The sequence below is a fragment of the Streptomyces sp. NPDC007929 genome, assembly GCF_042959065.1.
In the GTDB taxonomy this organism is placed as follows: Bacteria; Actinomycetota; Actinomycetes; order Streptomycetales; family Streptomycetaceae; genus Streptomyces.
Genome location: NZ_JBIBKD010000003.1, coordinates 278,700 through 502,413, shown reverse-complemented (window position 1 = coordinate 502,413; position 223,714 = coordinate 278,700). Strand labels below are relative to the sequence as shown.

Below are 223,714 nucleotides of genomic sequence, written 5' to 3'. Positions count from 1 at the left end.
CCTCGGTGTACTGGACGCGATCCGGGCCGGGGGCGGCACCTACCCGGTGGGGATGATCTGGCAGAACGGCGGGCGGGCGGGCGAGCACCGGATGTTCGACGCCGCCGAGCCGACCGAGGACGCGCCCTACAACGAGCCGTGGATGGTCCCACAGTGGCGCACCCAGCAGATCCTGCGGGCCCGCCTGGAGGAACTGGGCGGCGAGGTGGCCTTCGACCGGGAACTCGTCGCGCTGACGCGGCACGAGGACGAGGGTGGGGTGGGCACGGAGGTCGGGCCGGGCGAGGGCGTCGTCCCCGGGGTGCGTGCGGAGTTCGCCTCGGGTGAGGTCGTGACCGCTCGGTACGTCGTGGCGGCCGACGGTGGGCGGTCGACCGTGCGCCGGCTGCTCGGCATCGGCATGACCGGCGAGACCGTCGACCCGCACCCCACGCTGGTGGCGGACGTCCGGATCAGCGGCCTGGACCGGGACAACTGGCACGTCTTCCCGCCCGGCGAGGCGGACGGCTTCCTCGCGATCTGCCCGCTGCCCGGCACCGAGGACTTCCAGCTGGTGGCGCGGTTCCCGGAGGGTACGGCCCCGGACCTCACCCTGGAGGGCGTCCGCAAGGTCGTCGCCGCCCGCTCGCACCTCGCGCCCGAGTCCGTGACGGAGCTGCGCTGGGCCTCGGACTTCCGGCCCCGGGCGGCCTTGGCGGACCGCTTCCGCTCCGGGCGGGTCTTCCTCGCCGGCGACGCGGCGCACGTGCACTCCCCCGCCGGTGGCCAGGGCCTCAACACCAGCGTCCAGGACGCCTACAACCTGGGCTGGAAGCTGGGCGCGGTGCTGCGCGACGGCGCGGACCCGGCGCTGCTCGACTCCTACGAGGAGGAACGGCGGCCCGTCGCCGCCGAAATGCTCGGCCTGTCCACCCGGGTGCACCGCGGCGAGACCCGGCGCGGCGAGGCGACCCGCCAACTCGGGCTCGGCTACCGGGAGTCTCCGCTCACCCGCGAGACCCGGACCGACCCGGGCACCCCGCGGGCGGGCGACCGCGCACCGGACGGCAGGGTGGACGGCGTCCGGATCTTCGACGCGTTCCGCGGCCCGCACTGGACGCTGCTGGCCCTGGGAGACGCCCAGGCACCGGACCTCGGCGCCGGGATCCCGGTCGTACGGGGGCCCGCACCCGGCGCGTACGGGCCAGGTCTGTACCTCGTCCGCCCCGACGGTTACATCGGCTGGGCGGGAGAGACAGCGGCCGGACTCCCGGAGTACCTGGCCCGCTTCGGCCGGTGCTAGCGCGGCCGCGCTAGGAACTCGCCAGCGACAGCTTCACCGCGAAGCCCAGGAACAGCGCGCCCGCCGCCGAGGTCGCCCCGGCCGACAGGCGCCTGCGGCGGCGGAAAGCCGCGGCCAGCCTGGTGCCGCCGAATATCAGGGCGCTGAGGTAGAGCACGCTCGCGAGCTGGGCGAGGACGCCCAGGACGACGAAGGACAGGGCCGGGTAGGCGTACTGCGGATCCACGAACTGCACGAAGAAGGCGACGAAGAAGAGGATCGCCTTGGGGTTGAACAGGCTGACGACGAAGGCACGGCGGAACGGCCGCTCCTCGGCGGCCACGGGCGCCTCACCCTCGGCGGTCCGCTCGCCGCGCGTGCGCCACATGCCCCACGCGGCCCGCAGCATGCCGATGGCCAGCCAGGTCAGATATCCGGCCCCCGCGTACTTCACGAGGGCGAACAGCACGGCGTTGGCCTGGAGCAGCGAGGCCACCCCGGCCGCGGACAGCGTCATCAACACGGTGTCCCCGCACCAGACTCCGGCGGAGGCGGTGTACCCGGCACGCACGCCACGGCGGGCGGCCACCGACAGCACGTACAGCGAGTTGGGCCCGGGCAGCAGAATGATCAGGACGAGGCCCGCCAGATAGGTGGGCAGATCGATGACACCGAACATGCGCACGAGTGTCGCACGCAGGTCCGACATCGCCGCCCCGGCCGTCGCTCAGAAGGCGTCGGTCGGGATGTACGCACCCCACACCTCACGCAGCGCGCCGCACACCTCGCCGACGGTGGCCCTGGCCCTGAGCGCCTCCTTCATGGGGTGGAGCACGTTGTCCCGGCCCTCGGCGGCCTTCTTCAGGGCCGCCAGGGCCGCGTCGACGACCCGCTGGTCGCGCCCGGCGCGCAGGGCGGCCAGGCGTTCGGCCTGGCGGGCCTCGATGGCGGGGTCGACGCGCAGGGGCTCGTAGGGCTCCTCCGTATCGAGCCGGAATCGGTTGACGCCGACCACGACCCGTTCGCCGGAGTCGGTCTCCTGGGCGATGCGGTAGGCGTTGCGCTCGATCTCGTTCTTCTGGAAGCCCCGCTCGATCGCCTCGACCGCGCCGCCCAGCTCCTCGACCCGGCCCATCAGCTCCACGGCCGCGGCTTCGACGTCGTCGGTCAGCTTCTCGACGGCGTAGGACCCCGCGAACGGGTCGACGGTGGCGGTCACGTCGGTCTCGTGGGCCAGGACCTGCTGGGTGCGCAGCGCCAGCCGGGCGGACGTGTCGGTGGGCAGGGCGATGGCCTCGTCGAAGGAGTTGGTGTGCAGGGACTGCGTGCCCCCCAGCACCGCGGCCAGGCCCTGGACGGCGACCCGGACCAGGTTCACCTCGGGCTGCTGGGCGGTCAGCTGCACCCCGGCGGTCTGGGTGTGGAAGCGCAGCATCATCGACTTGGGGTCGCGCGCGCCGAACTCCTCGCGCATCACCCGGGCCCAGATCCGCCGCGCGGCACGGAACTTGGCGACCTCTTCCAGCAGGGTGGTGCGGGCCACGAAGAAGAACGACAGGCGGGGCGCGAAGTCGTCGACGTCCATGCCCGCGGCGACGGCGGTGCGCACGTACTCGATGCCGTCGGCCAGGGTGAAGGCGATCTCCTGCGCGGGCGAGGCCCCCGCCTCGGCCATGTGGTAGCCGGAGATGGAGATGGTGTTCCACCTCGGCATCTCCGCCCGGCAGTACCGGAAGATGTCCGCGATCAGCCGCAGGGACGGCTTGGGCGGGAAGATGTAGGTGCCGCGGGCGATGTACTCCTTCAGCACGTCGTTCTGGATCGTGCCGGTCAGCCGGTCCGCGGCGACGCCCTGCTCCTCGGCGACCAGCTGGTACAGCAGCAACAGCACGGCGGCCGGGGCGTTGATCGTCATCGACGTCGAGACCTGCTCCAGGGGGATCCCGTCGAACAGCACCCGCATGTCGTCGATCGAGTCGATCGCCACACCCACCCTGCCCACCTCGCCGTGGGCGAGCGGGGCGTCGGAGTCGTGGCCCATCTGGGTGGGCAGGTCGAAGGCGACCGACAGTCCCGTCGTGCCGTGCGCGATCAGCTGCCGGTAGCGGGCGTTGGACTCCGCCGCCGTACCGAAACCGGCGTACTGCCGCATCGTCCAGGGGCGGCCCGTGTACATCGACGGATACACACCCCGGGTGTACGGATACGCCCCCGGCTCCCCCAGCTTCTCGGCCGGATCCCAGCCCTCCAGGGCCTGTGGCCCGTAGACCGGCTCGATGGGCAGTCCGGACTCCGACTCACGCGCCATGGTGGTGTGCCTTCCGAGAGCTTGTGACCTGGGGCCTGTCGTCTGGATCAGCCCGCAGACGCGGGGCCTGGCACGGGCATCTGCCGCGTTGTCGTCACTCGCCGATGCTCCGCATCGACTCCCTCCTCCGCCTTGCAGCTACCCGCACCAGGCCCCGCTCACCGGCGTTGACCAGCACCGCCGACTCCCTGCGACCTGATCCAGACGACAGGCCCTAGCTCACCACCATGCCCCGTGGTTCGCGAGCGGTCACGTCCGGGGAACATCTCAGGTGACATCCGGGCACACCGGTGAGACGAGCGGGGGGCCGTGTGCGTACCACGGGCATGGGAAGAGCGTTCGTAGCGGGGCTCGCCGTGCTGGCCGCGCTGACCGGCTGCACCGTGCAGACGCCCGACGGCGAGAAGCGCCGCTCGCCGGTGCACATCGAACTGCCCGGCGGAACCCCGGCCCCGGCCCGCTCGCCCGCCGGGGGCGGCGGCACTCCGAGCGCCGCGCCCACCGCGGACGACGACAAGCCGAGCGCCGCACCCGCCCCGGACGACGACGAGCCGAGCGCCGCACCCGCCCCGCCCCGCGTGCTGTGGTCGCGTGGGGACACCGGCCGGGACGTCCGGGAGCTCCAGGCCCGGCTGCGGCAGGTCGCCTGGCTGTTCGAGGGGCCGACCGGGACGTACGGCGAGCAGACGGAGCGGGCGGTCAGCGGCTTCCAGGGCAAGCGCGGGCTGCCGCGCACCGGGAAGACCGACGCCGTCACCTGGCAGCGGCTGGTGGGCATGACGCGCGAGCCGGGCCGGTGGGACCTGTATCTGATGGGCGGCCAGCAGGCCGATCCGCCGGACGCGCGCTGCCGGACCGGCCGGGTGCTGTGCATCGACAAGACCAGCAGGACGCTGCGCTGGATGATCGACGGCCGGACCCTGTCGACGATGGCGGTCCGCTTCGGCTCGAAGGGCACCCCGACCCGGGAGGGCGTCTTCTCCGTCTACTGGAAGTCCCGCGACCACGTCTCGACGCTCTACGACTCGCCGATGCCCTACGCGATGTTCTTCAGCGGCGGCCAGGCCGTGCACTTCTCGGCGGACTTCGCCGCCCGGGGCTACGCGGGCGGCTCGCACGGCTGCGTCAACGTCCGGGACGAGCCGGCGATCGCGGAGCTGTTCTCCCAGGTCCGCAACGGCGACCGGGTCGTCGTGTCCTGGTGACGGCGGGGAGAGGGAGTAAGGGGCGCGGGCGGGACCGGGGGAACGTGTCCCGCCCGCGCTCAGGTGCACGAGCCGTAGGTACGGGGGGAACCCCGGCTCTGTGCGACGGCCGATGACCAGTCGGCTCACTCATTACTGCGCCGGGGCGGCCGAAAACGTCACACCGTCGGCCAGGAGATTTTCAGAGAGGGCGAAACCGCAGGTCGCAGCGGTGCGAGAGAGGTGCGCAGGCCCTCCTCGCGGTCCGCGTCGGCACCGTCGTCGTCCCGCTTCCCGGCGCGATCCCCCGACTGCTTCCCGGACTGCTTGCCGGATTCCTTCCCGGACCGCTTCTCGGATCCCTTCTCCGCCTTCCGGCCGGCCTTGCCCCGCTCCCGGTCGTCGTCCCGGCCGGATCCCTTGCCGTGGTGCCGGCCCTTGTCCGCGTGGTCGTCGCTCCCGTGCCCGCCGGAGCGCGGGGCCGAGGCCAGGACGCCCTTGCAGTACTTCCCCACCCGCAGGCCGTCCGCCGCGTCGCGCAGGGCACGTCTGCGGTCGTGATCCAGCCGCTTGCCGTCGCGCAGTTCGCGGCAGGCCGCGGTGATCTCCGCGCGGCGATCGCCGGAGCCGTCCTTGCGGCCGTCCGGCTTCGCGGCCGCGTCGTCCCGCCCGGTGTCCCGGCCGCCGGTGCCCGCCCCGCCCTTCGAGGAGTCGCCCGGGGCGTCGTCGGGGGTGGAGCCGCCCTGCGGGGCGTCGCTCGGGGGCGGCGACACCATCGGGCGTTCGGGGTGGGTGACGGAGGCCGAGACGGAGGTGCCGGGTTGGGGCTCGTCACCGCCGAACGGTGCCTTCAGGGCTCCGGTTCCGGCCGCGAGGGCCGCGCCGCCGACCATGCCGACCGCCAGCACGGCGGCCAGCGCGAGGCGTGCGGGACGGGCCCGGCGGCGCGGCCGGGCGGGGGCGGCGGCGCCGTCGCCGGGGGTGCCGATCCGGACCAGTCCGGCGTCGGGGACGCCGGCCGCCGCGCTGGCGCCGGTGGCCGCGAAGGCCGAAGCCGCGTCGGCGCGTTCCGCGCGCGCCTTGCGGAACGCGGCCATCGCGGCGGCTTCGCCGGGGAGTTCATCGCTGGTCAGCGGGGGTGTGGCGGACAGTGCGCGGAGGGTCCTGGCGAGGTGTTCGGCCTGCTCACGGCCGGCGCCTTCGACAGCTTCGGGTGGCTCTCCGCTCAGCAAACGCTCCGCCGTTTCGCGGTCCAGCCACCTGTACTGCTCGTCGGCCATCACACATCCTTCTGCGTCCGCGCGACGCTGTGCGTCACACCTGCGGACGTCACGGCACCGCCACGCGGTTCTCGCTGGGGCGGCAGGGCGTCGAGCACCCCGGCGGATTCCGGATCGGCCTGAGGGTCGTCGCCGAGGAGTTCGGCGAGCCGCTTCAGACCTCGGTGCGCCGCCGTGCGGACCGCGCCGGGGCGCTTGCCGAGCGTCTGCGCGGCGGTCTTCGCGTCGAGCCCCACCACCACGCGCAGCACGACCGCTTCGGCCTGGTCCTGCGGCAGCCGGGAGATCAGGGAGAACGCGCCGTCGGTGGCGAGCGCCTCGATGGCCTCGCCCGCGGTGTCCGACTCGGCGGCCCGGCCGGTCAGCTCGGTCTCGTCACCGCCGATCGCGGGCCGGCGCCCGCGCATCCGTATGTGGTCCAGCGCGCGGTTGCGGGCGATCCGGGCGGCCCAGCCGCGGAACCGGTCCGCGTCGCCGGTGAACCGCTCCAGATCGCGGGCTATCTGAAGCCACGCCTCGGACGTCACGTCCTCGGCGTCGGGGTCGCCGACCAGCGTCCGTACGTACCCGAGCAGCCGCGGATGCACGGTGCGGTACACAGTCCGGAACGCGTCCTCGTCCCCGGCCTGTGCCGCGCGCACCGCGGCGGTCAGCTCCGCGTCGTCCCCCAGCACCGCGCGCCCTTCTGCGCCTGAACCGGTGCCGCTCTCGCGGACCGGGATCTCGCCGTCGTGGTTGCTCAATTGGTGGTTGCGGTATCAAGACCGCAGGTGGTTGCGGTGGTCGTACCGCCTTCGCGTTGGCGCGAATGGCACGTTACGACTTCAAACCATGCCCCGTCCATGTCCGTCCGGGATGCAACTGAGCCGTGACGCAGCGGGGTGTGACACAAAACGCACCTCGGACGCTGTAGGTAGTACGGGCCGCCGCGCGGCCCGTGCCGCGCGACGGCCGGGGCCTCTCCTGTGGGGGGTGGCGGCCTCGGCCGTTGCCAAGGCGGGCCCGGGCGGGCTCGCGCGATCGACCGGCCGTGACGGCCCGTGATCGTGAAATCCCTTACTTGTGACGGCCGTTGGGCTGGGAGCGCTTGCTCCGGTTGTCGTCCGGGCTCTGGTCCGGGCTGTTGTCGCCGCCGTTGTCCGAGCCGCCCCGCGCCCGGTCGCCGGCGGCCGGTGCGCGCTCGCCCTCGCCCTCGGCAGGACCGCCGTCACCGGCCCCGCCGCTCCTGCCCTTCGGCTCGTCCAGTCGTTCGGCGCAGTACGCCGTGACGTTCCTCTCACCGCCCGCGGCGGCCACCAGACGCTGCCAGGACGTGGCCTCCATGGCCTTGCCGCGGTGTCCGACCCGTTCGTAGGCGCGGCAGTGCGCCTCGGTGTCCTGGGCGGGGGCCGGCCGGTCCGGGGTGGAGCCGGTGCCGGGGGCGGTGCCGTGGCTGTCCCGGGAGGGCTGCTCCGAGGGGACGCGCGGGGCGCTGCTCGGGGCGGGCTTGCGCAGGGGGGCATCCTCGGTGCCGTCCTGCGGTGAGCCCGCCACGCCGATCGCCGCCACCGCGACACCGCCCAGCGTGAGACTGGCGAGCAGCACGGAGAGCGTCGCCTTCAGGGACCGGCCCAGGTGCCGCCGTTTCCGGCCGCTCCAGTCGTCCCGGCGGCGGGTGTGCGTACGCGGGGCGCCGGCGGCCCGGGCGGCCCGGAAGGCGGCCACGGCCCGCTGTTCGGCCTCGGCGTCGACGCCCTCACGGATGAGGGAGGCGATGATCAGCGCCTCGACGTCGGCGTCGAGAAGGGCGTGCCGGGAACCACGGCCGGACAGCCCGCCGTCGCTCTGCCGTTCACCCATGTCCGTTTCCGTCCCTGCTCGATCCGATCGATCCTCTGCCCCGGCGGGCCGGGGCCGGTCCGCCGGGCCCCAGTACGTCCCGCCGCCGCGCCCTGTTCAGGGCACCGACTCCGTGCGGCCCGGCCGGGCCGCACGCGAAACCTCCGGTTCCGCTACGTCGACTCACCCAGCGTCCGGGGAGCCTCATCCGTCACACTCTCCGCGCCCAGCTGCCCGGCCAGGCGCTTCAGGCCCCGGTAGGCGGCCGTGCGCACCGCGCCCGGGCGCTTGCCGAGAACCCGCGCCGCGGCCGGGCCGTCGAGGCCGACCACGACCCGCAGCAGCACGGCCTCGGCCTGGTCGCGCGGCAGTCCCCGGACCAGCTCCAGGGCGTGCTCGGTGGAGATCGTCTCCAGCGCCTGGTCGTGCGTGCTCTGCGGTCCCGGCAGGTCCAGGACGTCCTGCTCCAGCGCGGACGGCCGGGGCCGTACCCGCTGCCGGCGCAGATGGTCCAGCGCCCGGTGCCGGGCGATGGTCGCCGTCCAGCCGCGAAAGCCGGCCCCGTCGCCCCGGAACCGTCCGAGGTCCCGGGCTATCTCCAGCCAGGCGTCGGACGCCACGTCCTCCGCGTCGTCCCCGACCAGGCCGCGCAGGTAGCCGAGCAGCCCGGGCTGCACGAAGCGGTAGGCGACCGCGAAGGCCGCCTCGTCGCCCTGCTGGGCCCGCGCGACGGCCGCGCCCAGTTCCCCGTCGTACGCCTGCCCACGCCGGGGTTCCGTTCCCTGACCCAAGTACCGTCCTCGTCCGTGCCGGCTGCGCGCCCTCCCACGGTCATCAGCGCCGGTCCGCGCGGAAGTGTCACAGCGCGTCAGGCGCCGGGCGTCCGCGACCGTTCGGGTCAACCCGGCCCGCCGTCCTCGGGAGCCCTGCCCCAGGGAGGTTTCGGCCAAGTGACGTACCGGGGACCTCTGCTCGCGATGCCACCGCCCACGAAAGGCGAGCGCCGTATGACACCCCGCCTCCTGCGCACCGCCGTCGCCACCGCCCTGGCCCTCGGCGCGCTCGGACTGTCCCAGCCCGCCCGGGCCACCTCCTCGGACGGGGTGCACACCGTCCGGGTGCCGGACGGCGACCCGCACGACCGGTCCCTCGCCCCGCGCACCACCGAGCCGTTCAGCATGATCGGCGTCACCTGGGACGACCCGGACGAGGCCCTGGAGGGCACCGTCCAGGTGCGCACCCGCTCCCGGGAGAGCGGCGCGTGGAGCACCTGGCGCCCCCTGGAGGCCGACAGCCGTACGCCCGAGACCGGCCCCGACCGTGACCGGGCGGGGGTGCGCGGCAGCACCCAGCCGCTGTGGACCGGGCCCTCGGACGGCGTCCAGGTGCGCGTCGCGGGCTCGCGCCTGCCGGAAGGAATGCGCGTCGAGCTGGTCGACCCCGAGGCCGGGCAGGACGCCGTGCACACCGGGGTCGTCGACCCGGGAGTCGTCGACCCCGGCGTCGTCCCGCCCGCCGCCGGTCCGCAGGCGGCCGAGCGGCCCGCCATGACCTCGCGCTCCGCCTGGGGCGCGGACGAGTCCCTGGTGAAGGACCCGCCCACCTACACGGGCGCCACCAAGGCGGTGTTCGTCCACCACACGGCGGGCACCAACGACTACACCTGCTCCCAGTCGGCGTCGATCGTGCGCGGCGTGTTCCTGTACCACGTGCGGAGCAACGGCTGGAACGACATCGGCTACCACTTCCTCGTCGACAAGTGCGGCACCGTCTTCGAGGGCCGCGCGGGCGGCGTCGACAAGCCCGTCCAGGGCGCGCACACCTACGGGTTCAACACCGCCACCAGCAGCGTCTCGGTGCTCGGCAACTACTCCACGGCGGCCACCAACGCCGCGGTGCGCGCCTCGGTCGCGAAGGTCGCCGCGTGGAAGCTCGGTCTCTACGGCCTCGATCCGACCGGGACGACCGTGCTGACCTCCGGTGCCGACAACGGCAAGTACAAGCTGGGCCAGAAGGTGACCTTCCACCGCATCTCCGGCCATCGCGACGGCTATCCGACCGAGTGCCCGGGGCAGCACCTCTACGACGACCTGCCCGAGATCCGCACCCTGGCCGCGAACGCCGGCCCGCAGGCAGAGCCCACTGCGGAACTGCCGGAGCTCCCCGACGAGGACGCGGCCGAGGCCGTCACCTGGGCCGTGCCCGGGCGCTGACGCTACCGCCGGGGCCCGGCGCTCACCGCGTCCCGGCACAGCAGCCGCAGCGATCCATGGCCGGCGTAGCAGCGGCGGGCCTCCTCGATGGGGTCCCACAGGCGGCCGTCGGGGGTGCGGATCCAGTGGTCGCCGCCGGTGGCCCACCACTCGGCGCCGGACTGACGCGCCATCACCTCACCGGCGTAGGCGCCGAAGCCCCGCAGTACCTCCTGGACGGCGGCGTCGGGCGCGCCCTCCCGCCGTATCCCCTCGATCATCCGGTCGATGCTCCACAGGCTCTGCGCCGAGTAGTCGAGGCGCAGCCGGGCTCCCTCGCGCATCGTCGCCACTGTGTCCGCGGCCCATCGCAGCGGCTTCGCAGCCGCCGATGGCCTGGTCTCCGCTTGAGTCGTCACACCCCCCAAAGCGCTGCGGAGAAGCGTTTCGTCACGCGGAATCGGCGGCTTCCCCGAAGCAGCGCAGGACCGCCCCACCGCGCCCAAGGGACAGTCACAGGACTCTTCCACGAAGCGGGTTTGGGGCGGCGGGACCCGCTCGGGCTCAGCCTTGCTGCCGGCTCCGCCGGGAGACCACCGCGCGCAGCACCCGGCGTCCCTCGACCGACACCTCCAGCGCCCGGCGCAGCCCGGCCGGGCCGTGCCCGGCGAGGACCTCCAGGACGGTGATCTGGCGGCGCAGTTCGGCGGCGACGAGCGGCGACATGCCGTCGGTGCGGCCCTCGCGGCGGGAGTCGACGGAGGAGGCCTCGTCCGCGGCGGTGTCCAGGAGCCGGTGGATCTGGAGGGAGGCGACGGAGCAGGCGTCGGCCCACACCCTCAGCCGCGCGGCGGACCGCTCGGCGGGAGCGGCCTGGAGCATCCGGTGGGCGAGCGCGGTCGCCTCGTCACCGGCGGCCGCGTCCAGCTTGCCGCGCACCTGTTCCAGCCGCTCGCCCCACTCGGCGGCACCGACGCCGTCGCCGAGGCTGGCCCACACCGGCCGCAGGGTCTCGTCGTCGCCGCCCAGCAGGGGCACGCACCGATCCAAACAAGCCAGCCCGCTCGCGGCCAGCCCACGCTCGTCGGCCTGTGCGATCAACTCCACCAGGCTCATCCACGTCTCCCTCCGCGGGCCTTCTCCAGGGCCCGATCAGGCCGCTACCGGCCTTCACCCCTCACGGAACCCGCACTTCCCCTTACTGCGTGCGACGGCCCCGGAGTGTCACAGGGGCACCACGCCCAGTCGGTCGAGGAAGCGGAACAAGAGGTTTTCGGCCAGGGGATCGGGGTCTGAGGTCAGTACGTCCGCGACGGCGTCGGCGTTCACCTCGTACCCGGCCTCGGCGGCCCAGCGCACGGCACGCCCGGCGGCGTCACCGGGTTCCAGGAAGTAGTCCTCCAGGGTGAGGCCCTCCCGGCCCGCCCCCAGGTACCCGGCCATGGCCGAACGCGCGAGGCAGGTCGTCCACGCCCCGCTCTGCGGAGCCGCGGCCTCCACCACCACACACTCGCTGTTCATGACGTACCCGAACAGCGCGGGCGCCCCGGTCTCCCGGGCGAGGTCGTTCATGTTCCCGATGTCGCCGTCGCTGCTCGGGTACTCCCACAGCTGCCATCCGCCCGGTGCCGAGGCGCGCCGTGTCAGGCCCTCCCTGACTGCCGCCAGCGCCTCCAGCTCCGGCAGCGGCCGTTCCCCCCGGCCCACGACGAAGTATCCCCAGTAGCCCATGTCCCGGTTCCCCCCGGCATATTCGGTGCTCTTCGCCAGAAGACCACCACAGCCGTACGGGAGTTCGCAGCCGTATGCGGCAATTCGTGCCGGTCAGCCGAGCCTGTCCGCCAGCGCCCGGAACTGCGCCCAGCTCAGCTCGGGCTCGCCCGGGTCCCACAGCTTCTGGACCGTCGCCCGCAGCGGCATCCGGATCCCGGAGGCGACCTGGTCTTGCGTCTGGGAGTTGGCGAGGTCGCACCAGACGGCGAAGTTCCCGCCGAGGATCTGGCCGTCGTAGCGGGCCGGCACGGCCGCGGTACCGCGCAGCACCCGCGGCGTCCACTGCTCGTAGATCCGCTGGCCCGTCGGGTAGACGAAGGTCTGCGGCTCGCCGAGCACGTAGTACAGGAACTCGTCGTTGTAGTTGATCACCTTGCGGCCGGCCTGGAGGTACTCCAGGGGCTCCCGGGCGCCGATCTCCTTGCCGGTCCAGTAGGCGACCTGGATGTCCTTGGCGGGCTCGACGGACGTGCCGCGGAAGAAGCCGTCGTTCCAGGCGCGCGGGGTGCGGTCGTGCTTGCGGACGGTCGCCGCCCGGTCGTTGAGCCATCCGGTGGTGAGGTCGGCGACCGTGGCACCGGAGCCGTACTTCTCCCGCGCGGCCGCGGCCAGCTGCGGGAACGTCCCCTCCGGGTCGGAGCGGACCAGCGCCTGGTACTCGTCGGCCCCGAGGTGCCACGGCTTGCCGGGGAAGAGGTCCGCGTACTCGTTCAGCAGCCCGTCGACGATCTCGGCGCTCTCGGGCTTGGAGATGTCGATGGCGCCCTGCACCGGCGACCCCTGCGCGGTGCGCAGCTGCAGGTCGGGGTGGGCGCGCAGGACCGCGCCCAGGTGCCCGGGCGAGTCGATCTCGGGTACGACGGTGATGTGCCGGCTCTCCGCGAGGTCGATGATCTTCCGCACCTGCGCCTTGGTCAGATGCGGCTCGGACACGATCTCCGGCTGCGTGTCGGACTCGATCCGGAATCCCTGGTCGTCGGAGAAGTGCAGCCCCAGCTGGTTGAACTTCAGATCGCCCAGTTCACGGACGCGGTCCTCGATCCAGCCGGCCGTGAAGTTCTTGCGGGCGATGTCCAGCATGAACCCGCGCTGCGGCTTGGCCGGTTCGTCCTTCACGACGCCCTCGGGCGCGGTGCCGCCGTCGCGGGTCTCCTGCTTGAGCGTGCGGGTGCCGTAGAAGACCCCCGCCTCGGCGGGCCCGTCGATCCGCACCCGCCCGTCGCGCACGGTCATCGTGTACGACTCCGGGTTCGCGCCCTTGTCGTCGTTGAGCGCCAGCAGCAGGTCCCCGGCCTTCTCGTCGCCCTTCTCGCCCGCGTACGTCATCCCCAGCTCGCCGGCGACCAGCCGCCCCTCGTCGGCCAGCGCCGAGTCGTCCACGACCACCCGGTTGCCCTTCTCGGGCTTCCAGCCCGGGCCGCGCGCCGGCTCGTGGTCGCGCACGGCGGGGATGGTGCGGGGCGCCTCGGACAGGGGGTAGGAGCGGGTCGGGCTGGGGGCCGCCTCCGGCGCTCTGTCCGGGGGCGCCGCCGCGCTGGCCCCCCGCGAGGAGCCGGCCTGCGAGCCGGTGGACCCGCCGTCGCCGCCCGAGGCCGCCCAGAGCCCGAGACTCACCCCGGCCGCCACGACGACCAGGGCCACGGCCATGGCCACGACCAGCACCTGCCGCTGTTTGTCCTGCTTCGCCGACGTCCGGCGCCTGTGCTGACTCACATGGCCAACCTAAAACCCGGGGCCGCTCGGCGCGCGTCCACCACGCGTTCCGAAACTCTCCCTCCCGGGTGAAATTCAGGCATCCTTCGGACACGCCGTGGTCGTACTCGATAGCGTGACGTCACATCTCTCACACCTTGTCCTGCCGACACACGTGACGCCCACGAGGACCCACGCTGCCTGCGCACCGTCTCCCAGACCTCCCCGGCCGGCTGGCCATACCGGTGGAGCACGTCAACACAGCCTCCGAGGAGGACCTGGAACAGGCCCTCCTCTCCTGCTTGCGCAGCCACCGCTGGGCCGGGCGTGTCGCGACCCACCGCCCCTACCCGGACCTGGACGCCCTGCTGGCCGCGGCGGACGAGGCGGCCTACGACCTCGACTGGTCCGACCTCACCGAAGCACTGGCGGCCGAGCCGCTGCCCGCCCTCCCCCCGGACACCTACGCGGCGGCGCACACCGCCCTCAGCGCCGCCCACGCCGCCTACGAGGCCCGCTTCGGACACGTGTTCGTCATCTGCCTGGACGGGATGTCCCCCTCCGAGACCCTGGACCGCCTCCTGGAGGCCATCCGGTCACGATTGACAAACGATCCGGAGGACGAGCGGGCGGTCGTGGCCGATGAACTCAGGCGCCTGGCGAGCGGGCGGTTGGTCAGCGCCCTCAGGGGCGCGGGGAACTGCGCGAACGACCACAACGCACCCGCACCCGGCCGATAACAGGGCACCCCACCCCAGAAGCCGTTTCCGCTAGCCCGTACGCATGCCAGTTTGATCACACAGCCAAACCCCGGCGCAGCCCGGCCGCGGCGCATGGCTACGATGCTGGGGGCCGGTGGACCGTACCCGGCCGGGCCCGACCGACACACCAAGCCGGCGCGGCCCCAATCCCCGCTCCCGGAGGAAACTTCCGTGCCGGCTGGAACGCTGTACCGCGGCCGGGAAGGAATGTGGTCCTGGGTGGCTCACCGAGTCACCGGCGTCCTCATCTTCTTCTTCCTGTTCGTTCACGTGCTGGACACCGCCCTCGTCCGTGTGTCCCCGGAGGCCTACGACAAGGTCGTGGCCACGTACAAGACGCCGATCGTCGCGCTGCTGGAGTACGGCCTCGTCGCCGCCATCCTCTTCCACGCGCTCAACGGTCTGCGCGTCATCGCTGTCGACTTCTGGATCAAGGGCGCCCGCTACCAGAAGCAGATGCTCTGGACCGTCGTCGCCCTGTGGGTCGTGCTGATGCTCGGGGCCATCTACCCCGTCCTCGGGCACGCCGCTCGTGAACTCTTCGGGAGCTGACGCACATGTCCACGACTGACAAGACCGCTGCCGGCGTCGGCCCCGTCGAGGGCGGTGCCGTCTACACCGTCGACAACCCGGCGCCCTTCATCGAGGCCCCGCGCCAGCGGACCAAGAAGACCCCGAAGACCACCCGGGGCAACTTCGAGCTCGCCGCCTGGCTGTTCATGCGCCTGTCCGGCGTCGTGCTGGTCGTCCTGGTCCTCGGCCACCTGCTGATCCAGCTCGTGTTGGACGGCGGCGTCTCCAAGATCGGCTTCGCCTTCGTGGCGGGCCGCTGGGCGTCCCCGTTCTGGCAGGTCTGGGACCTGCTGATGCTGTGGCTCGCGATGCTGCACGGCGCCAACGGCCTGCGCACGGTCATCAACGACTACGCGGAGCGCGCGAACACCCGGCTGTGGCTCAAGGGCCTGCTCTACACCGCCACGGTGTTCACCATCCTGCTGGGCACGCTGGTGATCTTCACCTTCGACCCGAACATCCGCTAGGCACGGGGTTGCGAGAATCATGAAGATCCACAAGTACGACACCGTCATCGTCGGCGCCGGTGGCGCGGGCATGCGCGCGGCCATCGAGTCCACGAAGCGCAGCCGCACCGCCGTGCTGACCAAGCTGTACCCGACCCGCTCCCACACGGGCGCGGCGCAGGGCGGCATGGCCGCCGCGCTCGCCAACGTGGAGGAGGACAACTGGGAGTGGCACACCTTCGACACGGTCAAGGGCGGTGACTACCTGGTCGACCAGGACGCCGCCGAGATCCTGGCGAAGGAGGCCATCGACTCGGTCCTCGACCTGGAGAAGATGGGCCTGCCGTTCAACCGCACCCCGAACGGCACGATCGACCAGCGCCGCTTCGGCGGTCACAGCCGCAACCACGGCGAGGCCCCGGTCCGCCGGTCCTGCTACGCGGCCGACCGCACCGGCCACATGATCCTCCAGACGCTGTACCAGAACTGCGTCAAGGAGGGCGTGGAGTTCTACAACGAGTTCTACGTCCTGGACCAGCTGATCACCGAGGTCGACGGCGTGAAGCGGTCGGCGGGTGTGGTCGCCTACGAGCTGGCGACCGGCGAGATCCACGTCTTCCAGGCGAAGTCCGTGGTCTACGCGTCCGGCGGCTGCGGCAAGTTCTTCAAGGTGACGTCGAACGCGCACACGCTGACCGGTGACGGCCAGGCGGCCGTCTACCGCCGCGGGCTGCCGCTGGAGGACATGGAGTTCTTCCAGTTCCACCCGACCGGCATCTGGCGCATGGGCATCCTGCTGACGGAGGGCGCCCGCGGTGAGGGCGGCATCCTCCGCAACAAGGACGGCGAGCGCTTCATGGAGAAGTACGCGCCGGTCATGAAGGACCTCGCGTCCCGTGACGTCGTGTCCCGCTCCATCTACACGGAGATCCGTGAGGGCCGCGGCTGCGGTCCCGAGGGCGACCACGTCTACCTCGACCTCACGCACCTCCCGCCGGAGCAGCTGGACGCGAAGCTCCCGGACATCACGGAGTTCGCCCGCACCTACCTCGGCATCGAGCCCTACACGGACCCGATCCCGATCCAGCCGACCGCGCACTACGCCATGGGCGGCATCCCGACCAACGTCGAGGGTGAGGTCCTGGCGGACAACACCACGGTCGTCCCGGGCCTGTACGCGGCCGGCGAGGTCGCGTGCGTGTCCGTGCACGGCGCCAACCGCCTGGGCACCAACTCCCTGCTGGACATCAACGTCTTCGGCAAGCGCGCGGGCATCGCCGCCGCCGAGTACGCGCAGAAGGCGGAGTTCGTCGAGCTGCCGGAGAACCCGGCGGAGCTCGTGGTCGAGCAGGTGGAGCGGCTGCGCGACGCCACCGGCACCGAGCGGGTGGCGGAACTGCGGCGCGAGCTGCAGGAGACCATGGACGCCAACGTCATGGTGTTCCGCACCGAGCAGACCATCAAGACGGCGGTCGAGAAGATCGCGGAGCTGCGCGAGCGCTACAAGAACGTGTCGATCCAGGACAAGGGCAAGCGGTTCAACACGGACCTGCTGGAGGCCATCGAGCTGGGCAACCTGCTCGACCTCGCCGAGGTCATGGCCGTCTCCGCGCTCGCCCGCAAGGAGTCCCGCGGCGGTCACTACCGCGAGGACTACCCCAACCGCGACGACGTCAACTTCATGCGGCACACCATGGCGTACCGCGAGGTCGGCGCCGACGGCTCCGAAACCGTCCGTCTCGACTACAAGCCGGTCGTCCAGACCCGCTACCAGCCGATGGAGCGTAAGTACTGATGGCTACCCCCGTTCTGGACAAGGGAGACGCGGCCGGCAAGCCCGAGCCCGGTTTCGCCGACTCCCCCTACATCACGGTCACCTTCCGCATCCGCCGCTTCAACCCGGAGGTCGCGGCGGAAGCGGTGTGGGAAGACTTCCAGGTGGAGATCGACCCCAAGGAGCGTGTCCTCGACGCCCTCCACAAGATCAAGTGGGACCTGGACGGCACGCTGACGTTCCGCCGTTCCTGCGCCCACGGCATCTGCGGCTCGGACGCGATGCGGATCAACGGCAAGAACCGTCTTGCCTGCAAGACCCTGATCAAGGACATCAACCCCGAGAAGCCGATCACGGTGGAGGCCATAAAGGGCCTCACGGTCCTGAAGGACCTCGTGGTCGACATGGAGCCGTTCTTCCAGGCGTACCGCGACGTCATGCCCTTCCTCATCACGAAGGACACGAACGAGCCGACGCGTGAGCGTTTCCAGACGGCGGAGGACCGCGAGCGCTTCGACGACACCACGAAGTGCATCCTGTGCGCGGCGTGCACCACGTCGTGCCCGGTCTTCTGGAACGACGGCCAGTACTTCGGCCCGGCCGCCATCGTCAACGCCCACCGCTTCATCTTCGACTCGCGCGACGAGGCCGGTGAGCAGCGCCTGGAGATCCTCAACGACCGCGACGGCGTGTGGCGCTGCCGCACGACCTTCAACTGCACGGACGCCTGCCCGCGCGGCATCGAGGTCACGAAGGCGATCGCAGAGGTGAAGCGTGCGCTGATCACGCGCCGCTACTGAGATCGACCGCTTGCGTTTGAGGGCCCCGTCTCCGCTGGAGACGGGGCCCTCTGGCGTAGGCCACGCCATCGGGTGAACGAGTCCGAGACCCGACTCGCGGGCGGTGTCCGACCTACGATGATGCTCTCGACACCAGTTCCCAGGAGGCACCTGATGTCCGCAGCTTCCGTCGAGCAGCCCTTCGCGCACGAAGAGCCGGTCACTCTCACGACCATCGCCGACGAGATCATGGAGCGCCATCCGGGCTACCGCGTCGAGATCATCGGAGGCCATCTCCTCGTGACCCCGTCCCCGGATGCGCCCCACGCCCGTGCCCTGACCAGACTCATGCGTCCATTCATCGCAGCAGGACTGGCCGACGGCGAAACCGAGGTCCTACAGAACGTCGGACTCTGGCTCCCCACGGGCGGCGAGGACTACGCCATCCCCGACCTCGTGGTGGTGGACGCCGACATCGACGACCACTTCGTCGAGAACAACGCGTACGACCCGGTCTGCTTCCGTCTCGTCCTCGAGGTCACCTCCGCCAACTGGAAGGACGACCTCAAGACCAAGGTCACCGCGTACGCCGAGGCGAAGATCCCGGTGTACGTGGTCGTGGACCGCAAGCACCAGCGCCTGCACGTCCTGACCGACCCGGTGGGAAGCGGCTACGAGAAGCACCGTCCGCATGCTTCCGGCGAGATCGTGACCCTCCCCGACTCCATCGGCGCCAAGGTGACCCTCGACGTGACCGAGATCCTCACCGCGGGCCGGCCGATGACGAACGACTGATTCTGCAGGTCGGGAGTATGCCGCCTCAGTAATATTCGGCCACGCTGCAGCACCATCTACTGTGGCCGCCGTCACAGTGAGTACTGCCGGTTGAGCCTCAGAGGCCCTCTGGGCTTTCACCGGCTACCACGGCGCCACGGTCGACCAAGCCGTCCGCCTCAACTCCTCCGCCTGGAAGGAGCGCGACGTCGTCGTGCCCCAGGACCTCTCCGGTGACGGCGTGACCGACCTCGTCTACCGGTCGGAAGTCTCCGGGATGTTGCGGCTCCGCAAGGGCATCGCCGCGTCCGGTGTCCCCCTGTGTTGAACATGTTCAAAAGTAGGTCTAGAGTCATCCTCGACAGCGTTTTGAACGTGTTCAAGAAGGGTGGGGCTATGGACCGCACGGTCATCGCCTATGTCATCTATCTGCTGGTCAGCATCGGTCTGACGGTCTGGGTGGCTCGCACGCTCAGCCGTAACGGGAGGGTCTTCCTCGCCGACGTGCTGCACGGCAACGAAAAGCTCGCCGATGCCGTCAACCACCTCCTGGTCGTCGGCTTCTACCTCGTCAACCTCGGGTTCGTCGCGCTGTACCTGAGCGACGACGGCGCCATCACCGACGCCCGCGGCGTGTTCGAGGCCCTGTCGACCAAGCTCGGCGTGGTGCTGCTGGTGCTCGGCGTGATGCACCTGGCCAACGTCTACGTGCTCAACCGGATCCGGCGCCGGGGCGCCATGGAGCGGGAGCAACTGCCGCCGGTCCCGCCGCAGGGCTGGGTCGCCCCGCAGGCACGGGCCTGAGCGGAATACGGAGAACGGCATGAACGCACACCCTCCGGTCCGTCGGCTCACCGTCCTGTACGACGCCGAGTGCTCCCTGTGCGCGTTCCTGCGCGACTGGCTCATGCGGCAGCCCCAGCTGGTGCCGCTGGAGCCGGTCCCGGCCGCCTCGGAGGAGGCCCGGCGGCGCTTTCCCGGCCTCGACCACGGCACCACCCTCGACGAGATCACCGTCGTGGGCGATGCCGGGCAGGTCTACCAGGGCCCGGCCGCCTGGATCGTCACCCTGTGGGCGCTGCGCGAATTCCGGCCGCTCGCCCACCGGCTGAGTACCCCCTCCGGCGCCGTGCTGGCCCGGGGCGCGGTGCTCGCCGCCGCCAAGTGGCGTGGGGCGCAGGCGCACCGGGGGCAGCGCGGCGGCGCGCAGTGGGGCGGCCAGGTGTACCGGCGCGCGGACGGCTGGTCGTACGACCCGGGCAGGGGCTGGAGCCACACCGCGCCCGCGCCCGGCTGCGCCGACGGCACCTGCGCCCCTCGGTGACCGCACCCCGGCTGACGTTAGGCTCTCTTTCCGTGCCCGCGAAGAACGACGGCCCCGACGACGGCGCCCCCACCAAGTCCGAGCAGACCCGCGCCCTGATCCTGGAGACGGCCATGCGGCTGTTCCAGGAGCGCGGCTACGACAAGACGACGATGCGGGCCATCGCCCAGGAGGCTGGGGTCTCCGTCGGTAACGCGTACTACTACTTCGCGGGCAAGGAGCACCTGATCCAGGGCTTCTACGACCGGATCGCCGCCGAGCACCAGGTGGCGGTCCGGGAGATCCTGGACCGGGAGCGCGACCTGGAGACCCGTCTCGCGGGGGTGCTGCGGGCCTGGCTGGACATCGCCGCGCCCTACCACGAGTTCGCGGTGCAGTTCTTCAAGAACGCCGCCGACCCGGACAGCCCGCTCAGCCCCTTCTCGCCGGAGTCGGAGCACGCGCGCGAGGAGGCCATCAGCGTCCACCGGGAGGTGCTCGCCGGGGCCACGAAGACCAAGGTGCCCGAGGAACTGCGGGACATCCTCCCCGAGTTGATGTGGCTCTCCCAGATGGGGCTCGTCCTGTACTGGATCTTCGACCGCACCGAGGGGCGCGAGCGCAGCTACCGGCTGGCCGAGCGCGGCGCCCGGCTCACCTCGCGGGGTGTCGTCCTGGCCCGCTTCCGGGTGCTGCGGCCGCTGGTACGCGAGGTGCACGAGCTGTTCACGGAGTTCCTGCCGGGCATGACGAACGCCATTCCGGACCCGGCCCGGCGGCGCTCGGACTCCTGATTCCGGGGCGGGCCGTCAGAGGTCGGTGAGGCTCCACAGGCGGAACACGCCCGTGCCGTCCGAGAGGTACTGGCCGCCGCCGACGTCCTCGGTGGTGACGACGTACTCCTTGGCCTGCCACAGCGGCAGCACCGGCACGTCCTCGGCGACGGTCTGCTGGACCGAGCGGAAGTCCTGGTCGGCCTCGGAGCGTTCGGCGAAGCGCCTGCTGTCCTTGATGAGCCGGTCGACGGTCTTGTTGCTGTAGCCGGTGTTCATGGCGCTGCCGGTGCCGACGAGCGCGGCGCCGAAGGTGTCCGGGTCGGGGAAGTCGGCGACCCAGCCGACGGCGTACGCGTCGAGCTCGCCGCTCGCCCACTGCTTCTGGAAGGCGGTCCACTCGTAGCCCCGCAGGGTGACCTTGAACAGGCCGCTCGCCTCCAGTTCCTTCTTGATCTCGGCCGCCTCCTGCCGGCCTGCGCCGCGGCCCTCGGCGTAGCCGTAGGTGAAGCGCACCGGCAGGCTCACACCGGCCCGGGTGAGCAGTTCCCGGGCCTTCTCGGGGTCCGGCTTCGGGTAGTCGTCGAAGAACGAGGCGGTGTGCCCGGTGAGGCCCGCCGGGATCAGGGAGTACAGCGGGTCGACGGTGCCGTCGTAGACGGTGGCGGCCAGCTGCTCGCGGTCGATCAGCCAGGCCATGGCCTGCCGGACCCGCGGGTCGTGCAGCGGCTTGCCCGCGCGGGTGTTGAAGTACAGGTTCCGGGTCTCGGATCCGTCGGCCTCGTAGACGCGGTGGGCGGGGTCGCTGGGGTTGAGCCCGGCGAGGACGCCGGGCGGCAGCTGGTCGGTCGCGACGTCGACCCGCTTGTCCTTCCAGGCGGTGTCCAGGGCCTCGGGGGTCGGGTAGTAGCGCAGGTCGACGGGTCTGCCGGTGGCGCTGACGGCGCCCCGGTAGTGCGGGTTGGGCGCGAGGACCGCCTCGTGGTCCTTCGTGTACGAGGTGAGGGTGTACGGGCCGGTGCCGTCGGCGCCGTTGCCGGTGCGCAGCTGGGCGGCCGGGTAGGCGGTGTGGTCGACGATCGAGCCGGCGCCGGTGGCGAGCTTGAAGGGGAACGTCGCGTCGGGCGAGGTCAGGTGGAAGGTGGCGGTCATGCCGTCGGCGTCCACGGAGCCCAGTGTGCCGAGCAGGGAGGCCGGGCCGACGGGTGCCTTGATCTTCAGGATCCGGTCGAAGGAGTACTTCACGTCCTCGGCGTCCATCGCCCGGCCGCTCGGGAAGGTGAGGCCGTCGCGCAGCTCGCAGCGGTAGGTGGTGAGGTCGCCGTGGGCGAACGCGCAGCTCTTCGCCGCGTCCGGGACGGGGGCGGTGCCGCCCGGCGCGAACGTCAGCAGCGACTGGAAGACGTTGCTGAACAGCGCCCAGGAGCCCGCGTCGTAGGCGCCGGCCGGGTCGAGCGAGGTGACGCCGTCCGTCGTGCCGACCGTGATGGTCTTCGCGTCGCCCTTCGACGGCAGCAACTGCCAGGCGCCCACGCCCGCGGCGGCCAGGACCAGCAGCCCCGCGAGTATCCGTATGCGAACTGATCGCATCGGCTTGCCCTCCCAGGCCCTTTGAGGCCTGTTGAGGCCCTTGTGCGTATGCCACACCCTTCGTGGCGGGCTCACACAATCACAGGATTTCGGGCAGAGGGAAGGGAGATCTGGCGAGTTGGGAAAGACCTTACCTATGGGCGATTGGGGGCGGTTTCACAGCGTTCTCACAGGGTGCGCGCCTCAGGCCTGCCTCGACGCCAGCTCGATCACGGTGATGTCCGACGGGGCGCCGACCCGGGTGGGCGGGCCCCAGGCGCCGGCGCCGCGCGAGACGTAGAGCTGGGTGTCGCCGTGGCGGTCCAGGCCCGCGAGGGTGGGGTTGGCGCCGGAGGCGATGAGGTTGCCCGGCCAGAGCTGTCCGCCGTGGGTGTGACCGGAGAGCTGGAGGTCGACGCCGTGCTCGACGGCGTCGTGGATCTGGACGGGCTGATGGGCGAGCAGGACGCACGCGCGCGTGGTGTCGCGGTCGCCTAGCGCCTTCGCGAAGTCGGGGCCCTGGCCCTCGTCCTCGCCGGCGATGTCGTTGACTCCGGCCAGGTCGAAGTACGGCATCTCCCGGCGGTCGTTCTCCAGGGGGTTGATGCCCAGGCGGCGGACCTCCTCGACCCACTGCTCGGCGCCGGAGAAGTACTCGTGGTTGCCGGTGACGAAGTACGAGCCGTGACGGGCCCTCAGCTGGGCGAGCGGGGCGGCGGCGGGGCCGAGGTCCTTCACGCTGCCGTCGACCAGGTCGCCGACGACCGCGATCAGGTCGGGCTGGGTCGCGTTGATGGTGTCGACGACCTTCTGCGCGAAGCCGCGCCCCAGGACCGGGCCGAGGTGCACATCGCTGACCACGGCGATCCGGTACCCGTGCGCGGCCCGCGGCAACTTGGCCAGCGGCACGGTGACCCGCTTCACCTTCGGCCCGCGCAACACCCCGTACGTCCCGTACCCCACGGTCCCGACGGCAGCGGCCGCTGCGGCCCCGGCGACGACCCGGGACACGAACAGACGCCGGGAGGGGGCGGCGGTGTCGGGGGGCCGGGGGGAGTCGTCCTCGGGCGCGGTGGCAGCGCCGCTGCCGTTCGCCTGCGACGCGGCGGCCTCGGGCGTGGAGGCAGTTCCTCCGACCGCGGTCCCGACCGAGAGCGGGGCGGCGTCACTGCCGTTCGCCTGCGGCGCGGTCGTCTCGGGCGTGGGCACGTGGGCGGCACGGTCGGGGTGCGAAGTCACCCCCGACGCCGCCGCGGAAGCGGTCGCGCCGCCACCCGCCCGCGAGGCGGACGCGGGCACGGCCGTCGTGGCGGAGGCCGTGCCGACACCGCCGTCGGGCTGCGAGGCACTCCCGGGGACGGCGGCTTCGCCGCTGTCCGAGCGCGCACCTGCCGCCGTCGCGGGCGCGGGGGCGCCACCGGCATCGTCGACCGCGGTCCCGGCCGCGCGGGCGGCGTCACTGCCGTTCGCCTGCGGCGCGGTCGTCTCGGCCGTGGGCACGTGGGCGGCACGGTCGGCGTGCGAAGTCACCCCCGACGCCGCCGCGGAAGCGGTCGCGCCGCCACCCGCCCACGAGGCGGACGCGGGCACGGCCGTCGTGGCGGAGGCCGTGCCGACACCGCCGTCGGGCTGCGAGGCACTCCCGGGGACGGCGGCTTCGCCGCTGTCCGGCCGCGCACCTGCCGCCGTCGCGGGCGCGGGGGCGCCACCGGCATCGCCCGGCGCGGGGCCGGCGCCCTTGCCGTTCGCCTGCGGCGCGGCTGGCGCGGCCGCCGTGCCGCCTGCCCGTGAGGCCGCCTCAGCGGCGCCGTCGTCGCCGTTCGCTCGGCTGTCGCGGTGTTCCAGGTAGCGGCGCAGGAGGGGGCGGACCAGTTCGCCGGCCAGTACTGCCAGGAGCAGGTATATCGACAGGGCCAGCCACAGGAAGCCCGGCCAGGCCAGGGTCTGCTGGAGCCAGAAGGGGGCGCCGGAGCGTTCGGCGATCAGGGCCGTGATCGCCAGGACCCACCCGCCGGCGATCAGGGCCGCGCCCGCGCGGCGGCCCGGTCCCGGGCCCCGGGTCGTGTCGCGGAACAGGCGGCGCCACACGTACCAGTTGGCCGTCACGATGACGGTCAGGACCAGTACGGCGACGAGTACGAAGACGATGACCACGGTGCCGTTTCTCCCGATCGCCGCTATGACGTCCGGCGCAGTGCGCGCAGACCACGCAACCCGATGGCCCCGACGACCGTCCCCAATACGAAGGAGACGATCGCGAGCAGCAGGTGCACCCAGAAGTAGGCCGTGGGATCACCGTCGTCGAAGGCGAGCCCGCTGCCGTCGTTGACGAGGTTTTTGACGAAAGTGATCCAGATGACCCAGCTCCACACCCCGAAGGCGAGCAGGAACCAGGAGACGGGGCGGCTGAGCTTCATGAGACCAGTATCGCCAGGCCGTGTCCGGTTCCGTTCCCGGGGTGGGGCCGGAGGCGGGACTTCCCCCCGTACGGCATGTACGTTTCCGATCGTGCCCGCTCCGAAGAAGACCGCCAGGCGATCCCTGCTGGTCACCTCCGCCGTCCTGTCGTCCCTCGCCCTGGCCGCGCCCGCCGCCGTCGCCACCCCGAAGCCGTCGGACAGCCCGTCGGCGAGCGCGAGCCCGTCGGCGACTCCCCCGGCGTCGATGTCGACCGTGGGCGGCGCCCGGCTCGGCAGGCCGGGCACGCAGGTGAACCTCGCGAGCGGCGTGCCGGTGCTGCCCAAGGACGTGACCGCCCGCTCCTGGATCGTCGCCGACGCCGAGACCGGTGATGTGCTGGCCGCGCACAACGCGCACTGGCGCCTCGCCCCGGCGAGCACGCTGAAGATGCTGTTCGCGGACACCCTGCTGCCGAAGTTCCCCAGCGACACCAAGCACAAGGTCGTGCCCGCGGACCTGGCCGGCATCGGCGCGGGTTCCAGCATGGTCGGCATAAAGGAGGAGGAGACGTACACGGTCCACGACCTGTGGCTGGGCGTCTTCCTGCGCTCCGGCAACGACGCCGTGCACGTGCTGTCCGCGATGAACAAGGGCGTGGAGAACACCGTCCGGGAGATGAACGAGCACGCCGAGGAGCTCCAGGCCCTCGACACGCACGTGGTCAGCCCGGACGGCTACGACGCCGAGGGGCAGGTGTCGTCGGCGTACGACCTGACGCTGTTCGCCCGCTCCGGGATGCAGAAGAAGGACTTCCGCGAGTACGCCTCGACGGTCCGCGCCAAGTTCCCCGGGCAGACCAAGAAGGGCAAGAAGGGCAAGAAGGTCCGCGAGTCCTTCGAGATCCAGAACACCAACCGGCTGCTGTCCGGTGACACGGACGTGCCCGTCTACGAGGGCATCGCGGGCGTCAAGAACGGCAACACCACCAACGCGGGTGCCACCTTCACCGGCGTCGCCGAGCGCGGCGGCAAGGTGCTGCTGGTGACGGTGATGAACCCGGAGAAGTCCGAGCACAACGAGGTCTACAAGGAGACGGCCCGGCTGTTCGACTGGGGCTTCAAGGCGGCCGGGAAGGTGCAGCCGGTGGGCGAGCTGGTGCCGCCCAAGGGCGCGACGCAGGCGAAGCCCGGCGCGAACCCCTCCGGCGAGGCGGGCGGCTCCGGGGACGGCGGCGGCACGGCCGGGACCGGTTCGAAGCCGGTGGCCGGCGCCCCTGCCGTGGACGGCTCCAGCGGCATCGGGACCGCGCTCGGCATCACGGGCGGCGTGCTGGTGCTGCTCGCGGGCGGGGCGTTCCTGGTCAACCGCCGTTGGCCGCTGCCGGATCTGGTGCGCCGCCGCACGCGTCCCTGATCTCGGGGACCTCGTCCTCCTTGCTCCCTGTCGCCGTCCAGGCGGCGCAGAACAGCACCAGCTTCGAGGTGAAGTTGATCCACAGCAGCAGGGCGACGGGCACCCCGAACGCGCCGTACATGCTCTTCGCGGCCACGCCCTGCAGATAGCCGCTGAGCAGCAGCTTCAGCAGTTCGAAGCCGATCGCGCCGGTCAGCGCCGCCACGAACAGGCGGTGGCGGGTCGGCTCGACGCCGGGCAGCAGGGTGAGGACGTAGAGCAGGAGCAGGAAGTTGGCGAGGACGGCGATCAGGAACGCGGCGATGTGCAGCAGGACCCCGCCCCAGCCGCCTTCGTCGATGCCGAGTTGCCGGGTGATCCAGCCGATCATCGCGGAGGCGACGGCGGAGGCGGCGATGGTGACGAGGAGCGCGCCGCCGAGGCCGACCAGGACGCCGGTGTCCTTGGCGTAGCGCAGGAGCGGGTTCTCCTCCTCCTCGGGCAGCTCCCACACGGCGCGCAGGCACTCGCGCATCGAGCCGGCCCAGCTGATGCCGGTGAACAGCAGCAGCGCGCCCGCGATGAGGCCGATGGTGCCGGCGTTGTCCACCAGGCCGGCGACGTCCAGCTGGTCGGAGATGCCGGGGACCTGCTCGGCGAGCTTGTCCTGGAGCTTCTCCTCCTGCTCCGTGCTGAGGGTGGCGGCGGCGATGGTGGCGGACACCGTGAGCAGCGGGAACAGCGCGACGAAGCTCCGGAAGGTCATCGCGGCGGCCAGCCGCGGCCATTTCACGCGGTCGAGCCGCTCGTACGACCGCCACGCGTGGGTGATCATCAGCCGCTGTGACCACGGTCCGATCACCGGGAGCTTTTTCAGCCAGTCCATGATCCGACTCTGCCCTCCGCCCGGAACACCCATGTACGGGTACCCCAGAACCGCAGGACTGTGGCCAGCGCCATGCCGACGACCGCGCCCGAGACGGTGTCCGCGCGCTGCGAGGTGAGACCGAGGCCGTAGTGGCTCAGCGCCAGGCAGAGCAGCTGTACGGCGGCTCCGGCGAGGTTGACCGCGAAGAACACGGCGTAGGGGCGCAGGCCCGGTGCGCGGGCGGTGTGGTAGGGGCCGAGGGCGTTGCCGGCGTAGGCGACCGTGCAGGCGGCCAGGAAGGACAGGGACTTGGCGGTGAGCGGGTCGAGTCCGGCGGGGCCACGCAGGTAGGTGAAGAGGGCCAGGTCGACGGCGTAGGCGAGGAGTCCGGCGGCGGCGAAGCCGATCAGTTCCCGGCGGCACGGCGGCGTGGGGTTGCGCCACGCGCGCGTGCTCACCAATTGGCCACGGCCAGGCCGTACATCGCCATCCAGGCCACGCCGATGAGCGCGAGGGCGCGGTCGCGCAGGACGACGTCCTCGGGTTCGCCGGCCGTGCCCCGGTCGGCGAAGACGGCGTATCTCAGGATGGCCAGGATGAAGGCCACCATGGACAGTTGGCGCCAGGGCAGCACGCTGGTGTGCGGGACGCCGCCCTCCTCCATGGCCCACAGGCAGTAGCCGAGGACGGCGACACCGGCCGCGAGCTGCCAGACGAAGCGCAGGTAGCCGGTGGTGTACTCGGTGAGCAACGCCCGTGTGGCGCCTGCCTTCGAGGCCATCTGGACGGCTTCCGAGTAGCGCTTGGCCGACACCATGAACAGCGCGCCGAAGCCGGTGGTGATAAGGAACCAGCGGGACAGCGGGATGCCGAGGGCGAGTCCGCCGATCATGGCCCGCATCAGGAAGCCGGTCGTGACGACGGCGAGGTCGACGACGAGGACGTGCTTGAGGCTGATGCAGTAGGCCAGTTGCAGGGCGAGGTAGGCGGTCAGCAGGGCGGCGACGGCGGGTCCGCACAGCCAGGCGGCGGCGGTGGGCGCGAGGACGCCGAGGCAGCCGCCGACGGCGTAGGCGACGGGTACGGGGACCTGTCCGGCGGCGACGGGGCGGTGCCGTTTGACGGGGTGGGCGCGGTCGGCGTCGGCGTCGCGGGCGTCGTTGACCAGGTAGACGGCGGCGGCGCAGGCGGTGAAGAGGACGAAGACCAGGGCGAGTTGGACGAGGGCGTGCCGGGAGAACAGCTCGCCCGCGGCGGCCGGGGCGGCGACCACGAGGACGTTCTTGACCCACTGCCTGGGGCGCGCGGTCCGGAGGAGACCGGCCGGGATGCCTCCCTTGCGGGGTGGTGCGGACCGCTCCTGGTGGGTGCGCTGCCGCAGGACGGCCGTCTCAGTCATGGTCGGCGCCTCCCCGCATCCAGCGGGCGCCGAGCCGGGCCGTGAGGGCGCCGAGGGCCGCGCCGGCGGCGATGTCCGTGGGGAAGTGGACGCCGGCGACCAGCCGTGAGACGCACACCAGACCGGCGAGCGGCGGGACGGCGTGGGCGCCCAGGGCGCCGAAGGCGACGGCGGCGGCCGCCGCTGAGGTGGCGTGCGAGCTGGGGAAGGAGTGCCGGCCGGCGGTGCGCACCAGGGGCACGACGTGCGCCGGGCGCGGCCGGCGCACGACCCGCTTCACCCCCATGCTGACCAGATGCGCCCCCGCGGTCAGCGCGGTGCCGCGCAGCCAGGCGCCGCGCCTTGGGCCGTCGACGGCGGCTCCGGCGAGCCCCGCCGCCAGCCACAGCGCCGCGTGCTCCCCCGCCCAGGACAGGGCGCGCGCGGCGCCTGCCACGCGCGGGTCGGTGCCGCACTCCCTGAGCGCCGAAACGATCCGGTGGTCCATGTCGTGCAGGTCGTCGAGGTCGTCCATGTGGACTCACTGTTCACGCCCATCAGGCCTGAACTCCGGCAATATTGAGCGACATCCCATTAATCACCCATTTCGGGGAGGGATGCCATGTTTCCGAACTGATAGTCCAGACTAGGGCGATACGGTCACGCACATGTCTGCCGACACCGATTACGACCCGGACGTCATGGGCCTCGACCACACCACCGTCACGGGCTGGGGCCGCACCGCCCCCACCGCCGCCCGGCTGATCCGCCCCCGGTCGTACGAGGAGGCCGCGGCAGCCGTCCGGGGCTGCGGAGCCCGCGGCGGGATCCCCCGGGGCCTGGGGCGGGCGTACGGGGACGCGGCGCAGAACGCGGGCGGATCCGTGCTCGACATGACGGCCCTGGACCGGGTGCACGCGATCGACGCCGACGGCGGGACCGTGCTGTGCGACGCGGGCGTCTCCCTGCACCGGCTGATGGAGGTGCTGCTGCCGCTCGGCTGGTTCGTGCCGGTCACCCCCGGCACCCGCTACGTCACCGTCGGCGGGGCGATCGGCGCCGACATCCACGGCAAGAACCACCACGTCTCCGGCTCCTTCGCGCGGCATGTGCTCGCCCTCGAACTGCTCACCGCCGACGGCGAGATCCGCACGGTGATCCCCGGCACGCCGCTCTTCGACGCCACGGCCGGCGGCATGGGCCTGACCGGGGTGATCCTCACCGCGACGATCCGGCTCCAGCCGGTCGAGACCTCGCTGATGTCGGTCGACACCGAGCGGGCGACGGACCTCGACGACCTGATGGCCCGGCTCGCCGCCACCGACCACCGCTACCGCTACTCGGTCGCCTGGATCGACCTGCTGGCCCGGGGCGCCGCCACCGGCCGCGCCGTCCTCACCCGCGGCGACCACGCCCCGCTGGACGCGCTCCCCGCGCGCCTGCGCCGCGACCCGCTCGCCTTCCGCACCGCGCGCCTCCCGGCCACCCCCGAACTCCTCCCCGAGGGCCTGCTCAGCCGGACGAGCGTGGGCCTGTTCAACGAGCTCTGGTACCGCAAGGCCCCTCGCGCGCAGACCGGCCGCCTCCAGCGGATCTCCCCGTTCTTCCACCCCCTGGACGGCGTGCCGCACTGGAACCGCGTCTACGGCCGCGGCGGCTTCGTGCAGTACCAGTTCGTCGTCGGCTACGGCCGTGAGGACGCCCTGCGCCGCGTCGTGCGCCGCATCTCCGAACGCCGCTGCCCGTCCTTCCTGGCCGTCCTCAAGCGCTTCGGGGAGTCCGACCCGGGCTGGCTGTCCTTCCCGGTGCCGGGCTGGACGCTGGCGCTGGACATCCCGGCGAACCTGCCCGGCCTCGGCGCGTTCCTCGACGAACTCGACGAGGAGGTCGCCGCCGCGGGCGGACGCGTCTACCTCGCCAAGGACGCCCGGCTGCGCCCGGAGCTGCTCGCGGCCATGTACCCGCGTCTCGACGACTTCCGCGCGCTGCGCGCCGAGCTGGATCCGCGCGGGGTGTTCGTCTCCGACCTGGCCCGCCGCCTCAGTCTCTGAGCAACCTCTAGGAGCTGCTGTCATGAAGGACGCCTTCGGCCTCCCCCAGTCCCTGCTCGTCCTCGGCGGTACGTCCGAGATCGCGCTGGCCACCGCCCGCCGTCTGATCGCCCGTCGCACCCGTACGGTCTGGCTGGCCGGCCGCCCCTCCCCCGCCCTGGAGGAGGCCGCCGGGCAGCTGCGCGGGCTCGGGGCCGACGTGCACACCGTCGCCTTCGACGCGCTCGACCCCGCCTCCCACGAGGCCGTGCTCGGCAAGGTCTTCGCCGAGGGCGACGTCGACATGGTGCTGCTCGCCTTCGGGCTGCTCGGCGACCAGGCCCGCGACGAGCGCGAGCCGGAGGCGGCGGTGCGGGTGGCGCAGACCAACTACACCGGCGCGGTCTCGGCGGGACTGGTGTGCGCCCGTTCGCTCCAGTCCCAGGGGCACGGCTCGCTGGTCGTGATGTCCTCCGTCGCGGGCGAGCGGGCCCGCCGGGCGAACTTCATCTACGGCTCCAGCAAGGCCGGCCTGGACGCCTTCGCCCAGGGCCTGGGCGACGCGCTGCACGGCACGGGCGTGCACGTCATGGTCGTCCGCCCGGGCTTCGTGCGCACCCGGATGACCGCCGGGCTGCCCGAGGCGCCGCTCGCGACCACGCCCGAGGCGGTCGCGACAGCCGTGGAGCTGGGCCTGCGCCGCCGCACGGAGACGGTATGGGTACCGGGGACGCTCCGCGTGGTGATGGCGGCGCTGCGGCACCTGCCGCGCGCGGTGTTCCGGCGGCTGCCGGTCTGACCTCGCGAGCGGGGTCAGCGGGTGGGGACCGAGCCTCGTTCCGCCCGACCGGTCTGTGGGGGGACCACCGAGCCGCCGAAGGGGAACTCGCGGAGCTTGCGCCAGACGCCGTCGGCGCCCTGCTCGTAGAGGGCGAAGCCGGTGCAGGACCACTCCGCCTCGTAACCGGCGAGTTCCTCGAAGGCGCGGTCCATGGCCGTCTCGTCGATGCCGTGCGCCACGGTGACGTGCGGGTGGTACGGGAACTGCAGTTCGCGGGGGGCCGGCCCGGCGGGGTCGCGGACCTGCTCCTGTAGCCGTGCGCAGGCCTCCGCGCCCGCGACGACCCGGACGAACACCACCGGCGACACGGGCCGGAACGTGCCGGTGCCGGACAGCCGCATGGGGAACGGGCGGCCGGCCGCGGCGACCTCGGCGAGATGCGCCTCGACGGCCGGCACGGAGGCTTCGTCGACCTCGGTCGGCGGCAGCAGGGTGACGTGCGTGGGGATGCCGTGAGCAGCGGCGTCGCCGAAGCCCGCGCGCAGCTGCTGGAGCTCGCTGCCGTGAGGCTCCGGGACCGCGATCGAGACACCGATCGTTACGGTCCCCACGTCGTCTCCTGTCATGTCAGTGTGGCCGCTGATACGACCACCCGGTTATCGACTGTACGGCCACGACCGGGTTACGGGCAGGCGCAACCGGAGTGATGTACAGCGCTGTTCGGTGGTACGGCTGTGCGCGCGGGTGGCGTTCAGTGCTTGGCGGGCAGGAAGCCGACCTTGTCGTACGCCTGCGCGAGGGTCTCGGCGGCGACCGCCCTGGCCTTCTCGGCGCCCTTGGCGAGGATCGAGTCGAGCGTCTCGGGGTCGTCCAGGTACTGCTGGGTGCGCTCCCGGAACGGCGTCACGAACTCGACCATGACCTCGGCGAGGTCCGTCTTGAGCGCGCCGTACATCTTGCCGGTGTACCGCTCCTCCAGCTCGGCGATGCTCTCGCCGGTGAGGGTCGAGTAGATCGTGAGGAGGTTGCTGACGCCCGGCTTGTTCTCGGCGTCGTAGCGGATCACCGTGTCGGTGTCGGTGACTGCGCTCTTGACCTTCTTGGCCGTGGCCTTGGGCTCGTCGAGGAGGTTGATGAGGCCCTTCGGCGTGGACGCCGACTTGCTCATCTTGATCGACGGGTCCTGGAGGTCGTAGATCTTCGCCGTCTCCTTGAGGATGTACGGCTTGGGGAGGGTGAACGTGTCGCCGAAGCGGCCGTTGAAGCGCGTGGCGAGGTCGCGGGTGAGCTCGATGTGCTGGCGCTGGTCCTCGCCGACCGGGACCTCGTGGGCCTGGTAGAGCAGGATGTCCGCGACCTGGAGGATCGGGTACGTGAACAGGCCGACCGAGGCGCGCTCGGCGCCCTGCTTGGCGGACTTGTCCTTGAACTGGGTCATCCGGCCGGCCTCGCCGAAGCCGGTCAGACAGTTCATGATCCAGGCGAGCTGGGCGTGCTCGGGGACGTGGCTCTGCACGAAGAGCGTGCAGCGGTCCGGGTCGAGCCCCGCGGCCAGCAGCTGGGCGGCGGCCAGGCGGGTGTTCGCGCGGAGGTCCTTCGGGTCCTGCGGGATGGTGATCGCGTGCAGGTCGACGACCATGTAGAACGCGTCGTGAGTCTCCTGCAGGGCCACCCACTGGCGGACGGCGCCGAGGTAGTTGCCGAGGTGGAACGAGCCGGCGGTGGGCTGGATCCCGGAGAGCACGCGAGGTCGGTCAGAGGCCATGCTCACCATTCTCTCAGGTCCCGGGGGCCGATCCGGAACCGGCCGGAAACAGACGGGCTCCCGTTGGGCCCCGGCGGTGTAACAAGGGTGAGGCACGGGTGCGGCTGCCCCCGGGCCGGCTCGGGCGGGGGCCGTTGTGGCCGTCGTCGGGCCGATGGGGAGGGGGAAACCGATGCGGGCACGGGGCGGGGTGGACAGACGCCGGGGCCGGGCCCGCGGCGGGCCGCGAGCCGGGCTGGGAGTTCCACGTCGCCGGAGCCGGGTGGGTCCGGCACTGTTCCGGGGCCGGGCGGGATCGGCCCGGTGGCGGGGGCGTGTGGCGTGGTGGGCGCTGGTGGGGTGCGTGGCGGCGGTTCTGGCCGGGGGTGCGTCGGTTTCGGCCGCCGCTGCCGTCCCGGCGCGTGGGCGGGACGTTCCCGACGTGGCCATGGTCGTCGCGGGCGGGACCGGGCGGACCACGGCGGTGCGCTCGGGGCAGCGCGACTTCGCCCGGCTGTGGCAGCTCCTGCAGCCCATGCACAGGGAGACGGAGCGGGTGCCGGACGACTGGGCGGAGGGGGACTTCCCGCAGGTGCGGCTCACGGTGCTCTGGGGGCTGTCCGGGGTCGGCGGCTGGCCGAGCACGAACCGGCCGCCGGGCGGGGACGTGGCCGTCGAGCGGCAGGACCAGCTGGTGGTGGCCGAGGACGGCACGCCCTGGGTGCGCTCGGATCCCAGCCCCACCGTGGAGGACGACGACATCCGCTGGCACCGGGCGCCGCGGTCCGTCTTCGAGCGGTTCGACCTGGCCCGGCTGCTCGGTGACACGGCGGGCGGGCCCGTCGCGAGCCCGGCCGCCGCGGCGGACCTGGACGGTCCGGTGCGGGGTGACGTCCGGTGGGCGGTGGCGGCGGGGGTGCTGGGGCTCGCCGCCGGGGCGGGCGGCACGCTGCTGGTGCGCCGCGCGGCGGCCCGGCGCGAAGCCGGACCGCCGCGGGAGGAGCCGCGTCAGGTGCTGATCGACCTGGACGAGTGACGGGCCGGGTACGTCGGCCCGGGCCCTGAACGGGTGAGGACCCCGGGCGTCAGCCCAGGTCGATCTCCGGGTAGAGCGGGAAGCCGGCCACGAGGTCGGTGGCGCGCTGGGAGATCTCGTCGGCGACCTTGGCGTCGAGGACGTGGGACGCCTTGGAGGGAGCACCCGACTTGGTCGTGCCCGGCTCCGCGGTGGTCAGGACGCGGTCGATGAGGCCCGCGACCTCGTCCATCTCGGCGGTGCCCAGGCCGCGGGTGGTCAGGGCGGGGGTGCCGATGCGGATGCCGGAGGTGTACCAGGCACCGTTCGGGTCGGCGGGGATGGCGTTGCGGTTGGTGACGATGCCCGAGTCGAGCAGCGCGGCCTCGGCCTGGCGGCCGGTGAGGCCGTAGGAGGAGGCGACGTCGATCAGGTTCAGGTGGTTGTCCGTGCCGCCCGTCACCAGGGTCGCGCCACGGCGCATCAGGCCCTCGGCGAGCGCGCGGGAGTTGTCGACGATGCGCTGGGCGTAGTCGCGGAAGGACTCCTGGCGGGCCTCTGCCAGGGCCACGGCCTTGGCGGCCATGACGTGCGGCAGCGGGCCGCCGAGAACCATCGGGCAGCCGCGGTCGACCTGGTCCTTCAGCGAGTCGTCGCACAGGACCATGCCGCCACGGGGGCCGCGCAGCGACTTGTGGGTGGTGGTCGTCACGATCTGGGCGTGCGGCACCGGGTCGAAGTCGCCGGTGAGGACCTTGCCCGCGACCAGGCCCGCGAAGTGCGCCATGTCGACCATGAGCGTCGCGCCGACCTCGTCGGCGATCTCGCGCATGATCCGGAAGTTCACCAGACGGGGGTAGGCGGAGTAGCCCGCCACGATGATCAGCGGCTTGAACTCGCGGGCGGAGGTGCGCAGCGCCTCGTAGTCGATGAGGCCGGTGGCCGGGTCCGTGCCGTAGGAGCGCTGGTCGAACATCTTGCCGGAGATGTTCGGGCGGAAGCCGTGGGTGAGGTGGCCGCCGGCGTCCAGGGACATGCCCAGCATGCGCTGGTTGCCGAAGGCGCGGCGCAGCTCGGCCCAGTCGGCCTCGGAGAGGTCGTTGACCTGGCGGGCTCCGGCCTTCTCCAGGGCGGGGACCTCGACGCGCTGGGCGAGGACCGACCAGAAGGCGACGAGGTTGGCGTCGATGCCGGAGTGCGGCTGGACGTAGGCGTGGCGGGCGCCGAACAGCTCCTTGGCGTGCTCGGCGGCGAGCGACTCGACGGTGTCGACGTTGCGGCAGCCGGCGTAGAAGCGGCGGCCGATGGTGCCCTCGGCGTACTTGTCGCTGAACCAGTTGCCCATGGTCAGGAGCGTGGCCGGGGAGGCGTAGTTCTCGGAGGCGATCAGCTTGAGCATCTCGCGCTGGTCGGCGACCTCCTGGCCGATGGCGTCCGCCACGCGGGGTTCGACGGCGCGGATCACGTCGAGGGCGGCGCGGTAGGCGGTGGAAGCGGGGGTGAGCTCTGCTGACATGGGGACCTCCGGACGTTGCGTTCAGCGTTCACGGTACGGCCCAGGCGCACGGCTCTGACTGCTCGGGCCGCTCCCCGATGGTTGGTCCCATCCCAGCGCGCCAGTCACGGCCCTCGGTCAGCCTACCGGGTGGGGTGGGCGGGGAGCGTCTGCCGGGTTGTTCTTCGTCGCCGGGTGCGGGTGCTCTGTGGTTGATCGCGCAGTTCCCCGCGCCCCCGATGTACCTCCCCCTGCGCTCCGTTCACAAGATCACGTGCGGCAGGAAGCGGGCGTACTCGTCCGTTATCAGGCCCGAGGACTCGCGGATGCCGAGGCCCGCCGACTCGTTCTCCACCACCCAGGCGCCCAGGACCACGCGGTTGCCGTCGAAGTCGGGGAGGGGGGCCAGTTGCTGGTAGCAGCAGGGTTCGTCGCGGAGGACGGGGGCCGTGCCGGGGTCGTGGATCGTGACGCCCGCGCCCTCGCGGCCGAGGAGGGGCTTGGCCACCCAGCCCGTGGTGGACAGGTCGCGGGGGCCGTCCAGGTACGCGGGGAGGAGGTTCGGGTGGTCGGGGTGGAGCTCCCAGAGGATCGCCAGGAGGGCCTTGTTGCTGAGGAGCATCTTCCAGGCCGGTTCGATCCACAGGGTGGAGCCCGTGCCGCCGCCGTTGTCGAGGGTGTCCAGGACGTGGTCGGCGAAGCGGTCCGTGGTGAGCCATTCCCACGGGTAGAGCTTGAAGACGCTGCGGATGAAGCGGAGGCGGTGGTCGACGAAGCGGCGGGAGAGGCGGTCCCAGCCGATCTCCTCCATGGCGATCCAGTCGGTGGCCAGACCGGCCTGTTCGGCGGTCTCCTTGAGGTAGGCCACCGTCATCATGTCCTCGCCGAGCTCGTCGGCCGAGGAGTACGCGAAGTACAGGGGGCTGCCCGGCGGGAGGAGGGCGGCCTGCTTCTTCCAGGCGTCGACGAGGCGTTCGTGGAGGGAGTTCCACTGGTCGGCGCCGGGGAAGCGCTCCTCCATCCAGAACCACTGCGGGGACGCGGCCTCGACCAGGGAGGTCGGGGTGTCGGCGTTGTACTCCAGGAGTTTGGCCGGGCCGGTGCCGTCGTAGCGGAGGTCGAAGCGGCCGTAGACGGAGGGCAGTTCGGCGCGGCGGTGCCAGGCCTCGGCGACCGCCCGGGCCACCCGGGGGTCGGTGATGCCGAGGTCGGCGAAGCGGTCCTCGGTGACGATGTGGCTTGCCGCCGCCAGGCACATGCGGTGGAGGTCCTCGACGACCTCTTCGAGGGCCTCGACCTCCTCCAGGGAGAAGACGTAGTGCGCGCTCTCGTCCCAGTAGGGGCGCAGGGAGTCGTCGGGGTAGCGGGTCAGGGGGTAGATCAGGCCCTGTTCCTCGACGGTCTGCTGCCAGCCGGGGCGGGGGTCGATGGTCCTGCGTTGCATCTGCCGTGCCCGCCCGTCAGCCGCCGCCGCTGCCGGAGCAGCCGAAGCCGCCTCGGTCGACGGCCTCGCTGCGGCTGAAGGTGCCGTCGTCGGCGTAGCCGCCGCTGACGTCGGCGTCGTAGTACCAGTCGGCGTCCGCGGCCCTGGTCTTGCCGGTCTTGCGGCCCGTGCCGACGGAGGACGTGCCGGACGAGCAGTTCTTGTCGGCGACGACCTTGTAGCCGTTGATGTAGTCGTAGCTGTCCCGGTCGACGCAGCGGCGGTCCGGGTCGGAGCCGCAGGCGGACAGGGCCGCCGCGAGGACGCCCATGCCGCCCAGCACCACCGTGCTCGAGCGCAGCCTTCGCCGTGTTTCGGCCATGTGCGTGTCTCCCCCGTGTCGCCGCGTCGTGCACTGCCAGCGGTCAGCCTAGAGATCGGTGCGATCGGGCGCGCATGGCCCCCCGTCGACGGGCGCTGTCCTACTGTCGATTTGTGATCTTTGGAATGGTGTGTGCCCTCGGTGCGGCGGTCTGCTTCGGTACGGCGACGGTGTTGCAGGCGATCGCGGCGCGCTCGGCGGCGGCGACCGGGCCGGGCGGGGACGTGGCGCTGCTATGGCGGGCGCTGCGGCAGTGGCGGTATCTGGCCGGTCTCGCGCTGGACGGGCTCGGTTTCGTGCTCCAGATCCTCGCGCTGCGATCGGTGCCGATCTATGCCGTGGGGGCGGCGCTGGCCGCGGCCCTGGCGGTGACGGCCGTGGTCGCGGCGCGACTGCTCAAGGTGCGGCTGAGCCGGGTCGAGTGGGCGGCGGTGGCGGTGGTGTGTGCCGGGCTCGCGCTGCTGGGGCTGGCGTCGGGGGCGGAGGGGGACGAGCCCGGGCCGGGGTGGCTGCCGTGGGCGATGCTCGGGGCGGCGGCGGGTGTGCTGCTGCTCGGGGCGTTCGGTGGGCGGCTGCCGGAGCGGGGGCGGGCGCTGGCGCTCGGGCTCGGGGCGGGGCTGGGGTTCGGGGTGGTGGAGGTGTCGGTGCGGCTGATCGACGGGTTCTCGCCGGGTGAGCTGTTTCCCAACCCGGCGACGTACGCGCTGCTGCTCGGCGGCGGGGCGGCGTTCCTGCTGCTGACCTCGGCCTTGCAGCGCGGGTCGGTGACCACGGCGACGGCGGGGCTGGTGCTCGGGGAGACGGTGGCGCCCGCGCTGATCGGTGTGGTGTGGCTCGGGGACCGGACGCGGCCGGGGCTGGGGTGGCTGGCGATCCTCGGGTTCGCGGTGGCGGTGGCGGGGGCGCTGGCACTGTCGCGGTTCGGGGAGGCGCCGGTGGCGGCGGAGGAGGACGCGGTCGCGCCGCGGTGAGCGGCGGTGTTATCCCGGCTGTTGGGTTTCTTCGCCTTCCGGACACATGCACGGACGGGGATGTGTCGAGTCCGGCTTGCGGGCGTTCCCGCGGACGAGCGGAAAATGTTTGTTGAATCTTGAACGCGGGGTGAGCGCTTTCCGTAAAGGACGGCGTGACCAGTAATCCCGTCACGGTCACCGTGGCCTATCACGTGACGCCGGGCCGTGCGGCCGACTTCCACTCCTGGGGGTGGGCCATGCTGGGCGCGACCGCGCGGCAGCCGGGGTTTCTGGGGGGTGGGGTACTTGTCGACGGAGGGGCGGAATGGCATGTCGTCTATCGCTTCGCCAGCGAGGGTGCGGCCCTGGCCTGGGAGAAATCGTCCTCCCGGGAGCAGTGGGACGCCTGGTTGGACGGGGTCGCCCGGGAGGGCGAGCGGCGCCGGGTGCCGGGCGCCCGGGCCTGGTTCGACGCGCAGACGCTGACGCCCGCGCCGCCGGCTCCGCCGTCCAAATGGAAACTGTGGTTCGTGAATATGAGCGCGGTTTTTCCGCCGGTGCTCCTCTTCAATCTGACGGTGCTTCCCTATCTCGGTGACCTCAACGCACTGTTTCGCACGCTGTTGTTATGCCTGTGTGTGACGGCCCTGGTCACCTGGATTCTCATGCCGCGGCTCCAGCGTTTCTTCAGGAAATGGCTGTACCCGTCGCTCCAGGCACTGCGGGGGCGGCACAAACGCCGGGCCACATAGGCCCGCGAACGAACAGAGGGAGGTGGGCGGGTGAAGACCCTGCTCATCGACAATTACGACTCGTACACGTACAACCTGTTCCAGCTGATCGCCGAGGTCAACGGCGAGGAGCCGGTGGTGGTCCGGAACGACGCGTCCGTCGACGGCCTTCCCGATCTGCGGGCGTTCGACAACCTCGTGGTCTCCCCGGGTCCCGGGCATCCGGGCGTGGCGCGCGACTTCGGCATCGGGAGCAGGCTGCTCGCGACCTCCCCGGTTCCGGTGCTCGGTGTGTGTCTGGGGCATCAGGGCATCGCGCTCGGGGAGTCCGGGCTGGTGGGGCCCGCCCCTGAGCCCCGGCACGGGCATCTGTCCACGATCCGGCACAACGGGCGGGACCTGTTCCACGGGCTGCCGCAGCACTTCACGGCCGTCCGCTATCACTCGCTGGCCGTGCGCGAGCCCCTGCCGGAGACGCTGGAGGCCACGGCGTGGGCGGAGGACGGCGTCCTGATGGGGCTGCGGCACCGCGACCGGCCGCTGTGGGGGGTGCAGTTCCATCCCGAGTCGGTCCTCACGGAGTACGGGCACCGCATGCTCGTCAACTTCCGCAACCTCACCGCCGAGCGGGCGGGCAAGCTGCGCACGAAGAACACGGCGGTGACGATGCCTGCGGCGGTTCGGCGCCGGGCGGTACCGCCGGAGTGCGAGACCGGGATCCGGCGCGCGCCGGGGGGTCTCTTCGACACCGCCGCCCTTCGCCGGCCCGTGGTCGCGGCGGTCTTCCAGGTCACCGCGGTCAGCCGAGGCACCGCAAACCCACCCACCCGGGCAGGCTCGGCCGCCCTGCCGGGCGATCCCCCCACCCGGGCAGGCTCGGCACCCCGGCCGGGCGATGCCCCGACCCGAACCGGCTCGGCACCCGTGCGGGGCGATCTCCCCACCCGGATCGGCTCGGCACCCGTGCCGGACGATCTCCCCACCCCGAACGAGACAGCGGCCGCGGCGCCCGGCGGTGCGGACGGGGCCCCTTCACCGGCCTGGGGCATCACGGCCGCGGGACGCGGCACGGACGCCCGAGGCATCCCGGGCGCGGGGCGGGAGGCCCATGCCGAGGGCACTCCCAAGCCCGGCGGCACCGAACCGGTCGGCGCGGCCACTCCTGTGCCCCAGGGCATCCCGACCGCGGAGCGGAGCACGCGCGCCGGAGGCATCCCGGGCGGGCAGCCCGAAGCGCACGACGAAGGCGGCCCGGGCGGGCAGCCCGAAACGCGCGACGAAGCCGCCCCGAGCGCCGGGCCGAAGGCGCACGCCAAGGCCGAGCCCGAGCCCGGCGGCACCGAACCGGTCGGTACGACCGCGCCGGCGACCCAGGGCATCCCGACCGCGGAGCGGGGCACGCGCGCCGGAGACATCCCGGGCCGGCAGCCGGAGCCGCGCGACGAAGCCGCCCCGGGTGCAAGGTCGGGGGCTCATGGCGAAGGTGTCCTCAAGTCCGGTGGCGGACCGGCCGGTACAGCCGCCTCAGTGGCTCGGGGGGTTCCGGGCGCGAGGGCGGGAGCGTGCGCCGGAGGCGTCTTTGGGCCCGGCGGGTCGTCCAGGTCGGGCGTTGCCGAAGAGGGTGGGCACGGGGCCGGAGGCGGATCGGCGGGGTCCGTCGATGTGGCCGCCGCCATCCCCCGCCCCCGGCGCCCCGGCCGGGTCGGGTATCGGCTGCATACGCGGCGGGTTGTGGGGGCGGTGGATGCCGAGGGGGTGTTCCGGCGGATGTTCGCGGGGTCCCGGCGGGCGTTCTGGCTGGACAGTTCGCTCGTGGAGCCGGGGCGGTCGCGGTTCTCGTTCCTGGGGGACGACCAAGGGCCGCTGGCCGAGTTCGTGCGGTACGACGTCGAGGCCGGGCGGTGTGAGATCGAGCGGGCCGGGCGGCCCCTGCGGCGAGTCCGGGCGAGCGTGTTCGACTATCTCAAACGGCAGTTGGGCAACCGCCGGGTGGACGCGACCGGGCTGCCGTTCGACTTCACCGGCGGTTACGTCGGGTACTTCGGCTACGAGATGAAGGCCGACTGCGGGTCGTCCAACCGGCACCGCTCCCCCACCCCGGACGCCGCCTGGCTGTTCGCCGACCGGGTGATCGCGGTGGACCACGAGGAGGGCTTCACCTACGCCGTGTGCCTCGCGGAGGACACCCCGCAGGCCGCGAGGGAGGCCGCGGACTGGCTGGAGGGCGCGCTCGCCGCTCTGTCCTGCGTGGCCGATGAGAGCCGACCCGCGCCGCCCGCGCCCGCGCCGCCGCCCCCGGCGGATTCCGGCGCCGCCGAGCCGTGGCTGGTGCGCGACCGGGCGACGTACCTCGCCGACATCGAGGCGTGCCGGCGGGCGCTGCGGTCCGGCACCAGCTACGAGGTGTGCCTGACGAACGCCGCCCGGTTACCCGCCCCGCCCGACGCGCTGGAGTACTACCGGACGCTGCGCCGCGACAACCCGGCCCCCTACGCGGCGTTCCTGAGCTTCGGTGAGCTCCAGGTGGCCGGTTCCTCACCCGAGCGGTTCCTGCGGATCGGCCGGGACGGCACCGCCGAGGCCCGGCCCATCAAGGGCACCGCGCCTCGGGGCGACGGGCCGGAGGAGGACGCCCGGCTGCGGGACGCGCTCGCCTCGGACGCCAAGACCCGGGCCGAGAACCTGATGATCGTGGACCTGCTGCGCAACGACCTGGGGCAGGTCTGCCGGACCGGCAGTGTGCGGGTGTCCAGGCTGATGGCGACGGAGACGTACGCGACCGTGCACCAGCTGGTGTCGACCGTGGAGGGCAGGCTGCGGCCCGGGACGGACGCGGTGGACTGCGTGCGGGCCTGCTTCCCGGGCGGGTCGATGACCGGCGCGCCGAAGCTGCGCACACTGGAGATCATCGACTCGCTGGAGACCGAGGCCCGCGGCGTGTACTCCGGCGCCCTCGGCTACTTCGGCTGCGGCGGCGGCGCGGACCTCGCCATCGTGATCCGGACCGCGGTCGTCACCGACGGCGTGATGCACCTGGGCGCGGGCGGCGCGATCGTGCTCGGCTCCGATCCGGAGGCGGAGTACGACGAGATGCTGCTGAAGACGGCCGCCCCGATGCGGGCCCTGCACCGGCACACGGCCGACCGGACGCGGCAGGACCCGCCGGGGCGGACGGCCCGGGCGGCCGGGGAGGCCCGGCGATGACCAGTCCACAGGTCGCCCTGGACCCGGCCGCGACCGAGGCGCCCGGCAATCTCGCGGCCCACCTCGCGGAGCTCGCCGAGCGGCGCGGCTGGACCGGGCGGGCCGCCTTCCACCAGGGGCACCGCGCCTGGACCCACGGCGAGGTGCACGACCTCGCCGCCCGCGCCGCGACCGTGCTGGCCGGGCAGGGGGTCGGCCCGGGCGACCGGGTGCTGCTGGCGCTGCCGGACTCCCTCGCCTGGGTCACGGCGTTCCTCGCCACCGCCCGTCTCGGCGCCGTCGCGGTCCTGGTCAACCCCGATCTGCCCGCCGCCGACCACACGTTCCTGGCCGGCGACGCCGACCCGGCGCTGTGTGTGACGGGGCCCGGCCTGGAGACGCGGTTCAGCGGCCGGGCGGGGCTGGGGGCCGACCAGCTGATGGCCCTCGCCCCCGCCGCCGGGCCCGCCGACGCCCACCAGGTCGGCGCGCACAGCCCGCTCTACGTGCAGTACACGTCCGGCACCACCGGCCGCCCCAAGGGTGTCGTGCACACGCACGGCGATCCACGGACGTACCACGACCTGGTCGGGCGGCGGGTGCTGCGGATCACCGCCGAGGACGTGACGCTGTCGGTGTCGAAGCTGTTCTTCGCCTACGGGTTCGGCAACTCGTTCGTCTTCCCGCTGTTCTCCGGCTCGTCCGCGGTGCTCGTGGACCGGCGCCCGGCGCCCGCCACCATCGACGAACTCGTCGCCCGGCACCGGGTGACACTGCTGTACTCCGTGCCGTCCGCCTACGCCGCGCTGGTCGCCGAGCGGGGGCACGGGCACGAGGGCTGCTTCGCCTCGGTGCGGGCCGCGGTGTCGGCCGGCGAGGGGCTGCCGGAGGGGCTGGCGCGGCAGGTGAGCGCGCTGCTGGGCGCCCCGGTGCTGGAGCAGATCGGCTCCACCGAGGCCGGGCACGCGTTCTGCGCCAACGGCTTCGCCCACAACCACCCGGGCACCGTCGGCCCGCCCGTCCCCGGCTTCGAGGTGGTACTGCGCGACCGTGACGGCCACCCGGTGCCGGACGGCGACGAGGGCGAGATGTGGGTGCGCGGGCCGACGGTGACGCCCGGCTACCTCGACCGGCCCGAGGAGACCGCCCGGACCCTCGTGGGCGGCTGGCTGGCCACCCGGGACCGGGCCCGCCGCGAACCGGACGGCACCTACCGGCACCTGGGACGCGCCGACGACATGGAGATGGTCGGCGGCATCACCGTCTCGCCGCTGGAGGTGGAGGCCGTGCTGCGCGGCCATCCGGCGGTCCGGGAGGTGGCGGTCGTGGCGGTTCCCGACGGGCGCGGCGCGAGCCGGCTGCGGGCGTTCGTGGTCCCCGCCCCGCCGGTCCGGGACGGTCTGGCGGAGGAGCTGCTCGCCCTGGCGCGCGAGAGCCTCGCCGCGTTCAAGGTCCCCCGCAGCGTCAGCTTCGTGCCGACGCTGCCCCGCACCCCGACCGGGAAGCTGCGCCGCCATCTGGTCCGGAAGGGCGCCTGGTGAACACCACGGAGAGGAACGACCCCATGCGACAGCCCCTGTTCGCCGACCGAGGGTTCTATCTGGGACCGGTCTTCCGGCGTGCGGCCGACCGGCACGGGACGGTGTTCGTCACGCTCGACCGGCCGCTCGACGTCGCCCCCGACCTCGGGGTCGATCTGAGCTACCGGGTGCTGGCCGAGGTGGTCGAGGAGGTGTCCGGCCGGTTGTGGCAGGCCGGGGTGCGCCCCTCGGAGCAGGTCGTCGTGCACAAGGCGGACAACGTCGACATCATGCTGCTGACCTGCGCGATCTCCCGTATCGGGGCCGTGCCGGTGCTGCTGTCGCCCGCGCTGGCCCCCGAGGTGGCCGGGCAGCTCCTGGCACGGCTGCGGCGGCCCTGGCTGATCACCGACGGCGCGACGCTGGCCGGCCTGGCGGACGTCGGTCTGTCCGGGCTGGTGCGGCGGACACTGACCGTGGACGAGGCGCCCGGGGCCGAGCCGCTGGCGGCCCACTCCGGCGCCGAACCGCCCCCGCCCGTCCGGCTGCACCCGCGTGAACCCGCCCTGATCACCCACAGCTCCGGCACCACCGGCGTCCCGAAACTGGCCGTGCACTGCGCGCAGACGATGTGGAACCGGCTGGTGCCGCAGCAGGTGATGGGCCGGCCCACCCGGGGTGAGACGGCCGCGCTGCACATGTCGTTCGTGCACTCGCGCTTCTACCATCTGCTGGGCGTGCTCCTGCACTTCGGCAGCCCGCTGGTGCTGATCACCGACCCGGACCCGGCCGCGGTCGGGCCGCTGCTGGCCCGGCACCGGCCCGGCATCGTGGAGACGCACCCCAACACGTTCGTGCTGTGGGAGGAGCTGGCCGGTGCGCCCGGGGCGCCGCTGTCCCGGGTGCGGTCGTACGGCTCGACGTTCGACGCGATCCATCCGCGTACCGTGCGGCGGCTGCTGGACGCCTCCCGGCGCCGCACGCCCTGGCTGATCCAGCTGTACGGGCAGAGCGAGACGGGGCCGGTGGTGTTCCAGGTGGTGACCCGGCGCAGCGCCGCGCGGGCGGACGGGCGCCGGGTCGGGTTCTCGATACCCGGCTTCACCCGGGTCCGGGTCACCGACGCCGACGGCGTGCGGGTCCCGCCGGGCACCCCGGGCCGTATCGAGGCACGCACCCGCGGCCGGATCCTCACCTACCTCGGCCTCCAGGAGCGCTACGACCGTCAGCTCACCGACGGCTGGTGGGACATGGGCGACCTGGGCTACCGCGGGCGCCTCGGCGCGCTGTACCTGCTCGACCGGGAGGCCGACCGGATCGACGCCGTGCACAGCAATCTGGAGGTCGAGGACGCCCTGATGTCCCGGCTGGAGGAGTTGCGCGAGGTCGTGATCGTGCGCGGGGCGGAGCGCGAGCCGGTGCCGGTGGTGTGCGTGCGCGGCGAGCGGCCCCTGGATCCGGAGCGCTGGCGGCGGGCCACGGCCGGGCTGCCCGCGCTGGCCGAGCCGCGGCAGTGGCGGTTCGAGGAGCTGCCGATGACGGCGACCTGGAAGGTCAAGCGCGGGGAGGTCGCCCGGATGCTCATCGAGGGGGTGCGGGCATGACCCCGGTCCTCGTCGTGGGCGCCGGGCCCGTGGGCCTGTCGGCGGCCCTGGCGCTGCGGGCCCACGGCCTGCCGGTCACGCTGCTGGAGGCCGACCCGCGGAAGCGTGAACGGCCGGGCAGCCGGGCCCTGTTCGTGCACCGCGAGACCCTCGCCCTGCTGGACGCGATGCTGCCCGGCCTCGCCGCCGAGATCACCGCGTACGGACGGACCTGGCACACCCGGCGCACCCTCTACCGGGGCCGTGAGGTCTACGCCCGGACCTATCCGCCCGTGTCCGGCCCGCCGCCCTTCACCAGCCTGCGCCAGCGGGACACCGAGCGCTTTCTGCGCGCGGCCTGTGAACGGGCCGGGGTCGACGTCGTGTGGGACGCCCGTGTGACGGGTGTGCGGACCACGCCGACCGGCGTGTCGCTGACCGGCGAGGACGGGCGGGTGTGGAGCGGCCCGTACGCGGTCGCCGCCGACGGGGCGCGCTCCGCGGTCCGCCGCGCGCTGGGCATCGAGCTGGAGGGGACGCGCGGCGAGGGCTTCCACGTGGTCGCGGACATCGCCGATGTGCCGGGCGCCGAGCTGCCGTTGGAGCGGGTCTTCCACTACGAGCATCCCGGGGCGGGCGGGCGCAGTGTGATGCGGGTGCCGTTCACCGGGGGCTTCCAGATCGACCTCCAGTGCCGCGACGGCGACCGGCCGGAGGACTTCGGCACCGAGGAGGCCGTACGGCGCCGGCTGCCCGCGCTCGTCGGGGAGGGGTACGGCGAGCGGATCCTGTGGGTGTCGTCGTACCGCTTCCTGCGCATGGTGGCGGCCTCGTTCACCGATCCGCACCGGCGGGTGCTGCTCGCCGGTGAGGCGGCGCACCTCTTCCCGCCGTTCGGGGCGCGCGGGATGAACAGCGGGATCGCGGACGCGGCGGCGGCCGCCGAGGCGATCGCCGCGGGGACCGGCGCGGCGGTCGGGCACTTCGCCGAGGTGCGGCGCGCGGCGGGCCTGTTCAACATGGCCGCTGCGGGCACGGCCCTGGACCATCTGCGGCCGCGCCGCCGGATCGTCCGGGCCCGGCAGCGGGCCGCGGCGGCCCTGGCGCCGGTGCTGCCGTGGTGTGGATCATGGCTGGAGCACGCGCCCTACGGACCCCGGCGCGGGGCACCGGCGGTCGCGGGCCGCACGTACTGAGGAGGCCTGGTGGAGACAGGACCGGCGCCGGCGGAAGGCCTGTGGGCGTGGACGCCCGGCCGTGGCCTGGCCCCTCAGCGGGCGGCGGGTGGGCGGCTGCTCGTCGCGGACTCGTGGCTGCTGCGCGAGGGCCGGGTGCGGGCCTACGCCCGGCACCGGGAGCGGTTCTCGCGGTCCTGCGGCGAGTGCGGCGGGCCGGAGCCGGTCCGGCTCGCCGCGTTCTGGCGGGACGTGACGGCCGCGCTGCCGCGCTCGGGGGTGTGGTTCCCCCGGGTGGAGCTGGCGGCCGGGTCCCTGGAGCTGCGGCTGCTGCTGCGGCCCGCCCCGCCGCTCGGCACGGGGGTGCGGCTGTGGGCGGCCGGCCAGTCCGACCCTCGGAGCGTGCCGCGTCGCAAGGGCCCCGACCTGGACACCCTGGCCCGGGTGCGGCGCCGGGCCGCGGGCGAGGGCGCGGAGGAGGCGGTGCTGATCGCCCCGTCGGGCACGGTCCTGGAGTCGGCGACGGCCGGTGTCCTGTGGTGGGAGGACGACACCCTGTGCCTGCCCCCGTCGCGGCTGCCCGTGCTGCCGAGTGTGACGGCCGGACTGGTGCGGGAGCGGGCGCTGCGCCTCGGGCTTCGGATCGCGCACCGGGAGCGGACCGTGGCCGGGCTGGACGGCCGTGAGGTGTGGCTGGTGAACGCACTGCACGGAATCAGGCCCGTGACGGGCTGGGCCGGACGGCAGCTGCGGGTGCCTGAGGCGGAACGGGCCGGGGAATGGCGGGAATGGCTGGACGGCATGATGGAGCCGCTGCCTGCCGAATGAAAGGGACGAGCGAGGCAGATGGAACGCCGGGCCGAATTCGACCCGGCGCGCATTCCGTTCGCTCTCTTCAGTTTTTCGGGGCCATGCGCGTCGCTGTCGCGATGCGGTTGTAGGCGTTGATGACGGTGGCCGCCCAGATGAGGGCCGCGATCTGGTTCTCGTCGAAGACCTCGGCCGCCCCGGCGTACACGGCGTCCGGGACGCGGCCGTCGTGGATCAGCGTCACCGCCTCGGTCAACTCCAGTGCCGCCCGCTCGCGTTCGGTGAAGAACGGCGTCTCCCGCCAGGCGGCGAGGGTGTGCAGGCGCTGCTCGGTCTCGCCCCGCTCGCGAGCGTCCCTGGTGTGCAGGTCGAGGCAGAACGCGCAGCCGTTGATCTGCGAGGCGCGGATCCTCATCAGTTCCAGCAGTTCCGGTTCGAGTTTCGCTTCCTGGGCCGCGGATACGGCGGCGGCATGCAGGGAGCCCATGGCCGCTGAGACGTCGGGGGTGATTTTCTTCAGGGCGACACGGGACATGGGAGAATTTCCACTCATGGATTGACCATATCCTTCGGCGCCTATTCCGGAGGGCAATTCGCGTAATTATCCGGGCAGGACCGCGCACAGCGCGTCGAGCGCCCCGGACCAGGCGTGGTCGGGGGGTGTGCCGTAGCCGACGACCAGGGCGTCGGGGGGCTCGGCCGGTGCGTCGGGGTTGCTGTAGCGGGCGAGTCCGTGGAGCGCGAGGCCCCGCCAGTGCGCCGCCTGGACGACCGACTGCTCGGTGCCGGGCGGCAGGCGCAGCAGGACGTGCAGACCGGCCGCGATGCCGGTGACGCGGGCTTGTGGGGCCCGGGCGGCGACGGCGGCGACCAGGGCGTCGCGGCGGCGCCGGTAGCGCAGCCGGGTCGCGCGCACGTGCCGGTCGTAGGCGCCGGAAGTGAGGAACTCGGCCAGGGTCAGCTGGTCCAGCGCCCCGCAGGAGTCGACACCGCCCTTCGCCGCCGCCACCTCCTCGGCGAGGCCCGGCGGCAGCACCATCCAGGCCAGCCGCAGTCCGGGCGCGAGGGACTTGCTGGCGGTGCCCAGGTAGACCACCCGGTCGGGGTCCAGGCCCTGGAGCGCGCCGACGGGCTGCCGGTCGTAGCGGAACTCACCGTCGTAGTCGTCCTCCAGCACCAGTCCGCCGGTGCGCCGGGCCCAGTCCACGACGGCCGTACGGCGGTCCCGGTGCAGGGGCACGCCCATGGGGAACTGGTGGGCGGGGGTGAGGAGGACGGCTTCGGCGGCCGCCGCTGCGCCCGGGTCGGTGCCGAGCCGGTCGAAGGGCAGCGGGGTGGTGCGCAGTCCGGACGCGGCCAGCACCCTCCCGTGCGCGTCGAGGCCGTACGACTCGACCGCGACCGTGCGTGCCCCGCGCGCCCGCAGGACCGTGCCGAGCAGCCGCAGGCCGTGCGCGAACCCGGCGCACACCACGATCCGTTCGGGGTCGGCGCGTACGCCCCGGGCCCGGGAGAGGTATCCGGCGAGCGCCGCCCGCAGCTCGGGGCGGCCTCGCGGGTCGCCGTAGTCCAGGGCCTGGTACGGAGCGGCCGTCAGGGCGCGGCGGGCGGCCTTGAGCCACTCCGCGCGCGGGAAGGACGCGAGGTCCGGGCTGCCGGGGCGCAGATCGTAGGCCGGGCGGGTGAGGGCACGGGGAGGGGACGCCGTGCCGGACGGCGGGACGACCTCCCGCTCCGCGACCCGGGTGCCCGAGCCCTGCCGGGCGGTGAGCCAGCCCTCGGCGACGAGGTCGGCGTAGGCGTCGGCGACGGTGTTGCGGGCGATGCCCAGGTCGGCGGCGAGCGCGCGGGAGGAGGGCAGCCGGGTGCCCGGGGCCAGCCGGCCGGAGCGCACGGCCTCGCGCAGGGCGTCCGTCAGGCCCCGGCGCAGTCCCGGCCCGGTCGGCTCCACCAGCAGGTCGAGCCCCAGAGTGGCCCATGCTTCCGCCATGGAAATGGACCATACTCCTGGGCTGCTTCCCTCCTAGGGTCGAGGCATGACGACACACACCGACACCCCGACGACCGTGGAGTACGCCCCGGAGCGGCCCGCCCGCCTGGAGTGGGCCAAGCACGCGCCCGAGGTCTACAAGGCGATGGTCCGGCTGGAGACCGCAGCCCGTAAGGGCCTCGACCCCACGCTGTACGAGCTGGTGAAGATCCGCGCCTCGCAGATCAACCACTGCGCGTTCTGCCTCGACATGCACACCAAGGACGCCCTGGCGGCCGGTGAGAGCGTCGAGCGGATCGTGCAGCTCGGCGCCTGGGAGGAGTCGCGGCACTTCTACACCGAGAAGGAGATCGCCGCGCTGGAGCTGACCGAGGCCGTCACGGTCCTCACGGACGGATTCGTGCCGGACGAGGTCTACGAGCGGGCCGCCGAGCACTTCGAGGAGGCCGAGCTGGCGCAGGTCATCGCCGCGATCACGGTGATCAACGCCTGGAACCGGTTCGGGGTGACCTGCCGGATGGCGCCGGGGCACTACGAGCCCGGCCAGTACAAGTGACGGTCCGGACCCGGCTGCTGGATCCCGCGGTCGGCCGGGCCATGTCGGCCGTCAGCGCCACGGCGAAGCAGGGCCTCGGCGACCCGGCCCTCGCCGAACTGGTCGTCATCCGCGCCTCGCAGCTCAACCACTGCGCGTTCTGCCTCGACATGCATCTGACGCTCGCCCGCGAGTACGGGGTGAGTGAGCGGCAGCTCGATCTGCTGGCCGCGTGGGCGGAGGCGGAGGACGTCTTCGACGAGCGGGAACGGGCCGCGCTGGCGCTGACCGAGGCCGTCACGGTCCTCACGGCCGGGTTCGTGCCGGACGACGTGTACGAGCGGGCCGCCGAGCACTTCGACGAGACGCGGCTGGCCCATCTGATCGGGCTGGTCGTCGCCATCAACAACTGGAACCGGGTGATGGTCGCCCGCCGGATCCCGCCTGGGGGGAACACGCCGTGAGCAAAGTGGAGGCTTTCCGCGCGCTGCATCATCACCGGGCGCCCGGCGACCCGCTGGTCCTGCCCGGACCGTGGGACGCGGCCAGCGCGCGGGTGTTCACGGAGGCCGGGTTCCCCGCGCTCGCCACACCCAGCGCCGGGGTCGCCGCCTCACTCGGGTACGAGGACGGGCAGGTCCCGGCCGACGAGATGTTCGCGGCGGTCGCCCGGATCGTCCGGGCCGTCGACGTGCCCGTGTCGGCGGACGTGGAGGGCGGTTACGGGCTCGCGCCGAAGGACCTCGTGGAGCGGCTGCTGGAGGTGGGGGTGGTCGGCTGCAACCTGGAGGACTCGGCGGACGGGGTGCTGAAGGACCCCCGCGCGCACGCCGCCTGGCTGGCCGAGGTGCGCGAGGCGGCCGGCGACCGGCTGTTCGTGAACGCGCGCGTGGACACCTTCGCCTGTGGGATCGGCGACCCCGGCCCGGCGATCGAGCGGGCCGCGCTGTACGTCGCCGCCGGGGCCGACTGCGTGTATCCGATCGGGGCCCCGCCGGAGATCCTGCCGCTGCTGCGGGCCGGGATCCAGGGGCCGGTCAACGTGGGGGCCCCGGCCGACGGTGGCCCCTCACCCGCCGAACTCGGCGCGCTCGGGGCCACCCGGATCACCTTCGGGCCCGGACTCCAGCGACGGGCCGCCCAGGCCCTGCGGGAGATCGCCGGCCGGCTGGCGCGGTGAACGTCAGGACAGCCACGCCTTCCACGTGGACTCGTGGCTGTCCACCCACTTCTTCGCCGCGTCCTCGGGCGTCATCTTCTGGTCGGCGATCATCAGGGAGACCTCGTTCTGGTCCTCGGTCGTCCACTTGAACTTCTTCAGGAAGGCAGCCGCCTTGCCGCCGTTCTTCGCGAAGTCCGCGTTGAGGTACTTCTGCAGCGGGGTGTGCGGATAGGCGCAGGCGACCTTCTCCGGGTCGGCGTCGCAGCCCTCCTTGTACTCCGGCAGCTTCACCTCGGTCATCGGGACCTTCTCGAAGAGCCACTGCGGGGAGTACCAGTAGGTGAGGAAGGGCTTCTTCTCCTTGGCGAACTGTTTCATCTGCGTGATCTGCGCCGCCTCGGACCCGGCGAACACCACCTGGTAGTCCAGCTTCAGGTTCTTCACCAGCGCTTTGTCGTTGGTGACGTAGGACGGCGAGCCGTCCATCAGCTGGCCCTTGCTGCCGCTCTCCGGGGTGCGGAACTGGTCGGCGTACTTGTTGAGGTTCTTCCAGTTCGTGACGTCCGGGTGCTTCTTGGCGAAGTACGTCGGGACGAACCAGCCGATGTGGCCGGTGACGCCGAGGTCGCCGCCGGGCGCGATCGTCTTCTTGTCCTTGACGTAGCGCTGTTCCTGCTCGGGGTGGCCCCAGTCCTCCAGGAGCGCGTCGACGCGGCCCTGGCTCAGGGCGTCCCAGGCGGGCACCTCGTCGACCTGGACGGTGTCGACGCGGTAGCCCAGCTCGTGCTCCAGGATGTACTGGGCGACGGCCACGTTGGACTGGGCGCCCACCCAGGACTGCACGGACAGGGTCACGGTCTTGGCGCCCTGCGCATTGGCGAACGGCGACGCCTGCTTGGTCATGTCGGCGGCGCCGCAGCCGGTGAGCAGCGCCAGGGAGCTCACCGCGGCGACGGCGGCAGTGGTACGGACGCGCATGTCACGCTCCCTTCTTCGCACGGCGTTCGGTGGGCTGCGTCACCCGGTCGAGCATCAGGCCGAGGCAGACGATCGCCCCGCCGGCCACCAGACCGGTCGCCAGGTCGCCCTGGGCCAGGCCGAAGACGACGTCGTAGCCGAGGGCGCCACCGCCGACCAGACCGCCGATGACGACGACGGCGAGGACCAGGACGAGGCCCTGGTTGACGGCGAGCAGCAGCGCCGGTCGGGCCAGCGGGAGCTGGACCTGCCGCAGCTGCTGCCAGCTGGTCGCGCCGAGCGAACTGGAGGACTCCAGGGCGGCCGGGTCGACCTGGCGCAGGCCCTGGGTGGTGATCCGGACGACGGCCGGCAGCGCGTAGACGATCGCGGCGGCCACGGCCGGGGCGCGGCCGACGCCGAACAGGGCGACGACCGGGATCAGGTACACGAACTGCGGCATCGTCTGGAACACGTCCAGGACCGGGCGCAGCGCCCGCTCCAGACGGTCGCTGCGGGCCGCGGCGATCCCCACGGCGAAGCCGACGACCAGGGTGACGGCGACGGCCGCGAGGACCTGGGAGAGGGTGTCCAGGGACGGCTTCCAGACGCCGAGGACGCCGATCGCGGCCATGGCGAGGACGGCGGTGAGCGCGGTGCGCCAGGTGCCGATGACCCAGGCCAGGGCGGCGACGATCAGCAGGACCGCCCACCAGGGCAGCCACTGGAGGCCGTCGCGCATCGGGTCGAGGACCCAGGTGGTGAAGTGGCCGGCCCAGTCGGCGGTGCCGCCGACGACGGGGACGCCCGAGTACAGGTGCGCGGTCATCCAGTCGACGGCGCGGTTGACGGGCTCGGCGATGCCGACGACCCAGGAGTCGGGCCAGTCGAGGCGGCCCGCGAGCCGCCCGGCGACCGCCACGGCGACGACACCGGCGAGCGCGTAGAGCCAGCCGCGCCCGCTGTGCGGCTCGGGTTCGGCGCCGAGCTTCTCCCCCGCCGCGCCGGTGACGCGGTCGAGGACGACGGCCAGCAGCACGATCGGGATACCGGCGGCGAGCGCGGCACCGACGTCGACGGAGGCCAGGGCCTGGTAGACGCGGTCACCGAGACCGCCCGCGCCGATGACGGCGGCGATGACGGCCATGGACAGCGCCATCATGATCGTCTGGTTGAGTCCGAGGAGGAGTTCCTTGCGGGCCAGCGGGATCCGGGCCGTCAGCAGGCGCTGGCGTGCCGTGGAGCCGAGCGACTCGACGGCCTCCAGCACCTCCTTGTCGGCGCCGCGGAGCCCGAGCGAGGTGAGGCGGGCCATGGGCGGGGCGGCGTAGACGACGGTGGCCAGTACGGCCGCCGGGACGCCGATGCCGAAGACCAGCACGACCGGCAGGAGGTAGGCGAAGGCGGGCAGTACCTGCATGGTGTCCAGGACCGGCCGCAGCACGCGGTCCATCCGGTCGGACAGTCCGGCGGCGAGACCCAGCAGCACGCCCACCACGGCCGAGGCGAGGACCGCGACGACCATCAGGGCGAGCGTCTGCATGGTCGGCACCCACATGCCGAGCAGCCCGCAGGCGAGGAAGGCGGCGCCGGTGCCCAGGGCCAGTCTCACGCCCGCCACGCGCCAGGCGACCAGCGCGCCCAGCGCCGTGACGCCGGCCCAGCCGACGGCCAGCAGGGTGAGGTAGACGGCGCGTACGGCGATGACGACGACATTGCTGACGTGGCCGAAGAAGTACAGGAACAGCGGGTGGCTGTCGCGGTTGTCGATGATCCAGTCGCTGGTCCTGGCGAGCGGCTCGGAGAGGTCGACGGTCAGCGCGCTCGGCCAGGTGCCGCTCGCCCAGCGGGCGTTGGCCAGCGGCACGAGGATCGCGGCGGCGAGGGCGAGCAGCAGCAGCTTGTGGACGGCCCGGTGCCTGAGGAGGCCGGGCAGGCCGACGCGGGGCGGGTTCGCGGTGATGGTCGCCATCAGACCGCCTCCTTGGGCTGCTCCGTGCCGGGCGGAGCGGGCCGCTCCGTGCCGGCGACGACGGCGAGGAGCGTGTCGGAGTCGACCACGCCCACGCACCGGCCCTCGTCCATGACCCGGGCCGGAGCGCCGGCGCGGGCGACCGCCTCGATCGCCTCGGACACCGTCGCGTCGGGGCGCACGGCCGGTCCACTGCCGTCCTGGTCGCCCGACGGGCGGCGCATGGCCGTACGGACGGTCATGACCTGCTCGCGTGGGACGTCGCGGACGAACTCGCGGACGTAGTCGTCGGCGGGCGAGCCGACGATCTCCTCGGGCGTGCCGAGCTGCACGACCCGGCCGTCGCGCATCAGGGCGATGCGGTCACCCAGCTTGAGGGCCTCCTGGAGGTCGTGCGTGATGAAGACCATCGTGCGTCCCTCCTCGTGGTGGAGCCGGATCACCTCCTCCTGCATCTCGCGCCGGATGAGCGGGTCGAGCGCGCTGAACGGCTCGTCGAAGAGGAGGACCTCGGGGTCGACGGCGAGCGCCCGGGCCAGGCCCACGCGTTGCCGCTGGCCGCCGGAGAGCTGGCTGGGGCGGCGGTGCTCCATACCTTCGAGGCCGACCTTGGCGACGACCTCGGCGGCCCGCTCGCGCCGCTCGGCCTTGCCCATGCCCTGGATCTCCAGGCCGTAGGCGACGTTGTCGAGGACGGTGCGGTGCGGCAGCAGGCCGAAGTGCTGGAAGACCATCGCGGCGCGGTGGCGGCGCAGTTCGCGCAGCCGGGCGCGGTCCATGGCGCGGACGTCCTCGCCGTCGATGGCGATGGTCCCGGCCGTCGGCTCGATGAGCCGGGTCAGACAGCGCACCAGCGTGGACTTGCCGGAGCCGGACAGGCCCATGACGACGAAGACCTCGCCCTTGCGCACATCGAAGCTGACGTCGCGGACGGCGGCCGTGCAGCCGGTGCGGGAGCGCAGCTCGGCGGAGTCGAGGGCGGTGAGCTCGGGGTCGCCGGGAACGCGCTCGGCCTTGGGGCCGAACACCTTCCACAGGCCCTCCACCGAGAAGACGGGGGTGGTGTCCGTGGCCATGGTCTGCTCCGTGGGGGGTTCGAGGGTCGCGGTCACTTCACACCACCACCGATCAGCTCGGCGGCCTTCTCCCCGACCATGAGCACTCCGATCATCGGGTTGACGGTGGTCATGGTGGGGAACACGGAGGCGTCGGCGATCCGGATGCCCTCCAGGCCGCGGATGCGCAGCTCGGGGTCGACGACCGCGAGCCCGTCGTCCGCGGCGCCCATCTTGCAGGTGCCGGCGGGGTGGTAGACGGTGTGCGCGACCTTGCGCGCGTACTCACTGAGCTCCTCGTCACCGGTGACGTCCGGGCCGGGGGCGACCTCGCGCTTGAGCCAGCCGGCCAGCGGCTCGGTCCTGGCTATCTCGCGGGCGATCTTGATGCCGTCGACGAGGGTCTTGCCGTCGTAGTCGTCCTCGTCGGTGAAGTAGCGGAAGTCCAGGGCGGGCTTGACCTCGGGGTCGGCGCTGGTCAGGTAGAGCCGGCCGCGGCTCTTGGGCTTGGGGATGTTCGGGGTCATCGAGACGCCGAACTCCGGCCGCTGGTAGCCCAGTCGCTCCGGGTTGTCCGTGAACGGGATCTGGTAGAAGTGGAACATCAGGTCGGGGTGCGGCTGTTCGGGGTCGCGGCGCACGAACAGGCCCGCGTCGGAGTCCATCGCGGAGTTCTCCGGGAGGGGGCCGTTGGTCTCCCAGACGATGACCGACTCGGGGTGGTCGAGCAGGTTCTCGCCGACGCCCGGCAGGTCGTGCGTGACGGGGATGCCGAGCTTCTCCAGGTCGGCCTTGGGGCCGATGCCGGAGTGCATCAACAGCCGGGGCGAGTCGACGGCGCCGGCACAGAGCAGGACCTCTCCCCGGGCCTTGACGAGGATCTCCTCGCCGTCCTTGGTGCGCACGTGCACGCCCTCGGCGCGGTTGCCGTCGAGCTGGAGCTTGTACGCCCAGGTCTCCAGCATGATCGTCAGGTTGGGCCGCTCGTCCATCACCGGGTGCAGGTACGCCACCGACGCGGAGGAGCGCTTGTTGTTCTCGGGGTGGTAGGCAAGGTCGAAGAAGCCGACACCCTCGGTGAACGGCTTCTTGTTGAAGCCCTCCACACGCGGCACGCCCAGGGCTTCCTGGGCCGCGTCGACGAAGTCGCGGGCGATGGCGTTCCGGTCCTTCTCGTCGACCGGGACGATGTTGTTGTTGAGCCGGGCGAAGTACGCCTCCATCTGCACCGCGCCCCAGCCCTTGGCGCCCGCGGCCTCCCACTCGTCCCAGTCCGCCGGCAGCGGCTTGAAGGCGATCAGGGTGTTGTGCGAGGAACAGCCGCCCAGCACGCGGGCCCGGCTGTGCCGGATGTGCGAGTTTCCGCGTGGCTGCTCGGTGGTGGGGTAGTCGTAGTCGAGCTCGCCGCCCAGCAGGCCCATCCAGCGGCGCAGGGTCAGCACGTCGTCACGGCCGACGTCGCTGGGGCCGCCCTCGATGACGGCGACGGTGACGTCGGGGTTCTCGGTCAAACGGGAGGCGATCACGGAACCAGCGGTTCCGCCGCCTATCACGACGTAGTCGTACTCATGGCTGGTGTGGGACATGGCGTACTTGCTCCAGTGGGGATGAAGTGAACGGGCTGGGGGCGGGCGGTACGTCAGCGCGGGGTGGGTAAGGGGATCGGCCCGGGTCTGGGGGTGGCCCGGGTTGGCGGTCGGGTGGTGCCTGGCGGGGTGGGCGGGCTGGCGGGGTTGGCGGCCTCGCGGGGTTGGCGGACCGGGGCGGGTTGGCGTCCCCTTCGGATCGGCGTCCCCTTCGGATCGGCGTCCCCTTCGGATCGGCGTCCCCTTCGGATCGGCGTCCCCTTCGGATCGGCGTCCCCTTCGGGTCGGCGGCCCGGTGCGGGTTGGTGGCCCGGTGCGGGGCGGCGGTCCCGGCCGGAGTCGGCGTCTCCTCCGGGGCGGCGGCCCCTCGGAGGTCGGCGGCCCGGTGGGAATCGCCTGTCTCTCAGGAATCGCCCGGCCCCTCAGGGGTCGCTTCCCCTTGAAGCCCGGCATCGCCTGCCGACGGCCCGGCGAGGGCGGGGGTCAGCCCGCGAACCAGCGCACCGGCTTCGGTGCGAGGTTCTGGTAGACGTGCTTGGTCTCCCGGTACTCGGCGAGGCCCGCGGGGCCCAGTTCACGCCCCACTCCGCTCTTGCCGAAACCGCCCCACTCCGCCTGCGGCAGGTAGGGGTGGAAGTCGTTGATCCAGATCGTGCCGTGGCGCAGCCGGCCGGCCACCCGGCGGGCGCGCCCCGCGTCGGCGGTCCAGACGCCGCCCGCGAGACCGTACTCGGTGTCGTTGGCGAGGGCGACGGCCTCGTCCTCGGTGCGGAAGGTCTCGACGGTGACGACCGGCCCGAAGACCTCCTCCCGTACGACACGCATCTCGCGGTGGCAGTGGTCGAGGACGGTCGGCTCGTAGAAGTAGCCGTTCTCCGGGCGCTGCGCGGACGGCTCGGGGCGCTTGCCGCCGGAGCGCAGCACCGCACCCTCCTTGAGGGCGGACTCGACGTACATCTCGACCTTGGCGCGCTGCTGCTCGGAGACGAGCGGCCCGCACTCGACGCCGTCCTCGGTGCCGCGGCCGAGGCGGATCTTCTCGGCGCGCCGGGCGAGTTCGGTGACGAAGCGGTCCCGGATGGACTCCTCGACGATGAGGCGGGCACCGGCCGAGCAGACCTGGCCGCTGTGGATGAAGGCGGCGTTGAGGGCCTGGTCGACGGCGGTGTCGAAGCCCTCCTCGGTGGCGCAGGCGTCGGCGAAGACGACGTTGGGGTTCTTGCCGCCGAGTTCGAGGGCGACCTTCTTGACGGTGGGCGCGGCGGCCTGGGCGACCTTGGTGCCGCTGACCAGGCCGCCGGTGAAGGACACCAGGTCGACGTCGGGGTGCTCGGCCAGGCGGGCGCCAACGGAATGGCCGGGCCCGGTGACGATGTTGGCGACCCCGGCGGGCAGCCCTGCCTCGACGAGCAGGTCGATGACCGCGATCGTCGTCATCGGCGTGATCTCGCTCGGCTTGATGACGAAGGTGTTGCCGGCGGCGAGGGCGGGGGCGATCTTCCAGCTGGCCTGGAGCAGGGGGTAGTTCCAGGGCGTGATCATCGCGCAGACGCCGATGGGCTCGTGCACGACGACGCTGTGGATGTCGGTCGAGCCCGCGTCCACGACCCGGCCGGGGGCCTCGCCCGCGACCAGGTCGGCGAAGTAGCGGAAGGCGTCGGCGACACAGTCGATGTCGACACGGCCCTCCTCGACGGTCTTGCCCGCGTCCTGGGCCTCCAGACGGCCCAGCTTCTCCCGGTCACGCACGAGGAGGTCGGCCACGCGGCGCAGCAGCGCGGCCCGATCGGCGACGGGCGTGTGTGGCCACGGGCCCTCGTCGAAGGCGCGCCGGGCGGCGGCTATCGCCAGATCCGTGTCCTTCTCGTCGCCCTCCGCGACCACGGCGAAGGGCAGCGCGTCCGCGGGGTCGAGGATCTCGCGCGTGGCCCCGGAGGTGGCCGCTCGCCACTCTCCTCCCGCATGGATGGTTTCACGCGCCTGAAGTTCGGTACTTACCGCCATGATCGCTCTTCGCCTTCCGTTCCTGATCAGCGCCCCTGTGTCACATACGTGTCACTAAGGGACCGAGTTCGCCTGCCCTGCTGCTCGGGATGCATGCGTGTCCGTGACCGAAAGTGGGCTGTGTCACGGGAGATGCGGACAAACGGAACGATTAGGACAACGCGAAGGCCCCGCACCGGAGAACCGGTGCGGGGCCTTCGCGGGAGACCCGGAGGGGATCCGATCAGATGAGGCCGAGGCCGCGGACCGCCTCGCGCTCCTCCTCGAGCTCCTTGACGGAGGCGTCGATACGGGCGCGGGAGAACTCGTTGATCTCCAGGCCCTGGACGATCTCGTACGAGCCGTCCTTGGTGGTGACGGGGAAGGAGGAGATGAGCCCCTCCGGCACGCCGTACGAACCGTCGGACGGGATGCCCATGGAGACCCAGTCGCCGTCGGCGGTGCCGTTGACCCAGCTGTAGACGTGGTCGATGGCGGCGTTGGCGGCGGACGCGGCCGACGAGGCGCCACGGGCCTCGATGATGGCGGCGCCGCGCTTGGCGACGGTCGGGATGAAGTCGTCGGCCAGCCACTTCTCGTCGTTGACGACCTCGGCGGCGTTCTTGCCGGCGATGGTGGCGTGGAAGATGTCGGGGTACTGGGTGGCGGAGTGGTTGCCCCAGATGGTCAGGCGCTTGATGTCGGCGACCGTCGAGCCCGTCTTCTTCGCGAGCTGGGTCAGCGCGCGGTTGTGGTCGAGGCGGGTCATCGCGGTGAAGCGCTCGGCCGGTACGTCCGGGGCGGCGGCCTGCGCGATGAGCGCGTTGGTGTTCGCCGGGTTGCCCACGACCAGGATCTTGACGTCGTCCGCGGCGTGGTCGTTGATGGCCTTGCCCTGCGGCTTGAAGATGCCGCCGTTGGCCTCCAGCAGGTCACCGCGCTCCATGCCCTTGGTGCGGGGGCGGGCGCCGACGAGCAGACCGACGTTGGTGCCGTCGAAGGCGACGTTCGGGTCGTCGGTGATGTCGATGCCCTGGAGGAGCGGGAACGCGCAGTCGTCCAGCTCCATGGCCGTGCCCTCGGCCGCCTTCAGGGCCGGCGTGATCTCCAGCAGGCGCAGCTTCACCGGCACGTCCGCGCCGAGCAGCTGACCGGAGGCGATGCGGAAGAGCAGGGCGTAACCGATCTGGCCGGCCGCGCCGGTGACGGTGACGTTCACGGGAGTGCGGGTCATGGCGTTCTCCGTATGACAGCTGGCGGTGGGGCGGGGTCCCTGCCCCGGACGTTTGATCGATCTCTTGGCGTCAAGAGATCCATCCAGCGGTCAGGCTATCGCGCATCCGGGATCCCGGACGTCCGGGTCGGTGTGGCCCGGCCCACAACCCCGTCCCCCACACAAGAGACGGCCGCCCGTCCGGGAGAGGAGGACGAAGGCGGCCGCCTGAGGGATACCGACCATGCCGGACTCCCGTGGGGGTACGTCTCGCGTGCCCCCGATCCCCCCGGGCAGTCCTCCCGTTCGGAATTTTCTTCGCGGGGGCCGGGAAGCGCGCGGGCGACCGACGGGGCCGGGCCGTCCGCGGGTAGAGCCCCCGGCAACGGGCAGGCCGTGCCATCTACCGCAGCTCCCCGGCGACCGGCGGACCATGCCATCTTCCACAGCTCTCCGGCAACAGGCGGGCCAAGCCGCCCACCTGCGCAGCCGCCCCGCAACCGGCGGGGTGGAAGCCGCCCTGTCGACGGAACCACCCAACGACCGCCCGACGACCAGCCGACGCAGCCGCGGACCGGCGGAACAGCCCAGCAACCACTCGGCGCAGCCCGTTGACCGACCGACACAGCCCTCACCCCAGCGAAGCCGCCCGCCCTACCGACCGACACAGCCCTCACCCCAGCGGGACCGCCCGCCCTACCGGCCGACACAGCCCTCGGCCCGGCGGGGCCGCTCGCCGCGAAGCCGACGGGGTTAGTCCGTGCAGCCCTTCTGGCCGGCGGCCAACGTCGTGCAGGCCTTGGCGTCCGCGGCGGAGTCGACCGACACCATCGGGGTGTAGGCGATGGCGTCACCGGCCGCGGTGATGCTGCCGGTCTCCTTCGCCTTGCCCGAGCTGATCTGGACCTCGTCGCCCTGGGTCGCCTGGGTGATGCGGCCCCAGGCCGCCTTGCAGGTCTCGCTGTAGCGGACCTCGACGACGGTCGTGCCGACGGTCGCGGTCTGGGCGGTGGTCACCAGGTCACCGCTGCACCCCATGGCCTCCGCGTCCTTGCCGGTGCAGCTGTCGCCGACGCACTTCACGCCGGGCGGCAGCTTCTGGTCGCTGCTGACGGTCGGCGAGGGCGAGGTGGTGCCGCCCTTGGCCTCGTCGTCGCCACCACCCCCGGTGAGGTAGAACGCACCGGCGATCACCACCAGCACACCCACCACCCCCGCGAGGAAGGTCACGGTCCGCTTCTTGCCCGCGGAGCCGGCCCCGGCCCCGGAGGCGGAACCGGCCCGGCGGCTCCCCCCACCACCGACGCCGGCGGCACCGGCGGCACCCGCGCCACCGGCCCGCCCCGGGACGGCGTCCTGGGGCTCGGCATACGGATCCGACCCGAGGCCGGGCGTCCAGCCGGGGCCCTCGGGCGATCCGGCGGAGGCCCCTGACCCCGCACCGGGCCGGGATCCCCGGCCCGTACCGGCTCCCGCCGAGCGCCCCCCGCTCGGCGACGGCCCCTGGTACCCGGCGAGGCCCCACGAGTTGACCTCGGGCTCGGCGGCCCGGCCGCCCTCCCCCCGCAGACCCGCGCCCGTGGAGTCCTGGACCTCCGGCGCCGTCGGCTGCGACGGCACGGTCGGGGCCACACCGGCCGGTCCCGCGATGCCCGGCGTGACCGTGGTGCCGCCGCCGCGGCGGGCGGGCTTGGCACCACCCGCGGAGCCGGCCCGGCCCTCCCCCGCCGAGCCCGCCTTGCCACGGGCCGCGGGGTCGGAGAAGTCCTGCCCGCCGAATTCCCCGAGCGCGGCGCGCGCCTGGGAGATCCGTATGGCCTCCATCGTCATGTCGTGCCGCATCTCCGAGCGGCTCCAGGCGCGCTCGGCGAGCTCCCACATGGTGGTCACGTGCAGCGGATTGGTGCCGGTGACCTCGGCCAGAGCGACGATCGCGCCCTTCGGCGCGAGCAGCCGGCCGTTCAGATATCGCTCCCACGACGTCTTGCTGTAGCCCGTGCGGTCCGCGACCGACGCGATGCTCAGACCGCTGCGGTCCACGAGTCTGCGCAGCTGGCTGGTGAACTCCCTGATCTGTGGATCGAGCTCATCCGGCAAGGCCTTCCAACGAGGCATTGCTCCCCCTCTTCCCCCCGGTCGTGCTGATATTTCTCGCGCTGTTCGCCCCGCGCGCGGCGGCCTTGGCCGAGTCCCCGTGTGGATACCCACAGGGATGCGTCCACTCAGGATCTCAGTTCCCTGACGGGGGGCGCACAGGAGCACGGTGTCCGCGCGCGCTGCACCCTGGACCGTCCTGATTGTCCCTGCCAACCCCGTCGTCGCACCACTTTGTGCGGTATCGGATCCGAACCGGAAGCATGACGTACCGGAACTGTCACTTCCGTGCCACAGCGCTCTGACAGCCGTTGAACAGGCCGTTCGCCGTGCCCGAGGGTGGGTGGTGACGGCGGGCCGTCCTTCCTCGGGGGAGAGGACGGACCGCCGTCCTCGTCACTCGCTGGTGACCGTGAAGTGCAGCGTGTCCTTCAGGAACGGGATCTGCAGCCACGGACTCGGCTGTGCCATCAGCGCCAGCAGCACGATCACGGTGCCCAGCAGGCCGTAGGTGACGATGTCCGTGAAGCGGGAGCGTACGGCCAGCATGCCGACGTCGGGCAGCAGCCAGCGCAGCGCGCCGCCGCCCAGCAGGGCGACGCCGATCAGCAGCGTCCCGATCCGGAACTGGCCGAACGCCGTCACCAGCAGCCCGAGCCCGGCCAGCCCCAGTACGGCGAGGACGGGCCACTGCCGGGCGGGCGCGGGCGCGTCCCCGGGCGCGGCCCGGCCACCACCCTCGGGCCGCGCGGTGTCCTTGGTGAACAGCGGGAAGCGCCGGGTGACCCGCCGCGGCCGGCCTTCGGCGTCGGGCGCGCTGACGGGGTCCCGGACGGTGAGGTCCTCCGGCGACTCGTGCCCCTCGGACGTTCCGTGCCCGCCCGCGGCCCGGTGCTCAGCCGACACTGCGCTCCGCCGCCTCGACCACGTTGACGAGCAGCTGGGCACGGGTCATCGGGCCGACTCCGCCGGGGTTGGGGGAGATCCAGGCGGCGACCTCGGCGACGTCGGGGTGGACGTCGCCCACGATCTTGCCCTCGGCGCTGCGCGAGACGCCGACGTCGAGGACGGCCGCCCCGGGCTTCACGTCCTCGGCCCGGATCAGATGGGCGGAACCGGCCGCGGCCACGATGATGTCCGCGCGCTTGAGGTGCGCCGACAGATCACGCGTGCCGGTGTGGCACTGCGTCACCGTGGCGTTCTCGCTGCGCCGGGTGAGCAGCAGCGGCATCGGCCGGCCGATGGTCACCCCGCGTCCGACGACCACGACCTCGGCGCCCTTGATCTCCACGCCGTAGCGGCGCAGCAGCGTCAGCACGCCGTTCGGGGTGCAGGGCAGCGGGGCGGGCTCGTTGAGGACGAGGCGCCCCAGGTTCATCGGGTGCAGCCCGTCCGCGTCCTTGTCCGGGTCCATCAGTTCCAGGATGCGGTTCTCGTCGATGCCCTTGGGCAGCGGCAGTTGCACGATGTACCCGGTGCAGGCCGGGTCCTCGTTGAGCTCGCGGACGGCCGCCTCGATCTCGTCCTGGGTCGCCGTGGCGGGCAGTTCGCGCTGGATGGAGGCGATGCCCACCTGCGCGCAGTCGCGGTGCTTGCCGGCGACGTACTTCTGGCTGCCGGGGTCGTCCCCGACCAGGATCGTGCCGAGGCCGGGCGTGACGCCCTTCTCCTTCAGCGCCGCCACGCGGGCGGTCAGATCGGACTTGATCGCGGCTGCGGTGGCCTTGCCATCGAGAATCTGGGCGGTCATGGCCCCATCCTCGCGGATGACCCCGCCGTGGTTCCAATCCGCCCGCAATCCGGGCACCGGGGGGTCCGTCCTGCCGTATCCGCCCATGATCAGCGATGTTGCACTTGCACAACACATCGGGAATGCGGCTGGACAAGCTGGTCCGCGGTGAAGAACGATGACCCGACAAGTGCCGCGGGCAGCTCAACGGGGGGACGGTCGCAATACTGAAGGTTTTCCTCCGTGCGGATGTCACGCGTCGTCCCCGCACTCGGACCAACGGAGGAAAGTCCCCCATGAGCTACGGCGACCCGAACAACCCCTACGGCGCCCCCCAGGGGCAGCAGCCGCAGCAGCCGGGCTACGGATACCCGCAGGACCAGGGGCAGGCGCCCGGTTACGGCTACCCGCAGGCCCCTCCGGTCTCCCCCTACGGCGGCCCCGCCGCGCCGACCACCATGCCCGGCTCGGTGGGCGCGGCCCGCGTGATGCTGTGGGTGATCGTCGGTCTGCAGGTCGTGGGCGTGGCCATCTTCGCGTTCGCCGCCGCGGCCCTGAACGCCGCGAAGGACGACGAGTCCCTCAAGGACAACACCGCCTTCCAGGACCTGGTCGGTGACTCGACCGGCGTGATCTGGGGCTACGTGGTCTTCGGTCTGGCCTGGCTGGTGTTCGCGGCCGTCCTGGCGACCAAGTTCAAGAACGGCGGCAACGGCGCCCGGGTCACCATCCTGGTCTTCGCCATCATCACGGCGGTCCTCGGCATCTACCCGTTCGTCATCGTGGGCCTGGTGCACACCGTTCTCGCCATTCTGGTGGCCGTGTTCGTCGGCAACGCGAACGGCAAGGCCTGGTTCAACCGCCCCCGCTACTGAGCGGACACCGAGCGGACCCGGTCGACGACCGGAGCGGTTCACGCCAAACACATCCAAGGGCCGTGTCTCACCCGTACGAGGGGGGCACGGCCCTGGTGCGTCGCCCTACTCTGACGGTGGTAGCTGTTCAGGCACGGGGAGAGCACCTTGTACAGCGTCATCGCGGTACCTCCGCCGACCACGGAGGACGAGCGGAACCCCACCCCCGACAGGCTCGCGCCCGGCGCCCTCCGGTTCGTCGGCGGCCTTCGGATCGTCGACGGCCTCGAACTTGTCGGCGGCCTCCGGTTCGTCGGCGGCCTGCGCCCGGCCGGGCCGGTCCGGTGACCGAGGCGTACGCCGTGCCGGTGCCCAAGGGCTACCGGGTCGGCGACTGGGAGGTGCGCGAGCCCCTCGCGACGGGCGCCTTCGGCAGTGTGTACGCGGCCCGGCGCGTCGGTGACGGCACTCGGCGCGACGGTGACGGGGCCGGGGGTGACGGGGCCGAGGCCGGAGCCGGGGCCGGACTGCCGCCCACGGCCGCGCTGAAGTTCCTGCCCACCGGGACGGCCACGCCCCGCCGGCTGACCCACCTGCGCGAACTGGTCGAGCGGGAGGTCGAGCTGTACCGGCGGCTGCGGCACCCGCGGCTGGTGCGGATGTACCAGACGCTGACGGTCGACGACCCGGGCCGGCCGGAGCTGGACGGCGCGACCGTCCTCGTGCTGGAGAAGGCCGAGGGCTCGCTGTCGGCGCTGCTCGCCGCGACGCCCCGGCCCGCGGCCGGCCCCGCGCTGCTCGCGCAGATCGCCGAGGGCCTCGCCCAGTTGCACGACGCCGGCTGGGTGCACGGCGACCTCAAGCCGGCCAACGTGCTGCTGATGGCGGACGGTTCGGTGCGCCTCGCCGACTTCAACATGGCCGCGGAGCTGGAGGGCACCCACGCCTACACACCGGCCTTCTCCACCCCCGACTACACCCCGCCGGAACTGCTGTGGACCGAGATCGGCGAACGCGGCCGCCGTATCCGCCCGTCCGCCGACATCTGGGCCTTCGGCGTCCTCGCCCACCTCGTGCTGACCGGCTCCTTCCCGCTGCCCGGCGCGACCCCGACCGCCCGGCGCGACGCGGCTACGGCCTACGCCCGCGGGGCCGACGAACTGCGCCTGTCACCGGAACTGCCCGAGGACTGGCGGGAGATCGTGCGCGCCTGCCTGACCCGGACGCACCGGCAGCGCATCGGCGGCGCCGCGCTGCTGCGCCGCGCGACGGCGGCCGCGGGCCCTGACGGCCGCGCCTTCCGCCTGCCCCGACTGCGCGGCGGGCGCCGGATGCGGACCGCCCGCCGCCCGCGCCGCCGGTCTCTCGTCCCGTCCGTCACGGCCGTCGTGGCCGGGGCCACCGGGACCCTGGCCGCCCTCGCCTACGGCATCAGCGTCTGGGTGGGCGCGGGCGGGGCCGGTGGCGGTACCGGGGCCGGGTCCGGCGCCTCCGCGAACGTCTCCGCCGCGGCGTACGGCGCCTCCGAACTCCGCACCGACCGGGGCGTTCCGCCCGCCTACCGGCTGCTGATCGTCGAGACGGCGCACGACTGCGACCAGAAGGAGGTCACGCCGGTCCTGATCGCCGCCATGCTGAAGGTGGAGAGCGACTTCGATCCGGACCTCGCCGACCCCGGCAACGACGAGTACGGCATCGCCCGTTGGACCCCGCGCGTCCTGCGCTGGTGGATGCACGAGGACGGCACCCCCGGCGAGACGGTCCCCGAACCGCCCTTCCCACCCGCCGAGTCCATCCCGGCGATGGGCCGCTACCTGTGCTGGATCGCCCCACGCCTCCACCAGGACCTGCCGGGCGACCGCCAGGTCCTGATCGCCTCCGCGTACCGCACGTCGTACCGCACGGTGAACGCGACGAAGGGTGTGCCCGAGGATGTGCGCACCTACGCCGGACGCGTCGCCCACTTCCTGGAGGAGTACGCGCCCGACGCCCACAAGTGACCTCGCGGGCAAGGACATTGCCCTGTCGCCGCGCATGGACGGACCCACCGAGCGAGGCATGGGGACATGCTCATGCATGAGACTCGCCAGCGGTGCCCTGCTCGTCGCCGCCGGCGCCCTGGCCCCCGCCCTCCTGCTCACCACTCCGGCCTTCGCCGCCGGGCGTCAAGCGCGAAGCCAACAAGACCCTCGACACCAACACCCCCGCAGCCCTGCGCGCCTTCCTGGAGACCGGGCGGTACGAGGTCGCCGCCTGACGTTCGCCCAAGACTCTCACCGGGTCCCGCGACGCGGCCTCCGGGTCCCCCACGGGAGGGCCGGAAGCCGCGACGCGCCATGCTGTCTCAAAGCTTCGCTGCCGCACTCAGGCCCCGCTTACCCTTTCTCATGTTGAACGTTGAACTGGGGATCTTGAGGGGGACGGGTCCATGTACAGCGTCATCGTCGTGCCGCCCGACAGCGGCAGAGTGGACGACCAGCTGCGGATCGCCACCGGGGAGCGGCTGTCGTTCGGCCGGGCCGTGCCGGACGGCGGACTGACCATCAGCCACGACGGGGTCTCCCGGGTCGCCGGGGAGATCACCGCCCACCGGTCCTTCTGGCTGCTGAGCAACCTCAGCGAGCACCAGACCTATGTGGTGGACAACCCCGAGGGCGCCGGAGAGCATCTCAAGATCCCACCGGGCCGACTGGAGGCGCCGGTGCCGTTCGAGTTCGCGCGGGTGGTCCTGCCCGCCGCGGGTGACCTGCTCAGCTTCGACGTCTGGGCGCCACGACACGCCTTCCGCAGCGCCGACCGCCAGGGCATGCCCGGCACCATCACGGCGCCGGCGTTCGCCCTGGACCACACCAGCAGGTACTTCGCGGTGCTGGCCGCGCTGTGCGAGCCCCGGCTGCGCGGCGCGCCGCACGCGCCGCTGCCCGCGGTGGAGCAGCTGGTGGAGCGGTTACGGGGCGTCTGGCCGACGGTCAGCCGGTCCGCCGTGTACTGGAACATCGACTACCTCGCGCTCAAACTCCGGTTGCGCCCCGGCCCCGACACCGCCACGCCCGGCAGGCGGGTCAACGGCAAGAAGGAGTCCCTGGTCTCCCTCGCGCTCCGCTTCGACCTGGTTCGCGAGGACGACCTGACCGTGCTCGCGGAGCCCGTCGCCGTCGTCGCCGAGACGCTGCGCGACGTTCCGGAGGTCGGCCGGTACCAAGTGGACGCCTAGGTCGTGTCCGGACGGGGAGGGGACAGATCCGTGAACAGCATGTCCGGACAGCAGCCGCACGCGGTGCCCGTACCTCAGGGCTACCGCGTGGGCCAGTGGGAGGTGCGGGAGGCTCTCGGGTCGGGTGCCTTCGCGACGGTGTACGCGGGCAGGGCAACGGGTGAAGCGGATCCGGCTCTGCCCCGCCGGGTGGCCCTGAAGTTCCTGCCGACCGGCACCCGCACTCCGCGCCAGCTGCGCCATCTGCGTGAACTGGCAGAGCGTGAGGTGGAATTGCTCAAACGGCTGCGCGCGCCCCGCCTCATCCGCATGTACGACACCCTGACCGTCGACGATCCGGACCACCCCGAGCTCGACGGCGCCACCGTCCTCGTCCTAGAGCGCGCCGAGGGCTCGATGGACGCCGTACTGGAACACGACCCGACGCCCGGCTCGGGCCCGGCGTTGCTCGCCCAGGTCTGCGAGGGCCTGCACCAACTGCACCACGCGGGCTGGGTGCACGGCGACCTCAAGCCCGCCAACGTCCTGCTGATGAAGGACGGTTCGGTACGGCTGGCCGACTTCAACCTGGCCGCCGAACTTCAGGGCACACACGCGTACGCGCCCGTCTTCGCCACCCCCGACTACACCCCGCCGGAACTGTTCTGGGCGGAGATCGACGAGCGGGGCACCCGAATCCGCCCCTCTGCCGACATCTGGTCGTTCGGCGTCCTCGCACACGTGGTCCTCACCGGCTTCCACCCCTTGCCGGGCAGCAGCACGGAGGCGCGCACCGACGCGGCGATGCGTTACGCGCGCGGCGCCGAGGAACTGCGCTTGTCCCCCGAACTCCCCGACGAGTGGCGGGAGATCGTGCGCGACTGCCTGGCCCCGAAGCACCGGGATCGCGTCACATTCGACACGGCCACGCTCCTGCGCCGTGTAGAGGAAGCGGCGGGCGTGGCCCGCTCGGCCCGCCTGCCACGCCTGCGGCCCCGCTTCTGGCAACGACACCCTGTACTGGCGTCGGCCCTGGCCACGGTGCTGCTGGCCACGACCGGGACGCTGGGGGCCGCGTATCTGTATGTGAATCAGGACGACGGAGTGCCGGTGTACACGGCCCTGCCCACGGAGTCGGCCGCACGCGGGCCCGACGGCCAACTGGTCTACGGCTACCACCGGTGCCCCGAGGACAGCGTCTGCTTCTTCAGTGAGTACAACGGCAACGGCAAGCTGTGCAGCTGGCGCGGCGACGACGCCGACTGGCACTCGGGCGAGGAGACCTGCACATGGGCGGCCACTGCTCCGGTCCGCTCGATCTTCAACAACGTCGCGGACGAGCGGAAGAACCACGACGTGACGTACTTCCGTGGAACCGACTTCGAGCCCGCCGGCGCCGACCGTCGCCGCATGGCCCAACGCAGCGGCTGCTCGACCGTCAACAGCATGGGCAACGTGGCGGGCAGGGCCGCCCCGCAGTCACACCGGCTGGTGGACAGCTGCTCGACCAAGTCGGTGCTGTGGACGATCCTCTCCCTGTTCGGCTGACGCCCGTACGCCGTCTGAGGCGGCGTACGGGCCCCGTCGGGAAGACCGGCCTACTTGATCTCTGTGGTGTAGGGCGTGCACTTCTCGCAGCCCTTGTGCTGAGCCTTGGTGATCTTGCCGGTGGAGCTGCTGATGGACTTGCTCGTGGATCCGTGCTCCCACTTGGTCCAGCTGCCGCTCCTGAGGGCGCGGACCCAGGCGTGGCCCGCGCATGACCCGTCGTTGCCCTTCGCGGTGGTCGCCTTGGTCTTGCTGACCGTACCGGCGTACGACGTGTCGCAGGTCCTCTCCCAATAGATGAAGTTGCCCTCGTCGGTGATGATCGTGTCCGCGGACGCCGTGGTCGCGGTGAGCATCAAGGCCGCGGCGGCTGCGCCGAGCACTGTCGCGATTCGCTTGCCCATGGGGTTCCTCCCGTTGATGTGCGGTGCGTCGTGGGTCACTGGCAGGTGCGCTTCTTGTACGTCCCCGGCTTCCAGGCGCCGTCCAGGTGGAACTCGTACCGCCCGCGCTCATTGCGCACCAGGTTGAAGTCGTGGTCGAAGCCGTCGTACTTGAGCACCAGCCGCTTGCCGCTCCCCGTGCTGCCGGAGACGTACTTCAGCCGGGCGGGCGCGGCGGCAGCGGTGAAGGTGGTGTTGTCGGCCTTCCCGGTCGGGGACACATGCCAGCGGCTCTGGAGCGTTCTGGTGCGCTGGACGGTCTTGCCACCGAAGACTCCGTCGACCTCAGGGTTCGACAGCAGCCCCTCTGCCCACAGGATCTTCTGCCACATGCAGACGGCGTTGGACCGTGCTCCGGATGACACGAACTCGTCGGACCAGTCGTTGCGGAAGCCGCCACTTCCGCTGATGTAGCCGTCCGAGGAGGCGGCTGAGGCGGGCGTCGTGCTCATGGCCAGGACGGCCCCGAGGGCGGTGCCCAGAACGGCGACGACGGTCAGGCGACGCCTGGGCGTACGGATTGTCATATGGTCCCTTCCCCCTTGATGTTCCAGCCGCCACTGTGGCGGCGGACGGTGTGGGCCGGAACCTGGAAGGTTGTAGGTACGCCTTTCATCACGGCGGTCCGGCAGAAACGGCGAGGGCCCGCCGGTCAGTGGCCGGCGGGCCCTCGCATGTGGTGCGGCTCAGTGGAAGAAGTGCCGCGTCCCCGTGAAGTACATCGTGACGCCGGCCTTCTGCGCGGCCTCCACGACCAGTTCGTCACGGACCGAACCGCCGGGCTGGACGATGGCCTTGACGCCCGCGGCGCCCAGGACGTCGATGTTGTCGGGGAACGGGAAGAACGCGTCCGACGCGACGTACGAGCCCCGGGCCCGCTCCTCACCGGCCCGCTCCACCGCGAGCTTGCAGGAGTCGACCCGGTTGACCTGCCCCATGCCGACGCCGACCGAGGCGCCGTCCTTGGCGAGCAGGATCGCGTTGGACTTCACCGCGCGGCAGGCCTTCCAGGCGAACGCCAGCTCGGCCAGCTCGTCGGCGCTCAGCGCCTCGCCGGTCGCCAGCGTCCAGTGGGCCGGGTCGTCGCCGTCGGCCTGGAGCCGGTCGGTGACCTGGAGCAGCGCGCCGCCGTCGATCGGCTTGACCTCGACGGGCGCGGCCGGTCCGTCGGGGCAGCGCAGCACGCGGATGTTCTTCTTCTTGGTGAGGGCCTCCAGGGCCCCGTCCTCGTAGCCGGGCGCGACGATGACCTCGGTGAAGATCTCCGCGACCTGCTCCGCCATCTCCTTGCTGACCGGGCGGTTGACCGCGATCACACCGCCGAACGCCGACAGCGGGTCACAGGCGTGCGCCTTGCGGTGCGCCTCCGCGACGTCCGCGCCGATCGCGATGCCACAGGGGTTGGCGTGCTTGATGATCGCGACGCACGGCTCGGTGTGGTCGTACGCGGCACGACGGGCGGCGTCGGTGTCCGTGTAGTTGTTGTACGACATCTCCTTGCCGTGCAGCTGCTCGGCCTGGGCGAGGCCGCCGGTGCCCGACACGTACAGGGCCGCGGGCTGGTGCGGGTTCTCGCCGTAGCGCAGGGTGTGCTCGCGCTCCCAGGTGGCGCCGAGGAAGTCGGGGAACCGCGACTCGTCGACCGGCGCGTAGGAGGAGGCGAACCAGGAGGCGACGGCCACGTCGTAGGCGGCGGTGTGCTGGAAGGCCTCGGCGGCGAGCCGCTTGCGGGTGGCGAGGTCGAAGCCGCCGCCCTGGACGGCCTTGAGCACGTCGGCGTACCGGGCGGGGCTGGTGACGACCGCGACCGAGGGGTGGTTCTTGGCGGCGGCCCGGACCATCGAGGGGCCGCCGATGTCGATCTGCTCGACACACTCGTCGGGCGAGGCACCGGAGGCGACGGTCTCACGGAACGGGTAGAGGTTCACGACGACGAGGTCGAACGGCTCGACACCCAGCTCGGCGAGCTGCTCGCGGTGGCTGTCCAGACGCAGGTCGGCGAGGATGCCCGCGTGCACGCGCGGGTGCAGGGTCTTGACCCGGCCGTCCAGGCACTCGGGGAAGCCGGTGAGCTCCTCGACCTTGGTGACGGGGACGCCGGCAGCGGCGATCTTCGCGGCGGTGGAGCCGGTGGAGACGAGCTCGACCCCCGCCTCGTGGAGCCCGCGCGCGAGGTCCTCGAGACCGGTCTTGTCGTAGACGCTGACGAGCGCCCGGCGAAGGGGCCGCTTGTTGCTCTCGGCGGTCACTGGATAACTACCTTTCGTCCCTCAATGCGATAGCCGTTGCGGGCGAGCCGCCCCACGACCTCGACGAGCAGCCTTCGCTCGACTTCCTTGATGCGCTCGTGCAGAGCGCCTTCGTCGTCCTCGTCCCGGATCTCCACCACGCCCTGCGCGATGATCGGCCCGGTGTCGACGCCGTCGTCGACGAAGTGGACGGTGCAGCCGGTGACCTTGGCGCCGTACGCGAGCGCGTCCCGCACGCCGTGGGCTCCGGGGAAACTGGGCAGGAGCGCGGGGTGCGTGTTGACGAACCGTCCGCCGAACCGCGCGAGGAACTCCTTGCCGACGATCTTCATGAACCCGGCGGAGACGACGAGGTCGGGCTCGTACGCGGCGACGGCCTCGGCGAGGGCGGTGTCCCACTCCTCGCGACTGCCGTGGTCCTTGACCTTGCACACGAACACCGGCAGTCCGGCGCGCTCGGCCCGCGCCAGCCCCTCGATGCCCTCGCGGTCCGCGCCGACGGCCACGATCTCGGCCCCGTACTCCGCCGCGCCGACGGCGGCGATCTCGTCGAGCAGCGCCTGGAGGTTGGTGCCGGATCCGGAGACCAGCACGACGAGGCGCTTGGCGCGCGGGGCCACGGGCTTGGCGGCCACGGTGGGGGCCTTTCTCGGGGGAGCGTCTGTCCAAGGCGGCCGGCGCCCAGCATTTTGTACATTCATACGAATGCTTCGCGTCCCCGGATACGGGGAAGCCTACGAACCGGCCGACCGTCAGCAACGATACCGGCACACCGGACGGCCCCCACGGGACGGGGGCGGGGCCGGAAGGTAGCGTCTGGACGGAGCCGGTTCGGGAACGACGTCCGGACGTGGTGCGTTCAGAGGATGACGGACCCGGGTCCGACGCCGTTCCGTTCTGTCCACACACCGCTCCTCACCAACGGGAAGACGCTCACCTTGATGCCGGACCGCAGCCTGCGACTCCTCACGTTCCCCCAGCTGTTGCCGCAGGGAGGGGAGCGCGGCGCCGTGCTGCTGCGGGAGCGCCCCAGCTCACCGCCCGACGCGCCTTCGGGCGGCGAGGGCGAGCAGGGGCGGGGGCGCGGGTCCCAGGAGGACGACAACCCCTTCGCCCCGCCGCCCGAGGGCACCCCGGACCGGCCCTGGCAGCCGCGCCGCCCGTCGGGCGACGACTCCCAGGACTCCGGCGGGGGGAACGGCGGCTCCTCGCCCTGGGGCAGCCAGTGGAGCGACCAGCAGCCCGGCCGTTCCCCCGGCGGCTTCGGGGAGCGGCCGCGCGGTGGGCCCGAGGGCCAGGGCGGCGGCCCCCAGGGCGGCGGTCCGAACGCGCGCTGGGACCCGACGGATCCCGCGCAGCGCCGGGCGCGCTACGCGCTGCTGTCGGGTATGTGGGCCTTCTTCTTCGCCCTCTTCAGCTGGCCGTACGTGGCGCTGCTGCTCGGCGCGCTCGCCCTGTACTGGGCCATCAGCTCCCTGCGCGCGGGGCCCCGCAGGCCGGACCCGGACTCTCCCGCCCCCGAGCAGCAGGGCGGCGGCCGCCCCCAGACGACGGCGGCGGTGAGCGGCCTGGTCACGGCGTCCCTGGCGATCGCCCTGGTGGCCGCGACCTTCACGGCGCAGCTGGTCTACCGCGACTACTACACGTGCACGAACGACGCCCTCACCAACGAGGCGAAGCAGTCCTGCTCGAAGCTGCTGCCGGAGGAGCTTCGGGGATTGCTGGGGACGAACGACTGACGTCTCTCAGGGGGTCTTTGGCCGGTTGGGCCGGGGGGAGGGGGCCGGGTCGGACGACAGGAAGTCGTAGAAGCCTGGGTCCGTTTCACGGTCGTGGTCCTGGTCCTGGTCGGGGTCTGGGTGGTCGTGGTCCCGGTCTTGGCCTTGGCCGGGGTCCCGGTCTTGGCCTTGGTTTTGGCCTTGCTTTTCGGCTTGGTTTTCGGCTTGGTCGGGCGGGGTGCGGGGCCTGACGTCCTCGGTGTGCATGTCAGCCGTTGACGACCCAGCACCTCTCGAAGCGTCGGTCACGCCTCCGGCCACCCCCGCGATACCGGCAACTCCGGTGCGCGTGAAGCGGCCGCGGCCCAACCGGGCCCCCTGGCGCAGCGGCCCGGCAGCATGGATGCCCTCGGCCCTGTCCTCCCGCTGCTTGGCGACCCTCGGCTTCTCCGCCCGGGGCGACCGGCACCGCCAGGCCCGTACCGCCACCGCCGTCGGGATCGCCAGCAGCGCCAGCCAGGCGAGCGTCGCGACGGCGACCTGCCACCAGACCGGGCCGAACCGGGACAGCGCTCCGGCACCGAGCGGGCCGCCCGACAGCCCGGCCAGCCCCGCGAGCACGCCCGCGCACAGCACCGACGCCAGCGCGACGGCACGGACGGTACGGCCGGTCGACCACACGGCCCCCCGCGTGCTGCCCGGCGCCGTCCCACCCGGCTCCCCCAGCACCGCACCCGCCGCCACCATCCAGCCCACGACCAGTGCGGCGATCACCGGCACCGCCCCGGCCGCCCAGTGCACCGGCGCCCCCCGCCCCGCCTCCGGCACCGCCGCCAGCAGCGGAAACGGCGGCAGGAACGGGGCCGGCGCCGAGGCCAGCGGCCCGACCGCATGACCTGCGCCGAGGGCGAAACCGGGGCCGAGGGCGTAGGCGGCGCCCCACACCACCGCGTTCGGCAGCAGGGCCACGCACAGCAGCAGCACGGCGAAACGCCCCGACCACCCCTCGGTCAGCCGAAGCAGTGACGCCTGGGCCGCCGCACCGTGCCACGCCAGCGACCCCACCACCAGCAGCGCACCACCCCCGAGGAGCACCGCCACCCCGGCCGCCGAGGCCCGGGCGGCGACGCCGGGGCGTCCGTCCGGGCCCAGCACCAGCGGGCGTACTCCCGTCGGCAGCACGCCCAGCAGCCGCCGCAGGGGCCGACCGGGACAGCCGTACGCCGACCACACGCCCGCCCCCGCCGCCACGACGGCGACCAGCGGGACACACACCCCGGCCCAGACCCACGACGGCCGCAGCGTGCCCCCGGCGGCGTAGAGGGCGGCGGGCGCGGCGACGGAGAGGTAGCCGAGGACGACGCCCGTCCACGCGGTGCGGGGGGCGGCCAGGGGCCGGCTCGCGGCGACGGCGAGGCCCCCCTCGTGGCCATGACCGTGGCCATGGCCATAACCGGCGTCGTAGGCGTGGGCGCCGGTGTCGTCGTCCTCGTCCTCTCCCCCGCCGTCCGTGGCGTCCCGGGCCGCCCGGTGCAGCAGCCACACCGGCAGTGCGAGCAGCAGCAGGGGCGGGAGGCCGAGGGGGGCGGGGACGCCGGAGAGCGTGTCGGTGCGGACCAGCTCGGCGCCGTGCGCCAGCAGCCACAGCGACGCCGTCACGTGCATGGCCCCGCCGGGCCCGCTGTCCGGGTACGGCGAGCTGATCCACAGCAGCATCACCAGCACGGCGAACGCCGCGAGCCCGAGTCCCGCCGCGAGCGCGCCACCCATGAGGGCGCCGACGAGCCCGGGCGAGCGGTCACGCACAGGGGCGAGCGGGGGTGACGGCGAACGTCGGCGAGCGGTCATCTCGGTCACGCCCGCCATGCTCCCAACGACACGCGCTTTACCGTCGTAACAGGCGAACCCTCGCTGTGTCGCTAAAAATACGTTTATGTACTTTTTCGGACGGAGGGGCGCCCTGTGACACAGAGCCCTGCCCTCCCGCTCCCCCCGCCCAAAGAACGCCGACGCCTGCGCGAGGCAGCCTCGCTGACACGAGCTCAGCTGGCCTCCCGGGTGGGCGTCACCGGCGAGACGGTGCGCGGGTGGGAGACCGGCCGTCTCACACCGCGCGGCCGCAAAGGCGAGAAGTACGCGAAGCTGCTCGACTCACTGGGCGACGAGACGGAGGTGACCCCTGCGGAGGTGACCCCTGCGAAGGTGACCCCTCCTGCGAAGGTGACCCCTCCTACGGAGGTGACGCCCCCTCAGGACGCCGCCGCCGATGACGACACCCCCGAGCCGGCACCCACACCCACATCTGCGCCCACACCTGCGCCCCCACCCCCACCCCCGGTCTCCCGTCGAACCGCCCGGGCCCGCCGCAGGGCCGCCACCGACGACGACCGGAAGCGGCCGCCCACCACGAAGGACCACTCCCCCGACCCGCACCACAGCCGTCCTCCCGCCCCGCAGCACAGCCGGGCCGCCGTCCCGCACCACAGCCACGCCGCCGTCCCGCACGGACACCGCGTCATCCTCACCGAGCGCCGGCGTACGACACCCCCGCACCGCCCGGACGACGCCCTCACCGCGCTGACCCCCGACGAGGCCTTCGACGCGCTGTACGCCTTCTGCGCACCCGCGCTCGTCCGGCAGACCTATCTGCTGACCGGCCGTCGCGAGCTGGCCCGGGAGTCGGTGGAACGGGCGTTCCAGATCGCCTGGCAGCGCTGGCCCGAGGTGGCCCGCGACCGCGACCCGGCGGGCTGGGTGCGCGCGATGGCCTACGAGTGCGCGCTCTCGCCGTGGCACCGGCTCCGGCTGCGCCACCGGCACCCCGAACCACCCCCGCCCGACGCCTTCGACCGGGCCCTGATGGACGGTCTGCTGAACCTCCCACCCTCCTACCGCCGCACGCTGATCCTCTACGACGGTGTCGGGCTCGGCCTGCCTGAGGCGGCCGCGGAGACGGAGGCGAGCACCCGCGCGGCCGTGAACCGGCTGGCGCACGCGCGCGAGGCGCTCGCCGAACGGCTCCCGGAGCTGGCGGATCCGGAGACACTGCACTGGCGGCTGGTCGAGCTGGCCTCCACCGAGCGGCTGCGGGCCGCGAAACCCACGGTGGTGCGCAGGGGCGGGGAGCGCAGGGCCCGGTTCTGGACCCGGGCCGCCATCGCCTTCACGGTCGCCCTGATCGGCACCACGGCCCTCACCGTCCGCACCGCCCCCACCCACTACGAGCCTCCGGTACCGCCGGGAGAGACAGTGCAGGGCGTGCCGCCACCGGTCGCGCCCGGGCCGCTGTCGGAGCGGGAGCAGAAACTGCGCGCGAAGCTGCGCAAGGAGCAGCAGAAGGGACCGGAACGCCTGCTGCCGGAGCTGCGGTGACCGGCCGCGTAGGCGTACGCGGAAATCGGAAGCGGCGCGGGATCGGAAGCGGCGCGGGATCGGGAGCAGCGCGGAATCGGAAGCGGCGCGGACATGGAAGCGGCGCGGATACGGCGGTGGGCCCGCCCCCTGTGCAGGGGGCGGGCCCACCGATGACCTCCAGAACTCGACGGCTGAGCCGTCGAGTGTCGTTCGGCCCGTTCAGCCTGTTCAGCCTGTTCAGCCCGCGAGGATCTCGCGCGCCAGCTTGGCCGTCTCGGTCGGGGTCTTGCCGACCTTGACGCCCGCGGCCTCAAGGGCCTCCTTCTTCGCGGCGGCCGTGCCGGAGGAACCGGAGACGATGGCGCCGGCGTGGCCCATGGTCTTGCCCTCGGGCGCGGTGAAGCCCGCGACGTAGCCGACGACCGGCTTCTTCACGTTCTCCTTGATGAAGGCCGCGGCCCGCTCCTCGGCGTCGCCACCGATCTCACCGATCATCACGATCAGGTCGGTGTCGGGGTCGGCCTCGAACGCGGCGAGCGCGTCGATGTGCGTGGTGCCGATGACCGGGTCGCCACCGATGCCGACGGCGGAGGAGAAGCCGATGTCACGCAGCTCGTACATCATCTGGTACGTCAGCGTGCCGGACTTCGAGACCAGGCCGATGCGGCCCGGCTTGGTGATGTCGCCCGGGATGATGCCGGCGTTGGACTGGCCCGGCGTGATGAGGCCGGGGCAGTTCGGGCCGATGATCCGGGTCTTGTTGCCCTGGGACACGGCGTAGGCGTAGAACGCGGCCGAGTCGTGGACGGCGATGCCCTCGGTGATGACGACCGCGAGCGGGATCTCGGCGTCGATGGCCTCGACGACGGCGGCCTTGGCGAAGGCCGGCGGGACGAAGAGGACGGACACGTTGGCGCCCGTCTTCTCCATCGCCTCGGCGACCGTGCCGAAGACCGGGATCTCGGTGCCGTCGATGTCGACGGACGTGCCGGCCTTGCGGGGGTTCACGCCACCGACGATGTTCGCGCCGTCGGCCAGCATGAGCTTGGTGTGCTTCATGCCCGTGGCACCGGTCATGCCCTGGACGATGACCTTGCTGTCCTTGTTGAGGAAGATAGCCATGGCTGTTTAGTCCCTCGTCCCTTACTTCGCAGCCGCGAGCTCGGCGGCCTTGTCGGCCGCGCCGTCCATGGTGTCCACGCGCTGGACCAGCGGGTGGTTGGCGTCGGAGAGGATCTTGCGACCCAGCTCGGCGTTGTTGCCGTCCAGCCGGACGACGAGGGGCTTGGTGACTTCCTCGCCCTTGTCCTTGAGCAGCTGCAGCGCCTGGACGATGCCGTTGGCGACCTCGTCACAGGCGGTGATGCCACCGAAGACGTTGACGAAGACGGACTTGACGTCCGGGTCGCCGAGGATGATCTCCAGGCCGTTCGCCATGACGGCGGCGGAGGCGCCACCGCCGATGTCGAGGAAGTTGGCCGGCTTCACGCCGCCGTGCGCCTCACCGGCGTACGCGACGACGTCCAGGGTGCTCATGACGAGACCCGCGCCGTTGCCGATGATGCCGACCTCACCGTCGAGCTTGACGTAGTTGAGGTTCTTCTCCTTGGCGGCGGCCTCGAGCGGGTTGGCCGCGTCCTTGTCCTGGAGGGCCTCGTGCTCCGGCTGGCGGAACTCGGCGTTCTCGTCCAGGGAGACCTTGCCGTCCAGGGCGATGACCTCGCCCGAGGCGACCTTGGCCAGCGGGTTGACCTCGACGAGGAGCGCGTCCTCTTCGATGAAGGTCTTCCACAGGGTGACCAGGACGTTCTCGACCTTGTCGGCGACCTCGGCCGGGAAGTTCGCGGCCTGGACGATCTGGCGGGCGACCTCGGGGGTCACGCCCACGTTGGCGTCGATCGGCGTCTTGGCGACGGCCTCGGGGCGGGTCTCCGCCACCTCCTCGATCTCCATGCCGCCCTCGACGGACGCGATGGAGAGGAAGGTGCGGTTGGCACGGTCCAGGAGGAAGGAGACGTAGTACTCCTCCACGATCTCCGGGGCCGTCTCGGCGATCATCACCTTGTGGACCGTGTGGCCCTTGATGTCCATGCCGAGGATGTTGGTGGCGTGCTCGACCGCCTCGTCGGCGGTCGCGGCCAGCTTCACGCCGCCGGCCTTGCCGCGGCCACCGACCTTCACCTGGGCCTTGACGACGGACTTGCCACCGAGGCGCTCGGTGGCTGCGCGGGCCGCCTCAGGCGTGTCGATGACTTCACCGGCCAGCACCGGTACATCGTGCTTGGCGAAGAGGTCCCTCGCCTGGTACTCGAACAGGTCCACGCGCTTCCGTCCCTATCAGTGATCTCGCGGTTCGTTGTCTGCGTGGGCGTGCCGCGAGGGCAACGTGACGTCCGCTGTCTGTCACAAGGGAGGCGCACACGGTGTCCGAGCGCGCGGCATGTCCGTCTCGCAGGTTATCGCTGCTTCAGGGAGGCCTCTAAATCGAGGGTCACACCTGAGCGGTGATACCTGTCACATGATGCCGCGCTCTCTGGCACGGCGTGCCGGGTGTGAGGAGCGGGTGGGGGGTGGGCGGGGGGTGGGTGAGGGGCCTCACCGGGCTGGGGTTGACCCGGTGAGGCCCGCGGGACACCCCCGGAGGAGCACGAAGCCCCTGTTCAGGGGCCCGGCTCTCCGGGTTCGGGTCGGGTGATCCCCACCCCGATGGGGACCGCCCGACCCTCTCCACGAGGTGTCGGCCTCGGACCACCGATGGCTTTCGGCCGTCCGGGCGTCAGATCTCGTGAAGGGCTGTGGGATCTCCGCCGCGGAGGGCGGGCCGACGGCGGGAAAGCCGCGGCGGTCGCCCGTCCTAGCCGGGGAAGAGGGGGATGCCCGGGTGGCCGCCCCGGGGGCCTGCCGCATGACCGCGCTCCCCGGCAGCGCCGGGCACGAGCGTGACCGGCACGATCCCCGGGGTGACGGCCTGCACGTCGCCCCCGTGCCGCGACGATCCGTTGTCGGCGAGGGACCGGTTGCCGAGGACACCGTCGGGACGATCACCGGGTGGGTGGTCGAACGGGGTGGGCCCGACATGGCTACAGGGTCCGAGGTGACAGGCATGACCGACGAGACCGACCGGGCTGGGGTGGCTCACGGGGCTGGTGCGGTCTGCGGGTCTGACGGGGTGCGTGTGAATGCCGGGGGGCGCGTGTGTGCCGGGGGGCGTGTGTGTGCCGGGGGGCGTGTGTGTGTCGGGGGGCGTCGGGTGGGCGGGTGCCGCGTGAGTCGCCTCGCCGTGAGCCGCGGCGCGTGGTGCCCCGCCGTGCCGTACGGATGCAGCCACGTCCCCCACCGGCGTCGCCACGCGGCCCGGCTGGGGGACCGGGACACTCGGCAGGGCAGGTGAGCCCGGCAGCATGGGTGCGGCTGGCAACCCTGGCAAGGGGAGCGGTGTCGGCAGGGAACCTGGAGCGGGGAGGCTCGACGCCGCCGCAGCGCCGCCTGGAGCGGGGAGGCTCGACGCCGCCGCAGCGCCTGGAGCGGGGAGGCTCGACGCCGCCGCAGCATCTGGAGCGGGGAGGCTCGACGCCGTCGCGCGAGCGGGCACCACGGAGACGCCGGTCGGCACAGAGCGCGACGAGGGCTCGCGCGGGGCCGGGAGCGACGACGGCTCCCTCGGCCGCTCCAGCCGCCCCGCGTACGCCAACTGCCCCACGTACGACGGCCGCCCCTCATACGACGGCCGCCCCTCATACGACGGCCACCCCGCGTACGAGGGCCGCCCCTCGCGCGACGGCCGCCCCTCGTACGACGGCCGCTCCAACGACCGCGACCGCGAGGACGACGGCAACGACCGCAAAGACGACGACCGCGCCGAGGACGGCAACGGCGACAGCCTTTTCACCCGGCCCTCTGCCACCCCCTCGCCCGCGTCCTCCCCCGCGTCACCGACAGCCCGACCGACCCGTTCCCCCGCCGCCGGCCCCGGCACGTGAACTCGGACCGCGACCCGGCCGCCCGGCCCCTCCCCCGGCGCCCCGGCGCCGCACTCCGCATACGCCCGCTCCCCGCACAGCAGCCCGATCGTCAGCAACCCGCCCACCAGCAGCGTCACTTGGAGCACACGCCGCCCGGCCGCGGTGCGCAATGGGCGCATCGCGACATCGGGCAGGGCTGCTGACCAGGTCAAGAGGGGGAGCTTCCTCCCGTGCGACGGAAGCGGTACTGCCCGGCCGGCAGCACGCACGGCCGAGCAGGCGCCGATCCTCGCACGGGAGTGCGGAGGTTGCGCAAGCCCTTGCTTGACGATGGCCCGTCATGTCCGTTTTGCTGCTCCACGTCGGACCACGGCTCGTCGACATGGCGTCATCTGCCCGCTTCCGCCGGGCCCTTCACGCCGCGTCCGGTATCGGCAACGGCCGCTTCTCGATCGCGGCCGCCATCACCTCCGGGAACAGGTCGGGCGTGCAGGCGAACGCCGGAGCCCCCAGCGCCGCGAGCGCCGCCGCGTGCTCCCGGTCGTACGCCGGTGCGCCCTCGTCCGAGAGGGCCAGCAACGTCACGAACTGCACGCCCGCCACCTTCATCGCGGAGACCCGCTTGAGCATCTCGTTGCGGATGCCGCCTTCGTAGAGGTCGCTGATCAGCACGACCACCGTCTCCGCGGGCCGGGTGATCTGCGACTGGCAGTAGGCGAGCGCCCGGTTGATGTCCGTGCCACCGCCGAGCTGCGTGCCGAACAGCACGTCGACCGGGTCGTCCAGCTGGTCCGTGAGGTCCACGACCGCCGTGTCGAAGACGACGAGTCGCGTGGAGATCGTCCGCATCGAGGCGAGCACCGCCCCGAACACCGAGGCGTACACCACCGATGCCGCCATGGATCCCGACTGGTCGATACAGAGGATGACCTCCTTCTTGGTGGACCGGTTCGCCCGTCCGTACCCGATGAGCCGCTCCGGCACGATCGTTCGGTACTCGGGCAGGTAGTGCTTGAGGTTGGCCGCGACGGTGCGGTTCCAGTCGATGTCGTGGTGGCGGGGCCGGCTGATGCGGGCGCTGCGGTCGAGCGCGCCGGTGAGGGTGGCCCGGGTGCGGGTGGCGAGCCGCTTCTCCAGGTCCTCGACGACCTTCCGCACGACGGCCCGGGCCGTCTCCTTCGTCGTCTCCGGCATCGCCTTGTTGAGCGACAGCAGTGTGCCGACGAGGTGCACGTCGGCCTCGACCGCCTCCAGCATCTCCGGCTCGAGCAGCAGCGTGGCGAGACCGAGCCGGTCGATGGCGTCGCGCTGTATGACCTGCACGACGGAGGAGGGGAAGTACGTACGGATGTCGCCGAGCCAGCGCGCCACCGACGGTGCCGATGCCCCGAGCCCCGCCGAACGGTCCCGGCCCCCCTGTGACCTGCCGTCCTTTCTGCCGTACAGCGCGGTCAGCGCCCCGTCCATCGCCGCGTCCCGCCCCGACAGCGCGCAGCCGGTGCCGTCCGCGGAGTCCCCTCCGAGCACGAGCCGCCAGCGCCGCAGCCGCTCCTGCGCCGGATCCGTCGCCTCGGCCGTCATCCCCGGCCTCCCTTGCGAGGCCGTTCCCACAGCGGGATCACCGGCACGGTCGTCGTAGGCCGTACTTCCGCCCGGAGTCCGGCCGTCGCGGTCTCCCCGGCCGTCGGCGTCGCCGTCCGCTCCCTCAGTGCCACGGTCGTCATCCCGTCACCCCCGCCAGTTCGTCGTTCGTGTTCTCGTCCACGTCGTCCAGCCCGAGCAGCAGCCGTACGACCGGCAGCACGGCGTCCGCGCGCTCCAGGTCGAGGTCGGCCGTGAAGCCGGGTATCCCCGCGCCGGCGGCGCTCGCGCCACCGGCGGGCCCGAGCCCGCGCCGGACCAGTTCACCGAGGGTCCGGCGCACCCCGGGCTCGTACGCCGAGAACGTCCGCCGCAGCAGGGGCAGTACGTCCGTGAAGGCCTCGGCGGGAACACCCGTCAGCCACGCGTCGACCAGCCCGAGCAGTCGCTCGTCGTGCACCAGGAGCAGCCCTCCGCCGGAACCCCCGCCGACGAAGCCCTCGATCCACGCGGCCGCGTCCGCCGGCGGTGTGCCCGGTGACAGGACGAGTCCCATCAGCAGGGCCGCCTCGTCGTGGGCCAGCTCCCCGTCGTCGAGCAGGAGCCGCACGGCCCGCCCCCGGATGACACCGGGCACGGTGTCCCGCCCGGACAGCACCCGCAGCACGGACTGCCAGCGCCCTCTCAGCCGGCCGTGACCGGCCGCTGGCGCGTCGCCCAGGAGGCCCACGGCCCGGTGCACCGCCTCGACATGGCGCCGCATCTCGTCGGCGGCGTCCGCGTCGAGCGCGGCGCAGGCCGGGGGCAGTCCGACGAAGACCCGCTCGGCCAGTCCCGCGGCGACCTCGGCCAGAGCGCCGGTGTCCGTGCCCCGCACGTCGCCGTAGCGCAGGGAGCGGACCAGGGCCGGGAGCGCCTGGGCGAGATGGCCGACGTCCGTGTCGAGAGCCGCTCGGTCGGCGAGGATCCGCATCACCGTGGGCAGCGCGCCGGGCAGTTCGGCCAGGAGGCAGTGCTCGGCGAGCGCCGTGACATCGGCGAGGCCCTGCGCGGTGACGGCGTCCGTCTCGGCCTTGGCGGTGGCGGCGGACAGGACGGTCGTGCCCCATACCCCTGCCTCGGCGATCCGCACGGACAGCTCGGGCTCCCAGCGCAGTCGCCACGTCTCCCGGAAGGTGCCCGTGCTGCCCCGGGAAGCCGTCGGCTCACCCCACTTGATGCCGAGCAGCCGCAGCCGGTGCAGCAGTCTGCTGCGGGCGGCGTCGTTGTCCTTGCGCAGGTCGAGTTCCAGCTCCCGCTCCAGCGCGTCCGGCTTCAGCCGCAGCCGTCGTTGCAGCCGGGTGAGGTCCCGCTGCAACGGCACCGCCGGCGCGGACGGCGGCACCTCCCCCAGCACGTCCCCCACGACCAGCCGGTCCCGCACCAGCTCCAGCGGCACGTCCGAGCCCTCGCACATCACGGCCCGCACCGCGTCGGTGGTCTCGCTCAGGCCGGGCAGCGGACGGCCGCGCATCGCGGCGAGGGTCTCCGCCAGCCGCACCGCCTCGATGACGTGGGCGGAGGAGACGATCCGGTCCTCCGCACGCAGCAGCCCCGCCACCCTGGTCAGCCAGCGCTCCACAGGCCGGTCGGGGGCGCTGAACAGATGCCCGTACCAGCCGGGCGAGTCGATGCCGGCCCCGTACCCGCTGCTCCGGGACAGCCTCCGGTGGGTCCACGGCACCCAGGTCAGGTCCGTCTTGACCTTGGGTAGCCCCTTGAGCAGCGCCTTGTCGGCGGCGACGGTGGTCTTCCGCCGCAGTGCGGGCACGTGCCAGGCCCCGCAGACCACGGCCACCGCGTCGTCGAACTCCCGCTGCGCGGTGCGTACCTGGAGCCGCATGTAGGCCTCCCGCACCGGGTCCCGGTCGTGTCCACCGCTGCCGTAGCTCTCCCGGAGGGTGCCCATGGCCTCCTCCAGCGCGGTGAACGGCGCGAGGGCGTCGCCCTTCGCCGCGCCCCGGTGCTCCACGACGTCCTCCCACCAGCGCTCCGGGTCGTCGTAGCCGGCGGTCTCGGCGAGCACGCGCAGCGGATCGATCCGCAGGACGGCCTGGCCGGGGCCGGTGTCCTCGTCCACCTCCGCCTTCTCGGCGTCCAGCGGACGTTCGCCTTCAAACGCCTGCTCGTCCTCCTGGCTCTCCCAGGCCAGTGTGTGCGTGGCCGGCAGGTCGATGAAGCGGGCCGGGACGTCATGGTCCAGGGCCCAGCGGAGGGCGACCCACTCCGGGGAGAACACGGCCAGTGGCCAGAACGCCGAGCGGCCGGGCTCGTCCACGGCGTGCGCGAGCAGGGCGACCGGCGGCCGCATCTCCTCGTCGGCGGCGAGCGGGATCAGGGCGTCTGCCTCGGGCGGCCCTTCGATCAGCACGACCCGCGGCCGGACCTCCTCCAGCGCCGCCCGTACCGCCCGAGCCGACCCGGGCCCGTGATGCCGCACCCCCAGCAGCACCGGCCCCGCCCCGGCTCGCCGGCCCACGGCGCTTTCCACACCGGTCACTTCATCCCCCTCCCGTCCCGTACGTCCCGAACCGGACCCGTCACCGATCGCCGTCCCACCCGCCCGGGGCCGCCACTGCCCAGGGCCGCCGTGACACCGCTCGCGCCGCCGTCACACCGCCCTGGCCGCCGCCCCACCGCCCGACGCCACCACCCCGTGTCGCTCACACGCTCACCTCGCGGCAGGCGCGGTAGAAGTCCTTCCAGCCGTCCCGCTCGCGGACCACCGTCTCCAGGTACTCCTGCCAGATGACCCGGTCCGCCGCCGGGTCGCGGACCACCGCGCCGAGGATGCCCGCGGCGACATCGCCCGGCCGCAGCACGCCGTCGCCGAAGTGAGCGGCGAGGGCGAGCCCGTTGGTGACGACGGAGATGGCCTCGGCCGTCGACAGCGTGCCGCTGGGCGACTTCAGCTTCGTCCGGCCGTCCGTCGTGACCCCGTCGCGCAGTTCACGGAAGACCGTGACGACCCGGCGGATCTCGGCCAGCCCGTCGGGTGCGGCCGGCAGGTCGAGGGAGCGGCCGATCTGGTCGACGCGCCGCGAGACGATGTCGACCTCCGCCTCGGGGCTCTCCGGCAGCGGCAGCACCACCGTGTTGAAACGGCGGCGCAGGGCGCTGGACAGGTCGTTGACCCCGCGGTCGCGGTCATTGGCCGTGGCGATCAGGTTGAACCCGCGGACCGCCTGCACCTCCTGGCCTAGCTCCGGTATCGGAAGCGTCTTCTCCGACAGGATCGTGATGAGCGAGTCCTGTACGTCGGCCGGGATCCGGGTCAGCTCCTCGACGCGGGCCGTCATGCCCTCCGCCATGGCCCGCATGACGGGGCTCGGCACGAGGGCGTCGCGGCTCGGGCCGTGGGCGAGCAGCTGTGCGTAGTTCCAGCCGTAGCGGATGGCCTCTTCCGGGGTGCCGGCGGTGCCCTGCACCAGCAGCGTGGAGTCGCCGCTGACGGCCGCGGCCAGGTGCTCGGACACCCACGTCTTCGCTGTGCCGGGCACGCCGAGCAGGAGCAGGGCGCGGTCGGTGGCGAGCGTGGTGACGGCGACCTCGACGATGCGGCGCGGGCCGACGTACTTGGGGCTGATCACGGTGCCGTCCGGCAGTGTGCCGCCGAGCAGATACGTCGCTACGGCCCACGGTGACAGCTTCCAGCGGGCCGGGCGCGGCCGGTCGTCCTGGGCGGCGAGCGCGGCGAGTTCCTGCGCGAAGGCGTCCTCGGCGTGCGGTCGCAACGCCTGAGCGGCTGCCGTCTCCCCCGCTTCGACGGACGTCGGCTCCACGGACACAGTGGACACAGTCATGGCAAAGTCCCCCTCCAGCTCGGCCGGTTCGGATCTGGCACCAACGTTGCACCACACCACTGACAATGCGTTCCGACCTGCGAAAACTCCCTGCGGGGTCCGCTCGCGGGCCTGATTGTCAGTGGTGGGATCTACCTTCGATGGCATGACTCAGCTGGGGGTGCGCTGGACGGCGGACCAGGTGCTGGCACTGGCGCCTGACGCCGCATCACGCAAAGCGGGAAGCAAACTCGGCGCGGCAGGGCCGTGGTCCGAGGCGGGGAGTTCCGACGAGGGGACGGTGTGGGGGCTGTGCAAGGGCAGCGGCAGCAAGCCGTATCAGACGGTCGTGGACGTCGCGGATGCCGTCGGCCCCGCGTACAAGTGCAGTTGCCCGAGCCGCAAGTTCCCGTGCAAGCACGCGCTCGGGCTGCTGCTGCTCTGGGCCGCCGACGACGCGGCCGTGCCGCCGGGGCAGGCGCCGGAGTGGGCCGAGGAGTGGACCGCGGGGCGGCGCAGACGCGCGGAGAAGAAAGCCGGGGACGCCTCCGGTGCGCCGTCCGCCTCCGCTGACCCGGAGGCGGCGCGCCGCCGTGCGGAGCGCCGGGCCGAGCGGGTCACGTCGGGCGCGGTGGAGCTGGAGCAGCGGCTGGCCGATCTGCTGCGCGGCGGTCTCGCGACCGCGGACCAGTCGGGGTACGGCCTCTGGGAGGAGACGGCGGCCCGCATGGTCGACGCCCAGGCCCAGGGGCTGGCAGCGCGGGTGCGGGAGTTGGGGGCGATCCCGTCCACGGGTGCGGGCTGGCCGGTGCGCCTGCTGGAGGAGTGCGCGTTGCTGCACCTCCTCTGTCAGGGCTGGCTGCGCCGGGAGCGGCTCCCGGACGGCCTCGCGGCCACGGTCCGCTCCCGCATGGGCCTCCCGGCCGCCGCGGACGGCCCGCCGCTGCGCGATCGCTGGCTGGTCCTCGCCCAGTACGACACGACGGACCCGCGCCTGACGACCCGCCGGATATGGCTGCACGGCGCCGACTCGCACCGCACCGTCCTGCTCCTCTCCTACGGCGCCGCGGGCCGCGCCCCGGAGCTCGCGCTGCCGGTGGGACTGGCCCTGGAGGCGGAGGTGTCGGCGTATCCGGGTGCCGGGCGGCTACGGGTGGCCCTGGGCGAGCAGTTCGCCCCGCCCGCGCCGGCGGCGATACGCCCACCGGGGACGTCCACGTCGCAGGCGGCGGCCCGTTACGGCGACGCCCTGCGCGACGATCCGTGGCTGGACTCCGTCCCGGTGACGCTGGACCGAGTCGTTCCGGCCCCGGACGGCGACTCCTGGCAACTGGCGGACGCCGACGAGGACACGGCGTTGCCCCTCACTCCCGCCGCGCGCTCCCGGCCGGGTCTGTGGCGGCTCGTCGCCCTGTCGGGCGGCGCCCCGGTCAGGGTCTTCGGCGAGTACGGCCACCAGGGCTTCACCCCGCTGACCGCCTGGCCCGACGGCCCGGGTGACGCGGTCGCGCTGAGCTGAGCGCGGGGTGACGCGGTCGGGCTGTGCTGAGCACCGGGCGACGCGGGCACGCTGGGCCGAGCCGACTGCACGCCCCCTCACCGCACATCGACCGGTCCGACGGGCATCACGACGACCGATCCGGCGGGCATCACAGCGACCGACCCAACCCGTCCCACCGACCCACGAATCCCTCAGGCAGCACGGGCCAACCGGTGAGGGCGAGCCTTCACCCACCGGATGTCCCGCGGAAAGGAATCTCATGGCCAGGACCTCCGCTCCTGTGGACGCGCCCGGCGCGGACGTCTGGGAGGGGCTCGTCACCACCGCGCTGCTGGGCACCGACCGGCGCACGCCGCCGGGCGCCGCGCCGGGCCCGGACGCACCCACGGCCCTGCTGGACACGGCAGCCGTGGAGACCGTACGACGACGGGCCGGCCGGCGTCCGGCGCGGGCGGCCGAGCGCCTCAAGACCGCCCCGGAGGACCCGCGTCCAGCCCTGCCCCCGGCGGCCGCCCGCAGACTCGCGATGCTGCTGGCCGACCGGCCCGGACCGTCCGGCGGCGGCCGTCGCGGTGCCGCTCCCGATCTGACGGAACTGCTGCCGCAGTGGCTCGCGGTGGCGAACGCCCGTGGGTTCGCACCGCCTCCGCAGGCGCTCCCGGCGTTGCTCGACGCGGCCCGGGCCCGTACCGATCTGCGGTCGGCGGCACTGGAGTTCGCGGGGCCTCGTGCCCTGTGGCTGGCCCGGCTGAACCCGGACTGGCGGTTCGCCCTGCGCGCGACCCCGGGCGGTGGAGCGGCCCTGCCGCACCCGGAGGACGACGAGAAGGTCCAGCGGCTGTGGCAGGAGGGCCTGTTCGCCGAACGAGTCGCCCTGCTGTCCGCCCTGCGCTCGCGCGAACCCTCCGCCGCACGCGACCTGCTCGCGACGACCTGGGCGACGGAACGGGCCGAGGACCGGCTGATGTTCCTCGACTCCCTGCGCGCCGGTCTTGGTCCGGACGACGAGCCGTTCCTGGAGCAGGCCCTGGCCGACCGCAGCCGCAACGTCCGCGCGACGGCGGCGGAACTGCTGTCCGCGCTGCCCGGTTCGGCGTTGGCCGCGCGGATGGCGGTCAGGGCGGAGGCGTGTGTGGCCATCGACCACATGCGGAGCGCACCACCGGGAGGGACCGGCGCCGAGGACGCGGAAGCGGCCTCAGCCGCGAAGAGCGCTCCGACGATCGCCGTCGAGGCTCCGCACGAGTGCGACCCGGGCATGGAGCGCGACGGCGTCGTGGCGAAGGCCCCCGCGGGGCGTGGCGAACGGTCCTGGTGGCTCGGTCAGCTGGTGGAGGCGGCACCGCTCGCGACCTGGTCGAAACGGCTCGGCGGGCGCACTCCCCGGGAGATCGTGGCACTGCCGGTGGCGGACGACTGGCAGGGCGAACTGCACGCGGCATGGTGCCGGGCGGCGGTGCGACAGCGGGACGCCGCGTGGTCACGGGCGCTGCTCGGCGAGCCGTCGGCGCCGGACGCGGGTGGTCCGGGTGCGGTGTCCCTGGCCGAACGCGCCAAGCTGCTCGGCACGCTGGGCGCCGCCGAACGGGCCGAGTGGGTGGCCGGCTTCATAGCCGCGCACGGGTTGTCCGAAGCCTTCCAGTTGCTCGGGGTGTGTGCGGTGCCGTGGGCGACACCGCTCGGCCGGGCGGTGGTGGACGCGCTCAACATCGCTCGGGACGCGGGGAGTTATCCATGGAGTTTCAGCGGAGTGATGGGTCTGGCCGAGCGCTGCCTCGATCCGTCCGAGGCCGCCCGGCTCGACGCACTGCTGGCCGTGCCCGACGATCCGGAGAACGCGTCCCCGGGTGCCGGCGGCTACTGGGCGGAAGCCTTCCAGCGTCTGGTCACGACCCTGCGGCTGCGCGCGGCGATGACGGAGGAACTGGGCGGCCCCTGACCCCCGACCGCGGCTTCGGCGAAGCGCGCCGCGTCTCGCCGCCCGGCTCTCCGGCCTGGGCCGGAGCATGCCGGCGCGCTGGGCGGGGTCGCGAGAGACAGTCGCCGCATCCCAGCGAACCGGACAGACCGGCCAAGGGCCGCCTGCCCGGAGATCACGCCCGCGCGGAGTCCCGGACCTGCCCGGACCTCTACGCCTGCGCGGGCTGGCGGGCGTTGGTCCTGACCCAGTCCACGATCGACGCCGTCGTCGCGCCCGGGGTGAAGATCTCCGCGACGCCCTTCTCCTTCAGCAGGGGGATGTCCGCCTCGGGGATGATGCCGCCGCCGAAGACCAGGATGTCCTCCGCGTCCCGCTCCTTGAGCAGTTCGATCACCGCCGCGAAGAGGGTGTTGTGCGCCCCGGAGAGGATGGACAGCCCGATCGCGTCGGCGTCCTCCTGGATCGCCGTGTCGACGATCTGCTCGGGAGTCTGGTGGAGGCCGGTGTAGATGACCTCCATACCGGCGTCGCGCAGGGCCCGCGCGATCACCTTGGCCCCGCGATCGTGGCCGTCGAGCCCCGGCTTGGCCACCACCACGCGGATCGGACCGGCTGCCACACCCATCACTGCCTCCATGAAGCGACTACATCCATCCGTACCGACAAGTACCGCACACTTCGGGCACGCCGTACACGCCGCACCGTACGGACACCCCGCCCCGAACCATCCGGGCGGCAAGTGAACGAACGTTATCTCCAGGATCCCGCAACCGGCAGTTTCGCGGTGGATAGCGAGGGGGAAATCACACGATGGGACAAGCGCAAGGGGAGCTGCACCGAGGTCGCCGTGCCGCCGCATCCACCACGCACCACGGCGCCACGACACCTCAGCGAAGACACACAGGGCACGCACCGCACGGACCACTGGCATCGCACGCACCGCAGGCACCACCCGCACGACCCGCACCACCCGCACCACCCGCACCACCGAGACACGACGCACACGACGCACCACCCGCACCACTCGAACCGCACGCGGGGCAGACACGGCGCGCCGACGGGGAACCTCGTCACCCCACCGATCGGGGACCCCCGTCGCACCACCGGCGTCACACACGCCACACGCCGCGCTCTGCCCTCGCGGCTCACCGGGTTCACGCGGCTCACGTCGCAGGGCTCTCACGCGGCTCACGCCGCCGTCGCGGTCATCGCCCGGCCGTCTTCGCAGCTGCTTCCCACGAGAGCACAACGGGGGCGGAGTCGTCCTCCCGCGTGCCGACAGGAGGTCGGCCATGAAGGTCACCAGGGCGGCTCTGCCCTTTCTTCCGTTCTGCGAGCGCCTGCTGCCAGGCAGGCTCACAGGACTCTCCCTGGCCCTCCTGAAGGCCACCGCCCTGGAGATCGCGATCCTGGCCGGACATCTCCTCCTCTATCCGTCCGGCATCACCCAGGAGCGGCGCACCCCCGTCCCGGCCCTGCCCGCGGACGGCGCCGCCCAACTGCCCACACAGGCCAAGCCTCCGGTCCTGCTGCTGCACGGCTTCATCGACAACCGCTCGGTCTTCGTCCTGCTGCGCCGCAGCCTCGCCCAGCACGGCAGGCAGCAGATCGAGACCCTCAACTACTCGCCGCTGACCAGCGACATACGCGCCGCCGCCGAGCTGCTGGGCCGCCGTATCGAGGAGATCTGCGAGCGCACGGGGGCCGGGCAGATCGATGTGGTCGGGCACAGTCTCGGCGGCCTGATCGCGCGTTACTACGTGCAGCGGCTCGGCGGCGACGCACGCGTGCGGACCCTTGTCACGCTCGGCACGCCGCACACGGGGACCCGAGTGATGCCCGTGGCGAACGCGCACCCCATCGTGCGCCAGATGCGCCCCGGCTCACCGGTGCTCGAGGAGCTCACGCTGCCCGCCCCTGACTGCCGTACGCACTTCGTCGGCTTCTGGAGCGACCTGGACCATGTGATGGAACCGCCGGAGACGGCCCGTATTGACCATCCCGACCTGATGGCGCAGAACGTGCGCGTGACCGGCATCGGTCATCTCGCCCTGCCCGTGCACCCCGCGGTCGCCAACGGCATACGGCAGGTCCTCGACACGGCCCGGCCGGGTGAACCGTCCACCGAACACACCGTCGGTCTGACCGTCGCCTGAGACTCGTCATACAGCGATCACTCGGCAGCACAGCACCGATCAAGCTCGAACAAACTTCGAACACAGAACCAAACCCGTGCCCGCCGTCCGCCAAAACACGGCCGAATGCCCGTTTCCTGCGCGCGCGAAACCTGCCGAAGATTGTCGTGCCCGCGTACCGCCGGGTACAGTCGCCGCACTGCTCTGGCAGCCCCTGTTGTCGAGGCGAAAGAGAAGTTGGTGAACGACCGTCACCCGTCGGGGACCATGACCCCGGCTCCGGCTTCCGACGCCGCCTCCGCGCCCTACGCGCCGTACGGCACCCAGGAAGCCCAGTACGGCGACTTCACCACGTACGGCGACTACGCCGCCACCGGTTTTGACGCCACCGGTGCCCCCACCACCGGTACCCACGGCGCCGGTTTCGACGCCACCGGGCATGCCACCGCGAGCTTCGCGACCGACCCCCTCTTCGGTGACATGCCGGGCAGCGGCCAGGACACGGGCAGCTACGACACCGGCCACTGGCCCACCGGCGCGCACGAGAACGTGCACTACGACGCCTACGCGGCACAGCACCACGCCGCCTACGACACCGGTGTCTACGACACGACGACCTGGACGGCCGGGCAGCAGCCGATGTCGGCCATCCCTTCCCAGGCCCCGCCCCCCGACGCCACCGGGCAGTGGGACGCGGCCGCCTGGCTCCAGCCCGACCAGGCCGGCAATGCCGCCGACCACACCCAGCAATGGGAGTGGGGCACGCAGGCCTTCGACACGGGCGCCTACGACGCGACGCAGTGGAACTCCGACGGCACCGCCGCACAGGCCCCCGACGCGTACGACCACCCTGCCGAAACCTTCGAGCAGCACGAGCCCACGCCGTTCGACCAGCTCGAGACCGCGACCTTCGACCAGGTCGCATACGGCGAGTCCGCCGGGGCCGAGTACCCCGACCCCGTCACGGACGGTGCCGAGCCGGCCGCCACCGGCGAACTGCCCGTCGTCGCCCCGCTGCTGGACGGCCAGGAGGACGCCACCGCGGCCCCGTCCTCCCGGGCGGCCTCGCGCGCCGGCGGCTCCCGCTCCCGCCGCCGTACGCCCCCCAAGCGCTCGGCGCTGATGACCATCGCGGTGCCCTCGGCGTGTGTGATGGGTGTCGCCGGGATCGCCGCCGCCTCCGTCGGCACGTTCACCGACGACAGTGCCGCTGAGGCTCGGACGACCGCCGCGGACGCGCAGCCGGTCAAACCGGCCGCCGCCAACAACAAGCTGGACACGCAGTTGCAGAGCCTGTCCGCAGGCGCCGACGACTTCGCCGACCGGGCCAGCCGTACGCAGGAGCGCATCGACCTCAAGGCACAGCAGGCGGCCGAGAAGAAGCGGGCGGCCGAGGAGGCGGCGCGCAAGGAGCGCCTGCGCCCCAAGTTCGCCCTGCCGGTCGCCCGGCACGGACTCAGCGCCTACTACGGCCAGTCCGGCATCAACTGGATGTCCCTGCACACCGGCATCGACTTCCCCGTCTCGTACGGCACGACCGTGATGGCCGCGACCGACGGCACCGTCCGCACACAGTGGAACAGCGCGTACGGCAACATGATGATCGTGACGGCGAAGGACGGCACGGAGACGTGGTACTGCCACCTCTCCACGTACACGGTCCCCTCGGGTACGACCGTGAAGGCCGGCGATCCGATCGCGCGCTCCGGCAACTCCGGCAACTCCACCGGCCCGCACCTGCACTTCGAGGTGCGTCCGGGCGGCGGCTCGGCGATCGACCCGCTCCCGTGGCTGCGCAGCCACGGCATCGACCCGGCGTAACGTCCGACAGCCCCCCGGCCCTACGAGACGTAGAGTCCCGGCAGCACCCCGGCCCTACGAGACGTAGAGTCCCGACAGCTCCCGTCCGCCGAGACGTAACGTCCCGGCGGCCCCCGCCCGTCGAGCGGACAGGGGCGCATCGGCGCGTCCTCAGGTCAGGGCGCTACAGCTTCTCCACCGGCGCGTACCGCAGCAGCAGCCGCTTGGGCTTGGTGTCGCCGAAGTCGATCGTCGCCTCGGCGTTGCCGCCCGTGCCCTTGACTCCGACGACGGTCCCGAGCCCGAACTGGTCGTGTGTGACGCGGTCCCCGACCGCCAGTGACACCACGGGCTTCTCCGAGGTGCGGCGCGTGGCGAAACCGGAGGCGCCCGACGCCGACGAGCGCGAGCGGGACGACGACAGCGAGGCCGCCACCGCCGAGACCGGCCCGGAGGCCGCGGGCGCGGTCGCTCCCGTCCGCTTCCACTCCACGTGGGCCGGCGGGATCTCCTCCAGGAACCGCGAGGGCGGGTTGTAGGAGGGCTGACCCCATGCGCTGCGCAGGGTGGACCGGGTCAGGTAGAGCCGCTCGCGCGCGCGGGTGATGCCGACGTAGGCCAGGCGCCGCTCCTCCTCCAGTTCCTTGGTCTGGCCGAGGGCGCGCATGTGCGGGAACACGCCGTCCTCCATGCCGGTGAGGAAGACGACCGGGAACTCCAGGCCCTTGGCGGTGTGCAGGGTCATCAGGGTGATGACGCCGTCGCCGTCCTCCTCGTCGGGGATCTGGTCGGAGTCGGCGACCAGCGCGACCTGTTCGAGGAAGTCGGACAGGGTGCCCTGCTCGTCCTCACCGCGCTCCTGTTCGAACTCCATGGCGACGGCAGCGAGTTCCTGGAGGTTCTCGATCCGGGTCTCGTCCTGCGGGTCGGTGGAGGCCTGGAGCTCGGCGAGGTAGCCGGTGCGCTCCAGGACGGCCTCCAGCACCGTGGCCGGTCCGGCGCCGGACTCGACGATGGTGCGGAGGTCCTCCATCAGCGTGTTGAACCTCTTGACGGCGTTGGTGGAGCGGGCGGCCATGCCGTACGCCTCGTCGACGCGCTTGAGCGCCTGCGGGAAGCTGATCTTCTCGCGCTGGGACAGGGCGTCGATCATCGCCTCGGCGCGGTCGCCGATGCCCCGCTTGGGGACGTTGAGGATCCGGCGCAGCGGCACCGAGTCCTCCGGGTTGGCGAGCACGCGCAGGTAGGCCAGGACGTCCCGGACCTCCTTGCGCTCGTAGAAGCGGACGCCACCGACGACCTTGTAGGGCAGGCCGACGCGGATGAAGATCTCTTCGAAGACACGGGACTGGGCGTTGGTGCGGTAGAAGACGGCGACGTCGCCGGCCTTCGCCTCGCCCGCGTCGGTGAGGCGGTCTATCTCGTCGGCGACGAACTGCGCCTCGTCGTGCTCGGTGTCGGCGACGTAGCCGGTGATCTGCGCGCCGGAGCCCGCGTTGGTCCACAGGTTCTTGGGGCGGCGGGACTCGTTGCGCTCGATGACGGCGTTGGCGGCGCTGAGGATGGTCTGCGTGGAGCGGTAGTTCTGCTCGAGCAGGATCGTGGTGGCGTCCGGGTAGTCCTCCTCGAACTGGAGGATGTTGCGGATGGTCGCGCCGCGGAAGGCGTAGATCGACTGGTCGGCGTCGCCCACCACGCACAGCTCGGCGGGCGGGACCTCGGCCTCGGGCGGCACGTCGACGGGGTGCTCCGAGGGGGTGCCGACCAGCTCGCGCACCAGGGCGTACTGGGCGTGGTTGGTGTCCTGGTACTCGTCGACCAGGACGTGCCGGAAGCGGCGGCGGTAGTGCTCGGCGACGTCCGGGAAGGCGCGCAGCAGATTGACCGTCGTCATGATCAGGTCGTCGAAGTCGAGGGCGTTGGCCTCGCGCAGCCGTGACTGGTACATGACGTAGGCCTGGGCGAGGGTCTTCTCGAAGCCGTCGGCGGCCTGGGCGGCGAAGTCCTCCTCGTCGATCAGCTCGTTCTTCAGGTTGCTGATCTTGGCGCTGAAGGACTTGGGCGGGAAGCGCTTGGGGTCGAGGTCCAGGTCGCGGCAGACCAGGGCCATCAGGCGCTTGGAGTCGGCGGCGTCGTAGATCGAGAAGGAGGAGGTGAAGCCGAGCTTCTTGCTCTCCCGGCGCAGGATGCGCACGCACGCGCTGTGGAACGTCATGACCCACATGGCGTTGGCGCGCGGGCCGACGAGCTGCTCGACGCGCTCCTTCATCTCGCCGGCGGCCTTGTTGGTGAAGGTGATCGCGAGGATCTGGCCCGGGTGCACGTCCCGCTCGGCGAGCAGGTGCGCGATGCGGTGGGTGAGCACACGGGTCTTGCCGGACCCGGCTCCGGCCACGATGAGCAGCGGGGAGCCGGAGTGGACGACGGCGGCGCGCTGGTTGTCGTTCAGCCCTTCCAGCAGCGCGGCGGAGTCGATCACCGGGCGGGGGGCGCCGTCGCGGTAGTAGCCTCCCCCACTCTCGGCTCCGCTCGAGCGGGGGGACCCCCATCGGTCCGGGGGCGCGTCGAACTTCCCGCCGAACAGATCGTCCGGAACCGGCTCCGGTACGTGATCGTCCTCGGGTGGCGGCGGGGGCTCGTCGGCCGGGCCCCGCTGGGCCTGGAGGCTCGCCAGGAAGTTGTCGTCAAAGAGGCTGCTCATCGCTCTCCGAGTCTAGGGCGCCCCACTGACAGCCCGCCGCCGCCCCGAGAACATCGGGCCGCGCCGGGCCCCTGACGGGCCGGACCGGCGGCGCATTGTCGCCCTCCATGACCGTGCGATCACGCCCTGCCACACCCCCCTCAATTGCGGACGACTCACAACCAATCGCCCTCGATCGCTCACTCTCGGCGACGCTCATGAGTAAGGTCACGAAAATGTATCGGGCATATCACCCATCAACCTTCACAGGGGCCACACGAGTTGGCTACGGTGCGACCAGGCCGCATGACCCCCACCGGCGAACGTCGCCGGGCCGCGCGGCCTCCGCCGAGTCCGGCACGCCGCAGCGGCAGCCGGAGCCGGGGACCCAACCGTGAACCTGGGGTGAATCGGCCCGACTCCCTGTCCGGAGACGGCCGTAGGGCAAACCTTCCGAACCACCCGCCCGAACCCGACAGCTAACTCGGTAGGCGGAACGTGGAAGGAGTCGCCTCCCTTGGCGTCGCACCGCAAGTCGCGTCCTACGGGCACGCGCGTGGCAGGCATACGGACCCCCGCCCTCGCGACGGCGGCTCTCACCTCCGTGGCCCTGCTGTCCCAGTCGGCCAACGCCGCCCCCGCGGCCGACGACAAGCCCAGCCTGGAGGAAGTCGAGAAGAAGGTCGACGACCTGTACCGCCAGGCCGAGTCGGCGACCGACAAGTACAACGCGGCCAAGGAGAAGACCGCGAAGCAGCGCAAGCGCGTCGACACCCTCCTCGACGACGTCGCCCAGCGCACCCAGAAGCTCAACGAGGCGCGCGAGGAGCTGGGTTCCTTCGCCTCCGCCCAGTACCGCACCGGCGCCGCCGCCCCGGACACCGCGACGTTCCTGCTCGCGGACACCCCTCAGGACTACTTCGACCAGACCCAGCTGATGGACCGGATGACCGGCCGTCAGAAGGACGCGGTCGACGACTACGTCACGCAGCAGTCCGAGACGATGAAGAAGCGCCGGGAGGCCACCGAGAGCCTCCAGACGCTCACCGAATCGCAGGACGGCCTGAAGACCGCCAAGGCCACCGTCCAGCGCAAGCTCGCCGACGCACGCGAGCTGATGTCGAAGCTGACCGCCGAGGAGAAGGCCCGGCTCGCGGCGATCGAGAAGGAGAAGCGGGCGGAGGCCGCCCGCAAGGCCGACGAGCTGGCCCGGGAGCAGGCCGCGCGGCAGAAGGCCCAGGAAGAGGCGGCACAGCGGCAGGACAGCGGGTCCTCCTCCTCGGGGACGGGTTCGGGCTCGTCGGATTCCGGCTCGTCCTCTTCCACGGCACCGGCCGACTCCTCGTACGCCACCAAGGCCGAGAAGGCGCTCGCCTTCGCCCGCGCCCAGATCGGCAAGCCGTATGTGTGGGGCGCGGTCGGACCCGGCTCCTACGACTGCTCCGGCCTCACCCAGGCCGCCTGGAAGGCCGCGGGCGTCACCCTGCCGCGCACCACCTACGACCAGGTGAACGCCGGCACCACGGTCCCGCTCTCCCAGGCCCAGCCGGGCGACCTGGTGTTCTTCTACGACGACGTCACCCACGTCGGGATCTACATCGGCAACGGCATGATGATCCACGCCCCGAAGCCCGGCACGTACGTGCGCGAGGAGTCGATCTACTACGACGGCGAGTCCGCGATCCACAGCGTGGTGCGCCCGGCCTGAGCAGTCCCGGCACGTTTTTGAGGGGCACGCGCGCGTGCCCCTCTCCCAACCCGGGTGGCGCTCTCTAGCATCGGCGTTATGCCCGGTCCCTCCCCGTTTGCCACCTGGTGGTCGACGTATGCGCTGGCGACCGGCATCGTGTCGGTCGGTCTCGACTCGGCGGGGCACGCGGCCCTGGCCCGCATCGCCCTGGGCCTGGCCTGCGCGAGCTGGCTGGTGGCGGTCGCGGGCCTCGCCCAGCGGCGGCGCGGCGTGTGGCAGGCGGAGACGCCGGCCGCGCTCACCACCGTGGCGGCGACCGCCGTCCTCGGCACCGGCTTCTCCGCGGCCGGCCGGCAGCCCGTCGCCGAGGCTCTGCTGGCCCTCGCCATGGTGCTCTGGGCGGTGCTGCTCGCCGCGGAGGCCCAGGGGCGGCGCGGCACGGTGTTCCTGCGCTGTGTGGCGACGGAGGGCCTCGCCGTGCTCGGCGCGACGCTCGCCGCCGCGGATGCGGTGGCCTGGCTCGCCCACGCGGCCCTGGTGCTCTTCTGGCTGGGCCTCGCCCTCTACTGCTTCGCCCTGTTCCGCTTCCAGCCCCGGCAGGTGGAGGAGGGGCGCGGAGACCACTGGCTCGCGGCAGGCGCCCTCGCCCTCTCCTCGATGGCCGGGGCGAGACTCCTCAGCGCCGACAGTTCCCGCCTGTACCTGTGGAACGAGGAGAACACCAGCGCCCTGCGCACGACGACCGTCACGCTGCTCGTGCTCGCGCTGATCGCCTGCGTCGCCCTGCTGCTGGCCGAACTGTTCTGGCCCCGGCACCACTACGACGTGCGGCGCTGGGCGACCGTGTTCGCCGCGGTGGTGACGGCGGCGGCCACCCTGGCGGTCGCCGCCGCGTTCGACGCCGCCTGGCTCGACGCCGGCGGGGAGGTGCTGCTGTGGATCGCGGTGGCCGCCTGGCTCGGGTGCACCGCCTGGGCCCTCGCGGCCGCCCGGACCGGCGCCCGGAGCTCCCGGGTCAGGTCCAGAGCACGGCGATGAAGATGTTCGCCGTGGTCAGCAGACCCACCAGGCCGAAGAGGCCCTTGTCCACCTTCTCTTCGTCCCGCTTCACGTAGACCAGGCCGAGGATCACGATCAGCAGGGCCAGCTTGATGCCGATCTTGACGTTGTTCACGGACTGGTCGTCCGCCTGGTTGAGGCCGACCAGGATCACCCCGGTGACCAGCATCGTGAACGCGCCGTGCAGCATCGCGGGGGTGAAACGGGCGGTACCCTCACCCATCGACTTCATCTGGGTGAGGAAGCCGCCCAGAAGCGAGGCGATACCGATGATGTGGAGGCCGACGAAGAGGTGGATGAGTACGTCCATGAGGCCGGAGCCTAATGAGGGCCTCAGGGGCGTCCGACACCGGGCCACTGATGCATAAATGCGCCCCATAGCACCCGATCACGGTCACTTGCTCAGAATCCGGCACATCGGTCATCACGCTGAGTGAAGTAGACGGGGTCACGGTCGCATACGGTCACCACCGGTCCTCTCACGTCACTTCCGCACACCAGCCCCCGGCCCGGCACGGCGCCGCTTAGCGTCCTCCACCAGGTGCCCGGCTCCCCACCGCCGCCCGGGCCAGGGGCGGCAGTCGGACACCACCGCCGAAAAGTCCGGCGGCGATCCGCTCCCCCTGTGCGGGCCGTCGCCGGATGCGCAGGCCGCCCGACCGCTCCCCCGGCGACCGCACGCACCCCCCCCCGGCGGTCGAGGAAAGGACGTGGCCTCCAGGTGGCAGCGCATCGCAAGCCCCGGCAGCGCTCGACGGGTGGCGGCAAGGCCCGTACGGCCGCCACGATCGCCCTCGCGGGCGCGGCGACGGCGACGGGGTTCGACGGCACCGGACACGCCGAACCACAGCTCAGCCCCGCCCAGGTCAAGGCGAAGGTCGACGCGCTCTACCAGGAGGCGGAGGTCGCCACCGAGAAGTACAACGGCGCGAAGGAGAAGGCCGAGGCAGCCGCTCAGCGGCTGAAGGACCTCCAGGACCAGGCGGCCCGCAAGCAGGAGCGGCTCAACTCCGACCGCGACGCCCTCGGCTCCGTCGCCGCCGCGCAGTACCGCGCCGGGGGCCTCGACCCCGCGGTACAGCTCGCCCTGTCCGACGATCCCGACCGGTATCTGGACAACGCCGAGTTCGTGGAGCGGGCGGGCAACCGGCAGAACGCCGCCGTCACCGGTGTGCGCAAGCGGCTGCGGGAGATCGAGCAGCTGCGCGGGGCCGCCCACATCGAGCTGACCTCGCTGAAGTCACGGCAATCGGAGCTGAAACGGCACAAGAAGACGATCACCGGCAAGCTGGGCTCGGCACGGCAGCTGCTGTCCCGGCTCGGTGTGCAGGAACGTTCCCTGCTGGGCGCATCGCCCGACCGCGCCTCCCGCGCGACGGGAGCCCGGGACACCCTCGCCGCCCCCGGCTCCGCCACGGCCCAGGCACCCAACTCCCGCGCCGCAGCGGCCGTCTCCTACGCCTACCAGAAGCTCGGCAGCCCCTACGTCTGGGGCGCCACCGGCCCGAACGCCTTCGACTGCTCGGGCCTCGTCCAGGCCGCCTACCGCGCCGCGGGCGTCTCCCTGCCCCGCACGACCTACTCCCAGATCGCCGCCGGCCGCCGCGTCTCCCGCTCCGAACTCCTCCCCGGCGACCTGGTCTTCTTCTACGCCGGCATCAGCCATGTCGGCATCTACGTCGGCAACGGGCGGATGATCCACGCGCCGAACCCCTCCGCGCCGGTGCGTGTCGCCCCGCTGGACGAGATGCCGTTCGCGGGGGCGACCCGGGTGGTGTGAGCGCCGGCGTCAGACCAGCCGCCGCGCCGTCGCCCAGCGCGTCAGCTCGTGGCGGTTGGACAGCTGGAGCTTGCGCAGCACCGCCGAGACGTGCGATTCGACCGTCTTCACGGAGATGTACAGCTGCTTGGCGATCTCCTTGTACGCGTAGCCCCGCGCGATGAGCCGCAGCACCTCACGCTCGCGCTGGGTCAGGCGGTCCAGGTCCTCGTCGACCGGCGGCGCGTCCGTCGAGGCGAAGGCGTCCAGGACGAACCCGGCGAGGCGCGGGGAGAAGACCGCGTCGCCCTCCTGCACACGGAACACGGAGTTCACCAGATCCGTGCCCGTGATCGTCTTGGTGACGTACCCGCGGGCACCGCCGCGGATCACGCCGATCACGTCCTCCGCCGCGTCCGACACGGACAGCGCGAGGAAGCGGACCGGCTGCTCGGTGTCGCCCATCAACGGGGCGCAGCGGCGCAGCACTTCCACGCCGCCCCCGCCCGGCAGATGGACGTCGAGGAGGACCACCTCGGGCCGGGTCGCGGTGATGACCGTGACGGCCTGGTCGACGTCCGCGGCCTCGCCGACGACCTCGACTCCGGTCTGCTCGGTCTGTCCGATCTCGGCCTGCACGCCCGTGCGGAACATGCGGTGGTCGTCCACGAGGACCACGCGCACATGACGCCCGGTGCCCCCGCCCGACTCCGCGGGTCCGGCCGCCTCCGCCGATCCCGCCGTACCGTCCGTCTCGGTCGGGTCACTCATGACGTCTTCTCCGCCCTCTCCATCTCCAGCTCGACCTCCGTGCCGCCGTCCGGCACCGCGCGCAGCCGCGCTGTGCCGCCGTTGCGCTCCATGCGGCCGATGATCGATTCTCTGACACCCATCCGGTCGGCGGGTATCGAGCCCAGGTCGAAGCCGGGGCCGCGGTCCCGGACGGACACGAAGACCGTCTTCCCCTCGACCTCGGCGAAGACCTGCACGGCGCCGCCCTCGCCACCGTACTTGGCCGCGTTCACCATTGCTTCCCGCGCGGCCTGCATCTGTGCGGAGATCCTCTCGTCGAGCGGGCAGTCGCCGACGACCACGACCTCGATGGGCACGCCGTGCTTGTCCTCCACCTCGGCCGCGTTGCGCCGGACGGCGTCGGCGAGGGTGGTGGGCTCGTCGGCCTCGTCCTTGCCGGTGCCCTCGGGCTTGTAGAGCCAGGTGCGCAGGTCGCGCTCCTGGGCACGGGCCAGGCGGCGCACCTCGCCGGCGTTCTCCGCGTTGCGCTGTATCAGCGTGAGGGTGTGCAGCACCGAGTCGTGCACATGGGCGGCGACCTCCGCGCGCTCCTGGGCACGGATGCGCATCAGCCGCTCCTCGGAGAGGTCCTGCGTCATGCGGACCAGATACGGCCCGGCGAGCAGCGTTATCCCGACGAGGACCGCGAGGGCCGCCTGCAGCACCGATCCGAGGTGGGCCGCGGACCCTTGCAGGACGAAGATGCCGGAGACACCGGCCGTCACCAGCAGCACACCGCCCACCGAGCGCAGCAGCGTGACCGTGCGCCGGCGGCGGCCGACCTCGGCCCAGCGGGCCCGGCGGGCGTTGTCCGCCTGCCGCCAGACCAGGGCGACACCCGCGCCGACGAACACCATCGGCCAGAGGTACGCCCGGGCTCCACCGCTGAGGTTCACATTGCCGACGAAGACCATGGCCACCACGACCATGAGGAGCAGGGCCACGATCTGGCCCTTGTCGGGTCTGCGCGCGACGAGTCTGCGGCGGCCGTCGGAGGAGGTCTCGGTCAGGGGCGAGGGCGGCTTCTGTGCCTCGACGCCGCCCACGCCGAGCGGGACGAAGAACCAGAACGCGGCGTACAGCAGCGCGCCGAGGCCGTCCGCCATGAACAGGCCGACGAAGACCAGCCGGACCCAGATCACGGGCAGCCCGAGATGCCCGGCGAGGCCCCGCGCCACGCCTCCGAGCCAGCGTCCGTCACTGCTGCGGTAGAGCTTGCGCGGCGGCCGCGGTTCGGCGAGTGGCGCTGCTGCGGCTTCCGACATGCCATTGATGGTCACATGTGCGGGAGGCCGGAGCATCAGGGTCGTCCCCTAGAGCTCCCCTGATCTCCGCGGACCGGCCGTCGAACACTTCCCGAGCGATCTCTCAGGGCCGATATCAGGGTCCGGCCAGGGTCGTTCCGACTCCCGCCGGGGCGCCGCGCCCGTCACCATGGACCCATGACCGATCACGAGCACGCCGCGACGGGTCCGGGACCCGGCTCCGGCCCACGCCCCACTCCGGGCGCCGGGCCGCAGGATGCCGCACCCGCCGCGGGCTCCGCCCCCGGGCGCGCGGACGCGGGAGAGGGGGGAGGAGCAGCGGACCCGACCGCCGCGGACGCGGGAGGGCAGGGAGGAGCACCCGGTGCGGCCGCCCCCGGCGACGGCGCCGTCCCGGCCGGGCCCCCGCACGCCTTCCGTCGCGACCGCCGCCACAAGACCCTGGCCGGCGTCTGCGCCGGACTCGGGCGGCAGTGCGACATGGACCCGGTGATCTTCCGCATCACCCTCGCCGTGCTCTCCGCCACCGGCGGCATCGGCCTCCTCTTCTACGGCTTCACCTGGCTCTTCGTCCCGTACGACGACGAGGAGAACGAGGTCCGCAAGCTGCTCACCGGCCGCGTCGACGGCCAGGCCCTGGCGGCCGTGCTGTTCGCGCTGGTCGGCTGCGGGGTGTTCCTGAGCATGCTGAACAACGGCGGGGTGCTGACCTTCGCCGTCGTCCTCTCCCTCCTCCTCGCGGGCGCCGGCTACTGGTCGCGCCAGCGCGGCGCCCCCAGCCCCGACCCCCTGGCCGCGCAGGCCGCGGCCGACGCCCCGCCGGAGCCCCAGGCGCCGCCGGTGCTCCTCACCACGCCCTCCTGGTGGCGCGACCCGATCGTCAAGGACGGCACCCACATCGGCGGCACGGGCTATCTGTGGGGCCCTCGCGACACCCACGACCTGGACGTCGCGGCGGCCGTCAACATCAGCCTCGGCACCCGGCCCGGCACCCCCCGGTCCGGCGGCCGCGAGGACACACCGGTTCAGCGCCCCCTGCCGCCCCAGCCGCGTGGCCCGCGCTGGATCGGAGGCTGGGTCTTCCTGCTGGCCCTGCTCGCGGGAGCCCTGGGCACGAGCCGCACCTGGGACGGCCATCCGCTCGGCACCAGCCTGCAGACGGGTCTGGCCTGCGCGCTCGCGGTGCTGGGCCTGGGGATAGCGGTCAGCGCCTTCCTCGGCCGGACCGGCGCGGGCTCGATCTTCCTGGCGATCCTCACCGCCGGTCTGCTCACCGGTGCGGCGGCCCTGCCGAAGGACATCGACACCCACTGGGCGCGCACCACCTGGCAGCCTGCCTCGGTGGCGGAGGTACGGCCGCGCTACGACCTGGGAACCGGTGTCGGCACCCTGGACCTGAGCAAGCTGGACGTGTCGGGGAAACAGACGGTGACGACGCGGGCGGAGGTCGGCATGGGCAAGCTCAGAGTGCTCGTGCCCGAAGGCGTGACCGTGCGGCTGGACGCCGAGGTGGGGGTCGGCGACCTCCAGCTGCCGGGCGACGACCCGAAGGACGTGGACGTGCAGCCGGGACGGCACAAGGAGATGACCCTCTCCCCCGCCAAGGGCGTGGAGAAGGCAGGCACGATCGACCTGGACCTCCAGGTCGGCCTGGGACAGGCGGAGGTGACCCGTGCTTCGTCATGAAGTCCAGCCCGGAAAGCTGCTCGCCGGCAGCGTCCTCGTCCTGGCGGGCGTGCTCTACGCCGGGGACGCGGGCGGCGCCTGGGAGACCCCGTGGTTCGTGGCGATACCCCTCGTCACGGGCGGGCTGTGCCTCGCCGGGGCGGTGGCGTTCCTGACCGGCCGCGCCCGCCGACGCCGCCGGGGAGGCCGTACGGGCCCGGACCCGGCATGACGGGGAGCGGACGCTACCGGTGCCCGGCGTGACGGGAGGCGGACGCTACCGGTACCCGGCGGGACGGGGAGCGGGCGCTACCGGTACCCGCCGCTCCTCTGTCGTCGCCGCGACCGTAGTGCGGCGTCGAGGGAGAACAGGGGCGCGCCCGCGAGGACGAGGGGGATCCAGGCCATGAGGTAGGCGAGGTCGTTGCCGTAGTAGTACGGGTCGGAGGCCCAGCTCACGGTCAGCCACAGGCTGAGGGAGATCAGCGCGCCGCCGAGCGCGGCCAGCCGGGCGAGCAGGCCGAGCAGGGTGCCGATGCCGACGGCCAGTTCCCCGAAGGCGATGGCGTAGCCGAAACCGACGGGACTCTTGAGGGAGAGGTCGACCAGGGCGGGGATGGCGGAGGAGTCGCGTACGGCACGCATCATGTCGCCGATCGAGCCGGCACCGGAGTCCTTCATGAAGGCGCTGTCGGTGAGCTTGTCCAGGCCCGCGTAGATGAAGGTGACGCCGAGGAAGATGCGCAGCGGCAGCAGGGCGTAGCGGGTGGCGTTGTCCCGCCAGCCTCCTCCCTCGCCGAAGTGGGGAGAGTGCGTGTCCGTCCGCATACTGTGAGTCATCGCTGCTAGCCGCCTCTCGCCGGTGCCGAGACCCCCTCACCAGACGATACGTACGACAAACGGACCGCGCTCAATCCTGTGCGAGCGGCTTTTTCCGTCCGGTCGGTGAGGCAGGGGGTGTCAAGGGCATGGCCGAGCCGCCCTCACGCACGGGTGTGGTCACTCCGTCACGTCGACCGCGTACCGGTTGGTCTCCACCCCCGCCGCCGTGACCACCTGCACCTCCACCCTCCCCGGTTCCACATCCGCCGGTACCGGAACCGTCAGCACGGTGTCCGTGGGGTTGCGGAAGCCGCCGGGGACCGGGATCAGCGGTACGTGGACGTGCACCGTGCCCACGCGCACGACCATCCGGGCCAGTCGGTCGGCTCCCTGCGCTCCCGGCGGTACGAATCCGGCGCCCCGGATCTCGATGTCGTCGCCGGTGCGGATCGGCCCGTCGAGGTCGCCCGCCTCCCGGGCCCGGACCACGGAGAGGATGACCGGCCGGCCGCCCTCCGAATACTTGCCGGCCAGATACGTCGCGGCCGACACCAGCACCACCACCGCCAGTCCCCAGGGCAGGTCCGGCAGCTGCTCCGGCCGCCGGGCCAGCCGTACCGCCGCGAAGACCAGGGCGACACCGCTGATCACGATGTACTGGATGTCGGCGAAGGTGCCCCGGCCCGCGTCGTCGGTCAGCAGGTCGGCGGCCCGGGGCCGGTCGGCACGCACCTTCTGCAGCCGTTGCCCCAGGACCCGCAGCCCGACCACCCGCCGCACCAGCACGGCGATCCCGCACACCACGGCGAGCACCGTCACGATCCCGGCGCCCCGGGCGAGATCCAGCCCGGAGATCAGCGCGTCCCGCTCCCGCTGCCGGGAGGCGGCGGCCAATCGGCCCGCGAGGACGAGCACCGCGTAGGCCACGAAGAGCACCCATGCCGCGGCGACCGTGCGGGACGTGGACAGCCGGTTGTCCTCACCGATCACCGGCGCCAGTACCCCGCCCCTGGCCCGGTGGAACCACGACGCGGCGGTCAGCGACAGGGCCGTCCCCAGTGCCGCGGCGAGTCCGGCCGTACGCGCCGCCGTCCAGCCCACGCCGATCGCCGTGAGGGCCTGCCCGAGCAGCAACAGCACCACGGCGGCCCAGACCACGGCCGTGGTGCGGCGCCACAGGCGGGTCAGCCAGGCCTGCCCCTCGGCCCGTCCCCGCTCGGCGACGAGTTCGGCGGCCTGCGCCAGTTCCTCGGAGACCCACTGGCGGGAGGCCGACGCGGAGTGGGCCACCGCGGCCGGCAGCCCCTGCCCGGCCGCGAACTCGTCCCGTCGGCGCAGGAACGCGGCGACGGCCCGCCGGTGCCCCTCACGCGCACCGTGCGGGCAGTCCCCGCAGGCGCACCCGCCAAAGTGGCCGCCGCCGTGGTCGCCCCCGTGGCCGCCGCCGAAGCCGCCACCCGAACCGCCCGGGTACCCGCCGGTGTGACCACCGGCGTAACGCCCCGCGTTCCCCTCGGCATGAGCACTCGCACCCGCGTAGGGACCCGCATGGGCGCTCGCGTACCCGCCCGCGTCCGCGCCGCCCCGTCCCGCCTCCCGTACCGCCACGCCCGACGCCCGCCTTCCCGCGACCCAACCACCGCCGGTCTTCCGGACCCCGGAAACACCGCTGTACAACTCCCCTGCGACGACAGCGAATTGTGCCCTACACCGCCCGGTTCCCGACGCTCCCTCTGGTCAGCACGGGTGAAGTCCGGCGTGCCGTGTTGACCCGGCCGGGAGAACTCCTCTATGGCGATCTCAGCCCAGCAACCCCGGCTCGCTGCGGCTGACGTCCTCCCACATCGGCTGGTAGTTGATCCACGCCACCAGGTCGCCGCCGAGCTGCTCCCGGGTCGCGACGGCCATGCGGTGCTCGATCCGGACCGGCCGCCCGGCCGCCTGCGCCGTCAGCTGCACCTGGCAGGAGCGCTCCATCGACACGAACCACCAGGCCGCCGCGTCCACCGAGTCGCCGACGGTCAGCAGCCCGTGGTTGCGCAGCACGAGCGCCTTGCGGGAGCCGAGGACCGCGGCGATGCGCCGCCCCTCCTCCGCGTCGACGGAGACGCCGGTGTACGTGTCGTAAAGGGCGTGGTCCTCGTAGAAGGCGCAGCTCTCCTGGGTGATGGGCTCCAGCAGTTCGCCGAGGGCCGCGAGCGCCCGGCCGTGCACGGAATGGCAGTGGGCGACGGCGACCACGTCGGGCCGGGCGGCGTGGACCTGGGCGTGCACGGTGAAGGCGGCCTGGTTGACGTGGTAGCCGCCCTCGACGACCTGGCCGTCCTGGTTGGCGAGCACGAGGTCGCTCACGGTGACGTGCCGGAAGGGCCTTCCGAACGGGTTCACCCAGAAGCAGTCGGTGTACTCCGGGTCGCGGGCGGTGATGTGCCCGGAGACGCCGTCCTCGAAGCCGAGCCGGCCGAAGATCCGCAGGGCCCCCGCGAGCCGTTCCTTGCGGTGCCGGCGTTCGTCCTCGACCGACTCGTGCATCGGCGGCATGGCGAACCGCAGCCGGTCGGTGGGCAGCGGCAGGGGCGGGGTGGGCCCGCTCATAGGTCCTCCAGCGCTGGTTCTGCGTACGGGCGGAAATTACCGTCCGTGAGGCCGGGAAGAACAGCGGCGAATCGTGAAGATGACACGAGCGCCCCTGTGAGCACCGTGTGCCCACTCGTGTGCCCCCTGGCTCCCCCACCCCACGAATAGCCGACAGAAGATGTCGGGTTTCGGCGCGACACTCGTGTCATGACTGCGAACTGGGCGGCTTTCGTCACCGCCGAACCGGATCTGGCCGGCACCGTCGAGAAGCGTTTCGGCGCCTTCACCCACCACATCCTCGCCACCCTCCGCAAGGACGGTTCGCCCCGCACCAGCGGCCTGGAGGTGCGGTTCCTGAACGGCGAGCTGTGGCTCGGCATGATGCCGGACTCGCTCAAAGCCCTCGATCTGCGCCGCGACCCGCGCTTCGCGCTCCAGGCGAACCCCGGGGAGGGCACGGGCATGGGCGGCGGCGACGTCCGGATCAGCGGCCGGGCGATCGAGGTCGACGACGTGCAGACCAAGGCCGGATATGTCGAAGAGGTGGAACCGCCGGAGCCGTTCCACCTCTTCCGCACCGAGCTGACGGAGGTCGTGCGGACCTACGTCGAGGACGACACGTACCTCGTCGTCCAGGTCTGGACGCCCGGTGCTCCCCTGCGCACGATCAAGCGCACATGAGCCGGGAGGGCACGGGGATCACTCCCACTCGATGGTGCCCGGCGGCTTCGAGGTCACGTCGAGGACGACGCGGTTGACGTCCTTCACCTCGTTGGTGATCCGCGTGGAGATCCGGGCGAGGACCTCGTACGGCAGGCGCGACCAGTCGGCCGTCATGGCGTCCTCGGACGACACGGGGCGCAGCACGATGGGGTGGCCGTACGTGCGGCCGTCGCCCTGGACGCCGACGCTGCGGACGTCGGCGAGCAGGACCACCGGGCACTGCCAGATGTCGCGGTCCAGGCCGGCCGCCGTGAGCTCCTCGCGGGCGATGGCGTCGGCCTCGCGCAGCAGGTCCAGGCGCTCCTTGTTCACCTCGCCGACGATGCGGATGCCGAGGCCGGGGCCGGGGAAGGGCTGGCGCTGGACGATCTCCTCGGGCAGGCCCAGTTCCTGGCCGACCATCCGGACCTCGTCCTTGAACAGCTGGCGCAGCGGCTCGACGAGCTCGAACTCGATGTCGTCGGGGAGGCCGCCCACGTTGTGGTGGGACTTGATGTTGGCCGTGCCGGTGCCGCCGCCGGACTCGACGATGTCCGGGTAGAGGGTGCCCTGCACGAGGAAGGCGACCTCGGGACCCTCCTCCTGGAGGATCTCCAGCTGGGCCTGCTCGAAGACCCGGATGAACTCGCGGCCGATGATCTTCCGCTTCTCCTCGGGGTCGGAGACCCCGGCCAGTGCCTTGAGGAACCGCTCCTGCGCGTCCACGACCTTCAGCTGCACGCCGGTCGCGGCGACGAAGTCCTTCTCGACCTGCTCGGTCTCGCCCTTGCGCATCAGGCCGTGGTCGACGTACACGCAGGTCAGCTGGGAGCCGATGGCCTTCTGGACGAGGGCGGCGGCGACGGCGGAGTCCACGCCGCCGGACAGGCCGCAGATGGCGCGCTTGTCGCCGACCTGCTCGCGGATCGCGGCGACCTGCTCCTCGATGACGTTGCCGGTCGTCCAGTCGGGCGTGAGCCCCGCGCCCCGGTAGAGGAAGTGCTCCAGCACCTGCTGCCCGTGCGTGGAGTGCATCACCTCGGGGTGGTACTGGACGCCGTAGAGCTTCTTCTCGTCGTTCTCGAAGGCGGCGACCGGTACGACGTCCGTGGAGGCCGTGACGGTGAAGCCCTCGGGGGCGGCGGAGCAGGCGTCGCCGTGCGACATCCAGACGGGCTGCTCGGCGGGGGTGCCCTCGAAGAGGGTGGAGGACACCTTGGAGACGTGCAGGTCGGTGCGGCCGTACTCGCGGGCGCCGGTGTTGTCGACGGTGCCGCCGAGGGCGCTGGCCATCAGCTGGAAGCCGTAGCACATGCCGAAGACGGGGACGCCGGCCTCGAAGATCTCGCGGTCCAGGCTGGGCGCGCCCTCGGCGTAGACCGACGAGGGGCCGCCGGAGAGGATGATCGCCGCGGGGTTCTTGGCGAGCATCTCCCGGACCGGCATGGTGCTCGGCACGATCTCGCTGTAGACCCGCGCCTCGCGGACACGACGGGCGATGAGCTGGGCGTACTGCGCGCCGAAGTCGACGACCAGAACGGTGTCGGCGGCGGTGGCAGCGGGAGTCGCTGATGACACGGGGTGCCTTCCGGCGGTGGGGCGGGGGTCTTGTGCCACCCGATTCTACCGGGGGGCGGCCGGGCTCCTTCCGTGTGCCGGGCGATCACCCCGTCTCAGCATGCGAACCGGCTTGGACGGCCCCTGGAGGGGGTGCATACTTGCCCCATGTTCAAGCACCAGACGTTCGTCTTTACCTATGGCATCCGGCCCGCCGGACGCCATGGTCGTGCTGCTTGAGCAACTGACAAGCGACTTCCCAGGCGCCCCGGGCCGACAAGGCCCGGGGCGCCTGTCGTCGTCCGGGCCGTGCCGCCCCGGGGCAGCCCCTGACGACGAGGAGCCCCCTATGACCGCCATCGACGTGACCGGCGCCCGTACCCCCGAGGCCGCTGGCGTGATCACCGGCGCGCGCGAGCGGATCGACGCGCTCGACGACCGGATCATCGGCCTGATCCAGGAACGGGTGGCGGTGTCGGCCGTCATCCAGGAGGCGCGGATCGCCTCCGGCGGCCGGCGCGTGAACCTCTCCCGCGAGATGGACGTCCTCGGCCACTACAGGGAGGCGCTCGGCAAGCCGGGCACAGCGCTCGCGATGACCCTGCTGGAGCTGTGCCGGGGCAAGATCTGAAACCGCATTCGCAGGACAGACGTACGCCCTCTCCTCACCCGTACGGCGCGTGACCGCCCCCGCGGCCCCTCGTTGGTCCCGGTGTCCGTGCCAGCCAGGCGCGGGCCCGAGAGAACCACGCGTGGCTCACTGGGGCGATGAGACGCACGGATCGTGCCGTGCGTCGTGGGACCTCGCTCCAGGGAAGTGACCGGACGGCAGGGGACAGCAGCCCGGTCACCCAAGAGAACGGTCGGCTCCGGGGACGCCCGGGGCCGACCGGCGGACCTTGCATAAATGCACAAGTCTGGGTCAAACGGTTGCGGGCGCCGCGTTCATCCAGCACGATGCGTACACAGTCCAAGTCCCCCCGCGGACACCCGCATTGCCCACATTGCCAAAGGTACGGACCAGCGGCGCTACCCCCCGGCGCCGCTTCCAGGCACCGGCGCTGCCCTGACGTCGGTGCTGACGAGAAGAAGGGCCCTGCGGCTCCACCCCGCAGGGCCCTTCGCTCTGCTCAAGCCCGCAGGGCCCTTCGCTCTGCTCCAGCCCCGCACTCGACTCGACTCAGGTGCGGGTCACCGTGCCGCAGTCGCCGTCGTCGCCGCGCTCGATGGGCTTGCTCCGGTCGTACGGGTCCGTGGCCGGGCCGCTCGGGTCGGGGCCCTCGGACCCGCTCGACGGGAACTCCGGGTGCAGGTAGCCGTCGTAGATGAAGCAGGAGGAGTTGCCTATCTCCTGGTCGTAGTTCATCAGGAGCAGCCGGCCGGGGGTGACCTGATAGCGGGCGGGGTCGGCGAGTTCGACGTCGAGGACCCGGCGCACGATGGTGCGGGTGACCTCGGTGGGGCCGTCCGCCCGGACGACGGGGTAGACGAAGGTGTAGTCGGCGTGCACCGCCACGCCTCCCTGCGTGCCCTTCTTGAACGTCATGTGCCCACGGGTCTTGATCACGTCGCCGACCGGCCGCACCTTGCCGGGGTCGAAGCGGCTGAACAGCGTCACCGGGTCGTGCTCCCTGCTCGGCGAGCGCAACCCGGTGCCGAGGTCGTCGAGGAGGCCGGGCTGCTTGGGGTCGAGCACCGAGAGCGCGGCCTCGGGGCGGGCCCCGCGTACGGTCTTCGGGTCGAGGTTGGCGCCGACCAGCAGCTTCTTCGTCAGTTTCAGCGCCTGTCCCACCCGGTCCGCGGAGACCGCGCCGACGGCCTTCGCCTCCGGCAGGACGATGCCGGTCTCGCCGTCGGCCCAGCGCTCGGCCGGGGAACCGGCGAAGGGCCGGTCCAGGGTGGGGGTCTCGGGGTCCGACGCACCGGGCGCGGTGGTGGGCGGCGCCGTCTCGTCGGGCAGCGGTGCGGCGTCGGCGGCCGAGGCCTCCCCGGTGCCGAAGGGGTCGCCGGGCAGCAGTGACGGCTTCAGGGCCACCAGCGCGACGGCGGCGGCGACCACCACGCCGAGGGCGGTCCACAGCTTGCGGCGCCGGGCCGCCCGGCCGTTCATCTCCTGCCACGCCGGACCCGTACGCCACCCGGGGGGAACATCGCCCCGGGCGTCCTGCTGACGCAGGCGCTCGGTCACCATGCGCGCTCGCGCGGACGGCTCCTTCGGGGCGGAGGAACGGATGTCCCGCTCGGTGTCGCGGGTGAACTGTTCCCAGACGTCGTCGGGGATCCGCGGGGCCGACGGCTGATCGTCGGACGGCTTTTCAGACACGAAGTAAAGATCTAAGCGGCCGGCGAGCGCCTTCACAAGAAGGTCTTGTGTGTGACTCAGCCCACATAAGAATTCTGTGAAGGCCAGCACAACCATTCACAGGCTTCACGGATCAAACCTGCCGAACCAAGGGCCACTCCCGCGCCCCACACGCGGAGGCCTCCCCCAACGTTCGTACCGCGTCCTGCGGTACGCCGGACTCTCCGAGGTCTTCATGAAGCTTCGCCGCGCCATGGCAGCAGCGGCCACCACGGCGGTCATAGCCCCGGTGGCACTGCTCGCGGCACCGGCCGCGTACGCGACCGACGAAACGACGCCCACGCCGAGCACGTCGGTGAGCGAGTCCGCTCCCGAGACGAGCGCGTCGCCGTCGGCGAGCGCATCCGAGTCGGCCGAGACGACGCCGACGCCGAGCGCGTCCGTGAGCGAGTCGGCTCCCGAGACGTCCAGCTCGCCGAGCGCGTCCGCGAGCGAGTCCTCCCCGGCGCCGAGCGCGTCCGAGCCCGAGGAGTCGGAGTCCCCCGACCCCGAGCCGTCGGTGTGCGAGGACACCAAGGTCGACGTCAGCATCTCCGGCCTGCCCGGCAAGATCGCGGCGGGCAGCGGCTGGCACAAGTTCTCGCTGAACGTGCTGAACAACTCCGACTCGACGCTGAACGACCTCGACTTCTTCGCCGGGGCCTCCCCCGACAAGAACGGCGAGGAGCTGTTCACCAGCAAGCAGGTCCGGCTCCAGGCCTGGGACCCCCAGAACAAGACCTGGGTCGACCTCAACGAGGGCGGCTACGCGGTCGGTTACGTCGGCTACACCGACGAGCTGAAGCCCGAGTACCAGGTCGACATCCCGCTGCGCCTCAACGTCAGCAAGTCCGCCCCGGTCGGCGCCGGCTTCTCGCTCGGTGCGACGATCTACGGCGACAACGACGCCGAGTGCACCGGCTTCGGTGACGTGTCGTACAAGTTCCAGATCGTCTCCGCCGGTACGGACACCGACGGCACCAAGCCGCAGGAAGGCGGCAAGGCGCCCGTCACCGACGAGAAGCCGAGCGGCAACACGCCGGAGGTCACCGGCAGCCTCGCCGAGACCGGCTCCAGTTCCGCGCTGCCGGTGATCAGCCTCGTCGGTGGTGCCGCGGTCGTCGCCGGTGCCGGCGCGATCTTCGTGGTCCGTCGCCGCAAGGCCGGCGTCCAGGCGTAAGCCGTAGCGGCCGGCAGGCCGTCGCACCAAGCAGAAGAGGGACCTGCGCTCGGAGGGGGGCGCAGGTCCCTCTTCTGTGTGCCGGACTCGGCTACTTCTTCGGCGGTACGGCCGGCATGCCGAGGAACGGCAGCCGCAGCGCCCCGAACGCCTCCGCCGGGACCGCCGGGGACTTCGGCTCGACGGGCTGGAGCCGCTCGTAGGTGCCCTGCTTCGGGCGCGGGTCCTCCTCGCCCTTGTTGGGCCAGTACGACATGGCCCGCTCGGCCTGGGCGGTGATGGTCAGGGACGGGTTGACGCCCAGGTTGGCGGAGACCGCCGCGCCGTCGACGACCGAGATGCCGGGGTGGCCGTAGAGACGGTGGTACGGGTCTATCACGCCGGACTCGCGGGAGTCGCCGATCGGGCAGCCGCCCAGGAAGTGGGCGGTGAGCGGGGTACCCATCAGCTCACCGACGTTGGAGCCCGCGAAGCCGTTGATCTCGGCGGCGAGCGCCGAGGCGCCCTCGGTGGCGGCCTTGATCTGCTTGGGGTTGGGGGCGCCATGGCCCTGACGTGCGGTGAGCAGGCCGCGGCCGACACCCGACGGTTTCATGTACGTCGTCAGGGAGTTGTCCAGCGACTGCATCACCAGGCCGATGATGGTCCGCTCCGACCAGCGGCGGTTCGACAGGGAGCGCAGCACCAGCACCGGGTGCTTCACCGCGTTGGCGAGGAAGCCCAGGACGCGCGAACTGCCCGAGTTCGTCCCTGCGTACGGCACCTGGAGGATGGACAGTCCGCCCATCGAGTTGGAGCCCTTGCCGTAGCGGACCGGCTCGATGTGGGTGTTCGCGTCGGGGTGGATGGAGGACGTGATGGCCACACCCCGGGTGAAGTCGGCCCTGGGCGCGCCGTGCGCCTTGCGGTAGCGCCGGTCGTCGGTCTGGGCGCCTACCAGGGCCTCGGAGTTGGTGCGGGTCAGCTCACCCAGCTTGTCCGACAGGTACGGCAGCCGGCCGCTCGCCTTCATGCGGTGCAGCAGGGTCTGGGTGCCGTAGGTGCCGGCGGCGAGGACCACCCGCCGGGCCGTGTAGGTGCGGCCCTTCTTCTTGCCGCGGTCGTCGGTGGGCAGGGTGGCGACGGCGTAGCCGCCGCGCGAGTCGTCGGTGACCGACACGACCGTGGTCATGGGGTGGACGACCGCGCCCGCCTTCTCGGCGAGGTGCAGGTAGTTCTCGTTGAGGGTGTTCTTGGCGCCGTGCCGGCAGCCGGTCATGCACTCGCCGCACTCCACACAGGCCTTGCGGGACGGGCCCGCGCCGCCGAAGTACGGGTCGGGCACCTCCTGGCCGGGCTTGGTCTTCGCCGAGCCGTCGGCGTCCTCGCCGTCGCCGAAGAAGACGCCGACCGGGGCCATGTGGAAGGTGTCGCCGCAGCCCATGCGCTCCGCGGCGGCCTTCAGGTGCACGTCGGAGGGGGTCATGGTCGGGTTGAGCCGTACGCCCAGCATGCGCCGGGCCTGGTCGTAGTACGGCGCCAGCTCCTCCTGCCAGTCGGTGATGTCACGCCACTGGGGGTCCTCGAAGAACGGCTTCGGCGGGACGTAGAGGGTGTTGGCGTAGTTGAGGGAGCCGCCGCCGACGCCCGCGCCGGCCAGGACCATGACGTTGCCCAGCAGATGGATGCGCTGGATGCCGTACATGCCGAGCTTCGGGGCCCAGAGGTAGTTCTTCAGGTCCCAGGAGTTCTTCGGGAGGGTCTCGCGGGTGAAGCCACGGCCGGCCTCCAGGACGCCTACCTTGTATCCCTTCTCCGTGAGGCGCAGGGCGGTCACCGAGCCGCCGAAGCCGGAACCCACGACGATGACGTCGTAGTCGTAAGCGTCCTGAGGCACGTGCCGTCTCCCCTTCGAGTGGCTGAAGCGCGGGTTGTCTAGCGGAACCGGAACGCCTTCATCAGGCGCAGGCTCCGGCTCATGAACTGGGCGTACTTCTCGTCGTCCATGCCCAGCGAGGGGGCCATGGGGAGGACGCGCTGGTGGGCGACCGTCTGGGCCTCGGTGTACTTGAGGATGCCCTCGGAGCCGTGGCGGCGGCCGAGGCCGGAGTCCTTCATGCCGCCCATCGGGGACTGGACGCTGCCGTAGGCGGGGGCGTAGCCCTCGTTGATGTTGACGGTGCCGGTGCGCAGCCGGGCGGCGACCTCCTGGCCGCGGCGGCCGTTCCTCGTCCAGACCGAGGAGTTGAGGCCGTACGCCGTGGCGTTGGCGCGCTCGATGACCTCGTCCTCGTCGGTGAAGCGGTAGACGGAGACGACCGGGCCGAAGGTCTCCTCGCCACAGACGGACATGTCCGTGACGACGCCGTCGAGGATCGTGGGCTCGAAGAAGTACGGACCGATGTCGGGGCGGGCCACACCTCCCGCGACGACCTTCGCGCCCTTGGCGACGGCCTCCTCCACATGCCGCGTGACCGTTTCGAGCTGGCGCTCGCCGACCAGGGAGCCCATGTCGGCGCCGTACGCCAGGGACGTGCCGAGGCGCATCGCCTTGGTGCGGGCGGCGAAGCGCTCCAGGAAGGCGTCCGCGATCGACTCGTGGACATAGAGCCGCTCGATGGAGATGCAGAGCTGGCCGGCGGAGGAGAAGCAGGCGCGCACGGCACCGGCCGCGGCCTTCTCGATGTCGGCGTCCTCAAGGACCAGCATGGCGTTCTTGCCGCCGAGTTCGAGGGAGACGCCCACCAGCCGGGCCGCCGCGCCCTGGGCGACCTCGCGGCCGGTGCGGGTGGAGCCGGTGAACGAGACGTAGTCGGCGTGCCGGACGACCTCGGGGCCGACGACCGGGCCGTCGCCGAGGACGATCTGGAAGACGTCGGCGGGCAGTCCGGCCTCGATCAGCAGGTCACGGGCCCACAGGGCGGTCAGGCAGGTCTCCGTGTCGGGCTTCATGACGACGGCGTTGCCCGCGACGAAGGCCGGGAGCGCGTCGCCGACCGACAGCTCCAGGGGGTAGTTCCAGGGGGCGATCTGGCCGACGACACCGCGCGGGTGGCGCAGCTCGGTGACCTTCGTGAGGGTCGGCATGGCGCCCGCGTGCCGCTTGGGCCGCAGGTAGGCGGGGGCCTTGCGGCCGTAGTGCCGGGCGGCGACCGCGACGGCCTGGACCTCCTCGTGGGCGTGCAGCCGGGCCTTGCCGGTCTCCAGCTGGATCAGGTCGAGCACCTCGGCCTGGCGCTCCAGCACCAGGTCGTGGAAGCGCAGCAGGACGGCGGCGCGCTGCCGTACGGGGGTCCGCGCCCACACGCCCTGGGCGGCCCGGGCCACTTCGTAGGCCTTCGCCACGTCCTCGGGCGTCGACTCGGGGAGGTCGGCCAGCTTCTCACCGGTGAACGGGGTGTGGTTGGCGGTCCGGCCGGAGCCGGCGACACCCTTGGTGAGCTGGGCGACCAGCTCGGGCGTGACCACGTCCGCGGCGGTGCGGGCGCCCTCCGGGGCGGGGGCGAGGGGGTTCGTACCGGTCTGTGCCGTGCCGGTCTCTGCCGTCTTCTCAGCGGCCTGCGCGTCCGTCATGAGGCGCAGGGTATGCCGCGAGGCAGGCTTTGGGTACCCGTCGGTAATACGGCTTCACCGAGTGCACACACGACGCCAGTGACCGCTGGCAGCAAACGCGCTGATCAGGGCGTTGTTCGGTGACCGGTTGGTGTGATCCGGTGTTCTACGATCCCGGGTCGGCGCCGAGCCGCCCCCGGGCTCCCTCGAACACCGAGGTGCCTTCCGCCTCCTGCGGCGTGCCCCGGGGCATGTCGACGCGCAGTTCGTACATGCGGTCGTCGCCGGTGCGCACGATCAGCCGCATGACCCGGCGCGGGGTGTCGCCCCGTTGGTACGCGGTGTCGGCGAGGACGGCTTCCCGGCCCTGGACGGTGGTGCGGGCGTACCGCGTTTCTCCCCGGGCGTCGTGTGCCTTCCGGGCCTGGTCCATCGGGTCGGCCGGGGCCTTGTCCCAGGAGAGGAGGCGGACCTGGATCGTGCCGGTCGGCTCGTCGCCGTAGAGCACGGTGCGGGGCTGCTCGGCCGCGCTGCCGCTGCGGGCGAGGGGGCGGTACTGGGGCGGGAGGTGCAGTACGGCGGCCATGTCGGGCTCGTGGTGCGGGACCCAAGGGTCGGCCACGTCCCGGGTCTGCCCGGCGGTCTCGGCGCTGCGGGGGTCCGCGCTGCGGGGGTCCGCGCTGCGGGGGTCCGCGCTGCTGGGGTTCGCGCTGCTGGGTTCCGCGAGTTGGGTGACGGCCCCTATGCCACCGGCGAGCAGAGCGGAGAGCAGGGCGAGGGGGCCGGGGCGGAGGAGGCCCTGACGGGAGGCGGGGGTGGGGGTGGGTGCGGGGGTGGGGTGTCCGGCGGGAACGGCGGTCGGCACCGGGGCGGACCGCCCGGCGGGCAGGGGGGTGGGTATGGGTTCGGCGGGCCGCGGCAGCTCGGCGGCCGGCGTCGGTGGGGTCTCCGGTCCCGCCGCCTCCAAATCCTTCGCGACCTCCTCGGCGGTGGGCCGCTGTTCGGGGTCCGCCCTCAACAGCCGGGCGAGCAACGGCCCGAGGGGCCCGGCCCTCGTCGGTTCGGGCGGCTCGGCGGCGAGGATCGCGGCGAGGGTGGCCTGCGGTGTGTCCCGCAGGAACGGCGACGAGCCCTCGACGGCCGCGTACAGCAGTACCCCCAGCGACCACAGGTCGGACGCGGGCCCCGCGATACGCCCGTCCACCCTCTCGGGGGCGACGAACTCCAGCGAGCCCCCGGCGAACTCCGGCGAACCCCCAGCGGACTCCGGCGAGCCCCCGGCGAACTCCGGCGAACCCGCGTCGGGCTTCCCGCCCGTCGGGAGGAAGCTCTCGCCCTGGACATGGGCGATGCCGAAGTCGGTGACGACGACCCGGCCGTGTGGGCCGAGGAGTACGTGGGCGGGCTTCACGTCCCGGTGGACGATGCCGACGGAGTGCGCGGCACGCAGGGCGCCGAGCACGGCGAGACCGATCCGGGCGGCTTCGCGTACGTCGACCGGGCCGCGTCGGAGCACCTCGCGCAGCGACTCGCCGGGCACCAGCTCCATGACGATCCACGGCAGCCCGTCGAGCGCCTCGCCCGCGTCGAGTTCGTCGGGGCCGACGGGACCCGGCCGTTCGTCCCGCCGCTCCGCCTCGACGACCACGTCGAGGATGGTGACGGCGGCGGGATGGTCGACGCGGGCCGCGGCCCGGGCCTCACGGTGGAGCCGGTGGGCCGCGCGCCGGTGACCCTCGTCGTCCGGGCGCCCCGGCAACCGGGGCTGCCGAACGGCGACCTCACACTGTGCGAGGTCGTCGTGGGCCCGCCAGACGGTGCCGGTGCCGCCGGAGCCGATGCGCTCCAGCAGCCGGTACCGCCCGCCGACCAGCCGGCCCCGGGCGTCGTCCGTCCCGCCCCCGTCGTTGCTCATGCCCCATCAGTACCCCGCGTGGCGCCCGCTTGTCGACGCGGGCCGCTCTCAGGGCAGTTGGACGGGCCCGGGTCAGGTGTTGTCGATGTCCAGGTTCGCGATGGCCACGCTCGCCACCTCGCGCCCGCGCTCGGTGAAGTCTCCCTTGCCCGGGTAGCTGACGGTGAGCTTGTACATGTCGCCGCCGGGGGTGCGGTAGTAGAAGATCTGGAGTTCCCGGGGGCGGGGGTTCTCGCTGTCGTCCGTCGTGAAGGGGACGGTGTTCAGGGCGGCCTTCTTGTCCCGGTACGTGGTCCCCCTGGGGTCGGACTTCTTCGGTCCCTCGTCCATGTCGAGCTCGTAGCTGCCGCTCTCCTTGAACCGGGTGTCGTCGTCGTACATCTCGGCGGCCGCGGAGCCCGCGATGTTGCCGCCGGTGCCCTCGGCCTTCTTCTCCAGGTTCAGGCCGATCCAGATGCTGCCGCTCCAGTCGGTGTACGTGACCCAGTGGCCCTGGTCGGACTTCCGGTCGGGCACCGTCCGCTGATACTCGGCGGGGACCGCGAGCGACGCGGCGAGGTCCGTCTCCCGCTTGACCTCCCAGCTGTCGGGCAGTGGCCCGGCGAACGGGTCCGCGATCACCAGGTACGCCCCCACCGCCGCCGCGACGACCGCCGCACCCAGCCCCAGCCAGGCCTTCCGGCCCAGCCGTACGCCCCGGCCGCCCGCTGTCCCACCCTGGCCGATGACCCGCACGGCCTGCGTGGGCTGGGCGGCGGGCGGGTTCGCGGCGGATTCCAGGAGGGCCCGCACCTGCGCGGCGTTCGGGCGGCGGGCCGGGTCCTTGTTCAGCAGGCCGTTGATGACCTCGGCGAGCGGGCCCTGGGCCGAAGCCGGCGGCGCGGGCGTGGCGTTGAGGACGGACTGGAGGGTCGCGGGGGTGTTGCTGCGGCGGAACGGGGAGACGCCCTCCGTCGTCGCGTAGAGCACCACCCCGAGGGACCACAGGTCGCTGGCGGGCCCCGGGCGCTGTCCCAGCACGCGCTCGGGCGCGATGTACTCGGGCGAGCCCACGAAGCCGCCGGTGTCGGTCAGACTGGTCTCGCCCTCGATCTGGGCGATCCCGAAGTCCGTGAGGACGACCCGGTCGTGCCGGCCGAGCAGCACGTTGTCCGGTTTCACGTCCCGGTGCAGGATGCCCGCCGCGTGCGCGGCCTCCAGCGCGCCGAGCACCTCCAGGCCGATCCGGGCCGCCTCGCGCGCGGACAGGGTGCCCTCCTGGAGCGCGTCGCCCAGTGAGCGGCCCCGCACCAGTTCCATCACGATCCAGGGCTGGTCGTCCACGACCGCGACGTCGTGCACGTCGACCACCGCCGGGTGGTCGAGCCGGGCCGCGGCCCGGGCCTCCCGCCGCATTCGCTCGAAGGCGTTGGATCGTTCACGTTCGGGAAGATGCTCCGGGACGCGGGGTTCCTTGACGGCGACTTCCCGGTCCACCGTCTCGTCCTTGGCCCGCCACACCGTGCCCATGCCGCCGTGTCCGAGCTTGGCCAGCAGCCGGTAGCGCCCGGCGATGAGCCGCCCCGCACCGGGGTCTTCGGACCGCTGGGCCGACTGGGCCGACTGGGACGGCACGACCTGGGTGGGTGACGCGGTGGGCGTGGCGTAGGGATTGCCCGGCACGGGCGCCTGCCGGTTCGGTGGTTGCAGTACGAAACTGGTTGGCTCGTCGGCCTCGGATCGGGCTCCCCCGTTGTTGCTCATGGGTTCATCCATATCGCGCCAACCCCCCACGGATCCACCGAGGGCGTCGACCGGTCACCGACCCGTGACGTCACTGAGCGGCTTATCACCCACTTTGCGAAGGTGCGTAACCCCGTCGGCGTCAGGGGGTGGGCGTGGGCGCGCCAGCGGAGGCCGATCGCGTCGTCGTCGGCGTCTTCGGTCCCTTCGGCGGCGTCGGTGCGGAACTCGTCGGCACGACACCGCCCTCCCCGTCGCCCTCCCCGGCGAGCAGGGCCGCCGCGGACACCCCCGCTCCCGCCATCGCCGCGACCAGCAGCGCCGCGATCAGCACGCGCCGTGTGGGCTGCCGCAGGAAGGGCTCCTCCGTCCGGACCGGGCTCGACGACCCGGCCGGTGGGGCGGTCGGCGGCGCGGCCGGTTGCACGGCCGACGGTGCGGCCGACGGCGCGGTCGGTGCGGTCGGCGGCCCGCCGACGAGACCCAGGTCTCGCCGGCCGTGGAGGCCGAGGTCTCGCCTGCCGAGGAGCCTCAGCGGCCTCCGGCGCGGCACGTCCCCCACCGTCGGCGGGTAGTCGGGCGGCGACATGGGGGTGAAGCCGTTGTCGCGGAAGGCGCGCAGCATCCGTTCCGCGCGTCCCGCGTCAAGCCGCCGGTCCGGATCGCGCTCCAGCAGACCTCGTACGACGGGCAGCAGCGGCCCGGCCTGCGCGGGCGGCTGGATGTCGCCCACCACGACCGCGTGCAGGATGCCACCCAGCGAGTCGCGGTGGAACGGCGATTCCCCGCTGAGGGCGGCGCACAGCAGCGCGCCCAGCGACCACAGGTCGGACTCGGGCCCGGTCCTGACCCCCGACATCCGCTCGGGCGCGGTGTATTCGGGCGAGCCGACGAAGGACCCGTTCTCGGTGAGGGTGGGGGTGCCCGCGACCTGGGCGATGCCGAAGTCGGTGAGGACGACCCGGTCGGTGCCCGTCTCCAGCAGCACGTTGTCCGGCTTGAGGTCGCGGTGCAGCACCCCGGCCGCGTGCGCGGCGCCCAGCGCGCCGAGCAGGGCGATGCCGATGCGGGCCGCTTCGGCGGCGTCGACGGGCCCCTGGTCGGCGAGGCGGTCGGCGAGCGAGCCGCCCTCGATCAGCTCCATGACGATGTAGGGGCGTTCGTCGTCCTCGACGACATCGTGGACGACGATGATGTGCGGGTGGCTCAACTGGGCGACGGCCCGGGCCTCCAACAGCGTACGGTCCCGTTGCCGGCGGGCCTGTGCCGTGGAGAGCGTCGGGTCGTAGGGGAGTTCCTTGACGGCCACGCTCCGGCCGAGCAACCGGTCGGTCGCCCGCCAGACCACGCCCATGCCACCGCGCCCGAGTCTCTCCTCGAGCCGGTAACGGCCCGCGATGACACGCCTGCTGTGCCCCTCGGTCCCCATGCGGCCATCATGCCCCAACGGACGGAACCACTCCGGTGCGCTGAGCTGCCGGTGGCCGAAACAGACAGCCCCTCGTCGCCCTCGGCCGGCCCTTTCAGGACTCTCGCCTCAGGACGTCTTCTCCTGCCAGCCCTGGAGCAGCGCGGTGAACTGCTTGCTCGCCTTCGGCCAGTCGGCGGCGGGGGCCGACATGTAGAGCGCGTACTCGGTGCCGTCGCGGGCCACGTACGTCTCCTCGACGGCCCGGCGCGGGCCGGGGAACTTGATGTCCTTGGGCTGGGCCGTCCAGGTGTACTCCCACCGGGCGCCCTCCCGGTCACGGTAGACGTTGCGCTCCAGCCTGACCCTCTTGTAGTCGACCAGCCGCTGAAGCTGCTGCTCCAGGTCGAGTTGGTGGGCGTAGGGGTCGGCGAAGTCCGGGGAGGTGTCGATGGCGATCCGGACGAAGTGCCGGCCGCCGTCCGGCGAGTAGTCGATCTGCTTGAGCTCGCCCTGTCGGCCGAACGGCGTGCGCTTCCAGCCCTTCGGCAGGTGGATGCTGAACCCGGCGGGGTCGTCGTAACGGATCCAGCTGTCCGGAACCGATCCCCCCGGCCCCTGCGTCGGCGAGACCGAAGTGCCCGATCCGCCCTGCCGGTTCTGGTGCCACTGCTGGAGCACCACGGCCGTGCCCCCGCCGATGATGGCCGCGAGCGCGACGACCAGGGCGAGGGTGCGCAGTCTGCGGCGCCTGCCCGAACCGGTTCGCTGTGTTCCCGCCGCCGGACCGGTGATGGTGTGGCCCCTCGGGCCCGCGGGACCCATGTGGCCGGCCGGGCCCGCAGGACCCATGTGGCCGGTCGGGCCCGCAGGACCCATGTGGCCGGTGGCGCCGTACGGCGCGGTGCCCGATGTGGGCGTCCCGGTGGTGGCCGGGGTGCCGGCCAGTGGCGGGAGCGGTGTCCCCGTGTGCGACCCCGAGCCGGTGCCGCCGACCGGGCCGGAGGTGCCGGTGGCGGCCGTGCCCGTGCCGCTGTGCGAGTCCCGGTACGGCGTCGCCCCGCCGTACCGCGTGGGCACGTACGCCTGCGCCACGTTCGGCCGCCGCCCGTCCGCCGCCTCGGCGAGCATCTGCTCGGCCTCGGAGGCGTCGGGCCGGGTGTTCGGGTCCTTGCGCAGCAGGGAGACGATGACGGGCGTGAGCGGACCGGCGTGCTGGAGCTGGGCGGCTTCCTCCTCCACCACGGCCTGCATGGTGGTCAGCGGTGTGGTGCGGCGGAACGGCGACCGGCCCTCCACCGCCGTGTAGAGCGTCGCGCCCAGGGCCCACAGGTCGGACGACGGGCCCGGGTCGTGGCCGCGTACGCGCTCGGGCGCCAGGTAGTCGACCGACCCGACGACCTCTCCGGTGCGCGTGATGGTGGTGTCGCCCTCGATCTGGGCGATGCCGAAGTCCGTGAGCAGGACGCGTCCGTCGCGGGCCAGGAGGACGTTGCCCGGCTTGATGTCGCGGTGCAGGACGCCGGCGGTGTGCGCGGCGCGCAGGGCCCGCAGCACCCAGAGGCCGATGCGCGCCGCCTCGCGCGGCTCGACGCGCCCCTCCTCCTTGACCGCGTCGGCCAGCGAACGGCCCTCGACCAGCTCCATCACGATCCAGGGGCGACCGTCGTGCTCCAGCACGTCGTGCACCGTGACGACCGCGGAGTGGTTGATGCGCGCCGCCGCCCTGGCCTCCGCCCGGGTGCGCGCCAGCAGGATCGCCTGCTCGCTCTCCGAGACGTAGAGGGCCGCCGTCAACTCCTTGATGGCGACGGACCGGTGCAACACCTCGTCATGTGCACGCCAGACCCGGCCCATGCCGCCACTGCCGATGGATTCGGCCAGCCGGTAGCGGCCCGCGACGAGCAGGCCCTGCATCTGATTCACGTTGCCCCGCAATGGTCTTGACAGGGTCAGCGTAAGGACCCGCCCTCAACCAGGGAACAAGCGGGGTACCACGGTGACCGCACTGTGACGGTTGTCGCCTGCCGGGACGTGAGGCAACCAGAGTGTGAACCGAGCCGTACAGACGGCGCGCCGCTCGCTCATCCGGTGACCTTGTACGTCGCCGCCGCCTGCTCGTACAGCCGCGTCACCTCGTCCCGTTCGGATTCCGGGCCGCGCACCTGGACCACGTGGTACCGCCCCTCGACCAGCATCGCCAGGTTGCGTACGTACAGCTCCCCGCCGTCCCCGCCGGTCCAGGTGAACTGCCCCTCGGCCATGGTCCGTCCGCCCACCTCGATCGTCTTCAGGCCGGTGGAGGTGGCCCAGCTGGAGTCGCGGTACGGCTGCAACTCGCGCTCCCTCTCCCGCTGGTAGGCCATCGGATCCCTGCCGTACGACGACGCGCTGTCCCGGCCCGCGACGACGATGAGCTCGAAGTCGCCCTTGGAGTAGACGACCTGACCGCTGCCGTTGCGCGGGCTGCGGTCCCAGCCTTTGGCGACGGCGACCTGGAAGCCCGCCGGGTCCTTGCGCAGGCTAAAACCGTCGGCGACGTCCGGGCCGGTGGTCTGGGTCTCGGTGGTGCCGGTTGACGACTTCGGGCTCTTGCCCGGGCCGGGCGAGGTCTGATCGGGCCGGGGCTCGCTGCTGGCGTCCGGCTCGGGCGCCCGGCTGACCTCGCCGGCGGCTCCGGTGCGGTCGGCTCCGTCGCTGCCCTCGGTCTTCGCCTTGGGCATGAAGAGCATGGCGTAGGCGATCGCGGCGGCCATCGCGAGCAGGACCAGCACGAGCAGGGTGCGGCCGAGGCGGCGTGGGGACGCCGACTCCTGCCTGGCCCGCTTGTGCCGCCCGTGGTGCGCGGGCAGCCCGGCCTTGCGCCGTCGCACGAGCTCGCCCCGGCGCCGTACGACGGGCAGCCGCCGGGCGTCGACGGGTGGCGCGGCGACCACGTGCAACCCGGCCTCCGGCTCGGGCGCCGAGCGCACCAGTGAGCGCAGCCAGCCGCGCACCTCCTCGAAGTCGAGCCGCTCGGTCGGGTCCTGGCGCAGCAGCGACTCCACCACCGGCCGCAGCGGCCCGCACTCCTCGGCGTACGCCGGCGGCTCGGCGCACACCATCTGCACCAGCTCCGCCGTCGACTCCTCCGGGTAGGGCGCATGCCCCTGCACGGCCCTGAAGAGCAGCGCGCCGAGCGCCCACAGGTCGGTCGCGGGACCGATCGGCGCGGCCAGCTGCCAGTTCTCGTGCACCGGGCCCGCCTGTTCGGGCGCCCAGCGCTCGGTCACGGGCCCGACCAGGGCCATCCGCGCCTGCCGGGCACGCTCGGCGGCCAGCGCCGTGGCCGGACCGCGCCGGGGTGCGGGGGTGTCGGCGACCAGGTCGTCCCACCGGGTGGGCTCGCCATGGCCCGCGGTGTCCGGGCCCACGGTGTCCGGGCCCACGGTGTCCGGGGCCGCGGTGCCCGAGGCTCCGGCCTCCGAGGCCGGGGGAAGCGCTGCCTGCTCCCGGCCCTGCGCCGCCGCCCCGCCGGTCGCGCCGCGGGGCACCGCGCCGTGCCAGCCCGTCGTCCGGGGATTGCCGCCCACGCCGTAGGGGTCGGCGATCCGCCCGGGCGGCAGGGCCCCCGGGGCGGTGCCCTGTCCGGGGATGTACGGCGCCTGCGCCGAACCGTGGGCGTGGGGCGCGCCCCCGGCGTCCGGGTCGGTGCGGGCTCCGGGCAGTGCGGTCCGCCCGCCCTGCTGCGCCTCCTGCACGCGTGCGGCGGCCCGGGCACCGGCCCGGTAGGCCGCGATCGCCCCCGCACGCGCCGCCCGCGGGTCCCCGCCGCCCTCCACCCGCCCACGCACCGGTACGACCGAACCGCCGCCCACGCTCTCACTCTCGGCCGAGGGCAGTCCCCTGGCCTCCCGGGCCTCTATGGCCGCGCGCCGCGCCGCCTCGGGATCACCCGCGCCGCCGACGCCCCCGCCCGGCCCGGAACCCCCCGGAGCACCGACGCGCGGGACCCGCCCGGCACCGCCGCCCTGCGGCCCCGGCCGCTGCCCGGGCTCCAGCTCCGGCTCCTCGAAGGGCGGTTCGGGCACCGGGTCGTACCCGCACAGCGCCTCCTCGGCCGCGCCCACCGCGAGGCCGGTCAGCATCACCCGGCCGTCGTCGCAGACGAGCACCGTCCGCGCGGTGATGTTCCGGTGCACCCAGCCGTGCGCGTGCAGCACCCGAAGAGCCATCAGGACGTCGGAGGCCACCTCGGCCGCCCGGTACGGCGACAGCGGCTTCTCGGCGAGCAGGGCCGCCAAGGGGCGTGCGGCCACCAACTCGCTGACGATCCACAGCGAACCACCCTCGGCGAACACGTCGAAGACCTGGTCGAGCCGGGGGTGGTCGGGAATCGCCGCCGCGGCCTGCGCCGCCTCCACCGCCCGTCGCACCACGGGATCCGCGGGCCGCCGGGTGCCCGCGCTCGACCGGGCCCCGGGCCGCCGGGCACCACCTTCACGTGCCGTGAAACCGTCGGGCAGCCCCTCCGCGTCGAGGACCTCGGCCTCCACCACCTCGGGCAACGGCACCTGCCGGACCAGGACTTCCTGTCCGCTGTAGGTGTCGAAGGCCCGGGTCTCGGTGAGTTCGTACTCGTCGGACGGCGGCAGTGGCAGGCGGTAGCGGTCGGCGAGCACCCGACCCGCGTAGTCGTCCACGTTGCCTCCCCCGGCAGCCCGGTCGGTCACATCCGTTCGCCCCGCGGTCCGTTTCGGCTGCGCACGGTCCGCAAACATTCACGATACGTGCCGCAGGCAACCCGCAATACGGGGATGCCAGATCTCCCTCCCCAATCCCGGGGCGAGACATTCTCAGGACTTGGGTTCGAAGGTCTGCGTCAGCGTCCGCCACGTCTCCTTGCGCGTGTCGCCGCCCCAGCCCGCCGCCTTGGCCGTGTACATCAACGCGTACCCGTACTTGCCGCCGACCACGAAACCCCGGTCGATGGTGCGGTACTTGACGCCGCCCTCCGTGTAGGTGAACTCCCAGTCGGCCGTGTTCCAGCCGCGGTAGTCCACCTTCTCTATACGGATCTTCTTGTACTGCGCCCGCACCATGTAGCGCTCCTGGTTCCTCCAGTCCGCCACCGGGTCGCCCTTGGGCGTGGACGTCCAGGCGACGAGCAGCTTCTGCCCGCCGGGCCCGGTGAAGCGGTCGCCCGCCGCGCCGGTGGACCGGTACTTCCAGCCCTTCGGCAGACCGATCGAGTACCCCTGGCTCCCCTGGTGCGTCGACTCGGCCGCCGCGGCCTTCGCGCCGCCGGAGCCGCCCGCGTCCGAGGAACCGCCCGACTGGCCGGTGGGCGTGCTGTCCGACCCGGGCCCGGACGACGTGGGCCCGGTCTCCGCGCCGTCGGTGCGCGTGCCGTCGCTCTTGTCGCCCTTGGTGTCGGCACCGTCCGAGGCGGTGGCGACGGTCTTCCCGCCGCCCTTGCCGGAGGCGCCCTTCGAGCCCGAGTCGTCACCGCTGAGCGCGATGGCGAGCACGGTGCCGATCACGGCGAGCGCCACGACCACCGCGATGATCAACAGGGTCCTGCGCGGCACCACGTCGGTCAGCGGCGCCCGGGGCACGGGCCGCGGCGGCAGGTCCGGCGGCGGCACCACGGGCCAGCCCGAACTCCGCCCCCCGGAGGCCGTCTTCGACTCGGGCGCCGCCCCGCGCTCACCGCCGGCGTCCGCCCCCGATCCCGGCCGCGCCGCACCCGCGGCCCCACTCCGGCCCGCACCACTGTCCGACGCGGAGGCAGCCGTACCCGCCGCGGCGGAAGAGCTCGCGCCCGCCGCCCCGGAGGAGGCCGTGCCCGCTGACCCGGAAGAGGCCTCCTTGGCACCCTCCTTGGCACCGGACTTGGCCGACGCCGCTGCGGCTCCCGCGGCCGCCGCGCCCGAGGCGGCCTTGCGCACGGAACGCAGCGCCCCGCGCAACCGCTCCCCGGCCTCCTCACCCCGCTTGCCGCCGGACCCCGACGAACCCCCCTTGCGCGAGGACCTGTCGGGCTGCGCCGGCAGCGGCACGACCCTGGTGGCGTCCATCGGCTCCGGCTCGGGAGCCTCCGGCGCGTGCAGCACCACGTTCAGCATCGCCCGGGCGCCCGCGTCGTCGAGCCGCTGGGCGGGGTCCTTGGTGAGCAGCCCGTGGATGACGTCCTTCAGCGGGCCCGCGTTCTTCGGCTCCTCCAGCGGCTCGGTCATCACCGCCGTGAGCGTCGCTATGGCCGACCCCTTGTCGTACGGCGGCGCGCCCTCCACCGCCGCGTACAGCAGCCCGCCGAGGGACCACAGGTCGGCCGCCGGGCCCGGCTTGTGCCCGCGCGCCCGCTCCGGGGAGATGTAGGAGGGCGCACCGACGAGCATGCCGGTCGAGGTGATGGACGGGTCGCCCTCGACCTGGGCGATACCGAAGTCGGTGAGCACGACCCGGCCGTCGTCGGAGATCAGGACGTTCGACGGCTTCACGTCACGGTGCAGGATGCCCTCGCGGTGGGCGGACCGCAGCACATCAAGGACGGCGAGACCGACCTCGGCGGCACGCTTCGGCTCGAGCAGGCCGTCCTCCCGGATGACCTCGGCGAGCGACTTGCCCTCGACGAGCTCCATCACGATCCAGGGCCGGTCGTCCTCCTGGACCACGTCGAAGACCGTCACGGCGCTGTTGTTGCGGATCCTCGCGATGGCCTTGGCCTCGCGCAGCGTCCGCGTGATCAGCCGCCGCTTCTCGTCCTGGTCGATGTTGGTCGGGAACCGCAGCTCCTTGACGGCGACCGTCCGCCCCAGCGTCTCGTCCTCGGCGCGCCACACCGTGCCCATGCCGCCTCGGCCGAGCACTTTGCCCAGCCGGTAACGCCCCGCGAGGAGACGCTCCTTGGTGTCCTGACGAGTGTCCTGACGAGATGTGCCCGCCCGCTCCGCCTCCGACATGCGTCCCCTCATACAACCCGCCCTGACAGAGCCTCCATTGTCTCTCACCCGACAAGTGCCCGGCGCCCAGGGGCCCCCTGGCGAGCCCCCGCGGGCCGGCCCCCCGGACACCCGGGTGCGATACGGCCGGCGCGGCCTTGCATGATGGGCCCTGACCAGGGAGGAGTCCGCATGCGGCCGTTTCGGACATTGCTGGCGCTGCCCGCGGCCGCCGCACTCCTGTCCCTGCCCCCGGCCGACTCGTCGGCCCTCTCGATGCCGCCGGTCGACACGGTGCTGCCGCTGCTGGTGACGCAGGGCCGGGCCCCGGCCGCGGCCATGCTCGCCCAGGAGGGCGCCACCACCCGCTATGCCGAAGCCGGGCCGGGAATCGCCCGGTCGGACCACTTCCGTGCCGGAAGCATCACGAAGACGTTCATCGCGACGGTCGTGCTGCAACTGGCCGCCGAGAACCGGCTGTCACTGTCCGACACGGTGGAGCAGCACCTGCCGGGCCTGGTGCGAGGAGCGGGAAACGACGGCCGCGCGCTGACACTGCGCTCCCTGCTCACCCACACCAGCGGCCTGCCCGACTTCACCGCGGACACCGACGGGACCGCCCCGGTCACACCCCGTCAGGCCTTGAACCTCGCTCTCACCCACCCTCCTGCCGAACGTGGCCGCTTCTCCTACTCGAACACCAACTACGTCCTGCTCGGCCTGGTCATCCAGCAGGTCACCGGGCACTCGTACGCCACGGAGGCCGAGCGCCGCATCATCACTCCGCTGCGTCTGACGGGCACCTCCTTCCCTGGATCCCGCTCCACGCTGCCCTCACCGCACGGCCGCGCCTACACCGCCGACGGAACCGACGTCACCGCACTCGACCCGCGGGTGGCCGGAGCCGCGGGCGAGTTGGTGTCCACGCTCGCCGACCTCGACCGCTTCTACGCGGCACTGCTCGGCGGCCGGCTGCTGCCCCCGCACTGGCTGCGCGAGATGCTCGACACCCGTGCCGCACATGGGGCGTACGGCATGGGGCTGTTTCCCGAGAGGCTTCCGTGCGGCACGCGGGTGTGGGGGCACAACGGGCACATATCCGGCAGCTACGTGCGCAGCGCGGCCACCGTCGACGGCCGTCGTGTCCTCACCTTCCGCGTGAACACGGACGCGGTCGCAGATCCCGGTCTCGAACCCGCGATGCTCGCCGCCGAGTTCTGCCCCCGCACCTCGTAGAACGACCCGTCCTCGAACGAAGATCCCACTTCCCGCCACTCGTTCGAGTGACATCCGGCCGCCGCGGAACGCGTCGGGGCCCGGCCCACCGCGGAACGAGTCGCGGCCCGACCCACCACGGAACCAATCGCGGCCCGACCCACCACGGAACCAATCGCGGCCCGACCCACCACGGAACCAATCGCGGCCCGGTCTACAACGGAACCAATCGCGGCCCGGTCTACAACGGAACCAATCGCGGCCCGGTCTACAACGGCACGAGTCGCGGCCCGGTCTACAACGGCACGATGTCCGGCGCTCCCAGCCGCGCCGCGTCCGCCGTCAGGTCGTCCGGCTGCCGCTGTGACTCGCGCTCGGCCTCCACACGCTTCTGGTAGTGCTCGACCTCGCGCTCGATCTGGTTCTTGTCCCAGCCGAGCACCGGCGCCATCAGCTGCGCGGCGTCGCGCGCGCTGCGGGCTCCCCGGTCGAAGGTCTCGATCGAGATGCGCGTCCGCCGGGTCAGTACGTCGTCCAGATGCCGCGCCCCCTCGTGGGAGGCCGCGTACACGATCTCGGCACGCAGGTAGTCGTCGGCAGCGGCCAGGGGTTCGCCCAGCGACGGGTCCTCGGCGATGAGGTCGAGGAGTTCCTCGGTCAGCGCCCCGTAGCGGTTCAGCAGGTGCTCGACCCGCACCACGTGGAGGCCGGTCCGGGCGGCGATCCGCGCTCGCGCGTTCCACAGTGCCCGGTAACCCTCGGCGCCCAGCAGCGGCACGTCCTCGGTGACGCACTCGGCGACACGCATGTCGAGCCCGTGCACCGCCGCGTCCACGGCGTCCTTGGCCATGACCCGGTACGTCGTGTACTTGCCGCCCGCCACGACGACCAGCCCGGGCACCGGATGCGCCACGGTGTGCTCACGGGACAGTTTGCTGGTCGCGTCGGACTCACCCGCGAGCAGCGGCCGCAGGCCCGCGTAGACGCCCTGGACGTCGTCCCTGGTGAGCGGTACCGACAGCACCGAGTTCACATGTTCCAGCAAGTAGTCGATGTCCGCGCTGGACGCCGCCGGGTGGGCCTTGTCGAGGTCCCAGTCGGTGTCCGTGGTGCCGACGATCCAGTGCCGGCCCCAGGGGATGACGAACAGCACCGACTTCTCCGTGCGCAGGATCAGCCCGGTCGTGGAGTGGATCCGGTCGCGCGGCACGACCAGGTGGATGCCCTTGGACGCGCGGACGTGGAACTGGCCGCGCTCCCCGACCATCGCCTGGGTGTCGTCCGTCCACACGCCGGTCGCGTTGACGACCTGCTTGGCGCGGATCTCGTACTCGCCGCCCGCCTCGACGTCCTGCACCCGGGCCCCGACGACGCGCTCGCCCTCGCGCAGGAAGCCCGTCACCCGCGCCCGGTTGGCGGCCTTCGCGCCGTACGCCACCGCCGTGCGCACCAGGTTCGTCACATACCGGGCGTCGTCCATCTGCGCGTCGTAGTACTGCAACGCCCCGACCAGGGCGTCCTTCTTCAAGCACGGGGCCACGCGCAGGGCGTGAGAGCGCGTCAGGTGGCGGTGCATCGGCAGGCCCCGGCCGTGTCCGCGGGCCATGGACATGGCGTCGTACAGGGCGACGCCCGAACCGGCGTAGAACCGCTCCCAGCCCTTGTGCTGCAACGGGTACAGGAACGGCACGGGCTTCACCAGATGCGGGGCGAGCCGCTCCAGGAGCAGGCCGCGCTCCTTCAGGGCCTCGCGCACCAGCGCGAAGTCGAGCATCTCCAGATAGCGCAGGCCGCCGTGGATGAGCTTGCTGGACCGGCTGGAAGTACCGGACGCCCAGTCGCGCGCCTCGACGAGACCTGTGGACAGGCCCCGCGTCACGGCGTCGAGCGCGGTGCCCGCACCGACCACACCCGCGCCCACGACCAGCACGTCCAGCTCGCGCTCGGCCATGGCCGCGAGTGACTCGGCGCGCTGCGCCGGTCCGAGTGTCGCTGTCCTCACCGCTGCCTCCCGCTCATCGGTCGCACGGGCCGCACCCGTCGGGTGAGACCCCGTCCGTATCCCCCTGCCCAGATTCTGACCGGGTTGCCCGACTTCAGCCACCACGGGCCCTCAGCCTGTGGACAACACACACGGAACACTCACCGAAACTCGGCCGAGCAATCCCGCATATCGGTCATATTTACTCCTAGTCTGACATTGCGCTCGCCCGTCCTGTCCACAGGGCTTGCGCACCTGTCCCACTTCGGCTATCGGGAAGGACGGCCACGCCATGCCCGCAGATCTCGCCGTCATCGGACTCGGCGCGTACGGCCTGCCCCTGGCCCAGGCCGCCGTCGCCGCAGGCATCCCCACCCTCGGCTACCGGACCGGGCCCGAGGCCGGCGCGCTCAGCCCCGCCGAACTGCGCCGGATGCTCTCGGGGGGCTTCCGGCCGACCACCGACCCGGCCGAGCTCGGCCGGGTGCGCACGGCGGTCATCTGCGCGCCGACCCCGCGGGGCGCGGACGGCAGGCTCGACCTGAGCCGGCTGGAGACGGCCGCCCGCACCCTGGCCGCCCATCTGCGCCCGCACACCACAGTGATTCTGGAGTCACCGGTGTACCCGGGGACGACGGAGACATTCCTGCGCCCGCTCCTCGAAGAGGGCTCCGGACTGCGCGCGGGCCGCGACTTCCACCTCGCGTACTCCCCCAGCCGTGTCGACCCCGGCAACCGGGACGCCACCCCGGCGACCACTCCCAAGGTCATCGGTGGCCTCACCCCGGCCTGCACCGAGTCGGCTGCCGCCTTCTACGGACGGCTGACGGACAAGGTGGTACGCGCGCGTGGACTGCGCGAGGCGGAGACGGTGCAGCTGCTGGAGACCAACTACCGGCACGTGAACATCGCCCTTGTGAACGAGATGGCGGTGCTCTGCAACGACCTGGGCGTCGACCTGTGGGACGTCGTCCGCTGCGCGGAGACCAAGCCGTACGGCTTCCAGGCCTTCCGCCCGGGCCCCGGCGTGGGCGGCCACTCCGTCCCCCAGGACCTGACCGCCGGCGGCGGCCGCGGCCTGCGCATGGTGGAACTGGCCCAGGAGGTCAACAACCGCATGCCGCGCTACGTCGTCCAGCGCGCCGCCACGCTCCTCAACGAGCACGGCAAGTCGGCCCGGGGTGCCCGCGTGCTCCTCCTCGGCGTCACCTACAAGCCCGACCTCGCCGACCTCCAGGGCACCCCCGCCCAGGAGATCGCCCTGCGCCTGAGGGAACTGGGCGCCTCGGTCAGCTACCACGACCCGTACGTCCCCTCCTGGAGCGTCCTCGACCACCCCGTCCCGCGCGCGGACTCCCTGTACGAGGCGGCAGCCGACGCGGACCTGACCATCCTCCTCCAGCAGCACCGCACGTACGACCTCCAGGGCCTGTCGGTGAAGGCCCAGCTCCTGCTGGACACGCGGGGGGCAGCGCCTACGGGGGCGGCGCATCGGTTGTGAAAGGAGGCGCGCGGGGTGCGTGAGCTGTGGGACTGGTGGCATGCGACACGCGGCGCGGGTACCTTACGGACACAGACGGAGCCCACCGCAGGGGGTACTGCGGCAGGCTCCAGGATGGATCACGAAGTGTCCGCCCCTAGGCTTCTTGGGGGCGGGCGCTCACCATCCGAAACAAGGTGGAGCCCACCGCAGCGGTCACTGCGGCAGGCTCCTGGATGGATCACGGAGTGTCCGCCCCTATTCCTCTTGGGGGCGGCCGCTCACCATCCGAAAATCCGCAAGATCCACCTCCTCCGGCACTGCACCATCCGAAGACGGAGTCGGTCCCAGCGGGTGGGCTTGCGGTGGCGTCCCCAGGGTGCCGCTCAAGGACACCAGCGCTTCGAAACCACCCTCCACGGAAAGCACCCGTGCGCCCTCCAACGGCAACACGCGCCCCTTCACGCCCACTTGGGCATGCGAAAGGGCCCAGCCACTTCCCCGAGTGACCAGGCCCTTCTCAAGCTGAGCGGACTACCGCCGGTGCTGTGAGTCCGCCACCGTCACCTCGACGCGCTGGAACTCCTTGAGCTCGCTGTAGCCCGTGGTGGCCATGGCGCGGCGCAGGGCGCCGAAGAGGTTCATGGAGCCGTCCGGGGTGTGGGACGGGCCGGTGAGGATCTCCTCGATGGTCCCGACCGTGCCGAGGTCGACCTTCTTGCCGCGCGGCAGCTCCTCGTTCACGGCCTCCATGCCCCAGTGGTTGCCCTTGCCCGGTCCGTCGGTGGCACGGGCCAGCGGGGAGCCCATCATCACCGAGTCCGCGCCGCAGGCGATCGCCTTGGGCAGGTCGCCGGACCAGCCGACACCGCCGTCCGCGATCACGTGCACGTACCGGCCGCCGGACTCGTCCATGTAGTCACGGCGGGCGGCGGCCACGTCAGCGACCGCCGTGGCCATCGGGACCTGGATGCCGAGCACGTTGCGCGTGGTGTGCGCCGCGCCGCCGCCGAAGCCGACCAGCACACCGGCCGCGCCGGTACGCATCAGGTGCAGGGCCGCCGTGTACGTGGCGCAGCCGCCGACGATCACGGGGACGTCCAGCTCGTAGATGAACTGCTTCAGGTTCAGCGGCTCGTGCGCGCCGGAGACGTGCTCCGCGGAGACCGTCGTACCGCGGATGACGAAGATGTCGACGCCCGCGTCCACGACGGCCTTGGAGAACTGGGCGGTGCGCTGCGGGGAGAGCGCGGCGGCGGTGACGACGCCGGAGTCGCGCACCTCCTTGATCCGCTGCCCGATCAGCTCCTCCTTGATGGGAGCGGCGTAGATCTCCTGCAGACGGCGGGTCGCGGTCTCCGAGTCCAGCCCGGCGATCTCGTCGAGCAGCGGCTGCGGGTCCTCGTAGCGGGTCCACAGGCCTTCGAGGTTCAGCACGCCGAGGCCGCCGAGCTCGCCGATGCGGATGGCGGTGGCCGGGGAGACGACCGAGTCCATGGGAGCGGCCAGGAAGGGCAGCTCGAAGCGGTAGGCGTCGATCTGCCAGGCGATCGAGACCTCCTTCGGGTCCCGCGTACGGCGGCTGGGGACGACGGCGATGTCGTCGAAGGCGTACGCCCGGCGGCCGCGCTTGCCGCGCCCGATCTCGATCTCAGTCACGTCTGTGGCCTTTCCCTGATGCGTTGCAGCGTCTTCCAGTATCGCCGACGGGCACGACGAGGGCGGCCCCGGATACCCCGGGGCCGCCCTCGGAAGGCCGGGCCGCTACTTGCTGCGGCTGTAGTTCGGCGCCTCGACCGTCATCTGGATGTCGTGCGGGTGGCTCTCCTTGAGGCCCGCCGAGGTGATCCGGACGAAGCGGCCCTTGGTCTCCATCTCGTCGATGGAGGCGGCGCCCACGTAACCCATGGTCTGGCGCAGACCGCCGACGAGCTGGTGCAGCACGTTGGCCAGCGGGCCGCGGTAGGGCACCTGGCCCTCGATGCCCTCGGGCACGAGCTTGTCGTCGGAGCCGACCTCGGCCTGGAAGTAGCGGTCCTTGGAGTACGACTTGGCCTGGCCGCGGGACTGCATCGCGCCGAGCGAGCCCATGCCGCGGTAGGACTTGAACTGCTTGCCGTTGATGAACTGCAGCTCCCCCGGGGACTCCTCACAGCCCGCGAGGAGACTGCCCAGCATCACCGTGTCGGCACCGGCGGCCAGGGCCTTGCCGATGTCACCGGAGTACTGCAGGCCACCGTCGCCGATCAGCGGGATGCCCGCCGGGCGGGCCGCGAGGGACGCCTCGTAGATGGCGGTGACCTGCGGGACGCCGATGCCGGCGACCACGCGGGTGGTGCAGATCGAGCCGGGGCCCACGCCGACCTTGATGCCGTCGACACCGGCGTCGATCAGCGCCTGGGCGCCGTCACGCGTGGCGACGTTGCCGCCGATCACGTCGACGCCGACGCTCGACTTGATCTTCGCCATCCAGCTGAGCGCGTTGCTGTTGTGGCCGTGCGAGGTGTCGACGACCAGGAAGTCCACACCCGCACCGGCGAGCGCCTGGGCGCGCTCCAGGGCCTCGGGGCTGGCGCCCACGGCCGCGCCGACGAGCAGCCGGCCCTCGGAGTCCTTGGCCGCGTTGGGGTACTGCTCGGCCTTGACGAAGTCCTTGACCGTGATCAGGCCCTTGAGGATGCCCGCGTCGTCGACCAGGGGCAGCTTCTCGATCTTGTGGCGGCGCAGCAGCTCCATGGCGTCGGCGCCGGAGATGCCGACCTTGCCGGTGACCAGCGGCATGGGCGTCATGACCTCGCGCACCTGACGGGTGCGGTCGGTCTCGAAGGCCATGTCGCGGTTGGTGACGATGCCGAGCAGCTTCTTGTTTCCGTCGGTGACGGGGACGCCGCTGATGCGGAACTTGGCGCACAGGGCGTCGGCCTCGCCCAGCGTCGCGTCGGGGTGCACCGTGATCGGGTCGGTGACCATGCCGGACTCGGAGCGCTTGACCAGGTCGACCTGGTTGACCTGGTCCTCGATGGAGAGGTTGCGGTGCAGCACGCCGACGCCGCCCTGGCGGGCCATCGCGATCGCCATGCGGGACTCGGTCACCTTGTCCATCGCCGCGGAGAGCAGCGGGATGTTGACCCGGACGTTGCGGGAGATGCGGGACGAGGTGTCGACCGCGTTGGGGAGCACCTCGGATGCACCCGGCAGCAGCAGCACGTCGTCGTAGGTCAGCCCGAGTGTCGCGAATTTTCCGGGCACTCCGTCGACGTTGGCAGTCATGACACCTTCCCCAAATGGCCTTGATCGGTGCGGATGTCCATGCTAACGGGAAGCGACGCTGTCTCATTCCACGGTTCCGCCCGGCTCCGGGCTTCGTATGTTCGTACGGAAGCGGTGCCCCGCCTGTTCAACTGAGGGGTTCCTTCAAGCGGGGCTACTGCTCGGCCAGCGCCCGCAGCCGGCTCAGCGCCCTGTGCTGGGCCACCCGGACCGCACCGGGTGACATTCCCAACATCTGGCCGGTCTCCTCGGCCGTGAGCCCCACCGCGATGCGCAGCAGCAGCAGCTCCCGCTGGTTCTCGGGGAGGTTGGCCAGGAGTTTCTTGGCCCATTCCGCGTCGCTGCTGAGCAGGGCACGCTCCTCCGGGCCGAGCGAGTCGTCGGGGCGCTCGGGCATCTCGTCGGAGGGCACGGCCGTCGAGCCGGGGTGGCGCATCGCCGCGCGCTGGAGGTCGGCGACCTTGTGAGCGGCGATGGCGAAGACGAACGCCTCGAAGGGACGGCCGGTGTCCCGGTAGCGGGGCAGTGCGAGGAGCACCGCCACGCAGACCTCCTGCGCCAGGTCCTCCACGAAGTGCCGCGCGTCGCCCGGGAGACGGGACAGACGGGTGCGGCAGTAGCGCAGGGCCAGGGGGTGGACATGGGCGAGCAGGTCGTGCGTCGCCTGCTCGTCCCCGTCGACGGCGCGGTGGACGAGCGCCCCGATCGGACCCTGGGCATGGGCCGCCTCGTCGTCGCGCATCGGTCCATGGTGCCTTGCGGCCGCGGGGTCCGCGGCATCGCGCCCGTTGTTGTGCACCGAAGCGTTATGAGCAGGTGCGCCGGCACTCATCCCCTGCGCCCTCCCCTTCCGCTCGACCGACTCGTCCCCGAGGAACTCCACACCCTCAAGGATGCGGCATCCGCGGCGAAACGAGCAGCGGGCCTCCGGTGAACCCCCGGTCCACCCGCGCCCACCTGGAGTTCCGTGCTCTCACCACGAGCGCTGGGGCCTGCCGTTCGGATCAATCCGGGGATTTGGGCCCGCGCCCTCGCGGGCTCTCGGCCCCGCCCGGGCGGGAGCGGCTCCCGGCCGGCGTCGCCGTCGGCCGCCGGGGCCGTGCCGCGCGGGTACGGCTCACGCGGGGGCATCGGTGTGCCCCCGCTCTCCGGCTGCCGCCGGAGGCCGCGCGTCGAAGCCGACCCGATCCGAAGGACAGGCCCTAGCGCACCAGACCCCACCGGAAGCCGAGCGCCACGGCGTGGGCCCGGTCCGAGGCGCCCAGCTTCTTGAACAGGCGCCGGGCGTGCGTCTTGACGGTGTCCTCGGAGAGGAACAGCTCACGGCCGATCTCGGCGTTCGAGCGGCCGTGGCTCATGCCTTCGAGGACCTGGATCTCACGCGCCGTGAGCGTGGGCGCCGCACCCATCTCGGCCGAGCGCAGCCGGCGCGGCGCGAGCCGCCAGGTCGGGTCGGCCAGGGCCTGGGTCACCGTCGCGCGCAGTTCCGCGCGGGAGGCGTCCTTGTGCAGATAGCCGCGGGCACCGGCGGCGACCGCGAGGGCCACGCCGTCCAGGTCCTCGGCGACGGTGAGCATGATGATGCGCGCACCGGGGTCGGCGGACAGCAGCCGCCTGACCGTCTCGACGCCGCCCAGTCCGGGCATGCGTACGTCCATCAGAATCAGGTCCGAGCGGTCGGCGCCCCAGCGGCGGAGGACTTCCTCGCCGTTGGCCGCCGTCGTCACGCGCTCTACGCCGGGCACGGTCGCGACCGCACGACGGAGCGCCTCTCGGGCAAGCGGGGAGTCGTCGCAGACGAGGACGGATGTCATGACCGCCCTCCGCAGCTGATGCGCGTCACCTTGAGCCTCCAGGCTGGTACGAAATCGTCACCTGTGCGGTCGACCGTCTCGGACGCCCGCCCGAGCGCTTGTTCCTTCAACCGCCTCGCACTCTCAACGACGGTCACTCGAAAGAGTTACGGGGGTGGCTGCCATCTTCGGCACTCTACGTGAGGGGGCGGACACGGTGCAGATATGCGCAGCAGACCCTCGAAGTTTCATCACAACCCGTGCCCCATTCAGACCCATTTCTTCCGCTTTGCCAGTGTCTGGAGCTAGATTCGCAATGAGTCATATTTTCATCTCCTTAGATCGTAGTTGTACGGTCGTAGACACCGGATCCGCCCAGAACGGCTACAAGGGGTCACGTAATGGCAGATTTCTCCCGCCTTCCCGGACCGAACGCGGACCTGTGGGACTGGCAGCTGCTGGCTGCCTGTCGCGGAGTGGACAGCTCGCTGTTCTTCCATCCGGAGGGCGAGCGCGGTGCGGCGAGGAGCGCTCGTGAGAACTCGGCCAAAGAGGTCTGCATGAGGTGCCCGGTACGTGCCGAGTGCGCCGCACACGCGCTGGCGGTGCGCGAGCCGTACGGCGTGTGGGGCGGACTGACCGAGGACGAGCGCGAAGAACTGATGGGGCGGGCGCGCAACCGGCTGGTGTCGGCGTCGGCACTGGGCGGGCACACCGCCTCGAACAATTGAAGGAACGTTTCTTCGAACGGGCACGCGCACGCGTGCCGTTGGTTTTTGACGCGGGTGGCCGTATTGCATGCGGGTGACCGTATGGACGCGGGTGACCGTATGGACGCGGATGGCCATGTGGACGCGGGCGGCCGTGTGGACGCGGGCGGCCGTGTGAACACGGGCAGGCCCCTCGCCCCGGAGCGCCGCCGCGCCCGCTACGGGCGGCGGGCGGCCCGGGTCAGCTGGTCGAGGGTCGCGGCCACCGCCGGGACCTGCGCGAGGTCGGGCAGCGTGAGCGCGACGATCTCCCGCCGCACCGCCGGTTCGAGCCGCACGGTGCGCACCCCCCGGGGCCGTACCGACTCGACGGCCAGCTGGGGCAGCACGGCGACGCCCAGACCGGCGCCGACCAGCCCGACCACCGCCGGATAGTCGTCGGTGGCGAAGTCGATGCGCGGGGTGAAGCCGGCCGCCGCGCACACCTCCACCAACTGCCCACGGCAGCGCGGGCAGCCCGCGATCCACGGCTCCTCGGTGAGCTCACCGATGTCGACGGACCGCGCGCCCGCGAGCCGGTGCCGCTCCGGCACGAGCGCGACGAGCCGGTCCGACAGCAGCGGCCGTACGACGAGGTCGTCCCACTCCTGCGCGCTCGCCGACCCCTCGTAGCGGAAGGCGAGCGCCACGTCGCAGTCGCCGTCGCGCAGCAGGCCCACGGAGGCGGGCGGCTCGGCCTCCTCCAGGGAGACACGGGTGCCCGGGTGCGCCGCGCGCAGTGCCGCGAGAGCCGTGGGGACGAGGGTGGAGCTGCCGCTGGGGAAGGAGACGAGCCGGACCCGGCCCGCGCGCAGCCCGGCGATGGCGGCGACCTCCTCCTCCGCCGCTGTGAGCCCGGCGAGGATCCCGGAGGCATGCCGCACCAGGGCCTCGCCGGCCTGGGTCAGGCGCATCTCGCGTCCCGTGCGGATCAGCAGCGGGGTGCCCACGGAGGTTTCCAGGGCCTTCATCTGCTGGCTGACGGCGGGCTGGGTACAGCCCAGCTCCCGGCCCGCGGCGGAGAAGGAACCGGTGGTCGCGACGGCGCGCAGGACACGGAGATGACGAGCTTCGATCACTCTTCGAGGATAAGCGACGCTTTGACGACGATGCGAATATTGCGTCGACGCTTTGGGGAGTGGTCGCCTACCGTGCGGGTCATGAAGCTTCTGTCTGTGAATCTGGGCCGCGCCGAGGCCGCGCCGTACGCGGACGGCCCCGGGGGCGTGACCGGAATCGACAAGCGGCCGGTGGACGGGCCGGTGCGGGTGTCCGCGCCCGGACCCAAGGGGATCGGCGGGAGCGGGCTCGCCGGTGACGCGGTGTGCAAGCTGGAGCACCACGGCGGCGACGATCAGGCGGTGTACGCCATGGCCCGCGAGGACATGGACGAGTGGGAGCGCGAGCTGGGCCGGACACTGGCCGACGGCGCGTTCGGCGAGAACCTCACGACCCGCGGTCTTGACGTGTCCGGCGCGCTGATCGGCGAGCGCTGGCGCATCGGCCCCGAGGTGGTGCTGGAGATCACCTCCGGGCGGATTCCGTGCCGTACGTTCCAGGGCCACCTGGGTGAGAAGGGCTGGGTGAAGCGGTTCACGCGGCGGGGGGCGCCGGGGGCGTATCTGCGGGTGATCGTGCCCGGGGAGATCCGCGCGGGCGACGCCGTGGAGATCGTGCACCGGCCCGGCCACGACGTGACGGTAGCCCTTCAGTTCCGGGCGGTGACGACCGAGCGGACGCTGCTGCCGCGCCTGCTGGCCGCGGGCGAGGCTCTGCACCCGGAGCTGCTGCGGACGGCTCGGGAGTACGAGGAGAAGTACGGGGGCTGATGGCCGCTCACCACGCCTGTCTCCACGGACCCTTCACCACGGACGGCCCCACGGGGAAGCGGATGCACCCGGTCCGGGTCACTAACCTTCTGCCATGACAACGGCTCTGATTACGGGATCGACGGCAGGCATCGGAGCCGCGTTCGCGCGGCGACTGGCGGCGGACGGGCACAACCTGGTGCTGGTGGCCCGCGACACCAAGCGGCTGCACGAGCAGGCGACCGAACTGCACGACCGGCACGGCATCGAGGCGGAGGTGCTGACGGCCGACCTGGCCGAGGACAAGGGGATCGAGGCGGTGGCCGGACGCCTCGGCGACCGCAGGAACCCCGTCGACCTCCTGATCAACAACGCCGGATTCGGCAACAAGGGCCGCTACCTGGACGTCTCCATGGCCGATGAGCTGCGGATGCTGAAGGTGCACTGCGAGGCGGTGCTGCGGCTGACGTCGGCGGCGGCCGAGGCGATGCGCGAGCGGGGCCGGGGCGGCGTGGTCAACGTGGCGTCGGTGGCCGCGTTCGTCCCTCGGGGCACCTACGGTGCCTCCAAGGCGTGGGTCGTGCAGTTCACCCAGGGCGCCGCGCGCGACCTGGCCGGCAGCGGCGTACGGCTGATGGCGCTCTGCCCTGGGTTCGTGCGCACCGAGTTCCACGACCGGGCCGGGATGGGCACCGACAACATCCCCGGCTGGATGTGGCTCGACGCGGACAAGCTGGTGGCGGCGGCGCTGCACGACCTGGCGCGCGGCAAGACGCTGTCCATCCCGGACCCGCGCTACAAGGCGCTGATGGGGGCGGCGAAGCTGGTGCCTCGGGGGATGCTGGGAGCGGTGTCCTCCAGGACGGGACGCAAGTACGGGCCGCAGTAGCGTCGCGTCGGCCGGCTCGCCTTCCTCCCCCCCCCCATGAGCCGGGAGGCACCCGGGCGTTCCCCTTGGGACAATGAAGCTGTTCAGCCGGACCCAGGGGGGCCGGAGGCGAGACCATGACCTTCGTACAGCTCATCGAATGCAGGACCAGCCGGCTCGACGAGATGAACCGGCTGATGGACCGGTGGGTCGAGCAGACCAAGGGGAAGCGGACCGCGTCGCACAGTGTGGTGGCGAAGGACCGGGCGGACTCCTCGCACATCGTGGAGATCGTGGAGTTCCCCTCGTACGAGGAGGCGATGCGCAACTCCGGGCTGCCGGAGACGGACCGGATCTTCCAGGACATGGTGGCGCTCTGCGAGGAGACGCCGACCTTCACGGACCTGGACGTGGTGCGGGACGAGCAGTTGTACGCGGCCACCGCGCGCAGGTTCTTCGAACTGGCGCCGGGTCAGGGGGACGCGCCGCCGTTCAACGACGTGTTCATCGAGGACTACCACGATCACGATCCGGCCAATGTGCAGGACGTCATCGGGCTGGACGCGCTCCGTCGCGAGGTGGAGGTGTGGCGCGGCGGCTTCGACTTCTCGTTCACCATCGAGGACCAGATGGCGCAGGGGGACCGGGTCTGCACCCGGTGGACGTTCAGCGGGCGGCACACCGGCGAGTTCCTCGGGATCGAGCCGACCGGCCAGGAGGTCACCATGACCGGCACGACCGTGCACCGCTGCACGCCCGACGGAAAGATCGCCGAGGGCTGGTGGCAGTACGACCGGCTGGGTCTGATGCAGCAGCTGGGGGCGCTGGAGTCTACGGAGCTCTGACGCCGGGGGCCCCGGTGGCGAGCCGCGTCACGCCCCTTCCTGCCCTCGCGCCGCAGTGAGACGCGAACGCAACTCGATTTTCAACGCCCATGCGACGATCGGTGCCCACGGCGACTGGATGAGCCGGTACATCGGGAAGGTCGCGACCGCGAAGGCACCGACCGCCACGGCCACGAGACACGCCACGGCGATGTCCCGCTCAGGCTGATGCGCCGGCACTCCGAGCCAGGCCAGGCAGACGACCGTGACACACACCTGCGCCATCATGACCACGACCCAGAGGATTCCGAGCGCGAACTGAACCGCGGCCTTCAGCATGCCCGTGCTCGCCATGACGCTGTGCTCTTCGACCAGTCGGCGCACGGCGGCCCGACGCTCGGCGGGCGACTGCTCCAGGATCGCGGTCAGCTGGGGCTCGACCTGCTCCACCAGCCGACTCACCCAGCCCTGGATCGTCCGTTGATAGGACGCGACCTCCAGACCGGCGGCGATGAGAATCACCGGCGCCACAGCAGCCGAGGTCGCGGCGAACGGCTCCGTCATCTGCATGCGGGCAGCATGCCCACATCGCACCCGCCGCCAAAGGCTCGTTGCGGAAGAGTGACATGGCCGCACGAGAGTCACGCGCCCGTAGCGCGCGCAGGCCGTTCGGAGTGCGGTCCCACGCCGATGCGGACCCGGTCTCCTGGCGCCGAGGTTCAGCTCGTCCAGCGATGTGCTCCGGCCGTGCTCAACCGGTTCTCTGCTCCGGTACCCAGGAGGCCCTCGACCGCCGCTGCGGTTCCCTGAGTCGTGGTGAGGAAATGGCGAGGGCCCGGCGCCCCGTTTTCGGGGGCCGGGCCCTGCTCAGGGTCTGGCGCGCTTGGTCGTCAGTGGGCGTGGCCGTGGCCGTGGCCCGCGGCGGCCGGCTCTTCCTCTTCCTTCTTCTCGACGACCAGGGTCTCGGTCGTGAGGAGGAGGGAGGCGATGGAGGCGGCGTTCTCCAGGGCGGAGCGGGTGACCTTGACCGGGTCGATGACGCCGGCCTTGACCAGGTCGCCGTACTCGCCGGTGGCGGCGTTGAAGCCCTGGCCCTTGTCGAGCTCGGCGACCTTGGAGGTGATGACGTAGCCCTCCAGGCCGGCGTTCTCGGCGATCCAGCGCAGCGGCTCGACGGCGGCCTTGCGGACGACCGCGACACCCGTGGCCTCGTCGCCGGTCTTGCCGAGGTTGCCCTCGAGGACCTTCACGGCGTGGACCAGCGCGGAGCCACCACCGGAGACGATGCCCTCCTCGACCGCGGCGCGGGTCGCGGAGATGGCGTCCTCCAGACGGTGCTTGCGCTCCTTGAGCTCGACCTCGGTGGCGGCACCGACGCGGATGACGCACACGCCGCCGGCCAGCTTCGCGAGGCGCTCCTGGAGCTTCTCGCGGTCCCAGTCGGAGTCCGTGGTCTCGATCTCGGCCTTGATCTGGGCGACGCGGCCCTGCACGTCGTCCTTGTTGCCGGCGCCGTCGACGACCGTGGTGTCGTCCTTGGTGACGGTGACGCGGCGGGCGGAGCCGAGCACGTCCAGGCCGACCTGGTCGAGCTTGAGGCCGACCTCCTCGGAGACGACCGTGGCGCCGGTGAGGATCGCCAGGTCCTGCAGCATCGCCTTGCGGCGGTCGCCGAAGCCGGGGGCCTTCACGGCGACGGCGTTGAAGGTGCCGCGGATCTTGTTGACGACGAGGGTGGAGAGGGCCTCGCCCTCGACGTCCTCGGCGATGATCAGCAGCGGCTTGGAGGCGTTGGACTGGATGACCTTCTCCAGCAGCGGCAGGAGGTCCGCGATGGCGGAGATCTTGCCCTGCGTGATGAGGATGTACGGGTCGTCCAGGACGGCTTCCATGCGCTCCTGGTCCGTCACGAAGTACGGCGACAGGTAGCCCTTGTCGAAGGCCATGCCCTCGGTGAAGTCCAGCTCCAGACCGAAGGTGTTGGACTCCTCGACGGTGATGACACCGTCCTTGCCGACCTTGTCCATGGCCTCGGCGATGAGCTCGCCGACCTGCGTGTCCTGGGCGGACAGACCGGCGACGGCGGCGATGTCGGACTTCTCGTCGATCGGCCGGGCGGTCGCGAGGAGCTCCTCGGAGACCGCGGCGACGGCGGCGTCGATGCCCTTCTTCAGGGCAGCCGGGGAAGCACCGGCGGCGACGTTCTTGAGGCCCTCGCGCACGAGCGCCTGGGCGAGCACGGTCGCGGTGGTCGTACCGTCACCCGCGATGTCGTTGGTCTTGGTCGCCACCTCCTTGACCAGCTGGGCACCGAGGTTCTCGTACGGGTCCTCGACCTCGACCTCGCGGGCGATGGTCACACCGTCGTTGGTGATGGTGGGAGCGCCGAACTTCTTGTCGATGACGACGTTGCGGCCCTTGGGGCCGATCGTCACCTTGACCGTGTCGGCAAGCTTGTTGACGCCGCGCTCGAGGGCGCGACGGGCGTCCTCGTCGAACTTCAGGATCTTCGCCATGGGAGCGTGAGCCCTCTTCCGGAATCTGGGATATACGGCACTGCGCCCCGGGCGCCCGGCTCAGAGGTGACAGCGGGGGCCAGGGGCGCAGTTCAAAGCAAGGTGCTTGGGGTGAATTACTTCTCGACGATCGCGAGCACGTCGCGGGCCGAGAGGACGAGGTACTCCTCGCCGTTGTACTTCACCTCGGTGCCGCCGTACTTGCTGTAGAGCACGACGTCGCCGACGGAGACGTCGAGCGGAAGACGGTTGCCGTCCTCGAAGCGGCCCGGGCCCACGGCCAGGACGACGCCCTCCTGGGGCTTCTCCTTGGCGGTGTCCGGGATGACCAGGCCAGAGGCGGTGGTCTGCTCGGCGTCGAGCGGCTGGACCACGATGCGGTCCTCGAGCGGCTTGATGGCAACCTTGGAGCTGGTGGTCGTCACGATCCGACCTCCCCCTTCGGAGATCTCACGGGGTTAACTGTCTGAGGTGGCGACCAGGTGGATCCGTCGTCGCGGGTGCCGGACCTGCCCGTCGCTGTGTTGGCACTCTCCTGGGGGGAGTGCCAGAGCCGAGACTATGACTGCGATTAGCACTCGGTCAAGCGGACTGCTAATTGCCGACGGCGCGTCGGCCGGGCGGTCTCTCCTGGTGACCCGACAGACGACCCTCCCGGACGGCTCTGCAGAGGCCCCCCAGGCGGCCCTACAGGCGGTCCAGCAGGCCGTCCTGCAGGCCGTCCTCCAAGTGGTCTTCCAGCCGCCCCACCCGCAGCCCCCGTTCGGCGATCTCGCGTAGCAGGCGCTCGGTCCGTTCCGCGAGGCTCGGGGAACCGGTCTCGCCCGACGGCACCGAGACGATGTCTCCGGCCCGCAGCCGCGGCTCGCCCCGGGTGTAGGTCAGTTCGCCGTCGGCACCCAGGGACGCGCGCCACAGGACGACCGCCGTGATGCCGCAGTCGGCCGCGGCGCGCAGGGTCGTCCGGTCGTAGGTGCCGTAGGGCGGGCGGAAGAGGCGGGGCGTGATGCCGAAGCGGGAGCGGAGCTTGTGCTGCTGGCCGCAGATCTCGGCGCGCTGCCCGGCGTAGGGCAGGCCGCGCAGGGCGGGGTGGTCGAGGGTGTGGTTCTGGATGGACGCGCCGACCGCGCGCAGCCGGGCGAAGTGGCCGTAGCCGGGGCCCACGACGCTGTCGGTGAGGAACATGCTGACGGGCAGGCGCCGTTCGCGGACGAGGCGGACGAAGCGGGGGTCGCGTTCGGCGCCGTCGTCGTAGGTGAGGAAGACGACGGGGTCGCGGGTGGGGACGTGGTCCACGACGGGCGGCAGTGAGCGGGGGGCGCTCACGGCGCGGGGCGGGTCCTGGGCGCGGCCGTCGGCGGGGTCCGGCCGCTCCCCCGCGGTCCCGGCGCAACCCGCCAGCAGAACCGCGCACAGCAGGGCGACCGCGCACGGCAGGGCGGCGGCCGGCCGCCTCACAGGTAGTCCTCCAGTCGCCCGACGGCGTACCCCTGGGCCGTCACCTTGTTCAGGAAGCGGCGGATCATGTCGGCCATCGTGCCCTTCCACTGGTCGCGGCCCCGGAAGTGGGTGAGGACGATGTCGCCCCGGCGCAGGGTGCGGTCCCCCTCGCGGTACTCCCAGTGGTCGGCGAAGACCTCCTGGTTCCACAGGGGCGCGTACGCGATGCCGCAGGTCTTGGCGGCGCGCAGGGTGGCCCGGTCGTAGCTGCCGTAGGGCGGGCGGAAGAGGGTGGGGCGCTTGCCGAACTGCCGCTTCAGGTAGCGCTGCATGCCGCAGATCTCGCGCTTCTGCGCCCGGTAGGACATGCCCCGCAGGTTGGGGTGGTGGAGGGTGTGGTTGTTCAGGACCACGCCCTTGGACTGCATCTTCCGGAAGTAGCGGGTGTCGTCCTTGACCAGGTAGCCGCTGAGGAAGGCGGTGTAGGGGATGTCCAGGTCGTTCATCATCCGCAGGAACGCCGGGTCCTTCTCGGCGCCGTCGTCGATGGTGAGGAAGACGACCTTGTCCCGGGTGGGGACGCGGGTGAAGACGGGCGGCAGGTCCAGTTCCCGGTGGCCGTCCACCTCGAAGCCCTTGCGGGTCCTGATCCTCGGCTTGTGCGCCGGGGCGGGCGGGGCGGTCCGGGGGACCTTGCGCAGGCCCCAGCGGTGCGCGGCGGCGACCCGGGCGGCGTGCGCGGCGCGCAGCTTGGTGGCGTAGGAGTCGAGCGCGCGGGCCGGGGGTGCGTCGAGGGGCTGCTGGCCACCCGCCGGGGTGACCGGGTCGCTGCCGCCGTCCTGCGCGCAGCCGGAGGCGATGGCGGCGAGGACGAGCACGGTGAGGCCGATCCGCACGCCCGCGGACCTTCGCCCCGATACCCCCCATGCCCGGCATTTGTCATTTTGTACGACTGCTCGCATGACGCCGGATCCTCGCAGCGCCTCCCGCCGATCCCGGCCCGACACCGCGGCCCGCGCCCCACCATCCACCGACTGGCCCACACGTCACCCGCCCCCCGCGGTGGCCGACAATGATCCGGTGAACGACCTCGCTCTCCTCCTCACCCCCGAAGGCCGCGCCCTCCTCGACGAGGTGCGGGACACCGACCCGGCGCGGGAGCTGGCCGTCGCGACCCGGCTGCGCCGCGAGCACCCCGCCGAGCTGGTGTCGGCGGCGCTCGGGCAGGCGCGGCTGCGGCAGCGGGCGGTGGCGAAGTTCGGGGCCGAGGACGCTGGCCGGATGTTCTTCACACCGAACGGCGTCGAGCAGTCGACCCGGTCGAGCGTGGCGACCTACCGGGCCCGGCGGATGGCCGAGGCGGGCATCACCTCGGTCGCCGACCTGTGCTGCGGCATCGGCGGTGACGCGATCGCGCTGGCCCGCGCCGGGATCCGTGTGCTGGCCGTGGACCGGGACCCGCGAACGGCCGCGGCGGCCCGGGCGAACGCCGACGCGCTGGGCCTGTCCGGCCTCGTCGAGGTGCGCGAGGCGGACGTCACCGAGGTGGACACGGCCGGTTTCGACGCCGCGTTCGTCGATCCCGCCCGGCGCGGCGGCCGCGGCCGGATCTTCGACCCCGAGGCCTACTCACCGCCCCTGTCCTGGGCGGTCTCCGTGGCCCGCCGGGCCCCGCGCGGCGCCGCGCTGAAGGTCGCCCCCGGCATCCCGCACGAGGCGGTCCCCGAGGACGCCGAGGCCGAGTGGATCTCCGACGGCGGGGACGTCAAGGAGGCGGTGCTGTGGTTCGGCACCGAGCCCGGGGCGATCCGGGCGACCCTCCTGCCGGGCCCCCGCACCCTGCTCTCCCGCGGTCTGCCCGACCCGGAGGTCCGCCCGCCCGGCCGCTACCTCTACGAGCCCGACGGCGCCGTCATCCGCGCCCACCTGGTCGCCGAGGTGGCCGACCAGGTGGACGGTGGGCTGCTCGACGCGACCATCGCCTACGTCACGGCCGACGCCCCGCACCCGACCCCGTACGCCACCGCCTACGAGATCACCGACCATCTGCCCTTCAACGTCAAGAAGCTGAAGGCGCTGCTGCGGGAGCGTCAGGTCGGCACGCTGACCGTGAAGAAGCGGGGCTCGGCGGTGGAGCCGGAGGAGCTCCGCAAGAAGGTCAAGCCGCAGGGGCCGCACGCGGCGACGGTGTTCCTGACCCGGGTCGCGGGAGCACCGGCGATGCTCGTCGGGCATCCGGCCTGATGCTGCCTGATGCTCAGGATGCCCGGGGCGCTGGAGGAAGGGCCTCGGCCAGCGCGGTGACGCCGCGGGCGAGCAGCATGCGGTTCCAGCGGGAGCGGTTCTCGTCCTTGAGGAGGACGGGCTCACCGGCCGGGACCGCGGTCGTGGCGGCCGTGTCGAGTGGGACGAGGCAGAGGCCGGTGCCGACGCTCGCCACCGTCGACGGGCCGGGGGCGGTGAGCAGGAAGCCGCCGTCCACCGCCACGGCCGCCGCGAACCAGGCGAACCCGGCGGCGCCGAGCGGCCCGCCCGCGACCAGCAGCACGCGCGGCCCCACCCGGCCGACCGCACAAGTGGCGAGCACCGAGCCGGACACGACTCCGGCGCAGAACGGCGGGAAGGCGCTGCCCGCCGCGGTCGGTCCATGGCCGAGGAGCAGCGGGAGGAGCTCACCGGCGACTACGACGTACCAACGCAGCTAGCGGTGGTGGTGGACGGATCGCTCCCCGTCGCCAGGACACGCCGTCAGCGCAGTGACGTCCAGAGCTTCTCGGCCTCCGGCTGCTCCGCCACCACCCGGTTGGGATCCCACGGGGCCTGCACCACCGGCATCATCACCGTCCGGACGCCGCTCGGTGACAGGCCCTTGAGGCTCTGGCCGAGCCGGGTCAGCTCGGCGAGGGAGTCCAGGCCCGTGTCGGTGGTGAGGCCGGCGGTCGCCGCGTCCGCGACGCGGTACAGCTTGGCCGGGTCGGTGAACAGGTCCTGGGAGGCGATCTGCTCCAGCAGGGCCGTCACCAGCTTCTGCTGGAGGCCTATCCGGCCCAGGTCGCTGCCGTCGCCTATGCCGTGCCGGGTGCGGGCCAGCGCGAGGGCCCGGGTGCCGTCGAGGTGGTGGGTGCCGGCCTTCAGCCGCAGGTGGCTGTCCTCGTCGTCGATGTCCTCGTCCGTGGTGACGGTGACGCCGCCGAGCGCGTCGACCAGCTCGGCGAACCCCGAGAAGTCGATCTCGAGGTAGTGGTCCATCCGGACGTTCGTCAGCTCCTCGACCGTCTTCACCGCGCAGATCGGTCCGCCGATCTCGTACGCGCTGTTGAACATGGAGTGGTACGCGACCGCCGTGGAACCGCCCGACGGGCGCGGGCAGGACGGGCGGGTGACCAGGGTGTCGCGCGGGATGCTCACCACCGTCGCGCTGGTCCGCCCGGCGTCGAGGTGGACGACCATCGCGGTGTCGGAGCGGGCACCGGTGCTGTCGCCGCCGCCGAGCCGCCGGTTCTCCTCGCCGCTGCGCGAATCCGAGCCCAGGACCAGGATGTTGAGGGCCTCGCTCGGCAGGGCCGGGCCCGAGGGCGACGTGGTCACCGGCTTCGGCGGCCGGTTGTCGCCCAGCGCGTTGTCGATGTCGACGCCCTTGATGTTGCCGCTGAGATGCCAGTAGGCCCAGCCCGCCGCTCCGGCGCCCAGCACCAGCGCCCCCGCCAGAGTGACGCCGGCGATCTTCAGTGCTCTCGACCGCCGGCCCACGTCCGCGCCCTCGTCCCCGTTGAGTCCCGTCACGGGCAGGAACATAAGTCCGAATTATTACGGGCAGGGAGTCCAGGGCGCTCTTTCTTCGGAAATTCTCAGATTTCGCGCCCCGATCTCGGGGACCTCACTACGGGCACCGGCAGGGGCGATCGAAAGTTTCGACGGTACAGCCGATTCGCTTCGGTGGAGGGTGGAAACGGCCGGAACATCCGTCACTACTGCACCTACCCTTCCGCGGGCCCCGCCGTGCTGCTGCGCACCACCAGACTCGTCGCCAGCTCCACCCTCGTCGCCGCCTCGGTCCCCTCGTCCCGCCCGAGGTCGAGGACCAGCTTGGCCGCGGCCTCGGCCATCTCCGTCAGCGGCTGCCGTACGGTCGTCAGCGGCGGCCCGACCCAGGGCGCCACCGGCAGGTCGTCGAAGCCGACCACGCTCAGGTCCTCCGGGATGCGCAGCCCCAGCTCGCGCGCGGCCTCGTACAGCCCGAGCGCCTGGAGGTCGTTCCCGGCGAAGACGGCGGTCGGCCGGTCCGGGCGGCGCAGCAGCTCCAGGCCCCGCCGGTAGCCGGCCTCGTGGTGGAAGTCGCCGGTGGCGATCAGGGCGGGGTCCACCGGCAGCCCGGCCGTCTCCAGCGCGGCCCGGTAGCCGTCGATCCGGGCCCTGCTGCACATCATCTGCGAGGGCCCGCTGATCGCGCCGATCCTGCGGTGCCCCAGCTCGACCAGATGCCGGGTGGCGGCGAGGCCGCCCTGCCAGTTGGTCGCGCCGATCGACGGCACGTCGGCGCCGGGGTCGCCGGCCGGGTCCATCACCACGAACGGGATGGAACGGCTGGTCAGCAGCGCCCGCTGGGACTCGTCGAGGCCGGACAGCACCAGGATCACGCCGTGCGGGCGGCGCGCGGCGACCTGGTCGGCCCAGGTCCGGCCCGGTGTGAGCCGCCCCGCGCTCTCGGACAGCACGACACTGAGCCCGGCGTCCCGGGCCACGTTCTCCACGCCCCGGATGACCTCCATCGCCCAGGCGCTCTCCAGCTCGTGGAAGACCAGGTCGATCAGGGGTGAGCGGGTCGCCTCGGCACGGCGGCGCCGGTAGCCGTGCGCGCGCAGCAGATCCTCGACGCGGGACCGGGTGGCCGGGGCCACGTCGGCCCGGCCGTTCAGGACCTTCGAAACAGTCGGCGCCGAGACACCCGCCTCGCGGGCGATCTCGGCGAGCGTCGCGGTCTGCGCGGTGCGCCCCTGCGTCCGGGTCTGCGTCCGGCTTTCAACGGGCTCCGGGGATGTCATGGCGGCGATCGTAACCCTGCGGGCCCCCTTGACGAAGTCCTCGCACCGCCATAGGTTCCCGGAACATTCGACGTTCATTCCGAAACATTCGCAGTACCGTTCGTGAGAGGGCCGTCCGTCCACCCGACAGGAGCTTCATGACCACCGCGCCCTGGCGTGACCCCGCGCTGCCCGCCGCCGCCCGTGTCGACGACCTGCTCTCCCGGATGACCCTGGAGGAGAGGACCGCCCAGCTGTACGGCGTGTGGGTGGGCGCCGCCACGGACGGCGACGGAGTCGCTCCGCACCAGCACGACATGACCGTCGAGTACGACTGGGCCGAGCTGATCACCCACGGCCTCGGCCAGCTCACCCGCTCCTTCGGCACCGCCCCCGTGGACCCGGTGCTCGGCGCGCGGGCCCTGGCGCGCGCCCAGCGCCGGATCGCCGGGGCGGGTCGCTTCGGCATCCCGGCGATCGCGCACGAGGAGTGCCTGGCCGGCCTCACGGCCTGGCGGGCCACGGCCTATCCGGTGCCGCTGGCCTGGGGCGCGACCTGGGATCCGCCGCTGGTCGAGGAGATGGCCCGCCGTGTCGGCGACGACCTGCGCTCGGCCGGCGTGCACCAGGGTCTCGCGCCCGTGCTGGACGTCGTACGCGATCCGCGCTGGGGCCGTGTGGAGGAGACCATCGGCGAGGACCCGTACCTGGTCGGCACGGTCGGTGCGGCCTATGTGCGGGGCCTGGAGTCGGCCGGGGTGGTCGCCACGCTCAAACACTTCGCCGGATACGCCTCCTCGGCCGGGGCCCGCAACCTCGCCCCGGTGCGGGCCGGGGTACGCGAGTTCGCCGATGTCACCCTGCCGCCCTTCGAGATGGCCCTGCGCGAGGGCGGCGCCCGGTCGGTGATGGCCGCCTACACCGAGACGGACGGTGTCCCGGCCTCCGCGGACCCGGGGCTGCTGACCCACCTCCTGCGTGAGGAGTGGGGCTTCACCGGCACGGTCGTCGCCGACTACTTCGGCATCGGCTTCCTCCAGACCCTCCACAGGGTCGCCGCGACCCCGGCCGAGGCGGCCCACGCTGCCCTCACCGCCGGCATCGACGTCGAACTGCCCACCGTCAAGTGCTACGGCCGGCCGCTGCTGGAGGCGGTCCGCTCCGGCGAGGTCCCCGAGGAGCTGGTGGACCGCGCGGCCCGCCGCGTCCTGCTCCAGAAGTGCGAACTGGGCCTGCTGGACGAGGACTGGGCCCCCGAACCGGCCGCTGAGATCGACCTCGACTCGACGGGCAACCGGATCCTGGCCCGCCGCGTGGCCGAGGAGTCGGTGGTCCTGCTCGACAACCCCGACGGCCTGCTCCCCCTGGCCCCCGACACCCGTATCGCGGTGGTCGGTCCCCGGGCGGCCGACGCCCTGGCCATGCTGGGCTGCTACTCCTTCCCGTCCCACGTCCTGCCCCACCACCCCGACGTGCCCCTCGGCATCGAGATCCCGACCGTCCTGGACGCCCTGCGCTCCGAACTCCCCGACGCCAAGGTGACGTTCGCGCAGGGGTGCGACGTGAGCGACCCGGACACCACGGGCTTCGAGGAGGCCATCGCGCGTACCGCCGAGGCGGACGTGTGCGTGGCGGTCCTCGGCGACCGGGCGGGCCTGTTCGGCCGCGGCACCTCGGGCGAGGGCTGCGACGCGACGGACCTCGGCCTGCCGGGCGTCCAGGGCGAACTGCTGGACGCGCTGGTCGCCACCGGCGTCCCCGTGGTGCTGGTGCTGCTGACCGGCCGTCCCTACGCGCTGGGCCGCTGGCAGGGCCGGCTGGGCGCGGTCGTCCAGGCGTTCTTCCCGGGCGAGGAGGGCGGCCCGGCGGTCGCGGGCGTCCTGTCGGGCCGGGTCAACCCCTCCGGCCGCCTGCCCGTCAGCGTCCCGCGGCTGCCCGGCGGACAGCCCTGGACCTACCTCCAGCCGCCGCTGGGCCTGGCGGGCGAGGTCAGCAACCTCGACCCGACCCCGCTGTACGCCTTCGGCCACGGCCGCTCGTACACGGCGTTCGCCTGGGAGGTGCCCACCGCCGACGGGCCGGTCGAGATCGGCACGGACGGCTCGTACGAGGTGTCGGTGACCGTCCGCAACACGGGTGACCGCGAGGGCGCGGAGGTCGTGCAGCTGTATCTGCACGACCCGGTGGCGTCCGTGACCCGCCCCGACATGCGGCTGATCGGCTACCGGCGGGTGACGGCGGGCCCGGGCGGGGCGGCCCGGGTGACCTTCCGCTTCCACGCCGACCTGTCGTCCTTCACCGACCGCTCGGGCCGCCGGGTGGTCGAACCGGGCGCCCTGGAGCTGCGGCTGGCGGCGTCGAGCGCGGACGTACGGCACACCGCGCACCTCACCCTGACGGGTCCGGTCCGGGTACTCGGCCCCGACCGGCTGCTGCGCTGCGAGACCGAGGTGTCCTGAGCACCGGGGGCGGCCCCGGTCAGTCCCCGGAGACCGACTCGAACCGCCACCGGTGCACCGCCCGTGTGACCAGGTCCCCGTCCGGCTCGGGCAGTTCGGGCAGCTCGGCGTCGTAGGGCGCGTCCCACCAGGTGATGACGAGGACGCGGTCCCGCGGCGCCCGGAAGGTCTCCCGGCGCAGGGGCTCGGGCGCGAGTTCCCGCGCCCTGGCCCAGGCGAGCAGGTCCTCGCCCCGCCCGTCGGCGGCCCGGGCCTCCCACATCAACGCGACCGTCACGAGTAGAGGTTCTCCTTGCTCACCTCGTGCACATGGTCGTGCCCGGGCACGTGCGGCTCGGTCACCGGCAGCGACGAGTCCGCCGACAGGTCCCAGGCCGACGCCGCCCGGTTGCGGGCGACCATCTCGGCGCCGAGGGCGGCGACCATCGCGCCGTTGTCCGTGCACAGCTTGGGCCGCGGCACGCGCAGCCGGATGCCGGCGGCCTCGCAGCGCTCCTGGGCGAGGACGCGCAGCCGGGAGTTGGCGGCCACGCCGCCGCCGATCATCAGGTGGTCGACGCCCTCGTCCTTGCAGGCCCGGACGGCCTTGCGGGTCAGCACGTCGACGACGGCCTCCTGGAAGGACGCCGCCACGTCCCGCACCGGAACCTCCTCGCCCGCGGCCCGCTTGGCCTCGATCCAGCGGGCCACCGCGGTCTTCAGCCCCGAGAAGGAGAAGTCGTAGGCCGCGTCGCGCGGTCCGGTCAGGCCCCGGGGGAAGGCGATCGCGTTCGGGTCGCCCTCCTTGGCGTACCGGTCGATGACCGGGCCGCCGGGGAAGCCGAGGTTCAGGACGCGGGCGATCTTGTCGAAGGCCTCGCCGGCCGCGTCGTCGATGGTGGCGCCCATCGGGCGGACGTCGGAGGTGATGTCCGAGGACAGCAGCAGCGAGGAGTGGCCGCCGGAGACCAGCAGCGCCATGGTCGGCTCGGGCAGCGCGCCGTGCTCCAGCTGGTCCACGCAGATGTGCGAGGCGAGGTGGTTGACGCCGTAGAGCGGCTTGCCGAGGGCGTAGGCGTAGGCCTTCGCCGCGGAGACGCCGACCAGCAGGGCACCGGCGAGGCCGGGACCGGCGGTGACGGCGATGCCGTCGAGGTCGCGGGCGGTGACACCCGCCTCCTTCAGCGCCCGGTCGATGGTGGGGACCATCGCCTCCAGGTGGGCGCGGCTCGCGACCTCCGGGACGACGCCGCCGAAGCGGGCGTGCTCGTCGACGCTGGAGGCCACGGCGTCGGCCAGCAGGGTGGTGCCCCGGACGATGCCGACGCCGGTCTCGTCGCAGGAGGTCTCGATTCCCAGCACGAGGGGTTCGTCAGCCATTGATCTCGGTTCCTTGTACGGAGTCCTCGGGGGCGGTCAGGCGCATCACCAGGGCGTCCACGTTCCCCGGCTGGTAGTAGCCGCGCCGGAAACCGATGGGCTCGAAGCCGAAGCGCTCGTACAGCTTCTGCGCGCGGACGTTGTCGACCCGGCACTCCAGCATCACCTCGGCGCACTCGAAGGTGGTGGCCGCCCGCAGCAGTTCGGCCAGCAGCCGGGCGCCGAGGCCGGTGCCCCACAGGGCGCGGGATACGGCGATGGTCTGGACGTCGGCCTGCTCGCCGGTGGCGACGAGACCCGCGTACCCGACGATCCCGGAGGCGGACTCGGCGACCACGTACCGCCGGTTGGCCCCGGGTCCTCGCGCATGGGCCAGCTCGGACCAGAACATGCCCCGGGACCAGGCGTCCTCGGGGAACAGGTCCCGCTCCAGCTCCAGCACGGAGTCGATGTCCCACCAGCGCATCTCGCGCAGCGCGCACGTCATGGGTTCGGTCACTTGGGGGTGACCACCTTGTAGTTCTTGGGGACCTGGGCGTCGGGGCGGCGCAGGTAGAGCGGCCGGGGCGCGGGGAGTTCCTCTCCGGCGGCCAGCCTCTGGGCCGCCAGCCGGGCGAGGGCGGCGGCGGACACGTGCTCCGGCTCGTGCGCCCTGGGGAAGGTGTCCGGGTAGAGCAGGGCGCCCGCTCCGACCGCGGGCAGCCCCTCGACCTGCTCGGCGATGTCGGCGGGCCGGTCCACGGCCGGGTCGGTGACCCGGGTCCGGGAGTCGCGGTAGCGGGCCCAGTACACCTCCTTGCGGCGGGCGTCGGTCGCGACGACGAACGGGCCCTCCAGGTCGGCGGCGTAGGCGAGGCCGTCCAGTGTGCACACGCCGTGCACGGGGACGCCGAGCGCGAGCCCGAAGGTGTCCGCGGTCATCAGTCCGACGCGCAGCCCGGTGTACGGACCTGGACCGGTCCCGGCGACGATCCCCGTGACGGCGTCGAGCCGCACACCGGCCTCGGCGAGGATTCGGTCGATCGCCGGCAGCAGCAGTTCCCCGTGCCGCCGCGCGTCCACCTGACTCGAGGAGGCGATGACATCGCGTCCGTCGTGCAGCGCGACGGTGACGGCGGGCGTGGCGGTATCCAGAGCGAGCAAGAGCACGCAAACAGCCTACGGCTCTCCGGGGCCCGGCACGGCCGCACCTGTCGGGTCGTCACGTGCTGCTACCGTCACCTACCGTCACGACAGGGATGTACGACGTGAGGTGAACGCCGGTGTCAGCCAGCAGCTCGGGAATCGTGGCCGGGCTCACCGCCGCGGCCCTCGCGACGGTCGGTTACCTCGCGCATCAGGCGGCCGAGTCCCTGCCCGCCGGGCTGGGCAGAGCGGCGCACACGGGCGCCGCACCGGCGGCCGGCACGTCCACGCCGCCCCGGCTGAAGAGGGACCCGACCGCCTTGCCCGAGGACTCGGGCAAGGGTGCCCGGGTCGTGTACTCGCTGCGTGACGACCGGGTGTGGCTGGTCGCCGGGGACGAGGCCGTCAGCCGTACGTTCGAGGTCGACCCGAGCACGGTGGACCCGGCGCCGGGCAGCTACTCGGTGACGTCCCGTTCGAACTCGGTCACCGGCTCCGACGGCGTCCCGGTCGAGCACGTGGTGCGCTTCGCGACGGTGGACGGCGTGGTGATCGGCTTCAGCGCGGCGGTGGGAAGCCCGACCTCCGCCCCATCCCCCGACCCGAAGGCCCGCACGGGCGGCATCCGCGAGTCCCGCCCGGACGGCGACGCGATGTGGACCTTCGCGACGATCGGCCGCACGGTGGTGGTGGTCCGCTGAGGTCGACCGTGGCGGGTTACACCGCTACGGGGTGCGGGGCCTGCTGAGCGGCTGCGCGGTGCGGCGAAGGCCTGCTGAGCGTCTGCGGGTGGGCCGGCCGGGGGTGGGCGGCGGAGTGAGCCGGGGGTCTGCTGGGCGGCGGGTGAGCCGGACATCTGCTGACCGGCGGGGTGGGCGGGCCGGTCTGGTGAGCGGCGGGGTGGGCGAATGCCCGGGGGGCGCGGGCGCAGATCGAGCGGCTTCGCGGTGCGCGGAGGTCGGTAAGAAGTGCTTCGCGGCGTGCTGTGCCGCATGCGGGGGTGCGCCCGAGGGCCGCTGAACGGCCTCAGCGGGTGCAGCCGCCTGAACACCCTTCGCCGTGCGCGCAGGTCCGGCAAGGCGTCTTCGCGGCGCGCTCTGCCGCATGCGGGGTGCGCCCGAGGGCCGCTGAGCGGCCTCAGCGGGCGCGGCCGCCGGAACACGCTTCGGGGTGCGCGCAGGTCCGGCAAGGCGTCTTCGCAGCGCGCTCTGCCACATGCGGGGGTGCGCCCGGGGCCGCTGAGCGGCATCAGCGGGCGCGGCCGGCTGAACACGCCGCCGGTGCGCGCAGGTCCGCCACGTCGCTTCGCCGGTACGCGCAGGTCCGCCACGTCGCCGCCGTGCGAGGCGGTCCGGTGGGGCGCGCCTCGGAGCGCGGCGCTACCCCCTCGCCGCTACGCGCGGGTCCGCCCTGTCGCTGCGCGATGGCGGAGGTTCGCCGAGGGACTACCCGTGCCCCGCGTTACGCCGCTTCGCGGTGTGTCGTGGGGTGCTCGGAGAGTTCCGGGTCGGGGGGCCGTGGGGGTGTGGAGATCAGGGTCGCCGCCTCGCCGGCCGCCAGTAGGTCGTGCATGGAGACGGCGGTGGCCGCGAAGCGCCGCGGCTGCCCCTTGCTCTCTGTAGCCGACATGGACGCCTCCCGAAGGGCCGGGGCCGACGAAGTTAGGTACACCTAACTACGAACTGGGTACCATGTGACCACGCACGAGACACCGGACGCAACAGCTTCCCGACGTCTTGTCGGAATGTTCATCGCACCACCGCACCCCACAACCCCGGGGCGGCGAGCCCTCACGCGGCGAGCACGCTCAGATCCGCCTCGGCCCAGCGTTCCCCCAGACCGGTGATCGTCATCTGCCGGACCTCGTCGGTGGTGTCACCCACCGCCCGGTGGATCACCACCTGGAGCCTGTCCTCGGTCAGCTCCTCGACCTTGCCCTCGCCCCACTCCACGACCACCACGGACTCGGGCAGCGAGACGTCGAGGTCGAGGTCCTCCATCTCGTCCAGCCCGCCGGACAGGCGGTAGGCGTCGACGTGGACCAGCGGCGGCCCGTCGCCCAGCGAGGGGTGCACCCGGGCGATCACGAACGTCGGCGAGGTGACGGCCCCGCGCACGCCGAGCCCCTCGCCCAGCCCCCGGGTCAGCGTCGTCTTGCCCGCGCCGAGCTCCCCACTGAGCATCACCAGGTCACCGGCGCGCAGCAGTTTCGCGAGCCGGCGGCCCAGCTCCCGCATCTGCTCGGGGGACGTGACGACGATCTGGACGGAACCGGACTCAGCCGGGCTGTGCGGTGCTGGTGCTTCCATAGCCCTTCACGGTAGCCCCTGCGGGCACGGCACCCGTGCGGGTGAGCAGGTCGGCGAGGCGGTCGGTGACCACTTCCGGGTGTTCCAGCATCACCAGGTGACCCGCGTCCGGCACCAGTACCAGCTCGGCGTCGGGGAGCAGATCGGCGATGGCCTCGCTGTGCTCACTCGGCGTGACCAGGTCCTGCACCCCGGCCAGGACGAGCACCGGCAGCTCCGCGAAGTGGGCGAGCGCCTCGGTCTTGTCGTGGTCGTTGAACGCCGGGTAGTACTCGGCGACCACGTCGATCGGTGTGCTCTCGATCATCCGCTCGGCGAACCGCGCGACGGCCGGATCGACGTCCCGCGACGCGAAGGAGTATCGCTTGATGATCCCGGCGAACAGGTCCGCGGTCGCCCGGCGCCCCTTCTCCACCAGCTCGGCCCGCTGCCCCAGCGCCTTCAGCACTCCGGGCAGCACCCGCCGCACCGCGTTGACCCCGGCGACCGGCAGGCCGTAGTTGACCTCGCCGAGCCGCCCCGAGGACGTACCCACGAAGGCGACCCCGACGACCCGCTCGCGGATCAGCTCGGGGTACTGGTCGGCCAGCGCCATGACCGTCATACCGCCCATGGAGTGCCCGACCAGCACGAGCGGACCCTCGGGGGCCGCCGCGTCGATGACGGCCTTCAGGTCCCGGCCCAGCTGCTCGATCGTGACCGGCTCGTCGTCCCGCCCCTGGGCCACGCCCCGGCCGGACCGGCCATGGCTGCGCTGGTCCCAGTGCACGGTCCGCACGACACCCCGCAGGGCCGCCCGCTGGAAGTGCCAGGAGTCCTGGCTGAGGCAGTAGCCGTGGCTGAAGACGACGGTGACGGGAGCGGGCGACTTGCGGCCGAAGAGCCGTCGGCGGCGCGACCCGAGGGCGGCGGGCGCGGCCTCCATGTCCAGGTCGTCGACCTCGTAGTACAGCTCGGTGCCGTCGTCGGCGAACGCCTTGCCCGGCATGCCGCGCAGCGAGCCGTACGGCCCGGCCGAGTCCAGGGCGAGCCGGGCCTTCTGGCGCATGCCGCGGCCGACCGTCATCCGCTCCAGGGCGACACCGGCGGCCGCGCCCGCGGCCACCACGCCTATCGCCACACCGGCGACACCGGTCGCCCGGCGCCAGCCTCCCGCCGCCCCCGCGGCGGAGGCCGCGACGGCCGCGGAGGCGACGTCCGCGACGACCTCCGCACTGCTCTCGCTCACGTACCGCTCCTCTTCGCCGGGGTGCCGGTGGGACGACCTGCTGGGTCGGACGGTGCTGGTGTTGCTCGGGTTCTTGTTGTGTCTCGCGTGACGGGTTCCCCGTCCGGGTTACCCGTCCCGTTCCTCATTCACATGGACGCGCGGAACACGCGTTCCGATCCGGGTCACGATCTCGTAGGCGATGGTTCCGGCCGCCTGGGCCCAGTCCTCCGCGGTGGGCTCTCCGCGGTCCCCGGGCCCGAAGAGGACCGCCTCGGCCCCCGCCACGGGCTCGTCGCCCCCCAGGTCCACCACGAACTGGTCCATCGCGACCCGCCCGGCGATCGTGCGCCACTTGCCCTCGATGAGGACCGGCCCGGCTGAGGAGGCGTGCCGCGGGATGCCGTCCGCGTAGCCCAGCGGCACCAGGCCGAGGGTGGTCGCGCCGGGGGTCAGATAGTGGTGGCCGTAGCTGACGCCGTGCCCGCCCGGTACGCGCTTGACCAGGGCCAGCGAGGCGGACAGCGTCATCACCGGGCGCAGCCCGAAGTCGGCCGGGGTGCCCAGCTCGGGGCTGGGCGAGATGCCGTAGGTGGCGATGCCGGTGCGGACCAGGTCGAAGTGGCTCTCGGGGAGTGTGAGGGTGGCCGGCGAGTTGGCGATGTGCCGGACCTCGGGCCGTACGCCCTGTCCCTCGGCGTACGCGACCATGTCGCGGAAGACGCCGAGCTGGGCGGCGATGGAGGGGTGCCCGGGCTCGTCGGCGCAGGCGAAGTGCGACCACAGCCCCGTGACGCGCAGCAGCCCCTCGGCCTCGGCCCGCAGTGCCGAACGGACCAGCGCGGCCCAGTCGTCCCCGGGCTGGCACCCGTTACGACCGAGCCCCGTGTCCGCCTTGAGCTGCACGCGAGCGGGCCGGTCGGCCCCCTTGGCCGCCTCGACGACCTCCTCCAGGGCCCACATGCCGCTGACGGACACGTCCAGCTCGGCCTCGATCGCCTCGCGCCACGGTCCGCCGGGCGTCCACAGCCAGCACATGATGCGCCCCGGCAGCCCGGCGGCCCGCAGCGCGAGGGCCTCCTCGGGCGTGGCCGTGCCCAGCCAGCTCGCTCCCGCGGCGAGGGCCGCCCGCGCACACGGCACAGCCCCGTGCCCGTACGCCTCGGACTTCACCACGGCCATCACGGCCGCGCCCGGCGCATGGGCGCGCAGAGCCCGCACATTGGCCCGCAACGCGGCCAGATCGATCTCGGCACGGGCCCGCAGGGGCGCGGTCGCGGCTGTTCTCTCACTCATCGCGCCCAGTGTCTCAGAGCCCCCCGACCCCACCACGCCGGCAGGCCCACCGCCATGTCGCCACGCCCCCGGCCGAGTCCACCCCAGCCCGTCCGGCGTTCGAGGACCAGGCGTTCAGGCCGAAGCGGGGGTCCGGGGGCGGCAGCCCCCGGGGTCGGGACGGGAAGGGGCGGCGGGGGCGAGCCACCCCACACCAACCCCCACCCACCCGTCACTCACCCCACGACATTCCGCCAAGCACCCGGAACCGCCTCCGCCACCTCATGCGCCCCCACCGGCCCCCCACCCGCCGCCAACCGCCCGGCCAGCCCGTGCAGATACGCCCCCACACTCCCGGCATCCACCGAGGACAACCCCGCCGCCAGCAACGACCCACCCAGCCCCGACAGCACATCCCCGCTCCCGGCCGTCGCCAGCCACCCCGTCCCCGTCGGATTCACCCGAACCGCCCCACCCCCCGAGTCGGCCACCAGCGTCGTGGACCCCTTCAGCAGCACCGTCGCCCCGTACCGCCGCGCCAGCGACCGAACCGCCGCCAGCCGACCCCCCTCGACCTCCCCCCGCTCCACCCCCAGCAGCGCCGCCGCCTCCCCCGCATGCGGCGTCATCAGCGTCGGCGCCCGCCGCCCCCGCACCACGTCCACATCCGCCAGCCGCAACCCGTCCGCGTCGATCAGCACCGGCACGTCCGCCGCCAGCACCTCCGCCACCGTCGCCGCGTCGTCCCCGGCCCCCGGCCCGACGACCCACGCCTGCACCCGCCCGGCGTGCTTGGGACCCTGGTCCGACACCAGCGTCTCGGGATACCGCGCGATGACGGCGTCCGCGGCCGGCCCGACGTACCGCACGGCCCCGGCCCCGCCCCGCAACGCGCCCGAGACGGCGAGTACCGCGGCCCCCGGGTAGCGCGCCGACCCGGCGGCGATCCCGACCACGCCCCGCCGGTACTTGTCGCTCTCCGCCCCCGGCACCGGCAGCAGCCGGGCCACGTCCTCGTGCTGCAACGCCTCCAGCTCGGGCTCGACCGGCAGCTCAAGACCGATGTCGACCAGCCGCACCGACCCCGCGTACTCCCGCGCGGGATCGATCAGGAGCCCCGGCTTGTGCGTCCCGAACGTCACGGTCAGATCGGCCCGCACGGCATGCCCGTGCACCTCGCCGGTGTCGGCGTCGACCCCGCTCGGCAGATCGACGGCGACGACGGCCCCGCGCGAGCGCAGCGCGGCGGCGGCCAACGGCACCACCTCCGGCCGCAGCCCACCCTTCCCGCCGATCCCGACGATCCCGTCGACGACCAGGTCCGCGCCCTCGACGAGCGCCTCTCCGTCCCCGGCCCCCGCGACCCGCCCCCCGGCCCGCCGCAACGCCGCGAGCCCCGCGGCGTGCGCCCGCTCCGGGGAGAGCAGTACCGCCGTGACCCCGGCCCCGCGACGGGCCAGCCGGGCTCCGGCGTACAGGGCGTCACCGCCGTTGTCGCCGCTGCCGACCAGCAGCACGACCCTGCTGCCGTACACCCGCCCCAGCAGGTCGGCGCAGGCCGCGGCGAGCCCGGCGGCGGCGCGTTGCATCAGCGCCCCCTCCGGCAGCCGCGCCATCAGCTCCCGTTCGGCGTTCCGGACCGTCTCCACGCTGTACGCAGTACGCATGCGGTCGAGTTTCCCGCAGGACCGCCACCCCACGCCCCCTCACGCGCATCCCCCACGCCTCACGCCCCCTCAGACGCATCCCCCACGCCTCACGCCCCCTCAGACGCATCCCCCACGCCTCACGCCCCCTCAGACGCATCCCCTACGCCCCCGCCGCCCTGCACCCCCGGGCACCCCGCCTCTCCCCGCACCCGCGAACCATGTCGCCCCCTCCCGCGCCCGTGAACCATGTCGCCCCCGTTGACGCCCCGCCGCCCCTTTGCCAGACTCCCGCCGCACAGAAAGCGCTTGCACACTCCCCCACGTTCGACGAAACCGAGGCCCCCATGGGACGTAGAGCCGCATTACTGGCCGCCGCCGGTGCCACCGCCCTCCTCACCGCCGCCGGCACCCTGACCGCCCCCGCCACGGCCGCCCCCACCCGCGCACTGGCCTGCGGAGACGGCTCCTTCCAGGCCGAGGCCGTGCAGAGCGGCGGCACCTGGACCGCCCGGCGCGGCGGCAGCACGGTCTACACCGGCACCGACATGCGCGCGGCCGTACAGGCGGCGGTCAACAGCCTCACCGCCGGGCGCACCTCCAAGGAACGGGTCGTGGTCCGCGGCTCAGGTTCGGTCTCGGCGGGCTCCCGCATCTCGCTGCCGAGCTACACCGTCCTCGACGTCTGCGGCACGATCAACGTCACCGGCAGCGGTTCGGGCGACCAGGCACCGGTCTACTCCCGCGGCACCCGCGACATCGAGGTCCAGAACCTCAAGCTCACCGGCACCCCGCTCTACGGCATCTTCCTGCGCAACGTCCAGAACGTGGTGCTCGGCCAGATCGACATGCGCCTGAGCCGCGGCCTGGGCGTCCGCATCGACAACCGCGGTGACACCAGCCAGTGGACGCGCAACGTCCGCATCGACAACGTCTACGTCTCCGGCGCCTCCAGCCACGCGGTCGAGACGTACGGCGTCGACGGCCTCACCGTCGGCACGGTGACGGCCCGTAACGTCGGCGAGTCGGGCCTGCTGCTCAACCAGACCATCAACGCCCAGGTCACCAAGGTGGACGCCGAGAACGCCGGCACGGGCACCGGCTACGCCGCCTTCCGGATGGCCAACCGCAACGGCCGGATCGGCAGCGGGTACCCCACCAACATCCGGGTCGGCGAGGTCGTCGCGCGCGGTGGCGGACGCGGCGTGTTCTGTGTCTCGGAGAGCGGCGGGGCCGTCATCGACAAGGTGACGCTGTCCAACACCGGCAACAACTCGGTCCTGATCGAGAACTGCTACAACGTCAGCCTCGCGGCACAGAGCGGCACGATCACGGGCGGCGGCGAACTGCGCCTGGCGGCCCGCTCGGAGTTCCCCAACAACAGGGACATCACCGTCCAGAACCTGACGGTCACCAACTCGGCCATCAGGGAAAGCCCGTGCGGCGAGAACACGACCTTCCGCAACATCACGCGGGTGAACAGCAGCCAGTCGATCTGCTGACCCACACCCCCTAGACCCCGGAGACCCCCCAGACCCCCATGCTCCGAAACCCCCGCCACCCCACTCGGCGGGGGTTTCGGGGTCCCGCCCCCGCGCACGGCAGCCCGGGCGTATGATCGAGTCGCGTTTTGAACTCGTTCAAAAAAGGGGGATCGACGAGACATGACCAGCTCGACAGCATCCAACGACGCGGACAGCCCCGCCACCGCCCTCGGCCCGACGGCCCTGCTCCTCGGCACCTTCTCGGCCGTGGGCACCTGGGCGTTCCTGATCCCGTGGACCGCGCTGGCAGGCGCCCTCGCGGTGACGTTCGGGACGATGGGCCTGCACTACGCCCGCAGGGGCACGGGGCGGCTGTGGCCCGCGGCGGCCGGTACGACCCTGGGCGCGATCGGCCTCGTCGGCACGATCACGCTGATCTGGTCCCTGAGCCAAGGCTAGGGCCTGCCCTTGGGCTGAAGCCGTTACGCGGGCCTCACCCCTCCGCGATCACCACCGCTGAGGCCACCCCCGCGTCATGGCTCAGGGAGACGTGCCAGCTCCGCACGCCGAGTTCCGCGGCCCGGGCGGCCACCGTGCCGCTCACCCGCAGCCGGGGCTGTCCACTGTCCTCGACACAGACCTCGACGTCCGTCCACAGCAGCCCGGCCGGTGCGCCGAGCGCCTTGGCCAGTGCCTCCTTGGCCGCGAACCGCGCGGCGAGGGAGGCGACGCCCCGCCGCTCCCCGCTGGGCAGCAGCAACTCCCGCTCCACGAACAGCCGCTCGGCCAACGCGGGCGTACGCTCCAGTGAAGCCGCGAACCGCTCGATCTCGGCAACGTCGATGCCGACCCCGATGATGCTCATGGGCAGCACCCTACGGTGACGGGCCCGATCCGGCGCGAACGGCTCCCGGGCACCGCCCGGGAGACCCCGTGATCCTCAACTCCTCCTCCCCGCTATAGAGTTCGCGCTGACCGCGATGTGCAAACGGCATCGCACCAAACGGGAGGACACCGTTCATGAAGTTCACGTCGCTGGGGACCGCGGCCACGGCCATAGCCCTGTTCGCCACGGCCCTCACCGGCACCGTCGCCACCGCCGGCACCGCCGCCGCGGCGACCAAGCCCGACTGCAGCAGCGCGCTGACCAACGTGAAGCCCAAGGCCACCGTCAACCTCCGCAGCCAGCCCAAGACGAGCTCGACCGCGCTCGGCACCTGGAACAAGGGCCAGAAGGGCGGCATCTGCTTCGGCGGCAGCAAGCCCGTCACCGGCGGCAGCTACACGGCCTGCGGCAAGACGAGCAACAAGTGGTACTTCGGCGGCCCCAACAGCACCAGCAAGGAAGGCTGGGTCCCGGCGACCTGCCTGCCGATCTGAGCGGCTGACGGCCTGACCGGCTGATCGAAAGGGGCGAACGGCATCCGGCCGTTCGCCCCTTGTGCTCACTCCGAAGACCCGCTCACTCCGAAGACCCGCTCACCCCGGAGACCCGCTCACTCCACCGTCACCGACTTGGCCAGGTTCCGCGGCTGGTCCACCTCGTTGCCCCGGGCCGTCGCCAGCTCGCAGGCGAACACCTGGAGCGGCACCGTGGCGACGAGCGGCTGGAGCAGGGTCGGCGTGGCGGGGATGCGGACCAGGTGATCCGCGTACGGCACGACCGCCTCGTCGCCCTCCTCGGCGATCACGATCGTCCGGGCACCGCGCGCCCGGATCTCCTGGATGTTGGACACGATCTTGTCGTGCAGCACCGACCGCCCGCGTGGCGACGGCACCACCACGACCACCGGCAGGTCCTCCTCGATCAGCGCGATCGGCCCGTGCTTCAGCTCCCCGGCCGCGAACCCCTCGGCGTGCATGTAGGCGAGTTCCTTGAGCTTCAGCGCGCCTTCGAGCGCCACCGGATACCCCACGTGCCGGCCGAGGAACAGCACCGTCTTCTTCGAGGCCAGCGTGCGCGCCAGTTCCCGCACCGGCTCCATCGTGCCCAGCACCTGCTCCACCGCACCGGCGATCGACGACAGGTCGCGGATCACCGCCCGGATCTCGTCGCCCCACTTCGTGCCGCGCACCTGGCCCAGGTACAGGGCGACCAGGTAGCACGCCACGAGCTGTGTCAGGAACGCCTTGGTCGAGGCGACGGCCACCTCCGGCCCGGCATGTGTGTACAGCACCGCGTCCGACTCACGGGGGATCGTCGAACCGTTGGTGTTGCAGATGGCCAGCACCCTGGAACCCTGCTCACGGGCGTGCCGCAGCGCCATCAGCGTGTCCATGGTCTCGCCGGACTGGGAGATGGCGATGACCAGTGTCTGGGCGTCCAGGATCGGGTCCCGGTAGCGGAACTCGCTCGCCAGCTCCACCTCGCAGGGCAGCCGCGTGAAGTGCTCGATCGCGTACTTGGCGATCATCCCGGCGTGGAAGGCCGTACCGCAGGCGACGATGACGACCTTGTCGGTCGCCCGCAGCACGCCCGGCGGGATCCGCACCTCGTCCAGCGTCAGCGAACCGGAGCCGTCGATCCGGCCCAGGAGCGTGTCGGCGACCGCCTTGGGCTGCTCGGCGATCTCCTTGAGCATGAAGTAGTCGTAGCCGCCCTTCTCGGCGGCGGAGGCGTCCCAGTCGACGTGGTAGGAGCGCACATCGGCCGGATGGCCGTCGAAGCCCGTGACCGTCACACCGTCCCGGCGCAGCTCCACCACCTGGTCCTGGCCCAGTTCGATGGCCGAGCGGGTGTGGGCGATGAACGCGGCGACGTCCGAGGCGAGGAAGGCCTCGCCGTCCCCGACGCCCACCACCAGCGGCGAGTTGCGCCGCGCGCCCACCACCACGTCCGGCTCGTCGGCGTGCACCGCGACCAGCGTGAACGCGCCCTCCAGCCGTCGGCACACCAGCCGCATCGCCTCGGCGAGATCCGCGCAGGAGGAGAACTCCTCGGCGAGCAGATGGGCGACGACCTCGGTGTCCGTCTCGGAGGCCAGGTCGTGGCCGCGCTCCGCGAGTTCGGCGCGCAGCAGGGCGAAGTTCTCGATGATGCCGTTGTGCACCACCGCGACCCGGCCCGCGTTGTCGATGTGCGGGTGGGCGTTGGTGTCCGTCGGCGCGCCGTGCGTGGCCCACCGGGTGTGCCCGATGCCCGTCGCGCCGGACGGCAGCGGCCTGCCGTCCAGCTCCTTCTCCAGGTTGAGCAGCTTGCCGGCCTTCTTCGCCGTCGCCAGCCCGCCGTCGGCCAGGACGGCGACGCCCGCCGAGTCGTACCCCCGGTACTCCAGCCGTTTCAGCCCGGCCATCACGACCTCGAGCGCGGACTGCGGCCCCACGTATCCCACGATTCCACACATGGGCGGCAGCTTAGGGTCGATTCCCGTACCGAACCGGTCGTTGTGTGCCCGAAATCGGAAATTCCCACCGGGGTATGAGGCCCTGCGTCAGACCTTCGCCCGATAGGCCCGCATGGCCAGCGGATAGAAGACCAGGGCGATGCCCGCCGCCCACACCAGCGACCACAGCACCGGCTCCGCCACCGCCCCGCCCAGCAGCAGCCCCCGGAACGCGTCCGACAGATGGGTCACCGGATTGACGTCGCTCCACGCCTGGAGCCAGCCGGGCATCGTGTCGACGACGACGAACGCGCTGCTGGTGAAGGTGATCGGGAAGATGAGCGTGAACGCGAACGCCTGGACCTTCTCGGCGTCTCCGGCCAGCATCCCGATCAGCACCGCGCTCCAGGAGACGGCCGCGGCGAACACGATCACCAGCAGGGCGCCGAGCAGGAAGCCGCCGAATCCGCCGGTGACACGGAAGCCGAGCGCCAGCCCGAGGCCGATCATCAGCAGCAGCGCCCACAGGTGCTTGGCGAGGTCCGCGGTGATCCGGCCGATGAGCGGGGCGGAGCGGGCGATGGGCAGACTGCGCAGCCGGTCGAAGACGCCCTTGGTGAGGTCGGTGTTGAGGGCCATCGCCGTGTACATCGTCATGAACAGGGTGTTCTGCACGATGATCCCGGGCAGCGCGTACTTCAGGTACGCGTCGGGCGAGCCGGCCATCTGCCCGCCCAGCACATAGGTGAACAGGAACACGAACATGATCGGCGTGATGCTGTAGTCGACCAGTTCGAGCGGGTTGTGCTTGACGGCGACCAGGCTCCGCCAGGCCATGGTGAAGGTCTGCCGCAGCCCGGCGAGGGGAGGCACCCGGCCCGACGCGGTGACCGGCGCGGTGAGGGTGGTGGCGTCGGCGGTCATGACCGGCTCACCGCCTTGTCCAGCTCCTCGTCCTCCCGGACGGCCGCACCGCCGTCCTGCTCCGCCTCGCCCGGCTCGGCGCGGTGGCCGGTCAGGGAGAGGAAGACCTCGTCGAGCGAGGAGCGACGCAGGGCCAGCTCTCCGACGGCGATGCCCTCCCGGTCCAGCGCGCGCACGACGGCCGGCATCAGCTCGGGGTCCGGCACCGGCGCGGTGACCGTCTCGCCCTCGATCCGGGCCCGCGGCCCGGCGGCCCCGGCCACCAGCGCGTGCGCCCGCGCGAGGTCCCGCCCGGCGATCGGCCTGAGCTCCAGCACCTGCCCGCCGACCTGCGCCTTCAGCTGGTCCGGTGTGCCCTCGGCGATCACCCGGCCCTTGTCGATCACCACGATGTCGTCGGCGAGGACATCGGCCTCGTTCAGATACTGCGTGGTCAGCAGGGCCGTCGCACCGTCCGCGACCAGACCGCGCAGCAGGTCCCACAGCTCACCGCGGCTGTGCGGATCGAGACCCGTGGTCGGCTCGTCGAGGAAGAGGATGCTGGGCCGGCCGACGAGGCTGGCCGCGAGGTCCAGGCGTCTGCGCATGCCGCCCGAGAAGGTCTTCGCGGCCCGCCCGGCCGCCTGGGTCAGCTGGAAACGCTCCAGCAGTTCACCGGCCCGGGCCTTCGCCTCCCTCCTCGGCAGTCCCAGCAGGCGGCCGATGAGCAGCAGGTTCTCGGTGCCGGTCAGGTTCTCGTCGACCGCCGCGTACTGCCCGGTCAGCCCGACCAGAGAGCGCACGACCCCGGCCTCCCGGACCACGTCATGGCCGGCCACCCGGGCCCTGCCCCCGTCCGGGCGCAGCAGCGTCGCGAAGATCCGCACCGCGGTCGTCTTCCCCGCGCCGTTGGGCCCCAGCAGCCCCAGCACCGTGCCCTTGCGGGCCGCCAGATCCACGCCGGCCAGCGCCTCGGTCTCCTTGAACCGCTTGACCAGGCCTTCCGCCTCAATCGCGTACGTCATGGGTACTCCCAGGCGTTCGTGGACCCCGGACCGAGCCCACCTCTGACACAACTGTGACCCACACCACTGACATTCCACCCGCACCGGCTTTCACCAGGAGGAAGCGGTGCGAACACCCCGCGTGACGGATCCCACCTCACCAACTGTTCGTACGCCCGTAACAATGGACTGTGATCTCTCCGGTCTCCTCGATGCCCCGGAGCGCCCACCGGCCCCGCCCGGAGGCGACTCCCTACGTCGACCTCACCCGAGCCGAGTGGAGCGCGCTGCGTGACAAGACGCCGCTGCCACTGACGGCCGAGGAGGTCGAGAAGCTGCGCGGTCTCGGCGACGTGATCGACCTCGACGAGGTGCGGGACATCTACCTCCCGCTCTCCCGCCTGCTCAATCTCTACGTCGGCGCCACCGACGGCCTCAGAGGCGCGCTGAACACGTTCCTGGGCGAGCAGGGCTCCCAGTCGGGCACCCCGTTCGTGATAGGAGTGGCCGGCTCGGTCGCGGTCGGCAAGTCGACCGTCGCCCGTCTCCTCCAGGCCCTGCTCTCGCGCTGGCCCGAGCACCCGCGCGTCGAGCTGGTCACCACCGACGGCTTCCTGCTCCCCACCAAGGAACTCCAGGCCCGCGGCCTGATGTCCCGCAAAGGCTTCCCGGAGTCCTACGACCGCCGCGCCCTGACCCGTTTCGTCGCCGACATCAAGGCCGGCAAGGACGAGGTCTCCGCGCCCGTCTACTCCCACCTGATCTACGACATCGTCCCCGACAAGCGACTGACGGTCCGCCGCCCGGACATCCTGATCGTCGAGGGCCTGAACGTCCTCCAGCCGGCCCTGCCCGGCAAGGACGGCCGCACCCGGGTCGGTCTCGCCGACTACTTCGACTTCAGCGTGTACGTCGACGCCCGCGTCGAGGACGTCGAGACCTGGTACCTCAACCGCTTCCGCAAGCTGCGCGCGACCGCCTTCCAGAACCCCTCCTCGTACTTCCGCAAGTACACCCAGGTCTCCGAGGAGGAGGCCCTCGACTACGCCCGGACGATGTGGCGCACGATCAACCGGCCCAATCTCGTCGAGAACATCGCCCCGACCCGCGGCCGCGCCACCCTCGTCGTGCGCAAGGGCCCTGACCACAAGGTGCAGCGGCTCAGCCTGCGCAAGCTGTGACGCCACCGGCGAAGGCGGGTTAGATGAGCGCCATGCTCCATCTGCGTCTGATCACACCGTCCGACCGGACCGACGAGGTGATCCTGCTGATCGGGAAGACGGTCGGCACCACCCACCTCGTCGTGCTGCCGGGCGCCGCCCGCGACCCCGCCGGGGACGTGGTGATGTGCGACGTGGCGCGGGAGGCGGGCGACGAACTGCTCGCCCGACTGCGGGAACTGGGCATCGACACCACCGGTTCCATCGCCGTCGAGAGCATCGAGCTGTCCCTGTCGGAGCGGGCGGACCGGGCGGAGGCCGACGCACCGGGTGAGGGCGCGGACGCGGTCCTGTGGGAGCAGCTGACCGAGGCGACGCACGAGGAGTCGGCCCTCTCCGTCACCTACCTCGCCTTCATCACGCTCGCCACCATGATCGCCGCGTGCGGCGTGGTCCTGGACAACGCGATCCTGATCGTGGGTGCCATGGCGGTGGGTCCGGAGTTCGGTCCCCTCACCGGCATCTGCACCGCGATCGTCCGACGCCGACCGCACCTGGCCCTTCGCTCGTTGATCGCGCTGCTGGTGGGCTTCGCCGCGGCGATGGCGGTGACGGTCGCCTTCAGCCTCTTCATGGACGCGGCCGGCCTGTTCACCGAGACCCAGCTGGAAGCCGAACGCCCCAACACCGGCTTCATCTACGCCCCCGACTGGTTCTCCTTCGTCGTGGCGGTCCTGGCCGGCATCGCCGGCACCCTCTCCCTGACCTCGGCCAAGTCGGGCGCACTGGTCGGTGTCGCCATCTCCGTCACCACGGTCCCGGCAGCGGCGAACGCGGCCGTGGCCCTGAGCTACGGCGACACAAGCCAGACCTGGGGCTCCACCCAGCAGCTCCTGCTGAACCTGCTGGGCATCATCGTCGCGGGCACGGCCACCCTGCTGATCCAGAAGTGGCTCTGGTCGAGACAACGCCAGGGGGTCGGCAAGCTCTAGGGGCGCGGGGCTGTGCCGATATGCGGCTCCGCCGCGTGGGCGCGACAAGCCACAACGACCCGCAGCCCGCAGTCAACCGCAGCCCCCACCCCCGACCCGCCCGACTACCCGAGCGCCGACTTCACCGCATCGGCCAACCGCCCCGCGACAGACCGAGCCTGCTCGATATCGGCCGCCTCGACCATCACCCGGACCAACGGCTCCGTCCCGGAGGGCCGCAGCAACACCCGCCCGGTCTCACCGAGCTCCCGCTCCGCATCGGAAACCGCCGCCGACAACTCCGCGGACGTCCCCACCCGCGACCTGTCGACATCCGGCACATTGATCAGCACCTGCGGCAGCCGCTCCATGATCCCGGCGAGATCGGCGAGCGTACGCCCGGTCTGAGCCACCCGCGCCGCCAGCAGCAGCCCGGTCAGCGTGCCGTCCCCGGTCGTCGCGTGGTCGAGGATGATGACGTGCCCGGACTGCTCGCCCCCGAGGGCGAACCCGTGCTCCTTCATCTCCTCCAGCACATACCGGTCACCGACGGCGGTCTGCACCAGCCGGATGCCCTCACGCTCCATGGCGAGCTTGAACCCGAGGTTGGACATCACCGTGGCCACGACCGTGTCGGACCGCAGCACGGACCGCTCCCGCATCGCCAGCGCGAGCACGGCGAGGATCTGGTCCCCGTCCACCTCCGCACCGGTGTGGTCGACGGCGAGGCACCGGTCGGCGTCACCGTCGTGCGCGATGCCGAGATCGGCCCCGTGCTCGACGACGGCGGCCTTGATCTTGTCCAGGTGCGTCGAACCGCACCCGTCGTTGATGTTGAGCCCGTCCGGCTCGGCCCCGATCGTGACGACCTCGGCACCGGCCCGCTGGAACGCCTCGGGCGAGACCCGGGCGGCGGCGCCGTGCGCCTCGTCGAGGACGACCTTCAGCCCGTCGAGCCGGTTGGGCAGGACGCCCAGCAGATGCGCGACGTACCGGTCGGCGCCCTCGTCGTAGTCCCGTACGCGGCCCACCCCGGACCCGGTCGGCCGGTCCCACGGCGCGCCGGTGCGGTGCTCCTCGTAGACGGACTCGATCCGGTCCTCCAGCTCGTCGGCGAGCTTGTGCCCACCGCGGGCGAAGAACTTGATGCCGTTGTCGGGCATGGCGTTGTGGCTCGCGGAGAGCATCACCCCGAGGTCGGCGCCGAGCTCCCCGGTCAGGTACGCCACGGCGGGCGTCGGCAGCACGCCGACCCGCAGGACGTCCACACCGGCGCTGGCGAGGCCCGCGACCACGGCGGCTTCCAGGAACTCCCCGGACGCACGGGGGTCACGCCCGACCACGGCCCTCGGCCGGTGTCCCTCGAACGTGCCCGCCTCGGCCAGTACGTGTGCCGCGGCCACGGAGAGGCCCAGGGCCATCTCCGCCGTCAGATCCGCGTTGGCGACACCGCGCACGCCGTCCGTGCCGAAGAGTCGTCCCACAGTGGTGTCCTCCGTATTGCTCAAGAGAATGCGGCTCACGTCCCGCGTACCTTCCCTGAGACTGTCCGGGACCGGTAGGGGTTGTGTAAACGAACCGCCCCGGCAGCACAACCGTGCCGCCGGGGCGATCGAGGCGAAGCCAGTCGCGAGGACGGGCGTCGCGTTTAGCGCTTGCTGTACTGCGGAGCCTTGCGGGCCTTCTTCAGACCGGCCTTCTTGCGCTCGACCGCACGGTCGTCGCGCTTGAGGAAGCCGGCCTTCTTCAGCGGGCCGCGGTTGTTGTCGACGTCCGCCTCGTTCAGCGCACGGGCGACACCGAGACGGAGCGCACCGGCCTGACCGGAGACACCGCCACCGGAGATGCGGGCGACGACGTCGTAGCGGTCGTCGAGCTCGAGCACCTTGAAGGGCTCGTTGACTTCCTGCTGGTGCACCTTGTTCGGGAAGTAGTCCTCGAGGGTGCGACCGTTGATCTTCCACTTGCCGGTGCCCGGAACGATCCGGACGCGGGCGATGGCGTTCTTACGACGGCCCAGGCCGGCGGCCGGCTGGGGCTCACCGAAGCGGGAGGCCATGGACTCCGAGGTGTACTCACCCTCGACGGGGACCTCGGACTCGGTGGTGTAGCTGTCGATGTCAAGCTCTTCGAGCGGCTGCTCGGCAGTGGTCTCGGCCACGATTCTCCTCAGAATTCTGTTCAGTCTTGGGGGTGGCCGGACTTACTGCGCGACCTGGGTGATCTCGTACGGCTGCGGCTGCTGCGCGCCGTGCGGGTGCTGGTCACCCTTGTAGACCTTCAGCTTCGAGAGCATCTGACGGCCCAGCGTGTTCTTGGGGAGCATGCCCTTGACGGCCTTCTCGATGGCCTTCTCGGGGTTCTTGTCGAGGAGCTCGTCGTAACGGACGGAGCGCAGACCACCCGGGTAGCCGGAGTGGCGGTACGCCATCTTCTGGGTCCGCTTGTTGCCGGACAGGTGCACCTTGTCCGCGTTGATGATGATGACGAAGTCACCAGCGTCGACGTGGGGGGCGTAGATCGGCTTGTGCTTGCCCCGGAGGAGCGTCGCGGCAGTGGTGGCGAGACGACCCAGGACAACGTCCTGGGCGTCGATGACGTGCCACTGGCGCGTCACATCGCCGGGCTTGGGGCTGTACGTACGCACGGTTCGTAGCCTTCGCTTCGAGTGAATGGTCCATAACTGGTCACCGAAACGATCACGACAGCCTGGACCGCACTGCGGCGACGCATACCGCGTACGTGGGGTCGCTGGTCATCGGCCCGGTGGACCGGTGTAAGGGCCCGTCCCGTGAGAATGAGCAAGCCAATACACAACGAACAAGCAGAATACCGGGGTACACCACAAGGGTCAAAACGCGGTATCACCGCAGCCGGCCGGTCACCGAGGCGTACAGCGCCGCACAGAGCGTGACGACCCTGCGCACCGTCCTCCGCCGCAGCGGCCGTACGAACGGAAACACCGAAGAGAGTGCCACGTCGACGAGGACCGCCGCACACCGGCGCGGTACGGATCCACCACCACGCAGCCGACGGCACGCCCCCAGCGCCCCCACCACGACGGACGGCCACACCCCGGCCGTGAGGAGCGGCCACGACAACACGCACCCCAGCAGCAGCACGGCCGGCAGCACTCGCCCCAACCACCCGGAGATGTCGCCTTTGCCCGTGCGCATGGGAGGAACGCTAGGGGTTGGAGAGCCGATCCGGGCGGACCAGCACACCCCTTGTCCCGTCTAAGATGCGGCCCATGAGCTATGGGCAGCAGGGGGGACCTCAGTCCCAGTGGGATCCCTGGAAACCGCAGTCGCAGCAGCCCTGGAACAGCGGGGGCGGCCAGTCCCCGGACTGGGCGGCGCTCGCCGAAGCCTCCGAGGCCCGCAACAAGCGCCGCCGGGTGCTGCTGATCGGCGGGGGCGCGCTGGCCACGGTCGCGATCGGCACCGCAGTCGCCGTGGCCGTCGTCTCGGCGGGCGGCGACAACAAGGGGAACCCGACCTCCCTGCCGTCGGCCGACATCCCGAGCCAGACCGCCTCCGCCCCGTCGTTCGCGCCCACCAGCGCCCCTCCCCCGCTGGACCCGAAGGACTTCATCGCCAGCGCGAAGAAGGACAAGGCCCCGCTAAGCCCGGAGACCCTCTTCCCGGGCACCCAGCTCACCATGGGCGAGACGGTCTACAAGAAGGGCCCCACGGCGGACACGAGGAACTGCGCCTCGGCGGCCGGCGGCACCCTCCCCAAGATCCTCACGGGGAACGACTGCACCCGCCTGATACGCGTGACCTACCTCAAGGACAAGATGGCCGTGACGGTCGGCGTGGCCGTCTTCGACACCGAGGCCCAGGCCGCCAAGGCCAAGGGGCAGAGCACCAAGAAGAGTTTCATCAAGTCGCTCTCCGGCGGCGGTGTGAAGCCGTTCTGCGAGTCCGGCTTCTGCCGCACGACCAGCAACTCCTACGGCCGCTACGCCTACTTCACCAACGCCGGCTTCACCGACGGCAAGGACGTGACGCCCAAGGACACCGCGGTCTACAAGACCGGCGACGACCTGGGCCAGTTCACGTTCAACCAGATCCGCCGCCGCGGCGAAGCCCAGGCCTCGGCCGCGGCCGAGGAGTGAGAGGACGTCAGCAGCAGCCGGCCGACGGCAGCGACCTCTTGTTGCGCGCCTCCTTGCTGCGCGCGGCGAGCAGTTCGTCGGCCGGGTAGCCGACCTCCTCCAGCGTCAGCCCGTGCGGCCGTACGACGTGCACGGCGGAGTCCCGCACACCGGCCGCCTGCACCTTCGCGGGCCAGTCGGCGGGCCGGTGCCCGTCCCCGACGAACAGCAGCGCCCCGATGAGCGAGCGCACCATGTTGTGGCAGAAGGCGTCGGCCCGCACGGTGGCGGTGATGATCCCGTCGTCCCCCCGCACCAGGCTCAGCTCCTGGAGCGTACGGATCGTGGTCGCGCCCTCCCGCTTCTTGCAGTAGGCGGCGAAGTCGTGCTCGCCCAGCAGCCCCCGGGCCGCCTCGTTCATGGCCTCGACGTCCAAGGGCCAGTCGTGCCACAGCACATGACCGCGCAACAGCGGGTCCACGCCCCCGGGGTTGTCCGTCACCCGGTACGCGTAACGCCTCCAGATGGCCGAGAAACGGGCGTTGAAGCCGCTGGGAGCCTCTCTGAGGGCCCAGACGCGCACGTCCCGGGGCAGCCGTCCGGCGAGCCGCTTGAGCAGCTTCTGGTGGTGCTCGGCCCACACCTCACGCGGCAGATCGACATGAGCGACCTGCCCCCGCGCGTGCACACCGGCATCGGTACGCCCCGCGACGGTCAGCTCGTACGTCTCCCGCGACCGCGTCACGGTCCGCAGGGCGTCCTCGATCTCCCCCTGCACGGTCCGCCGCCCCGCGGCCTGCTTGGCCCACCCGGAGAACTCGCTCCCGTCGTACGACAGATCAAGCCGGACCCGCACGTACCCGGCCGCTACTTCGTCACTCACGTACAGATCCTCTCAGAACACAAAAGCGGGCCCGTTCCTATGAAGGAACGGGCCCGCAACGCCCTTACAGGGGCGCGGGGAACTGCGCGACAAGCCACCACGAACCCGCAGCCGCAAACGCACAGCCCCCGGCAGAACGCTTACGCGTCCTTCGACTCCTCGGCGACCTCGTCGGACTTGGCCTCGACGGCCTCGTCCTTCTTGAGGGCGTCTTCCTTGACCGCGCGCTTGGTCGCGGCCTCGGCCTCGCCCGTGGCCTCCTGCGCCACCGTCAGAGCCTCCACCAGCTCGATGACAGCCATGGGCGCGTTGTCGCCGCGGCGGTTACCGATCTTGGTGATACGGGTGTAGCCACCCGGACGGTTCTCGTAGCGCGGGCCGATCTCGGTGAAGAGCGTGTGCACGATGCTCTTGTCCGTGATGACCTGGAGCACCTGACGGCGGTTGTGAAGGTCGCCCTTCTTCGCCTTGGTGACCAGACGCTCGGCGTACGGACGCAGCTTGCGCGCCTTCGCCTCGGTGGTGGTGATGCGGCCGTGCTCGAAGAGCGCCTTCGCGAGGTTCGCGAGGAGCAGCTTCTCGTGCGCGGCGCTGCCGCCCATACGGGCACCCTTGGTGGGCTTCGGCATGGTGTTTCTCCTAGGTGTCTGCCCCGGCCGTATCAGGTACCGGGGTCAGTATCTGAGCAGACGGTCGTCTGTCAGAGATCCGGGCGCCTTTTCGGACGCCCGGAAGGTCGCGCCCCAAAGGGGCGCGGGGAACTGCGCGACCAGCCACGACGGGCCGGCAGCCGAATCAGTACTGCTCGGTCTCCACGAAACCGGCATCCGCGTCGTCGTCCGCACCGAAGGCGTCGGCGGCGGCCGTCGGGTCGAACCCGGGAGGCGAGTCCTTGAGCGCGAGGCCCATGCCCGCCAGCTTCGCCTTGACCTCGTCGATCGACTTCGCACCGAAGTTGCGGATGTCGAGCAGATCGGCCTCGGAACGCGCCACGAGCTCACCCACGGAGTGGATGCCCTCACGCTTGAGGCAGTTGTACGACCGAACGGTGAGCTCCAGCTCCTCGATCGGCAGCGCCAGATCGGCGGCAAGGGCGGCGTCCGTGGGGGACGGGCCCATGTCGATGCCCTCGGCGTCGATGTTCAGCTCGCGGGCGAGACCGAACAGCTCGACCAGGGTCTTACCGGCGGACGCCATGGCGTCACGCGGCCGCATGGCCTGCTTGGTCTCGACGTCGACGATCAGCTTGTCGAAGTCGGTCCGCTGCTCGACACGCGTGGCCTCGACCTTGTACGTGACCTTGAGAACCGGCGAGTAGATCGAGTCGACCGGGATGCGCCCGATCTCCTGACCGACCTGCTTGTTCTGCACGGCGGAGACGTAACCGCGGCCACGCTCGACCGTGAGCTCCATCTCCAGCTTGCCCTTGCCGTTGAGCGTGGCGAGGACGAGGTCGGGGTTGTGCACCTCGACACCGGCCGGGGGCGCGATGTCGGCGGCGGTGACCAGACCCGGGCCCTGCTTGCGCAGGTACATCACGACCGGCTCGTCGTGCTCCGAGGAGACGACCAGCTGCTTGATGTTGAGGATCAGGTCGGTGACGTCCTCCTTGACGCCCGGCACGGTGGTGAACTCGTGCAGCACGCCGTCGATGCGGATGGACGTGACCGCCGCACCCGGGATCGAGGACAGGAGGGTCCGACGCAGGGAGTTGCCGAGGGTGTAGCCGAAGCCCGGCTCCAGCGGCTCGATCACGAACCGGGAGCGGAACTCGTCGACGACCTCTTCGGTCAACGAGGGACGCTGAGCGATCAGCATATTGTGATCCTTCTGTCAGGGGCGCCCGCTATTTGACGCCCTGATGTGAAACAAGGGTACGGGCGATATGGCCCCGAAGAGCCATACCGCCCGAAAACCTCAGACCAAACGGCCTGCGTCCAAGATCAGACGCGGCGGCGCTTGGGCGGACGGCAGCCGTTGTGCGGGGTCGGCGTGACGTCCTGGATCGAGCCGACCTCGAGGCCGGTCGCCTGGAGGGAGCGGATCGCGGTCTCACGACCGGAGCCCGGGCCCTTGACGAAGACGTCGACCTTGCGCATGCCGTGCTCCTGGGCGCGGCGGGCAGCCGACTCGGCGGCCATCTGCGCGGCGAACGGCGTGGACTTCCGGGAGCCCTTGAAGCCGACGTGGCCGGCGGAGGCCCAGGAGATCACGTTGCCGGACGGGTCCGTGATCGAGACGATCGTGTTGTTGAACGTGCTCTTGATGTGCGCGTGGCCGTGAGCGACGTTCTTCTTTTCCTTGCGGCGCACCTTCTTGGCAGCGCCCTGACGACCCTTGGGGGGCATCTATAACTCCTACGGGAGGTGGTCGGTCCTACAGCGAAGACCGTGGACAGGCGTCCGCTGTGGACTACTTCTTGCCCGGCTTCTTCTTGCCGGCGATGGCGCGACGCGGACCCTTGCGGGTACGAGCGTTGGTGCTGGTGCGCTGACCGCGGACGGGCAGACCACGACGGTGACGCAGACCCTGGTAGGTGCCGATCTCGACCTTGCGGCGGATGTCGGCCTGGATCTCGCGACGGAGGTCACCCTCGGTCTTGATGTTGTTGTCGACGTACTCGCGGATCGCGACAAGCTGCTCCTCGGAGAGGTCCCGAACACGGGTGTTCGGGTCCACGCCGGTGGCGGCCAGCGTCTGCTGGGAGAGAGTCCGGCCGATGCCGAACACGTAGGTGAGGGCGATCTCCACGCGCTTTTCGCGCGGGATGTCAACACCGGAAACGCGTGCCATTCAATGGCTCCAGTTACTTGTCGGAGGTCTTCCGCAGAACCGGATCCCAGCCGCCGTACCAGGTACGAACTGGGTCCCCAGCCTCCGAACCGGGGGTGTCAGACGAACGGGTCCGCCTGGGTTCTGCGTATGAACATATTCAGCTTGCGTCGCGCGAATCTCTGCGATGGATGCAGAGGGATCGGTCGTGCGTCAGCCCTGGCGCTGCTTGTGGCGCGGGTTGTCGCAGATGACCATGACCCGGCCGTGACGGCGGATCACCCTGCACTTGTCGCAGATCTTCTTGACGCTCGGCTTGACCTTCATGGTGAGGTTCTCCGGGTCAGTGCCGGCAGCCCCGTCGCACGCGGCGCGCGGGGCACAGGCAAGATCTACTTGTAGCGGTAGACGATCCGGCCACGGGTCAGGTCGTACGGAGACAGCTCCACCACGACCCGGTCGTCAGGGAGGATGCGGATGTAGTGCATGCGCATCTTGCCGCTGATGTGTGCCAGGACCTGGTGGCCGTTCTGGAGCTCGACCTTGAACATGGCGTTCGGAAGAGACTCGACGACAGTGCCCTCGATCTCGATGGCACCTTGCTTCTTGGCCACGCTTCGCCCTTCGAATCGACTACCTTGATCGACCCTGTGCGAGCGCATGCAGACATGCGGGTACACAAGAGCCGACGAGTCAGTCTACGACAGGGCCCTCGGAAACACGAATCGAGGAAGTCTGCCCCACCGGAGACAGCTTTAAGCGCGCCCCGTCAGGGGCGCGGGCTGTGTCGATATGCGGCTGCGCCGCGTGCGCGCGAACAACCACAACGAACCCGCAGCCGCCGAACGACGCGACCGTCCGTCCCGGAGCGCGCGCACTCAGCCCAGCGGATCAGGCGCGGCGACGATCCCCAGCTCGGCGAGCTTCGCCTTCCCCCCGTCGGGAGACGTCAGCACCAACGGCCCTTCCTCCGTCAGAGCGACCGAGTGCTCCCAGTGCGACGACCACGTACCGTCCGTCGTGATGACGGTCCAGTCGTCCTGGAGAACCTCCGTCCTGGGCGTCCCCAGCGACACCATCGGCTCGATCGCGAGGCAGAACCCGGGCACCAGCTTCGGCCCCTTGCCCCGCCGCCGGTCGACGTAGTTCAGCAGGTGCGGGTCCATGTGCATCTCGGTGCCGATGCCGTGACCGCCGTAGTCCTCGATGATCCCGTACTTGCCGCCGCCGGGCTTGGGCTGGCGGCGGATGTACGTCTCGATCGCCCGGGAGACGTCGACCAGCCGGTTGCCCTGCTTCATCGCGGCGATACCGGCCCACATCGACTCCTCGGTCACCCGGGAGAGCTCGATGAGCTCCGGGGCGTGACCGGAGCCCACGAAGGCCGTGAACGCGGCGTCGCCGTGCCAGCCGTCGATGATCGCGCCGCAGTCGATGGAGATGACGTCGCCGTCCTTGAGGACGACGTCGTCGGACGGGATGCCGTGGACCACGACCTCGTTCACCGAGGTGCAGATCGTCGCCGGGAAGCCGCCGTAGCCGAGGAAGTTCGGCTTGGCGTTGCGCTCGGCGAGGACCTTGCGGGCGACCTGGTCCAGATCCCTCGTCGTCGCCCCGGGCACCGCGGCCTCACCGGTCGCCGCGTGGATGGCCGCGACGACCAGCCCCGCCTCACGCATCTTGGCGATCTGCTCGGGGCTCTTGATCTGCACCATGGGAGCTACGGCCTTTCTGGACCTTCGGGGACGGCGAACGCCTTCAACGATAACGGGGCCGCACGACGGACCCCGCCCACACAGCGGCCGCGGCCCCCGAGGGGAACCGCGGCCGTAGCTTGTGCACAGGACGACTACGCGTCGTCCCCGCCACGCTTGAGCGCCTCCATGGCGCGCGTCGTGACGTCCTCCACCTTGCCGAGCGCGGAGATCGTGACCACCAGGCCCTGGGCCTTGTAGTAGTCGATGATCGGCTCGGTCTGGGTGTGGTAGACCTCCAGCCGCGTACGGACCGTGTCCTCGGAGTCGTCGTCCCGCTGGTACAGCTCGCCGCCGCAGACGTCGCAGACGCCGTCCTTGGCCGGCTGCTTGTACGTCACGTGGAAGACGTGCGAGGAGTCGTTACGGCAGATGCGGCGGCCGGCGATGCGCTTGACCACCTCGTCCTCGGGGACCTCGAGGTCCAGCACCGCGTCGAGCTGCATGCTCTCGGTCTCGAGCAGCTCGTCGAGCGCCTCGGCCTGCGACACGTTGCGGGGGAAGCCGTCCAGCAGGAAACCGTTCTCGGCGTCCGGCTGCTCCATGCGGTCCTTCGCCATCGCGATGGTGACCTCGTCGGGCACGAGGTTGCCCGCGTCCATGTAGGACTTCGCCAGTTTGCCGAGTTCCGTCTGCCGGCTGATGTTGGCCCGGAACAGGTCGCCCGTGGAGATGTGCGGGATCGACAGGTTACTGGCCAGGAACGCGGCCTGCGTTCCCTTACCGGCGCCCGGCGGCCCGACGAGGACGATACGCATCAGCGGAGGAACCCTTCGTAATTGCGCTGCTGGAGCTGGCTCTCGATCTGCTTCACGGTCTCGAGACCGACACCCACGATGATCAGGATGCTGGTCCCGCCGAACGGGAAGTTCTGGTTTGCCCCGAAACCTGCCAACGCCATCGTCGGCACAAGAGCGATCAGTCCCAAGTACAGCGAACCCGGCCAGGTGATCCGGTTGAGTACGTAGCTCAGGTACTCAGCGGTCGGTCGGCCAGCCCGGATGCCCGGGATGAAGCCACCATACTTCTTCATGTTGTCGGCGACTTCCTCGGGGTTGAACGAGATCGCCACGTAGAAGAACGCGAAGAAAACGATCAGCAGGAAGTACGTGACGATGTAGTACGGGTGGTCGCCCTTGACGAAGTGTTGCTCGATCCAGGTCTTCCAGCCCGAGTTCCCTCCGGCGAACTGAGCGATCAGCGCCGGGATGTAGAGCAGCGACGAGGCGAAGATGACGGGGATCACGCCCGCCTGGTTCACCTTGAGCGGGATGTAGGTGGACGTACCGCCGTAGGAACGACGGCCGATCATGCGCTTGGCGTACTGGACCGGGATGCGGCGCTGGGCCTGCTCGACGAAGACCACCAGGCCGACCATGGCGAAGCCGACCAGGATGACCGTGCCGAACTCGATCCAGCCGCCGGCCAGGGAGCCCTCCTGCTTGATGGCCCACAGGGCGGACGGGAAGGTGGCGGCGATCGAGATGAACATCAGGATCGACATGCCGTTGCCGATGCCGCGGTCGGTGATGAGCTCACCGAGCCACATCACGGCGGCCGTACCGGCGGTCATCGTGATGACCATGGTGATGGTGACGAAGATCGACTGGTCGGGGACGATCTGGCTGGCCACCGGGCAGCCCGAGAAGAGAGCGCCGCTGCGGGCGGTGGCGACGAGGCCGGTGCCCTGAAGGACAGCGAGGGCGATCGTCAGGTAACGGGTGTACTGCGTGATCTTCGCCGTACCGGCCTGGCCCTCCTTCTTCAGGGCTTCCAGACGCGGGATCACCACGGTCAGCAGCTGCAGAATGATGCTCGCCGTGATGTACGGCATGATGCCCAGCGCGAAGATCGTGATCTGCAGCAGCGCGCCGCCGCTGAACATGTTCACCAGGCCGAAGATGCCCTGGTTGGCCTGTGCGTTGTCGATACAGGTCTGGACGTTCCGGTAGTCGACGCCTGGGATCGGGATGTGCGTACCGACCCGGTAGACCACGATGATGCCGAGCGTGAAGAGCAGCTTCTTGCGCAGGTCGGGCGTCTTGAACGCCCGGGCGAACGCGGTGAGCACGGTGCCTCCTGCGACCCCCGCGCAACTGCGTCAAGGGTGACGGTCTTGAGGTTCGACGAATAGGTAACGGTCAACTGCCGCTGTGAGTGCCCGAAGTCAAGCACCCAGTGAAAAGTGGGCAGTGCAGGCCACCTTACCGGCGAGACTGCCGCCCTAGGAACGACCAACCGGGGATACCCCATTTGTGGGGTATCCCCGGTCGGGATCGCTCAGGTCATCGAGACGCCTGTGGAGTTCAGACGAGCTCGGTGACGGAACCGCCGGCGGCGGTGATCTTCTCCTTGGCGGAGCCGGAGACGGCGTCGACCGTCACCTGCAGCGCCACGGAGATCTCGCCCTGGCCGAGGACCTTGACGAGGCTGTTCTTGCGAACGGCCCCCTTGGCCACCAGACCCTCGACGGTGACCTCGCCACCCTCGGGGTAGAGCGCGGCCAGCTTGTCGAGGTTCACGACCTGGAACTCGGTCTTGAACGGGTTCTTGAAGCCCTTCAGCTTCGGGAGACGCATGTGAAGGGGCATCTGGCCACCCTCGAAGCGCTCCGGAACCTGGTAACGGGCCTTCGTGCCCTTGGTACCACGACCGGCCGTCTTACCCTTCGACGCCTCACCACGACCCACACGGGTCTTGGCGGTCTTGGCGCCCGGGGCGGGACGGAGGTTGTGGATCTTGAGCGGGTTGTTCTCCGCCATGATCAGTCGACCTCCTCGACCGTCACGAGGTGGCGGACGGTGTGCACCATTCCGCGGAACTCGGGGCGGTCCTCCTTGACGACCTGCGTGTTGATGCCCTTGAGACCAAGGGAACGCAGGGTGTCACGGTGGTTCTGCTTGCTGCCGATGTAGGACTTGACCTGCGTAATCTTGAGCTGCGCCATGATTACGCACCCGCCCCGGCACGCGCACGCAGGAGAGCCGCGGGGGCGACGTCCTCGAGCGGCAGACCACGGCGGGCCGCGATCTCCTCGGGACGCTGCAGACCCTTCAGGGCCTCCACGGTCGCGTGCACGATGTTGATCGCATTGTCGGAGCCGAGCGACTTCGACAGCACGTCGTGGATACCGGCGCACTCGAGCACGGCACGCACCGGACCACCGGCGATCACACCGGTACCGGGCGACGCGGGCTTCAGGAGCACGACGCCGGCAGCCTTCTCACCCTGGATCGGGTGCGGGATGGTGCCCTGGATACGGGGGACCTTGAAGAAGTGCTTCTTGGCCTCCTCAACGCCCTTGGCGATGGCGGCCGGCACCTCCTTGGCCTTGCCGTATCCGACACCCACGGTGCCGTCACCGTCGCCCACCACGACCAGCGCGGTGAAGCTGAAGCGACGACCACCCTTCACAACCTTGGCGACGCGGTTGATCGCGACAACGCGCTCAACGTACGCGGTCTTCTCGGCGGCAGCAGCGCCGCCGTCACGGCCCTTCCGGTCCCGCCGCTCGCCGCCACCGGCACCGCCACCGCGGCGCTGGGGTCCAGCCATTGGAATTACCTCTCTCTGTTTCCGCTAGCTACGCGCCAACGTTTTGGTCGCTGACGCGACGGGCGACTCAGAACTTGAGCCCGGCCTCGCGGGCGGCGTCCGCCAGGGCGGCGATGCGCCCCGCGTACTGGTTACCACCGCGGTCGAACACGACGGCCTCGACGCCGGCGGCCTTGGCGCGCTCGGCGACCAGGGCGCCGACCTGCTTGGCCTGCGCGGACTTGTCGCCCTCGCCACCGCGGATCGAGGTGTCCAGGGTGGACGCCGACGCCAGGGTGTGACCCTTGATGTCGTCGATCACCTGGGCCACGATGTGGCGGTTCGAGCGGGTAACGACCAGACGCGGACGCTCCGCCGTACCGTTGATGTGCTTACGGATCCGGATGTGGCGGCGCTTGATCGCGGCGCGCTTGTAGGCGTCGCCCTTGAGGATCTTCTGTCCGTATGCCATGGCTTACTTACCCGCCTTTCCGACCTTGCGGCGGATGACTTCGCCCTCGTACTTGACGCCCTTGGCCTTGTACGGGTCGGGCTTGCGCAGCTTGCGGATGTTGGCCGCAACCTCGCCGACCTTCTGCTTGTCGATGCCCTCGACCGAGAAACGGGTCGGGGACTCCACCTTGAAGGTGATGCCCTCAGGGGCCTCGACCAGGATCGGGTGGCTGTAGCCCAGGGAGAACTCCAGGTTGGAGCCCTTGGCCACGACACGGTAACCGACACCGCTGATTTCGAGCTTCTTGACGTATCCCGTGGTCACACCGGTGATCATGTTCGCCACCAGCGTGCGGGACAGGCCGTGCAGGGCCTTGCTCTGCCGCTCGTCATTGGGCCGCAGCACCTGAAGGGTGCCGTCCTCGGCCTTGGCGATGTCGATCGGCGCGATGACGGTGTGGGTCAGTTCGCCCTTGGGGCCCTTGACCGCGACCGTACGGCCGTCGATGGTGACGTCCACGCCGGCGGGAACCGGGATGGGGAGCTTGCCGATACGCGACATTGCTGTCTCTCCTCCGTTCCCGAGTTACCAGACGTAGGCGAGGACTTCCCCACCCACGCCCTTCTTCTGCGCCTGCTTGTCGGTCAGGAGCCCGTGAGACGTGGAGATGATGGCCACGCCCAGGCCGCCGAGAACCTTCGGCAGGTTGGTGGACTTCGCGTACACCCGGAGACCGGGCTTGGAGATCCGCTTGATGCCCGCGATGGAGCGCTCACGGTTGGGGCCGAACTTCAGCTCCAGGACGAGGTTCTTGCCGACCTCGGCGTCCTCGACCTTCCAGCCCGTGATGAAGCCCTCCTGCTGGAGGATCTCCGCGATGTGCGACTTGATCTTGGACGCCGGCATCGTCACGGAGTCGTGGTACGCCGAGTTCGCGTTCCGCAGACGCGTCAGCATGTCTGCGATCGGATCAGTCATGGTCATGAATTGGCCTGTGGCCTCTCTCGCCGGGGTTTCCTGGTGCGCCATCCCTCTCCCCGATCCGAGACGGGACGGGTGCGGCGCGGTGGACCTACGGCGTAGTAAGTCGTACGGGCGACTGTCAGGCGCCCAACCCTCCAAGCCTAAGCCATGGAGAGCGGGGCGCCTGACACGCCCATTGCTTACCGAGAGCCTCTGGAATCCCTGAAGGGGGATTTACCAGGAGCTCTTGGTCACGCCCGGCAGCTCGCCACGGTGAGCCATCTCACGAAGGCACACGCGGCAGAGGCCGAACTTGCGGTACACGGAGTGCGGGCGGCCGCAGCGCTGGCAGCGGGTGTAGCCACGCACACCGAACTTGGGCTTGCGAGCAGCCTTAGCGATCAGAGCCTTCTTCGCCATCTCGCTCACGCCTCCTTGAAGGGGAAGCCGAGGTGACGAAGGAGCGCGCGGCCCTCAGCGTCGTTGGTCGCCGTGGTCACCACGGTGATGTCCATACCCCGGGTGCGGTCGATCTTGTCCTGGTCGATCTCGTGGAACATGACCTGCTCCGTGAGACCGAAGGTGTAGTTGCCACGGCCGTCGAACTGCTTGGGGGACAGGCCGCGGAAGTCGCGGATGCGCGGCAGCGCGAGCGACAGGGTGCGGTCCAGGAACTCCCACATGCGGTCGCCACGCAGGGTGACGTGGGCACCGATCGGCTGGCCCTCACGCAGCTTGAACTGCGCGATGGACTTGCGGGCCTTGGTGACGGCCGGCTTCTGACCGGTGATCGTGGTGAGGTCGCGGATGGCGCCCTCGATCAGCTTGGAGTCGCGGGCGGCGTCGCCCACACCCATGTTGACCACGATCTTGACGAGACCGGGGATCTGCATGACGTTCTCGTACTTGAACTCGTCACGCAGCTTGCCCGTGATCTCCTCACGGTACTTCTGCTTCAGACGCGGGCTGGTGGTGGTCGTCATCAGATGTCCTCACCCGTCCGCTTGGCAACGCGGATCTTGTTGCCTTCGTCGTCGAAGCGGTAACCGACGCGGGTCACGACCTTGTTGCCGTCCTTCTCCACGACCAGCTGGACGTTGGAGACGTGGATCGGCGCCTCGGTGGTGACGATGCCGCCGGCCTGCGAACCGCGAGCCGTCGGACCGGCCTTGGTGTGCTTCTTGACCCGGTTGACACCCTCGACCAGGACGCGGTCCTCACGGGGGAAGGCCGCGATGACCTTGCCCTGCTTGCCCTTGTCCTTACCGGTGATGACCTGAACCAGGTCGCCCTTCTTGATCTTCATGCTCACAGCACCTCCGGCGCGAGGGAGATGATCTTCATGAACTTCTTCTCGCGCAGCTCCCGGCCGACCGGGCCGAAGATACGGGTGCCACGAGGGTCGCCGTCGTTCTTGAGAATGACGGCGGCGTTCTCGTCGAAGCGGATGTACGAGCCGTCCGGACGGCGGCGCTCCTTGACGGTGCGAACGATGACCGCCTTGATGACGTCACCCTTCTTCACGTTGCCACCGGGGATCGCGTCCTTGACGGTGGCGACGATGACGTCACCGATACCCGCGTAGCGGCGACCCGAGCCGCCGAGCACACGGATGCAAAGGATTTCCTTCGCACCAGTGTTGTCGGCGACACGCAGTCGCGACTCCTGCTGGATCACGTCTATCTCCTGATTGTCTGCCGGTTCCCGGGGCGGGCTGCGACACTTGCACACCCGCCCCGAGCCTGGCGGAACGATTCCTAGGGGGTCCCCCTAGGAGGGATTACTTGGCCTTCTCGAGGATCTCGACGACGCGCCAGCGCTTGGTCGCGGACAGCGGCCGGGTCTCCATGAGGAGGACACGGTCGCCGACACCCGCGGCGTTCTGCTCGTCGTGGGCCTTGAGCTTGTTCGTACGACGGATGACCTTGCCGTACAGCGCGTGCTTGACGCGGTCCTCGACGGCGACGACGACGGTCTTGTCCATCTTGTCGCTGACGACCAGGCCCTCGCGGGTCTTGCGGAAACCGCGGTCCGTCTTGGTCTCTTCAGTCACGTTGCTCTCGCTCATCAGGCGCTCTCCACCGTCTCGATGCCCAGCTCGCGCTCACGCATCAGGGTGTAGATCCGCGCGATGTCCTTGCGGACGGCCTTGAGCCGACCGTGGTTCTCGAGCTGACCCGTCGCCGCCTGGAAGCGGAGGTTGAACAGCTCTTCCTTGGCCTCGCGGAGCTTCGCGAGAAGCTCCTCGTTGCCCAGCTCGCGCAGCTCAGACGCCTTGGTACCGGCCGACATCACGCTTCACCTGCCTCGCGCTTGACGATCTTGCACTTCATCGGCAGCTTGTGAGCCGCACGGGTCAGGGCCTCGCGCGCGATCTTCTCGTTGGGGTACGACAGCTCGAACATCACACGTCCGGGCTTGACGTTGGCGATCCACCACTCAGGAGAACCCTTACCGGAACCCATGCGGGTCTCGGCGGGCTTCTTGGTGAGGGGGCGGTCCGGGTAGATGTTGATCCAGACCTTGCCGCCACGCTTGATGTGGCGGGTCATCGCGATACGAGCCGCCTCGATCTGGCGGTTCGTCACGTAGGCCGGGGTCAGCGCCTGGATGCCGTACTCGCCGAACGCAACCTGCGTGCCACCCTTGGACATGCCGTTGCGCTTGGGGTGGTGCTGCTTGCGGTGCTTGACCCTACGGGGGATCAGCATGACGGTCAGGCCTCCGTTCCGGTGCTCTCAGCCGGAGCGGCGGCGGGAGCCTCGGCCTTGGGGGCCTCGGCGCCGGCAGCCTGCTGCGGCTTACGACCGCGCCCGCCACGCTCGCCACCGCGGCCACCACGGGCCGGGCGGTCGGCGCCACCACGGGCCGGGCGGTTACCCGCACGGGCCGCGGCGTTCTCGGCGCGGACCTCGGCGATGTTCTTGACGTCGCCCTTGTAGATCCAGACCTTCACGCCGATGCGGCCGAAGGTCGTCTTGGCCTCGAAGAAGCCGTAGTCCACGTTCGCGCGGAGCGTGTGCAGGGGCACGCGGCCCTCGCGGTAGAACTCCGAGCGGGACATCTCGGCGCCACCGAGGCGGCCACCGCACTGGATCTTGATGCCCTTGGCGCCGGCCTTCATCGCCGACTGCATGCTCTTACGCATGGCGCGGCGGAAGGAGACGCGGGAGGAGAGCTGCTCGGCGACGGCCTGGGCAACCAGCTGAGCGTCGGTCTCGGGGTTCTTGACCTCGAGGATGTTCAGCTGGACCTGCTTGCCCGTGAGCTTCTCGAGGTCACCGCGGATGCGGTCGGCCTCGGCGCCACGGCGGCCGATGACGATGCCCGGACGAGCGGTGTGGATGTCCACCCGCACGCGGTCACGGGTGCGCTCGATCTCAACCTTCGAGATGCCGGCGCGCTCCATGCCGGACGTCATCATCCGACGGATGGCGACGTCTTCCTTGACGTAGTCCTTGTACAGCTTGTCGGCGTACCAACGCGACTTGAAGTCGGTCGTGACACCGAGCCGGAACCCGTGCGGGTTTACCTTCTGGCCCATTACCGGGTTCCTTCCTTGCTGCTGACGACCACGGTGATGTGGCTGGTCCGCTTGCGGATCCGGTAGGCGCGGCCCTGGGCACGCGGCCGGAACCGCTTCAGGGTCGGGCCCTCGTCGACGTAGGCCTCGGAGACGAAGAGGCTGTCGACATCGGTGTGGTCGTAGTTGTGCGCGGCGTTGGCGATGGCGCTGTCAAGCACCTTGCCGACCGGCTGGCTCGCGGCCTGCGGGGCGAAACGCAGGACCGCCTGAGCCTCCGTGGCGTTCAGGCCACGGATGAGGTCCACCACGCGGCGGGCCTTCATGGGCGTGACGCGGATGTACCGCGCCTGGGCCCTGGCTTCCATGGTTGTCCTTCCAGTGTCTGTCATGGTCATTCCACCCCGCGCTTAGCGGCGCTTCGACTTCCGGTCGTCCTTGACGTGACCCCGGAAGGTGCGCGTCGGCGAGAACTCGCCGAGCTTGTGGCCGACCATCGACTCGGTGACGAACACCGGAATGTGGGTCTTGCCGTTGTGCACCGCGAGCGTGTGGCCGAGCATGGCCGGCACGATCATGGAGCGACGGGACCAGGTCTTGATGACGTTCTTGGTGCCGGCTTCGTTCTGGGCGTCCACCTTCTTGATCAGGTGGTCGTCGACGAAGGGCCCCTTCTTCAAGCTACGAGGCATCTCAACCCGTCCTTAGCGCTTCTTGTTCGTCTTGCGGCGGCGGACGATGTACTTGTTCGACGCCTTCTTGGGCGAACGAGTACGGCCTTCCTTCTTGCCCCAGGGGGACACCGGGTGACGACCACCCGAGGTACGGCCTTCGCCACCACCGTGCGGGTGGTCCACCGGGTTCATGACCACACCACGCACGGTCGGGCGAACGCCCAGCCAGCGCTTACGGCCCGCCTTACCCCAGTTGATGTTGCTCTGCTCGGCGTTGCCCACCTCGCCGACCGTGGCGCGGCAGCGCTGGTCGACCAGGCGGATCTCACCGGACGGCATGCGCAGGTGGGCCATGGAGCCCTCCTTCGCGAGCAGCTGCACGGAGGCGCCGGCGGAGCGGGCGAACTTCGCGCCGCCGCCCGGACGCAGCTCGATGGCGTGCAGCGTGGTACCGACCGGGATGTTGCGCAGGGCAAGGTTGTTGCCCGGCTTGATGTCGGCCCCGGGACCGTTCTCGACGCGGTCACCCTGCTGCAGGTTGCGCGGGGCGAGGATGTAGCGCTTCTCGCCGTCGGCGTAGTGCAGCAGCGCGATGCGCGCGGTGCGGTTGGGGTCGTACTCGATGTGCGCGACCTTCGCCGGCACGCCGTCCTTGTCGTGACGACGGAAGTCGATCACGCGGTAGGCGCGCTTGTGGCCACCACCCTGGTGGCGGACGGTCACACGACCGGAGTTGTTACGGCCACCCTTGCTGTGCAGGGGGCGGACCAACGACTTCTCCGGCGTGGACCGCGTGACCTCGACGAAGTCGGCGACGCTGGAGCCGCGACGGCCCGGCGTAGTCGGCTTGTACTTGCGGATTCCCATTTCTCAGTCCTCGTCCGATATCGGACGATCCGGACCGCCCTTAGGCGGTCGGACCGCCGAAGATGTCGATACGGTCGCCCTCAGCGAGGGTCACGATCGCGCGCTTGGTGGACGCGCGCTGGCCGAAGCCGGTGCGGGTCCGCTTGCGCTTGCCCTGGCGGTTGATCGTGTTGACCCCGGTGACCTTGACCGAGAAGACCGCCTGGACGGCCTGCTTGATCTGGGTCTTGTTGGCGCTCGGGTCCACGACGAACGTGTACTTGCCCTCGTCGAGAAGCGCGTAGCTCTTCTCGGAGACGACCGGCTTGAGCAGCACGTCACGGGGGTCCGTGAAGGACTTGCTCAGCGGGGTCTCGACGGTGTTCTTGCCCTCGGTGGCGTGGCGGCGCGCCTTGGCGACGCGCGCGGCCTTGGCCTTCTTCGCCGCCTTGGAGGCGATAGCGGGGTGACGGATAGCCATCAGACCTCGCTCCCTTCGGTGTCATTGGCCTTCGGGCCGGACACGAAGGACTCGAAGGCGGCCTGGGTGAAGACCACGTCGTCCGAGACGAGAACGTCGTACGTGTTCAGCTGGCCCGGCTCCAGGATGTGGATCTGGGGCAGGTTGCGGGCGGACAGCCACGCGGCCTCGTCGGCGCGGTCGACGACCAGGAGCAGGTTCTTGCGCTCCGAGATCTTGCCGAACAGCGTCTTGGCGGCCTTCGTCGACGGGTTGTCACCCTCGACGACGCCGGAGACGACGTGGATGCGGTTGTGGCGGGCCCGGTCGGTGAGGGCGTGGCGCAGGGCCGCGGCCTTCATCTTCTTCGGGGTCCGCTGCGAGTAGTCACGCGGCACGGGACCGTGCACGACGCCACCACCGGCGAACTGCGGCGCGCGGGTCGAGCCCTGACGGGCGCGGCCGGTGCCCTTCTGGCGGTACGGCTTCTTGCCGCCACCGCGGACTTCACCGCGACGCTTGGTCTTGTGCGTGCCCTGACGGGCAGCGGCGTTCTGCGCGACGACGACCTGGTGGATCAGCGGGATGCTGATCTTCTCCACGCCGAAGATCTCCGCGGGGAGCTCGACGCTACCGGTCTTCTCGCCTGCAGGCGAAAGGATGTCAACAGTGCTCATCGGTACCTCAGGCCCCCTTGGCCGCGGTGCGGACCAGGACGAGGCCGCCGTTCGGACCGGGAACCGCGCCCTTGATGAGCAGCAGACCCTTCTCCGCGTCAACGGCGTGGACGGTCAGGTTCTGGGTGGTGACACGCTCGTTGCCCATGCGACCCGCCATGCGGAGGCCCTTGAACACGCGGCCCGGGGTGGCGCAGCCACCGATGGAACCGGGCGAGCGGTGCTTGCGCTGGGTGCCGTGTCCGGCGCCGAGGCCCTTGAAGTTGTGACGCTTCATGACACCGGCGAAGCCCTTGCCCTTGCTCTTGCCGGTCACGTCGACCTTGAGGCCGGCCTCGAACACCTCGGCGGTGATCTCCTGGCCGAGGGTGTACTCGCTGGCGTCAGCGGTACGGATCTCGACGAGGTGGCGGCGGGGAGTGACGTCGGCCTTGGCGAAGTGGCCCTTGAGGGGCTTGTTCACCTTGCGCGGGTCGATCTCGCCGAACGCGATCTGGACGGACTCGTAGCCGTCGACGTCGTTCGTGCGGACCTGGGTGACGACGTTGGGGCCGGCCTTGACGACGGTGACCGGAACAACACGGTTGTTCGCGTCCCACACCTGCGTCATGCCGAGCTTCTCGCCCAGGATGCCCTTGATCTGCTTAGCCATTCTCAGATCACCGGCCTTCAGAGCTTGATCTCGATGTCGACACCGGCCGGGAGGTCGAGTCGCATCAGAGAGTCAACGGTCTTGGGGGTCGGGTCGAGGATGTCGATCAGGCGCTTGTGCGTGCGCATCTCGAAGTGCTCGCGCGAGTCCTTGTACTTGTGCGGCGACTTGATGACGCAGTACACGTTCTTCTCAGTGGGCAGCGGCACCGGGCCCGCGACCGACGCACCAGTGCGCGTCACCGTCTCGACGATCTTCTTCGCCGAAGAGTCGATGACCTCGTGGTCGTAGGCCTTGAGCCGGATGCGGATCTTCTGTCCCGCCATGGCTACTCAGTAGTCCTGTCTCTCTAACGCTCTGGAACCCGGTGGATTCCTTCTGCTGCCTTCGTTCCTCCGACCCACGCGGTCGGGCGTGTCGCGCTCCCGCTGACACAGATGTCCCTTGTTCGAACATCCCTGCTGGGAATGCACACGGCCCTTCCGGAACCGCAGACCGGGGGCGAAGGCCCACCGGGTGCCTGGCCGGTGCCGCACTGACACTTCCCGAAAGATTCCCGTACGTCCGCCCCAGCGCTGCCGTAATGACAGTTAGGGCGACGAGTACTGTGGGACTCGCTTCCGGTCCTCCCGGCGGGAGGCGCGCAGCATCAACACTCGACCGAGCAACTCGGACAGTCTGCCATATGGGGCAGGCCCGACGCCAATCGAGCCGAGGAGAATACCCCGGGGGTGACGCAGGTCAAACCCAAGGCCGGACGCCCCCGGGCGGCTCCCCTCGCAGAAGCCGCTCCAGCTCTGCGTCGTAGGAGCGGTGGCCTGCCTTCCCCCACTCGGGCGCGTCGGATGCCGGGCGCAGGATGCTGGGCAGGTGGGCGACGCGCCAGATGCGGTGGACGCCGGCGGGGGTGGTACGGGCGTCTGTCGGTTCGGCGAGGCCGCATGCGACACGGAGTATCCCCACGATCCCCGTGGCTCCCTCGCCCGACTCGGTGCCGGCGGCGAGGGCGGCGGTGACCAGGGCCTGAAGCAGCCGGGTCAGCTGCAGATCGGCACCGATACGGCACATGCGCCGCACCAGCTCGGGTTCCTCCAGCCGCTCCACGGGGTCGGGCAGGCCGACGATCCCATCGGACCACAGCAGCAGGGAGGCCGGGGACACCTCGTGGTCCGCGAAGTACCCGAGCTCGCCGGCGACGGCCATGACCTCATCGGAGAACCGGCCGACCACGCGCACGCCCTCCAGGAGACGGCGCAGATCGTCCTGCCGGGGTTCGAGAAACGCCCCGACCGAGACGTCGGGGAGCAGCCAGGTTCCGGTGGAGTGGACGGCACCGATCTCCACGATGCCCCCCAGGGCGGCGAAGACCGCTCGCGCCAGGGGTGCTGGATCCATGCCCGTCCGTTCTCAATGCCATTCGTCGGGGTCGAGAGCGGCAGCAACGAACCCGTCCCCGGTGGTGACGATCAAATCGGGTTGCTCAATCCGCGATGCGACCTTCTCGCGATCGAAGTCACGGAACTCGAAAACGAAATGCTCAGCGATCGCAGGCCTGTCCAGAGGGAAACCATCGAGATCCACCGCAGAATTCGCACGGTCCGCGCCCTGGCAGAGGACTGATACGAACAGGGGGAAGTGCTCCGCTTCCAGAAGCCGATCCGCGTCCTGGACGAGGCCCGCGATCCCGACTCCACCCGTCACCTCACCGCACAGGTCGTCCAGGCAGTCCACCAAGGCGTCCCAGTTCCTGCCGAAGTACCCGGGGAACTTCAGTGTTTCGGCAAACGAACGGTGGATCCCCTCCTCTGTCGTGAGGTCGCTGGAGTCGAAGCGGTAGATGCGTCCACCCTCGGTCTCGAGCTTTGACAGCTGCTGATGGACCCGGGCTTCCCCCTGGGGAACGAAAACGGCCCAGGGTTCCGAAGTCCCCGTGATCTCAAAACCGGTCATCCTGAATCACCCTGTAAATTCGCCGACGTAGTAGAACGTTCCGTAATGGTCCGGTGTGTAATAGGCGGGCCCAGCTCCGTCTTTCGGAGTCAGAAGGCGTTCAGGGCCTCTGATTTCCTTCCCGCACCCCGGAGCACTGCACTGCGGGAGGTCGACCTTGGCGTTGACGTCCCATTCCTTGTACTTGCCCCCAGGAAGTGCGGACTTGTTGTTACCCCAGTTCGCATTGCCATGGTATCCGTCGACTTTTCCGATACCCCCTGGCCGGGCGTTCACCTTGTTCAGCATGTCCACGGCGCTCTGGGGCGCCGGACCCGGCAACAAGCCGGCCCCGTCCGGGCTGCCCGTGTCGCCTCCATGCTGATGACACAGGGGCGCGAGCCCCAGGGGGTCGGACCAGGTATGCGGGTTGCGGACGTACGCGACCGGATTGGGCGCGGGGAGCAGACCGAGCGGATCGGGGCTCGTGTAGCGGGCGGTCTCAGGGTCGTAGTGCCGATGGTGGTTGTAGTGGAATCCGGTCTCCGGGTCGTGGTACTGGCCGGGGAAGCGCAGCGGGGTGTGTGCACGCGCATCACGATTCCAGGCGGTGGTTCCCCAGAGAGTCGACCGGGTGTGCCAGGCGACCTCCCCGTCCGAGGAAACGAGCTCGGTCGGTGTGCCGACCAGATCCGTGACGATGGCGAAGAAGCGTTCGTCGATGGTGTCCTGGGGTGCCTCGGCCGCCCAGATGCGTTCGGCCTGGCTCAGGGGGGAATGCCCCTCGTGGTCCCAGGTGAGCGTGGTGTGGCGGCCCGCGTCGTGCTGCTCCGTGGTCTGCTCGCACAGCGTGTTGCCGTCCCAGGCGAAGACGGTGCGCTCCAGGACGGTGGCGCCGTCGGCGTCGAGTCGGAGCTTCGCGGACCGCCGGCCCAGTGGGTCGTAGGTGTAGCGCCATCGGACGCCGTCCGGTGTGGTGACGGCGGTGAGGCGGTCCTCGGCGTCCCACTCGTACCGCCAGGTGTCGGGTTTGCGGGACAACCGGGTTTTGCGGCGTACCACCACGCGCCCCTGCCCGTCGTACTCGTAATGAACGGCGCCTGCCCGCCTCAGCCGCATACCTGTGTACTCGCGCGGCCCGGTGGCCTCATGGCCCGGATGCTGTGCGGGCCAGGCAGCCTCGGTCTGGTTGCCCGCGGAGTCGTAGGCGTAGCGCTCGCTCCAGCCCGCCGCGTGCACCGCGGTGACGCGGCCCTGGGCGTCGAGATCGAAACGCCTGCCGCCCGTGCGGGAGTCCTGAACACCTAGGAGGGCGCCGTCGGGGCGGTAGATGTAGGAACGCTCCGCGACCCGGCGGTCTCCGGGGGCCGTGCTCGCCTGCGTGACAAGCCTGTCGAGGCTGTCATAGCCGCGAGTGAGTGTGAGCGCGCCGTCGATGCGGCGGATCACTTCGCGGTCTGCCGCGTCGTGCACGAAGTCGATCGTGTGACCCGCCGTGCCGAGCCGGGCGGTGCGTCCTGCGGCGTCGTACTCCCACGTGCTGCGGGCGCCCGAGGGGGTGACGCGCAGCGTCCGATTGCCGGCGGCGTCGTAGGCGAAGCGCATGGTCCGCCCATCGACGGTCTCCCTGATGCGACGGCCGACCACGTCGAGTTCCACGGTCAGACTGCTGTCCTGGCTCACCGCCGAGGTCAGTGAACCGCTCACCGAGTACGTGTAGTCGGTGGCCCTGCCATCCGCGTCCTTGACGGTGATCTGCCCCAGCGCATCCCGCTGGTAGCGGATGCTCTGGCCGAGGGCGTTGACCCGGGTGGTCATACGGCCTGCCGCGTCGTAGGCGTAGCGGGCCGTGCGACCGTCGAAATCGGACTCGGCGAGGAGTCGCCCGGCCAGGTCGTAGGTGTAATTCCAGGTCAAGCCCTGCGGGTTGGTCACCTGGGCGAGGCGGAGCTGGGTGTCGTGCGTGAACGTGTATCGCTCACCGTCCGGTCCGATGCGCGCGCTGAGCCGGTCGAAATGGGTGTATTCGAATGTGGTGGTCTGTCCCACAGCGTCGACGTGGCGGACGCAGTTGCCCTCGCCGTCGTACTCCCAGCTCTCGTACGACCCGTCCGGATAGGTGCGGTGGGCCAGGAGGCCCTCTGTGGTCCATTTCAGGCGGGTCGCGTGGCCGAGCGGGTCGGACACCGCGGTCACCCGGCCGAAGGAGTCGTACGTGTAGCGCGTGGTGTTGCCCAGGCCGTCGGTCATTGCCAGTGGGAGACCGGAGGCATTGTTCTCGTAGGTGGAGGTACGACCCGACGCGTCCCGGACCGTGACGACGCTACCGTCCGTGTGGCGGACGAAGTGGGTGGTCGCGCCAGAGGGGTCGGCGACGGCGGTGACGTTTCCCCGCTCGTCGTTGGTGTACCGCCATGAGGAGCCGTCCGGCAGGGTGACGCTCGTGGGAAGCTGCCGCTCGTCGTAGGCCAGGCGGACGACCGAGCCGTCGGCCCGGATCACCTCGACCGGCTGTCCCGCTGCGTTGTTCACGAAGACGGTGCTGAGCCCGAGTTGATCCGTAGTCGTCGTGATGTGCTGATGGGCGTCGTAGGTAGTGGTGACCTTGCCGCCCAGCGGATCGATCTCGGCCACGACCAGGCATCGCTCGTCGACGACGAACCGGGAGACAGCGCCCTCGATGGTGGTGAGAGTGGTGACGCGGTGGCCGGGCCAGGCGGGATCGGCACCGTCGTAGGTCAGCGTGATCGCGATGTGTCCGGCCTCGCCACCTTCGGCGACACAACGATCCTGGTCGTCGTAGGCGTAGTGATAGCGACGGTGGTTCGTGTCCAGCCACGAGGTGATACGCAACCGCTCGTCGTATGTGAATGTGAGCGGCAGACCGGAGGAGTTGGTGACCGAGGTGAGGTTGCCGCCGGTGTAGCCGTAGCGCTTGACGACGAGGTCCGAGCCGTCCTCGGCCGCCCCGGCGAGGCTGAGTTCGGTGACCCGGCCCAGGTCGGTGGTGATCTTGAGGTGGTAGCCGCCGGAGTGGCGCAGCGCGAGGGGGGTGCCGAACGCGTCGTAGTCGAGCGCGATGGTGTTGTCGTTGCGGTCGGTGATGCGAGTCAGCAGCGCAATGCCGTCAGGGCTATGGCGGGTGAAGTGCCGGGTGGTACCGGTCAGCGGGTCTTCGATGCGATAGCCGCCGTCGTCCAGACGCGTCAACGGCAGTCGGGGCCCGGCCTCGGGCAGAACAGGGTCGTGCGTGTGCGAGGGGTGGGGGTAGGGAAGCAGCAGCCCGTCCTCGGTGACGAAGACGATGCCCTCCTCGTCGACTTCGAGACGCTGGTCGACAGAGGACGACCATGACGGGCCGAACCACCAGCCGCAGCGGTAGTCGGAGGCGACCCTGCGTGTGAACGCAAGCGGCATGAGGCCTGGCAGTTCCACGTCGGTCTGCGGCAGGTACATGGCCCCGGTCGCCATGTCGATGGGGTCACTACCCTTGGAGCGGACGAGGTTCTTGGCCCGGTTGTATGCGCCCTTGGCGCCGTCGGCGATCATGCCGCGGGCGTTCTTGCCCAAGCCGCGCACGGCGAGCCCCATGCCTTTCAGACCGCCCCTGAGCCCCTTCATGGCGGCCGCTCCGCCCTTGAGCCCCTTGGCGAGGCCACCGAGCGTGGTCAGCCCCTTCATGCCCGGTATGCAGTCCAGTGCCGCGAACCCCACATCCCATAGGGACGCCCGCCCCTTGGAGTATTTGTAGAGCGTGTCCGCGAGCACCACCGCGGCCGCGATCAGCACGATCGCGCCCAGGATCGGACCGCCGATGATCATCGCGACGATCCCGACGACCGCGACGACGACCTTGCAGACCGCGACGATGGTGTCCCAGTTGTCGGTGAACCAGTCGCCGACCTCTTCCCACCACGACCGGTTCTGAATGCCCGCGTCGGAGGCCTCGTCGATCTTCGACTTGGCCTCGCGGGCCGCATCGTCACGCATCTTGCGCGCGTCCGCGGCCATCTTCTTCGCCGCGGCCAGCGCGTCCTGCGCGTCGGAGACGTCCGACTGGGCCTTGGTCTGCGCCGACTTGGCGTGCTGGACGTCCCGGGTCGCGGCCCGCACCTTGGCCTCATCGGGCTTGTCGGCGTCGGACTTGCTGCCGGTCGGGTCGTCCTTGTACTTGTCCGCCTCCTTGCCGGCCCGCGTCACCCACGAGTCGGCCGAGGTGAGACGGGACTGGGCGGAGGAAAGGCTGTCGCGCGCCTCACGGCCCTTGCGCAGGGCCTTGTCCGCCAGCGACTGCGCCCGCTCCAGCTTCGGCCAGAAGTCCGCCAGCGCATCCCCGCACATCTCGTACGACTTCTTCAGCTTCTTGAGGTTCTTCGGGACATCCGCGAAGTCCTCCTTGAAGACATCCGCCGACTTGCCCGCCCACTCCAGGAGCGTGCCCTCCCCCGCCATGCCCTTGACCAGACGCAGCGCGTCGGAGACGTCGTCGGCGAAGTCGTGCAGGTGCTTCGCGAGTGTGCGCACGCGTTGCGGATCACCGGGCGTCGGATCCTTGTCCAAGTCCAGGACATGCCAGTCCGAAGGCCTGTGCCCCGCCATACCGCAACCCCCGTCACGCGCACCACTACAGCAACAACCGTATGCACACGTGAACTTACAAGGCACATTCGTTCGACGGATAGCCGGGGTTCATGGTGTGGAGTACCGAAATCAGTTTCAGGAACGACGTCCGCGCACGGCCCGCCAGGCGTCCTCTACGGCGTACACCGACTGCAGCCACCAGGTGTAGAGCTTGTCCAGAACCGCCTCGCACACCCACCGCCACCTGAACCATGGCGGAAGCTTCCGGAACGGCACGAAGGTGAGTGTGTCCGCGATGGCGTTCACTGCGAAACCGCCGGGGCCTTCGGCGCGCAGGGCCGCGTACAACTCCGGGGTCAGCTCCCCGTTGAGCCTGGCCGCGTGTCCCGCCGCTGTGAACGCGAACCCGCGCTCACCGGCGTCCGGCAACCGCATCGCCTTCACGATCCGCGGGGACACGTCCGCCAGCGGACAGTGAAACGCCAGGCCGATCACTGCCGTCCCGAGACCGGCCTCGCTACGCTCGAATGCCGCGTCCCACTCCTCGGGGCTGTCGAGCGCCAGCAGACTCTCGCCGCGCTCCCAGTCCCACCCAGGGGGCATCAGCCCGTGAAGCGGAACGTCGACGTGATCGCGTCGAAGATGTCGAAGAACGAGTCCGCGAGGTCGAGGACCTGGCTGCTGCCGGCGACCAGGGCGACCTTGCCCTCCTGGCCCGGGACCGGGATGTACGTCTGCATCAGGACGGCTCGGACGGTGCGGTTGAGCGCGTCACCGGGGACCTCGATGTCCTCGATGCCGTGCGTGCGCGCGGCCGGGCCGACGCCCGGGATGTCGACGGTCGTGACCTTCCGCCAGGAGTCGCCCTCCCGCTTCGCCTCCTTGGTCGCGAGCTGGCCCGCGATGACGGAAGGGTCGTTCGACAACGGCTCACCGCGCTCGTTGCGGCCGCCGACGAGGGAGACGGTCACCGAACCCGTGATCGGCGTGTCCCCGCCGAAGCTCTCCGCCATGCAGCCGCAGTACATCGCGCCCGACTTCCAGGCGTCCGCGGCGGCCTTCTGGAGGAAGTCGACGTAGGTGCCGCGGTGCTGCTCCAACTCCGGGCGCTGCCGCACCCGTTCGCTCACCATCCGGCGGATCGAGTCGTCCCGCGACTCCGGCCGCACGTCGAACTCCCACCACGTCTCCGGCACCTTGATCCGGAAACCGCCCCGCTCGACGGTCAGTGTCTCCATGTAGCGGGCCATGACGCCGGTCTCCCCGTTCGCTCGATCACGTGTGCGCACATCGTGCCACTACTCCTCCAGCGTCCAGAACGGTGAGTCCTTCGGAGGTGCCGGACGGACGGGATGGGTGCCGAAGTCGATGTCCGCGTCGGCGGTCGGGTCTCCAATGGGAAGACGGTCCCGGTGGTCCGGGCTGTAGTAGGTCCCGTAGGCCCAGTACTCCGGAAGCTCGTGACCCATCAGGCCCACCCCGAAAGCAACCGACTCCCGCGTCCCGTACACCGCGTTGATCCTGGCGACCGCCTCCGCGCGGCAGATGCCGACGCGTTCCACCAGTACCTCCACCATCTCCCGGAAATACGCGAGCATCTCGTCGTCGAGGGGCATCACGAACTCCGTGCCTGTCGTGCCGGCCGTGGGGCACGCCCCGAATTCCACGAGCCACCGCAGGCGCCTGACCTCTGCCACGAGCTGTGGTACCGCCTCCCTGGCCATGGCGATGAACGCGGCGTTCTGGTCCTCGTCGAGGTCCCTGACGTGCCACGGCCCCGGGGTGGCGGACCTGCACAGTTCCTCGATCGCGTCCAGGTCGAGTTCGTCGCGCGACGCATCTGAAGTCATGCTCCAGTGTCACGGCCCGGCAGTGACGAACCGGCCGGGGGGCTGTCCCCACCTCCGCCCTCCGGCCCACCGGATGGCTCGCCCCCGCTCTGCCAGGCACGGTAAGGGCACCGACCACACAGCAGGGGGAACCCATCCGTGCGCACCGCCACCGCCGCCACCGCCATCGCCCTCACCCTGGCCCTCGCCGCACCCGCCACGGCAGCCTCCGCCCCCGGCAAGCCCGGCACCGACGGCCTCTGGCGCATGGATGGCTACGGCACCGTCCTCTCCCTCGACGGCGACACCCTCCAGGAGTTCCAGACGACATCCGTCAGCTGCCTCAAGGGTGACCGTGCTCGGAGGACCGGCCCCGGCACGTACGCAACCCCCGACGGCACCACGCTGACCGTCCGGCCCGGCCCCGGCGCCAACCGCGCCACCCTGGGCTACGACACCTCGGTCGGACACCGCTCGCTGCGGCGGATCCAAAAACTGCCGGCCGCCTGCACCCGCCCCACCCCCAAGGACGCCCGCGCCGCCTTCGACGTCTTCTGGCACTCCTTCGCCGAGAACTACCCCTTCTTCGCCGCGAAGGGCGTCGACTGGCAGGCCATGAGGGACCGCTACCGGCCCGGCGTGCACGCGGACACCACCCGCAAGGAGCTCTTCGGCATCTTCAGCGCCATGGTGCGGCCTCTCTACGACGCCCATGTCGCCGTCCTGGACGGGGACCAGGTATTCGCCCAGGTGCGACCCGGGACGGAGCCGCCCTCCCTCGAACTCGACGCCAGGGTGAAGAAGTTCATCACCGAGCGCGACCTCGGGAACACCCCCTACCGCCAGGACTTCGCCAACGGCCGTATCACCTACGCCGACCTCCCCGGCCGCGCGGATCAGGGCTACCTCCGCATCTCCGGCTTCGCCGGCTACACAGCCGAGGACGCCCCGTACCCGGCCCATCTCGCCGAACTCGACAAGGCCCTGGACACGATCCTCACCACCGAGCGCACCCGGCGCCTCAAGGGTCTGATCATCGACCTGCGCATCAACGGCGGCGGCTCCGACGCCCTCGGCATCCACATCGCCGAGCGCCTCACGGACAGGCCCTACGTCGCCTACGCCAAGCGCGCCCGCAACCACCCCACCAACCCGGACCGGCACACCCGCCCCGAGCCCATCCGGGTCGTACCGGCGGCCGGGCCCCGCTACACCGGCCCCGTCGCCGTACTGACCTCAGGCACGACCGTCAGCGCCGGTGAGACCTTCACGCAGGCCCTCATCGACCGGCCGGGCGGCACGGTTCGTGTCGGACAGCCGACCCAGGGTGTCTTCTCCGACGTCATGGAACGCAGCCTCCCCAACGGCATGACGGCGATCCTCCCGAACGAGGAGTTCCTCGACCGGTCGGGCCGGACCTACGACGGCACGGGCATTCCGCCCCACATCACCGAGCCGGTGTTCACCAAGGAGGAGTTCGCCGAGAAGCGCGACTCGGCGTTCCACCGCGCGGTGCGCATCCTGCGGAACGTCGGCTAGAAGGAGGCCAGGAACTCCGACCAGGCCTCCGGCGCGAGCACGAGCCGGGGGCCTTCGGTGTGCTTGGAGTCGCGGACGTGGACGGTGTGGGGGGCTATGGCGATCTCGACGCAGGACTCGCCGTTGGTACCGCTGCTGTAGCTGCTCTTGAACCAAGCCAGTTCAGCGTTGCGGATCATGTCTCTCCCAGCAGTGTCTCGACAAAGGCCAGCGACTCCCGGGGTGGGAGAGCCTGCGCCCGGAGGGTCCCATACTGCAGCTCCAGGATGCGGAGTTGCCTCGGCTCAGAGACAGGTCGGCCGTTGTACAGGCCGTCAGCGCGACCCACTGCCGTACCGTCCGGGAACTTCAGCAACTCAATCCGGCCATCCAGCCCTGGATGAGCGTCGCTGTTCGTCGGCATCACCTGAAGCGTGACGTTGTGCAAGCGCCCCACCTCCAGCAGACGTTCGAGCTGCTGCCGCCACACCATTGTGCCCCCGACGTGTCGGCGTAGCGGTGCCTCTTCCAGGACGAAATGGACTGAGGGAGCGGGGTCGCGTTCGAATACCGCCTGCCGGGCCAGACGAGCGGCCACCATTCGATCGATGTCGTCCGGCGAGTAGGACGGCTGCCACGACTCGAACAGAGCCCGCGCATGCTCCGGCGTCTGCAACAGCCCATGGATGCTGTTGCACTCGTACACCCCGATCTCCACCGCCTGCCCCTCCAACTTGGCAAGCTCACGCACTTTCTTGGGATACCGGACCTTCTTCACGTCCTCCCAAGCCGCCGCGATCAGCCCACCCGCCCCCAGCACCTCATCCGCCCTGACCAGATAGTCCTGCCGAGGGATCCGCTTCCCACCCTCGATCTTGTAGACCATGTCCTCGCCGTACCCCACCGCCGCCCCGAACTCCGCGGCCCGCATCCCCACCGCCTCACGCCGCAGCTTCAGTTGCCGTCCCACCGTGGTGATGACCGCGACGCCCCACTCATCGTCGGGATCGACCTCCCAACCCGGTTCGTCCGCCGCGCCCTTGAGCCGCTCCGAGTCCGCCTCGACCGCCGTCATCCCGCACCCTTCCGCCGTCGTACGACCACGCCCCAGCGCCCTACCCGTACGCCCGGCCCCGACAGCCCGGACAACGCCGGACAAGCACCGGACAGTCACCGTACGCACCCGCTGAGTCACTGTTCACGGTAAGCGCGGACAGCCACGCTGAGTGACGTGAAGCAGAACTCCCCCGAACTCCGCACCCCGGTCCGCAACTTCAGCCTCCAGCTCTCCCCCACCCCGCGCGGCGCCCGGCTGGCCCGGCTCCTCGCCGCCGAACAACTGCGCTCCTGGGGGTTGCCGCTGGACCCCGCGTGTCAGGTCATCGCGGAGCTGTCGACCAACGCGGCGACGCACGGCCGAACCCCCAGCCGCGACTTCCGCCTGCTCCTCTACGTCGTCGCCGACACCCTCCGCATCGAGGTGACGGACACGCGCGCTGACCGCCTGCCGACAGCCCGCCCCGGTCTGGGGCTCCTCCTGGTCGACGCACTCGCCGACCGCTGGGGCGTCACCCGGGGCCTGCCACCCCGCAAGACGGTCTGGGCGGAACTCGACCTCGCACCGAAACCCGAAAGTCCGTGCTCCGGCGGCACAGGCGCCCTCCTCCAAGGACCACAAGGGTGAAAGAACCCGACCAAACCCCACCCCTCCTCCCAGCCGCGGGGCTGCCTCACCCTCGCGAGTGAACATCACCAACTCAACTGGATTCGGGGGTCCTTGCCTGCCCTACGCTCAGCGCAACACGTCACGACACAACCGCAGACATGCGACGGCCCCCGCCGGGACGGCAATCCCAGTGCGAGGGCCTGACCACCGAGGAAGAAGAGACCTTCCTGATGGATACGCAGAACCCTAACGTGCCCTCGCACGCCCACACCCGGGTTGCCGGAAAGAAGCACCCGAACCGGCGGCATCCCCACTCCGGCCTGGTGCACAACAACGCCCGCCACACCACCCGCTTCACGGTGATCGGCAACCACCTGGCCCAGCACCCGGAACTCTCCCTGCTCGCGATCGGGCTGTCGGTGCACATCCAGTCGCTCCCGTCGGGCGCCCGCGTCGACATCAAGTCCCTCGCCGCCCGCTTCCCGGAGGGCACGACCCGCATCGCCGCGGCCCTGCGCGAGCTGGAGACGCACGGCTACCTGCGCCGCACCCGCGAGCGCGTCCCGGACGGCCGGATCATCACCCGCACGACCTCCTGCAATCAGCCGGGTCACAGCGGTACGGAGGCCCCTGGCCCCGCCCCGAGGAAGCGGACAAGACAGCCCGGCGGCAAAGCACTCCCCGCGGTACCGCGCCCGGCATACCCGGCCCCCGCCCTCCTCCAGCAGGCCACGGACCTCCTCACCGGCCTCCGCCGCGAGGACACCCGCCTCCTCCTCTCTGGCTGCGACACCGCCCACCTCGCCCCGGGTGTCGCCGCCTGGCTGGAACGCGACGTCTCCCCGGCCGCCGTACGGCACGCCCTGACGACGGACCTGCCACCGGAGCCCCTGCATCGCCCGGCCGCCCTCCTGGCCCACCGCCTCACAGCCTAGCTGCCACCCCCACCGCCCTTCGCCTCACCGCAGGCACCCCCGCCGCCCACCCGTCACCCCCTCCAGACCTGCGACGGCTGCGACCGCGCGTTCCGCGCCCAGGAACCCGGCCGGTGCCGCGACTGCCGCTCCGGCCGTGCCAACCTGCTGGAAATCGCATGAACGAAACAACTGCCGCCCGGGTCTCCCGCTCCCCTGCCGTCGGGCGGGACAGCCTGGGCGTTCCTGGAGGTGGACACGATGAGCACGCAGGCCGACCACGGACACGAGCTGATCCCCCGCCCCCAGCAGACTCCTGACGCCCTGCGCGCGGCCCTCGAAGGAGCCGCCCGCCCGGCACCCACAAACTTCCTCGCCGAGGTCGAAAGCAAGGCCGAAAGCAAAAGGGCCCGCACGACCGAAGTCGTACGGGCCCTTTCGAGCCACTCAGGTCAGTAGACCCTCAAGCCAGTCCGAAGACTCACTTGTTGATCTTGGTGACCTGGCCGGCGCCCACGGTCCGGCCACCCTCACGGATGGCGAACTTCAGGCCCTCCTCCATGGCGACGGGCTGGATGAGCTCCACCTTCATCTCGGTGTTGTCACCCGGCATGACCATCTCGGTGCCCTCGGGGAGGGTCACCACGCCGGTCACGTCCGTCGTACGGAAGTAGAACTGCGGGCGGTAGTTGTTGAAGAACGGCGTGTGGCGGCCACCCTCGTCCTTGGACAGGATGTAGGCCTGCGCCTCGAACTCGGTGTGCGGGGTGACCGAGCCCGGCTTGATGATGACCTGGCCGCGCTCGACGTCCTCGCGCTTGATGCCACGGAGGAGCAGACCGACGTTCTCACCGGCCTGGCCCTCGTCGAGCAGCTTGCGGAACATCTCGATGCCGGTGACCGTGGTGGTGGTCTTCTCCTGCTTGATGCCCACGATGTCAACGGTCTCGTTGACCTTGAGGACACCACGCTCGATACGACCGGTGACGACGGTGCCACGACCGGTGATCGTGAAGACGTCCTCGATCGGCATCAGGAACGGCTTGTCGACGTCACGCTCGGGCTGCGGGATGTTCTCGTCCACGGCCTTCATGAGCTCGAGGACGGAGTTGCCCCACTCCTTGTCGCCCTCGAGAGCCTTGAGCGCCGAGACCTTGACGACCGGCAGGTCGTCGCCCGGGAACTCGTACTCGCTGAGGAGCTCACGGACCTCGAGCTCGACGAGCTCCAGGATCTCCTCGTCGTCCACCATGTCGGCCTTGTTCAGGGCGACGACGATGTACGGAACGCCGACCTGGCGGGCCAGGAGCACGTGCTCCTTGGTCTGCGGCATCGGGCCGTCGGTGGCGGCGACCACGAGGATGGCGCCGTCCATCTGCGCCGCACCCGTGATCATGTTCTTGATGTAGTCCGCGTGACCGGGGCAGTCGACGTGGGCGTAGTGACGCGTCTCGGTCTGGTACTCGACGTGCGCGATGGAGATGGTGATACCGCGCTGGCGCTCCTCAGGAGCCTTGTCGATCTGGTCGAAGGCCGAGGCCTCGTTCAGGTCCGGGTACGCGTCGTGCAGCACCTTGGTAATGGCGGCCGTGAGGGTCGTCTTACCGTGGTCGATGTGACCGATGGTGCCGATGTTGACGTGCGGCTTAGTCCGCTCGAACTTCGCCTTCGCCACTGGGGTCCTCCTGAGAGTGGTTCTGGTACGCCTTACTCATCGGCGCCAGGTGATCTTTGCTGGAAAGCCCGGGCCTCGGGGCATTCTCACCACGATTGCGGCGGAATGCCCCTGAGCACCGGAGTCAAGCCTACGGCGTGTAGACGCGGTGCGTTACTCGCCCTTGGCCTTCGCGATGATCTCCTCGGCGACGTTCCGGGGAACCTCGGCGTAGGAGTCGAACTGCATCGAGTAGCTTGCGCGACCCGACGTCTTGCTGCGGAGGTCTCCGACGTAGCCGAACATCTCCGAGAGGGGCACGAGGCCCTTCACGACGCGGGCACCGGCCCGCTCCTCCATGGCCTGGATCTGACCACGGCGGGAGTTGATGTCGCCGATGACCTCACCCATGTAGTCCTCGGGCGTGGTGACCTCGACGGCCATCATCGGCTCGAGCAGCACGGGGCTGGCCTTGCGTGCGGCCTCCTTGAAGGCCTGCGAACCGGCGATCTTGAACGCCAGCTCGGAGGAGTCGACCTCGTGGTAGCCACCGTCGATCAGGGTGACGCGCACGCCGGTCATCTCGTAACCGGCGAGGATGCCGAACTGCATGGCCTCCTGCGCACCGGCGTCCACCGAAGGGATGTACTCCTTCGGGATGCGGCCACCGGTCACCTTGTTCACGAACTCGTACGAGGCGTCGCCGCCCTCGATCGGCTCGATCGCGATCTGCACCTTGGCGAACTGACCGGTACCACCGGTCTGCTTCTTGTGGGTGTAGTCCACGCGCTCGACGGCCTTGCGGATCGTCTCGCGGTAGGCGACCTGCGGCTTGCCGACGTTGGCCTCGACCTTGAACTCACGGCGCATGCGGTCGACCAGCACCTCAAGGTGCAGCTCGCCCATACCACCGATGATGGTCTGGCCCGTCTCCTCGTCCGAGTGGACCTGGAACGACGGGTCCTCCTCGGCGAGGCGCTGGATCGCGACGCCCAGCTTCTCCTGGTCGCCCTTCGACTTGGGCTCGATGGCGACCTGGATGACCGGCGCCGGGAAGTCCATGGACTCCAGGATGACCGGGTTCTTGTCGTCGGACAGCGTCTCACCGGTCGTGGTCTGCTTCAGACCCATCACGGCGACGATGTCGCCGGCGCCCACCGACTCGATCTCCTCACGCTTGTTCGCGTGCATGCGGTAGATCTTGCCGATGCGCTCCTTCTTGCCCTTCACCGAGTTCAGCACGGCGGTGCCGGACAGCAGGCGGCCGGAGTACACGCGGACGAAGGTGAGCTTGCCGAGGTGCGGGTCGCTCATGATCTTGAACGCCAGCGCGGCGAGGGGCTCGTCCTCCGACGGCTTGCGCGCGATGACCTGCTCCGGGTCCTTGACGTCGTGGCCCTCGATGGCCTCGACGTCGAGCGGGGTGGGCAGGTAACGCACGACCGCGTCGAGCAGGGGCTGAACGCCCTTGTTCTTGAACGCGGTGCCGCAGAACACGGGGGTGACGGTGGTGCCGCCGCCCTTGCCGGACGCGATGGTGATACGACGGATCGCGGCGTAGAGCTGCTCCACGGTGGGCTCGGTGCCCTCCAGGTACAGCTCCATCAGCTCTTCGTCGTTCTCGGCGACGGCCTCGAGCAGCTTGCCGCGGTACTCCTCGGCAGCCTCGGCGTGGGTGTCCGGGATGTCGACGGTGTCGTACATCTCGCCCTTGGTCGCCTCGGCCGACCAGACCAGGGCCTTCATCGTCACGAGGTCGATGACGCCCTTGAAGTCCGCCTCGGCACCGATCGGCAGCTGCATGACCAGCGGCTGGGCGCCCAGGCGGTCCGAGATCATGTCCACGCAGCGGTGGAACTCGGCGCCGGTACGGTCCAGCTTGTTCACGAAGCAGATGCGGGGCACGCCGTAGCGGTCGGCCTGACGCCACACCGTCTCGGACTGCGGCTCGACACCGGCGACACCGTCGAACACCGTCACGGCACCGTCGAGCACGCGCAGGGAGCGCTCCACTTCGACGGTGAAGTCGACGTGACCCGGGGTGTCGATGATGTTGATGGTGTAGTCGTTGTCCTCGAGCGGCCAGTGACAGGTGGTCGCAGCAGACGTGATCGTGATGCCACGCTCCTGCTCCTGCTCCATCCAGTCCATGGTGGCAGCGCCGTCGTGGACCTCACCGATCTTGTAAGACACACCGGTGTAGAACAGGATCCGCTCGGTGGTGGTCGTCTTGCCCGCGTCGATGTGGGCCATGATCCCGATGTTGCGGACCTTGGCCAGGTCAAGTGAAGTGGTAGCCATAAGGCTTCAGTCTTCTCTCGGTCTCGATGTGGGTAGCGACTACCAGCGGTAGTGCGCGAAGGCCTTGTTGGACTCGGCCATCTTGTGGGTGTCCTCGCGCTTCTTCACAGCGGCGCCGAGGCCGTTGGACGCGTCGAGAAGCTCGTTGAGCAGGCGCTCGGTCATCGTCTTCTCACGACGGGCGCGCGAGTAGCCGACCAGCCAGCGCAGCGCGAGCGTGTTGGCGCGACCGGGCTTGACCTCGATCGGAACCTGGTACGTCGCACCACCGACACGGCGGGACTTGACCTCAAGGGTCGGCTTGATGTTCTCCAGCGCGCGCTTCAGCGTGATGATCGGGTCGTTGCCCGTCTTCTCACGCAGACCCTCCATGGCGCCGTAGACGATGCGCTCGGCGGTGGAGCGCTTGCCGTTCAGCAGCACCTTGTTGATGAGCGACGTGACCAGAGGAGAACCGTAGACCGGGTCGATGATGACCGGGCGCTTCGGGGCGGGGCCCTTACGAGGCATTCTTACTTCTCCTTCTTGGCGCCGTAGCGGGAACGGGCCTGCTTGCGGTTCTTGACACCCTGGGTGTCGAGGGAGCCACGGATGATCTTGTAGCGAACACCCGGCAGGTCCTTCACACGGCCGCCGCGCACGAGCACGATGGAGTGCTCCTGCAGGTTGTGTCCCTCACCCGGAATGTAAGCGGTGACCTCGATCCCGCTGGTCAGACGCACACGCGCGACCTTACGCAGGGCCGAGTTCGGCTTCTTCGGGGTGGTCGTGAACACACGCGTGCAGACGCCCCGGCGCTGAGGAGAACCCTCAAGTGCGGGCGTCTTGTTCTTCTCGACCTTGTCCTGCCGGCCCTTCCGGACCAGCTGCTGGATCGTAGGCACTACTTCTCCGGTTTCTGTGTGCCGAATGGTGAAGCTAACCTGGAACGTCACCGACCCACGCGGTCGGGTGTGTCGAACCCGCGGACTCCCGCCGCGAGGCAGAAACTGCGCAGATTACGGTGGCCGGTGTCGGCTCGCCGTGCGGTTCATGGCACACACGCGAGCCAGGGCACACCCCAGGCACAAGGTCTGAGCGTACCTACCGCATTCGCTGCGGTCAAAACAAATGGGCACCGCCCGCATCGCCATGCGGGACATGTCAAGCCCCCGAGCCGTTGTCGATCTTCAATTCGGTGGCCCGAGTCCGATATGCACACTTTCACGATGCTACGACGGACACCACCGTCAGCAACACCAGAACGAGCGCCCAGCCGGCCGTGGACAACCACCCGAGCACCAGCCCGGTCAGCGCAAGCCCGTCCCCCAGCTCTCCCCGGCTGCGGATCTCGGCCCGGGCCACATGCCCCAGCACGACCGCCGGGATCCCGGTGAGCCCCATCGTCGGCACGCACAGCAGCCCGCACACCCCGGCCGCGACGGCCTTCCCGTTGGTCCGGGCCCGCGGCACGGGCAGGAACGTCCCCGGCACGGCCACGACCGAGGCCGGCTGCGGCAGCGGCCCCTGCGGCAGATCCGCGACGAGCAGCGCCAGCTCCCCCACGGTCCGCGCCGCGTACGCCCGCCCGACCCGCCGCTCGAACTCCCCCTGCTCCATCCGCCCCTCGCCGAACCCGGCTCTGAGCACGTCCACGGCCCGCTCCCGATCGGCGTGCGACGCGAGCATCGAGGGAGCACCAGGCCCCTGCCAGGGCTGCCAGGACGGATAGTGCGGCTGCGACACGGAGCACCTCCCCGGGGTCCTTCCATGATGCGCCGAACCAGAGGTTCCGGCACCGGTGCGCCCGCGACGGGGCCCGCGTATCGGCCAGACGGCCCCCAGACGCCCTCCCGTGCGGACCCCCGCCCCGGCCTCACCCCCGTACACCGGGACGCCCGAAAGGGCCCGCCGAGGCTGCGGGGGCTGCCGGGGGGACACGGCCGGGAACGCCCGAAGGGCGGCCACCCCGCAGGATGACCGCCCTTCGGCTCAAGCGACTCGCTTACTGGTTGTACGGACCGTAGTCGTAGTCCTCCAGCGGAACGGCCTGGCCGGAGCCCGTGCCGAACGGCGAGTAGTCGATGTCGTCGTAGCCGACGGCCGAGTACATCGCGGCCTTGGCCTCCTCGGTCGGCTCGACCCGGATGTTGCGGTAGCGGGACAGGCCCGTACCGGCCGGGATGAGCTTACCGATGATGACGTTCTCCTTGAGGCCGATGAGGCTGTCGGACTTGGCGTTGATCGCCGCGTCCGTCAGGACTCGGGTCGTCTCCTGGAAGGAGGCGGCCGACAGCCAGGATTCCGTCGCCAGCGAGGCCTTGGTGATACCCATCAGCTGCGGACGACCGGAGGCCGGGTGACCGCCCTCCTGGACCACACGACGGTTCTCGGTCTCGAACTTCGAGCGCTCGACCAGCTCACCGGGCAGCAGCTCGGCGTCGCCGGACTCGATGATCGTCACACGGCGCAGCATCTGCCGGATGATGATCTCGATGTGCTTGTCGTGGATCGACACACCCTGCGAGTTGTAGACCTTCTGGACCTCGCCGACCAGGTGGACCTGGACGGCACGCTGACCCAGGATGCGCAGCACGTCGTGCGGGTTGGTGGCACCCACGGTGAGCTTCTGGCCCACCTCGACGTGCTCGCCCTCGCTGACCAGGAGACGGGCACGCTTGGAGATCGGGAACGCCGTCTCGTCGCTGCCGTCGTCCGGGGTGACGACGATCTTCTTGGTCTTCTCGGTCTCCTCGATCCGCACGCGGCCCTGGGCCTCGGAGATCGGGGCGACACCCTTCGGGGTACGGGCCTCGAAGAGCTCGACGACACGCGGCAGACCCTGGGTGATGTCGTCACCGGCCACACCACCGGTGTGGAAGGTACGCATCGTCAGCTGGGTACCGGGCTCACCGATGGACTGGGCGGCGATGATGCCGACCGCCTCACCGATGTCGACCAGCTTGCCGGTGGCCAGCGAACGGCCGTAGCACATCGCGCAGGTGCCGACGGCGGACTCGCAGGTCAGGACCGAGCGGGTCTTGACCTCCTCGACGCCGCGCTGCACGAGCTCCTCGATGAGGACGTCGCCCAGGTCGGTACCGGCCGGGGCCAGCACCTGTCCCTCGACCACGATGTCCTCGGCGAGGCAGCGCGCGTACACGGAGGTCTCGACGTCCTCCGTCTTGATCAGCGCGCCCTCGGCGTTCCGGTCGGCGATCTTCAGACGCAGACCGCGCTCGGTGCCGCAGTCCTCCTCGCGAATGATGACGTCCTGGGAGACGTCGACCAGACGACGCGTGAGGTAACCCGAGTCGGCGGTACGCAGAGCGGTGTCCGCCAGACCCTTACGGGCACCGTGCGTGGAGATGAAGTACTCCAGCACGGACAGACCCTCACGGAAGGACGCCTTGATCGGACGCGGGATCGTCTCGTTCTTCGCGTTCGACACCAGACCACGCATACCGGCGATCTGACGCATCTGCATCATGTTGCCTCGTGCACCCGAGTTCACCATCATGAAGATCGGGTTGGTCTTCGGGAAGTTGTCGTTCATCGCCTCGGCGACCTCGTTGGTCGCCTTGGTCCAGATCGCGATGAGCTCCTGCGTGCGCTCGTCCTTGGTGATCAGACCACGCTCGTACTGCTTCTGGACCTTCTCGTCCTGCGCCTCGTAGCCCTTGACGATCTCCTTCTTCGCCTCAGGAACGACGACGTCGGAGATGGCCACGGTCACGCCGGAACGGGTCGCCCAGAAGAAGCCGGCCGCCTTCAGGTTGTCGAGCGTCGCCGCCACGATGACCTTGGGGTAGCGCTCGGCGAGGTCGTTGACGATCTCGGAGAGCTGCTTCTTGCCGACCTCGTAGTCGACGAACGGGTAGTCCTCGGGCAGCAGCTCGTTGAAGAGCGCACGGCCCAGGGTGGTGTTCAGCCGGAACGGGTCACCCTGCTGCCACTCACCGGCGTCGGCCTCGCCGCCCTGCTCGGGCGCCGGCGGGGTCCAGCCACGCGGCGGGATGGTGCCGACCGGGAAGCGGACGTCGATCTTCGACTGGAGCGACAGCTCGCCCGCGTCGAAGGCCATGATCGCCTCCGCGACCGAGGCGAAGGAACGGCCCTCGCCCTTGAGGTCGCGCATCTCGCCGTCGGTGGTGAGGAAGAACAGACCGAGGACCATGTCCTGGGTCGGCATCGTCACCGGGCGGCCGTCGGCCGGCTTGAGGATGTTGTTCGAGGACAGCATCAGGATGCGGGCCTCGGCCTGCGCCTCCGCGGACAGCGGCAGGTGCACGGCCATCTGGTCACCGTCGAAGTCCGCGTTGAACGCGGTGCAGACGAGCGGGTGGATCTGGATGGCCTTGCCCTCGACCAGCTGCGGCTCGAAGGCCTGGATGCCGAGGCGGTGCAGCGTGGGCGCACGGTTCAGCAGAACCGGGTGCTCCGCGATGACCTCTTCCAGCACGTCGTACACGACCGTGCGGCCGCGCTCGACCATGCGCTTGGCGCTCTTGATGTTCTGCGCGTGGTTCAGGTCGACCAGGCGCTTCATCACGAACGGCTTGAAGAGCTCCAGCGCCATCGCCTTCGGCAGACCGCACTGGTGCAGCTTCAGCTGCGGACCGACGACGATCACGGAACGCGCGGAGTAGTCCACACGCTTACCGAGCAGGTTCTGACGGAAGCGACCCTGCTTGCCCTTCAGCATGTCGCTGAGGGACTTCAGCGGGCGGTTGCCGGGACCGGTGACCGGGCGGCCACGACGGCCGTTGTCGAACAGCGCGTCCACGGCCTCCTGGAGCATGCGCTTCTCGTTGTTCACGATGATCTCGGGCGCGCCGAGGTCGAGAAGCCGCTTCAGGCGGTTGTTCCGGTTGATCACACGGCGGTACAGGTCGTTCAGGTCGGAGGTCGCGAAGCGGCCACCGTCCAGCTGCACCATCGGGCGAAGGTCCGGCGGGATGACCGGCACGCAGTCCAGCACCATGCCCTTGGGGCTGTTGCTGGTCTGCAGGAACGCGGAGACGACCTTCAGGCGCTTGAGCGCACGGGTCTTCTTCTGGCCCTTGCCGGTACGGATGATCTCGCGGAGGCGCTCGGCCTCCTCGTCGAGGTCGAAGGACTCCAGGCGCTTCTGCAGCGCCGCGGCACCCATCGAGCCGTCGAAGTACGTGCCGAAGCGGTCACGCAGCTCGCGGTAGAGCAGCTCGTCGCCCTCCAGGTCCTGGACCTTGAGGTTCTTGAAGCGGTTCCACACCTCGTCGAGGCGGTCGATCTCGCGCTGCGCACGGTCGCGCAGCTGCTTCATCTCGCGCTCGGCACCCTCGCGCACCTTGCGGCGCACGTCCGCCTTGGCGCCCTCGGCCTCCAGCTCGGCCAGGTCGGTCTCGAGCTTCTTGGCGCGGGCCTCCAGGTCGGCGTCGCGGCGCTGCTCGACCTGCTGACGCTCGACGGAGACGTGGGCCTCCAGCGAGGGCAGGTCGCGCGTACGGCGCTCCTCGTCGACGTACGTGATCATGTACGCCGCGAAGTAGATGACCTTCTCGAGGTCCTTGGGTGCCAGGTCGAGCAGGTAGCCCAGACGCGACGGGACGCCCTTGAAGTACCAGATGTGGGTGACCGGGGCGGCCAGCTCGATGTGGCCCATCCGCTCACGGCGCACCTTGGCACGGGTGACCTCGACGCCACACCGCTCACAGATGATGCCCTTGAAGCGGACGCGCTTGTACTTGCCGCAGTAGCACTCCCAGTCCCGGGTCGGACCGAAGATCTTCTCGCAGAAGAGTCCGTCCTTTTCGGGCTTGAGCGTGCGGTAGTTGATCGTCTCGGGCTTCTTGACCTCGCCGTGGCTCCACTGACGGATGTCGTCAGCGGTGGCCAGACCGATCCGGAGCTCGTCGAAGAAGTTGACGTCGAGCACTATGCGTCAATCCCTCTCAGGGTTGTAAGTCATGGGGTCTGATACGGGGGTCCTGGGGCCGGAGGCCTTCATGCTTCTCGCGGTGAAGGCCTCCGGACTCCCGTCAGACCTCTTCGACGCTGCTCGGCTCGCGCCGGGACAGGTCGATGCCAAGCTCCTCCGCAGCGCGGAAGACGTCCTCGTCGGTGTCGCGCATCTCGATGGACATGCCGTCCGAGGACAGCACCTCCACGTTGAGGCACAGGGACTGCATCTCCTTGATGAGCACCTTGAAGGACTCGGGGATGCCGGGCTCGGGGATGTTCTCGCCCTTGACGATGGCCTCGTAGACCTTCACGCGGCCGGTCACGTCGTCGGACTTGATGGTCAGCAGCTCCTGGAGGGCGTACGCGGCGCCGTAAGCCTCCAGCGCCCACACCTCCATCTCACCGAAGCGCTGGCCACCGAACTGGGCCTTACCACCCAGCGGCTGCTGGGTGATCATCGAGTACGGACCGGTCGACCGGGCGTGCAGCTTGTCGTCGACCAGGTGGTGCAGCTTGAGGATGTACATGTAGCCGACCGAGATCGGCTCCGGGAACGGCTCGCCGGAGCGGCCGTCGAACAGCGGCGCCTTACCGGTCGGGAGCACCATGCGCTCGCCGTCGCGGTTCGGGATGGTGTGGTTCAGCAGACCCGCCAGCTCGTCCTCACGCGCACCGTCGAAGACGGGGGTGGCGACGTTGGTGCCCGGGGCGACCTGGTCGGCCTCGATGGCCTGCAGGCGCTGGGCCCAGTCGTCCGCGAGGCCGGAGACGTCCCAGCCGCGGCTGGCGAGCCAGCCGAGGTGGATCTCCAGGACCTGTCCCGGGTTCATTCGGGACGGCACACCGAGCGGGTTGAGGATGATGTCGACCGGGGTGCCGTCCTCCAGGAACGGCATGTCCTCGATCGGCAGGATCTTCGAGATGACGCCCTTGTTGCCGTGACGGCCGGCGAGCTTGTCACCGTCGGTGATCTTGCGCTTCTGCGCGACGTAGACGCGCACCAGCTGGTTCACACCGGGGGGAAGCTCGTCGCCCTCCTCGCGGTCGAAGACGCGGACGCCGATGACCTTGCCGATCTCGCCGTGCGGGACCTTCAGCGAGGTGTCACGGACCTCACGGGCCTTCTCACCGAAGATGGCGCGCAGCAGTCGCTCCTCCGGGGTCAGCTCGGTCTCACCCTTGGGCGTGACCTTGCCGACGAGGATGTCACCGGCGACGACCTCGGCACCGATACGGATGATGCCGCGCTCGTCGAGGTCGGCGAGGACCTCCTCGGAGACGTTCGGGATGTCCCGGGTGATCTCCTCGGGGCCGAGCTTGGTGTCACGGGCGTCGACCTCGTGCTCCTCGATGTGGATCGAGGAGAGGACGTCGTCCTGCACGAGGCGCTGCGACAGGATGATCGCGTCCTCGTAGTTGTGACCCTCCCACGGCATGAACGCCACGAGCAGGTTCTTGCCCAGCGCCATCTCGCCGTTCTGGGTGGCCGGACCGTCGGCCAGGACCTGGCCCTCGATGATCCGGTCGCCCTCGTTGACGATGACCTTCTGGTTGACCGAGGTGCCCTGGTTGGAGCGGGCGAACTTGGCCAGGCGGTACGTGATGTACGTGCCGTCGTCGTTGGCGGTGGTGATGTAGTCCGCGGAGACCTCCTGGACCACACCGGGCTTCTCGGCCTTGACCACGTCGCCGGCGTCGACCGCGGAGCGGTACTCCATGCCGGTGCCGACGAGCGGCGCCTCGGACTTAATCAGCGGCACGGCCTGACGCATCATGTTCGCGCCCATGAGGGCACGGTTGGCGTCGTCGTGCTCGAGGAAGGGGATCATGGCGGTCGCGACCGACACCATCTGGCGCGGCGAGACGTCCATGTAGTCCACGTCTTCACCGGTGACGTAGTCGACCTCGCCGCCCTTACGGCGGACGAGCACCCGGGCCTCGGCGAAGCGGAGGTCGTCCGTCAGCTGCGCGTTGGCCTGCGCGATGACGAAGCGGTCCTCCTCGTCGGCGGTCAGGTAGTCGACCTCGTCGGTGACCTGGCCCTCGAACACCTTGCGGTACGGGGTCTCCACGAAACCGAACGCGTTGACCCGGCCGTAGGAGGCGAGCGAGCCGATCAGACCGATGTTCGGGCCTTCGGGCGTCTCGATCGGGCACATGCGGCCGTAGTGCGAGGGGTGCACGTCACGGACCTCGAAGCCGGCCCGCTCACGGGAGAGACCACCCGGGCCAAGAGCCGACAGACGGCGCTTGTGGGTGAGACCCGACAGCGGGTTGTTCTGGTCCATGAACTGCGACAGCTGGCTGGTGCCGAAGAACTCCTTGATGGAGGCGACGACCGGCCGGATGTTGATCAGGGTCTGCGGCGTGATCGCCTCGACGTCCTGGGTCGTCATCCGCTCGCGGACGACTCGCTCCATACGCGCCAGACCCGTACGGACCTGGTTCTGGATGAGCTCGCCGACGCTGCGCAGGCGGCGGTTGCCGAAGTGGTCGATGTCGTCGGTCTCGACGACGATGTTCGTACCGCTGTCGCCGACCGTCTCGACCTCGCCCGCGTGCAGCTTCACCAGGTACTTGATCGTCGAGATGATGTCCTCGACGGTCAGGATGCCCGCGTCCAGCGGAGCGTCCGCACCCAGCTTCTTGTTGACCTTGTAGCGGCCGACCTTGGCCAGGTCGTAGCGCTTGGGGTTGAAGTAGAGGTTCTCGAGCAGCGTCTGCGCGGCCTCACGCGTGGGGGGCTCGCCCGGACGCAGCTTGCGGTAGATGTCGAGCAGCGCGTCGTCCTGGCCCTGGGTGTGGTCCTTCTCCAGGGTGGCGCGCATGGACTCGTACTCGCCGAACTCCTCGAGGATCTGCTCGGTGGTCCAGCCGAGAGCCTTGAGCAGGACGGTGACGGACTGCTTGCGCTTGCGGTCGATGCGCACACCGACCATGTCGCGCTTGTCGATCTCCATCTCCAGCCAGGCACCCCGGGACGGGATGATCTTGGCGGAGAAGATGTCCTTGTCGGACGTCTTGTCGATGGAGGAGTCGAAGTAGACACCGGGCGAACGGACGAGCTGCGACACCACGACACGCTCGGTGCCGTTGATGACGAAGGTGCCCTTGTTCGTCATGAGCGGGAAGTCGCCCATGAAGACCGTCTGGGACTTGATCTCGCCGGTCTCGTTGTTCGTGAACTCAGCGGTGACGAAGAGCGGGGCCGCGTACGTGAAGTCGCGGTCCTTGCACTCGTCGATGGAGTTCTTCGGCGGCTCGAAGCGGTGGTCGCGGAAGGTCAGCGACATCGACCCGCTGAAGTCCTCGATCGGGGAGATCTCCTCGAAGATCTCCTCGAGCCCGGACTTGGTGGGGACGTCCTGACCGTTCTCGAGAGCCTCCTCGACCCGACTCTGCCAGGCGGTGTTGCCGAGCAGCCAGTCGAAGCTCTCGGTCTGCAGCGCGAGCAGGTTCGGAACCTCGAGAGGCTCCTTGATCTTTGCAAAAGAGATGCGCAGCGGGGCAGTGCTGGCGGCGTTGTTCGTATTCGCGGTCGAGGCGTTGCGCGAGGCGGCCAAGAGGGGGTCCTTCCGAGGGCTCGGACTCACTACGCGCGTACCGGCCCCTCTCCCGTACACAGAGACAAGCTGTGCCAGTCCGGCCGAAAGGCCAGGTCGGACATGTCTTGTCATCGATGCTCGGGCGAGGGCAGACCCCTGGTGACGGGCAGGGGACAGCTAACAGGCAGCGCAAAGGGTCAGTGTAGCCACTTGGCACACTGATGTCCAGTGCGGGTCCTGGAACCCGTGTTCACCCTCGTTGTTCCACTCCTGCGACACGGCGCTGCCCTCAACGCACGTTAGTACTGCCCTCTTCGTCGCCGATCCATGCCTCGGATTCGGATCCTGTGACGACGCGTCCTGAGAATTGCGCGCTGCGTGCGGTTCGTCAAGGCCCCCCTGCCCGATCCGGGGCCGCCCGGAGACACGACGAAGATCACCATACCCCCCGTCACAAAGGGTTCAAGGCAACCGTGGCCCGCCCCCGAGAACGCCGAAGAGCGACCACCCGGATGGATGATCGCTCTTCCGCGCTTACGCGTTACACGTCCGGCGGGACGTGTCGTGGATCCTGACGGATCCGAGGGTCTTACTTGACCTCGACGGAGGCGCCGGCGCCCTTGAGGGACTCGGCGGCCTTCTCGGCGGCGTCCTTGGCGACCTTCTCGAGAACGGGCTTCGGGGCGCCGTCCACGAGGTCCTTGGCCTCCTTCAGACCCAGGGAGGTCAGCTCACGCACGACCTTGATGACCTGGATCTTCTTGTCGCCGGCACCCGTGAGGATGACGTCGAACTCGTCCTGCTCCTCAGCGGCCTCGGCCGGGGCGGCGGGGCCGGCCGGGCCGACGGCGGCGACGGCCGCGGCGGCGGTGACGTCGAACTTCTCCTCGAACGCCTTCACGAACTCGGAGAGCTCGATGAGGGTCATCTCCTCGAACTGCGCGAGCAGGTCTTCCTGGCTGAGCTTCGCCATGATGGCGGTCCTTCCACTAAATCGGCAGGTGCCGGATGTACATGTGAGGCGGGCGTACTACTGGCCCGCGACGGTCGCCGCGTTCAGGCAGCGGCGGCCGGGATGCGAGCCGAGTTACTCGGCACCGCCCTGCTCGTCCTGCTTGGCACGGAGCGCGTCCACGGTGCGGACGAGCTTCGAGGGAAGCGCCTGGAAGAGCTGAGCAGCCTGGGACTGCTTGCCCTTGAAGGCACCCGCCAGCTTGGAGAGCAGAACCTCGCGGGACTCGAGGTCCGCAAGCTTCTTGATCTCATCGGCGGACAACGCCTTGCCGTCAAGGACGCCGCCCTTGATGACGAGGTTGGGGTTGTCCTTGGCGAAGTCACGGAGACCCTTCGCCGCCTCGACCGGGTCACCGGTCACGAAGGCGACGGCCGACGAACCCGCAAAGAGGTCGTCCAGCGTCGTGATCCCGGCCTCGTTGGCCGCAATCTTGGTCAGCGTGTTCTTCGCCACACGGTACTGAGCGTTCTCACCGAGTGAACGACGCAGCTGCTGGAGCTGCGCGACGGTGAGACCGGTGTACGCGGTAACGACGGCAGCGTTGGAGTTGCGGAACTTCTCCCGCATCTCCTCGACGGCATCGACCTTGTCAGGCCTCGCCATGAGCCTCGGCCTCCTTCCGGGTGTGTCGGACCGCGCGGACCCGAAGGAGGACTGGGGAAAACGAAACGCCCCGGCGCAAGCGCACGGGGCGTAGCTCGACCGGTTTCACACACGCACGAGGCGGCGGGCTCCGGGAGCTTCTCCAGTGTCACCTGCGCGGGTCGTCCGCCGTTCAGCGGATCCTTCGGCCACCGCGCCCTCTGCTGAGCACGCGGTAACGACCAGCGGTCTTTGGCTTCTGTAGGAGAGTACGGGAACGGATCGCCGTCAAGCAAATCCGCCCGTACGGCTGATCAGCGCGGGGCGATTCAGCCCTGCCCCAGCTCCTTGAACATCTCGCCGAGGTCCGCGACGTCCTTGGCCGGCGGGGCCGTGACGGTGACCGGCTTGTTGTAGTCGAGGAAGGTGATGGTCATGTCCATCGGGCCCTTGTCGGCCTGGCCCTTCATACGGAACTGCTTGGTGTGGTCCTCGCCGTCGACCCACATGTCCATCGTGAACTTGTCGATGCCGAGCTTCTCGTACTGCTTGATGCTCTTCTCGCGCGTCTTGCGGGTCGCGGCCTTGTCGTCCTTGAGCGAGGCGCGCAGGTCGTCGAGGGTGACCGTGCCCGTGTAGTGGGTGGTCTCGACGCCTTCGACCTTCTCGCTGCCGACCTTCTTCACGTCCTTGGCGCCCGTGAGGAAGGTGGACTCGGCCGCCGGGTTCTGCTCGGCCTGGCTCGTGGACCCCATCCGGTCCATGTCCTTGGCCGCGTCGGTGCCGGACAGGTCGAACTTCAGCCAGCGCTTGCCGTCCATTTCCTTGGCCATCTCGGCTCCCCCACCGAGGTACATGGCCTTGTCGACGAGACGGATCTCGACGGTTTCACCGGTGCCCTGGTCGGGCGCCTTCATCTTCATGCTCATCGCGATCGTCGGCTTCAGGCGCATGGACGCCTCGCCCTCGACGCGGCCCGACTCCGGGACGGTGCCCTTCATGCGGTACTGGAGGGACGTGATGTCCTCCGTGTTCTTCGCCGCCTTGGCGACGGCCGCCGCGGGCGTCATCTCCGGCGACTGCTCGGTACCGCAGCCGACGGCACCGGCGGCGAGGAGCAGGGTGCACAGCCCGGCGGCAGGTATGGATGTCCTCATTGATTCCCCCCAAGGAATGCATGCTTGCTTCACAGCAAGGCAGTGAGCCTATCCCAGCGGGTACACGTGATCCATTGGAATTCGGCGCCGGGGCTCAGGGCGTGCCGGACTGCTTGCGCACCAGGTCCTCGAAGTCGCCGGTGTCGGACGCCGGGGGCCGCTCGGCCCGGACCGGCACGCCGTAGTCGGCGTAGTGCGCGGTCTGGGTCAGCCGGCCGGTGGCCGTCTGGGCCTTCTCGACCTTCTTGACCAGCAGGTTCCGCCGGTCGATCCAGATGTCCACGCTCTGGGTGGTGACACCGGCCTCGGTGAGCTGCTCACGCAGGTCGGTGTCGGTGACGTCGGCCGCCGCCACCGTCCCGGACCAGTGCGTCGCGGACCGGCCTCGGACGGTCTCCTCCCCGACCTTCCTGACGTCGCCGGAGGACAGCAGCAGCTTCACGGACTGGTTGGGTGTGGTGCTGCGCATCTGGTCGCCGAGGTGGGCGCCGGAGTCGCCGGCGAGGGCGTCGAGGTCCTCGTAGGCGTACCGGATCCAGCGTTTGCCGCCGGTCTGCTCGGCGAACTTCTCGCCGAGGCGCGCGTAGTACGCCTCGGGCAGGTAGCGGGCCTCCATCGAGGTGGTGCCGAGCCGGCGCATGGCGTCGGCGACGCTGCCGCCGGTGTACCTGATGGTGAGGGTGCCGGTGACGCCGTCGCTCCAGCGGAGGGTGCCGTCGGCGGTCATCGACATCAGCGAGCCCATGGTGGTCGTGGACTCGACCCGGGCGGACTCGGCGTGCTCGGTGGCGCGCTCGGCGGAGCGCAGGGCGGCGAGGGTGCGCCCGTGCGGGGCGCGGTCGTCCTGGCCGGGGCCGTCGGAGGAGTCCTCGGACGAGCAGGCGGTCACCCCCGTCAGCGCGGTCGCCACCGCGAGCACCAGGCCCACACGGCGCACGGTCCAGCCCTGCATACGTCCCCCCGTTCACATCCGGTTCCCGCACGTTAACCCAGGCCACCGGCGTACGTACCGGAAAAGGGGAACGGGCCCCGCACCTGTAAGAGGTGCGGGGCCCGTGACCGGTTGGGTGAGCCGTCAGGCTCAGACCGCAGCCGGGTCCTCCTCGACGAGGAGGTTGCGGGTGCGGTTGGAGTCGACCGGAATGCCGGGGCCCATCGTGGTGCTGATGGCGGCCTTCTTGATGTAGCGACCCTTGGCGGCGGACGGCTTCAGACGGAGGATCTCCTCCAGGGCCGCGCCGTAGTTCTCCACCAGCTTGGTGTCGTCGAACGACGTCTTGCCGATGATGAAGTGCAGGTTCGCGTGCTTGTCGACACGGAACTCGATCTTGCCGCCCTTGATCTCGGTGACGGCCTTGGTGACGTCGGGGGTGACGGTACCGGTCTTCGGGTTCGGCATCAGACCACGCGGACCGAGCACGCGGCCGAGGCGGCCGACCTTGCCCATGAGGTCCGGGGTGGCGACGACGGCGTCGAAGTCCAGACGGCCCTTCGACACCTCGTCGATCAGCTCGTCGGCGCCGACGATGTCGGCGCCCGCGGCACGCGCGGCC

208 protein-coding genes, 3 pseudogenes and 2 riboswitches (2 of these 213 only partly in view) are annotated in these 223,714 nt (G+C 71.2%); of the genes and pseudogenes, 67 read left to right on the top strand and 144 right to left on the bottom strand.

Annotation, left to right across the window (positions count from 1 at the left end; all coding sequences use genetic code 11):
• Positions 1–1,282: the 3' portion of an FAD-dependent monooxygenase gene (locus ACFZDE_RS11945; RefSeq protein ID WP_391199911.1), read on the top strand. Its footprint begins 173 nt before the window's first position; the window shows 1,282 of its 1,455 coding nt (coding positions 174–1,455); its start codon lies beyond the left edge, outside the window; it ends in the stop codon at positions 1,280–1,282.
• A gap of 10 nt (positions 1,283–1,292) precedes the next feature.
• Here ACFZDE_RS11945 and leuE read toward each other — a convergent pair whose 3' ends face one another.
• Positions 1,293–1,940: a leucine efflux protein LeuE gene (gene leuE / locus ACFZDE_RS11940; RefSeq protein WP_391199579.1), complete on the bottom strand. Its 648-nt coding sequence runs from the start codon at positions 1,938–1,940 to the stop codon at positions 1,293–1,295.
• A 48-nt stretch (positions 1,941–1,988) separates the two neighbouring features.
• A complete protein-coding gene (locus tag ACFZDE_RS11935) occupies positions 1,989–3,569 on the bottom strand; it encodes a methylmalonyl-CoA mutase family protein (RefSeq protein WP_391199577.1) in 1,581 nt (526 codons plus the stop codon).
• 326 nt (positions 3,570–3,895) lie between these two features.
• Here ACFZDE_RS11935 and ACFZDE_RS11930 point away from each other — a divergent pair, with 326 nt between their 5' ends.
• Entirely contained in the window at positions 3,896–4,774 is an 879-nt protein-coding gene (locus ACFZDE_RS11930) for a L,D-transpeptidase family protein (RefSeq protein WP_391199575.1), read from the top strand.
• A gap of 158 nt (positions 4,775–4,932) precedes the next feature.
• On the opposite strand, the gene ACFZDE_RS11925 is transcribed toward ACFZDE_RS11930, so the two are convergent.
• From ACFZDE_RS11925 to ACFZDE_RS11910, 4 genes are all read right to left on the bottom strand, one after another.
• Positions 4,933–6,033, bottom strand: coding sequence for a hypothetical protein (locus tag ACFZDE_RS11925; RefSeq protein ID WP_391199573.1), 1,101 nt, complete (start codon positions 6,031–6,033; stop codon positions 4,933–4,935).
• Positions 6,033–6,707: a sigma-70 family RNA polymerase sigma factor gene (locus ACFZDE_RS11920; protein WP_390993941.1), complete on the bottom strand. Its 675-nt coding sequence runs from the start codon at positions 6,705–6,707 to the stop codon at positions 6,033–6,035. Before ACFZDE_RS11920 ends, ACFZDE_RS11925 begins: the two co-directional genes overlap by 1 nt.
• Before the next feature lie 382 nt (positions 6,708–7,089).
• Positions 7,090–7,872 (bottom strand): hypothetical protein, encoded by a 783-nt coding sequence (locus ACFZDE_RS11915; RefSeq protein WP_391199572.1) that lies wholly within the window; start codon positions 7,870–7,872, stop codon positions 7,090–7,092.
• Positions 7,873–8,024: 152 nt separating this feature from the next.
• Positions 8,025–8,642 carry a sigma-70 family RNA polymerase sigma factor gene (locus tag ACFZDE_RS11910; RefSeq protein ID WP_391199570.1) on the bottom strand — a complete coding sequence of 206 codons (618 nt, stop codon included), beginning with the start codon at positions 8,640–8,642 and terminating at the stop codon, positions 8,025–8,027.
• A 216-nt stretch (positions 8,643–8,858) separates the two neighbouring features.
• Here ACFZDE_RS11910 and ACFZDE_RS11905 point away from each other — a divergent pair, with 216 nt between their 5' ends.
• Complete coding sequence (locus tag ACFZDE_RS11905; protein ID WP_391199568.1) at positions 8,859–10,064, top strand: N-acetylmuramoyl-L-alanine amidase; 1,206 nt, start codon at positions 8,859–8,861, stop codon at positions 10,062–10,064.
• 2 nt (positions 10,065–10,066) lie between these two features.
• Here the strand turns inward: ACFZDE_RS11905 and ACFZDE_RS11900 are convergent, their stop codons facing one another.
• From ACFZDE_RS11900 to ACFZDE_RS11885, 4 genes are all read right to left on the bottom strand, one after another.
• The gene (locus ACFZDE_RS11900; protein ID WP_390993428.1) at positions 10,067–10,462 is read right to left on the bottom strand and encodes a hypothetical protein; all 396 of its coding nucleotides are present in this window, start codon (positions 10,460–10,462) and stop codon (positions 10,067–10,069) included.
• A gap of 145 nt (positions 10,463–10,607) precedes the next feature.
• Positions 10,608–11,159: a hypothetical protein gene (locus ACFZDE_RS11895; protein WP_391199566.1), complete on the bottom strand. Its 552-nt coding sequence runs from the start codon at positions 11,157–11,159 to the stop codon at positions 10,608–10,610.
• 108 nt (positions 11,160–11,267) lie between these two features.
• Entirely contained in the window at positions 11,268–11,774 is a 507-nt protein-coding gene (locus ACFZDE_RS11890) for a hypothetical protein (protein WP_391199564.1), read from the bottom strand.
• A gap of 93 nt (positions 11,775–11,867) precedes the next feature.
• Positions 11,868–13,463 carry a family 20 glycosylhydrolase gene (locus tag ACFZDE_RS11885; protein WP_391199909.1) on the bottom strand — a complete coding sequence of 532 codons (1,596 nt, stop codon included), beginning with the start codon at positions 13,461–13,463 and terminating at the stop codon, positions 11,868–11,870.
• Between the two features lie 290 nt (positions 13,464–13,753).
• Here ACFZDE_RS11885 and ACFZDE_RS11880 point away from each other — a divergent pair, with 290 nt between their 5' ends.
• From ACFZDE_RS11880 to ACFZDE_RS11835, 10 genes and pseudogenes are all read left to right on the top strand, one after another.
• Complete coding sequence (locus ACFZDE_RS11880; protein WP_391199562.1) at positions 13,754–14,248, top strand: 2-oxo-4-hydroxy-4-carboxy-5-ureidoimidazoline decarboxylase; 495 nt, start codon at positions 13,754–13,756, stop codon at positions 14,246–14,248.
• A 192-nt stretch (positions 14,249–14,440) separates the two neighbouring features.
• Positions 14,441–14,821, top strand: a complete 381-nt coding sequence (sdhC, locus tag ACFZDE_RS11875; RefSeq protein WP_037670267.1) for a succinate dehydrogenase, cytochrome b556 subunit — start codon at positions 14,441–14,443, stop codon at positions 14,819–14,821.
• 5 nt (positions 14,822–14,826) lie between these two features.
• The gene (locus ACFZDE_RS11870; RefSeq protein WP_189591659.1) at positions 14,827–15,309 is read left to right on the top strand and encodes a succinate dehydrogenase hydrophobic membrane anchor subunit; all 483 of its coding nucleotides are present in this window, start codon (positions 14,827–14,829) and stop codon (positions 15,307–15,309) included.
• Positions 15,310–15,328: 19 nt separating this feature from the next.
• Positions 15,329–17,083, top strand: coding sequence for a succinate dehydrogenase flavoprotein subunit (gene sdhA / locus ACFZDE_RS11865; RefSeq protein ID WP_390993417.1), 1,755 nt, complete (start codon positions 15,329–15,331; stop codon positions 17,081–17,083).
• A complete protein-coding gene (locus ACFZDE_RS11860; RefSeq protein ID WP_390993415.1) occupies positions 17,083–17,862 on the top strand; it encodes a succinate dehydrogenase iron-sulfur subunit in 780 nt (259 codons plus the stop codon). Before sdhA ends, ACFZDE_RS11860 begins: the two co-directional genes overlap by 1 nt.
• A gap of 153 nt (positions 17,863–18,015) precedes the next feature.
• Complete coding sequence (locus ACFZDE_RS11855; protein WP_391199560.1) at positions 18,016–18,636, top strand: Uma2 family endonuclease; 621 nt, start codon at positions 18,016–18,018, stop codon at positions 18,634–18,636.
• Positions 18,637–18,736: 100 nt separating this feature from the next.
• Positions 18,737–18,925: pseudogene (locus ACFZDE_RS11850) on the top strand (hypothetical protein); the annotation flags it as partial.
• Between the two features lie 86 nt (positions 18,926–19,011).
• Positions 19,012–19,419 carry a hypothetical protein gene (locus tag ACFZDE_RS11845; RefSeq protein ID WP_391199558.1) on the top strand — a complete coding sequence of 136 codons (408 nt, stop codon included), beginning with the start codon at positions 19,012–19,014 and terminating at the stop codon, positions 19,417–19,419.
• Between the two features lie 19 nt (positions 19,420–19,438).
• Positions 19,439–19,939: a DCC1-like thiol-disulfide oxidoreductase family protein gene (locus ACFZDE_RS11840; protein ID WP_390993410.1), complete on the top strand. Its 501-nt coding sequence runs from the start codon at positions 19,439–19,441 to the stop codon at positions 19,937–19,939.
• A 32-nt stretch (positions 19,940–19,971) separates the two neighbouring features.
• On the top strand, positions 19,972–20,712 hold the full coding sequence (locus tag ACFZDE_RS11835) for a TetR family transcriptional regulator (protein WP_390993408.1): 741 nt from the start codon (positions 19,972–19,974) through the stop codon (positions 20,710–20,712).
• Between the two features lie 15 nt (positions 20,713–20,727).
• Here the strand turns inward: ACFZDE_RS11835 and ACFZDE_RS11830 are convergent, their stop codons facing one another.
• The 3 genes from ACFZDE_RS11830 to ACFZDE_RS11820 all read right to left on the bottom strand — a co-directional run bounded on the left by ACFZDE_RS11830 (position 20,728) and on the right by ACFZDE_RS11820 (position 24,677).
• Complete coding sequence (locus ACFZDE_RS11830; RefSeq protein WP_391199556.1) at positions 20,728–22,281, bottom strand: ABC transporter substrate-binding protein; 1,554 nt, start codon at positions 22,279–22,281, stop codon at positions 20,728–20,730.
• Positions 22,282–22,464: 183 nt separating this feature from the next.
• A complete protein-coding gene (locus ACFZDE_RS11825; RefSeq protein WP_391199908.1) occupies positions 22,465–23,760 on the bottom strand; it encodes a metallophosphoesterase in 1,296 nt (431 codons plus the stop codon).
• 677 nt (positions 23,761–24,437) lie between these two features.
• The gene (locus ACFZDE_RS11820) at positions 24,438–24,677 is read right to left on the bottom strand and encodes an SCO4848 family membrane protein (protein ID WP_390993404.1); all 240 of its coding nucleotides are present in this window, start codon (positions 24,675–24,677) and stop codon (positions 24,438–24,440) included.
• Positions 24,678–24,768: 91 nt separating this feature from the next.
• Here ACFZDE_RS11820 and ACFZDE_RS11815 point away from each other — a divergent pair, with 91 nt between their 5' ends.
• Positions 24,769–26,073 (top strand): D-alanyl-D-alanine carboxypeptidase family protein, encoded by a 1,305-nt coding sequence (locus tag ACFZDE_RS11815; protein ID WP_391199554.1) that lies wholly within the window; start codon positions 24,769–24,771, stop codon positions 26,071–26,073.
• On the opposite strand, the gene ACFZDE_RS11810 is transcribed toward ACFZDE_RS11815, so the two are convergent.
• The 4 genes from ACFZDE_RS11810 to ACFZDE_RS11795 are packed head-to-tail and all read right to left on the bottom strand — an operon-like array spanning position 26,021 to position 28,833.
• Positions 26,021–26,938 (bottom strand): YhjD/YihY/BrkB family envelope integrity protein, encoded by a 918-nt coding sequence (locus tag ACFZDE_RS11810; protein WP_391199553.1) that lies wholly within the window; start codon positions 26,936–26,938, stop codon positions 26,021–26,023. The two genes, ACFZDE_RS11815 and ACFZDE_RS11810, sit on opposite strands and share 53 nt — an antisense overlap.
• Complete coding sequence (locus tag ACFZDE_RS11805; RefSeq protein ID WP_391199551.1) at positions 26,926–27,378, bottom strand: GtrA family protein; 453 nt, start codon at positions 27,376–27,378, stop codon at positions 26,926–26,928. The genes ACFZDE_RS11810 and ACFZDE_RS11805 overlap by 13 nt, the downstream gene beginning before the upstream one ends.
• Complete coding sequence (locus ACFZDE_RS11800) at positions 27,375–28,319, bottom strand: decaprenyl-phosphate phosphoribosyltransferase (RefSeq protein ID WP_390993396.1); 945 nt, start codon at positions 28,317–28,319, stop codon at positions 27,375–27,377. Before ACFZDE_RS11800 ends, ACFZDE_RS11805 begins: the two co-directional genes overlap by 4 nt.
• Positions 28,312–28,833 (bottom strand): phosphatase PAP2 family protein, encoded by a 522-nt coding sequence (locus ACFZDE_RS11795; protein WP_390993394.1) that lies wholly within the window; start codon positions 28,831–28,833, stop codon positions 28,312–28,314. Before ACFZDE_RS11795 ends, ACFZDE_RS11800 begins: the two co-directional genes overlap by 8 nt.
• Before the next feature lie 133 nt (positions 28,834–28,966).
• Between ACFZDE_RS11795 and ACFZDE_RS11790 the strand changes: the two genes are divergently transcribed.
• Positions 28,967–30,349 (top strand): FAD-binding protein, encoded by a 1,383-nt coding sequence (locus ACFZDE_RS11790; RefSeq protein WP_391199549.1) that lies wholly within the window; start codon positions 28,967–28,969, stop codon positions 30,347–30,349.
• Between the two features lie 22 nt (positions 30,350–30,371).
• The gene (locus ACFZDE_RS11785) at positions 30,372–31,127 is read left to right on the top strand and encodes a decaprenylphospho-beta-D-erythro-pentofuranosid-2-ulose 2-reductase (protein ID WP_097219499.1); all 756 of its coding nucleotides are present in this window, start codon (positions 30,372–30,374) and stop codon (positions 31,125–31,127) included.
• A 14-nt stretch (positions 31,128–31,141) separates the two neighbouring features.
• Here the strand turns inward: ACFZDE_RS11785 and ACFZDE_RS11780 are convergent, their stop codons facing one another.
• Together ACFZDE_RS11780 and trpS are read right to left on the bottom strand one after the other, a co-directional pair.
• Positions 31,142–31,720, bottom strand: coding sequence for a 2'-5' RNA ligase family protein (locus tag ACFZDE_RS11780; RefSeq protein ID WP_390993388.1), 579 nt, complete (start codon positions 31,718–31,720; stop codon positions 31,142–31,144).
• A 140-nt stretch (positions 31,721–31,860) separates the two neighbouring features.
• Positions 31,861–32,874: a tryptophan--tRNA ligase gene (gene trpS, locus ACFZDE_RS11775; protein WP_391199547.1), complete on the bottom strand. Its 1,014-nt coding sequence runs from the start codon at positions 32,872–32,874 to the stop codon at positions 31,861–31,863.
• A 427-nt stretch (positions 32,875–33,301) separates the two neighbouring features.
• Between trpS and ACFZDE_RS11770 the strand changes: the two genes are divergently transcribed.
• Entirely contained in the window at positions 33,302–33,889 is a 588-nt protein-coding gene (locus tag ACFZDE_RS11770) for a hypothetical protein (RefSeq protein WP_391199907.1), read from the top strand.
• 49 nt (positions 33,890–33,938) lie between these two features.
• Here the strand turns inward: ACFZDE_RS11770 and ACFZDE_RS11765 are convergent, their stop codons facing one another.
• From ACFZDE_RS11765 to ACFZDE_RS11755, 3 genes are all read right to left on the bottom strand, one after another.
• Positions 33,939–35,384: a glycine hydroxymethyltransferase gene (locus tag ACFZDE_RS11765; RefSeq protein WP_391199546.1), complete on the bottom strand. Its 1,446-nt coding sequence runs from the start codon at positions 35,382–35,384 to the stop codon at positions 33,939–33,941.
• Between the two features lie 31 nt (positions 35,385–35,415).
• A riboswitch (ZMP/ZTP riboswitch) is annotated at positions 35,416–35,502 on the bottom strand.
• A 123-nt stretch (positions 35,503–35,625) separates the two neighbouring features.
• Positions 35,626–36,807, bottom strand: coding sequence for a glutathionylspermidine synthase family protein (locus ACFZDE_RS11760; protein WP_391199544.1), 1,182 nt, complete (start codon positions 36,805–36,807; stop codon positions 35,626–35,628).
• A gap of 16 nt (positions 36,808–36,823) precedes the next feature.
• Positions 36,824–37,168 (bottom strand): hypothetical protein, encoded by a 345-nt coding sequence (locus tag ACFZDE_RS11755; protein WP_390993380.1) that lies wholly within the window; start codon positions 37,166–37,168, stop codon positions 36,824–36,826.
• Positions 37,169–37,293: 125 nt separating this feature from the next.
• On the opposite strand from ACFZDE_RS11755, the gene ACFZDE_RS11750 reads away from it, so the two are divergent.
• The 7 genes from ACFZDE_RS11750 to ACFZDE_RS11720 all read left to right on the top strand — a co-directional run bounded on the left by ACFZDE_RS11750 (position 37,294) and on the right by ACFZDE_RS11720 (position 47,141).
• A complete protein-coding gene (locus ACFZDE_RS11750; RefSeq protein WP_391199906.1) occupies positions 37,294–38,139 on the top strand; it encodes a hypothetical protein in 846 nt (281 codons plus the stop codon).
• Positions 38,140–38,294: 155 nt separating this feature from the next.
• Positions 38,295–38,873: an antibiotic biosynthesis monooxygenase gene (locus tag ACFZDE_RS11745; protein WP_391199543.1), complete on the top strand. Its 579-nt coding sequence runs from the start codon at positions 38,295–38,297 to the stop codon at positions 38,871–38,873.
• A gap of 30 nt (positions 38,874–38,903) precedes the next feature.
• Positions 38,904–42,056, top strand: a complete 3,153-nt coding sequence (gene pabB / locus ACFZDE_RS11740) for an aminodeoxychorismate synthase component I (RefSeq protein WP_391199541.1) — start codon at positions 38,904–38,906, stop codon at positions 42,054–42,056.
• On the top strand, positions 42,053–43,576 hold the full coding sequence (locus tag ACFZDE_RS11735; protein WP_391199540.1) for an AMP-binding protein: 1,524 nt from the start codon (positions 42,053–42,055) through the stop codon (positions 43,574–43,576). The genes pabB and ACFZDE_RS11735 overlap by 4 nt, the downstream gene beginning before the upstream one ends.
• 23 nt (positions 43,577–43,599) lie before the next feature.
• The gene (locus ACFZDE_RS11730) at positions 43,600–45,159 is read left to right on the top strand and encodes an AMP-binding protein (protein WP_391199538.1); all 1,560 of its coding nucleotides are present in this window, start codon (positions 43,600–43,602) and stop codon (positions 45,157–45,159) included.
• A complete protein-coding gene (locus ACFZDE_RS11725; RefSeq protein WP_391199536.1) occupies positions 45,156–46,334 on the top strand; it encodes an FAD-dependent monooxygenase in 1,179 nt (392 codons plus the stop codon). Before ACFZDE_RS11730 ends, ACFZDE_RS11725 begins: the two co-directional genes overlap by 4 nt.
• 9 nt (positions 46,335–46,343) lie before the next feature.
• Positions 46,344–47,141 carry an aminotransferase class IV gene (locus tag ACFZDE_RS11720; RefSeq protein ID WP_390993371.1) on the top strand — a complete coding sequence of 266 codons (798 nt, stop codon included), beginning with the start codon at positions 46,344–46,346 and terminating at the stop codon, positions 47,139–47,141.
• A 67-nt stretch (positions 47,142–47,208) separates the two neighbouring features.
• Here the strand turns inward: ACFZDE_RS11720 and ACFZDE_RS11715 are convergent, their stop codons facing one another.
• Both ACFZDE_RS11715 and ACFZDE_RS11710 read right to left on the bottom strand, forming a co-directional pair.
• Positions 47,209–47,676, bottom strand: coding sequence for a carboxymuconolactone decarboxylase family protein (locus ACFZDE_RS11715; RefSeq protein WP_390993369.1), 468 nt, complete (start codon positions 47,674–47,676; stop codon positions 47,209–47,211).
• Between the two features lie 48 nt (positions 47,677–47,724).
• On the bottom strand, positions 47,725–49,113 hold the full coding sequence (locus ACFZDE_RS11710) for an aminotransferase class I/II-fold pyridoxal phosphate-dependent enzyme (RefSeq protein WP_391199535.1): 1,389 nt from the start codon (positions 49,111–49,113) through the stop codon (positions 47,725–47,727).
• Between the two features lie 46 nt (positions 49,114–49,159).
• Between ACFZDE_RS11710 and ACFZDE_RS11705 the strand changes: the two genes are divergently transcribed.
• From ACFZDE_RS11705 to ACFZDE_RS11695, 3 genes are read left to right on the top strand one after another with little or no spacing between them, the layout of a single operon-like run.
• A complete protein-coding gene (locus ACFZDE_RS11705; protein WP_390993365.1) occupies positions 49,160–49,669 on the top strand; it encodes a carboxymuconolactone decarboxylase family protein in 510 nt (169 codons plus the stop codon).
• Positions 49,666–50,112, top strand: a complete 447-nt coding sequence (locus ACFZDE_RS11700) for a carboxymuconolactone decarboxylase family protein (RefSeq protein ID WP_391199533.1) — start codon at positions 49,666–49,668, stop codon at positions 50,110–50,112. The genes ACFZDE_RS11705 and ACFZDE_RS11700 overlap by 4 nt, the downstream gene beginning before the upstream one ends.
• Positions 50,109–50,828, top strand: a complete 720-nt coding sequence (locus ACFZDE_RS11695) for an isocitrate lyase/phosphoenolpyruvate mutase family protein (RefSeq protein ID WP_391199531.1) — start codon at positions 50,109–50,111, stop codon at positions 50,826–50,828. The genes ACFZDE_RS11700 and ACFZDE_RS11695 overlap by 4 nt, the downstream gene beginning before the upstream one ends.
• A 3-nt stretch (positions 50,829–50,831) precedes the next feature.
• Here the strand turns inward: ACFZDE_RS11695 and ACFZDE_RS11690 are convergent, their stop codons facing one another.
• From ACFZDE_RS11690 to ACFZDE_RS11650, 9 genes are all read right to left on the bottom strand, one after another.
• The gene (locus ACFZDE_RS11690) at positions 50,832–51,788 is read right to left on the bottom strand and encodes a glycine betaine ABC transporter substrate-binding protein (RefSeq protein WP_391199529.1); all 957 of its coding nucleotides are present in this window, start codon (positions 51,786–51,788) and stop codon (positions 50,832–50,834) included.
• Position 51,789: 1 nt separating this feature from the next.
• Positions 51,790–53,739 carry an ABC transporter permease subunit gene (locus ACFZDE_RS11685; RefSeq protein WP_391199528.1) on the bottom strand — a complete coding sequence of 650 codons (1,950 nt, stop codon included), beginning with the start codon at positions 53,737–53,739 and terminating at the stop codon, positions 51,790–51,792.
• The gene (locus ACFZDE_RS11680) at positions 53,739–54,815 is read right to left on the bottom strand and encodes a betaine/proline/choline family ABC transporter ATP-binding protein (protein WP_390993937.1); all 1,077 of its coding nucleotides are present in this window, start codon (positions 54,813–54,815) and stop codon (positions 53,739–53,741) included. The genes ACFZDE_RS11685 and ACFZDE_RS11680 overlap by 1 nt, the downstream gene beginning before the upstream one ends.
• Before the next feature lie 32 nt (positions 54,816–54,847).
• Positions 54,848–56,380 carry a GMC oxidoreductase gene (locus tag ACFZDE_RS11675; RefSeq protein WP_390993355.1) on the bottom strand — a complete coding sequence of 511 codons (1,533 nt, stop codon included), beginning with the start codon at positions 56,378–56,380 and terminating at the stop codon, positions 54,848–54,850.
• A 483-nt stretch (positions 56,381–56,863) separates the two neighbouring features.
• On the bottom strand, positions 56,864–58,384 hold the full coding sequence (locus ACFZDE_RS11670; protein ID WP_391199526.1) for an aldehyde dehydrogenase family protein: 1,521 nt from the start codon (positions 58,382–58,384) through the stop codon (positions 56,864–56,866).
• A gap of 223 nt (positions 58,385–58,607) precedes the next feature.
• A complete protein-coding gene (locus ACFZDE_RS11665; protein WP_030842061.1) occupies positions 58,608–59,597 on the bottom strand; it encodes a malate dehydrogenase in 990 nt (329 codons plus the stop codon).
• Positions 59,598–60,329: 732 nt separating this feature from the next.
• On the bottom strand, positions 60,330–61,673 hold the full coding sequence (locus ACFZDE_RS11660; protein WP_391199524.1) for a DUF2690 domain-containing protein: 1,344 nt from the start codon (positions 61,671–61,673) through the stop codon (positions 60,330–60,332).
• Between the two features lie 393 nt (positions 61,674–62,066).
• On the bottom strand, positions 62,067–62,576 hold the full coding sequence (locus tag ACFZDE_RS11655) for a DUF3017 domain-containing protein (RefSeq protein ID WP_390993348.1): 510 nt from the start codon (positions 62,574–62,576) through the stop codon (positions 62,067–62,069).
• Positions 62,566–63,420: a bifunctional methylenetetrahydrofolate dehydrogenase/methenyltetrahydrofolate cyclohydrolase gene (locus ACFZDE_RS11650; protein ID WP_390993346.1), complete on the bottom strand. Its 855-nt coding sequence runs from the start codon at positions 63,418–63,420 to the stop codon at positions 62,566–62,568. Before ACFZDE_RS11650 ends, ACFZDE_RS11655 begins: the two co-directional genes overlap by 11 nt.
• Before the next feature lie 275 nt (positions 63,421–63,695).
• Here ACFZDE_RS11650 and ACFZDE_RS11645 point away from each other — a divergent pair, with 275 nt between their 5' ends.
• The 6 genes from ACFZDE_RS11645 to ACFZDE_RS11620 all read left to right on the top strand — a co-directional run bounded on the left by ACFZDE_RS11645 (position 63,696) and on the right by ACFZDE_RS11620 (position 68,994).
• Positions 63,696–64,274 (top strand): hypothetical protein, encoded by a 579-nt coding sequence (locus tag ACFZDE_RS11645; protein ID WP_390993344.1) that lies wholly within the window; start codon positions 63,696–63,698, stop codon positions 64,272–64,274.
• 147 nt (positions 64,275–64,421) lie between these two features.
• Positions 64,422–64,601: a hypothetical protein gene (locus tag ACFZDE_RS11640; RefSeq protein ID WP_391199523.1), complete on the top strand. Its 180-nt coding sequence runs from the start codon at positions 64,422–64,424 to the stop codon at positions 64,599–64,601.
• Positions 64,598–66,253 carry a protein kinase gene (locus tag ACFZDE_RS11635; protein WP_391199522.1) on the top strand — a complete coding sequence of 552 codons (1,656 nt, stop codon included), beginning with the start codon at positions 64,598–64,600 and terminating at the stop codon, positions 66,251–66,253. The genes ACFZDE_RS11640 and ACFZDE_RS11635 overlap by 4 nt, the downstream gene beginning before the upstream one ends.
• A 92-nt stretch (positions 66,254–66,345) precedes the next feature.
• Complete coding sequence (locus tag ACFZDE_RS11630) at positions 66,346–66,510, top strand: ALF repeat-containing protein (protein WP_391199521.1); 165 nt, start codon at positions 66,346–66,348, stop codon at positions 66,508–66,510.
• A 171-nt stretch (positions 66,511–66,681) separates the two neighbouring features.
• Positions 66,682–67,467: an FHA domain-containing protein gene (locus ACFZDE_RS11625; protein WP_391199520.1), complete on the top strand. Its 786-nt coding sequence runs from the start codon at positions 66,682–66,684 to the stop codon at positions 67,465–67,467.
• Positions 67,468–67,506: 39 nt separating this feature from the next.
• Positions 67,507–68,994, top strand: a complete 1,488-nt coding sequence (locus ACFZDE_RS11620) for a protein kinase (RefSeq protein ID WP_391199905.1) — start codon at positions 67,507–67,509, stop codon at positions 68,992–68,994.
• A gap of 50 nt (positions 68,995–69,044) precedes the next feature.
• Here the strand turns inward: ACFZDE_RS11620 and ACFZDE_RS11615 are convergent, their stop codons facing one another.
• The 4 genes from ACFZDE_RS11615 to purN form a co-directional block, all read right to left on the bottom strand.
• Positions 69,045–69,398: a hypothetical protein gene (locus ACFZDE_RS11615; RefSeq protein ID WP_391199518.1), complete on the bottom strand. Its 354-nt coding sequence runs from the start codon at positions 69,396–69,398 to the stop codon at positions 69,045–69,047.
• A 35-nt stretch (positions 69,399–69,433) separates the two neighbouring features.
• Positions 69,434–69,964, bottom strand: coding sequence for a peptidoglycan-binding protein (locus ACFZDE_RS11610; RefSeq protein WP_391199516.1), 531 nt, complete (start codon positions 69,962–69,964; stop codon positions 69,434–69,436).
• A gap of 159 nt (positions 69,965–70,123) precedes the next feature.
• Entirely contained in the window at positions 70,124–71,686 is a 1,563-nt protein-coding gene (purH, locus tag ACFZDE_RS11605) for a bifunctional phosphoribosylaminoimidazolecarboxamide formyltransferase/IMP cyclohydrolase (protein ID WP_391199514.1), read from the bottom strand.
• Positions 71,683–72,321, bottom strand: coding sequence for a phosphoribosylglycinamide formyltransferase (gene purN / locus ACFZDE_RS11600; RefSeq protein WP_390993326.1), 639 nt, complete (start codon positions 72,319–72,321; stop codon positions 71,683–71,685). The genes purH and purN overlap by 4 nt, the downstream gene beginning before the upstream one ends.
• 306 nt (positions 72,322–72,627) lie before the next feature.
• Between purN and ACFZDE_RS11595 the strand changes: the two genes are divergently transcribed.
• Positions 72,628–73,425: a hypothetical protein gene (locus ACFZDE_RS11595; protein ID WP_391199512.1), complete on the top strand. Its 798-nt coding sequence runs from the start codon at positions 72,628–72,630 to the stop codon at positions 73,423–73,425.
• Positions 73,426–73,431: 6 nt separating this feature from the next.
• On the opposite strand, the gene ACFZDE_RS11590 is transcribed toward ACFZDE_RS11595, so the two are convergent.
• Positions 73,432–75,270, bottom strand: coding sequence for a DUF6350 family protein (locus ACFZDE_RS11590; protein ID WP_391199510.1), 1,839 nt, complete (start codon positions 75,268–75,270; stop codon positions 73,432–73,434).
• A 96-nt stretch (positions 75,271–75,366) separates the two neighbouring features.
• Here ACFZDE_RS11590 and ACFZDE_RS11585 point away from each other — a divergent pair, with 96 nt between their 5' ends.
• On the top strand, positions 75,367–76,776 hold the full coding sequence (locus tag ACFZDE_RS11585) for a helix-turn-helix domain-containing protein (protein WP_391199509.1): 1,410 nt from the start codon (positions 75,367–75,369) through the stop codon (positions 76,774–76,776).
• Positions 76,777–76,995: 219 nt separating this feature from the next.
• Here the strand turns inward: ACFZDE_RS11585 and sucD are convergent, their stop codons facing one another.
• Both sucD and sucC read right to left on the bottom strand, forming a co-directional pair.
• Positions 76,996–77,880, bottom strand: a complete 885-nt coding sequence (gene sucD / locus ACFZDE_RS11580; RefSeq protein WP_391199507.1) for a succinate--CoA ligase subunit alpha — start codon at positions 77,878–77,880, stop codon at positions 76,996–76,998.
• 21 nt (positions 77,881–77,901) lie between these two features.
• Positions 77,902–79,080, bottom strand: a complete 1,179-nt coding sequence (sucC, locus tag ACFZDE_RS11575) for an ADP-forming succinate--CoA ligase subunit beta (protein ID WP_031111083.1) — start codon at positions 79,078–79,080, stop codon at positions 77,902–77,904.
• Between the two features lie 1,079 nt (positions 79,081–80,159).
• Here sucC and ACFZDE_RS11570 point away from each other — a divergent pair.
• A complete protein-coding gene (locus tag ACFZDE_RS11570) occupies positions 80,160–80,738 on the top strand; it encodes a hypothetical protein (RefSeq protein WP_391199506.1) in 579 nt (192 codons plus the stop codon).
• Between the two features lie 396 nt (positions 80,739–81,134).
• On the opposite strand, the gene ACFZDE_RS11565 is transcribed toward ACFZDE_RS11570, so the two are convergent.
• The 3 genes from ACFZDE_RS11565 to ACFZDE_RS11555 form a co-directional block, all read right to left on the bottom strand.
• Positions 81,135–82,301 (bottom strand): VWA domain-containing protein, encoded by a 1,167-nt coding sequence (locus ACFZDE_RS11565; RefSeq protein ID WP_391199504.1) that lies wholly within the window; start codon positions 82,299–82,301, stop codon positions 81,135–81,137.
• A gap of 139 nt (positions 82,302–82,440) precedes the next feature.
• Positions 82,441–84,840, bottom strand: coding sequence for a DUF5682 family protein (locus tag ACFZDE_RS11560; protein ID WP_391199502.1), 2,400 nt, complete (start codon positions 84,838–84,840; stop codon positions 82,441–82,443).
• Between the two features lie 163 nt (positions 84,841–85,003).
• Entirely contained in the window at positions 85,004–86,143 is a 1,140-nt protein-coding gene (locus ACFZDE_RS11555) for an AAA family ATPase (protein ID WP_391199500.1), read from the bottom strand.
• Between the two features lie 145 nt (positions 86,144–86,288).
• Between ACFZDE_RS11555 and ACFZDE_RS11550 the strand changes: the two genes are divergently transcribed.
• Together ACFZDE_RS11550 and ACFZDE_RS11545 are read left to right on the top strand one after the other, a co-directional pair.
• Positions 86,289–87,641: an SWIM zinc finger family protein gene (locus ACFZDE_RS11550; protein ID WP_391199498.1), complete on the top strand. Its 1,353-nt coding sequence runs from the start codon at positions 86,289–86,291 to the stop codon at positions 87,639–87,641.
• A gap of 241 nt (positions 87,642–87,882) precedes the next feature.
• Complete coding sequence (locus ACFZDE_RS11545; RefSeq protein WP_391199497.1) at positions 87,883–89,562, top strand: DUF5691 domain-containing protein; 1,680 nt, start codon at positions 87,883–87,885, stop codon at positions 89,560–89,562.
• A gap of 190 nt (positions 89,563–89,752) precedes the next feature.
• On the opposite strand, the gene ACFZDE_RS11540 is transcribed toward ACFZDE_RS11545, so the two are convergent.
• Positions 89,753–90,169 carry a cobalamin B12-binding domain-containing protein gene (locus ACFZDE_RS11540; RefSeq protein WP_142160442.1) on the bottom strand — a complete coding sequence of 139 codons (417 nt, stop codon included), beginning with the start codon at positions 90,167–90,169 and terminating at the stop codon, positions 89,753–89,755.
• A gap of 667 nt (positions 90,170–90,836) precedes the next feature.
• On the opposite strand from ACFZDE_RS11540, the gene ACFZDE_RS11535 reads away from it, so the two are divergent.
• Complete coding sequence (locus tag ACFZDE_RS11535; RefSeq protein WP_391199495.1) at positions 90,837–91,700, top strand: alpha/beta fold hydrolase; 864 nt, start codon at positions 90,837–90,839, stop codon at positions 91,698–91,700.
• A gap of 105 nt (positions 91,701–91,805) precedes the next feature.
• Positions 91,806–93,500 (top strand): peptidoglycan DD-metalloendopeptidase family protein, encoded by a 1,695-nt coding sequence (locus ACFZDE_RS11530; RefSeq protein ID WP_391199493.1) that lies wholly within the window; start codon positions 91,806–91,808, stop codon positions 93,498–93,500.
• A 163-nt stretch (positions 93,501–93,663) separates the two neighbouring features.
• Here the strand turns inward: ACFZDE_RS11530 and pcrA are convergent, their stop codons facing one another.
• Entirely contained in the window at positions 93,664–96,180 is a 2,517-nt protein-coding gene (gene pcrA / locus ACFZDE_RS11525) for a DNA helicase PcrA (protein WP_391199491.1), read from the bottom strand.
• Between the two features lie 315 nt (positions 96,181–96,495).
• A riboswitch (cyclic di-AMP (ydaO/yuaA leader) is annotated at positions 96,496–96,669 on the top strand.
• Positions 96,670–96,676: 7 nt separating this feature from the next.
• Here pcrA and ACFZDE_RS11520 point away from each other — a divergent pair.
• Both ACFZDE_RS11520 and ACFZDE_RS11515 read left to right on the top strand, forming a co-directional pair.
• Positions 96,677–97,867 carry an NlpC/P60 family protein gene (locus tag ACFZDE_RS11520; protein ID WP_391199489.1) on the top strand — a complete coding sequence of 397 codons (1,191 nt, stop codon included), beginning with the start codon at positions 96,677–96,679 and terminating at the stop codon, positions 97,865–97,867.
• 78 nt (positions 97,868–97,945) lie between these two features.
• On the top strand, positions 97,946–98,887 hold the full coding sequence (locus ACFZDE_RS11515; RefSeq protein WP_391199487.1) for a hypothetical protein: 942 nt from the start codon (positions 97,946–97,948) through the stop codon (positions 98,885–98,887).
• On the opposite strand, the gene ACFZDE_RS11510 is transcribed toward ACFZDE_RS11515, so the two are convergent.
• Positions 98,865–99,218 (bottom strand): hypothetical protein, encoded by a 354-nt coding sequence (locus tag ACFZDE_RS11510; protein WP_391199485.1) that lies wholly within the window; start codon positions 99,216–99,218, stop codon positions 98,865–98,867. The genes ACFZDE_RS11515 and ACFZDE_RS11510 overlap by 23 nt on opposite strands.
• A gap of 411 nt (positions 99,219–99,629) precedes the next feature.
• Between ACFZDE_RS11510 and ACFZDE_RS11505 the strand changes: the two genes are divergently transcribed.
• Positions 99,630–100,688 (top strand): NlpC/P60 family protein, encoded by a 1,059-nt coding sequence (locus ACFZDE_RS11505; protein ID WP_391199483.1) that lies wholly within the window; start codon positions 99,630–99,632, stop codon positions 100,686–100,688.
• A 9-nt stretch (positions 100,689–100,697) separates the two neighbouring features.
• Here the strand turns inward: ACFZDE_RS11505 and ACFZDE_RS11500 are convergent, their stop codons facing one another.
• Together ACFZDE_RS11500 and ACFZDE_RS11495 are read right to left on the bottom strand one after the other, a co-directional pair.
• Entirely contained in the window at positions 100,698–101,438 is a 741-nt protein-coding gene (locus ACFZDE_RS11500) for a LuxR C-terminal-related transcriptional regulator (protein WP_391199481.1), read from the bottom strand.
• Positions 101,435–102,724, bottom strand: coding sequence for a PspC domain-containing protein (locus tag ACFZDE_RS11495; RefSeq protein WP_390993288.1), 1,290 nt, complete (start codon positions 102,722–102,724; stop codon positions 101,435–101,437). The genes ACFZDE_RS11500 and ACFZDE_RS11495 overlap by 4 nt, the downstream gene beginning before the upstream one ends.
• Positions 102,725–102,901: 177 nt before the next feature.
• Here ACFZDE_RS11495 and ACFZDE_RS11490 point away from each other — a divergent pair, with 177 nt between their 5' ends.
• Positions 102,902–104,410, top strand: coding sequence for a PspC domain-containing protein (locus ACFZDE_RS11490; protein ID WP_391199479.1), 1,509 nt, complete (start codon positions 102,902–102,904; stop codon positions 104,408–104,410).
• Complete coding sequence (locus tag ACFZDE_RS11485) at positions 104,397–104,621, top strand: hypothetical protein (RefSeq protein ID WP_391199477.1); 225 nt, start codon at positions 104,397–104,399, stop codon at positions 104,619–104,621. Before ACFZDE_RS11490 ends, ACFZDE_RS11485 begins: the two co-directional genes overlap by 14 nt.
• A 77-nt stretch (positions 104,622–104,698) precedes the next feature.
• Here ACFZDE_RS11485 and ACFZDE_RS11480 read toward each other — a convergent pair whose 3' ends face one another.
• From ACFZDE_RS11480 to ACFZDE_RS11470, 3 genes are all read right to left on the bottom strand, one after another.
• Positions 104,699–105,229, bottom strand: coding sequence for a DoxX family membrane protein (locus ACFZDE_RS11480; RefSeq protein WP_390993282.1), 531 nt, complete (start codon positions 105,227–105,229; stop codon positions 104,699–104,701).
• Positions 105,230–105,388: 159 nt separating this feature from the next.
• Positions 105,389–106,819: a hypothetical protein gene (locus ACFZDE_RS11475; RefSeq protein WP_391199475.1), complete on the bottom strand. Its 1,431-nt coding sequence runs from the start codon at positions 106,817–106,819 to the stop codon at positions 105,389–105,391.
• 192 nt (positions 106,820–107,011) lie between these two features.
• Positions 107,012–107,806: a class II aldolase/adducin family protein gene (locus ACFZDE_RS11470; protein WP_391199473.1), complete on the bottom strand. Its 795-nt coding sequence runs from the start codon at positions 107,804–107,806 to the stop codon at positions 107,012–107,014.
• A 189-nt stretch (positions 107,807–107,995) separates the two neighbouring features.
• Here ACFZDE_RS11470 and ACFZDE_RS11465 point away from each other — a divergent pair, with 189 nt between their 5' ends.
• Positions 107,996–108,469 carry a pyridoxamine 5'-phosphate oxidase family protein gene (locus ACFZDE_RS11465; RefSeq protein ID WP_390993276.1) on the top strand — a complete coding sequence of 158 codons (474 nt, stop codon included), beginning with the start codon at positions 107,996–107,998 and terminating at the stop codon, positions 108,467–108,469.
• A gap of 18 nt (positions 108,470–108,487) precedes the next feature.
• Here the strand turns inward: ACFZDE_RS11465 and guaA are convergent, their stop codons facing one another.
• Entirely contained in the window at positions 108,488–110,068 is a 1,581-nt protein-coding gene (gene guaA / locus ACFZDE_RS11460; RefSeq protein WP_390993274.1) for a glutamine-hydrolyzing GMP synthase, read from the bottom strand.
• Here guaA and ACFZDE_RS11455 point away from each other — a divergent pair.
• Complete coding sequence (locus ACFZDE_RS11455) at positions 109,989–110,678, top strand: chorismate mutase (RefSeq protein WP_391199471.1); 690 nt, start codon at positions 109,989–109,991, stop codon at positions 110,676–110,678. The two genes, guaA and ACFZDE_RS11455, sit on opposite strands and share 80 nt — an antisense overlap.
• Before the next feature lie 549 nt (positions 110,679–111,227).
• Here ACFZDE_RS11455 and ACFZDE_RS11450 read toward each other — a convergent pair.
• Positions 111,228–112,370, bottom strand: a complete 1,143-nt coding sequence (locus ACFZDE_RS11450; RefSeq protein ID WP_391199468.1) for a hypothetical protein — start codon at positions 112,368–112,370, stop codon at positions 111,228–111,230.
• Positions 112,371–112,584: 214 nt separating this feature from the next.
• On the opposite strand from ACFZDE_RS11450, the gene ACFZDE_RS11445 reads away from it, so the two are divergent.
• The gene (locus tag ACFZDE_RS11445; RefSeq protein ID WP_391199467.1) at positions 112,585–113,568 is read left to right on the top strand and encodes an LAETG motif-containing sortase-dependent surface protein; all 984 of its coding nucleotides are present in this window, start codon (positions 112,585–112,587) and stop codon (positions 113,566–113,568) included.
• Positions 113,569–113,659: 91 nt separating this feature from the next.
• Here the strand turns inward: ACFZDE_RS11445 and ACFZDE_RS11440 are convergent, their stop codons facing one another.
• The 8 genes from ACFZDE_RS11440 to ACFZDE_RS11405 form a co-directional block, all read right to left on the bottom strand.
• On the bottom strand, positions 113,660–115,444 hold the full coding sequence (locus ACFZDE_RS11440) for a GMC family oxidoreductase N-terminal domain-containing protein (protein ID WP_391199465.1): 1,785 nt from the start codon (positions 115,442–115,444) through the stop codon (positions 113,660–113,662).
• Between the two features lie 38 nt (positions 115,445–115,482).
• Positions 115,483–117,120, bottom strand: coding sequence for a succinic semialdehyde dehydrogenase (locus ACFZDE_RS11435; protein WP_391199463.1), 1,638 nt, complete (start codon positions 117,118–117,120; stop codon positions 115,483–115,485).
• 145 nt (positions 117,121–117,265) lie between these two features.
• Positions 117,266–119,014: a protein kinase gene (locus ACFZDE_RS11430; RefSeq protein ID WP_391199462.1), complete on the bottom strand. Its 1,749-nt coding sequence runs from the start codon at positions 119,012–119,014 to the stop codon at positions 117,266–117,268.
• A 72-nt stretch (positions 119,015–119,086) separates the two neighbouring features.
• Positions 119,087–120,757, bottom strand: coding sequence for a protein kinase (locus tag ACFZDE_RS11425; RefSeq protein ID WP_391199461.1), 1,671 nt, complete (start codon positions 120,755–120,757; stop codon positions 119,087–119,089).
• Between the two features lie 121 nt (positions 120,758–120,878).
• Complete coding sequence (locus tag ACFZDE_RS11420; RefSeq protein ID WP_391199459.1) at positions 120,879–122,165, bottom strand: protein kinase; 1,287 nt, start codon at positions 122,163–122,165, stop codon at positions 120,879–120,881.
• 108 nt (positions 122,166–122,273) lie between these two features.
• Positions 122,274–124,061 (bottom strand): protein kinase, encoded by a 1,788-nt coding sequence (locus tag ACFZDE_RS11415; protein WP_391199904.1) that lies wholly within the window; start codon positions 124,059–124,061, stop codon positions 122,274–122,276.
• Between the two features lie 167 nt (positions 124,062–124,228).
• On the bottom strand, positions 124,229–126,826 hold the full coding sequence (locus tag ACFZDE_RS11410) for a protein kinase (protein ID WP_391199457.1): 2,598 nt from the start codon (positions 126,824–126,826) through the stop codon (positions 124,229–124,231).
• Between the two features lie 153 nt (positions 126,827–126,979).
• Entirely contained in the window at positions 126,980–129,088 is a 2,109-nt protein-coding gene (locus ACFZDE_RS11405) for a protein kinase (protein ID WP_391199455.1), read from the bottom strand.
• A gap of 171 nt (positions 129,089–129,259) precedes the next feature.
• On the opposite strand from ACFZDE_RS11405, the gene ACFZDE_RS11400 reads away from it, so the two are divergent.
• On the top strand, positions 129,260–130,303 hold the full coding sequence (locus tag ACFZDE_RS11400) for a serine hydrolase (RefSeq protein WP_391199453.1): 1,044 nt from the start codon (positions 129,260–129,262) through the stop codon (positions 130,301–130,303).
• A gap of 108 nt (positions 130,304–130,411) precedes the next feature.
• On the opposite strand, the pseudogene ACFZDE_RS11395 reads toward ACFZDE_RS11400, so the two are convergent.
• Both ACFZDE_RS11395 and ACFZDE_RS11390 read right to left on the bottom strand, forming a co-directional pair.
• Positions 130,412–130,480, bottom strand: a pseudogene (locus ACFZDE_RS11395) (hypothetical protein); the annotation flags it as partial.
• 97 nt (positions 130,481–130,577) lie between these two features.
• Complete coding sequence (locus ACFZDE_RS11390) at positions 130,578–132,284, bottom strand: FAD-dependent oxidoreductase (protein ID WP_390993250.1); 1,707 nt, start codon at positions 132,282–132,284, stop codon at positions 130,578–130,580.
• Between the two features lie 271 nt (positions 132,285–132,555).
• Here ACFZDE_RS11390 and ACFZDE_RS11385 point away from each other — a divergent pair, with 271 nt between their 5' ends.
• Positions 132,556–133,764: a nucleotide sugar dehydrogenase gene (locus ACFZDE_RS11385; RefSeq protein ID WP_390993248.1), complete on the top strand. Its 1,209-nt coding sequence runs from the start codon at positions 132,556–132,558 to the stop codon at positions 133,762–133,764.
• A gap of 513 nt (positions 133,765–134,277) precedes the next feature.
• On the opposite strand, the gene ACFZDE_RS11380 is transcribed toward ACFZDE_RS11385, so the two are convergent.
• The 4 genes from ACFZDE_RS11380 to ACFZDE_RS11365 form a co-directional block, all read right to left on the bottom strand.
• Positions 134,278–135,402, bottom strand: coding sequence for a GuaB3 family IMP dehydrogenase-related protein (locus ACFZDE_RS11380; RefSeq protein ID WP_390993246.1), 1,125 nt, complete (start codon positions 135,400–135,402; stop codon positions 134,278–134,280).
• Positions 135,403–135,507: 105 nt separating this feature from the next.
• Positions 135,508–137,013: an IMP dehydrogenase gene (gene guaB, locus ACFZDE_RS11375; protein WP_221756426.1), complete on the bottom strand. Its 1,506-nt coding sequence runs from the start codon at positions 137,011–137,013 to the stop codon at positions 135,508–135,510.
• 154 nt (positions 137,014–137,167) lie between these two features.
• Positions 137,168–137,755 carry a sigma-70 family RNA polymerase sigma factor gene (locus tag ACFZDE_RS11370; protein ID WP_185014700.1) on the bottom strand — a complete coding sequence of 196 codons (588 nt, stop codon included), beginning with the start codon at positions 137,753–137,755 and terminating at the stop codon, positions 137,168–137,170.
• A gap of 460 nt (positions 137,756–138,215) precedes the next feature.
• The gene (locus ACFZDE_RS11365; RefSeq protein ID WP_003948568.1) at positions 138,216–138,827 is read right to left on the bottom strand and encodes a response regulator transcription factor; all 612 of its coding nucleotides are present in this window, start codon (positions 138,825–138,827) and stop codon (positions 138,216–138,218) included.
• A 380-nt stretch (positions 138,828–139,207) separates the two neighbouring features.
• Between ACFZDE_RS11365 and ACFZDE_RS11360 the strand changes: the two genes are divergently transcribed.
• Complete coding sequence (locus tag ACFZDE_RS11360; RefSeq protein ID WP_390993243.1) at positions 139,208–139,537, top strand: WhiB family transcriptional regulator; 330 nt, start codon at positions 139,208–139,210, stop codon at positions 139,535–139,537.
• A 197-nt stretch (positions 139,538–139,734) separates the two neighbouring features.
• On the opposite strand, the gene ACFZDE_RS11355 is transcribed toward ACFZDE_RS11360, so the two are convergent.
• Entirely contained in the window at positions 139,735–140,634 is a 900-nt protein-coding gene (locus tag ACFZDE_RS11355; protein ID WP_391199451.1) for a LysR substrate-binding domain-containing protein, read from the bottom strand.
• Between the two features lie 81 nt (positions 140,635–140,715).
• Between ACFZDE_RS11355 and ACFZDE_RS11350 the strand changes: the two genes are divergently transcribed.
• From ACFZDE_RS11350 to ACFZDE_RS11340, 3 genes are all read left to right on the top strand, one after another.
• Positions 140,716–141,384 carry an MOSC domain-containing protein gene (locus ACFZDE_RS11350; RefSeq protein ID WP_391199449.1) on the top strand — a complete coding sequence of 223 codons (669 nt, stop codon included), beginning with the start codon at positions 140,716–140,718 and terminating at the stop codon, positions 141,382–141,384.
• A 94-nt stretch (positions 141,385–141,478) separates the two neighbouring features.
• Entirely contained in the window at positions 141,479–142,252 is a 774-nt protein-coding gene (locus ACFZDE_RS11345; RefSeq protein WP_390993237.1) for an SDR family NAD(P)-dependent oxidoreductase, read from the top strand.
• Between the two features lie 116 nt (positions 142,253–142,368).
• Positions 142,369–143,076 (top strand): ester cyclase, encoded by a 708-nt coding sequence (locus tag ACFZDE_RS11340; RefSeq protein WP_391199447.1) that lies wholly within the window; start codon positions 142,369–142,371, stop codon positions 143,074–143,076.
• A gap of 27 nt (positions 143,077–143,103) precedes the next feature.
• On the opposite strand, the gene ACFZDE_RS11335 is transcribed toward ACFZDE_RS11340, so the two are convergent.
• The 5 genes from ACFZDE_RS11335 to ACFZDE_RS11315 all read right to left on the bottom strand — a co-directional run bounded on the left by ACFZDE_RS11335 (position 143,104) and on the right by ACFZDE_RS11315 (position 147,907).
• Positions 143,104–143,625: a hypothetical protein gene (locus ACFZDE_RS11335; RefSeq protein ID WP_391199445.1), complete on the bottom strand. Its 522-nt coding sequence runs from the start codon at positions 143,623–143,625 to the stop codon at positions 143,104–143,106.
• A 320-nt stretch (positions 143,626–143,945) separates the two neighbouring features.
• Positions 143,946–145,571, bottom strand: coding sequence for a chaperonin GroEL (gene groL / locus ACFZDE_RS11330; RefSeq protein ID WP_390993219.1), 1,626 nt, complete (start codon positions 145,569–145,571; stop codon positions 143,946–143,948).
• Positions 145,572–145,687: 116 nt separating this feature from the next.
• Positions 145,688–145,996 (bottom strand): co-chaperone GroES, encoded by a 309-nt coding sequence (gene groES / locus ACFZDE_RS11325; RefSeq protein ID WP_003974211.1) that lies wholly within the window; start codon positions 145,994–145,996, stop codon positions 145,688–145,690.
• Between the two features lie 262 nt (positions 145,997–146,258).
• Positions 146,259–147,029: a polysaccharide deacetylase family protein gene (locus ACFZDE_RS11320; protein ID WP_391199443.1), complete on the bottom strand. Its 771-nt coding sequence runs from the start codon at positions 147,027–147,029 to the stop codon at positions 146,259–146,261.
• Entirely contained in the window at positions 147,026–147,907 is an 882-nt protein-coding gene (locus ACFZDE_RS11315) for a polysaccharide deacetylase family protein (protein WP_391199440.1), read from the bottom strand. Before ACFZDE_RS11315 ends, ACFZDE_RS11320 begins: the two co-directional genes overlap by 4 nt.
• Positions 147,908–148,091: 184 nt before the next feature.
• Here ACFZDE_RS11315 and ACFZDE_RS11310 point away from each other — a divergent pair, with 184 nt between their 5' ends.
• Positions 148,092–149,255, top strand: coding sequence for a methyltransferase domain-containing protein (locus ACFZDE_RS11310; protein ID WP_391199438.1), 1,164 nt, complete (start codon positions 148,092–148,094; stop codon positions 149,253–149,255).
• Positions 149,256–149,268: 13 nt separating this feature from the next.
• Here ACFZDE_RS11310 and ACFZDE_RS11305 read toward each other — a convergent pair whose 3' ends face one another.
• The 3 genes from ACFZDE_RS11305 to ACFZDE_RS11295 all read right to left on the bottom strand — a co-directional run bounded on the left by ACFZDE_RS11305 (position 149,269) and on the right by ACFZDE_RS11295 (position 152,053).
• Positions 149,269–149,610, bottom strand: a complete 342-nt coding sequence (locus ACFZDE_RS11305) for a hypothetical protein (RefSeq protein WP_391199436.1) — start codon at positions 149,608–149,610, stop codon at positions 149,269–149,271.
• A gap of 149 nt (positions 149,611–149,759) precedes the next feature.
• The gene (locus ACFZDE_RS11300; RefSeq protein ID WP_391199434.1) at positions 149,760–150,806 is read right to left on the bottom strand and encodes an LCP family protein; all 1,047 of its coding nucleotides are present in this window, start codon (positions 150,804–150,806) and stop codon (positions 149,760–149,762) included.
• A gap of 182 nt (positions 150,807–150,988) precedes the next feature.
• Entirely contained in the window at positions 150,989–152,053 is a 1,065-nt protein-coding gene (locus ACFZDE_RS11295) for a substrate-binding domain-containing protein (protein ID WP_391199432.1), read from the bottom strand.
• A gap of 137 nt (positions 152,054–152,190) precedes the next feature.
• Here ACFZDE_RS11295 and ACFZDE_RS11290 point away from each other — a divergent pair, with 137 nt between their 5' ends.
• The gene (locus ACFZDE_RS11290; RefSeq protein WP_391199431.1) at positions 152,191–154,491 is read left to right on the top strand and encodes a glycoside hydrolase family 3 N-terminal domain-containing protein; all 2,301 of its coding nucleotides are present in this window, start codon (positions 152,191–152,193) and stop codon (positions 154,489–154,491) included.
• 19 nt (positions 154,492–154,510) lie between these two features.
• Here the strand turns inward: ACFZDE_RS11290 and ACFZDE_RS11285 are convergent, their stop codons facing one another.
• From ACFZDE_RS11285 to tsaB, 4 genes are read right to left on the bottom strand one after another with little or no spacing between them, the layout of a single operon-like run.
• Positions 154,511–154,768: a hypothetical protein gene (locus ACFZDE_RS11285; protein WP_390993204.1), complete on the bottom strand. Its 258-nt coding sequence runs from the start codon at positions 154,766–154,768 to the stop codon at positions 154,511–154,513.
• Positions 154,765–155,850, bottom strand: a complete 1,086-nt coding sequence (gene tsaD, locus ACFZDE_RS11280) for a tRNA (adenosine(37)-N6)-threonylcarbamoyltransferase complex transferase subunit TsaD (protein WP_390993202.1) — start codon at positions 155,848–155,850, stop codon at positions 154,765–154,767. The genes ACFZDE_RS11285 and tsaD overlap by 4 nt, the downstream gene beginning before the upstream one ends.
• Complete coding sequence (gene rimI, locus ACFZDE_RS11275; protein ID WP_391199902.1) at positions 155,843–156,337, bottom strand: ribosomal protein S18-alanine N-acetyltransferase; 495 nt, start codon at positions 156,335–156,337, stop codon at positions 155,843–155,845. Before rimI ends, tsaD begins: the two co-directional genes overlap by 8 nt.
• An 8-nt stretch (positions 156,338–156,345) precedes the next feature.
• Entirely contained in the window at positions 156,346–156,999 is a 654-nt protein-coding gene (gene tsaB / locus ACFZDE_RS11270; protein ID WP_390993200.1) for a tRNA (adenosine(37)-N6)-threonylcarbamoyltransferase complex dimerization subunit type 1 TsaB, read from the bottom strand.
• 113 nt (positions 157,000–157,112) lie between these two features.
• Here tsaB and ACFZDE_RS11265 point away from each other — a divergent pair, with 113 nt between their 5' ends.
• Positions 157,113–157,676, top strand: coding sequence for a hypothetical protein (locus ACFZDE_RS11265; protein WP_391199429.1), 564 nt, complete (start codon positions 157,113–157,115; stop codon positions 157,674–157,676).
• 760 nt (positions 157,677–158,436) lie between these two features.
• On the opposite strand, the gene ACFZDE_RS11260 is transcribed toward ACFZDE_RS11265, so the two are convergent.
• The 5 genes from ACFZDE_RS11260 to ACFZDE_RS11240 all read right to left on the bottom strand — a co-directional run bounded on the left by ACFZDE_RS11260 (position 158,437) and on the right by ACFZDE_RS11240 (position 163,433).
• Positions 158,437–158,604 carry a hypothetical protein gene (locus ACFZDE_RS11260; protein WP_390993194.1) on the bottom strand — a complete coding sequence of 56 codons (168 nt, stop codon included), beginning with the start codon at positions 158,602–158,604 and terminating at the stop codon, positions 158,437–158,439.
• 161 nt (positions 158,605–158,765) lie between these two features.
• Positions 158,766–159,284, bottom strand: coding sequence for a tRNA (adenosine(37)-N6)-threonylcarbamoyltransferase complex ATPase subunit type 1 TsaE (gene tsaE / locus ACFZDE_RS11255; protein WP_390993191.1), 519 nt, complete (start codon positions 159,282–159,284; stop codon positions 158,766–158,768).
• Positions 159,253–160,512, bottom strand: a complete 1,260-nt coding sequence (locus ACFZDE_RS11250; RefSeq protein WP_391199427.1) for an alpha/beta fold hydrolase — start codon at positions 160,510–160,512, stop codon at positions 159,253–159,255. The genes tsaE and ACFZDE_RS11250 overlap by 32 nt, the downstream gene beginning before the upstream one ends.
• 108 nt (positions 160,513–160,620) lie before the next feature.
• Positions 160,621–161,787 carry an alanine racemase gene (alr, locus tag ACFZDE_RS11245; RefSeq protein ID WP_391199426.1) on the bottom strand — a complete coding sequence of 389 codons (1,167 nt, stop codon included), beginning with the start codon at positions 161,785–161,787 and terminating at the stop codon, positions 160,621–160,623.
• Between the two features lie 215 nt (positions 161,788–162,002).
• On the bottom strand, positions 162,003–163,433 hold the full coding sequence (locus tag ACFZDE_RS11240; RefSeq protein ID WP_391199424.1) for an NAD(P)H-hydrate dehydratase: 1,431 nt from the start codon (positions 163,431–163,433) through the stop codon (positions 162,003–162,005).
• Between the two features lie 326 nt (positions 163,434–163,759).
• On the opposite strand from ACFZDE_RS11240, the gene ACFZDE_RS11235 reads away from it, so the two are divergent.
• Together ACFZDE_RS11235 and ACFZDE_RS11230 are read left to right on the top strand one after the other, a co-directional pair.
• Positions 163,760–164,914, top strand: a complete 1,155-nt coding sequence (locus ACFZDE_RS11235; protein WP_390993180.1) for a hypothetical protein — start codon at positions 163,760–163,762, stop codon at positions 164,912–164,914.
• A gap of 162 nt (positions 164,915–165,076) precedes the next feature.
• Positions 165,077–165,355 (top strand): hypothetical protein, encoded by a 279-nt coding sequence (locus ACFZDE_RS11230; protein WP_390993177.1) that lies wholly within the window; start codon positions 165,077–165,079, stop codon positions 165,353–165,355.
• A 34-nt stretch (positions 165,356–165,389) separates the two neighbouring features.
• On the opposite strand, the gene ACFZDE_RS11225 is transcribed toward ACFZDE_RS11230, so the two are convergent.
• A complete protein-coding gene (locus tag ACFZDE_RS11225; RefSeq protein WP_391199423.1) occupies positions 165,390–165,761 on the bottom strand; it encodes a holo-ACP synthase in 372 nt (123 codons plus the stop codon).
• A gap of 155 nt (positions 165,762–165,916) precedes the next feature.
• Between ACFZDE_RS11225 and ACFZDE_RS11220 the strand changes: the two genes are divergently transcribed.
• The gene (locus ACFZDE_RS11220) at positions 165,917–166,276 is read left to right on the top strand and encodes a hypothetical protein (protein WP_390993172.1); all 360 of its coding nucleotides are present in this window, start codon (positions 165,917–165,919) and stop codon (positions 166,274–166,276) included.
• 116 nt (positions 166,277–166,392) lie between these two features.
• Here the strand turns inward: ACFZDE_RS11220 and glmS are convergent, their stop codons facing one another.
• The 3 genes from glmS to ACFZDE_RS11205 all read right to left on the bottom strand — a co-directional run bounded on the left by glmS (position 166,393) and on the right by ACFZDE_RS11205 (position 170,147).
• Positions 166,393–168,240 carry a glutamine--fructose-6-phosphate transaminase (isomerizing) gene (gene glmS / locus ACFZDE_RS11215; RefSeq protein WP_390993169.1) on the bottom strand — a complete coding sequence of 616 codons (1,848 nt, stop codon included), beginning with the start codon at positions 168,238–168,240 and terminating at the stop codon, positions 166,393–166,395.
• A gap of 87 nt (positions 168,241–168,327) precedes the next feature.
• Complete coding sequence (locus ACFZDE_RS11210) at positions 168,328–169,143, bottom strand: ABC transporter permease (RefSeq protein ID WP_391199422.1); 816 nt, start codon at positions 169,141–169,143, stop codon at positions 168,328–168,330.
• Positions 169,140–170,147, bottom strand: coding sequence for an ATP-binding cassette domain-containing protein (locus tag ACFZDE_RS11205; protein ID WP_391199420.1), 1,008 nt, complete (start codon positions 170,145–170,147; stop codon positions 169,140–169,142). The genes ACFZDE_RS11210 and ACFZDE_RS11205 overlap by 4 nt, the downstream gene beginning before the upstream one ends.
• 191 nt (positions 170,148–170,338) lie before the next feature.
• On the opposite strand from ACFZDE_RS11205, the gene coaA reads away from it, so the two are divergent.
• Both coaA and ACFZDE_RS11195 read left to right on the top strand, forming a co-directional pair.
• The gene (coaA, locus tag ACFZDE_RS11200) at positions 170,339–171,307 is read left to right on the top strand and encodes a type I pantothenate kinase (RefSeq protein WP_390993934.1); all 969 of its coding nucleotides are present in this window, start codon (positions 170,339–170,341) and stop codon (positions 171,305–171,307) included.
• A gap of 32 nt (positions 171,308–171,339) precedes the next feature.
• Entirely contained in the window at positions 171,340–172,278 is a 939-nt protein-coding gene (locus ACFZDE_RS11195; protein ID WP_390993933.1) for a DUF389 domain-containing protein, read from the top strand.
• A 104-nt stretch (positions 172,279–172,382) separates the two neighbouring features.
• On the opposite strand, the gene glmM is transcribed toward ACFZDE_RS11195, so the two are convergent.
• The 4 genes from glmM to ACFZDE_RS11175 form a co-directional block, all read right to left on the bottom strand.
• On the bottom strand, positions 172,383–173,741 hold the full coding sequence (gene glmM, locus ACFZDE_RS11190) for a phosphoglucosamine mutase (RefSeq protein ID WP_390993160.1): 1,359 nt from the start codon (positions 173,739–173,741) through the stop codon (positions 172,383–172,385).
• 164 nt (positions 173,742–173,905) lie between these two features.
• Positions 173,906–174,418: a 30S ribosomal protein S9 gene (gene rpsI, locus ACFZDE_RS11185; protein ID WP_030854572.1), complete on the bottom strand. Its 513-nt coding sequence runs from the start codon at positions 174,416–174,418 to the stop codon at positions 173,906–173,908.
• 42 nt (positions 174,419–174,460) lie between these two features.
• Positions 174,461–174,904 (bottom strand): 50S ribosomal protein L13, encoded by a 444-nt coding sequence (rplM, locus tag ACFZDE_RS11180; RefSeq protein ID WP_010036634.1) that lies wholly within the window; start codon positions 174,902–174,904, stop codon positions 174,461–174,463.
• Positions 174,905–175,121: 217 nt separating this feature from the next.
• Complete coding sequence (locus tag ACFZDE_RS11175; protein ID WP_391199418.1) at positions 175,122–175,433, bottom strand: hypothetical protein; 312 nt, start codon at positions 175,431–175,433, stop codon at positions 175,122–175,124.
• A 74-nt stretch (positions 175,434–175,507) separates the two neighbouring features.
• On the opposite strand from ACFZDE_RS11175, the gene ACFZDE_RS11170 reads away from it, so the two are divergent.
• On the top strand, positions 175,508–176,377 hold the full coding sequence (locus tag ACFZDE_RS11170; RefSeq protein ID WP_390993152.1) for a hypothetical protein: 870 nt from the start codon (positions 175,508–175,510) through the stop codon (positions 176,375–176,377).
• A gap of 7 nt (positions 176,378–176,384) precedes the next feature.
• On the opposite strand, the gene truA is transcribed toward ACFZDE_RS11170, so the two are convergent.
• The 37 genes from truA to ACFZDE_RS10985 all read right to left on the bottom strand — a co-directional run bounded on the left by truA (position 176,385) and on the right by ACFZDE_RS10985 (position 201,908).
• Positions 176,385–177,239 carry a tRNA pseudouridine(38-40) synthase TruA gene (gene truA, locus ACFZDE_RS11165; RefSeq protein ID WP_391199417.1) on the bottom strand — a complete coding sequence of 285 codons (855 nt, stop codon included), beginning with the start codon at positions 177,237–177,239 and terminating at the stop codon, positions 176,385–176,387.
• Positions 177,240–177,379: 140 nt separating this feature from the next.
• On the bottom strand, positions 177,380–177,868 hold the full coding sequence (rplQ, locus tag ACFZDE_RS11160; RefSeq protein WP_390993146.1) for a 50S ribosomal protein L17: 489 nt from the start codon (positions 177,866–177,868) through the stop codon (positions 177,380–177,382).
• Positions 177,869–178,034: 166 nt separating this feature from the next.
• Complete coding sequence (locus ACFZDE_RS11155; protein ID WP_003966937.1) at positions 178,035–179,057, bottom strand: DNA-directed RNA polymerase subunit alpha; 1,023 nt, start codon at positions 179,055–179,057, stop codon at positions 178,035–178,037.
• A gap of 125 nt (positions 179,058–179,182) precedes the next feature.
• Positions 179,183–179,587, bottom strand: a complete 405-nt coding sequence (gene rpsK, locus ACFZDE_RS11150) for a 30S ribosomal protein S11 (protein WP_003956432.1) — start codon at positions 179,585–179,587, stop codon at positions 179,183–179,185.
• 64 nt (positions 179,588–179,651) lie between these two features.
• Complete coding sequence (rpsM, locus tag ACFZDE_RS11145; protein ID WP_004984507.1) at positions 179,652–180,032, bottom strand: 30S ribosomal protein S13; 381 nt, start codon at positions 180,030–180,032, stop codon at positions 179,652–179,654.
• A gap of 192 nt (positions 180,033–180,224) precedes the next feature.
• Positions 180,225–180,338, bottom strand: coding sequence for a 50S ribosomal protein L36 (rpmJ, locus tag ACFZDE_RS11140; protein ID WP_003974245.1), 114 nt, complete (start codon positions 180,336–180,338; stop codon positions 180,225–180,227).
• Between the two features lie 65 nt (positions 180,339–180,403).
• Positions 180,404–180,625, bottom strand: coding sequence for a translation initiation factor IF-1 (gene infA / locus ACFZDE_RS11135; RefSeq protein ID WP_003948620.1), 222 nt, complete (start codon positions 180,623–180,625; stop codon positions 180,404–180,406).
• A 264-nt stretch (positions 180,626–180,889) separates the two neighbouring features.
• Positions 180,890–181,726 carry a type I methionyl aminopeptidase gene (gene map, locus ACFZDE_RS11130; protein WP_391199416.1) on the bottom strand — a complete coding sequence of 279 codons (837 nt, stop codon included), beginning with the start codon at positions 181,724–181,726 and terminating at the stop codon, positions 180,890–180,892.
• Between the two features lie 134 nt (positions 181,727–181,860).
• On the bottom strand, positions 181,861–182,523 hold the full coding sequence (locus tag ACFZDE_RS11125; protein WP_390993136.1) for an adenylate kinase: 663 nt from the start codon (positions 182,521–182,523) through the stop codon (positions 181,861–181,863).
• Positions 182,523–183,836, bottom strand: a complete 1,314-nt coding sequence (gene secY, locus ACFZDE_RS11120; protein WP_390993133.1) for a preprotein translocase subunit SecY — start codon at positions 183,834–183,836, stop codon at positions 182,523–182,525. Before secY ends, ACFZDE_RS11125 begins: the two co-directional genes overlap by 1 nt.
• 235 nt (positions 183,837–184,071) lie before the next feature.
• Complete coding sequence (gene rplO, locus ACFZDE_RS11115; RefSeq protein WP_031141307.1) at positions 184,072–184,527, bottom strand: 50S ribosomal protein L15; 456 nt, start codon at positions 184,525–184,527, stop codon at positions 184,072–184,074.
• Between the two features lie 2 nt (positions 184,528–184,529).
• Positions 184,530–184,712, bottom strand: a complete 183-nt coding sequence (gene rpmD, locus ACFZDE_RS11110; RefSeq protein WP_003974250.1) for a 50S ribosomal protein L30 — start codon at positions 184,710–184,712, stop codon at positions 184,530–184,532.
• A gap of 2 nt (positions 184,713–184,714) precedes the next feature.
• Entirely contained in the window at positions 184,715–185,320 is a 606-nt protein-coding gene (gene rpsE / locus ACFZDE_RS11105; RefSeq protein WP_009190144.1) for a 30S ribosomal protein S5, read from the bottom strand.
• A gap of 67 nt (positions 185,321–185,387) precedes the next feature.
• Entirely contained in the window at positions 185,388–185,771 is a 384-nt protein-coding gene (rplR, locus tag ACFZDE_RS11100) for a 50S ribosomal protein L18 (RefSeq protein WP_007494754.1), read from the bottom strand.
• A 3-nt stretch (positions 185,772–185,774) separates the two neighbouring features.
• The gene (gene rplF, locus ACFZDE_RS11095; protein WP_030839651.1) at positions 185,775–186,314 is read right to left on the bottom strand and encodes a 50S ribosomal protein L6; all 540 of its coding nucleotides are present in this window, start codon (positions 186,312–186,314) and stop codon (positions 185,775–185,777) included.
• 24 nt (positions 186,315–186,338) lie between these two features.
• A complete protein-coding gene (rpsH, locus tag ACFZDE_RS11090; protein ID WP_030839654.1) occupies positions 186,339–186,737 on the bottom strand; it encodes a 30S ribosomal protein S8 in 399 nt (132 codons plus the stop codon).
• Positions 186,738–186,950: 213 nt separating this feature from the next.
• On the bottom strand, positions 186,951–187,136 hold the full coding sequence (locus ACFZDE_RS11085; protein ID WP_003948630.1) for a type Z 30S ribosomal protein S14: 186 nt from the start codon (positions 187,134–187,136) through the stop codon (positions 186,951–186,953).
• A gap of 5 nt (positions 187,137–187,141) precedes the next feature.
• Positions 187,142–187,699, bottom strand: a complete 558-nt coding sequence (gene rplE / locus ACFZDE_RS11080; protein WP_030839657.1) for a 50S ribosomal protein L5 — start codon at positions 187,697–187,699, stop codon at positions 187,142–187,144.
• A complete protein-coding gene (gene rplX, locus ACFZDE_RS11075) occupies positions 187,699–188,022 on the bottom strand; it encodes a 50S ribosomal protein L24 (RefSeq protein WP_003992365.1) in 324 nt (107 codons plus the stop codon). Before rplX ends, rplE begins: the two co-directional genes overlap by 1 nt.
• 2 nt (positions 188,023–188,024) lie before the next feature.
• A complete protein-coding gene (gene rplN, locus ACFZDE_RS11070) occupies positions 188,025–188,393 on the bottom strand; it encodes a 50S ribosomal protein L14 (protein ID WP_003992364.1) in 369 nt (122 codons plus the stop codon).
• A gap of 103 nt (positions 188,394–188,496) precedes the next feature.
• Positions 188,497–188,784 carry a 30S ribosomal protein S17 gene (gene rpsQ, locus ACFZDE_RS11065; protein ID WP_010036717.1) on the bottom strand — a complete coding sequence of 96 codons (288 nt, stop codon included), beginning with the start codon at positions 188,782–188,784 and terminating at the stop codon, positions 188,497–188,499.
• Positions 188,784–189,008 (bottom strand): 50S ribosomal protein L29, encoded by a 225-nt coding sequence (gene rpmC / locus ACFZDE_RS11060; RefSeq protein WP_003974259.1) that lies wholly within the window; start codon positions 189,006–189,008, stop codon positions 188,784–188,786. Before rpmC ends, rpsQ begins: the two co-directional genes overlap by 1 nt.
• Positions 189,008–189,427, bottom strand: coding sequence for a 50S ribosomal protein L16 (gene rplP / locus ACFZDE_RS11055; RefSeq protein WP_003992362.1), 420 nt, complete (start codon positions 189,425–189,427; stop codon positions 189,008–189,010). Before rplP ends, rpmC begins: the two co-directional genes overlap by 1 nt.
• A 5-nt stretch (positions 189,428–189,432) precedes the next feature.
• A complete protein-coding gene (gene rpsC, locus ACFZDE_RS11050; protein WP_030839666.1) occupies positions 189,433–190,260 on the bottom strand; it encodes a 30S ribosomal protein S3 in 828 nt (275 codons plus the stop codon).
• Entirely contained in the window at positions 190,260–190,607 is a 348-nt protein-coding gene (rplV, locus tag ACFZDE_RS11045) for a 50S ribosomal protein L22 (protein ID WP_030839668.1), read from the bottom strand. The genes rpsC and rplV overlap by 1 nt, the downstream gene beginning before the upstream one ends.
• Positions 190,608–190,649: 42 nt before the next feature.
• Positions 190,650–190,931, bottom strand: a complete 282-nt coding sequence (rpsS, locus tag ACFZDE_RS11040; protein WP_003992359.1) for a 30S ribosomal protein S19 — start codon at positions 190,929–190,931, stop codon at positions 190,650–190,652.
• Between the two features lie 12 nt (positions 190,932–190,943).
• Positions 190,944–191,780 carry a 50S ribosomal protein L2 gene (gene rplB / locus ACFZDE_RS11035; RefSeq protein ID WP_030839671.1) on the bottom strand — a complete coding sequence of 279 codons (837 nt, stop codon included), beginning with the start codon at positions 191,778–191,780 and terminating at the stop codon, positions 190,944–190,946.
• Between the two features lie 40 nt (positions 191,781–191,820).
• Positions 191,821–192,240, bottom strand: a complete 420-nt coding sequence (gene rplW / locus ACFZDE_RS11030; protein WP_030839674.1) for a 50S ribosomal protein L23 — start codon at positions 192,238–192,240, stop codon at positions 191,821–191,823.
• Positions 192,240–192,896 carry a 50S ribosomal protein L4 gene (gene rplD, locus ACFZDE_RS11025; protein ID WP_390993122.1) on the bottom strand — a complete coding sequence of 219 codons (657 nt, stop codon included), beginning with the start codon at positions 192,894–192,896 and terminating at the stop codon, positions 192,240–192,242. Before rplD ends, rplW begins: the two co-directional genes overlap by 1 nt.
• 7 nt (positions 192,897–192,903) lie before the next feature.
• Positions 192,904–193,548: a 50S ribosomal protein L3 gene (gene rplC, locus ACFZDE_RS11020; RefSeq protein ID WP_030839681.1), complete on the bottom strand. Its 645-nt coding sequence runs from the start codon at positions 193,546–193,548 to the stop codon at positions 192,904–192,906.
• A 17-nt stretch (positions 193,549–193,565) separates the two neighbouring features.
• Positions 193,566–193,874 carry a 30S ribosomal protein S10 gene (gene rpsJ / locus ACFZDE_RS11015; RefSeq protein WP_003948644.1) on the bottom strand — a complete coding sequence of 103 codons (309 nt, stop codon included), beginning with the start codon at positions 193,872–193,874 and terminating at the stop codon, positions 193,566–193,568.
• Positions 193,875–194,289: 415 nt separating this feature from the next.
• Positions 194,290–194,943, bottom strand: coding sequence for a hypothetical protein (locus ACFZDE_RS11010; RefSeq protein ID WP_391199413.1), 654 nt, complete (start codon positions 194,941–194,943; stop codon positions 194,290–194,292).
• Between the two features lie 12 nt (positions 194,944–194,955).
• Complete coding sequence (locus ACFZDE_RS11005; protein ID WP_390993117.1) at positions 194,956–195,498, bottom strand: barstar family protein; 543 nt, start codon at positions 195,496–195,498, stop codon at positions 194,956–194,958.
• Between the two features lie 6 nt (positions 195,499–195,504).
• Complete coding sequence (locus tag ACFZDE_RS11000) at positions 195,505–200,076, bottom strand: DUF6531 domain-containing protein (RefSeq protein ID WP_391199411.1); 4,572 nt, start codon at positions 200,074–200,076, stop codon at positions 195,505–195,507.
• Positions 200,077–200,193: 117 nt separating this feature from the next.
• Positions 200,194–200,661 (bottom strand): hypothetical protein, encoded by a 468-nt coding sequence (locus ACFZDE_RS10995; RefSeq protein WP_391199408.1) that lies wholly within the window; start codon positions 200,659–200,661, stop codon positions 200,194–200,196.
• Positions 200,661–201,308 (bottom strand): hypothetical protein, encoded by a 648-nt coding sequence (locus ACFZDE_RS10990; RefSeq protein WP_391199406.1) that lies wholly within the window; start codon positions 201,306–201,308, stop codon positions 200,661–200,663. Before ACFZDE_RS10990 ends, ACFZDE_RS10995 begins: the two co-directional genes overlap by 1 nt.
• 48 nt (positions 201,309–201,356) lie before the next feature.
• Positions 201,357–201,908 (bottom strand): hypothetical protein, encoded by a 552-nt coding sequence (locus ACFZDE_RS10985; RefSeq protein WP_391199403.1) that lies wholly within the window; start codon positions 201,906–201,908, stop codon positions 201,357–201,359.
• 246 nt (positions 201,909–202,154) lie between these two features.
• On the opposite strand from ACFZDE_RS10985, the gene ACFZDE_RS10980 reads away from it, so the two are divergent.
• Entirely contained in the window at positions 202,155–203,426 is a 1,272-nt protein-coding gene (locus tag ACFZDE_RS10980; RefSeq protein ID WP_391199900.1) for a S41 family peptidase, read from the top strand.
• Here ACFZDE_RS10980 and ACFZDE_RS10975 read toward each other — a convergent pair.
• Positions 203,423–203,605 (bottom strand): DUF397 domain-containing protein, encoded by a 183-nt coding sequence (locus ACFZDE_RS10975; RefSeq protein ID WP_391199401.1) that lies wholly within the window; start codon positions 203,603–203,605, stop codon positions 203,423–203,425. The two genes, ACFZDE_RS10980 and ACFZDE_RS10975, sit on opposite strands and share 4 nt — an antisense overlap.
• Positions 203,602–204,480 carry a Scr1 family TA system antitoxin-like transcriptional regulator gene (locus tag ACFZDE_RS10970; protein WP_391199399.1) on the bottom strand — a complete coding sequence of 293 codons (879 nt, stop codon included), beginning with the start codon at positions 204,478–204,480 and terminating at the stop codon, positions 203,602–203,604. Before ACFZDE_RS10970 ends, ACFZDE_RS10975 begins: the two co-directional genes overlap by 4 nt.
• 156 nt (positions 204,481–204,636) lie before the next feature.
• Here ACFZDE_RS10970 and ACFZDE_RS10965 point away from each other — a divergent pair, with 156 nt between their 5' ends.
• The 3 genes and pseudogenes from ACFZDE_RS10965 to ACFZDE_RS10955 all read left to right on the top strand — a co-directional run bounded on the left by ACFZDE_RS10965 (position 204,637) and on the right by ACFZDE_RS10955 (position 206,444).
• Entirely contained in the window at positions 204,637–205,089 is a 453-nt protein-coding gene (locus ACFZDE_RS10965) for an ATP-binding protein (RefSeq protein ID WP_391199397.1), read from the top strand.
• Between the two features lie 212 nt (positions 205,090–205,301).
• Positions 205,302–206,168: pseudogene (locus ACFZDE_RS10960) on the top strand (helix-turn-helix domain-containing protein).
• A 78-nt stretch (positions 206,169–206,246) separates the two neighbouring features.
• Entirely contained in the window at positions 206,247–206,444 is a 198-nt protein-coding gene (locus tag ACFZDE_RS10955) for a hypothetical protein (protein WP_391199394.1), read from the top strand.
• Positions 206,445–206,466: 22 nt separating this feature from the next.
• Here ACFZDE_RS10955 and tuf read toward each other — a convergent pair whose 3' ends face one another.
• The 12 genes from tuf to rplA all read right to left on the bottom strand — a co-directional run.
• The gene (tuf, locus tag ACFZDE_RS10950) at positions 206,467–207,660 is read right to left on the bottom strand and encodes an elongation factor Tu (protein WP_030839706.1); all 1,194 of its coding nucleotides are present in this window, start codon (positions 207,658–207,660) and stop codon (positions 206,467–206,469) included.
• 153 nt (positions 207,661–207,813) lie between these two features.
• Positions 207,814–209,940, bottom strand: coding sequence for an elongation factor G (gene fusA, locus ACFZDE_RS10945; RefSeq protein ID WP_390993087.1), 2,127 nt, complete (start codon positions 209,938–209,940; stop codon positions 207,814–207,816).
• 39 nt (positions 209,941–209,979) lie between these two features.
• Positions 209,980–210,450 (bottom strand): 30S ribosomal protein S7, encoded by a 471-nt coding sequence (gene rpsG, locus ACFZDE_RS10940; protein WP_003992340.1) that lies wholly within the window; start codon positions 210,448–210,450, stop codon positions 209,980–209,982.
• Positions 210,451–210,452: 2 nt separating this feature from the next.
• Positions 210,453–210,824, bottom strand: a complete 372-nt coding sequence (gene rpsL / locus ACFZDE_RS10935) for a 30S ribosomal protein S12 (RefSeq protein WP_003948652.1) — start codon at positions 210,822–210,824, stop codon at positions 210,453–210,455.
• Positions 210,825–211,143: 319 nt separating this feature from the next.
• The gene (locus ACFZDE_RS10930; protein WP_390993084.1) at positions 211,144–211,665 is read right to left on the bottom strand and encodes a DUF1707 domain-containing protein; all 522 of its coding nucleotides are present in this window, start codon (positions 211,663–211,665) and stop codon (positions 211,144–211,146) included.
• Between the two features lie 259 nt (positions 211,666–211,924).
• Positions 211,925–215,836: a DNA-directed RNA polymerase subunit beta' gene (locus ACFZDE_RS10925; RefSeq protein ID WP_390993081.1), complete on the bottom strand. Its 3,912-nt coding sequence runs from the start codon at positions 215,834–215,836 to the stop codon at positions 211,925–211,927.
• A gap of 103 nt (positions 215,837–215,939) precedes the next feature.
• The gene (gene rpoB, locus ACFZDE_RS10920; RefSeq protein ID WP_390993078.1) at positions 215,940–219,425 is read right to left on the bottom strand and encodes a DNA-directed RNA polymerase subunit beta; all 3,486 of its coding nucleotides are present in this window, start codon (positions 219,423–219,425) and stop codon (positions 215,940–215,942) included.
• 571 nt (positions 219,426–219,996) lie between these two features.
• Positions 219,997–220,380 (bottom strand): 50S ribosomal protein L7/L12, encoded by a 384-nt coding sequence (gene rplL, locus ACFZDE_RS10915; RefSeq protein ID WP_391199391.1) that lies wholly within the window; start codon positions 220,378–220,380, stop codon positions 219,997–219,999.
• Positions 220,381–220,494: 114 nt separating this feature from the next.
• Positions 220,495–221,025, bottom strand: coding sequence for a 50S ribosomal protein L10 (gene rplJ / locus ACFZDE_RS10910; RefSeq protein ID WP_189591512.1), 531 nt, complete (start codon positions 221,023–221,025; stop codon positions 220,495–220,497).
• 308 nt (positions 221,026–221,333) lie between these two features.
• Positions 221,334–222,161 (bottom strand): DUF1396 domain-containing protein, encoded by an 828-nt coding sequence (locus ACFZDE_RS10905; RefSeq protein WP_390993071.1) that lies wholly within the window; start codon positions 222,159–222,161, stop codon positions 221,334–221,336.
• Positions 222,162–222,255: 94 nt separating this feature from the next.
• Positions 222,256–223,113, bottom strand: a complete 858-nt coding sequence (locus ACFZDE_RS10900; RefSeq protein ID WP_391199388.1) for a hypothetical protein — start codon at positions 223,111–223,113, stop codon at positions 222,256–222,258.
• A 129-nt stretch (positions 223,114–223,242) separates the two neighbouring features.
• Positions 223,243–223,714 carry the 3' portion of a 50S ribosomal protein L1 gene (rplA, locus tag ACFZDE_RS10895; RefSeq protein ID WP_031102571.1) on the bottom strand. 254 nt of this gene lie beyond the right edge of the window, so the window shows 472 of its 726 coding nt (coding positions 255–726); its start codon lies off the right edge, out of view; the stop codon is at positions 223,243–223,245.

Excerpts from the sequence above, each read along its gene's own strand:
- leuE (WP_391199579.1), bottom strand. The coding sequence starts at position 1,940 with ATGTTCGGTGTCATCGATCTGCCCACCTATCTGGCGGGCCTCGTCCTG.
- ACFZDE_RS11935 (WP_391199577.1), bottom strand. The coding sequence starts at position 3,569 with ATGGCGCGTGAGTCGGAGTCCGGACTGCCCATCGAGCCGGTCTACGGG.
- ACFZDE_RS11930 (WP_391199575.1), top strand. The coding sequence starts at position 3,896 with ATGGGAAGAGCGTTCGTAGCGGGGCTCGCCGTGCTGGCCGCGCTGACC.
- ACFZDE_RS11925 (WP_391199573.1), bottom strand. The coding sequence starts at position 6,033 with ATGGCCGACGAGCAGTACAGGTGGCTGGACCGCGAAACGGCGGAGCGT.
- ACFZDE_RS11915 (WP_391199572.1), bottom strand. The coding sequence starts at position 7,872 with ATGGGTGAACGGCAGAGCGACGGCGGGCTGTCCGGCCGTGGTTCCCGG.
- ACFZDE_RS11905 (WP_391199568.1), top strand. The coding sequence starts at position 8,859 with ATGACACCCCGCCTCCTGCGCACCGCCGTCGCCACCGCCCTGGCCCTC.
- ACFZDE_RS11895 (WP_391199566.1), bottom strand. The coding sequence starts at position 11,159 with ATGAGCCTGGTGGAGTTGATCGCACAGGCCGACGAGCGTGGGCTGGCC.
- ACFZDE_RS11890 (WP_391199564.1), bottom strand. The coding sequence starts at position 11,774 with ATGGGCTACTGGGGATACTTCGTCGTGGGCCGGGGGGAACGGCCGCTG.
- ACFZDE_RS11885 (WP_391199909.1), bottom strand. The coding sequence starts at position 13,463 with ATGGCCGTGGCCCTGGTCGTCGTGGCGGCCGGGGTGAGTCTCGGGCTC.
- ACFZDE_RS11870 (WP_189591659.1), top strand. The coding sequence starts at position 14,827 with ATGTCCACGACTGACAAGACCGCTGCCGGCGTCGGCCCCGTCGAGGGC.
- sdhA (WP_390993417.1), top strand. The coding sequence starts at position 15,329 with ATGAAGATCCACAAGTACGACACCGTCATCGTCGGCGCCGGTGGCGCG.
- ACFZDE_RS11860 (WP_390993415.1), top strand. The coding sequence starts at position 17,083 with ATGGCTACCCCCGTTCTGGACAAGGGAGACGCGGCCGGCAAGCCCGAG.
- ACFZDE_RS11855 (WP_391199560.1), top strand. The coding sequence starts at position 18,016 with ATGTCCGCAGCTTCCGTCGAGCAGCCCTTCGCGCACGAAGAGCCGGTC.
- ACFZDE_RS11845 (WP_391199558.1), top strand. The coding sequence starts at position 19,012 with ATGGACCGCACGGTCATCGCCTATGTCATCTATCTGCTGGTCAGCATC.
- ACFZDE_RS11840 (WP_390993410.1), top strand. The coding sequence starts at position 19,439 with ATGAACGCACACCCTCCGGTCCGTCGGCTCACCGTCCTGTACGACGCC.
- ACFZDE_RS11830 (WP_391199556.1), bottom strand. The coding sequence starts at position 22,281 with ATGCGATCAGTTCGCATACGGATACTCGCGGGGCTGCTGGTCCTGGCC.
- ACFZDE_RS11820 (WP_390993404.1), bottom strand. The coding sequence starts at position 24,677 with ATGAAGCTCAGCCGCCCCGTCTCCTGGTTCCTGCTCGCCTTCGGGGTG.
- ACFZDE_RS11810 (WP_391199553.1), bottom strand. The coding sequence starts at position 26,938 with ATGGACTGGCTGAAAAAGCTCCCGGTGATCGGACCGTGGTCACAGCGG.
- ACFZDE_RS11800 (WP_390993396.1), bottom strand. The coding sequence starts at position 28,319 with ATGACTGAGACGGCCGTCCTGCGGCAGCGCACCCACCAGGAGCGGTCC.
- ACFZDE_RS11795 (WP_390993394.1), bottom strand. The coding sequence starts at position 28,833 with ATGGACGACCTCGACGACCTGCACGACATGGACCACCGGATCGTTTCG.
- ACFZDE_RS11790 (WP_391199549.1), top strand. The coding sequence starts at position 28,967 with ATGTCTGCCGACACCGATTACGACCCGGACGTCATGGGCCTCGACCAC.
- ACFZDE_RS11785 (WP_097219499.1), top strand. The coding sequence starts at position 30,372 with ATGAAGGACGCCTTCGGCCTCCCCCAGTCCCTGCTCGTCCTCGGCGGT.
- trpS (WP_391199547.1), bottom strand. The coding sequence starts at position 32,874 with ATGGCCTCTGACCGACCTCGCGTGCTCTCCGGGATCCAGCCCACCGCC.
- ACFZDE_RS11770 (WP_391199907.1), top strand. The coding sequence starts at position 33,302 with ATGGTCGTCGCGGGCGGGACCGGGCGGACCACGGCGGTGCGCTCGGGG.
- ACFZDE_RS11765 (WP_391199546.1), bottom strand. The coding sequence starts at position 35,384 with ATGTCAGCAGAGCTCACCCCCGCTTCCACCGCCTACCGCGCCGCCCTC.
- ACFZDE_RS11760 (WP_391199544.1), bottom strand. The coding sequence starts at position 36,807 with ATGCAACGCAGGACCATCGACCCCCGCCCCGGCTGGCAGCAGACCGTC.
- ACFZDE_RS11755 (WP_390993380.1), bottom strand. The coding sequence starts at position 37,168 with ATGGCCGAAACACGGCGAAGGCTGCGCTCGAGCACGGTGGTGCTGGGC.
- ACFZDE_RS11750 (WP_391199906.1), top strand. The coding sequence starts at position 37,294 with ATGGTGTGTGCCCTCGGTGCGGCGGTCTGCTTCGGTACGGCGACGGTG.
- ACFZDE_RS11735 (WP_391199540.1), top strand. The coding sequence starts at position 42,053 with ATGACCAGTCCACAGGTCGCCCTGGACCCGGCCGCGACCGAGGCGCCC.
- ACFZDE_RS11730 (WP_391199538.1), top strand. The coding sequence starts at position 43,600 with ATGCGACAGCCCCTGTTCGCCGACCGAGGGTTCTATCTGGGACCGGTC.
- ACFZDE_RS11725 (WP_391199536.1), top strand. The coding sequence starts at position 45,156 with ATGACCCCGGTCCTCGTCGTGGGCGCCGGGCCCGTGGGCCTGTCGGCG.
- ACFZDE_RS11715 (WP_390993369.1), bottom strand. The coding sequence starts at position 47,676 with ATGAGTGGAAATTCTCCCATGTCCCGTGTCGCCCTGAAGAAAATCACC.
- ACFZDE_RS11710 (WP_391199535.1), bottom strand. The coding sequence starts at position 49,113 with ATGGCGGAAGCATGGGCCACTCTGGGGCTCGACCTGCTGGTGGAGCCG.
- ACFZDE_RS11705 (WP_390993365.1), top strand. The coding sequence starts at position 49,160 with ATGACGACACACACCGACACCCCGACGACCGTGGAGTACGCCCCGGAG.
- ACFZDE_RS11690 (WP_391199529.1), bottom strand. The coding sequence starts at position 51,788 with ATGCGCGTCCGTACCACTGCCGCCGTCGCCGCGGTGAGCTCCCTGGCG.
- ACFZDE_RS11685 (WP_391199528.1), bottom strand. The coding sequence starts at position 53,739 with ATGGCGACCATCACCGCGAACCCGCCCCGCGTCGGCCTGCCCGGCCTC.
- ACFZDE_RS11680 (WP_390993937.1), bottom strand. The coding sequence starts at position 54,815 with ATGGCCACGGACACCACCCCCGTCTTCTCGGTGGAGGGCCTGTGGAAG.
- ACFZDE_RS11675 (WP_390993355.1), bottom strand. The coding sequence starts at position 56,380 with ATGTCCCACACCAGCCATGAGTACGACTACGTCGTGATAGGCGGCGGA.
- ACFZDE_RS11670 (WP_391199526.1), bottom strand. The coding sequence starts at position 58,384 with ATGGCGGTAAGTACCGAACTTCAGGCGCGTGAAACCATCCATGCGGGA.
- ACFZDE_RS11665 (WP_030842061.1), bottom strand. The coding sequence starts at position 59,597 with ATGACCCGCACTCCCGTGAACGTCACCGTCACCGGCGCGGCCGGCCAG.
- ACFZDE_RS11650 (WP_390993346.1), bottom strand. The coding sequence starts at position 63,420 with ATGACCGCCCAGATTCTCGATGGCAAGGCCACCGCAGCCGCGATCAAG.
- ACFZDE_RS11645 (WP_390993344.1), top strand. The coding sequence starts at position 63,696 with ATGAGCTACGGCGACCCGAACAACCCCTACGGCGCCCCCCAGGGGCAG.
- ACFZDE_RS11625 (WP_391199520.1), top strand. The coding sequence starts at position 66,682 with ATGTACAGCGTCATCGTCGTGCCGCCCGACAGCGGCAGAGTGGACGAC.
- ACFZDE_RS11620 (WP_391199905.1), top strand. The coding sequence starts at position 67,507 with ATGTCCGGACAGCAGCCGCACGCGGTGCCCGTACCTCAGGGCTACCGC.
- ACFZDE_RS11615 (WP_391199518.1), bottom strand. The coding sequence starts at position 69,398 with ATGGGCAAGCGAATCGCGACAGTGCTCGGCGCAGCCGCCGCGGCCTTG.
- ACFZDE_RS11610 (WP_391199516.1), bottom strand. The coding sequence starts at position 69,964 with ATGACAATCCGTACGCCCAGGCGTCGCCTGACCGTCGTCGCCGTTCTG.
- ACFZDE_RS11595 (WP_391199512.1), top strand. The coding sequence starts at position 72,628 with ATGCCGGACCGCAGCCTGCGACTCCTCACGTTCCCCCAGCTGTTGCCG.
- ACFZDE_RS11590 (WP_391199510.1), bottom strand. The coding sequence starts at position 75,270 with ATGGCGGGCGTGACCGAGATGACCGCTCGCCGACGTTCGCCGTCACCC.
- sucD (WP_391199507.1), bottom strand. The coding sequence starts at position 77,880 with ATGGCTATCTTCCTCAACAAGGACAGCAAGGTCATCGTCCAGGGCATG.
- ACFZDE_RS11570 (WP_391199506.1), top strand. The coding sequence starts at position 80,160 with ATGGGTGCGGCTGGCAACCCTGGCAAGGGGAGCGGTGTCGGCAGGGAA.
- ACFZDE_RS11565 (WP_391199504.1), bottom strand. The coding sequence starts at position 82,301 with ATGACGGCCGAGGCGACGGATCCGGCGCAGGAGCGGCTGCGGCGCTGG.
- ACFZDE_RS11555 (WP_391199500.1), bottom strand. The coding sequence starts at position 86,143 with ATGACTGTGTCCACTGTGTCCGTGGAGCCGACGTCCGTCGAAGCGGGG.
- ACFZDE_RS11550 (WP_391199498.1), top strand. The coding sequence starts at position 86,289 with ATGACTCAGCTGGGGGTGCGCTGGACGGCGGACCAGGTGCTGGCACTG.
- ACFZDE_RS11545 (WP_391199497.1), top strand. The coding sequence starts at position 87,883 with ATGGCCAGGACCTCCGCTCCTGTGGACGCGCCCGGCGCGGACGTCTGG.
- ACFZDE_RS11540 (WP_142160442.1), bottom strand. The coding sequence starts at position 90,169 with ATGGGTGTGGCAGCCGGTCCGATCCGCGTGGTGGTGGCCAAGCCGGGG.
- ACFZDE_RS11535 (WP_391199495.1), top strand. The coding sequence starts at position 90,837 with ATGAAGGTCACCAGGGCGGCTCTGCCCTTTCTTCCGTTCTGCGAGCGC.
- ACFZDE_RS11530 (WP_391199493.1), top strand. The coding sequence starts at position 91,806 with ATGCCCGTTTCCTGCGCGCGCGAAACCTGCCGAAGATTGTCGTGCCCG.
- pcrA (WP_391199491.1), bottom strand. The coding sequence starts at position 96,180 with ATGAGCAGCCTCTTTGACGACAACTTCCTGGCGAGCCTCCAGGCCCAG.
- ACFZDE_RS11515 (WP_391199487.1), top strand. The coding sequence starts at position 97,946 with ATGCCCGGTCCCTCCCCGTTTGCCACCTGGTGGTCGACGTATGCGCTG.
- ACFZDE_RS11510 (WP_391199485.1), bottom strand. The coding sequence starts at position 99,218 with ATGGACGTACTCATCCACCTCTTCGTCGGCCTCCACATCATCGGTATC.
- ACFZDE_RS11500 (WP_391199481.1), bottom strand. The coding sequence starts at position 101,438 with ATGAGTGACCCGACCGAGACGGACGGTACGGCGGGATCGGCGGAGGCG.
- ACFZDE_RS11495 (WP_390993288.1), bottom strand. The coding sequence starts at position 102,724 with ATGTCGGAAGCCGCAGCAGCGCCACTCGCCGAACCGCGGCCGCCGCGC.
- ACFZDE_RS11490 (WP_391199479.1), top strand. The coding sequence starts at position 102,902 with ATGACCGATCACGAGCACGCCGCGACGGGTCCGGGACCCGGCTCCGGC.
- ACFZDE_RS11480 (WP_390993282.1), bottom strand. The coding sequence starts at position 105,229 with ATGACTCACAGTATGCGGACGGACACGCACTCTCCCCACTTCGGCGAG.
- ACFZDE_RS11470 (WP_391199473.1), bottom strand. The coding sequence starts at position 107,806 with ATGAGCGGGCCCACCCCGCCCCTGCCGCTGCCCACCGACCGGCTGCGG.
- ACFZDE_RS11465 (WP_390993276.1), top strand. The coding sequence starts at position 107,996 with ATGACTGCGAACTGGGCGGCTTTCGTCACCGCCGAACCGGATCTGGCC.
- ACFZDE_RS11455 (WP_391199471.1), top strand. The coding sequence starts at position 109,989 with ATGAGCTGGGCGTACTGCGCGCCGAAGTCGACGACCAGAACGGTGTCG.
- ACFZDE_RS11445 (WP_391199467.1), top strand. The coding sequence starts at position 112,585 with ATGAAGCTTCGCCGCGCCATGGCAGCAGCGGCCACCACGGCGGTCATA.
- ACFZDE_RS11435 (WP_391199463.1), bottom strand. The coding sequence starts at position 117,120 with ATGACGGACGCGCAGGCCGCTGAGAAGACGGCAGAGACCGGCACGGCA.
- ACFZDE_RS11430 (WP_391199462.1), bottom strand. The coding sequence starts at position 119,014 with ATGAGCAACGACGGGGGCGGGACGGACGACGCCCGGGGCCGGCTGGTC.
- ACFZDE_RS11425 (WP_391199461.1), bottom strand. The coding sequence starts at position 120,757 with ATGAGCAACAACGGGGGAGCCCGATCCGAGGCCGACGAGCCAACCAGT.
- ACFZDE_RS11420 (WP_391199459.1), bottom strand. The coding sequence starts at position 122,165 with ATGGGGACCGAGGGGCACAGCAGGCGTGTCATCGCGGGCCGTTACCGG.
- ACFZDE_RS11415 (WP_391199904.1), bottom strand. The coding sequence starts at position 124,061 with ATGCAGGGCCTGCTCGTCGCGGGCCGCTACCGGCTGGCCGAATCCATC.
- ACFZDE_RS11405 (WP_391199455.1), bottom strand. The coding sequence starts at position 129,088 with ATGTCGGAGGCGGAGCGGGCGGGCACATCTCGTCAGGACACTCGTCAG.
- ACFZDE_RS11400 (WP_391199453.1), top strand. The coding sequence starts at position 129,260 with ATGCGGCCGTTTCGGACATTGCTGGCGCTGCCCGCGGCCGCCGCACTC.
- ACFZDE_RS11385 (WP_390993248.1), top strand. The coding sequence starts at position 132,556 with ATGCCCGCAGATCTCGCCGTCATCGGACTCGGCGCGTACGGCCTGCCC.
- guaB (WP_221756426.1), bottom strand. The coding sequence starts at position 137,013 with ATGACTGCCAACGTCGACGGAGTGCCCGGAAAATTCGCGACACTCGGG.
- ACFZDE_RS11370 (WP_185014700.1), bottom strand. The coding sequence starts at position 137,755 with ATGCGCGACGACGAGGCGGCCCATGCCCAGGGTCCGATCGGGGCGCTC.
- ACFZDE_RS11365 (WP_003948568.1), bottom strand. The coding sequence starts at position 138,827 with ATGACATCCGTCCTCGTCTGCGACGACTCCCCGCTTGCCCGAGAGGCG.
- ACFZDE_RS11360 (WP_390993243.1), top strand. The coding sequence starts at position 139,208 with ATGGCAGATTTCTCCCGCCTTCCCGGACCGAACGCGGACCTGTGGGAC.
- ACFZDE_RS11350 (WP_391199449.1), top strand. The coding sequence starts at position 140,716 with ATGAAGCTTCTGTCTGTGAATCTGGGCCGCGCCGAGGCCGCGCCGTAC.
- ACFZDE_RS11345 (WP_390993237.1), top strand. The coding sequence starts at position 141,479 with ATGACAACGGCTCTGATTACGGGATCGACGGCAGGCATCGGAGCCGCG.
- ACFZDE_RS11340 (WP_391199447.1), top strand. The coding sequence starts at position 142,369 with ATGACCTTCGTACAGCTCATCGAATGCAGGACCAGCCGGCTCGACGAG.
- ACFZDE_RS11335 (WP_391199445.1), bottom strand. The coding sequence starts at position 143,625 with ATGCAGATGACGGAGCCGTTCGCCGCGACCTCGGCTGCTGTGGCGCCG.
- groL (WP_390993219.1), bottom strand. The coding sequence starts at position 145,571 with ATGGCGAAGATCCTGAAGTTCGACGAGGACGCCCGTCGCGCCCTCGAG.
- ACFZDE_RS11300 (WP_391199434.1), bottom strand. The coding sequence starts at position 150,806 with ATGTTCCTGCCCGTGACGGGACTCAACGGGGACGAGGGCGCGGACGTG.
- ACFZDE_RS11295 (WP_391199432.1), bottom strand. The coding sequence starts at position 152,053 with ATGACATCCCCGGAGCCCGTTGAAAGCCGGACGCAGACCCGGACGCAG.
- ACFZDE_RS11290 (WP_391199431.1), top strand. The coding sequence starts at position 152,191 with ATGACCACCGCGCCCTGGCGTGACCCCGCGCTGCCCGCCGCCGCCCGT.
- tsaD (WP_390993202.1), bottom strand. The coding sequence starts at position 155,850 with ATGGCTGACGAACCCCTCGTGCTGGGAATCGAGACCTCCTGCGACGAG.
- rimI (WP_391199902.1), bottom strand. The coding sequence starts at position 156,337 with ATGACGTGCGCGCTGCGCGAGATGCGCTGGTGGGACATCGACTCCGTG.
- ACFZDE_RS11260 (WP_390993194.1), bottom strand. The coding sequence starts at position 158,604 with ATGTCGGCTACAGAGAGCAAGGGGCAGCCGCGGCGCTTCGCGGCCACC.
- tsaE (WP_390993191.1), bottom strand. The coding sequence starts at position 159,284 with ATGGAAGCACCAGCACCGCACAGCCCGGCTGAGTCCGGTTCCGTCCAG.
- alr (WP_391199426.1), bottom strand. The coding sequence starts at position 161,787 with ATGAGTGAGAGAACAGCCGCGACCGCGCCCCTGCGGGCCCGTGCCGAG.
- ACFZDE_RS11240 (WP_391199424.1), bottom strand. The coding sequence starts at position 163,433 with ATGCGTACTGCGTACAGCGTGGAGACGGTCCGGAACGCCGAACGGGAG.
- ACFZDE_RS11235 (WP_390993180.1), top strand. The coding sequence starts at position 163,760 with ATGGGACGTAGAGCCGCATTACTGGCCGCCGCCGGTGCCACCGCCCTC.
- ACFZDE_RS11230 (WP_390993177.1), top strand. The coding sequence starts at position 165,077 with ATGACCAGCTCGACAGCATCCAACGACGCGGACAGCCCCGCCACCGCC.
- ACFZDE_RS11225 (WP_391199423.1), bottom strand. The coding sequence starts at position 165,761 with ATGAGCATCATCGGGGTCGGCATCGACGTTGCCGAGATCGAGCGGTTC.
- ACFZDE_RS11220 (WP_390993172.1), top strand. The coding sequence starts at position 165,917 with ATGAAGTTCACGTCGCTGGGGACCGCGGCCACGGCCATAGCCCTGTTC.
- glmS (WP_390993169.1), bottom strand. The coding sequence starts at position 168,240 with ATGTGTGGAATCGTGGGATACGTGGGGCCGCAGTCCGCGCTCGAGGTC.
- ACFZDE_RS11210 (WP_391199422.1), bottom strand. The coding sequence starts at position 169,143 with ATGACCGCCGACGCCACCACCCTCACCGCGCCGGTCACCGCGTCGGGC.
- ACFZDE_RS11205 (WP_391199420.1), bottom strand. The coding sequence starts at position 170,147 with ATGACGTACGCGATTGAGGCGGAAGGCCTGGTCAAGCGGTTCAAGGAG.
- coaA (WP_390993934.1), top strand. The coding sequence starts at position 170,339 with ATGCCCCGGAGCGCCCACCGGCCCCGCCCGGAGGCGACTCCCTACGTC.
- ACFZDE_RS11195 (WP_390993933.1), top strand. The coding sequence starts at position 171,340 with ATGCTCCATCTGCGTCTGATCACACCGTCCGACCGGACCGACGAGGTG.
- ACFZDE_RS11175 (WP_391199418.1), bottom strand. The coding sequence starts at position 175,433 with ATGCGCACGGGCAAAGGCGACATCTCCGGGTGGTTGGGGCGAGTGCTG.
- ACFZDE_RS11170 (WP_390993152.1), top strand. The coding sequence starts at position 175,508 with ATGAGCTATGGGCAGCAGGGGGGACCTCAGTCCCAGTGGGATCCCTGG.
- rplQ (WP_390993146.1), bottom strand. The coding sequence starts at position 177,868 with ATGCCGAAGCCCACCAAGGGTGCCCGTATGGGCGGCAGCGCCGCGCAC.
- ACFZDE_RS11155 (WP_003966937.1), bottom strand. The coding sequence starts at position 179,057 with ATGCTGATCGCTCAGCGTCCCTCGTTGACCGAAGAGGTCGTCGACGAG.
- rpsK (WP_003956432.1), bottom strand. The coding sequence starts at position 179,587 with ATGCCCCCCAAGGGTCGTCAGGGCGCTGCCAAGAAGGTGCGCCGCAAG.
- rpsM (WP_004984507.1), bottom strand. The coding sequence starts at position 180,032 with ATGGCACGCGTTTCCGGTGTTGACATCCCGCGCGAAAAGCGCGTGGAG.
- rpmJ (WP_003974245.1), bottom strand. The coding sequence starts at position 180,338 with ATGAAGGTCAAGCCGAGCGTCAAGAAGATCTGCGACAAGTGCAGGGTG.
- map (WP_391199416.1), bottom strand. The coding sequence starts at position 181,726 with ATGGTGCAGATCAAGAGCCCCGAGCAGATCGCCAAGATGCGTGAGGCG.
- ACFZDE_RS11125 (WP_390993136.1), bottom strand. The coding sequence starts at position 182,523 with ATGCGTATCGTCCTCGTCGGGCCGCCGGGCGCCGGTAAGGGAACGCAG.
- rplO (WP_031141307.1), bottom strand. The coding sequence starts at position 184,527 with ATGGCGGAGAACAACCCGCTCAAGATCCACAACCTCCGTCCCGCCCCG.
- rpmD (WP_003974250.1), bottom strand. The coding sequence starts at position 184,712 with ATGGCGCAGCTCAAGATTACGCAGGTCAAGTCCTACATCGGCAGCAAG.
- rpsE (WP_009190144.1), bottom strand. The coding sequence starts at position 185,320 with ATGGCTGGACCCCAGCGCCGCGGTGGCGGTGCCGGTGGCGGCGAGCGG.
- rplR (WP_007494754.1), bottom strand. The coding sequence starts at position 185,771 with ATGGCATACGGACAGAAGATCCTCAAGGGCGACGCCTACAAGCGCGCC.
- rplF (WP_030839651.1), bottom strand. The coding sequence starts at position 186,314 with ATGTCGCGTATCGGCAAGCTCCCCATCCCGGTTCCCGCCGGCGTGGAC.
- rpsH (WP_030839654.1), bottom strand. The coding sequence starts at position 186,737 with ATGACCATGACTGATCCGATCGCAGACATGCTGACGCGTCTGCGGAAC.
- ACFZDE_RS11085 (WP_003948630.1), bottom strand. The coding sequence starts at position 187,136 with ATGGCGAAGAAGGCTCTGATCGCTAAGGCTGCTCGCAAGCCCAAGTTC.
- rplE (WP_030839657.1), bottom strand. The coding sequence starts at position 187,699 with ATGACGACCACCACCAGCCCGCGTCTGAAGCAGAAGTACCGTGAGGAG.
- rplX (WP_003992365.1), bottom strand. The coding sequence starts at position 188,022 with ATGAAGATCAAGAAGGGCGACCTGGTTCAGGTCATCACCGGTAAGGAC.
- rpsQ (WP_010036717.1), bottom strand. The coding sequence starts at position 188,784 with ATGAGCGAGAGCAACGTGACTGAAGAGACCAAGACGGACCGCGGTTTC.
- rpmC (WP_003974259.1), bottom strand. The coding sequence starts at position 189,008 with ATGTCGGCCGGTACCAAGGCGTCTGAGCTGCGCGAGCTGGGCAACGAG.
- rplP (WP_003992362.1), bottom strand. The coding sequence starts at position 189,427 with ATGCTGATCCCCCGTAGGGTCAAGCACCGCAAGCAGCACCACCCCAAG.
- rpsC (WP_030839666.1), bottom strand. The coding sequence starts at position 190,260 with ATGGGCCAGAAGGTAAACCCGCACGGGTTCCGGCTCGGTGTCACGACC.
- rplV (WP_030839668.1), bottom strand. The coding sequence starts at position 190,607 with ATGGAAGCCAGGGCCCAGGCGCGGTACATCCGCGTCACGCCCATGAAG.
- rpsS (WP_003992359.1), bottom strand. The coding sequence starts at position 190,931 with ATGCCTCGTAGCTTGAAGAAGGGGCCCTTCGTCGACGACCACCTGATC.
- rplB (WP_030839671.1), bottom strand. The coding sequence starts at position 191,780 with ATGGGAATCCGCAAGTACAAGCCGACTACGCCGGGCCGTCGCGGCTCC.
- rplW (WP_030839674.1), bottom strand. The coding sequence starts at position 192,240 with ATGGCTATCCGTCACCCCGCTATCGCCTCCAAGGCGGCGAAGAAGGCC.
- rplD (WP_390993122.1), bottom strand. The coding sequence starts at position 192,896 with ATGAGCACTGTTGACATCCTTTCGCCTGCAGGCGAGAAGACCGGTAGC.
- rplC (WP_030839681.1), bottom strand. The coding sequence starts at position 193,548 with ATGGCTAAGCAGATCAAGGGCATCCTGGGCGAGAAGCTCGGCATGACG.
- rpsJ (WP_003948644.1), bottom strand. The coding sequence starts at position 193,874 with ATGGCGGGACAGAAGATCCGCATCCGGCTCAAGGCCTACGACCACGAG.
- ACFZDE_RS11010 (WP_391199413.1), bottom strand. The coding sequence starts at position 194,943 with ATGGATCCAGCACCCCTGGCGCGAGCGGTCTTCGCCGCCCTGGGGGGC.
- ACFZDE_RS11005 (WP_390993117.1), bottom strand. The coding sequence starts at position 195,498 with ATGACCGGTTTTGAGATCACGGGGACTTCGGAACCCTGGGCCGTTTTC.
- ACFZDE_RS11000 (WP_391199411.1), bottom strand. The coding sequence starts at position 200,076 with ATGGCGGGGCACAGGCCTTCGGACTGGCATGTCCTGGACTTGGACAAG.
- ACFZDE_RS10995 (WP_391199408.1), bottom strand. The coding sequence starts at position 200,661 with ATGCCCCCTGGGTGGGACTGGGAGCGCGGCGAGAGTCTGCTGGCGCTC.
- ACFZDE_RS10990 (WP_391199406.1), bottom strand. The coding sequence starts at position 201,308 with ATGGCCCGCTACATGGAGACACTGACCGTCGAGCGGGGCGGTTTCCGG.
- ACFZDE_RS10985 (WP_391199403.1), bottom strand. The coding sequence starts at position 201,908 with ATGACTTCAGATGCGTCGCGCGACGAACTCGACCTGGACGCGATCGAG.
- ACFZDE_RS10980 (WP_391199900.1), top strand. The coding sequence starts at position 202,155 with ATGGATGGCTACGGCACCGTCCTCTCCCTCGACGGCGACACCCTCCAG.
- ACFZDE_RS10975 (WP_391199401.1), bottom strand. The coding sequence starts at position 203,605 with ATGATCCGCAACGCTGAACTGGCTTGGTTCAAGAGCAGCTACAGCAGC.
- ACFZDE_RS10970 (WP_391199399.1), bottom strand. The coding sequence starts at position 204,480 with ATGACGGCGGTCGAGGCGGACTCGGAGCGGCTCAAGGGCGCGGCGGAC.
- ACFZDE_RS10955 (WP_391199394.1), top strand. The coding sequence starts at position 206,247 with ATGAGCACGCAGGCCGACCACGGACACGAGCTGATCCCCCGCCCCCAG.
- fusA (WP_390993087.1), bottom strand. The coding sequence starts at position 209,940 with ATGGCTACCACTTCACTTGACCTGGCCAAGGTCCGCAACATCGGGATC.
- rpsG (WP_003992340.1), bottom strand. The coding sequence starts at position 210,450 with ATGCCTCGTAAGGGCCCCGCCCCGAAGCGCCCGGTCATCATCGACCCG.
- rplL (WP_391199391.1), bottom strand. The coding sequence starts at position 220,380 with ATGGCGAAGCTCAGCCAGGAAGACCTGCTCGCGCAGTTCGAGGAGATG.
- rplJ (WP_189591512.1), bottom strand. The coding sequence starts at position 221,025 with ATGGCGAGGCCTGACAAGGTCGATGCCGTCGAGGAGATGCGGGAGAAG.
- ACFZDE_RS10905 (WP_390993071.1), bottom strand. The coding sequence starts at position 222,161 with ATGAGGACATCCATACCTGCCGCCGGGCTGTGCACCCTGCTCCTCGCC.
- ACFZDE_RS10900 (WP_391199388.1), bottom strand. The coding sequence starts at position 223,113 with ATGCAGGGCTGGACCGTGCGCCGTGTGGGCCTGGTGCTCGCGGTGGCG.